The organism is Stenotrophomonas sp. 2619 (genome assembly GCF_040548725.1).
GTDB lineage: Bacteria > Pseudomonadota > Gammaproteobacteria > Xanthomonadales > Xanthomonadaceae > Stenotrophomonas > Stenotrophomonas maltophilia_AP.
In genome coordinates, this window is sequence record NZ_JBEPSF010000011.1 from 1 (window position 1) to 178,236 (window position 178,236).

157 protein-coding genes, 1 tRNA gene and 1 pseudogene are annotated in these 178,236 nt (G+C 66.5%); 73 read left to right on the forward strand and 86 right to left on the reverse strand.

Translation table 11 applies throughout. The features are described from left to right. From ABIA71_RS12095 to ABIA71_RS12155, 14 genes are all read right to left on the reverse strand, one after another. On the reverse strand, positions 1-773 hold a 773-nt coding region (locus ABIA71_RS12095), incomplete at its 3' end, for an RHS repeat-associated core domain-containing protein (protein ID WP_354285391.1). A 528-nt stretch (positions 774-1,301) separates the two neighbouring features. Next, positions 1,302-1,823: a hypothetical protein gene (locus ABIA71_RS12100; protein WP_354285392.1), complete on the reverse strand. Its 522-nt coding sequence runs from the start codon at positions 1,821-1,823 to the stop codon at positions 1,302-1,304. A gap of 617 nt (positions 1,824-2,440) precedes the next feature. Continuing rightward, positions 2,441-2,812, reverse strand: a complete 372-nt coding sequence (locus tag ABIA71_RS20865) for a DUF7668 domain-containing protein (protein WP_502961240.1) — start codon at positions 2,810-2,812, stop codon at positions 2,441-2,443. 82 nt (positions 2,813-2,894) lie between these two features. After that, on the reverse strand, positions 2,895-3,290 hold the full coding sequence (locus ABIA71_RS12105; RefSeq protein WP_354285393.1) for a type 2 periplasmic-binding domain-containing protein: 396 nt from the start codon (positions 3,288-3,290) through the stop codon (positions 2,895-2,897). 100 nt (positions 3,291-3,390) lie between these two features. Further along, positions 3,391-3,999 carry an RHS repeat-associated core domain-containing protein gene (locus ABIA71_RS12110; RefSeq protein ID WP_354285394.1) on the reverse strand — a complete coding sequence of 203 codons (609 nt, stop codon included), beginning with the start codon at positions 3,997-3,999 and terminating at the stop codon, positions 3,391-3,393. Positions 4,000-4,524: 525 nt separating this feature from the next. Beyond that, entirely contained in the window at positions 4,525-6,861 is a 2,337-nt protein-coding gene (hsdR, locus tag ABIA71_RS12115; protein ID WP_301866606.1) for an EcoAI/FtnUII family type I restriction enzme subunit R, read from the reverse strand. After that, on the reverse strand, positions 6,858-8,054 hold the full coding sequence (locus ABIA71_RS12120; RefSeq protein ID WP_354285395.1) for a restriction endonuclease subunit S: 1,197 nt from the start codon (positions 8,052-8,054) through the stop codon (positions 6,858-6,860). The genes hsdR and ABIA71_RS12120 overlap by 4 nt, the downstream gene beginning before the upstream one ends. Continuing rightward, on the reverse strand, positions 8,054-9,511 hold the full coding sequence (locus ABIA71_RS12125) for a class I SAM-dependent DNA methyltransferase (RefSeq protein WP_354285396.1): 1,458 nt from the start codon (positions 9,509-9,511) through the stop codon (positions 8,054-8,056). Before ABIA71_RS12125 ends, ABIA71_RS12120 begins: the two co-directional genes overlap by 1 nt. A gap of 481 nt (positions 9,512-9,992) precedes the next feature. Beyond that, positions 9,993-10,523 carry a dCTP deaminase gene (locus ABIA71_RS12130; RefSeq protein WP_425603221.1) on the reverse strand — a complete coding sequence of 177 codons (531 nt, stop codon included), beginning with the start codon at positions 10,521-10,523 and terminating at the stop codon, positions 9,993-9,995. After that, positions 10,523-11,215: a dCTP deaminase/dUTPase family protein gene (locus tag ABIA71_RS12135; protein WP_354285397.1), complete on the reverse strand. Its 693-nt coding sequence runs from the start codon at positions 11,213-11,215 to the stop codon at positions 10,523-10,525. The genes ABIA71_RS12130 and ABIA71_RS12135 overlap by 1 nt, the downstream gene beginning before the upstream one ends. Continuing rightward, complete coding sequence (locus tag ABIA71_RS12140; RefSeq protein WP_354285398.1) at positions 11,215-11,745, reverse strand: dCTP deaminase; 531 nt, start codon at positions 11,743-11,745, stop codon at positions 11,215-11,217. The genes ABIA71_RS12135 and ABIA71_RS12140 overlap by 1 nt, the downstream gene beginning before the upstream one ends. A 1,496-nt stretch (positions 11,746-13,241) precedes the next feature. Then, a complete protein-coding gene (locus ABIA71_RS12145) occupies positions 13,242-14,117 on the reverse strand; it encodes a hypothetical protein (protein ID WP_354285399.1) in 876 nt (291 codons plus the stop codon). Between the two features lie 124 nt (positions 14,118-14,241). Continuing rightward, entirely contained in the window at positions 14,242-15,741 is a 1,500-nt protein-coding gene (locus ABIA71_RS12150) for an ATP-dependent nuclease (protein WP_354285400.1), read from the reverse strand. 387 nt (positions 15,742-16,128) lie between these two features. After that, positions 16,129-16,204: transfer RNA gene (locus ABIA71_RS12155), tRNA-Thr, on the reverse strand. A gap of 147 nt (positions 16,205-16,351) precedes the next feature. On the opposite strand from ABIA71_RS12155, the gene treA reads away from it, so the two are divergent. Further along, positions 16,352-17,983 (forward strand): alpha,alpha-trehalase TreA, encoded by a 1,632-nt coding sequence (treA, locus tag ABIA71_RS12160; protein ID WP_354285401.1) that lies wholly within the window; start codon positions 16,352-16,354, stop codon positions 17,981-17,983. An 18-nt stretch (positions 17,984-18,001) separates the two neighbouring features. Here the strand turns inward: treA and ABIA71_RS12165 are convergent, their stop codons facing one another. The 8 genes from ABIA71_RS12165 to murJ form a co-directional block, all read right to left on the reverse strand. Then, the gene (locus tag ABIA71_RS12165) at positions 18,002-18,721 is read right to left on the reverse strand and encodes a lysoplasmalogenase (RefSeq protein WP_354285402.1); all 720 of its coding nucleotides are present in this window, start codon (positions 18,719-18,721) and stop codon (positions 18,002-18,004) included. Next, a complete protein-coding gene (locus ABIA71_RS12170) occupies positions 18,718-20,601 on the reverse strand; it encodes a M61 family metallopeptidase (protein ID WP_354285403.1) in 1,884 nt (627 codons plus the stop codon). The genes ABIA71_RS12165 and ABIA71_RS12170 overlap by 4 nt, the downstream gene beginning before the upstream one ends. A 212-nt stretch (positions 20,602-20,813) precedes the next feature. Then, positions 20,814-21,620: a hypothetical protein gene (locus ABIA71_RS12175; protein ID WP_354285404.1), complete on the reverse strand. Its 807-nt coding sequence runs from the start codon at positions 21,618-21,620 to the stop codon at positions 20,814-20,816. A gap of 208 nt (positions 21,621-21,828) precedes the next feature. Continuing rightward, positions 21,829-22,779, reverse strand: a complete 951-nt coding sequence (gene ispH, locus ABIA71_RS12180) for a 4-hydroxy-3-methylbut-2-enyl diphosphate reductase (RefSeq protein WP_354285405.1) — start codon at positions 22,777-22,779, stop codon at positions 21,829-21,831. A 55-nt stretch (positions 22,780-22,834) separates the two neighbouring features. Continuing rightward, positions 22,835-23,341 (reverse strand): signal peptidase II, encoded by a 507-nt coding sequence (gene lspA, locus ABIA71_RS12185; protein ID WP_128095195.1) that lies wholly within the window; start codon positions 23,339-23,341, stop codon positions 22,835-22,837. Next, positions 23,341-26,172, reverse strand: a complete 2,832-nt coding sequence (gene ileS / locus ABIA71_RS12190; RefSeq protein ID WP_354285406.1) for an isoleucine--tRNA ligase — start codon at positions 26,170-26,172, stop codon at positions 23,341-23,343. Before ileS ends, lspA begins: the two co-directional genes overlap by 1 nt. Then, complete coding sequence (locus ABIA71_RS12195) at positions 26,169-27,116, reverse strand: bifunctional riboflavin kinase/FAD synthetase (protein ID WP_354285407.1); 948 nt, start codon at positions 27,114-27,116, stop codon at positions 26,169-26,171. The genes ileS and ABIA71_RS12195 overlap by 4 nt, the downstream gene beginning before the upstream one ends. A 75-nt stretch (positions 27,117-27,191) precedes the next feature. Further along, positions 27,192-28,796, reverse strand: coding sequence for a murein biosynthesis integral membrane protein MurJ (murJ, locus tag ABIA71_RS12200; protein ID WP_354285408.1), 1,605 nt, complete (start codon positions 28,794-28,796; stop codon positions 27,192-27,194). A gap of 116 nt (positions 28,797-28,912) precedes the next feature. Between murJ and rpsT the strand changes: the two genes are divergently transcribed. Then, positions 28,913-29,182 (forward strand): 30S ribosomal protein S20, encoded by a 270-nt coding sequence (rpsT, locus tag ABIA71_RS12205; RefSeq protein ID WP_019184515.1) that lies wholly within the window; start codon positions 28,913-28,915, stop codon positions 29,180-29,182. A gap of 364 nt (positions 29,183-29,546) precedes the next feature. On the opposite strand, the gene obgE is transcribed toward rpsT, so the two are convergent. The 3 genes from obgE to rplU all read right to left on the reverse strand — a co-directional run bounded on the left by obgE (position 29,547) and on the right by rplU (position 31,393). Continuing rightward, positions 29,547-30,599 (reverse strand): GTPase ObgE, encoded by a 1,053-nt coding sequence (gene obgE, locus ABIA71_RS12210; RefSeq protein ID WP_324817460.1) that lies wholly within the window; start codon positions 30,597-30,599, stop codon positions 29,547-29,549. 200 nt (positions 30,600-30,799) lie between these two features. After that, positions 30,800-31,060 (reverse strand): 50S ribosomal protein L27, encoded by a 261-nt coding sequence (gene rpmA, locus ABIA71_RS12215; RefSeq protein WP_038689688.1) that lies wholly within the window; start codon positions 31,058-31,060, stop codon positions 30,800-30,802. A gap of 15 nt (positions 31,061-31,075) precedes the next feature. Beyond that, complete coding sequence (rplU, locus tag ABIA71_RS12220; protein WP_128095190.1) at positions 31,076-31,393, reverse strand: 50S ribosomal protein L21; 318 nt, start codon at positions 31,391-31,393, stop codon at positions 31,076-31,078. Positions 31,394-31,687: 294 nt separating this feature from the next. Between rplU and uvrA the strand changes: the two genes are divergently transcribed. From uvrA to ABIA71_RS12235, 3 genes are all read left to right on the forward strand, one after another. Continuing rightward, positions 31,688-34,681: an excinuclease ABC subunit UvrA gene (gene uvrA, locus ABIA71_RS12225; RefSeq protein ID WP_354285409.1), complete on the forward strand. Its 2,994-nt coding sequence runs from the start codon at positions 31,688-31,690 to the stop codon at positions 34,679-34,681. Next, complete coding sequence (locus tag ABIA71_RS12230; RefSeq protein WP_354285410.1) at positions 34,681-35,088, forward strand: acyl-CoA thioesterase; 408 nt, start codon at positions 34,681-34,683, stop codon at positions 35,086-35,088. The genes uvrA and ABIA71_RS12230 overlap by 1 nt, the downstream gene beginning before the upstream one ends. A gap of 125 nt (positions 35,089-35,213) precedes the next feature. Further along, entirely contained in the window at positions 35,214-35,987 is a 774-nt protein-coding gene (locus tag ABIA71_RS12235) for an enolase (protein ID WP_354285411.1), read from the forward strand. Between the two features lie 39 nt (positions 35,988-36,026). On the opposite strand, the gene ABIA71_RS12240 is transcribed toward ABIA71_RS12235, so the two are convergent. Beyond that, positions 36,027-36,494, reverse strand: a complete 468-nt coding sequence (locus ABIA71_RS12240; RefSeq protein WP_354285583.1) for a copper chaperone PCu(A)C — start codon at positions 36,492-36,494, stop codon at positions 36,027-36,029. A 34-nt stretch (positions 36,495-36,528) separates the two neighbouring features. Between ABIA71_RS12240 and ABIA71_RS12245 the strand changes: the two genes are divergently transcribed. From ABIA71_RS12245 to ABIA71_RS12260, 4 genes are all read left to right on the forward strand, one after another. Next, a complete protein-coding gene (locus ABIA71_RS12245) occupies positions 36,529-37,308 on the forward strand; it encodes an enoyl-CoA hydratase/isomerase family protein (RefSeq protein WP_354285412.1) in 780 nt (259 codons plus the stop codon). Positions 37,309-37,531: 223 nt separating this feature from the next. Beyond that, entirely contained in the window at positions 37,532-38,440 is a 909-nt protein-coding gene (gene tesB, locus ABIA71_RS12250; protein ID WP_038689702.1) for an acyl-CoA thioesterase II, read from the forward strand. 1 nt (position 38,441) lies between these two features. Next, positions 38,442-38,942 carry a putative signal transducing protein gene (locus ABIA71_RS12255; RefSeq protein ID WP_354285413.1) on the forward strand — a complete coding sequence of 167 codons (501 nt, stop codon included), beginning with the start codon at positions 38,442-38,444 and terminating at the stop codon, positions 38,940-38,942. 524 nt (positions 38,943-39,466) lie between these two features. After that, the gene (locus ABIA71_RS12260) at positions 39,467-40,672 is read left to right on the forward strand and encodes an RNA polymerase sigma factor (protein WP_354285414.1); all 1,206 of its coding nucleotides are present in this window, start codon (positions 39,467-39,469) and stop codon (positions 40,670-40,672) included. A 52-nt stretch (positions 40,673-40,724) separates the two neighbouring features. Here ABIA71_RS12260 and ABIA71_RS12265 read toward each other — a convergent pair whose 3' ends face one another. Then, positions 40,725-41,315, reverse strand: a complete 591-nt coding sequence (locus tag ABIA71_RS12265; RefSeq protein ID WP_128097727.1) for an EF-hand domain-containing protein — start codon at positions 41,313-41,315, stop codon at positions 40,725-40,727. Between the two features lie 152 nt (positions 41,316-41,467). Between ABIA71_RS12265 and ABIA71_RS12270 the strand changes: the two genes are divergently transcribed. After that, positions 41,468-42,223 carry an arginyltransferase gene (locus ABIA71_RS12270; RefSeq protein ID WP_354285415.1) on the forward strand — a complete coding sequence of 252 codons (756 nt, stop codon included), beginning with the start codon at positions 41,468-41,470 and terminating at the stop codon, positions 42,221-42,223. 41 nt (positions 42,224-42,264) lie between these two features. Next, entirely contained in the window at positions 42,265-43,467 is a 1,203-nt protein-coding gene (locus ABIA71_RS12275) for an endonuclease/exonuclease/phosphatase family protein (RefSeq protein ID WP_354285416.1), read from the forward strand. A gap of 83 nt (positions 43,468-43,550) precedes the next feature. On the opposite strand, the gene purT is transcribed toward ABIA71_RS12275, so the two are convergent. Further along, on the reverse strand, positions 43,551-44,735 hold the full coding sequence (purT, locus tag ABIA71_RS12280) for a formate-dependent phosphoribosylglycinamide formyltransferase (protein WP_354285417.1): 1,185 nt from the start codon (positions 44,733-44,735) through the stop codon (positions 43,551-43,553). Positions 44,736-44,858: 123 nt separating this feature from the next. On the opposite strand from purT, the gene ABIA71_RS12285 reads away from it, so the two are divergent. The 6 genes from ABIA71_RS12285 to ABIA71_RS12310 are packed head-to-tail and all read left to right on the forward strand — an operon-like array spanning position 44,859 to position 48,767. Further along, positions 44,859-45,728: an SPFH domain-containing protein gene (locus ABIA71_RS12285; RefSeq protein ID WP_354285418.1), complete on the forward strand. Its 870-nt coding sequence runs from the start codon at positions 44,859-44,861 to the stop codon at positions 45,726-45,728. Positions 45,729-45,735: 7 nt separating this feature from the next. Then, positions 45,736-45,915 (forward strand): type II toxin-antitoxin system antitoxin, encoded by a 180-nt coding sequence (locus ABIA71_RS12290; protein ID WP_354285419.1) that lies wholly within the window; start codon positions 45,736-45,738, stop codon positions 45,913-45,915. Next, the gene (locus tag ABIA71_RS12295; protein WP_159496068.1) at positions 45,912-46,088 is read left to right on the forward strand and encodes a DUF4177 domain-containing protein; all 177 of its coding nucleotides are present in this window, start codon (positions 45,912-45,914) and stop codon (positions 46,086-46,088) included. Before ABIA71_RS12290 ends, ABIA71_RS12295 begins: the two co-directional genes overlap by 4 nt. Before the next feature lies 1 nt (position 46,089). Beyond that, a complete protein-coding gene (locus ABIA71_RS12300; protein ID WP_354285420.1) occupies positions 46,090-47,388 on the forward strand; it encodes an alpha/beta hydrolase in 1,299 nt (432 codons plus the stop codon). After that, positions 47,385-47,939, forward strand: a complete 555-nt coding sequence (locus ABIA71_RS12305) for a PH domain-containing protein (RefSeq protein ID WP_354285421.1) — start codon at positions 47,385-47,387, stop codon at positions 47,937-47,939. The genes ABIA71_RS12300 and ABIA71_RS12305 overlap by 4 nt, the downstream gene beginning before the upstream one ends. A gap of 9 nt (positions 47,940-47,948) precedes the next feature. Further along, a complete protein-coding gene (locus ABIA71_RS12310) occupies positions 47,949-48,767 on the forward strand; it encodes a M15 family metallopeptidase (RefSeq protein ID WP_354285423.1) in 819 nt (272 codons plus the stop codon). A 187-nt stretch (positions 48,768-48,954) separates the two neighbouring features. Here ABIA71_RS12310 and ABIA71_RS12315 read toward each other — a convergent pair whose 3' ends face one another. From ABIA71_RS12315 to ABIA71_RS12335, 5 genes are all read right to left on the reverse strand, one after another. Beyond that, positions 48,955-49,629 (reverse strand): DNA-3-methyladenine glycosylase family protein, encoded by a 675-nt coding sequence (locus ABIA71_RS12315; RefSeq protein WP_354285425.1) that lies wholly within the window; start codon positions 49,627-49,629, stop codon positions 48,955-48,957. A 1-nt stretch (position 49,630) separates the two neighbouring features. Next, positions 49,631-50,002: a DUF423 domain-containing protein gene (locus tag ABIA71_RS12320; RefSeq protein ID WP_354285427.1), complete on the reverse strand. Its 372-nt coding sequence runs from the start codon at positions 50,000-50,002 to the stop codon at positions 49,631-49,633. Positions 50,003-50,105: 103 nt separating this feature from the next. Next, entirely contained in the window at positions 50,106-51,185 is a 1,080-nt protein-coding gene (locus tag ABIA71_RS12325; protein WP_128097211.1) for a polyketide cyclase, read from the reverse strand. 315 nt (positions 51,186-51,500) lie between these two features. Then, positions 51,501-52,142, reverse strand: coding sequence for a response regulator (locus tag ABIA71_RS12330; RefSeq protein WP_038689731.1), 642 nt, complete (start codon positions 52,140-52,142; stop codon positions 51,501-51,503). Positions 52,143-52,153: 11 nt separating this feature from the next. Next, positions 52,154-53,344, reverse strand: coding sequence for a sensor histidine kinase (locus tag ABIA71_RS12335; protein ID WP_128097212.1), 1,191 nt, complete (start codon positions 53,342-53,344; stop codon positions 52,154-52,156). A gap of 137 nt (positions 53,345-53,481) precedes the next feature. Here ABIA71_RS12335 and ABIA71_RS12340 point away from each other — a divergent pair, with 137 nt between their 5' ends. The 5 genes from ABIA71_RS12340 to ABIA71_RS12360 are packed head-to-tail and all read left to right on the forward strand — an operon-like array spanning position 53,482 to position 56,513. Next, entirely contained in the window at positions 53,482-54,078 is a 597-nt protein-coding gene (locus tag ABIA71_RS12340; protein ID WP_128097213.1) for a GNAT family N-acetyltransferase, read from the forward strand. A gap of 13 nt (positions 54,079-54,091) precedes the next feature. After that, positions 54,092-54,874: a septum site-determining protein MinC gene (gene minC / locus ABIA71_RS12345; protein ID WP_354285430.1), complete on the forward strand. Its 783-nt coding sequence runs from the start codon at positions 54,092-54,094 to the stop codon at positions 54,872-54,874. A 35-nt stretch (positions 54,875-54,909) separates the two neighbouring features. Then, positions 54,910-55,719 (forward strand): septum site-determining protein MinD, encoded by an 810-nt coding sequence (gene minD, locus ABIA71_RS12350; protein ID WP_038689737.1) that lies wholly within the window; start codon positions 54,910-54,912, stop codon positions 55,717-55,719. 2 nt (positions 55,720-55,721) lie between these two features. Next, entirely contained in the window at positions 55,722-55,982 is a 261-nt protein-coding gene (gene minE, locus ABIA71_RS12355) for a cell division topological specificity factor MinE (protein ID WP_017355894.1), read from the forward strand. A 45-nt stretch (positions 55,983-56,027) separates the two neighbouring features. Beyond that, on the forward strand, positions 56,028-56,513 hold the full coding sequence (locus ABIA71_RS12360) for a hypothetical protein (protein ID WP_354285432.1): 486 nt from the start codon (positions 56,028-56,030) through the stop codon (positions 56,511-56,513). 731 nt (positions 56,514-57,244) lie between these two features. Here ABIA71_RS12360 and ABIA71_RS12365 read toward each other — a convergent pair. The 3 genes from ABIA71_RS12365 to ABIA71_RS12375 form a co-directional block, all read right to left on the reverse strand. Next, complete coding sequence (locus tag ABIA71_RS12365) at positions 57,245-58,486, reverse strand: DUF819 family protein (protein ID WP_181394011.1); 1,242 nt, start codon at positions 58,484-58,486, stop codon at positions 57,245-57,247. Between the two features lie 160 nt (positions 58,487-58,646). Further along, positions 58,647-60,710 carry a S9 family peptidase gene (locus ABIA71_RS12370; protein WP_354285434.1) on the reverse strand — a complete coding sequence of 688 codons (2,064 nt, stop codon included), beginning with the start codon at positions 60,708-60,710 and terminating at the stop codon, positions 58,647-58,649. A gap of 136 nt (positions 60,711-60,846) precedes the next feature. Further along, a complete protein-coding gene (locus tag ABIA71_RS12375) occupies positions 60,847-62,817 on the reverse strand; it encodes an OPT family oligopeptide transporter (protein WP_128095446.1) in 1,971 nt (656 codons plus the stop codon). A 318-nt stretch (positions 62,818-63,135) separates the two neighbouring features. Here ABIA71_RS12375 and ABIA71_RS12380 point away from each other — a divergent pair, with 318 nt between their 5' ends. Further along, entirely contained in the window at positions 63,136-64,320 is a 1,185-nt protein-coding gene (locus tag ABIA71_RS12380) for an acetyltransferase domain-containing protein (protein WP_354285436.1), read from the forward strand. Positions 64,321-64,432: 112 nt separating this feature from the next. Then, positions 64,433-66,205 carry a peptide MFS transporter gene (locus ABIA71_RS12385; RefSeq protein ID WP_128095448.1) on the forward strand — a complete coding sequence of 591 codons (1,773 nt, stop codon included), beginning with the start codon at positions 64,433-64,435 and terminating at the stop codon, positions 66,203-66,205. A gap of 37 nt (positions 66,206-66,242) precedes the next feature. Here the strand turns inward: ABIA71_RS12385 and ABIA71_RS12390 are convergent, their stop codons facing one another. From ABIA71_RS12390 to ABIA71_RS12405, 4 genes are all read right to left on the reverse strand, one after another. Then, entirely contained in the window at positions 66,243-67,685 is a 1,443-nt protein-coding gene (locus ABIA71_RS12390) for a hypothetical protein (RefSeq protein WP_354285438.1), read from the reverse strand. A 151-nt stretch (positions 67,686-67,836) separates the two neighbouring features. Further along, a complete protein-coding gene (locus ABIA71_RS12395; RefSeq protein ID WP_354285440.1) occupies positions 67,837-69,804 on the reverse strand; it encodes an alpha/beta hydrolase family protein in 1,968 nt (655 codons plus the stop codon). Positions 69,805-70,015: 211 nt separating this feature from the next. Beyond that, positions 70,016-70,435: a hypothetical protein gene (locus ABIA71_RS12400; RefSeq protein WP_354285442.1), complete on the reverse strand. Its 420-nt coding sequence runs from the start codon at positions 70,433-70,435 to the stop codon at positions 70,016-70,018. Between the two features lie 127 nt (positions 70,436-70,562). Continuing rightward, entirely contained in the window at positions 70,563-71,198 is a 636-nt protein-coding gene (locus ABIA71_RS12405; RefSeq protein WP_038689752.1) for a LysE/ArgO family amino acid transporter, read from the reverse strand. A 135-nt stretch (positions 71,199-71,333) separates the two neighbouring features. Between ABIA71_RS12405 and ABIA71_RS12410 the strand changes: the two genes are divergently transcribed. Next, complete coding sequence (locus tag ABIA71_RS12410) at positions 71,334-72,239, forward strand: LysR family transcriptional regulator ArgP (protein WP_354285444.1); 906 nt, start codon at positions 71,334-71,336, stop codon at positions 72,237-72,239. Between the two features lie 193 nt (positions 72,240-72,432). Next, positions 72,433-73,017 carry a hypothetical protein gene (locus ABIA71_RS12415; RefSeq protein WP_354285446.1) on the forward strand — a complete coding sequence of 195 codons (585 nt, stop codon included), beginning with the start codon at positions 72,433-72,435 and terminating at the stop codon, positions 73,015-73,017. Between the two features lie 46 nt (positions 73,018-73,063). Here the strand turns inward: ABIA71_RS12415 and ABIA71_RS12420 are convergent, their stop codons facing one another. From ABIA71_RS12420 to ABIA71_RS12430, 3 genes are all read right to left on the reverse strand, one after another. Continuing rightward, positions 73,064-73,576, reverse strand: a complete 513-nt coding sequence (locus tag ABIA71_RS12420) for a hypothetical protein (RefSeq protein ID WP_354285448.1) — start codon at positions 73,574-73,576, stop codon at positions 73,064-73,066. Positions 73,577-73,650: 74 nt separating this feature from the next. Further along, positions 73,651-74,154, reverse strand: a complete 504-nt coding sequence (locus ABIA71_RS12425) for a hypothetical protein (protein ID WP_354285449.1) — start codon at positions 74,152-74,154, stop codon at positions 73,651-73,653. Then, positions 74,139-75,257 (reverse strand): PAAR domain-containing protein, encoded by a 1,119-nt coding sequence (locus ABIA71_RS12430; RefSeq protein ID WP_354285451.1) that lies wholly within the window; start codon positions 75,255-75,257, stop codon positions 74,139-74,141. Before ABIA71_RS12430 ends, ABIA71_RS12425 begins: the two co-directional genes overlap by 16 nt. 207 nt (positions 75,258-75,464) lie before the next feature. Here ABIA71_RS12430 and mqo point away from each other — a divergent pair, with 207 nt between their 5' ends. The 11 genes from mqo (at position 75,465) to ABIA71_RS12485 (ending at position 88,202) form a co-directional block, all read left to right on the forward strand. Beyond that, on the forward strand, positions 75,465-77,156 hold the full coding sequence (gene mqo / locus ABIA71_RS12435) for a malate dehydrogenase (quinone) (protein ID WP_159496051.1): 1,692 nt from the start codon (positions 75,465-75,467) through the stop codon (positions 77,154-77,156). A 392-nt stretch (positions 77,157-77,548) separates the two neighbouring features. Beyond that, positions 77,549-79,741 (forward strand): TonB-dependent siderophore receptor, encoded by a 2,193-nt coding sequence (locus ABIA71_RS12440; RefSeq protein ID WP_354285453.1) that lies wholly within the window; start codon positions 77,549-77,551, stop codon positions 79,739-79,741. Between the two features lie 193 nt (positions 79,742-79,934). Beyond that, positions 79,935-81,578, forward strand: coding sequence for a malonate decarboxylase subunit alpha (gene mdcA / locus ABIA71_RS12445; protein ID WP_354285455.1), 1,644 nt, complete (start codon positions 79,935-79,937; stop codon positions 81,576-81,578). 11 nt (positions 81,579-81,589) lie between these two features. Further along, positions 81,590-81,910, forward strand: coding sequence for a malonate decarboxylase acyl carrier protein (gene mdcC / locus ABIA71_RS12450; protein WP_354285457.1), 321 nt, complete (start codon positions 81,590-81,592; stop codon positions 81,908-81,910). Beyond that, entirely contained in the window at positions 81,907-82,815 is a 909-nt protein-coding gene (locus ABIA71_RS12455) for a biotin-independent malonate decarboxylase subunit beta (RefSeq protein ID WP_354285458.1), read from the forward strand. Before mdcC ends, ABIA71_RS12455 begins: the two co-directional genes overlap by 4 nt. Positions 82,816-82,817: 2 nt before the next feature. Then, positions 82,818-83,522: a biotin-independent malonate decarboxylase subunit gamma gene (gene mdcE / locus ABIA71_RS12460; protein WP_354285585.1), complete on the forward strand. Its 705-nt coding sequence runs from the start codon at positions 82,818-82,820 to the stop codon at positions 83,520-83,522. Further along, positions 83,515-84,165 carry a malonate decarboxylase holo-[acyl-carrier-protein] synthase gene (gene mdcG, locus ABIA71_RS12465; protein ID WP_354285459.1) on the forward strand — a complete coding sequence of 217 codons (651 nt, stop codon included), beginning with the start codon at positions 83,515-83,517 and terminating at the stop codon, positions 84,163-84,165. Before mdcE ends, mdcG begins: the two co-directional genes overlap by 8 nt. Continuing rightward, positions 84,162-85,019 (forward strand): triphosphoribosyl-dephospho-CoA synthase MdcB, encoded by an 858-nt coding sequence (gene mdcB, locus ABIA71_RS12470; protein ID WP_354285461.1) that lies wholly within the window; start codon positions 84,162-84,164, stop codon positions 85,017-85,019. The genes mdcG and mdcB overlap by 4 nt, the downstream gene beginning before the upstream one ends. Next, the gene (gene mdcH, locus ABIA71_RS12475; protein ID WP_354285463.1) at positions 85,016-85,936 is read left to right on the forward strand and encodes a malonate decarboxylase subunit epsilon; all 921 of its coding nucleotides are present in this window, start codon (positions 85,016-85,018) and stop codon (positions 85,934-85,936) included. Before mdcB ends, mdcH begins: the two co-directional genes overlap by 4 nt. An 86-nt stretch (positions 85,937-86,022) precedes the next feature. Beyond that, the gene (locus tag ABIA71_RS12480; protein WP_354285465.1) at positions 86,023-87,390 is read left to right on the forward strand and encodes an SLC13 family permease; all 1,368 of its coding nucleotides are present in this window, start codon (positions 86,023-86,025) and stop codon (positions 87,388-87,390) included. Between the two features lie 92 nt (positions 87,391-87,482). Further along, positions 87,483-88,202, forward strand: coding sequence for a GntR family transcriptional regulator (locus ABIA71_RS12485; RefSeq protein ID WP_128097711.1), 720 nt, complete (start codon positions 87,483-87,485; stop codon positions 88,200-88,202). Between the two features lie 236 nt (positions 88,203-88,438). Here the strand turns inward: ABIA71_RS12485 and ABIA71_RS12490 are convergent, their stop codons facing one another. The 7 genes from ABIA71_RS12490 to ABIA71_RS12520 all read right to left on the reverse strand — a co-directional run bounded on the left by ABIA71_RS12490 (position 88,439) and on the right by ABIA71_RS12520 (position 93,517). Then, complete coding sequence (locus tag ABIA71_RS12490; protein ID WP_354285586.1) at positions 88,439-89,668, reverse strand: MFS transporter; 1,230 nt, start codon at positions 89,666-89,668, stop codon at positions 88,439-88,441. A 204-nt stretch (positions 89,669-89,872) separates the two neighbouring features. Beyond that, positions 89,873-90,544: a class I SAM-dependent methyltransferase gene (locus tag ABIA71_RS12495; RefSeq protein WP_354285467.1), complete on the reverse strand. Its 672-nt coding sequence runs from the start codon at positions 90,542-90,544 to the stop codon at positions 89,873-89,875. A gap of 195 nt (positions 90,545-90,739) precedes the next feature. Further along, the gene (locus ABIA71_RS12500; protein ID WP_354285468.1) at positions 90,740-91,468 is read right to left on the reverse strand and encodes a DNA-formamidopyrimidine glycosylase family protein; all 729 of its coding nucleotides are present in this window, start codon (positions 91,466-91,468) and stop codon (positions 90,740-90,742) included. Next, positions 91,461-92,201: a DUF72 domain-containing protein gene (locus ABIA71_RS12505; protein WP_354285470.1), complete on the reverse strand. Its 741-nt coding sequence runs from the start codon at positions 92,199-92,201 to the stop codon at positions 91,461-91,463. The genes ABIA71_RS12500 and ABIA71_RS12505 overlap by 8 nt, the downstream gene beginning before the upstream one ends. Positions 92,202-92,212: 11 nt before the next feature. Continuing rightward, positions 92,213-92,647, reverse strand: coding sequence for a pyridoxamine 5'-phosphate oxidase family protein (locus ABIA71_RS12510; RefSeq protein ID WP_354285472.1), 435 nt, complete (start codon positions 92,645-92,647; stop codon positions 92,213-92,215). 99 nt (positions 92,648-92,746) lie between these two features. Next, the gene (locus ABIA71_RS12515; protein WP_354285474.1) at positions 92,747-93,190 is read right to left on the reverse strand and encodes a hypothetical protein; all 444 of its coding nucleotides are present in this window, start codon (positions 93,188-93,190) and stop codon (positions 92,747-92,749) included. Between the two features lie 183 nt (positions 93,191-93,373). Further along, entirely contained in the window at positions 93,374-93,517 is a 144-nt protein-coding gene (locus ABIA71_RS12520) for a hypothetical protein (RefSeq protein ID WP_354285475.1), read from the reverse strand. A gap of 88 nt (positions 93,518-93,605) precedes the next feature. On the opposite strand from ABIA71_RS12520, the gene ABIA71_RS12525 reads away from it, so the two are divergent. Beyond that, on the forward strand, positions 93,606-93,920 hold the full coding sequence (locus tag ABIA71_RS12525) for a metalloregulator ArsR/SmtB family transcription factor (protein ID WP_128096117.1): 315 nt from the start codon (positions 93,606-93,608) through the stop codon (positions 93,918-93,920). 30 nt (positions 93,921-93,950) lie between these two features. Then, entirely contained in the window at positions 93,951-95,360 is a 1,410-nt protein-coding gene (locus tag ABIA71_RS12530) for a DUF2867 domain-containing protein (RefSeq protein WP_354285477.1), read from the forward strand. Positions 95,361-95,369: 9 nt separating this feature from the next. Here the strand turns inward: ABIA71_RS12530 and ABIA71_RS12535 are convergent, their stop codons facing one another. The 6 genes from ABIA71_RS12535 to ABIA71_RS12560 form a co-directional block, all read right to left on the reverse strand. Further along, on the reverse strand, positions 95,370-95,783 hold the full coding sequence (locus ABIA71_RS12535; RefSeq protein WP_354285479.1) for a hypothetical protein: 414 nt from the start codon (positions 95,781-95,783) through the stop codon (positions 95,370-95,372). 2 nt (positions 95,784-95,785) lie between these two features. Then, positions 95,786-96,718: an alpha/beta hydrolase gene (locus tag ABIA71_RS12540; protein WP_354285480.1), complete on the reverse strand. Its 933-nt coding sequence runs from the start codon at positions 96,716-96,718 to the stop codon at positions 95,786-95,788. 27 nt (positions 96,719-96,745) lie between these two features. Then, positions 96,746-97,939 (reverse strand): metallophosphoesterase, encoded by a 1,194-nt coding sequence (locus ABIA71_RS12545; protein WP_354285482.1) that lies wholly within the window; start codon positions 97,937-97,939, stop codon positions 96,746-96,748. A gap of 141 nt (positions 97,940-98,080) precedes the next feature. Next, a complete protein-coding gene (locus ABIA71_RS12550; RefSeq protein WP_354285484.1) occupies positions 98,081-98,596 on the reverse strand; it encodes a DUF1801 domain-containing protein in 516 nt (171 codons plus the stop codon). Positions 98,597-98,649: 53 nt separating this feature from the next. Beyond that, entirely contained in the window at positions 98,650-99,081 is a 432-nt protein-coding gene (locus ABIA71_RS12555) for a DUF1801 domain-containing protein (RefSeq protein ID WP_354285485.1), read from the reverse strand. 73 nt (positions 99,082-99,154) lie between these two features. Next, entirely contained in the window at positions 99,155-99,661 is a 507-nt protein-coding gene (locus ABIA71_RS12560; protein ID WP_354285487.1) for a GNAT family N-acetyltransferase, read from the reverse strand. Between the two features lie 165 nt (positions 99,662-99,826). On the opposite strand from ABIA71_RS12560, the gene ABIA71_RS12565 reads away from it, so the two are divergent. Together ABIA71_RS12565 and ABIA71_RS12570 are read left to right on the forward strand one after the other, a co-directional pair. Next, positions 99,827-100,396 carry a TetR/AcrR family transcriptional regulator gene (locus ABIA71_RS12565; protein ID WP_128096110.1) on the forward strand — a complete coding sequence of 190 codons (570 nt, stop codon included), beginning with the start codon at positions 99,827-99,829 and terminating at the stop codon, positions 100,394-100,396. A 112-nt stretch (positions 100,397-100,508) separates the two neighbouring features. Beyond that, positions 100,509-101,570, forward strand: coding sequence for an MBL fold metallo-hydrolase (locus ABIA71_RS12570; protein WP_354285588.1), 1,062 nt, complete (start codon positions 100,509-100,511; stop codon positions 101,568-101,570). Here the strand turns inward: ABIA71_RS12570 and ABIA71_RS12575 are convergent, their stop codons facing one another. Next, entirely contained in the window at positions 101,571-101,786 is a 216-nt protein-coding gene (locus ABIA71_RS12575; RefSeq protein WP_354285489.1) for a hypothetical protein, read from the reverse strand. A gap of 151 nt (positions 101,787-101,937) precedes the next feature. Between ABIA71_RS12575 and ABIA71_RS12580 the strand changes: the two genes are divergently transcribed. Further along, positions 101,938-103,917, forward strand: a complete 1,980-nt coding sequence (locus tag ABIA71_RS12580) for a hypothetical protein (protein WP_354285490.1) — start codon at positions 101,938-101,940, stop codon at positions 103,915-103,917. Between the two features lie 27 nt (positions 103,918-103,944). On the opposite strand, the gene ABIA71_RS12585 is transcribed toward ABIA71_RS12580, so the two are convergent. The 3 genes from ABIA71_RS12585 to ABIA71_RS12595 all read right to left on the reverse strand — a co-directional run bounded on the left by ABIA71_RS12585 (position 103,945) and on the right by ABIA71_RS12595 (position 106,579). Then, positions 103,945-104,970 (reverse strand): AI-2E family transporter, encoded by a 1,026-nt coding sequence (locus ABIA71_RS12585; RefSeq protein ID WP_354285492.1) that lies wholly within the window; start codon positions 104,968-104,970, stop codon positions 103,945-103,947. Between the two features lie 133 nt (positions 104,971-105,103). Further along, entirely contained in the window at positions 105,104-105,355 is a 252-nt protein-coding gene (locus tag ABIA71_RS12590) for a hypothetical protein (protein WP_354285494.1), read from the reverse strand. Positions 105,356-105,571: 216 nt separating this feature from the next. Further along, positions 105,572-106,579, reverse strand: coding sequence for a LacI family DNA-binding transcriptional regulator (locus ABIA71_RS12595; RefSeq protein WP_354285496.1), 1,008 nt, complete (start codon positions 106,577-106,579; stop codon positions 105,572-105,574). Positions 106,580-106,674: 95 nt separating this feature from the next. Between ABIA71_RS12595 and ABIA71_RS12600 the strand changes: the two genes are divergently transcribed. From ABIA71_RS12600 to ABIA71_RS12620, 5 genes are read left to right on the forward strand one after another with little or no spacing between them, the layout of a single operon-like run. Continuing rightward, a complete protein-coding gene (locus ABIA71_RS12600) occupies positions 106,675-107,727 on the forward strand; it encodes a sugar phosphate isomerase/epimerase family protein (RefSeq protein ID WP_354285498.1) in 1,053 nt (350 codons plus the stop codon). A 26-nt stretch (positions 107,728-107,753) separates the two neighbouring features. Then, the gene (locus ABIA71_RS12605; RefSeq protein WP_354285500.1) at positions 107,754-108,971 is read left to right on the forward strand and encodes a nucleoside permease; all 1,218 of its coding nucleotides are present in this window, start codon (positions 107,754-107,756) and stop codon (positions 108,969-108,971) included. Positions 108,972-108,983: 12 nt separating this feature from the next. Continuing rightward, complete coding sequence (locus tag ABIA71_RS12610) at positions 108,984-110,108, forward strand: Gfo/Idh/MocA family protein (protein ID WP_354285502.1); 1,125 nt, start codon at positions 108,984-108,986, stop codon at positions 110,106-110,108. A 19-nt stretch (positions 110,109-110,127) separates the two neighbouring features. Beyond that, complete coding sequence (locus tag ABIA71_RS12615; protein WP_354285504.1) at positions 110,128-110,994, forward strand: sugar phosphate isomerase/epimerase family protein; 867 nt, start codon at positions 110,128-110,130, stop codon at positions 110,992-110,994. A gap of 18 nt (positions 110,995-111,012) precedes the next feature. Continuing rightward, positions 111,013-111,309 (forward strand): c-type cytochrome, encoded by a 297-nt coding sequence (locus ABIA71_RS12620; RefSeq protein ID WP_141057290.1) that lies wholly within the window; start codon positions 111,013-111,015, stop codon positions 111,307-111,309. Positions 111,310-111,339: 30 nt separating this feature from the next. Here ABIA71_RS12620 and ABIA71_RS12625 read toward each other — a convergent pair whose 3' ends face one another. The 7 genes from ABIA71_RS12625 to ABIA71_RS12655 all read right to left on the reverse strand — a co-directional run bounded on the left by ABIA71_RS12625 (position 111,340) and on the right by ABIA71_RS12655 (position 117,924). Continuing rightward, a complete protein-coding gene (locus ABIA71_RS12625; protein WP_354285506.1) occupies positions 111,340-112,098 on the reverse strand; it encodes a 3-keto-disaccharide hydrolase in 759 nt (252 codons plus the stop codon). Then, positions 112,098-112,673, reverse strand: a complete 576-nt coding sequence (locus ABIA71_RS12630) for a gluconate 2-dehydrogenase subunit 3 family protein (protein ID WP_354285508.1) — start codon at positions 112,671-112,673, stop codon at positions 112,098-112,100. Before ABIA71_RS12630 ends, ABIA71_RS12625 begins: the two co-directional genes overlap by 1 nt. Next, positions 112,673-114,358, reverse strand: a complete 1,686-nt coding sequence (locus tag ABIA71_RS12635; protein ID WP_354285510.1) for a GMC oxidoreductase — start codon at positions 114,356-114,358, stop codon at positions 112,673-112,675. The genes ABIA71_RS12630 and ABIA71_RS12635 overlap by 1 nt, the downstream gene beginning before the upstream one ends. A gap of 30 nt (positions 114,359-114,388) precedes the next feature. Next, entirely contained in the window at positions 114,389-115,285 is an 897-nt protein-coding gene (locus ABIA71_RS12640; protein WP_354285512.1) for a hydroxypyruvate isomerase family protein, read from the reverse strand. Positions 115,286-115,541: 256 nt separating this feature from the next. Next, a complete protein-coding gene (locus tag ABIA71_RS12645) occupies positions 115,542-115,988 on the reverse strand; it encodes a hypothetical protein (protein ID WP_354285514.1) in 447 nt (148 codons plus the stop codon). A gap of 378 nt (positions 115,989-116,366) precedes the next feature. Continuing rightward, a complete protein-coding gene (locus ABIA71_RS12650) occupies positions 116,367-116,933 on the reverse strand; it encodes a single-stranded DNA-binding protein (protein WP_038689838.1) in 567 nt (188 codons plus the stop codon). 334 nt (positions 116,934-117,267) lie between these two features. After that, the gene (locus ABIA71_RS12655) at positions 117,268-117,924 is read right to left on the reverse strand and encodes a hypothetical protein (protein ID WP_354285516.1); all 657 of its coding nucleotides are present in this window, start codon (positions 117,922-117,924) and stop codon (positions 117,268-117,270) included. Positions 117,925-118,140: 216 nt separating this feature from the next. Here ABIA71_RS12655 and ABIA71_RS12660 point away from each other — a divergent pair, with 216 nt between their 5' ends. Then, positions 118,141-119,172: a LacI family DNA-binding transcriptional regulator gene (locus ABIA71_RS12660; protein ID WP_354285518.1), complete on the forward strand. Its 1,032-nt coding sequence runs from the start codon at positions 118,141-118,143 to the stop codon at positions 119,170-119,172. On the opposite strand, the gene ABIA71_RS12665 is transcribed toward ABIA71_RS12660, so the two are convergent. Next, positions 119,158-120,534 carry an alpha/beta hydrolase family protein gene (locus ABIA71_RS12665; protein WP_354285519.1) on the reverse strand — a complete coding sequence of 459 codons (1,377 nt, stop codon included), beginning with the start codon at positions 120,532-120,534 and terminating at the stop codon, positions 119,158-119,160. The genes ABIA71_RS12660 and ABIA71_RS12665 overlap by 15 nt on opposite strands. 210 nt (positions 120,535-120,744) lie before the next feature. Between ABIA71_RS12665 and ABIA71_RS12670 the strand changes: the two genes are divergently transcribed. After that, entirely contained in the window at positions 120,745-121,638 is an 894-nt protein-coding gene (locus tag ABIA71_RS12670; RefSeq protein WP_354285521.1) for an ABC transporter ATP-binding protein, read from the forward strand. A 13-nt stretch (positions 121,639-121,651) separates the two neighbouring features. Continuing rightward, positions 121,652-125,230, forward strand: a complete 3,579-nt coding sequence (locus ABIA71_RS12675) for an ABC transporter permease/M1 family aminopeptidase (RefSeq protein ID WP_354285523.1) — start codon at positions 121,652-121,654, stop codon at positions 125,228-125,230. Between the two features lie 61 nt (positions 125,231-125,291). On the opposite strand, the gene ABIA71_RS12680 is transcribed toward ABIA71_RS12675, so the two are convergent. The 6 genes from ABIA71_RS12680 to ABIA71_RS12705 form a co-directional block, all read right to left on the reverse strand. Next, positions 125,292-127,337 carry a hybrid sensor histidine kinase/response regulator gene (locus tag ABIA71_RS12680; protein ID WP_354285525.1) on the reverse strand — a complete coding sequence of 682 codons (2,046 nt, stop codon included), beginning with the start codon at positions 127,335-127,337 and terminating at the stop codon, positions 125,292-125,294. Continuing rightward, positions 127,327-128,838: a DUF7125 family protein gene (locus ABIA71_RS12685; RefSeq protein WP_354285590.1), complete on the reverse strand. Its 1,512-nt coding sequence runs from the start codon at positions 128,836-128,838 to the stop codon at positions 127,327-127,329. Before ABIA71_RS12685 ends, ABIA71_RS12680 begins: the two co-directional genes overlap by 11 nt. A gap of 108 nt (positions 128,839-128,946) precedes the next feature. Further along, positions 128,947-129,327: an SseB family protein gene (locus ABIA71_RS12690; protein WP_354285527.1), complete on the reverse strand. Its 381-nt coding sequence runs from the start codon at positions 129,325-129,327 to the stop codon at positions 128,947-128,949. Positions 129,328-129,486: 159 nt separating this feature from the next. Beyond that, on the reverse strand, positions 129,487-131,202 hold the full coding sequence (locus tag ABIA71_RS12695) for an alpha-amylase family glycosyl hydrolase (RefSeq protein WP_354285528.1): 1,716 nt from the start codon (positions 131,200-131,202) through the stop codon (positions 129,487-129,489). Then, complete coding sequence (locus tag ABIA71_RS12700) at positions 131,202-132,689, reverse strand: MFS transporter (protein WP_354285530.1); 1,488 nt, start codon at positions 132,687-132,689, stop codon at positions 131,202-131,204. The genes ABIA71_RS12695 and ABIA71_RS12700 overlap by 1 nt, the downstream gene beginning before the upstream one ends. Next, positions 132,686-134,890: an alpha-L-rhamnosidase-related protein gene (locus ABIA71_RS12705; RefSeq protein WP_354285532.1), complete on the reverse strand. Its 2,205-nt coding sequence runs from the start codon at positions 134,888-134,890 to the stop codon at positions 132,686-132,688. The genes ABIA71_RS12700 and ABIA71_RS12705 overlap by 4 nt, the downstream gene beginning before the upstream one ends. A 274-nt stretch (positions 134,891-135,164) precedes the next feature. Here ABIA71_RS12705 and ABIA71_RS12710 point away from each other — a divergent pair, with 274 nt between their 5' ends. Both ABIA71_RS12710 and ABIA71_RS12715 read left to right on the forward strand, forming a co-directional pair. Next, entirely contained in the window at positions 135,165-137,234 is a 2,070-nt protein-coding gene (locus ABIA71_RS12710; RefSeq protein ID WP_502961241.1) for a glycoside hydrolase family 97 protein, read from the forward strand. A gap of 259 nt (positions 137,235-137,493) precedes the next feature. Beyond that, positions 137,494-140,253: a TonB-dependent receptor gene (locus ABIA71_RS12715; RefSeq protein ID WP_354285534.1), complete on the forward strand. Its 2,760-nt coding sequence runs from the start codon at positions 137,494-137,496 to the stop codon at positions 140,251-140,253. A 473-nt stretch (positions 140,254-140,726) separates the two neighbouring features. Here the strand turns inward: ABIA71_RS12715 and ABIA71_RS12720 are convergent, their stop codons facing one another. After that, entirely contained in the window at positions 140,727-142,340 is a 1,614-nt protein-coding gene (locus ABIA71_RS12720) for an alpha-glucosidase (protein ID WP_354285535.1), read from the reverse strand. Positions 142,341-142,646: 306 nt separating this feature from the next. Here ABIA71_RS12720 and ABIA71_RS12725 point away from each other — a divergent pair, with 306 nt between their 5' ends. Continuing rightward, positions 142,647-143,645, forward strand: a complete 999-nt coding sequence (locus ABIA71_RS12725) for a polyprenyl synthetase family protein (RefSeq protein WP_038689871.1) — start codon at positions 142,647-142,649, stop codon at positions 143,643-143,645. A gap of 127 nt (positions 143,646-143,772) precedes the next feature. Here the strand turns inward: ABIA71_RS12725 and ABIA71_RS12730 are convergent, their stop codons facing one another. Beyond that, positions 143,773-144,573, reverse strand: a complete 801-nt coding sequence (locus ABIA71_RS12730; RefSeq protein ID WP_354285537.1) for a dienelactone hydrolase family protein — start codon at positions 144,571-144,573, stop codon at positions 143,773-143,775. 281 nt (positions 144,574-144,854) lie between these two features. Between ABIA71_RS12730 and ABIA71_RS12735 the strand changes: the two genes are divergently transcribed. Beyond that, positions 144,855-145,454: an SMI1/KNR4 family protein gene (locus ABIA71_RS12735; protein ID WP_354285539.1), complete on the forward strand. Its 600-nt coding sequence runs from the start codon at positions 144,855-144,857 to the stop codon at positions 145,452-145,454. A gap of 56 nt (positions 145,455-145,510) precedes the next feature. On the opposite strand, the gene murD is transcribed toward ABIA71_RS12735, so the two are convergent. From murD to ABIA71_RS12750, 3 genes are all read right to left on the reverse strand, one after another. After that, positions 145,511-146,920 (reverse strand): UDP-N-acetylmuramoyl-L-alanine--D-glutamate ligase, encoded by a 1,410-nt coding sequence (gene murD / locus ABIA71_RS12740; RefSeq protein WP_354285541.1) that lies wholly within the window; start codon positions 146,918-146,920, stop codon positions 145,511-145,513. After that, a complete protein-coding gene (gene murL / locus ABIA71_RS12745) occupies positions 146,901-148,253 on the reverse strand; it encodes a UDP-N-acetyl-alpha-D-muramoyl-L-alanyl-L-glutamate epimerase (RefSeq protein ID WP_354285543.1) in 1,353 nt (450 codons plus the stop codon). Before murL ends, murD begins: the two co-directional genes overlap by 20 nt. A 70-nt stretch (positions 148,254-148,323) precedes the next feature. Further along, the gene (locus tag ABIA71_RS12750) at positions 148,324-150,927 is read right to left on the reverse strand and encodes a bifunctional aspartate kinase/diaminopimelate decarboxylase (protein WP_128098242.1); all 2,604 of its coding nucleotides are present in this window, start codon (positions 150,925-150,927) and stop codon (positions 148,324-148,326) included. Between the two features lie 178 nt (positions 150,928-151,105). Between ABIA71_RS12750 and ABIA71_RS12755 the strand changes: the two genes are divergently transcribed. After that, positions 151,106-151,981: a PhzF family phenazine biosynthesis protein gene (locus ABIA71_RS12755; protein WP_354285545.1), complete on the forward strand. Its 876-nt coding sequence runs from the start codon at positions 151,106-151,108 to the stop codon at positions 151,979-151,981. Between the two features lie 83 nt (positions 151,982-152,064). Here ABIA71_RS12755 and ABIA71_RS12760 read toward each other — a convergent pair whose 3' ends face one another. Next, on the reverse strand, positions 152,065-152,496 hold the full coding sequence (locus tag ABIA71_RS12760) for an OsmC family protein (protein WP_128095581.1): 432 nt from the start codon (positions 152,494-152,496) through the stop codon (positions 152,065-152,067). A gap of 376 nt (positions 152,497-152,872) precedes the next feature. Between ABIA71_RS12760 and ABIA71_RS12765 the strand changes: the two genes are divergently transcribed. The 4 genes from ABIA71_RS12765 to ABIA71_RS12780 all read left to right on the forward strand — a co-directional run bounded on the left by ABIA71_RS12765 (position 152,873) and on the right by ABIA71_RS12780 (position 155,459). Next, positions 152,873-153,271, forward strand: coding sequence for an HU family DNA-binding protein (locus ABIA71_RS12765; protein ID WP_038689886.1), 399 nt, complete (start codon positions 152,873-152,875; stop codon positions 153,269-153,271). A gap of 583 nt (positions 153,272-153,854) precedes the next feature. Beyond that, the gene (locus ABIA71_RS12770; RefSeq protein ID WP_354285547.1) at positions 153,855-154,163 is read left to right on the forward strand and encodes a DUF3861 family protein; all 309 of its coding nucleotides are present in this window, start codon (positions 153,855-153,857) and stop codon (positions 154,161-154,163) included. A gap of 48 nt (positions 154,164-154,211) precedes the next feature. Beyond that, positions 154,212-154,763: a hypothetical protein gene (locus ABIA71_RS12775; protein ID WP_354285549.1), complete on the forward strand. Its 552-nt coding sequence runs from the start codon at positions 154,212-154,214 to the stop codon at positions 154,761-154,763. Positions 154,764-154,862: 99 nt separating this feature from the next. Continuing rightward, positions 154,863-155,459: a DUF1439 domain-containing protein gene (locus ABIA71_RS12780; protein WP_354285550.1), complete on the forward strand. Its 597-nt coding sequence runs from the start codon at positions 154,863-154,865 to the stop codon at positions 155,457-155,459. 54 nt (positions 155,460-155,513) lie between these two features. Here the strand turns inward: ABIA71_RS12780 and ABIA71_RS12785 are convergent, their stop codons facing one another. Beyond that, entirely contained in the window at positions 155,514-156,056 is a 543-nt protein-coding gene (locus ABIA71_RS12785) for a type 1 glutamine amidotransferase domain-containing protein (RefSeq protein ID WP_354285552.1), read from the reverse strand. A 123-nt stretch (positions 156,057-156,179) separates the two neighbouring features. Continuing rightward, on the reverse strand, positions 156,180-156,647 hold the full coding sequence (locus tag ABIA71_RS12790) for an SET domain-containing protein (RefSeq protein WP_128095586.1): 468 nt from the start codon (positions 156,645-156,647) through the stop codon (positions 156,180-156,182). Between the two features lie 175 nt (positions 156,648-156,822). On the opposite strand from ABIA71_RS12790, the gene ABIA71_RS12795 reads away from it, so the two are divergent. The 5 genes from ABIA71_RS12795 (at position 156,823) to ABIA71_RS12815 (ending at position 162,113) form a co-directional block, all read left to right on the forward strand. Continuing rightward, on the forward strand, positions 156,823-157,275 hold the full coding sequence (locus tag ABIA71_RS12795; protein WP_038689897.1) for an SUF system Fe-S cluster assembly regulator: 453 nt from the start codon (positions 156,823-156,825) through the stop codon (positions 157,273-157,275). A gap of 16 nt (positions 157,276-157,291) precedes the next feature. Further along, a complete protein-coding gene (gene sufB / locus ABIA71_RS12800) occupies positions 157,292-158,767 on the forward strand; it encodes a Fe-S cluster assembly protein SufB (protein WP_128095585.1) in 1,476 nt (491 codons plus the stop codon). 66 nt (positions 158,768-158,833) lie between these two features. Then, positions 158,834-159,598, forward strand: coding sequence for a Fe-S cluster assembly ATPase SufC (gene sufC / locus ABIA71_RS12805; RefSeq protein ID WP_354285555.1), 765 nt, complete (start codon positions 158,834-158,836; stop codon positions 159,596-159,598). Further along, entirely contained in the window at positions 159,598-160,860 is a 1,263-nt protein-coding gene (gene sufD / locus ABIA71_RS12810; protein ID WP_354285556.1) for a Fe-S cluster assembly protein SufD, read from the forward strand. Before sufC ends, sufD begins: the two co-directional genes overlap by 1 nt. Beyond that, positions 160,857-162,113 (forward strand): cysteine desulfurase, encoded by a 1,257-nt coding sequence (locus ABIA71_RS12815; protein ID WP_354285558.1) that lies wholly within the window; start codon positions 160,857-160,859, stop codon positions 162,111-162,113. The genes sufD and ABIA71_RS12815 overlap by 4 nt, the downstream gene beginning before the upstream one ends. A 72-nt stretch (positions 162,114-162,185) precedes the next feature. Here ABIA71_RS12815 and ABIA71_RS12820 read toward each other — a convergent pair whose 3' ends face one another. Next, positions 162,186-162,596, reverse strand: a complete 411-nt coding sequence (locus ABIA71_RS12820; protein WP_354285560.1) for a hypothetical protein — start codon at positions 162,594-162,596, stop codon at positions 162,186-162,188. A 222-nt stretch (positions 162,597-162,818) separates the two neighbouring features. Between ABIA71_RS12820 and ABIA71_RS12825 the strand changes: the two genes are divergently transcribed. After that, entirely contained in the window at positions 162,819-163,469 is a 651-nt protein-coding gene (locus tag ABIA71_RS12825) for an energy transducer TonB (protein ID WP_354285562.1), read from the forward strand. A gap of 68 nt (positions 163,470-163,537) precedes the next feature. On the opposite strand, the pseudogene ABIA71_RS12835 reads toward ABIA71_RS12825, so the two are convergent. From ABIA71_RS12835 to ABIA71_RS12845, 3 genes and pseudogenes are all read right to left on the reverse strand, one after another. Next, positions 163,538-164,295, reverse strand: a pseudogene (locus ABIA71_RS12835) (RHS repeat-associated core domain-containing protein); the annotation flags it as partial. A gap of 182 nt (positions 164,296-164,477) precedes the next feature. Further along, positions 164,478-164,885, reverse strand: coding sequence for a hypothetical protein (locus tag ABIA71_RS12840; protein ID WP_354285567.1), 408 nt, complete (start codon positions 164,883-164,885; stop codon positions 164,478-164,480). A 22-nt stretch (positions 164,886-164,907) separates the two neighbouring features. Beyond that, the gene (locus ABIA71_RS12845) at positions 164,908-168,930 is read right to left on the reverse strand and encodes an RHS repeat-associated core domain-containing protein (RefSeq protein WP_354285569.1); all 4,023 of its coding nucleotides are present in this window, start codon (positions 168,928-168,930) and stop codon (positions 164,908-164,910) included. A 764-nt stretch (positions 168,931-169,694) separates the two neighbouring features. Here ABIA71_RS12845 and ABIA71_RS12850 point away from each other — a divergent pair. The 8 genes from ABIA71_RS12850 to ABIA71_RS12885 all read left to right on the forward strand — a co-directional run bounded on the left by ABIA71_RS12850 (position 169,695) and on the right by ABIA71_RS12885 (position 178,108). After that, on the forward strand, positions 169,695-170,231 hold the full coding sequence (locus ABIA71_RS12850) for a GNAT family N-acetyltransferase (RefSeq protein ID WP_128097645.1): 537 nt from the start codon (positions 169,695-169,697) through the stop codon (positions 170,229-170,231). After that, complete coding sequence (locus tag ABIA71_RS12855; RefSeq protein ID WP_354285571.1) at positions 170,228-170,560, forward strand: non-heme iron oxygenase ferredoxin subunit; 333 nt, start codon at positions 170,228-170,230, stop codon at positions 170,558-170,560. Before ABIA71_RS12850 ends, ABIA71_RS12855 begins: the two co-directional genes overlap by 4 nt. Positions 170,561-170,639: 79 nt before the next feature. Then, positions 170,640-171,032, forward strand: a complete 393-nt coding sequence (locus ABIA71_RS12860; protein ID WP_354285573.1) for a hypothetical protein — start codon at positions 170,640-170,642, stop codon at positions 171,030-171,032. 159 nt (positions 171,033-171,191) lie between these two features. After that, positions 171,192-173,489, forward strand: a complete 2,298-nt coding sequence (locus ABIA71_RS12865) for a TonB-dependent receptor (RefSeq protein WP_354285575.1) — start codon at positions 171,192-171,194, stop codon at positions 173,487-173,489. 49 nt (positions 173,490-173,538) lie between these two features. Continuing rightward, on the forward strand, positions 173,539-174,228 hold the full coding sequence (locus ABIA71_RS12870; RefSeq protein ID WP_354285576.1) for a Fe2+-dependent dioxygenase: 690 nt from the start codon (positions 173,539-173,541) through the stop codon (positions 174,226-174,228). Further along, positions 174,221-174,940 carry a tetratricopeptide repeat protein gene (locus ABIA71_RS12875; protein WP_354285578.1) on the forward strand — a complete coding sequence of 240 codons (720 nt, stop codon included), beginning with the start codon at positions 174,221-174,223 and terminating at the stop codon, positions 174,938-174,940. The genes ABIA71_RS12870 and ABIA71_RS12875 overlap by 8 nt, the downstream gene beginning before the upstream one ends. A gap of 152 nt (positions 174,941-175,092) precedes the next feature. Next, positions 175,093-175,524 carry a hypothetical protein gene (locus ABIA71_RS12880; RefSeq protein WP_354285580.1) on the forward strand — a complete coding sequence of 144 codons (432 nt, stop codon included), beginning with the start codon at positions 175,093-175,095 and terminating at the stop codon, positions 175,522-175,524. A gap of 151 nt (positions 175,525-175,675) precedes the next feature. Then, positions 175,676-178,108: a TonB-dependent receptor domain-containing protein gene (locus ABIA71_RS12885; protein WP_354285582.1), complete on the forward strand. Its 2,433-nt coding sequence runs from the start codon at positions 175,676-175,678 to the stop codon at positions 178,106-178,108. The last annotated feature ends 128 nt before the right edge of the window (positions 178,109-178,236 follow it).

Genomic DNA, 178,236 nt, shown 5'->3' on the forward strand with positions numbered 1-178,236 from the left:
TTTTTTTTTTTTTTTTTTTGTTGGGTTAGTATATTTTTTTTTTTTTTAGTTTTTATTATTTTTTTATTTTTTCCCCCCCCCCTCCCCCCCCCCCCCCGGGCCCCCCCCCCCCCCCCCCCCCCCCAGGCCAATTTGGAGGAATCACTAAAACTCGCATGCGTAGTGTTGACGATGGCCATTTTCGGCCCGGTAGTAGGCACCCCCGCCAAGGTATCTCCACCGCCCCCATACGTGGCGGTGATTTGTGCGCCCGTCATGCCACTAGCCGGGATAGCTCCTGTGCTGGTATCCCGCAATACCGCAGCCATGGGACTCATATCCGAGGCTGCCTTGGACATATTCTCTGCCGTCGCTGAGCCAGCGCCAAAGTTCCGCTCAAATGCCTTCTCGGCGCGCTGAAGCGATTTACCTCCTTCGGCCATGGCGCCGGTGATCTTTCCAGCCGCCTTCTCCAAGCTACCTGCGGCACTTTGTTGGGCGCGGTCGAACTGATTCCATTGTCTCTCGGTCCATCCCGTACCACGTGACAGGCGTCCGTCTGGGTCGGTGAAGCGATACGCATTCCCGTTCGCATACCGATACCGATTGAACTGCCCCACCGGCTGCTGATACGCCGTCACCGGATTCACCGACAGGAACACACCCAACTGCGGATCCATGTACCGCTGCTGCATGTAGCTCAGCCCAGTGGCCGCATCGCTTACGTGCCCTGTGTACCCCGGGCCATCTTCAACTTGGCCACCAACCACCGCTCCCATTGGGCTCGTAGTCATAGCGCTTGACTACGTTGCCACTGGCATCGCTCTCGGCCACAACCGAGCCCAGTGCATCGGTGTGGATGTACGTGACCGTCGTTTGGGCAATTGCGGCTGGCGACAAGCCAAGGCCAGTCAGCAGCACGCAGCTCAGCCAAGCGCCAAACGCTCCCAGCTTCCGAATTCGACCTTCAATTCCCCTGAAGCGGGTCAACACACCGCTTGCAGCTCCCCCGAACCTGCGCATCCTTCCAATCCCTGAAAGAGCCTTCGAGCAAGGCTGACTATTCATAGCACAGGAATAGCCAGCTGCGGTTTCCAGGTCAGGAATCGTATGAGGAACTAAGCGCCTGGGAAGCCGACGGGGTGAGTAGGCCGCGAGGTTCGGAAATCCTGGGCTGCCAGCCGTGGGCTGGCACTACTGGGGACGCGCGTTCCGCCGGGCATGGCCCGGCGCTACCAGAACACAAAACAGCCCCGGCCAAGGCCAGGACTTTCTGCTGTATTTGGTACCGGAAACAGGAATCGAACCTACGACCTACGCATTCATACATCTACCCGCGCGTACTCGTCCGCAGGGAACTGCCAATTTTTGGGGGCGCCACCAGGAAACGACATCGAAAAGGCACCCGGAATGTCGACAGCTACGGCACTGAACGTCTCTCCGCCATGCTTTGAACGGAACTCTATTCCCGCATCGACAAGGATGCCATCACGTTGCCACCGAAGGATGCTGATCTGGCCTACTACAAAGCCCACCAGTACCGAGAGGCCAACCTGATCCCCATCGCTGACGGCGCTTGGTGCCAGAGCAAGATTGATCGTCCCATACTCATCCCAGCCACTAACCAAGGTGCTGGATGAAGTAATTTCAAGTGAGTACCCAGAACTGAACTCCAGGCAGGCCGACCACGCAAGATCCGAGCGCTGAGCAGCAGGAATGCAGCAACGCGTTACTTCCGCCCCTCGTAACAAATCAAGTTGATCGAATGAATCCAGCCCCTTAAGCTGCGCTGGAAGGTAGAGCGATCCATCAGCCAGAGAATCAATCGTAGTGAAGGGTTTCATGTGATTTATTTCCGTTAGCGGGAATGTCTATGCTCTTCCCAGCTGAACTGTTGGTGTCGCGACCGAATACGCCGTGCTCTCCGATTTTAGCCACGGGAACACCGATCGGATGCGGTCCGGGTACTGACGACCACCCTTGAGCTCAGCTATCGTCCAAGGCTCGAAATGCTCGTTGAGCAGCGTTTCGAGCGTGCAACTAGTGGGCTTGGACTTTGCGAGCGTCGGCAATCCGGACTAAACGTATTCAGCCACCGCTTGCCGGGCTCGGTCCCGGGTCAGGTGATCGACCGAACCCAATGTACGGTACTTACCGTGCGCCCAGGTAACGGTCCAAGCCTTGCGCCCTGAGGACTGCACGCGAAGAATCAGACCGCGAAGCTAAGCATCCCTGAGCTCGTAGGGGCGATCCTTGGGCTCGGTTGTGAGTACGATGCGCTTGTTGAGGGCGGATGACATTGACCGACTTTCTGTAAGTGGCGATAAGGTCAACTTAGGACATGATGCGAGGCGGTGTCTGGATGCGGATCGTCCGCAGTGGACGACCCCACCCCATGTAGCCGCCTGTTCAGCTACAACTCAAGCTGAAAACCGATGAAATTCGAACAGACCCACAGTCTCTACGGCACGTATACCAAAACCACCTCGTATCGATATCCTTCGCCAACTTCGTACACGTGAGCTTGAAGCACTAGATCACTCCTCCCCTCCTCTTCTGTGTAAAGATCAACCAGAACGTTCCAAAAATCTCCACACCAAATGCATACGGAAGAGCTCCAAGACTCGCTTGGCAGCCTTTTCAAGTGTGCGCCATACGCGCGAATGCTCTCTTGCGCGCTTGCCCACACATCTGGAGCCTGAAGGGTTACCTGCGATAGCGATGGTTCGCTACCTTGGATCAGCGCATCAACGATGGCTGCGAGGATGGGCCGCCAAGCTTGCGGCACCGCAATCTCGTTCTCACCATCTTTAGGTACGATCGCCTCATTCATTACCAATCTCTCCCGTGCAATTGCTTGTGGCAGTAAAAACGGGGGGGGGACACACACCGGCTCATTTCGTGTGGACTGTCCTTCATCTGATCAAAGAGGCCAGCGTGCACCTGAGAGCGGAGTTATTCTCCACTACCGCAACCAAATCCATGCCCGGCTCCGCACCGCCAGCCGTGAAGAGGAAGTACTCAAGAGCCTCGCTTTCTACCGGCAAGGAAGTCGTTGCTACTTCAAGCTTTCCCTCGAGCTCCAGCACTGCATCAAGAGCGTCCTCCAGCGCATCGGAAAACTGGCCAACGCAACAAATCTCCTTGCACCCCAAACGAACCGCCTGGAGTGCAAAACTCAATGACGACTCGACCTCAGACATTCTTGAAGCAGGAAGCAACAACGCATAATTCTCACTATTTATCCTACTTTCGATACGTTCAAAGGATTCGACATCGCATAGGAAAACTCTGCGAGAACCAAAATTCATCATCATGATCCGGGCCTCGGTGGCGGTGGCGGGGATTCTTGAGCTTTTCAATATTTCCTCTGAATGCCTTTACCTCTTGTTCAAGATGTTTGATCCGTCGTTACTGCTGTCGAGCAACCAGCTCCTGCGGAAGCTTCTCCATTCCAGGCCTGACAGTTGGATTATCTTTGAAATCTTGAAGCTTCCTTTGATGTTCTTCGATTTTCTTTTCCAATGAACGGACATCTCTCCTTGCTTCAGGACTGATCTCCTTCCTGCCGAGAAGCCGCATCAGATTGGCAGTCAGAGGAACGACACGACCATCCGTTGCCACAATGGCGGGGCCTGCAGACGCTCCAATAACTGCTCCTGCTGCACGGGCCTCCGATCGAGATGCAAATTCATCCTGCGTCATGTCACCGCTATTCATCGCTGCGATGTCGCGATCAATCGCGCAAGTCCATGGTCCGTCGCATCGACCATCCGGATCAATCTTTGAGATGGGATTAGTCGACACGTACCAGTAACGGTTGAAGTTTTTGCCATCAACGGAACTTACCGCTACCGGGTCCACAGACAGGAACACCCCCAACTGCGGATCCATGTACCGCTGTTGCATGTAACTCAGACCGGTGGCTGCATCACTGACATGTACGTTATACCCCGGCCCATCCGTGGCCTGACCACCGACGACGGCACCGCAGGGCTCGTAGTCATAGCGCTCGATCACGTTACCGTTGGCATCGCCGCTGGGGCGAGTGGGTCGCGCGGCTTGGAAATTCTGGGCTGCCAGCCATGGGCTGGCACTACTGGGTCGCCGGCCAGCGGCCGACACTACCAACGGCGGTATCGCCACAAACAAAAAGCCCCGACCAAGGCCGGGGCTTTTTGCTGTATCTGGTGCCGGAAATAGGAATCGAACCTACGACCTACGCATTACGAACCCAGCCTAGCGCCCCTACTATCGGCCCAGGAGACTAGCAACTGATCGGATGAACCCGACTCCGGCCAAGCGGACCGGCATGGACCGTCGCCACAGGAACGGCACACCGAGCTCGCCTGGCAAGTGTCCAACGGGTCGTTCCGGAGTCTTACCGGGACTGTCCCGACTGGCGGTAAGCGCCAAGTAAGCCTCGGCTTATGGACAACTCCATCCCGCCAGCCCCAGACGCGGATGAGGACGCTCCTTATCTATACGGTCACTCGATCGCTGAAGCCTATACCGACTAACCTATGGTTTATGGCTGCCGGGTCTCTATGGAACCCTGAGCGATTCATATAGATGTCGCTGGAAGTCCATAAAAACCCGTCGCACAAGCTCTGGCTCGCCGAGCTCTGCAAAGGCGTCGTTCAGCGCCCTGTACCGAAGCCGCAAGAGCGGTGACAACTTCTCCGCGTCAAGCTCGTCCACGCCCTGCTTGACGTACTGCGCGAGTACGAAGTCAATGAACGCCTGCTGCTTGTCGGTAAACTCGCCGGCTCCAGCGATGCGCGCGGCTTCCGCTCGATCTTCCCGCGAAAGCGGGTCTCGGGCATAGGCGACATAGGCCAGAACGTCAAAAAGATCACTCTTTTCGGCCTCGATGACCTTCTGCATCTCGGCCAGCGGCTCCTTGCCGAAGCCGCGCTCAGCTAGGTCGGTCAGTAGTTTCTTACGGGTCTCGGGCGCGCTCCAGATCCGGCGTAACTCGTCCTCGTCCTTGAAGAACTCTGGTAGGGTTCCGAATAAGGCTTCGAGGAACTGCGCGGCCGACATCGGCCGCCCGTCCGCGCTCCAGAAAGTCGTTGCCGACATGCTCTGGATGGTTCGAGCCTTGCCATCGGCCAGCTTGACCTTGAGCTTCTGCCGCGGCGGCTCCGGATCGCCCATCGGCGGTGGCTCCGGGTTGGGCTCCGGCTCTCGCGGTGGGCGGGGCTGCCCTGGCAGTTCCGGCTCCTGCAGCTCGCCGTCCCACTCTGGGTCGCTGAAATGGTGGTGCGCCCTCACGAAGTCATAGATCGTGAAGTGGTCTTTGCCGTCATATAGGCGTGTGCCGCGGCCGACGATCTGCTTGAACTCGATCATCGAATTGATGGGCCGCATCAGCACGATGTTGCGCACGTTGCGCGCATCCACGCCGGTTGAGAGTTTCTGTGAGGTCGTCAGGATCGTCGGGATCGTCTTCTCGTTGTCTTGGAAGTCGCGCAGCGCCTGCTCGCCCCGCGCGCCGTCGTCGGCCGTCACGCGCACGCAGTAATCTGGGTCTTTGCTCGCCTTCACTTGGTTGATCAGATCGCGCACCATCAGCGCGTGCGGCTGGGTGGCGCAGAAGACGATGGTCTTCTCGCTCTGCTCGATCATACCCATGAAGAGCTTGACCCGGTACTCCTCGCGCTCGGGGATGATGATTGCGCGGTTGAAGTCACCTTCGACGTAGCGCTTGCCGGGCACGACCTCGCCCTCTACCACCGCGTCGTCTGGAGTATAGGTGTAGTCGTCGATCGTGGTGGCGATCTGCTTGACCTTGAAGGGGGTCAGGTAGCCGTCGTTGATGCCTTCCTTCAGCGAGTAGGTGTAGACCGGCTCACCGAAGTACGCATAGGTGTCCGTGTTGCCCCGACGCTTGGGCGTGGCCGTGAGGCCCAGCTGCACGGCCGGCGCGAAGTAGTTCAGGATCGCGTGCCACTGGCCTTCGTCGTTGGCACCGCCACGGTGGCACTCGTCAATGACGATGAGGTCGAAGAAGTCCGGGGGGTATTCGCCGAAGTAGGAAGAGGGTTGCCCATCCTTGGGCGCGCCGCTCATGAAGGTCTGGAAGATCGTGAAGAAGATGCTGCCATTCTTGGGTACCCGGCCCTTCTTCTTGATCTCGTCCGGTGCGATGCGCACGAGGGCATCGTCGGGGAAAGCCGAGAAGGCGTTGTAGGCCTGGTCGGCGAGGATGTTCCGATCAGCCAGTAACAGGATGCGCGGGCGCCGCGAGGATTCTCCCTGCCCATCCCAGTCGGCGACATTCCAGCGACTCTGGAACAGTTTCCAGGCGATCTGGAAGGCAATCGCTGTCTTGCCGGTTCCGGTGGCCAGGGTCAGCAGGATACGCTTGCGGCCCTCGGCGATGGCTTCGAGCACGCGCCGGATCGCGATCTCCTGGTAGTAGCGGCTTTCCCAGGCGCCGCCCTTGTCCTCGAAGGGCACGCCGGCGAAGCGGTCGCGCCAGGCGTTGGGTTCCGCAAAGGTCTTGGCCCAGAGTTCGTCGGGGCTCGGGTAGGCGGCGACATCACCCTCCTCACCCGTGGCCATGTCCACGCCGTAGATGGCCTGGCCATTGGTGGCGTAGGTGAAGCGCACCGCCAGCTTCCGCGCGTACTGCTTGGCCTGCGCCAGGCCCTCGGTGTGGGGCTTGTCCCAGGCCTTAGCCTCGATGACAGCGAGCTTAGTGTTCCGGTAGATCAACACGTAGTCGGCGATCTCGGCCTTGGCCCGCTGGCCTTTGCCCTGCAGGCGGCCGGGCGCGATGACCTCCCTGCGAATGCGGCTGCCGTCCACCACACCCCAACCGGCCTCCTTGAGGGCGGGGTCGATGCGCTCGGCGCGGGTTTCGGATTCGTTCATGTCACCGCTTCCAGTTGCTCGTCGATGGACTTGGCCGTGAGCTGGCCAGTGAAGGCCTGGTGCAGCAGCAACTTCTTGAGCTCGTCGAGGGCGTTGCGCTTGCGCTCGTACACCCGCTGGAGCTGTTCACTTTGCTCCAACCCTCTCTCCAATCTAGCTACGACTTTTACTTGTTCGTTCAACGTGGCCGGGATCGGGATCGGAATGGAGTTCAGAGCCTTCTGGTTCAGCTTCGGCTGGGCAGCGCCAGTGATGTACTCATCAAGCGGAATGCTCTCCAGATAGAACTCAACGAACTTTTGTGTCGCCATGTTCGCGAACTTGAGAATGTGGGCGTGGTTATTGACCCAGTACAGACCACTGACCGAGAAAGCGATGGGCGTCGATCGTGCAAGCAAGTTTGCGCCGTCCTCGGACACCAGCAGGGTATCACCGTCAAAGATGTAGTCAGCCACATAGTCCACGATGCCTGAAGCACCGTAGTAAGGGAACTCACCCGCCCTCCTGTCGCTCTTGGTGATGGGCACGCGCCTACTGTCAAGATTCGTCGACAGCTGGTCGACTGTCTTAGTCGGCCAGCATGCTGCGCCCCGCAGGAAGATGCTCTTCGCTTCGCTCCTGAACAGCTCCCTCGCGTTCCGCAGGTTCTTCTCGGCGTTGACCTTGGCCGTGGCGATGGCCTCGAAGGCTTCGTCGAGGATCGCGACGAGGCGGCGCTGCTCGGGCAGAGGGGGCATCGCGACCGAGAAACGACCCAGATCGTCGAACTTGAGGTTGTTGATGTTGACGCCATCGGACAGAGTCGCGATGAACTCCTTGTACCCCGACGAGATCAGCACATAGAACAGGTAGCGGCCATCAACCCCTTCGTAAGGCGTGAGCTGACCCATAAAGCCACCGAAAGCGTAGCCGTAGTCAGAGTCGATGTAGGCGACCTTACCAAGATGGGCCTTGCTGCCACTTGCTGTGCACACGATCAGCGACCCTGGACGAACGATCTTTGACGCAGGAACCGCGACCGAATCCGAAATGAACTTTAGCTCGCTCAAGTCGAGCTCATGCGATGCCAAAGCGATATTGTTTGCTCGCAGCACGGTATGGCCAGGAGAGTCCGCCTCGTCCGCCTTTGCATAAGTGAGCCCACGCTGGAAGCCGCAGATCTCGCTCAGCGGCTTGTACTCCCATCCCTCCATCACGCCACCAGCTCCCGGATCGCGGCTAGAATCCCGGCGCTTTCGGCGTCGAGGGCGGCGATTTCGTCGAGGATCTCTTGCGGGCTTCGCAGCGTGACCACTTGGCCACCATTCGGGTTCTTGACCGACAAGTCATAGGTAGTGGTGTCGATGCTTGTCGCGTCCAGGGTCCAACTCTTGGGGGAATCGGCGAAGGTCTTCTGCAGCTCGACGAACTCCAACAGGTCGGCATCGTTCAGTGCGGTGGTCTTGCCCAGGCTACGGCCCGGGTCGAGCTGGTAGTACCAGACACTTCGGGTCTTGGCGCCCTTCTCGAAGAACAGCACAACCGTCTTCACGCCGGCACCTTGGAATGTGCCGCCCGGACAGTCGAGAACCGTGTGCAGATTGCAGCTCTCCAGCAGCAGCTTGCGGATGCTGGTCGAGGCGTTGTCGGTGTTCGACAGGAAGGTGTTTTTGATGACGATCGCCGCCCGCCCCCCGGCCTTGAGCGTCTTGATGAAGTGCTGCAGGAACAGGAAGGCGGTTTCGCCGGTCTTGATGGGGAAGTTTTGCTGGACCTCCTTGCGCTCCTTGCCGCCAAAGGGCGGGTTGGCCAAGATGATGTCGAAGCGGTCCTTGTCCTGGATGTCGGCGATGTTCTCCGCCAGCGTGTTGGCGTGGATTACGTTCGGGGCCTCGATGCCGTGCAAGATCATGTTCATGATCGCGATCACGTACGCTAGGCTCTTCTTCTCCTTGCCGTAAAACGTGTTCGTCTGCAGGGTGTGGAGGTCGGCCGTGGTCAGGCCCGGCTGGTCGGAGAGGTACTCAAAGGCCTCGCACAAGAAGCCGGCCGAGCCACAGGCGCCGTCGTAGATGCGCTCGCCGATCCTGGGCTTGATCACCCTGATCATGGCGCGGATGAGCGGTCGGGGCGTGTAGTACTCGCCGCCATTACGGCCGGCGTTGCCCATGTTCTTGATCTTGGCTTCGTACAGGTGCGAGAGCTCGTGCTTCTCGGCCTGTGCGCCAAAACGCAGCTCGTCGACGCGCTCGATCACGTCGCGCAGGTTGTAGCCGCTCTGGATCTTATTCTTGATCTCGCCGAAGACCTCGCCGATCTTGTATTCAATGGTGTTGGGGCCGCTGGCGCGCTGTTTGAAGCCGGCGAGATACGGGAACAGCTTGGCGTTAACGAACTCACGTAGATCGTCGCCGATGAGCGCCGCGTTGTGATCAAGCTTGCCGTCGGCCCCCTTGGGCGCTGCCCAACTCTCCCAGCGGTAGGCCTGTTCGATGATGTAACGGTAAGGCTTGCCTTCAAGCGCGGCTTCGCTCGCCTTGTCGGCTTCGAGTGCGTCGAGGTACTTCAGGAAGAGTAGCCAAGAGGACTGCTCGGTGTAATCGAGCTCGCTCGTGCAGCCAGCGTCCTTGTGCAGGATGTCGTCGATATTCTTAAAAGTCTGTTCAAACATGGCGATCTGTACCGGGATCAAGATTACAGGGTTCAACGTCTTCCAACTCCAAGATGCCAGACGGCGTCACCGTCGGATAGGCGATTCAATGGAGTTCTTCCACCGAATGCGGCAAGTCTACTCGCAGACGGCCCAGGAAGAGTTGTCGGGATTCATGCCACCCGAGCCCGGCCTCATTCGTGAAGAGCTTTCCGCCTTGGACCAACCCGAGCTTGCAACGCTTTATGCAGAACACATAACCAGCACTTCTGTGCTGCAAGCCGGTCCGCAGCCTATTCCTCCCAACATGCGGCGGACGCGTAAGCCCCAACAAGTTAGCCCGCCTCATTCATGGTCGCACTGAGATTCGCCGACTCTCTTGGACCGAGCTGCCCGTAAGGGGAATGAAGCCGGTCAACCACCAACCATTTGAGGCGCCAGCGGTGCTAGGTCCACTACATCAATCACAAAGTAAGCGCCCCCCCCCCCAAAGCCCCGCATGCTAGAAGGTAGCCACCGTCGGACCCTGCGCGTTCTGATAGCGGCCATTGTAGGGGGTAATTGAGTTACTGCTACACCGAAAGACAAACATCTGCGCAACTTCGCTACCACCCGGAATGCTAACGGCAAATTTCGCAAGATTCGACAACTCCAAAGTTATCTTTCCTTTATACCCCGGCTCCACCTGCCCGTCGTTCGCGGTGGCAGTGACGAATAGACGTGCAAGACTCCCCTTAGTTTGCACGAGGCCGAAATAACCCGGGGGCATGAAGTACTCATGCTGCGAGCAAGCAAGGCAATTCTGACCCGGCAGCAGCATTAAGGAATCCGAAATCTGCTCTTCCGGAAAGAAAAAGTCATCGGCATTATACCTAGCACCATAACGCACCGGGGATGACTCCCAGGCATCATCACGCATTCGCCTAACCGTCCTGTCGAGCAGTATCTTTAGGGAAAACTCCTCAACAAGACTGCCCGGACAAACATCAAAAGACTTAGCAATACCCTTTAGGTTTTCAGATACAACTAGCATCACCTGCCCTTGATATTCATGGTTTCGGACGAATGCACGTTTTGGCCACCATCTTGGACGGGAGACCGCTCGCGCAAGCCTGAAAAGAATGCGCCCGACGCAGAACTGAACACTATAGCAATCAACCAAGTAATTATTTGATTACGATTTCGCACCACCCAGCCCCACAAGCTCTTCTTAAGTGGCACCTTGCCATCTATCGTCAAGCTTGTCTTCTCAACCCTGGGCTGGAACGACGTGTTCTCAGTAGAGAAAAAAACGACAGATGCAATCTTGTCACCACTTTTCAGACAATATTTGTAGCCGGTAGTATTGAAAAGCCTCAATTTCAAAAAACCGGAAAAAGACGGCTCAACCTTAGCCGGGGCAATAAGTATCCCTCGATCAAGGAACAGGCTACCGGTGGGAACTAAGATTCCGTACATGTTATGCGGAACTCTAATGTCCTCTGCGACTTCAATCACGATGGACCCATGCCTCCCTATGTCGAGACCATCCTGAGGGATCCGATACAACTGCCCTGAAGTCAACCCATAGCTTTCGTTCCAGGCCCCTCCGACGCTCAAATCAATCGAGTACGCGCCCGGATCCAGACCACCCTTTAAGTACAAAAGGCTCCTATCGGACAACCCTGCATCCGAGAAGGCCCTTTCGTCCCTTGCAATTCTGCCACTGATTTCTATCACACTCATTATTTCTGCCTCTCTGGGGATGGCTGAGAAACTCGCCCCCCCTGCCACTGCCCGCGATAAGGCGTAGCGCCATCAGCGACAGTAGCAACGACGAGATGGCAGAATCGAGCATAACGCTGGATCACAAAATCACTTCCCCCGCCCACACTAAGACCAAAAGTCAGCGCCCCGCAATATCCCGGTGGAACTACGCTCGAGTGAAGTGCGACACCACTTCTAAATAGCGTGCTTCTAGGGAAAATAGTCGCAGCTAGGTTCATCGGGAGATTCATCGACTCCACCGTCGTGACGAGGTACCAATTCCCAGGTGAGAAGACGTAGCACCCTTCATCATCAGCATCGACGGAATGTGAAGTTGAAGTCCGCCGAGTCTCCACCAGCAGCTCACCACCATCTGCAATGACATGAACTTTATCCAGCCTAAGGTCGATTCCCACGCCTTCTGGATCAAGCGCCTCCCGATCTGAAAGACCGGTCACGGGCCAGCAGCTGGGATCTCCAGTAAAGATGGCTCGCGGAGGAATGATCACTTTCTCCCCTCCGTTTCGAGTCCATCTGACAGAACATCAAACATGTAGGTGACGAAGGAAAAGCCCCCCTCACGCCTGAAAAATCCCCATGTCGTCATCTTCATGGCAACGAATCCACCCCAATCGCTCACTTGTGCGACCTAGAGTACTAGTAGTGCCTTTGCCGACACCAGCGGCTCAGCCGGTCTACCGCGCAGTACTGATGCAGTTACTCATGGCACCAGAGATAGCCTGATGTCCTTTGGGAACAACGACTTAGCCAACCTCAACTGGCCGCCGGGGTGCCGATAAGTGTCTTGTAAGCCGGGGAGCCGTCACTTTGAGCTGATTCGGGCCCGTGAAGCCCCAAGGGAAAGCCAGATGGGGCTCATGCCTGCTTTCAAGGCGGACAGCGGCTTGTGGTGTTCGGACCCGGAACCGAACCTACGTGTAGTACCTATCATTGACGTTGCGGTTGCAGGCGAGACACTTTCGATATGCACCAAAACGCCCACGACGCTCCCGTCCCAGCAAGCCACCGCATTCGCAAACCAAAGCGCTGCGCCCTTGATCCCAGCGCCAAAGCCTTAGAGTAGCGACGAGTCCAAGGGTGACCGATACAGCGATAGCCAACGCCGGGACCCATCGCACCATCGCATACACCCCTGCAAGCACCGGACTCTCCCGGAGCGTTCCCAACGGCAGCATCAGTAGCAAACCTAGCGCCAAGACCCCAAGTGCGGGCACATACATCCTTACCATCATCCACGTCCAACGATCCATTTAGCCGTCCCGGTGATTGTTTTGTGCATCCTTGAGCATATCGGTCGCAGGGGATGAGACGTGAAGGGCACACATTTTTTACCGCCCTTACAAGGCCGAACACCACCTTACGCTTCATACATGGCCCCCATGTCTTGCGAGTGCAGGCATCGACTCATACACCGCCGCCCGCGTCCTGCGTGCTGAACTCAGGCAGCATGCGCTTTAGTAGCGCTTAGCATGGGGCAAACGGCAGCATTCCTCGCGCTCGCGAAAGTGACGGTCAGCCCTGCCCGCACCGGCACCCGGTCGGCAGAGACAGACTTGCGCTATCAGTGATTGAACCACAACTGCATCACCCAGATCTCCGGCTAATGATCACGTCACCTAGGCTAGGTATGACGCGGATCGGCAGCAGCGCTTCATACACGGCAGAGGCCGCAAGGGCATGCAGAGCTCCCGAGACAGGGTCCTAACGGACGGGAAACCGGTGTGCCTCTAGAAGGCCGGAGGATCGGCTACGAGGGATCCAGCCGAGGGAGAACGCGTAAGGAGATGCAAATTGAACACCAACTCGTACCCTTCCGGGGGGGGGCGTCGGGGCGGCAGCGCCTGCCGGAAGCCAACCTCTTGAGCGCTAGGATCTCAGGGCTGGGAGGCCTCGATGTCACGCTTCCCTATGTATGTTAAAGCTTATAAGTAAGAGCTAATGAATATAGGGAAGCGTGACATCTCGCCTAGTGCCGGACCCTTGCCTACGCCTGGCTCTTGCGTTTCTTCCTATCCCGGCCCTGCTTGTCCTTCTCGCGCCTCTGGATCACCTTGGGATCCCCTGCCTCCTTCAGAACCCGGTGAAGCTCCTGATCCGTCATAGCGGTCCCACTGCGCTCTCGCTCGCGCTGTCGACGCTTGCGGTCTCGGGCCGCAATGCGCTTACGCTCCTTCGGAACGTTCAGCACCCCGAATCGCTCCTGGACCCTTTCCTCGACTTCGGCACGAAATTCGGTGCAACGCCCGGCTACCGGACATTGGCTGCAGATTGCATGCCCTTCGGTGCGCATACCAAAGCAGGCTGGATCGGAGGGCCCGGGGGCATCAAGCACCACCGGAGTACGCGAGGTGTAACCCCCTCGGTGGGCCTTAGCCTCATTGACGAGCTCCTGCCCAAACCGGCGCATAGCCTCTGCTTCCGAAATCAGCTGCTCGATGCACATGAAGCGATTGAGCGCCACCGGTTTGCGAACGCTCCCAGCCTTTGCCATCTGCTCCTCGATCCACGCCAGGGCGTCCAGCTGCTGTTGGTCGCCCACGAAGTTAGCCGCATAGAATCGCGGGTCGAAGTCCTTTGCAAAGGGATCGAAAATTCCTTCTGCCCGCTTCTGCTCCAAGCGCTCGAGCAGCATGGGCAGTTTGGAGTCACTGCAAAGCTGATTCGGCCGTGGCAGCTGTCGCGTCCCGCTAGCGTCAGCATCCAGCATTAGCTCAATGACATACCGCTCGTAGGGCACCCCCATCGCATCCGCGCGCTGGCGTGCCCGCCAGATGCTAGTGAAGTCACCTGCTTCCAGACCGTGGATACGGTAAGCAAAGCCGTGCGGCTCACGCCCCTCGCGTCGCACGAAGCGCGCCACGTAGTGCTTGCGATACGCCTCATAGAAGCTCTGCGTCCGCGAGCGTCCGTAAGTGGCGATAAGGCCAACTTAGGACAGGATGCGAGGCGGTGTTTGGATGAGGACCGTCCGCGCGCAGCTTCGCTTATCCCCGAAGGATCGGTCCAAATTGCTGCATGACTCTAGGCATCGAGTTTCTGAACGTGTGGTCCGCTAGCAACTTCAGCAATGCAACCTCGACGTCCGATGAACTTGCATTAGGCAGCTGTTGAGCCAACAGATCGCAAACCTTATCCACGATTCCCTTGGCCACCTTCCGGGGCTTGGCCGCATCATCCGGCACTAACGGAATGTCTTGAGCGCGAAGACTCAAGGTGTTGAGGACGAAATGCTGTCTCAGTTTCATCAACGCTTCCGTTCTATTTCCATGAAGATACTCTACAAGCCCCAGTTCTGGCGTGTAAGGCAGGTAGGAAATATTTGCAGCCTGTTCCGCCGCGATTCTAACAATCTCCTCAACCCTTGCATCCGCGATTGACTGCTGAGCATCTGCGTCAAGGACCATGTACGCCTTTGTGATCGCCGGAAGCAACGGAGTTTGACGAACGAAAAAGCGAAGCACATTTGCAACCCCCCCGACCGGAACAGCACTAACACCTGGACAGATAGATCCGTCTGCGTACAAACGCGTCATCGCATGCCGGACCAACTGTTCCACAACAATTCTGGCAGACTCATCTTCTACATATATCAAAATGTCGGATGCCGCCTCTTCACGATAGGCCAGTGCGCCCAGGACATAAGACGGGAAGCAGCCGCGTGTACATTGAACAACGCCGTCTTCCGTCTCCTGAAGGAACAACAGGCTGTCACGTGAGGCTTGCTTGATCAATGTGGAAGAGTGCGTAGACACAATAACGGTCAAGGACTTGCTGCCAGCAATCTCACCCAGATGGCTAAGCAACTCTGCCTGTGCTGTAGGATGAAGCGCAAGCTCAAGCTCGTCTATCAACAAGAGGGAGTTGTCAGGGCAATCCTGCAGCATTCGTAGCAGCTTAATGATACACAGCTCACCCAAGCTAAGGTTCTTTTCTGAGAAGTACTGCTTCTTTCCTCCTACATCGGGAAGCTCAATCAAGAACGCCTGACTCCCCACTCCTCGGCGCACATTGATTGTCTTCAAAGCGTCGAACTTGTCCGTGCAGAATATCCTGTTAGCCGCATCAATTATTCCTTGCGGGGCGGCGCGCACTCGTCTAGGCGAGAAATCCTCCTGACTCGGCTCGATTCGATCTGCATTCGCCGCAATGTAAAGCACGTTCGGGTACGGCAAGAGCGATAGAACCTTGCTGTTTTTCTTCGGCGTAGGAACCCACCGTTCAGTTCGGTACGTGTATGAAACGTCTCCACCTGGTGTCTCGTAAGAGATTGTCGCTCCCTCGTAGGAATCCAATCGATCGGATTTTTTCGAGGCAGGGAAATGAAGGGGAAAGGAGTTACTAAATCCGATACGCCTGATGCATCCGAGCAGTGAAGTCTTCCCCGTGCCATTTGCACCAGTAAGCAGCCACAATCCCTGACTCGGGATTTCAAATTCTAGACGTTTGATATGGCGCAGGTTTTCAATGATGATCTTCGAAGGCATTCCATTCCCCTGTATCGACACTCGTGAGAGTTTAGCCGGTATGATCTTGCCCGAGAGGGGTCTTCGACCGGAGCTTAAAGACGGCGACCTTTCTCGTCAGTCATCTGTCGGAACTGCAAGAGCGTCCCGCTCATCAGCCTTTGGCCCAGCAGCATCCCGGATCTCAGGATAGCGGCTGTACAAGGAAGTATCGTCTCCAGCTAAGTCACCCTGAAGCCGCCCTGTCGATGGTACCGCGGCCTCGGCGCGCGGACACGACCCATCCGCAACTCGCAGCAACGAAGCCCGGCCAGCACTCAGCTGGGCGCGAACCCCTTTCCCATCAAATAGTTCCGAGCACAGCCCAAACAAAAAGCCCCGACCAAGGCCGGGGCTTTTTGCTGTATCTGGTGCCGGAAATAGGAATCGAACCTACGACCTACGCATTACGAATGCGCCGCTCTACCAACTGAGCTATTCCGGCTGAGCAGGCAATTCTACGGTGGAGGCCCCCAAGCGGTCAATTGGCACCGCCCCAGCCCGCCACCAAGGGAAAGGCACACACTCCCCACCCCACCACGCGTTGACGCAAGGCCGCCTACAGTGGCCCTGTCCCGCCTGGAAGCCCCCGATGCCCGCCTGTTCCCGACTGACCGGCCTCATGCTGGCCGCCCTGCTCTGCACCGCCAGCACCGGCGCCGCCGAACCCGCCCGCCAGGCGCCGCAGCCACCCGACCAACAGTGGCAGCCGCTGTTCCAGCAAGTCCAGGGCGCTCACCTGTTCAAGGACCAGAAGACCTTCGCCGACGCCATCCCGCGCCAGGATGCCCGTGCGCTGCTTGATCACTGGCAGCAGGCGCAGACGCAGCCGGGCTACAGCCTGCCCGCCTTCGTCGCCGCCCAGTTCACGGTGCCCGGCGATACGGCGCCCTATGTGCCTCCGGCCGGCGAAACCCTGCGTGCCCACATCGACGGCCTGTGGCCGGTGCTGACCCGCGCCACCCCCACGGTGGACCCGCATGGCTCGCTGCTGCCGCTGCCCAAGCCCTACGTGGTGCCCGGCGGCCGTTTCCGCGAGGTCTATTACTGGGACAGCTACTTCACGATGCTGGGGCTGGCGTCCAGCGGGCGCTGGCAGCAGGTGCGCGACATGGTCGACAACTTCGCCTGGCAGCTGGACCAGTACGGGCACATCCCCAACGGCAACCGCAGCTACTACCTGAGCCGCTCGCAGCCGCCGTTCTTCAGCGTGATGGTGGACCTGCTGGCCACCCACGAAGGCGATGAGGCCTACCGCCGCTACCTGCCCCAACTGCGTACCGAGCATGCGTTCTGGATGCGCGGTGCCGACGGCCTGCAACCGGGTGCGGCCAGCGAGCGCGTGGTGCGGCTGGCCGACGGCCAACTGCTCAACCGCTACTGGGATGGGCGTGCGGTGCCGCGTACTGAATCGTGGACCGACGATCTGGCCACCGCCGCGCAGGCGCCACAGCGCGCGCCATCGCAGGTGTATCGCGACCTGCGCGCGGGGGCGGAGTCCGGCTGGGATTTCAGCTCCCGTTGGCTGGCCGACCCGGCCACGCTGGGCAGCATCCACACCACCGCCATCGTGCCGGTGGACTTGAACAGCCTGCTGTTCCATCTGGAAAAAACCGTGGCCCGCGCGAGCAAGGCGGCGGGGGACCGCGCTGCGACACGCGATTACGAGCAGCGGGCGAAGGCGCGCCAGAAGGCGATCAATACATTGCTCTGGGACGCCACCCAGGGCTGGTACGTGGATCGCGATATCGAGCGCGGTCAAACCCGCCCTGCCCTCACTGCAGCGGCGCTGTTTCCGCTCTGGCTGCAGGTAGCCACCCGCGCGCAGGCCCGGCAGACGGCAGCAGCGGTGGACGCGCAGTTGCTGCGCCAGGGCGGCCTGCTCACCACCACCGTGCGTACCGGGCAGCAGTGGGACGCCCCCAACGGCTGGGCACCGCTGCAGTGGGTCGCGGTGGATGGGCTGCAGCGCTATGGCGAGAACACGCTGGCGCGTCGCATCGGCACGCGCTTCCTGGACACCGTGCAGGCCGTGTACGACAGCGACGGCAAGTTGGTGGAGAAGTACGTGGTGGACGGCTCAGCCAGTGGCGGCGGTGGCGGCGAGTACCCGCTGCAGGATGGCTTCGGCTGGAGCAACGGGGTGACCCTGGCACTGCTGGACCGGCTGTGTCCGCCGCGACGCACGTGCGTCAGTGCACAGGATGTGGGCGCCGCGGACTGAGCCGCGGCGCAGCCGCAATCAACCTCCGCGCGTGCCGTGTGCGCCCGGAACCGATCGCGCAATGCCGTATTGCGCGGCGTAGTACGTACTCAGCACCAGCAGGCTGGCCATCGGCAACCCACCGCCAAAACGGTCCCAAGCCAGCAGGCAATCGCTGGCCACGAACAGCACCGCGCCGCCCGCCGCCCACGCCGTGCCGCGCCGGTCGACGCCCTGCGGTGCCGGCGCGCGCCAGTGCCGCGCCAGCGCGAGGATCGCCATGACCGCCAGCACCACCACGTAGGCCAGCACCGGCACGCGCATGTCGGCCGGCAGGTGCGGCCACAACGCGATGAGGTTGCCCGCGGCGAAGGCACCGAGCAGCACGGCCGCCACGCCCAGTCCGCGCCCGGCGTGGATGCCGGCGCGGAAGGCGATGATGTAGCAGACATGCGCCAGCAGGAACGCGACCAAGCCCGGCACGAAGGCGTCCATCGGCAGCATCAGGGCGATGTCGCCGAGGCAGGACAGGCCCATGCCGGCCAGCACCGCACGGCGGTAGCCGGCTGCTGGCCGTGTTGTTGAGGTGGCCGGGCTGCGGGCGACCTGACCCGCCTGCCATGCGATCGAAGCGATCAACAAGGTAGCGAGTGGTTTGGCCAGCCAGTGCACCCAACGTCCATCGCCGTCCAGGCCCGCGCCGACGATGGCGGCGATGGCCACGGCCACGATGAGTAGATCGCGGCCGCGCGAGGTCATCGGGCTTTCCACAGCTCGGCCAAGCGATCAGGCTTGCCGGCGATGCGCTGCAGCGACGGGTACAGCAGGCCACCGTGGTAGTCCAGGCTCACCGTGTCGATGCGGTCGAAACTGCGCACCAGCAGGGTAATCGGCGCCTTGTCGGTCTTGGCGGCCGTCACCGCGTCCTTCAGCACGTCGCCCTTGAACACGCGCCCGTTGACGGCCAGCACTGTCATGCCCGGTGCCAGGCCGGCGTTGAACGCCGGGCTGTCCCACAGCACGTCGGTCAGCGCCCCGGTGTTGGCCACGCTGACGCCGAGCGAGTACGTCAGGTTGATGCCGGCGGCACGGGTTTCCTGCGCCTTGACCGCGTCGCTCGGGGTATCGGTGTAGACCAGTTTCCAGCCGGCCGCGTCCAACCCGCCGGTGAGCGAACCATGCCCGTCCAGGCGCTCGCGCAGGAAGCTGGCCCAGTCAAACGGCGCGATCCCGTTCAAGGTGTGCACCACGTCCTCGAAGGTGTAGGGATGGACGTTCCAGTCGCCGTCGTTCACGCCGAAGAACGCCTTGGCGAAATCGTCGAGGCTGCGCTTGTTGCCGGTCAGCGCACGCAGCTTGCCTTCCACTTCCAGCCACACCATCTGGCCACCGGAATAGTAGTCCTCGCTCAGCTGGTAGTTGCGGAAGGCCAGCGCGCGACGCTGGGCGATGGTGGGATCGTTGGTGGTGTCCTGCAGCGCGCGCCACGCCAGGCCCGGCCGGCCGCGATCGTAGGTGGCCGCCACGTTGGCGAGGGTTTCGCGGGTCTGCTGCACGCTCCACAACCCCGAGCGCGCGGCCAGCACCTGGCCCCAGAACTGGGTCTGGCCTTCATACAGCCACAGCAGGCTGTCGCCCATCGGCACGTTGAAGTTGGGCGTGGACAGGTCCGCACCGCGCCGGTACTTGCCATTCCAGGAGTGGTTGAACTCGTGCGGCAGCAGGTCGCGGCCCAGCCAGTTCTTGTCCCACTCGGTGAAATAGCCCGGCTCGGCGCTGTTCTCGCTGGAGCGCTGGTGCTCCAGGCCGATGCCGCCGAGCTTGCTGGTCAGCGCCAGCAGGAAGTCGTAATGATCGAAGTGGCGCGCGCCGTACAGCTTGTAGATCTGCTGCACCAGCGCGCGGTGCGCCTGCAGCTGTTCGGGCTTGGCGACCAGCGATTTGGCATCGTCGGCAAACACGTTCAGGCGCACCGGCACCTTGGCGCCCGGATCCAGGTCGAACTGCTGGTAGTAGCGGCCGGCGAACAGCGGCGAATCGACCAGGTGGTCGTAGCTGATCGGCTTGAACACCACGGTGTCACCGTCGCGGCGCTCGGTTTCCAGCGCGGTGGCGTAGTTCCAGCCCTTGGGCAGGGTCACGCTGGCCTGCGCCTGCAGGTTGCGGGTGATCACGCCGGCCGGATACAGCGAGTTGGCGTTCCACTGCAGGTTGAGCATTTCCGGGGTCATCACCACCCGGCCCTGGCTGCCGCCCTGCGACGACAGGAACTTGAACTCGGCCACCACTTCGCTGGCACCGTCGGGCACATTCACCTTGAAGGCGTACACGTCGTACTGATCGCGCGTCCATTGCAGCGGCTTGCCGTTGGCGGTGACCACCAGCCCGGCCACCTTGTCGATCGGGCCACTGGGCGAATGCGCACCGGGCAGCCACTGCGGATACAGCAGGGTGAGCGGGCCAGGCTTGGCCGGAATGGTGGCCTTGACCTTGAAGATGCGCCGGCCGATGTCGCGTGCGTCCACCTCGATGCGCAGCACACCCGGCCAGGCGACATCCTGCGGGGGCGGCGTCTGCGCCTGTACGCCGGTGGCAGTAAGTGCCAGCAGCACGGACAGGACGGTGGTACGCATGTTCATCGGCAACGCTCCGGCGGTGATAGAGGCGATCCTAGCCCTCGCCACTGCCCTGCCCCATGGCCAAAGGTCATGCGTGGGGCAGCGGCCAGAACGGGCAAAGCGACACCCGGCGCGGCGCGTCTGGTGCGCGCCGCGTCGGCAATCGGGTGACCCCGCAGGAAGCAGCCACGCATGGCGTGGCTCTGCCTGCGTAACGACAGCGTATCGGGGGTTTACTGTTTGGCGGTGCCCGCCTGCGGGAGCGACTGGATGACGTTGCCCTTGTCATCCATGAAGGCCAGCGCCGGTTCGCCGCCGGGGCTGACGGTCATCATGATGCGCGGCCGGCCGGCGGCATCGGCCAGGATCAGCGCCGAAGAGTCGCCACGGGTGCGACCCACGAACAACCGCTGGGTCTGTTCGCCGCCGGCGTCTTTCCACTTCTGCCGCAGGGCCTGCTTTTCCGGGCCGGCCGGTGCGGCCTGGTACTGCTGGTAGAGCGCGTCGTAGTCCTGGTGCAGGCCGCGGTCGTAGACCGACAACCCGGTTTCCATGTGGCCATTGACTTCGTAGTGATGCACCGCCAACTGCTGGTCGCCGCCGAAGCGGTCCATCGACAAGTGCACGCCCGCGCTGGGCTTGCCCTTCGCATCCAGCTTGCCGTCGTAGATCAGGCCTCCAACCTCATCACCCACGCCGTTGTAGAACAACATGCCCGGCATGGGACCCCGACCGCTCTTGATCTCCTTGCCGTCGACGACCGGCTCCGGCAGCAGCCCGCGCGCGGCAATGACCATGGAACGGCCGCCGTCGGCGCCGACGATGTTGATCCTGGCCACGTTGATCTCGTCGAAGGTGGCGCGCGATGGCGGCGTCCGCGCGCCCATCAGCGCCAGTGCACCGCCCACGGTCAGCACCCCGCCAAGCACCAGCTTCAACAGTCGGTTCTGGGTGCGCAACTGGTGGAACAGCGCGGCGACGTCATCTTGGCCGCTCTTCATTGCTGCCGGCGCGGTGGCCGGCGTTGCCTGCTTGCTCATCCTTCACTCCTTGTGTGGCTCGATCCATGGCGGCACGGCCGCTCCCTGCGCGCCACGCTGATGCGCATGACGCGTTCATCCATGCTCGACCGTGGCCAACGCGGTCGTCAAGGCCCGTTCCTCACGATGCCGGTTGGCGGCGCAGGCCCAGCAACAACAAGGCCCGCATTCGCGGGCCTTGGCGGGGACACTGACGCAGCGACGTGGCTCAGCTGATCAACCGCAGCCGTAGTTCCTTGGGCAGCGCGAACACCATCGATTCCGGCTCGCCGTCGAGTTCGCCGACGCCGGTGGCACCCAGTTCCTTCAAGCGTGCGATCACGCCGTCCACCAGCACCTGCGGTGCCGAGGCGCCAGCGGTCAGGCCGATGTGCTTCTTGCCTGCCACCCATGCCGGGTCGATTTCGTGGGCGCCGTCGATCAGGTACGACTCCACGCCTTCACGGCGCGCCAGTTCACTGAGACGGTTGGAGTTGGAGCTGTTCGGCGAGCCCACCACCAGCACCAGGTCGCAGCGCTGGGCCAGGTCGCGCACGGCGTCCTGGCGGTTCTGGGTGGCGTAGCAGATGTCGTCGTTCTTCGGCCCCTGCATGGCCGGGAAGCGCGCCCGCATGGCCTCGATGATGCCGCGCGTGTCGTCCACCGACAGCGTGGTCTGGGTGGTGTAGGCGAAGTTTTCCGGCTGCTCGATCTCCAGCGTGGCCACGTCTTCAACGTCTTCCACCAGGTAGATCCGGCCGGTGCCGCGCTCGCGGTTCCACTGGCCCATGGTGCCTTCCACTTCCGGGTGGCCGGCGTGGCCGATCAGCACCACGTCGCGGCCGGCCCGGCAGTGGCGGGCCACTTCCAGGTGTACCTTGGTGACCAGCGGGCAGGTGGCATCGAACACTTTCAGGCCACGGCGCTCGGCTTCCTGGCGCACGGCCTGGGACACGCCGTGGGCGCTGAAGATGACGGTGTTGTCGTCGGGCACTTCGTCGAGTTCCTCGACGAAGATCGCACCGCGCGCCTTCAGGTCATCCACCACGAAACGGTTGTGCACGACCTCGTGGCGCACGTAGATCGGCGCCCCAAGGGTCTCGATCGCGCGCTTGACGATCTCGATCGCACGATCGACACCGGCACAGAAACCACGCGGATTGGCGAGCAACACGTCCATCGGTCAGATACTCCGGCCGGCACGCGGCCGGTTGATTGCAGGAAACAGGAGGGAATTATCCCGCTTTTTTCTCGGACTTGCCGTCGAACAGGCCAAACACAGCGATCCCGACCGCGCCGACCACGATCGCCGCGTCGGCGATGTTGAACGAGGGCCAGTAATGGTCACCGATGTGCCACTGGATGAAATCCACCACGTGGCCGTGCATCAGCCGGTCGATCACGTTGCCGATCGCCCCGCCGATCACCAGCGCGTAAGGCACTGCGCTGCGCCAGTGGGCACGGGCGGTGCGCGACAGCCAGAACGCCATCAGGCCACTGATGCCCACCGCCAGCGCGGTGAAGAACCACAGCTGCCAGCCACCAGCATCGCTCAGGAAGCTGAATGCCGCACCGGTGTTGTAGGTGCGGAACCAGTTCCAGAAGCCCTCGATGACCACCACTGGCTGGTACTCGGGCAGGCTGGACAGCACCCAGGCCTTGCTCCACTGGTCCAGGCCGATGATCGCCACCGACAGCAGCAACCACACCAACGCATTGGGACGCGGACGGACGGCGCTCATCAGAACCACCGCCGATCTTCGCCGGCACCGTCGATGTTGGTCACGCAGCGACCGCACAGTTCCGGATGGGCCGCCACCGTGCCCACGTCGGCACGGTAATGCCAACAGCGCACGCACTTGGTTTTTTCAGTCGGCTGCGCGCTGACAAACACCTCATCGGTGGTCGCCGGGCGCACTTGCACATCGCCACTGATCAGCAGGAAGCGCAGTTCGTCCGCCAGCGGCTGCCAGCGGGCGGCGGTGTCCGCGTCGGCGGCCACGGTGATCTCCGCTTCCAGCGCCGCACCGATGGCACCGTTGGCGCGCATCGGCTCGAGCACCTTGGACACCTGCTCGCGCAGGGCCAGCAGCTGGTCGAAATCGGCGGCGGTGAGCGGCGCGTCGGCCGGCAGCGGTTCCAGACCGTCGTACCAGGTGGCAAACAGCACGTTGTCCTTGCGTTCGCCCGGCAGGTAGCCCCACAGCTCGTCGGCGGTGAAGCTCAGGATCGGGGCGATCCAGCGGGTGAACGCTTCGGCGATGTGGTACATCGCGGTCTGCGCCGAGCGGCGGCCGCGCGAGTCCACCGGCATGGTGTACAGCCGGTCCTTGGTGACGTCCAGGTACAGCGAGCCCAGGTCGACGCTGCAGAAGTTCAGCAGCAGCTGCACGATCTCGGCCATGGTGTAGCTGGTGTAGGCGGCCTTGATCTTCTCCTGCACCTCGAAGGCGCGATGCACGATCCAGCGGTCCAGCGCGACCATGTCGGCCGGTGCCACCCGATGCTGGGCCGGGTCGAAGCCGTCCAGGTTGCCCAGCAGGAAGCGCGCGGTGTTGCGCAGGCGCCGGTAGGCGTCGGCATTGCGCTTGAGGATCTCCTGCGACAGCGACATTTCATTGCTGTAGTCGGCCGAGGCGATCCACAGGCGCAGGATGTCCGCGCCCAGCGTCTTCATGATGTCCTGCGGCTCGATGCCGTTGCCCAGCGACTTGGACATCTTGCGGCCCTTCTCATCCACGGTGAAGCCATGGGTGAGGCACTGCTTGTACGGGGCATGCTTGTCGATGGCCACGCCGGTGAGCAGCGAGGACTGGAACCAGCCGCGGTGCTGGTCCGAGCCTTCCAGGTACAGGTCGGCCGGCTTGCCGAAGCCTCGCGCCAGCAGCACGCCTTCGTGGGTCACGCCGGAATCGAACCACACATCCAGGATGTCGGTGACCTTCTCGTACTGCGCGGCGTCGTCGCCGAGCAGCTCGGCGCTGTCCAGCGAATACCAGACGTCGATGCCGCCCCGCTCCACGCGGTCGGCCACCTGCTGCATCAGTTCAACGGTGCGCGGATGCGGCTCGCCGGTTTCGCGGTGGGTGAACATCGCGATCGGCACGCCCCAGGTGCGCTGGCGGCTGATGCACCAGTCCGGGCGCCCTTCGACCATGCCGCCGATGCGGGCCTTGCCCCAGCTCGGGAACCAGCCGACGTTGTCGATGGCGGCCATCGCATCGCTGCGCAGGTTGGCCTTGTCCATCGAGATGAACCACTGCGGGGTGGCGCGGAACACCACCGGCGTCTTGTGACGCCAGCAGTGCGGGTAGCTGTGCACGATCTCGACGAAGGCCAGCAGCGCGCCGGACGCGCGCAGCGCGTCGACGATCAGCGGCTGTGCCTTCCACAGGTGCACACCGGCCAGTTCGACATCGCCAGCCGGCGGCGTCGAAGACAGGTACACGCCGCGGCCGTCGACCGGGTTGATCTGGCCTGCGTTGTACTTCTCCATCAGCCCGTACTGCTGGCTGACCACGAAGTCTTCCTGGCCGTGGCCGGGGGCGGTGTGCACCGCGCCGGTACCGTCTTCATCGGAGACGTGGTCGCCGTTGAGCAGCGGAATGTCGCGGGTGGCATAGAACGGATGGGCCAGCAGCAGGTTTTCCAGCGCGGCGCCGGTGGCACGACCGTGCACGACCAGGTCTTCCAGGCCGTAGCGCTGCAGCGAACGCTCGGCCAGTGCGGCGGCAAGCACCAACCAACGGCGCGCGCCGTTGTGGGCCGGACCTTCGGCCAGCACGTACTCGATCTCCGCACCGAGGGACACCGCCAGCGAGGCCGGCAGCGTCCACGGGGTGGTGGTCCAGATCGGCACGGCTACCTCGACATCGGCCGGCAGGGTCGCGCCGAAGCGCGCGGCCAGCTGCTGGGAATCACGCGCGGCGTAGGCCACGTCGATCGCCGGCGAGGTCTTGTCCTGGTATTCGATTTCCGCTTCCGCCAGCGCCGAGCCGCAGTCGAAGCACCAATGCACCGGCTTGGCGCCGCGCACGATGTGGCCGTTGGCGAACACCTTGGACAGCGCGCGGATCTCGTTGGCCTCGAAGTCGAAGCTCAGCGTCTTGTACGGGTTGTCCCAATCACCGATCACGCCCAGGCGCTTGAAGTCGCGGCGCTGCAGCTCGATCTGCTCTTCGGCGAATTCGCGGCACTTCTGGCGGAACTGCTCGGCGTCCAGCTTGACCCCGACCTTGCCCCACTTCTTCTCGACCGCGATCTCGATCGGCAGGCCGTGGCAATCCCAGCCCGGCACGTAGGGCGCATCGAAGCCGGCCAGGTAGCGCGACTTGACGATGATGTCCTTGAGGATCTTGTTGACCGCGTGGCCCAGGTGGATCTGGCCGTTGGCATAGGGCGGGCCGTCGTGCAGCACGAACAGCGGGCGACCCTGCGCGTTGTCGCGCAGGCGGGCGTACAGGCCCTCGTCTTCCCAGCGCGACAGAATGCCCGGCTCGCGCTTGGGCAGGTCGCCGCGCATCGGGAATTCGGTTGCCGGCAGATGAAGGGTGGCTTTGTAGTCCTGGCTCACGCAGTGGCTCGCAATCTGTGTTCGGAAAGGATGTGACGCGCCTGTTCGGCGTCACGGTGCATCTGGTCGGTCAACGCGGCCAGATCTTGGAACTTCTCTTCGTCGCGCAGCTTGGCGACGAATTCCACTTCAATATGACGACCGTACAGGTCGCCCTGGAAATCGAACAGGTGCGCTTCCAGCAGCGGCTCCACGCCGTCCACGGTGGGACGGGTGCCGAAGCTGGACACCGACGGCCACGGCTGGTCGAACACGCCGTGCACCCAGGTGGCGTAGATGCCCGACAGCGCCGGGGTCTTGGGGAAGCGCAGGTTCGCCGTCGGGAAGCCCAGCGTACGGCCCAGCTGGCGCCCGCGCACTACCCGGCCCCCGATCGAATACGGACGGCCGAGCAGGTCGTTGGCGTGGGTGAAGTTGCCCTCGCGCAACAGCTGGCGGATGCGGGTGCTGGAAATGCGCTCGCCGTGCAGGTCCACCGGCTCGATTTCCCCGGCGGTGAAGCCGCGCTCCGCGCCCATGGCCTGCAACAGCGCCAGGTCGCCGCGACGGCGGTTGCCGAAGCAGAACTCCGGCCCGATCCAGACTTCCCGCGCACTCAGGCGCTGCACCAGCAGCTGCTGGACGAAGTCTTCGGCCTGCATGGCGGCCATGCGCGCATCGAAGCGCAGCAGGCCCACTGCATCCACGCCCAGTTCGTTGAGCATGGCCACTTTGTCGCGGGCCAGGGTCAGCCGCGGCGGCGGCTCGCCCTGGGCGAAGTACTCGCGCGGCAACGGTTCGAACGCCACCGCCACGGCGGCCACGCCCAACGCGCGGGCGCGCGCCACCGCATGCCGCACCAACGCACGATGGCCAAGATGCAGGCCGTCGAATGCGCCGATGCAGACCACGCTTCCGTGCGGGAACAGTGGCCCGCCTTCAATGCTTCTGAACAACCTGCTCATCAACTGGGAATCGGGCCCACCAGGGCCGATGGAGTGCAAGGGATAGCCATGAAGTATAGCCGGGGTGTCCACGGATCAATGCTCGCGCAGGTGGCGCGGGCGGAACCCCATCGCCACCAGGGCCACCAGGTAGGTCAGGCCGCCGCCGCCGACCAGCAGCGCGAGGTTGCCCATCCGGTGCCACTTGTCCATCTCGGTGAAGCCGGACATGCCGTGCAGCAGGGCCAGCAGCACCGCCACCATGGCCGCGCAGGCCAGGCTCAGGCGGGTCACGTAGCCGGCCCAGCCGGGCTTGCGCTGGTACACATCGGTCTTGCCCAGCCAGTACCAGAGCAGGCCAAGGTTCAGGTAACTGGACAGCGCGCTGGCGATGCCCAGCGCCAGATGCAGGCCCGGCTGCTTGCCCAGCGCGACCCACACGCCCTGCGCCTTCAGCGCGTCCGGCACCATCACCTGGTACAGCACGGCCAGCAGGAGGAAGTTGAAGACCATGTTGGCCACCAGCGCGACGATACCGGCGCGGACCGGGGTGCGGGTGTCCTGGCGCGCGTAGAACGCCGGCAGCACCACCTTGAGCAGCGCGAATGCCGGCAGGCCGAAGCTCAGGCCGTAGACCGACAACGCGGTCATGCGGGTGTCGAAGGCAGTGAACTCCTTGTACTGGAACAGCGTGGCGATCAGCGGCTCGGCCAGCAGCACCAGGCCCAGCATGGCCGGCACCGAAATCAGCAGGGTCGTGCGCAGGCCCCAGTCCAGCGCGCTGGAGAAGCCGGCCTTGTCGGTGCTGACGTGGTGGCGGGCCAGCGCCGGCAGGATCACCGTGCCCAGCGCCACGCCGAACACGCCCAGCGGCAGCTCCAGGAAGCGGTCGGCCAGTGACAGCCAGGACTGCGAGCCGTCGGTGAGCTTGGCGGCGATCACGGTATCCAGCAGCAGGTTGATCTGGGCCACCGAGGAGCCGAACAGGGTCGGCACCATCAGGGTGAGCACCTTGCGCACGCCCGGATGCCGCCAGCCCCAGCGCGGCAGGGTCAGCAGGTTGATGCCCTTCAGCGACGGCAGCTGGAACAGCAGCTGCAGCAGGCCCGCCGCCAGCACCGCCCAGCCCAGGGCCAGGATCTGCTTCTCCGGGGTGCCGCCCAGCCGGGGCGCCAGCCACACCGCGCCGGCGATCATGCACAGGTTGAGGATGACCGGGGTCAGCGCCGGCATCGCAAAGCGCTGGAAGCTGTTCAGGGCGCCGCCCGCCAGCGCGGTCAGCGACACGAACAGCAGGAACGGGAAGGTCAGCCGGAACAGGTCCACCAGCAGGCCATGCTTGGCCGGGTCGGTGTCCACCCCGCTGGAGAACAGGGTCGCCAGTTGCGGCGCGAAGATCAGCGCCAGCGCGGTGACCAGCATCAACACGCCACCCAGGGTGCCGGCCACCCGCGACATCAGCTCGCGCAGCTCGGTGTGGGGGCGGGTTTCCTTCACTTCCGTGAACACAGGCACGAAGGCGGTGGCGAACGAGCCCTCCGCGAACAGCCGGCGGAGGAAGTTGGGCACCCGGAAGGCCACCCAGAAGGCATCGGTGACCGCATTGGTGCCGAACGTGGTGGTGATGACCTGGTCGCGAACCAGCCCCAACACCCGCGAAATCATGGTCATGCTGCTGAAAGACAGCAGACCCCGCAACATCCTTGGTGAACTCACCCGTGTTCCCTCTTGACAATTGACTTGACGTACATTTTTCGAGCCATCATACTTTCCAGCTTGCTGTTCCCATTACACCGATTTTTCAGGAAACCACCACTGTGGCCAATATCAAGTCCGCCAAGAAGCGCGCCAAGCAGACCGTCGTGCGCAACGCGCGCAATACGGCTCAGCGTTCGATGCTGCGCACCGCTGTCAAGAAGGTGATCAAGGCTCTGGATGCCAATGACGCCGCCGGCGCCGAGGCAGCCTTCGCTGTTGCCCAGCCGATCCTCGACCGTTTCAGCTCGCGTGGTCTGATCCACAAGAACAAGGCTGCTCGCCACAAGAGCCGCCTGACCGCGCGCATCAAGGCCATCAAGGCTGCCTGATACGGCGCTGCGGGTGTCGTAGAGCCACGCCACGCGTGGCTTCGACCCAGCCGCAGAAAAAGACCCGGCCCCGGCCGGGTTTTTTGTTGCCCGCAGATCCGTAACGCCAGATTCTGCCCGGCTGCACGCAAGCCAAGCCGTAGCGCCGGGCTCTGCCCGGCTGCCCTTCGCGGCGATATCAGGAACGCCGAACGCCAGCCGGGCCGTAGCGCCGGGCTCTGCCCGGCTGCCCTTCGCGGCGATATCGTGAACGTTGGACGCCAGCCGGGCAGAGCCCGGCTCTACGAGGCCATGCACACGCGGCGCGGGCGCACCACAGAAAAACCCGGCCGCAGCCGGGTTGTTCAGGGGCGCGCGGAGGCGCTCAGTACGCATCGCGCGCTTGCGCCTCGTCTTCCTTCTGGCGATCGAAGAAGGCCATGATGTTGGTCATGATCGGCCAGGTGCCTTCACGGCCCAGCGCCGAGACCAGGTACCACGGCTGGGTCCAGCCCAGCTCGGCGACGATCTTCTCGGCCGCGGCCTTGGCCTCGTCCTCGAACATCAGGTCGGCCTTGTTCAGCACCAGCCAGCGCGGCTTGTCCAGCAGCTCCGGATCGTGCTTTTCCAGCTCGCGCTCGATCGCACGGACCTGCTCGATCGGCGAAACACCTTCCACGCCACCTTCCATCGGCGAGATGTCCACCAGGTGCAGCAGCAGGCGGGTGCGCTGCAGGTGGCGCAGGAACTGCGCACCCAGGCCGGCACCGTCGGCCGCCCCTTCGATCAGGCCGGGAATGTCGGCGATGACGAAGCTGCGGTAATTTTCAACGCGCACCACACCCAGGTTCGGGTACAGCGTGGTGAACGGGTAATCGGCCACCTTCGGGGTGGCAGCGGACACCGCACGGATCAGCGTGCTCTTGCCGGCATTGGGGAAGCCCAGCAGGCCCACGTCGGCCAGCAGCTTCAGCTCCAGCTTGAGCAGGCGCTCTTCACCCTCTTCGCCCGGCAGCGCCTGGCGCGGCGAACGGTTGGTGGAGCTCTTGAAGTGCATGTTGCCCAGGCCGCCGCGGCCGCCCTTGGCCACCAGCAGGCGGTCGTCGTGCTGGGTCAGGTCGCCGATGACTTCATCGGTGGCCACGTTCATGACCACGGTGCCGACCGGCACGGTGATGACCAGGTCTTCGCCGCCCTTGCCGTAGGCCTGGCGGCCCATGCCGTTCTCACCGCGCTGCGCCTTGAAGATGCGCTCGTGGCGGAAGTCGACCAGGGTGTTCAGGTTGGCGTCGGCGCGGATCCAGACGTTGCCGCCATTGCCACCATCGCCACCGTCCGGGCCGCCCAGCGGAATGAACTTCTCGCGACGGAAACCGACGCAGCCGTTGCCGCCATTGCCGGCGGTGACCTGGATTTCTGCTTCGTCTACAAGTTTCATGATTCTGGATGCCAACTGGAGGCGGCGGGCAGCGGATGCACCCGACCGCAGAGTCTAACGTCCCCGGTACGATCCGTGGACGGTGGCGGGAAGGATCCCCGCCCATGTTCGAACAAAAACAAAAAACAAAAACCCCGCCGAAGCGGGGCTTTCGTCAGCGGCCCCACGCGCTAGGCGTGGGCGCCTGCGTATCGCGAAGATCAGGCTTCGGCGACGACGCTGACGGTACGACGCTTCTTCGGGCCCTTGACCGAGAACTCCACCTTGCCGTCGACGAGCGCGAACAGGGTGTGGTCACGGCCGAGGCCAACGCCGCTACCCGGGTGGAACTGGGTGCCGCGCTGACGCACGATGATGTTGCCGGCATCGATGGCCTGGCCACCGAAGATCTTGACGCCGAGGTACTTCGGGTTGGAGTCGCGACCGTTGCGCGAAGAGCCTACGCCTTTTTTATGTGCCATGACTGGTTCTCCTTATTACTTGCTGCCACCGGCAATGCCGGTGATCTCGATTTCGGTGTAGTACTGACGGTGACCCTGGCGCTTCATGTGGTGCTTGCGGCGACGGAACTTGATGATCCGGACCTTGTCAGCACGACCCTGGGACACGACCTTGGCAGTGACCGAAGCGCCGCTCAGCGCGTCGCCCAGCTTGATGCCGTCGCTGTCACCCAGCATCAGGATGGTGTCGAACGTGATCTCGTTGCCGACGTCGGCTTCGAGTTTTTCGACGCGGAGCGTTTCGCCCTGCGCCACGCGGTATTGCTTACCGCCGGTTACCAGTACTGCGTACATGACCAGACTTCCTCTGTAGTTATTGTGGTCTATGGACTGCCGCCATCGAGGGCAGACAGAAGCGGGATTTTAATGACTGGTAGTGGGTCGGGTCAAGTCACCCCCCGCCTTGCCCTGTCTGGGGCTGAATCCTGTTCAGGTAACGCCCCGGGAGGTCTCAGGCGGTGAGACCCGGGGCTGGCAATGTGCGCGATTGCCCCCAAATCCCAAGCTCGGTAGGCTGACCGATTGCCGTCTCCGCTTGCCCCACCCGCTTGCCGGCCCTCCGGGCCAGAGCCCCACAACGGATCCCCCATGGCGATGGATTTCATCCGCATCCGCGGCGCGCGGACGCACAACCTCAAGAACATCGATCTCGACCTGCCCCGCGACAAGCTGATTGTCATCACCGGCCTGTCCGGCTCGGGCAAGTCCTCGTTGGCGTTCGACACCATCTACGCTGAAGGCCAGCGCCGCTACGTGGAATCGCTGTCGGCGTACGCCCGGCAGTTCCTGAGCGTGATGGAAAAGCCGGACCTGGACCACATCGAGGGCCTGTCCCCGGCGATCTCGATCGAGCAGAAGTCGACCTCGCACAACCCGCGTTCCACCGTGGGCACCATCACCGAGATCTACGACTACCTGCGCCTGCTGTACGCCCGCGTCGGCAGCCCGCGCTGCCCCGACCACGGCTACCCGCTGGAAGCCCAGACGGTCAGCCAGATGGTCGACCACGTGCTCAGCCTGGACGCCGAGCAGCGCTACATGCTGCTGGCCCCGGTGATCCGCGAGCGCAAGGGCGAGCACGCCCAGGTGTTCGACCAGCTGCGCGCGCAGGGCTTCGTGCGCGTGCGCGTGGACGGCGTCCTGCATGAAATCGACGCGGTACCGCCGCTGGCACTGCGCCAGAAGCACACCATCGAGGCGGTGATCGACCGCTTCCGCCCGCGCGAGGACATCAAGCAGCGCCTGGCCGAGAGCTTCGAAACCGCGCTGAAGCTGGGCGACGGCATGGTCTCGGTGCAGTCGCTGGACGTCGAAGACGCGCCCGCGCACCTGTTCTCGTCCAAGTACAGCTGCCCGGTCTGCGACTACTCGCTGCCGGAGCTGGAACCGCGCCTGTTCTCGTTCAATTCGCCGGTGGGCGCCTGCCCGGGCTGCGACGGGCTGGGCATGGCCGAGTTCTTCGACCCCTCGCGCGTGGTGGTGCACCCGGAGCTGTCGCTGTCGGCCGGTGCCGTGCGCGGCTGGGACCGCCGCAATGCGTACTACTTCCAGCTGATCGCCTCGCTGGCCAAGCACTACAAGTTCGACACCGATGCGGCCTGGCAGACCCTGCCCGAGGACGTGCGCCAGGCCGTGCTGTACGGCAGCGGCGAAGAGACCATCACCTTCACCTACTTCACCGAAGCCGGTGGCCGCACCCAGCGCAAGCACCGCTTCGAGGGCATCATTCCGAACCTGGAACGCCGCTACAAGGAAACCGAATCGGCGGCGGTGCGCGAGGAACTGGCCAAGTACATCAGCGAGCGCAACTGCCCTGAATGCCAGGGCCAGCGCCTGAACAAGGCTGCGCGCAACGTGTTCGTGGCCGACCGTGCGCTGCCGGAACTGGTGGTGCTGCCGATCGACGAAGCGCTGAAGTTCTTCAGCGGCATGACCCTGCCCGGCTGGCGCGGCGAGATCGCCGGCAAGATCGTCAAGGAGATCGGCGAACGCCTGGGCTTCCTGGTCGACGTGGGCCTGGATTACCTCACCCTGGAACGCAAGGCCGACACCCTGTCCGGCGGCGAGGCCCAGCGCATCCGCCTGGCCAGCCAGATCGGCGCCGGCCTGGTCGGCGTGATGTACGTGCTCGATGAGCCGTCCATCGGCCTGCACCAGCGCGACAACGAACGCCTGCTCGGCACCCTCACCCGCCTGCGTGACCTGGGCAATACGGTGATCGTGGTCGAGCACGACGAAGACGCCATCCGCCTGGCCGACTACGTGCTGGACATCGGGCCGGGCGCGGGCGTGCATGGCGGCGAGATCGTCGGCCAGGGCACCCTGCAGGACATCCTGGACGCGCCGCGTTCGCTCACCGGGCAGTACCTGTCGGGCAAGCGCGCCATCGAGATTCCCGCGCGCCGGCACAAGCCCAACCCGAAGATGACCCTGCACCTGCGCGGTGCCAGCGGCAACAACCTCAAGGGCGTGGACCTGGACATTCCGTCGGGCCTGCTGACCTGCATCACCGGCGTGTCCGGCTCGGGCAAGTCGACCCTGATCAACGACACCCTGTTCTCGCTGGCTGCCAACGAGATCAACGGCTCTTCGCACGCGATCGCGCCGTACAAGGAGGTCGAAGGCCTGGACCTGTTCGACAAGGTCGTGGACATCGACCAGTCGCCGATCGGCCGCACCCCGCGCTCGAACCCGGCCACCTACACCGGCCTGTTCACGCCGCTGCGCGAACTGTACGCACAGGTGCCCGAAGCGCGTGCGCGCGGCTATTCGCCGGGGCGCTTCAGCTTCAACGTGCGTGGTGGCCGCTGCGAAGCGTGCCAGGGCGATGGCCTGATCAAGGTGGAAATGCACTTCCTGCCCGACGTGTACGTGCCCTGCGATGTGTGCCATGGCAAGCGCTACAACCGTGAAACGCTGGAGATCCTGTACAAGGGCTTCAACATCAACGACGTGCTGCAGATGACCGTCGAAGATGCGCTGAAGCTGTTCGAGCCGGTGCCGAGCATCGCGCGCAAGCTGGAAACGCTGGTCGACGTGGGCCTGAGCTACATCAAGCTGGGCCAGAGCGCGACCACGCTGTCCGGTGGCGAGGCGCAGCGCGTGAAGCTGTCCAAGGAACTGTCGCGGCGCGATACCGGCCGCACCCTGTACATCCTGGATGAGCCCACCACCGGCCTGCACTTCCATGACATCGAGGCGCTGCTCGGCGTGCTGCACAAGCTGCGCGACGAAGGCAACACGGTGGTGGTGATCGAGCACAACCTGGACGTGATCAAGACCGCCGACTGGATCGTCGATCTGGGTCCGGAAGGCGGCCACCGTGGTGGCACCATCCTGGTCACCGGTACGCCGGAAGACGTGGCGGCCTGCCCGACCTCGTACACCGGACAGTTCCTGGCCAAGATGCTGCCCTCGATCAGTGCCCGCCCGCAGCAGCCCGCCGCGATGGCCAACAAGCCCGATGCGCGCCCGCCCCGCAAGGCCAAGCCGGAGAAGCCGGCCAAGAAGGCCGCCGCGGCCAAGAGCACCGGCAAGGCCAGCAAGACCAGCACCGCCAGCAAGAAGAAGAAGGACGCCTGATGAGCAGCGAACACAAGATCCTGGCCCGCGTACCGATCAGCGTGCGCTGGCGTGACATGGACAGCATGGGCCACGTCAACAACGCCAAGTACATCTCCTACCTGGAAGAGGCGCGCGTGCGCTGGATGCTGGGCGTGGACGGCGTGTCGATGACCGACCGCATCGCCCCGGTGGTGGCGGCCACCAACGTCAACTACCGCCTGCCGATCGTGTGGCCCAACGACATCGTGGTGGAGCTGTTCGTGGAACGCCTCGGCAACAGCAGCGTCACCATCGGCCATCGCATCGTGGACCAGAAGGACGACACCAGGCTGTATTCGGATGGCAACGTGGTGGTGGTGTGGATGGACACCCAGACCGGCAAGAGCGCGCCGCTGCCCGACGCGATCCGCACCGCGTCCACCTGAAGGTAGTGCCGGCCGCTGGCCGGCAACCTCAAGACCCCGGATGGATGTGCATGGTTGCCGGCCAGCGGCCGGCACCACCGGGATTTCCTCGGGCGCCGTTAACGTGTTGTATGCAAAGGATCGCCATGTTTCATCAGACCGATGTCCGCGTGTTGCAGCCGGGGCTCACGCCGTTTCCCGTCGATGTGTTCGCCCCCGACCAGCCCTGGCTGGCCGACCATCTGCTGCCGTTGATCGCCATCGACCTGGGCCTGCTGCGGCCGGAACTGGCCGGGAGCGTGGTCACGCTGCTGTGCCCGATCGAACCATACGAAGGCTGCCTGGGCGATGGCACCGAGGCGCACCACAACGCCTTCACCAGCAGCAACTGGCTGGCCTTCGAACTGCAGGACGACAACCGACTGCGCTTCCTCGGCAACGAAGGCTATTTCCAGCGCGCGCCGCAGAACAGCGAGGCGCTGCCCGTCGATGAGGACCTGCGTGAGCACGCCGCGGAAATGCAGGACAGCCATGCCGCAGCCCGTGCGTATTTCCAGCAGCACGGCGTGCTGGTCAGCGGCGTGGACGTCGATGACGAAGACGAAGCGCCGCAGCAGCAGGCCTACCTGGACAATCTGGGCGGTCCGTTCTGGTACGGCAACTGGACCGACTACAGCACGATCCCGTCGGCATTCCGGATCGACGACCTGGCCGGCACCACGCAGCGCGGCAGCCTGCACTTCCGCAACGACAGCGCGCATCTTCCCGACGACGGCGTCCGCATCACGCGCGACGGCGAGCCATTTTTCCATGTCGCCGATGTCGCGTCCTACAACTGGTGCGCCGGCGGCGCCGACGCGATCCTGATGTTCTATGCGCCGCGCAGCCGCACGGTGCTGTTTACCTTCGACTGGTCGTAACGCCGGTCAATCGGGCGTCTGGAACATCCCATGCCCGCCTCACGGCACCGCTTTGCGCACCTGCAAGGTGCCGTCCACCTTGCGCCCATCGTCAAGGCTGAGCCGCAGCGGCAGCGCGGCGCCCTCCTTCAAGGCCACCTCCGGTTGCATCAGCATCAGGTGCAGGCCACCGGGTTTCAGCTCGACCGTGGCGCCGGCCGCAATCGGCAGCCGCTCCACTTCGCGCATGCGGCTGATGCCCTCCACCAGCGTCGTTTCATGTAACGACACGTCTCCGAACGCCTTGCTCCCGGCGCCGATTACCACCACCGCGCTGCGGCAGTCGTTGCGGATCTTGCCGTAGCCGGCTGCCATCGGCATCGGCCCCGGCGGCAGCCGCACCCAGCCCTCCCGCACCGACACGCAGGCCGGCTCGGCGGCGGCGGCGGCGGCGGCGGCGGCGGCGGCGGCCGATGTTGCGAGCGCACACACGCTCAACAATACGCACGCGAATGGTTTGGTTATCATCGCCTCAGTTCCCTGTCCGCAACGAGATCGCAGCATGACGACGCTTATCGAGGTGATCAACCATGGCCCCATCCGCGAACTGCGGCTGGCGCGCCCGCCGGTCAACGCGCTGGACACCGAGTTGTGCCGCCACCTGATCCACGCGATCAACCAGGCCATGGCCGATGACGCGCACGGCATCGTGCTGTCGGGCAGCGAGCGCATCTTCAGCGCCGGCATGGACGTGCCGCACCTGCTCGGCCATGGCGAGGACAAGCACAAGCTGCTCGACAGCTGGCAGGCCTTCTTCGGCGCGGTGCGCACCCTGGCCGAATGCCGGGTGCCGGTGGTGGCCGCGCTGACCGGCCATGCCCCGGCCGGCGGCTGCGTGCTGGCGCTGTGCTGCGATTACCGGGTGCTGGCGCGCAGCCCGGACCCGGCCCAGCCGACCGTAATCGGCCTGAACGAAGTCCAGGTGGGGCTGGTGGCCCCGGAAGGCATCCAGCGCCTGATGCGCCGCGTGGTCGGCCATCATCGCGCCACCCAGTTGCTGGTGGGCGGTGAAATGGTGCCGGCCGAGCGTGCGCTGGAGATCGGGCTGGTGGACGAACTGGCCGATGCCGCCCAGGTGGTGCCGCGCGCCGTGGCGTGGTTGCAGCGCCTGCTCAAGCTGCCCCGGCAGCCGATGCTGCTGACCCGCGCCATCGCCCGCGCCGACCTGCACGAGGCCCTGCACGCCGACCTGATCCAGCTCGACCGCTTCGTCGAGGCCTGGTACGCCCCGGACGCCCAGCAGGCGCTGCAGCAGCTGGCAGCCCGACTCGGCAAGGCCTGACCCGGTAGTGCCGGCCGCTGGCCGGCAACCCCGCACTGCTTCGAACGCCCGACCCGGTGCCGGCCGCTGGCCGGCAACCCCGGACTGCTTCGAAGACCCCAACCCGGTAGTGCCGGCCGCTGGCCGGCAACCCCGCACTGCTTCGATCGTTCTTCGCCTGATTGCCGGCCAGCGGCCGGCACTACCCTATAATTTGGGTTCGCCCACCCTCAGGTTGCTTCCCTTGTCCGACACGCACGAACCCGTCGTTTCCGAGCTGATCGATCTGCTCACGCTCGAGCGCCTGGAAGACAACCTGTTCCGCGGCCAGAGCCGCGATATCGGGACCAAGTACGTGTTCGGCGGGCAGGTGCTGGGCCAGGCACTGTCGGCCGCGCAGGCCACCGTGGACAACGGTCGCCACGTGCATTCGCTGCACGCCTACTTCCTGCGCGCTGGCAACATCGACCACCCCATCGTCTACGACGTGGACCGCACCCGCGACGGCGGCAGTTTTTCGGTGCGCCGGGTCACCGCGATCCAGCATGGCAAGGTGATCTTCTTCTGCGCGGCCTCGTTCCAGCAGGCCGAACAGGGCGCCGAGCACCAGCACAAGATGCCCGAAGTGCCGCAGCCGGAAGACATCGAACCCAACCGCCCGCTGCCGCCGGAGGTGCTCGAACGCCTGCCGATCAAGGTGCAGCGCTGGCTGTCACGCGGCGGCCCGTTCGAGTTCCGCCACGTCTACCCGCGCGACGAACTCAACCCGCCCAAGCGCCCGCCCTACCACCAGGTCTGGCTGCGCCTGAATGAAAAAGTGGGCGACGCGCCGGAACTGCACCAGGCGCTGCTGGCCTATGCCTCGGACTTCCACCTGCTGGGCACGGCGACATTCCCGCACGGCATCAGCTACTACCAGCCGCACGTGCAGATGGCCTCGCTCGACCACGCGATCTGGTTCCATCGCCCGTTCCGCGCCGACGACTGGCTGCTGTACTCGCTGGACAGCCCCAGCGCGCAGGATTCCCGCGGACTGGCCCGGGGCCAGTTCTTCACCCGCGATGGCCTGCTGGTGGCGAGCACCGCCCAGGAAGGCCTGATCCGCGTGGTACCCGACAGTGCCGCGGCCGCCGCCGTACCGGCCAAGGACTGACATGAGACAGATTTTCAACAGCCAGCGCGTGGAAACCGTGGAAGGCGTGGCCCAGCTGCTGCGCGATGCCGGTATCGAGGTGCGCATCACCAACGGCCGCTCGTACCACAGCAAGCGCGGCAGCCAGTTCAGCTACCTGGATACCAGCAAGGCCACCACCCATCCCACGCTGTGGGTAGTGCACGCCAATGACCAGCCGCGCGCGCGCGAGATCCTGCGCGACGCGCGCCTGCTGGAAACCACCCGGCGCGACCACCCCACCGCCGAGTTCGCCTTCCGCGACCAGGTGGGCGAAGTGGCCCCACGCCGCAACTGGGCCTGGCGCATCCGTATCGGCCTGCTGCTGGTCATTGCGGCCGTGGCGATGGTGGTGGTGATGCGCCACCGCAGCGCCCCGCCGGTGGCGGCCCCCGCCGTACAGCAGGCCCCGGCCGCAGCCCCGGCCCAGCCTGCGCCCCCGGAAGACGACGAAGTGCGGGTCCGGATCCAACCGGCGAAGTAACCGGCCCTGCCGGGCGCTGCCCGGCCCGATCCCATAACGCCGGGCTCTGCCCGGCAACCCGCACCGCCCGATCCGCGTAGCGCCGGGCTCTGCCCGGCAACCCGCACCGCCCGATCCGCGCAGCGCCGGGCTCTGCCCGGCATCCCGCACCGCCCGATCCGCGTAGCGCCGGGCTCTGCCCGGCTACCCGCACCGCCCGATCCGCGTAACGCCGGGCTCTGCCCGGCAACCCGCGCCGCCCGATCCCCGTAGCGCCGGGCTCTGCCCGGCAACCCGCACCGCCCGATCCCCGTAGCGCCGGGCTCTGCCCGGCATCCCGCACCGCCCGATCCGCGTAGCGCCGGGCTCTGCCCGGCTGCCCGGCTGCTCCTGCGGCCAGGTCCATGCAGAGCCGGCCAGCGGCCGGCCCTACCGGTCACAGGCAGCCGGCCGGCACTAGCGGGTCACAGGCAACCGGTCGGCCCCACGCGGTCACATTCTTTCGCGGCCTTCGTCATACTCGGATCACCTCCGGAAACGACGCCATGACGCCCCAGCTGACCGCCACCCTGGAACGCGAACTGCCCGCGGCTGCCTCTGGTTGCACCCAGTCCTACGGGCGCATCGTGCTGGCCTGCCAGAACACCGTCACTGCGATCGCCCTGGCGATCACCCGCGACGTGCAGGCCAGCGAGGACATCGCGCAGGAGGCCTTCATCAAGGCCTGGCAGCAGCTCAACCAGCTGAGCAATCCGTCCAGCTTCCTGCCGTGGCTGCGCCAGATCACCCGCAACCTGGCCCGCGACTGGCTGCGCGCCAACCGCGGCCGCCCGCTCTCCGGCGAAGCGGCCGAAATCGCGATCAGCATGGCCGCCGATCCCGGCCCGACCGCGCCCGAGCGTCTGCAGCGGGTGGAAGAGGAACTGGCGGCCGAAGAGATCATTTCGGCCCTGCCCGAAGACGCCCGCGAAACCCTGCTGCTGTACTACCGCGAGGGCCAGCGCTCACAGCAGGTGGCCGACCTGCTCGGGCTCAGCGATGCCGCCGTGCGCAAGCGCCTGTCGCGCGCCCGCGCCAGCGTGCGTGAGGAAATGCTGCGCCGTTTCGGCGATTTCGCGCGCAGCAGCGCCCCCAGCGCCGCGTTCGCCACCACCATTGCCTCGGTGCTGATGGTCGCCGCCCCCGGCACCGCCAGTGCCGCGATCCTGCTCGGCACCGGGCTGGGCACCGGCAAGCTCGGCCTGGGCGGGGCCACGGTCTCGGGCGGCACGGCGTTGGGCTCGCTCAGCGCGGCGCTCAGCCAGAACGCGACCCCGGACCAGATGCTGAGCCTGGGCGCGGTCATCGGCGGCCTGGTCGGCGGCATGCTGGGCAGCTATCTCGGCGGGCGCTACCTGTTGTCGTATGCCGAATCGTCCGGCGAACGGGAGCAGATCCGCCGGTTCGTGGTGCTGAGCAGCGTCACCGCGATGGTGATGTGCGTGTCGGTGCTGATGCTGAGCGTGCTGGAAGCGCCGGTCTGGATGCTGTTGTCGGCGATGGCGCTTGGCATGGCCGCGGTCAACTACCAGTGCCTGTTCCCGCTGCAGAAGGTGATGGCGCCGATGCTGGCACGCGATGCGGCGCGCCATGGCCGCAGCGGACCAAGCTGGACCTTCCAGCTGATGTACGGCCGTTGGGCGGTGGTGCTGGTCACCCTGGGCGTGGCCGCGCTGGTGCTGTACAGCCTGGTGCGCACCGGGCGGCTCTGAACGACACGGGCGCCGGTCGATGACCGGCGCCCGTGAGTAGTGCGGCGAAGGCTTACTTTGCTGCCGGTGCCTTCGGCGGCATCGGCGGCTTGCCATCGCGGTGGCCGCCACGCGGGCCACCGACCGGCCCCTTGGCCGCATCGAACTCGGCCTTGCTCAGCTGGCCGTCCTTGTTGGTGTCGGCCGCGGCGAACCACGCATCGCGGTGCTGCTTGCGGCCCAGCTCGCGGTCGGCCTTGTCCAGGTAGCCGTCCTTGTTGACGTCCATCTGGTCGAAGCGCGCGGCCAGGCGCGGGTCGGCCTTGGCTTCCTCGCGGCTGATGCGGCCGTCCTTGTTGGTATCCAGTTTGGCCATCATCTCGCCACGGCCACCCGGGCCGCGACCATGGCGTGCGCCGTGCCAACGCGGCAGTTCGTCGCGCGAGAGCTTGCCGTCCTTGTTCTTGTCCAGCGTGTCGAACTGCGCGGCCAGGCGCGGCGCCTTGGCGGCTTCGGCACGGTCGATGACGCCATCGCCATTGGTGTCCAGCTTGGCGCGGGGCGGTGCGCCGGCCGGGGGCGGCACGTCGGCGGCCATGGCCAGGCCGGCGGCGCCGGTGGACAGCAGCAGGGCCAGCAGCAGAAGGGGTTTGCGATTGCGCATGGGTCACTCCGGTAGGGGAAATCGGCGTGCGGTGCATCGGCACCCACGCCTACAACAACGCGTGGCTGCCGGCGGCGTTGACAGCCGGGCCGGTCATGTTCATCTGGCGGACAGTCGCGCCCGCTGCGACGCCCCGGCGCTATGCTGTGGGCATGGCAATTCATGGCGACCGCGACGACGAGCTGCGACTGTTCCAGACCGGTGACCACCCCTGTGGTTACTGGCCGGAACGGGCCGCGCGCGACCTGGTGCTGGACCCGCACGATGCGCGGCTGGGCACGCTGTACCCGATGGCGTTGAGCTGGGGTTTCCGGCGCTCGGGCGACCTGGTGTACCGGCCGCACTGTGCCAACTGCCACGCCTGCGTGTCGGTGCGTATTCCGGTGGCGCGCTTCGCCCCGGACCGCAGCCAGCGCCGCTGCCTGGCCCGCAACGCGGATCTCGAAGTGCGGATCGTGGCGGCCGAGCAGACCGAAGAGCAGTTCGCGCTCTACCACCGCTACCTCACCCACCGCCACGCGCAGGGCGGCATGGACGGGCACGGCCCGCACGAATTCGACCAGTTTCTGATCGGGCAATGGGCACAGGGCCGCTTCATGGAACTGCGCGCGCCCGGCCAGACCGGCAGGCGCGGCGAGCTGCTCGGAGTCGCGGTCACCGATGTCACCCCGCAGGGGCTGTCGGCGGTGTACACCTTCTTCGACCCCGAGCACGCCCACCGCAGCCTGGGCACGTTCGCGATCCTGCAGCAGATTGCCTGGGCCCGGCGCGAGCAGCTGCCGCACCTGTACCTGGGCTACTGGATCCGCGACCACCGCAAGATGGATTACAAGCGCCGGTTCCGCCCGCTGGAGGCCTACGACGGGCGCCGCTGGCACGAATTCGACGATGCCCGGGAAGGGCGCTGACTGACCCAGCAATGCAATGCGCGCCAGTGCAGAATAGGCGCATGAAAGCCCATCCCCTGATCCTTGCCCTGGCCCTGCTGTGCAGCGCCTGCGCACAGACCCCCGCCAAGACCGCCATGCAGGAAGCCTCCCCCGAGCCGCTGCGGATTGCCACCTACAACACCTCGCTGTACAGCGACGAGACCGGCGGGCTGATCGCCGAGCTGGAAGGCGACAGCGAGCACGCCCGCAAGATCGCCGCGGTACTGCAGCAGGTCCGCCCGGACCTGGTGCTGCTCAACGAGTTCGACTACGACGACGCGCACCGCGCCGCCGACCTGTTCCAGCAGCGCTACCTGGAAACCGCCCAACCCGGCGGCGGCAAACCGCTGCACTACGCCTACCGTTACCTGGCCCCGGTCAACACCGGCGTGCAGAGCGGGCTGGACCTGGACAACAACGGGCAGATCGGCGGCGACGGCCGCGCGCGTGGCAACGATGCATGGGGCTACGGCCTGCACCCGGGCCAGTACGGCATGCTGGTGCTGTCGCGCTATCCCATCGATGAAACCAAGGTGCGCAGCTTCCAGCTGCTGAAGTGGAGCACGCTGCCCGGCGCGCTGCGCCCGATCGATCCGCGCACTGGAAAGTCCTTCTACAACGACCACGTCTGGTCGCAGCTGCGGCTGTCGTCCAAGTCGCATTGGGACGTACCGGTGACCACGCCCAACGGCGTGGTGCATGCGCTGGTGTCCCACCCCACCCCGCCGGTGTTCGACGGCCCGGAGAAGCGCAACGCCGCGCGCAACCACGACGAACTGCGGCTGTGGCAGGAATACCTGGCGGCCGGCAGCAAACCCTGGCTGTGTGACGACAAGGGCCAGTGTGGTGGCCTGCAGCAGGACGCCCGCTTCGTGATCCTGGGCGACCTCAACAACGACCCGGTCGACGGCGATGGCCGCCACGAGGCGATCGTGGAGCTGATCGAGAACCCGCGCGTGCTGCGCTACCCGACCCCGCGCAGCGTGGGCGCCGAGCAGAACAGCCTGGCGTATGCGGAAAAGGGCATCGTGCGCAGGGGCGCACCCTTCCATGCCACCGGCGATTTCGGCCCGAAGTCGGGCACGATGCGGCTGGACTACGTGCTGCCCTCCGTCGGCTTCGCGTTCGTAGGCAGCGGCGTGTTCTGGCCGGCCAATGAAAGCCCGGAAGCGAAGATCGCCGATGGCAGCGACCACCACCTGGTGTGGGTGGACGTGCGTTGATCGTTCCCCCGCGGTAGGCGACGACCGTTGGTCGTCGCGTCAGGGTGGGTTGGCGACGACCGCAGGTCGTCGCCCCCGGTCCATCACCGCAATTCGATCCCGATCGCCTCCGCCGCCTCACGCGCAATCTTCCGCGCCGCATCGATATCCGCGCCACGCGCCAGGGTCACACCCACGCGGCGGTGCCCATGCACGCTCGGCTTGCCGAACAGGCGCAGCGCCGAATCCGGCTGCACCAGCGCTTCGGCCACGTTGCTGAAGAACGGCACGCCTTCGCCATGGGCCAGCATCGCGCACGAGGCCGACGGACCGTTCTGGCGGATCAGCGGAATCGGCAGGCCCAGGATCGCGCGCGCATGCAGGGCAAACTCGCTCAGCTCCTGCGACGCCAGCGTCACCAGCCCGGTGTCATGCGGGCGCGGCGACACTTCGCTGAACCACACTTCGTCGCCCTTCACGAACAGCTCCACGCCGAACAGGCCCCAGCCACCGAGGTCATCGGTGATCGCCTGCGAGATTTCCTCGGCACGCGCCAGCGCGCGCGGCGACATCGGCTGCGGCTGCCAGCTTTCGCGGTAGTCGCCGTCCTTCTGCCAGTGCCCGATCGGTGCACAGAACGCGGTGCCGGCCGCATGCCGCACGGTCAGCAGGGTGATTTCGTACTCGAAGTCGATGAAGCCTTCCACGATGCAGCGCCCGGCGCCGGCACGGCCACCGGTCTGCGCGTATTCCCAGGCCGGGGCGATGTCGGCCTCGCTGCGCAGCGTGCTCTGGCCCTTGCCCGAGGACGACATCACCGGCTTGACCACGCACGGCAGGCCGATCGCGGCCACTGCGGCGCGGTACTCGGCCTCGGTATCCACGAACCGGTACGGCGAGGTGGGCAGACCGAGGGTTTCAGCGGCCAGCCGACGGATGCCTTCGCGGTCCATGGTGAGGCGGGCGGCGCGCGCGGTCGGGATCACCCGCAGGCCGCTTTCCTGCTCCAGCTGGACCAGGGTTTCGGTGTGGATCGCTTCGATTTCCGGGACCACCAGGTGCGGCTGCTCCTTGGCGATCAGCGCGCGCAGCGCCATCGCATCCAGCATGTCGATCACGTGCGAGCGGTGCGCCACCTGCATGGCCGGCGCATCGGCATAGCGGTCGGCGGCGATCACCTCCACCCCCAGGCGCTGCAGCTCGATGGCGACCTCCTTGCCCAGTTCACCGGAGCCCAGCAGCAGGACGCGGGTGGCGGAGGGAGACAACGGCGTGCCGAGCGTGGACATGGCGGTATTCCGGGCAACAGGGGTGGGAGCGCATTTTAAGGCTTCCTCGTGGGCGAAACCGGGGCACTTGCAACCTGATATCAATTTGATATCGTTCAAGCCAACCACCCAAGGACGCCCGCCATGAAAGAGATGCCCACCCGTTCGCTGTCCGGCCTGCCGTTCCTGCTCGGGGTGCTGGTCCTGCTGGGGCTGTCCGCGTGGCTGTTCATCGCAGGCGCGCGCACGCTTCCGGTGTCGCCCGGCCTGATGTTGGGCGGCGTCGCGCTGGCGATCGTGGCCATGCTCAGCCTGACCGGCCTGTACACGGTGCAGCCCAACCAGGCGGTGGTGCTGAGCCTGTTCGGCAAGTACGTGGGCACGGTCAAGGACAACGGCCTGCGCTGGAACAACCCGTTCTTCAGCAAGAAGAAGGTCAGCCAGCGCGTGCGCAACTTCGAAAGCGGCAAGCTCAAGGTCAACGAGCTGGACGGCAGCCCGATCGAGATTGCCGCGGTGATCGTCTGGCAGGTGGTGGACGCTTCCGAGGCCGTCTACAACGTGGATGACTACGAGAGCTTCGTGCACATCCAGTCCGAATCGGCGCTGCGCGCGATGGCCACCAGCTACCCCTACGACCAGCACGAGGAAGGCCAGCTGTCGCTGCGCAGCCACGCCGCCGAGATCTCCCAGCACCTCAAGGACGAACTGGCCGAGCGCCTGGCCGATGCCGGCGTGCAGGTGATCGATGCGCGCATCAGCCACCTGGCCTACGCACCGGAAATTGCCCAGGCGATGCTGCAGCGCCAGCAGGCCAATGCCGTGATCGCCGCGCGCACGCGGATCGTCGCCGGCGCGGTGGGCATGGTGGAAATGGCGCTGGCCGAGCTGCAGAAGAACGGCGTGGTGCAGCTGGATGAAGAGCGCAAGGCGCACATGGTGAGCAACCTGCTCACCGTGCTCTGCTCGGACCGTGGCACCCAGCCGGTGGTCAACGCCGGCTCGCTGTACTGATGCCCGCATGAGCGAGAAGAAAGCCTATCCGCTGCGCATCAATGCCGAGATCCTCGCGGCGCTGCAGCGGTGGGCCGATGACGAGTTGCGCAGCGCCAACGCGCAGATCGAATACGTACTGCGCGATGCACTGCGCAAGGCCGGCCGCCTTCCCAAACCGGATGCAAGCGAGGAGAGCACACCATGAGCAAGCGTTGGAGCTACCTGACTGTCGAAGTAAAGCCGTCGTGGACCGGGCTGAAGTCCGATGACCTGCAGACCGAACTCAACCGTCATGGCCAGCTCGGCTGGGAACTGGTGAACGTGCTGCAGACCCAGCCGATGGGCGTGGCGGTGCTGCTGTTCAAGAAGGAGGTCTGAGATGGCCGCCCTGCTTCGGCGCAGTGCTGCGCTGCTGTTGTCCACGCTGGCCTTTGCGGCCTCGGCGGCGACGCCACCGGCACAGGTGGCCACCCAGTTGCTCGACCACCTCCAGGCCGGTGACGGTGCCGCCGCCGTGGCGATGTTCACCCCGGAAATGGCCGAGGCCGTCCCTGCGCCCCGCTTGTTGGCCCTGTGGCAATCGTTCGGCGAACCCCGTGGCCGCGGCGCAGCGGAGATCATCTCCACCAGCCACCGCCCCGACGCGGTGGTGCAGTCCCTGCAGTTTGCCTCCGGCACCGTGGACGCCAGCATGGTGGTGGACGAGCAGGGCCGTATCGCCGGGCTGCATTTCAAGCCCGCCAACCCTGCCGCCGCGCCATCGGTACCCGCCGATGCCACCTATGCCGAAGTGCCCCTGGACGTGGTGACTGTCACGGGCACCCTGCCCGGCACGCTGGCCCGGCCGCAGAGCGACGGCCGCGTGCGTGCGGTGGTGCTGGTGCACGGCTCCGGGCCGCAGGACCGGGATGAAACCATCGGTGCCAACCGCCCGTTCCTGGACGTGGCGCGCGGCCTGGCCGCGCAGGGCATCGCGGTGCTGCGCTTTGAGAAGCGCAGCCGCGTGCGCCCGCAGGATTTCAGCGGCGACCGCTACACCATGGACGATGAGACCACCGACGACGCGGTTGTCGCCGTGGCAACGCTGGCCGCCGACAGCGGGATCGATCCGCGCCATATCTACGTCATGGGGCACAGCCAGGGCGGCATGCTGGCGCCGCGCATCGCCGCGAAGTCGGGCAAGGTGGCCGGGCTGGTCCTGTGGGCAGCACCGGCCCGCTCGCTGCTGACCCTGCTGCCCGAACAGAACCGCTACCTGCTCGGGCTGGACGGCCAGATCAGCGCGGACGAACAAGCCTTCCTGGACACTTTGGACCGCCAGATCGCCGCCGCCCGCAGTGATGCCGACGTGCCTGCGGCCGATCTGCCGCTGCGCCTGCCGGCCCACTACTGGCGCACGTTCGAGGCGATCGATCCGGTTGCCGATGCCCGGTCGTCGCCGCTGCCGATGCTGTTGCTGCAGGGCGGCCGTGACTTCCAGGTGGTGGACACCGATTGGCAGCTCTGGCAGCGCGGCCTTGCCCGCCAGCGCCAGGTCAGCTTCAAGTACTACCCGCCGTTGAACCACCTCGGCATCGCCGGCGAAGGACCGGGCTCGCTGCAGGAATACAGCCGCCCGGGCCACGTGCTGCCGGCGCTGATCGATGACGTGGCCGCGTGGATCCGGGCGCAGCCATGAGTACGGCGCGCGCGACCGACACGGACTTTGCCGTGGCCCCGGCGCCGGTCTGGCGCCTGCTGTGGCTGTGGGTGCCGATGCTGGCCGTGGCAGCGCTGATCGTGGCCACCACGCTGCAGTCGGCCCAGCGCACCCCGCACGAGCTGGGCCTGACGCTGCCGTTCCTGGCGGTGATCACCGCGGTACTGAGCGCGGCGTATTTCCGCCGCCGCATCCAGCTGCAGGGCCGCGACCTGGAGGTGGTGTCCACGTTCTATCGCAAGCGGGTGGCGGTGGATGCCCTGCAACTGGACCAGGCGCGGGTGGTGGACCTGGCCGAGCATGGCAGTCTCAAGCCGGTGGTGAAGACCAATGGCTACGGCATGCCCGGCTTCCTGTCCGGGCACTACCGCATGCGTGACCGGCGCAAGGCGTTCTGCCTGCTCACCGATGCCAGCCGCGTGCTGTACCTGCCGCTGCGCGATGGCAGCGTGCTGGTGCTGAGCCCGGAAAAACCCCGCGAGCTGCTGGCCGCCCTGCAGGCGCTGGCCGTGCCCGGGCGCACGCACTAAGCTGATCGCATGCGCCGCGCCCCTGCCCTGCTGATCAACACCGCCGACATCGAACTGTGGCCCGGCGGCCTGCTGCGCGCACGCAGCAACGCCGACGCGCGCGCGCTGGCCCGGGCGCGCTGGGTACTGCGCCGCAAGCGGGATGGCCGCTACCTGGCCGTGGCCACCGCGCACGGCGTCCTGCCCCTGGTACCGCGCTTGATGCGCGAGGATGGCATTGAAGCCGCGCTCGACGCGCTGGACCAGCGGGCGCTGGCCCCTGGCCGCCGCGCGGTGGCCGACAGCATGCTGCTGCCACTGAGCGGCCTGCAGCAGCGGCTGGCGCAGCTGGAGATCGATGCAGACGGCTATGAAGCCACCACCGGGCTGGCGCTGGAGGCCGAACCGGCGCAGCTGCACCTGGCCGGCTTCGATCGCTACCGGCGGCCCCTGTGGCTGCGCCGCTCTGCCGCACGCGGCTGGCAGCGCCTGCAGCTGGCCGCCGCTGCGGAAGGCATCGCGCTGGATGCGATCTCCGGCTACCGCAGCCATGCCTACCAGCTGGGTATTTTCGAGCGCAAGCGCGCGCGCGGACTGGCCGTGGCCGACATCCTGCAGGTCAACGCCGCCCCCGGCTACAGCGAACACCACAGCGGCTTCGCGCTGGATATCGGCACGCCCGGCGAACCGCCGGCCGAAGAGAGTTTCGAACACACCGCCACGTTTGCGTGGCTGCAGGACAATGCCGCGCGGTTCGGCTTCCAGTTGAGCTACCCGCGCGACAACCCGCACGGCATCGTCTACGAGCCGTGGCACTGGTGCTGGCGCGATGGGAACGCGCTGGGCTGAAGCCGCGTAGCGCCGGGCTCTGCCCGGCCGCTCGTGGCTGCACGGCGTGGCCGGGCAGAGCCCGGCGCTACGGATTGTTGAGGCCACCCGGCGCTACGGATTGCTGAGGCCACCCGGCGCTACGGATTGCGTTGCCGGGCCACCCCGGCGCTATGGGTTGCCGGCAGCGCCCGGCACCTGCCGCTGATCAGTCCTGCGAGCGGTTGGTTGTTTCTTTGGTGTCGGCGCTGAAGTCGGCGATGCGCCACAGGTACAGGCTGGCGTAGGTCCGGTACGGGCCCCATTTTTCGCCGCGTGCCTGCAGTTCCTTCGGGGTGGGCATGGCCTCGGCCTTGTCCACGCGCTGGGCGCCTTTGCGGATGCCGAGGTCGTCGATGGGCAGGATGTCCGGGCGGCCGAGGCGGAACATCAGCATCATCTCCACGGTCCAGCGGCCAATGCCGCGGATCGGCACCAGTGCGTCGATGATCGCGTCGTGCCCCATCACCGACATCCGGCGCAGGTCGGGAATCTGGCCGTCGGCCTCGCGCCGGGCCAGGTCGCGCAGCGCCAAAGCCTTGTTGCCCGATACCCCACAGACGCGCAGGGCGGCATCGCCGATCCGGCCCAGCGTATCGGCATGCAGGCGCTGGCTGCCGATGGCCACTTCCACCCGCCCCACGATGGTCGAGGCGGCCTTGCCGCTGAGCTGCTGGAACAGGATCGCGCGCGCCAGCGCATCGACCGGGTCGAACCGTTTGGACCAGCCCGGCGGGGCCTCGATCGGACCCAGCCGTTTCATCCACGTGCCCAGGCGGCGGTCCCGCCGGCTCAGCCAGGCGTGCGCCTGCTCTACGTCGAAGCCGCGACTGAAGCGTGGCATGTCAGCGGCGCAGTGCGTTCAGGCCGTAGGCCAGCCAGCCCAGCATCAGCGCGGTGCCGCCCACCGGGGCCAGCTGCGTGCTGAGCTTCCACAACGCCCCGGCCACCAGGCTGCCGGAGAACAGCAGGGTGCCGATCAGCAGCACATACAGCGCCAGCTTGCCCCCGCTGTTCTGCTGGGTGGGCCCGAGGACCGCCAGGGCCACGCCGTGGCCGAAGGCGTACAGCGCGGCGGTGGTCACGTGCGACTGTGCCAACGGGTCGGCGATGCCGTGCGAGGCGTAGGCCGACAGGCCCACGGCCGTGGCGGCCAGCAGGCCACCGAAGCAGGCCAGCAGGGAGGGTTTGCGTGCGCGTCGTTCCAGGTTGAGCATGCGGACATCCTTCGAGGAATGCTCCGCGGGCGGAGCAAAAAAAAACGCGCCGCAGGAAGCGGCGCGTTTTTCGTCGTGCGTTACATCACCGGTGACCGTCGGTTTACTTGACGGCCCAGTAGATGTCGTACGTGCCTTCCGGCGTGAACGACTTGTCCACGCCGTCCTTCCAGGACTCGTACGGACGGTCGATCACTTCGTTGCCGTTGGTCACCGACCACGCGCGCAGGGCGTTGCGGGCGATGTCCAGGCCAGCCATGTGGCCGGTGTAGGCCGCGTGGGCCGAACGGTGCGGGGCCACGTGCACGTACTTCACCGGGGCACCGGCGTCAATCTTGACGGTCAGGGCATCGGCAGCAGCACCCTGGGTGCCCTTCTTCTTGACCGGCTGGGCCACGTCGAAGGCGTACTTCTCGGCGCCGAAATCGGTGGTGATGATGCGGAACGGACCGGCGGCTTCGAGGTCATTGGCCTCCATCACGCGCTTGATCCACTCCTGGTTGTCCTTGATGGACTTGGTGATGGTCTCCTGGCCGCGATCGACGTTACCGGCGGTGACCACCAGCAGGTCTTCAACCGGGACGTCCACGATGGCCAGATCGGTCAGCGGGGCTTCGGCGGTGCGGTAGTCGATGTTGGGCACGGTGGCCAGCATGTTGGCCATGCGCGACAGACCCAGCTTCAGGTCGTCACCAACGTGACGGCTGACATACAGACCCGCGTAACGGCCAAACAGGTTGAAGCCGTACTTGATGCTGTAGTCCTGGGTGATCTTGACGTTGCGGCCACCCTTGCCGGTCGGCTCCAGGGTGAAGCTGGTCTTCTTGTCGTGGCCCTTGGTCGGGTCCTCGATGGCGATGGACACCAGCTTGTTCTTCTCCGACTCGGTGATCTCCCAGCTGCCCTGGCCCAACGAGCTTTCCTTGGAAGAATAATCCAGACGTGCGCCAACGCCGGCAGCGGGGCCGGAGAGCTTCAGTTCAACGGCGGGATCGCGCAGCAAGAGCGGGTTCCAGTCCTTGAAGCGGCGCAGGCTGTTGACCGTGTCGAACACGATCGTCATCTTGCGGTTGGTCTCGATGCTTTCGGAAATATGGCGCTCGCCCGGCAGACATACGCCAATGATGACGAACAGGCCAGCCACGATCCCCAAGGCGATCAGGAACTCGATAATACGGGTCATTCAGAAGTCTCCGGGGCCGATCCCACGGCCGGGTTGATTGAAGCGAAGCGCCAATCCTAGCAGGCTTCGCGGGTGTTGTAGATCAGGATTGGCGCACCGGTTTCCATGCCGGCAGCGGTTTTGCATAGACAAGGAGCGGAACGATAACGTATCGCGCGTGTCAGCACGTAGCGGTTCGGGAATATTTCTTTGCCGGATTCGGCCGAATGGGGCGTTTTCCGGCGCGCAGCCCTTGTGGCACAAGGGATCCGGCGCATATTCAGGATATTGCACAAAGACCACCGGCCATGGCGCGCCGGTGGCCCTGGCGCGGTCTCAGACCAGCTGCAGCTCGAAGGCCTTCAATACCGCGCGGGTGCGGTCGCGGACGCCCAGCTTGGACAGGATGTTGGACACGTGGTTTTTGATCGTGCCCTCGGCCACGCCCAGTGAATTGGCGATCTCCTTGTTGGAGAAACCACTGGCCATCAGCCGCAGGATCTCGGTCTCGCGGTCGGTCAGCGGGTCGGGCCGGTCCAGGCTGACGAATTCATTGCGCATGTGCTCCAGCCCGGACAGCAGCCGCTGGGTCACCGCCGGCTGCACCAGCGAACCGCCGTCAGCCACGGTGCGGATTGCGCCCACCAGCTGTTCCAGGGTGACGTCCTTGAGGAGATAGCCCTTGGCACCGGCCTTGAGCCCGGCCAGTACCAGCTGGTCGTCGTCGAAGGTGGTCAGGATGATGGTCGGCGGCAGCTGGCCCAGCCGCGACAGCATCTGCAGCGCCTCCAGCCCGGACATCACGGGCATGCGCATGTCCATCAGCACCACGTCCGGACGGATCTGCGGGACCACCTCGACCGCCTGGCGGCCGTCGGCGGCCTCGGCGACCACTTCGATCCCGTCGTCGAGCGCCAACAGCGAGCGGATCCCCTGCCGCACCAGGGTTTGGTCGTCGACCAGGCAGACGCGAATCATCAACGAACTCCTCATGTAACAGGGGCCAGCATCAACACTGGCGCGCCGGGAACCGAGGCGCGCAGGCGGAAGCCCTGACCCCGGCGGGTTTCAATCTGCAGCTCACCGCCACATTGATACAAGCGTTCACGCATGCCGCGCAGGCCGTTGCCGACCACGATGCCGTCCGCGCCCACCCCGTCATCATGCGCCTGGATGACCACCTCGCCTTCACTTTCACGCCTTACCTGGATCCACAGGTTGCGCGCGTTGGCGTGGCGCACCGCATTGGTGATGATTTCCTGGGTGCAGCGCAGCAGCACATGGGCGCGCTCGGGGTCTTCGACGTTCAGCGGTTCGGCGATGTCCAGGTGGATGTCCAGCGACGGCACCTGCTCGGTGAGCGGGCGCAGCGCGGCAGCCAGGTCGATGGCGCCGCTGTCGCGGATCTGGCTGACCGCCTCGCGCACGTCGGTGAGCAGCAGCTTGGCCAGGGTATGGGCCTGGTGCACATGCTCCTGGGCCTGGCCGTCGGTGAGGTGCCCGGCCACTTCCAGGTTCAGGCTGAGCGCGGTGAGGTGGTGGCCCAGCAGGTCGTGCAGTTCCCGCGAAATGCGGGTGCGCTCGTTGACCCGGGCGCTCTCGGCCAGCAGCACGCGGGTGGCGCGCAGTTCGGTGTTGAGCCGGCGCTGTTCTTCACGGGCGTCGGTCTGCTGCCGCGCGACCAGGCTGGTCACGAAGATGAACATGGAGAACCCGCCGTACAGCAGCGACTGCATCAGCGCCTCGAACAGCGGCATGCGCAGGATCAGGTAGTACACCGGCAGCACCGCCAACTGGCTGAGCAGCAGCCACAGGACCCCGCCGCGCACCTGCAGCATCCACGGGATGACCCCGGCGGCCACCATCATCAGGATGCTGCCCAGGCCCGACCCGCTCAGGTAGCTCACGCCCAGCGCCGAGGTGGTGAGCAGCAGCAGCACGACCCGGTCGTACCAGGCCGAATGGCCGCCGCCGTCGCGCAGGCCGCGGGTCAACCAGAAGTAGCAGGCACCGAAGGTGAGGTAGGCGGTGAACAGCCAGACCGCCCAGCTGTCCAGGCCGTCGCCGCGGTGGCGCAGCAGCGATTCGTACTGGGAATAGACCACGGGCAGGCCGACCATGACCCAGGTGAACAGGCCGGCCAGTCGCAGTACTCGGGTTTGGCTCAGGTATCCCAGCATGGACGCATCTTAGGCTGAACCTGCGCCCCTGCACTCCCACATAAGTCATGGGCGGCGATTCGCCCGGGCCCGCCACCCGTGCAATAATCCGATGAGGGTCCCTTGATGGACCAACCGCGTTACCCCACGGAGTCACAATGTCGATTGTCATCCGCGACGTGCGCGAGCACGAGCTCGATTCCGTCCTGGCCCTGAACAACAATGCCGGCCTGGCCATCCTGCCGCTGGATGCCGCCCGCCTGCGCCTGTTCTATGAAACCGCTGAGTATTTCCGCGTCGCCGAGCGCGACGGCAACCTGGCCGGCTTTTTGATCGGCTTCGGCAGCGACAGCCAGCACGACAGCAGCAACTTCGCCTGGTTCCAGCAGCAGCTGGACAGCAAATTCTTCTATATCGACCGCATCGTGGTCGCCAGCCGCCGTCGCGGCGGTGGCGTCGGCCGTGCGTTCTATGCCGATGCACAGAGCTATGCCGAGTTGCGCTACCCGCAGATGACCTGCGAGGTGTTCCTGGACCACGGCGCCGACGCGGCGCTGCTGTTCCATGGCAGCTTCGGCTTCCGCGAGGTCGGGCAGAACAACATGGCCCACGTGGACGTGCGCGCCAGCATGCTGCTCAAGGACCTGTGCAGTTACCAGTGGGTGCACGACACCTACGGCGACCAGCTGCCGGACGTGCCCTGGGTGGGCCACCGTCGCGAGCCGCTGCGCGCGCATCGACCGACGGGGACCTGAGGTGGCGGCAAACATGGATTTTGAACAGGCCGGTGAACTGAAGATCGGCCAGGTGGGAATCGCCAACCTGCGCATCCGCACCCTGGATGTGGATCGCCTCACCCGTGAGATGCACGACCGCGTGGCGCGGGCGCCGAAGCTGTTCGGGCGCGCGGCGGTGATCCTGGATTTCGGCGGGCTCAGCCAGATCCCGGACGTGGCCACGGCCAAGGCCCTGCTGGATGGGCTGCGCAGCGCCGGCGTGCTGCCGGTGGCGCTGGCCTACGGCACCACCGAAACCGAGCTGCTGTCGCAGCAGCTGGGGCTGCCGCTGCTGGCCAAGTTCCGCGCACAGTACGAACGCGCCGAGCTGGACGCGGTCCCGGCCGCCCCGCCGCCGCCCGCCCCTGCGCCTGCACCGGAACCGGCACGGCGTGCCCGCGCGGCCACGCCGGCCCCCGTGCCGGCCACCCCGGCCAAGGCACCGCAGCCGGGTCGCATGCAGACCAGCAACGTGCGCTCGGGCCAGCAGCTGTACGCAGAGAACTGCGACCTGACGGTGATGGCCACGGTGGGCGCGGGTGCCGAGGTAATCGCCGATGGCAGCATCCATATCTACGGTACGCTGCGGGGCCGTGCCCTGGCCGGTGCCCAAGGCAACACCACGGCACGTATCTTCTGCCGTGAATTCCATGCTGAACTGGTCGCCATTGCCGGCCATTACAAGGTACTGGACGATGTTCCGGACACGCTGCGCGGCAAGGCCGTGCAGGTGTGGCTGGAGCAGGACCAGATCAAGATCGCGGCGCTGGACTGATCCGGCGCCCAACCATATGAATCAGGAGAAGTCCTTTGGCTGAAATCATCGTAGTCACTTCCGGCAAGGGCGGCGTGGGCAAGACCACCAGCAGCGCCAGCCTGGCATGCGGCCTGGCGCGGCGCGGCAAGAAGGTGGCGGTGATCGACTTCGACGTCGGCCTGCGCAACCTGGATCTGATCATGGGGTGCGAGCGCCGGGTGGTGTACGACTTCGTGAACGTGGTCCACGGCGAGGCGACGCTCAAGCAGTCGCTGATCAAGGACAAGCGCTTCGACAACCTGTACGTGCTGGCGGCCTCGCAGACGCGCGACAAGGATGCGCTGACCCAGGAAGGCGTGGGCAAGGTCCTGAAGGACCTGGCCGCGGACGGTTTCGAGTACATCATCTGCGACTCGCCGGCCGGTATCGAGAAGGGTGCGTTCCTGGCGATGTACTACGCCGACCGTGCGGTGGTGGTGGTGAACCCGGAAGTGTCGTCGGTACGCGACTCGGACCGGATCATCGGGCTGCTGGATTCGAAGACGCACAAGGCCGAATCGGGCCAGAACGTGCCGGCGTTCCTGTTGCTCACGCGCTACAGCCCGGCCCGGGTGGAAAGTGGCGAGATGCTGAGCATTACCGACGTTGAGGAAGTGCTGGGCCTGAAGGCCATTGGCGTGGTGCCCGAGTCGGGCGACGTGCTCAATGCGTCCAACAAGGGCGAGCCGGTGATCCTGGACCCCGAATCGGCGGCGGGCCAGGCCTATGAAGATGCGGTTGGCCGCATTCTTGGCGAAGAGCGTCCGATGCGCTTCACCACCGTGGAGAAGAAAGGCTTCTTCAGCAAGCTGTTCGGAGGGTAAGCATGGGACTGTTCGATTTCCTGAACCGGAAGAAGACGACGGCCGAAACGGCGAAGAACCGCCTGCAGATCATCATTGCGCAGGAGCGCAGCCATCGCGGTGGCCCAGATTACCTGCCGCTTCTGCAGCGTGAGCTGCTGGAAGTGATCAAGAAGTACGTGAACATCGACGCGGATGCGGTAAAGGTCGATCTGGTGAAGGACGGGGAGCACGATGTGCTCGATATTTCCGTCGCCTTGCCGGAAGGCCCGCAGCAGCCCTGAGCCTTGTCGCCCCTTCCGGTTGGGAGGGGCGGTTGAATGCATGCCATGACCACCGACGTTGCCACCGCCGATGTGCAGGTCACCTGCGTTGGCGATATCCACTTTGACGATGCCGTTGCCCTGCTGGCCGCGCACGACCTGCGGCTGCATCGGGTAGACGCGGCAACGCCGATTCCAGGCAGTTACTGGGGCGAGCCGGAGGCGGGGATCATCGGCAGCGATGTGTACGTGCGCGACGACACGCCGGTGCACTCGATGCTGCACGAGGCCTGCCATCTGATCGTGCTGCCACCGGAGCGACGCGCGCTGGTGCACACCGACGCGACCGATTCGGTTCCCGAAGAAGACGCCACCTGCTACCTGCAGATCGTGCTGGCCGGGCAACTGCCGGGCGTGGGCAGCGACCGCCTGATGCTGGACATGGATGCCTGGGGGTATACCTACCGCCTTGGCTCTACGCGCGCATGGTTCGAGCAGGACGCGGAAGATGCCAAAGCGTGGTTGATCGAACGCGGCCTTCTTCCTGCGTAAATCCGCACGGGCGGCCACTTCTTGGCGCGTGGCGACGCGCCAACCATATAGGCGCCCGGGTGCTCACTCGGCGCGGTTCGAGCAGGACGCGGAAGATGCCAAAGCGTGGTTGATCGAACGCGGCCTGTTGGCCGTTTAGGGACTTTTTGAAGCGGCTCTGTTCGCCGTCTGCTTGAGGCGCGAGGGAGGGGTATCCCCCGGCGGGACACGCGTAAATCCGTCCTTGGAGCTCATCGCAGCATCCATGCTGCTCAAGGTCCCGCCGGGGGATACCCCTCCCTCGCGCCCCTGTTCTCTGCTGCGACCGGATGTGAAGGCTAAGGCTCAGAGCGCAGAGCGCAGAGCGCAGAGCGCAGAGCGCAGAGCGCAAAATCATAGAAGAGCGTCAGCGCGTATTACGCTGCAAGTCGCTGACGGCGATACCTCGAAGAGCCCTGCAGCGCACACGTTGCGTGTGCTCGTCAAAAAGAAAGAGCGAAACAACAACACCTCACATCCTCCCCTTGCATGCAGCGCGCGACCAAGCGCCATCTGCTCTTGCTCCCCCTACCCCACCGCCAGCGCGGAACTGTCTGGGTGCGGGGCGGTAGGGTTCAGCGGGGCCTTGAGCAGCATGGATGCTGCGATGAGCTCCAAGGATGGATTCACGCGTGCCCCGCTGAACCCTACCGCCCCGCACCACGTCCCCCAGCAACAAAAACGCTAGCAAAGCCCGCTGCGAACAATAAAACCTACTGCCCCGCCATAGCCCGCAACGTAATCCCAACGATGTAAGCCAGGTACGTCCCGGTGGCGTACCCCATCGTCCCCAACAGCACCCCCACAGGCGCAAGCGACGGATGGAACGCCGCGGCAACCACAGGCGCAGACGCCGGCCCGCCAATGTTGGATTGCGAACCGATGGCGAAATAGAAGAACGGCACCTTCAGCACCCGCGCCAACGCCCACAGCAGCACGATGTGCACCGCGATCCAGATGATGCCCAGCAGGAACAGCCACGGCCGGTCCAGCAGCGCCAGCAGATCCATCTGCATCCCGATGCAGGCAATCAGGAAGTACAGCAGCAGCGAACCCAGCTTCGATGCCCCCGCCCCTTCCAGGTTGCGTGCACGGGTGAAACTCAACGCCAACCCGCACGTCGTGGAAATCACCACCACCCACACGAACGGCGCGTCCAGGCTGAACTGCGACGCCCAGGACACATGACCCTTGAACCACGCCGACAGCGGCCCGGCGATCGCGTGCGACAGCCCTACCGTCCCGAACGCCACCGCCACGATCAGCATCAGATCGGTCAGGCTCGCCACCCGCTCATGCTCGCTGCGGAATTTCTCGATGCGCAGTTTCAGTTCGTCGATACCCGACGTATCGGCCCCGCTGCGCGCATCGATCTTCGCCGACCGACCGGCCAGGAAGATCAGCGCCGCCATCCACACATAACCCACGCCCACGTCCACCACCGCGAACTGGCCGAAGGTGGTGGCGTTGACGTCGAACACCTCGCGCATCGCCAGCATGTTCGCGCCGCCCCCGATCCAGCTGCCGGCCAGCGCCGCCATACCGGCCCATGTGTCGCCGGCCACCGTGTCCGGGTGCAGCCACTTCATCAGCTGGAACGCCACCACCGCGCCCAGCATGATGCTGAAGGACGCGCCCAGGTACATCACGATCAGCTTCGGCCCGAGCCGCAGGATGCCCTTGATGTCCACCGCCAGGGTGAGCAGCACCAGCGCCGCCGGCAACAGGATGTCGCGGGCGATGGGGTTGTACAGGTGCGTGTTCTGGCCGTCGATCAGCCCGAACGTGTTGTAGATGCCGGGGATCAGGTAGCACAGCAGCAACGCTGGCACGACCGTGTAGAAGCGCTTCCACAGCCCCTGCTCGCGCGAGGCGGTCCAGAACACGGCCCCGAGGGTGGCGGCGATCAGGCCGAAGACGACGATGTCGTTCTGGATCAGGGCGGGTGCTTTCACGGGTGGGAAATGCCTGGTAAAGGGACACGCGCGTTCGCGCGTGCCGGGAACAAACCCGCAGGTAGAGCCGACCGTTGGTGGGCGGCCGCGGCGTGCAGCGGCAGGGAGGCGATGCGCCGATAAAGAAGCGCCGCCCCGTGGGGCGGCGCATCCATCCGGCTTATTCGCCGATGTGCTGCTTCAACCAGCCGTTGACGGTGTCGTGCCACTGCACGCTGTTCTGCGGCTTGAGCACCCAGTGGTTCTCGTCCGGGAAGTACAGGAACTTGGACTCGATGCCCTGGCGCTGTGCCGCGGTGAACGCTGCCAGGCCCTGTTCGACCGGAATGCGGTAGTCGAGCTGGCCGTGAATGATCAGGATCGGCTTCTTCCAGTCAGACACGTGGTTGACCGGGTTGAACTTCTCGTAGTTGGCCGCCTTCTGGTACGGCGTGCCACCCTGCTCCCACTCGGTGAACCACAGCTCTTCGGTGGCGTAGCCCATCATGCGCTGGTCGAACACGCCGTCATGGTTGACCAGGCACTTCCACGGCGAATTCCAGTTACCGGCGATCCAGTTGACCATGAAGCCGCCGTAGCTGGCGCCGAGCGCACAGGCCTTGTCGCCGTTGAGGAAGGCGTACTGCTTCTGCGCCGCGGCCCAGCCCTTCTGCAGGTCTTCCAGCGGGCGGTCGCCCCAGTGCTGGCTGATCGCGTCGGTGAACGCCTGGCCGTAGCCGGTGGACCCGTGGAAATCGATCATCACCACGGCATAGCCCTGGCCCGCGTAGGTCTGCGGGTTCCAGCGGTAGCTCCAGCCGTTGCCGAAGCTGCCCTGCGGGCCGCCGTGGATCAGGAAGGCCACCGGGTAGGTCTTGCCTTCCTGGTAGTTGTACGGCTTGACCACGTAACCGTGCACGGTCTCGTTGTTCCAGCCCTTGAACTGGAACTGCTCGTAATCGCCGAAGGCCACATCGGGCAGCATCTGCGCGGCGCTCGGGGTGATGTCGCGCGGGCTGCTGCCGTCGGCGCTGGCCACCACGATCTGGTCGCCGCTCTTGAGGCTGTTCTTCGTGTACGCCAGGGTGGTGCCGGCGATCACCGGCGAGCCGATGCTGCCGCCCTCGGCGACGACGGTGGCCTTGCCACTGGCGATGTCGATGTTGAACAGGCGGTGCTCGCCCAGGTCATCGGCGGCGGTGTAGAAGCTGCGGCCGTCGGCGCTCAGCACGATTTCGCCGGCCGAGCGGTCCCACGTCGGCGCAATTTCGCGGGCCTTGCCGGTGGCCAGGTCCAGCGCCATCACGCCGAAGCGGTCGGCTTCGAACCCCGGGCGCTTCATGGCGCGGTAGTACAGGGTCTTGCCGTCGGCGCTGAACACCGGGCCGGCATCCCAGGCCGGGTTGGCAGCGGTCAGGTTGACCGGCGCCTGCTTGCCGTCCACGTCCAGCTGGTACAGGTCGAAGTTGGTCGACCACGGTTCCTGCTTGCCGGCCACGCGGATGGAGGCCACCACGGTCTTGCCGTCCGGGGCCCAGGCGAAGTCGTCATTGCCGCCGAACGGCTTGGACGGCGCATCGCCATCCAGGGTGGCGCTGATCGCCGAGGCGCCCTTCACCGGCGCGCCCTTGGCCGCCGGCAGCGGGGCCACGAACAGGGTGTTGCGGCGGCCATCGTTCCAGGTGTCCCAATGGCGCACGAACAGCGTGTCGAACACTTCGCCGGTGTTCTTGCGCGCCTTGTGCGCGTCCAGCTTCTTGCTGGTGCAGGCCAGGTCCGAACCACAGGCCTGGAACACGCCGCTGCTGAACACCACGCGGTCGCCCTGCGGGGAGATGTGGAAGCCGTCCACGTCGACCGGGAAGTCGGTCAGCTGGCGCGGGGTGCCGCCATTGATCGGCTGCACGTACAGCTGCTGGCTGCCGCCCTTGGCGCTCAGGAAGTACACGTTCTGGCCGTCGGCCGACAGCGCGGCCGAATTGACGTTCCAGCCGGCCGGGGTGAGCGGCTTGGGTGGGGCGGCGTCGCGAGTGCGCAGGTTGCGGATGAACAGGCCGGTGCTGGCCTTGCTGTCGGCGCCGACCACGCGCTTGGCGAACACCACGTTGCCACCGTCGGCGGTGAGCAGCGGGGCCGAAACCCGATCCAGCGCGATCATGTCGCGCACATCCAGGCCACGCGTGGCGGCCAGCGACGGCAGCGCGGTCAGCAGGCACAACGGCAGCAGGGCGTAACGAAGTTTCATCGGGTTCTCCGCGGAACGGCAAAACGCCGATGGTAGGGCCGCGGGGGTGGCCGTGGCAAAGGCCATCGGTCATGCCATTGCCCGGAAACGACAAACCCCGCCGGGGCGGGGTTTGTCGGGTGTCACACCGGGTCGGTCAGACCTTGCCGCCGGACCGCTTGCCGGTGCGGTAGATCAGCCAGCCCACCAGGAACAGCACGGCCAGGCCGATCCAGTCGGCACCCGGCAGGGCGAACGGCAGCGCCAGCACATCGGCGCGGCCACTGAGCACGATCGGGATCGCAATGGCGATACCCATCAGCGCTTCACCGGTGATCAGGCCGGCAGCGAACAGCACGCCCGGCTTGTGCACGCGGTCGCGGCCTTCTTCGTCCTCGGCACGCACCTTGTGGAAGCGCTCGACCAGGTAGGAGATCAGGCCGCCCAGGAAGATCGGCACCATCAGCTCCAGCGGCAGGTAGATGCCGATTGCCGCGGCCAGCACCGGCACGCGGAAACGGGACCCGCGCGACTTCAGCCAGCCATCGAAGGCGATGATGACCGCACCGATGCCCGCACCGATGGCGATGAAGGTCCACGGCAGCTGGCCACCGAACAGACCCTTGGCCACCGAGGCCATCAGATTGGCCTGCGGCGCCGCCAGGGCGTTGGGATGGGCGGCGGTGGGCGCACCGATGCCGTACGCGGTGGCCAGCAGGTTCAGCACCGGGGCCATGATCAGCGCGCACGAGAACGCGCCGATGCCCAGCATCAACTGCTGCTTCCACGGCGTTGCACCGACGATGTAGCCGGCCTTGAGGTCCTGCAGGTTGTCCCCCCCGACCGCGGCGGCGCAGCACACCACCGCGCCGATCATGATGGCCGCCACCGCACCCAGCGGGGCACCGCCCACGCCGACCGGGGTCAGGCCGCTCTTGCCCAGCAGCAGCACCAGCACGGCCGAGGCGAACAGGATGGTGGAGATGGTGATGCCCGAGACCGGGTTGTTGGACGAGCCGATCAGGCCGGCCAGGTAGGCCGACACCGAAACGAACAGGAAGCCGGCGACGATCATGATGATGGTCATCGGGATCGACACGTGCCACTGGCCCACGATGGCCTGGTACAGCGCCAGCAGCGGCAGGGTGAACACCACCAGCGCCACCAGCATCCACTTCATGGGCAGGTCGCGCTCGGTCTCGGCCAGGGCCGGACCGCCACTCTTGCGCGCAGCGGCGAAGCCGCTCTTGACCCCGTTGAACAGTGACTTGCGCAGCGAGATCAGGGTCCACACGCCGCCGATCAGCATTGCGCCCACGCCGAGGTAGCGGATCTTGGCGCTCCAGATCGCAAACGCCGCGTCGGTGGACGACGCGGTGGCGATGGAGGCGGCCAGGGCCGGGTCGCTGTTGACGAAGAACGCCTGGTACAGCGGGATGGCGATGTGCCAGGACAGGATCGAGCCGGACACCACCACGATGCCGACATTGAGGCCGACGATGTAGCCCACGCCCAGCAGCGCCGGCGACAGGTTGGTGCCGATGAAGGCGGTGATCTTGGAACTGCCGATGTAGGCCGACTGCGCCCAGGCATCGGGGATCAGGCGCATGCCGCTGGCGGCCGCAACCTTGACGAACGCACCGATCACCGCCGACACGGCCAGGATCTTCAGGCCCGGGCCGGGATTCTCACCGGCCTTGAGCACTTCGGCGGCCGCCTTGCCTTCCGGGAACGGCAGCGGGTCTTCGACGATCATCGAACGCCGCAGCGGCACCGAGAACAGCACGCCCAGCAGGCCACCGAGGCCGGCGATGCCCAGCACCCACCAGTACTTGAAGTCCGGCCAGTAGCCCATGATCACCAGCGCGGGGATGGTGAAGATGACACCGGCGGCGATCGACGAACCGGCCGAAGCGCCGGTCTGGACGATGTTGTTTTCAAGGATGGTGCCACCGCCGAGCAGGCGCAGCACGCCCATGGAGATGACGGCCGCGGGAATCGCGGTGGCGATGGTCAGGCCTGCGAACAGACCGAGGTAGGCGTTGGCGGCCGACAGCACCACCGCCAGCACGATGGCAAGCACCACCGCGCGGAGGGTGAGCTGCTTGGGCGCAGCGTCGTTGTTCATGGATGCCCCTGATGGCAAAAAATCCCTTTCACGCTAGCGTTCAGGGGGCGTCAAGTCCAGTGCGGTTGGTCCCGGCCGGCCGATGGCGGGCGGTGGACGTCGACGGTACGGGCTTCAGCCGTCGCCACCGGTCGCATCCAGCCACAGTTGGCACATCATCACGGCGGTCGAACGGAAGGCCAGGCCTGACGGGGCAATGCAGGTGATCCAGATCCGCATCGACGCGCGTCTGGTCGGGAGCGAGGCGCCCTGTCCGCGGTGAGGACCACTCATCCGGCGCGGCCCGCCAGCGCACCAATGGGCGACGCCCTAAATGTTATGTTATACCCTGTCACGCCACCGACCGGAGCGCCCGTGGCCCTCGCCTCTCCCCGCCTGACCTCGATCGACCAGCTGCGCGGCACGGTGATCGTGCTGATGCTGCTCGACCACGTGCGCGAGACCTTTTACCTGCACGCCCAGGTGGCCGACCCGATGGCGGTGGACCAGGTCGAGCCGGCGCTGTTCGTCAGCCGCCTGCTGGCGCATCTGTGTGCGCCGGTGTTCGTGCTGCTCACCGGGCTCTCGGCGTGGCTGTATGGCAGTGGCCAGGCCCAGGGCAAGCGCGCGACCGCGGCGTTCCTGCTCAAGCGCGGACTGTTCCTGGTGGCGCTGGAAGTGCTGGTGGTGAATCTTGCCTGGACGCTGCAGTTCCCGCCGAGCGTGGTCTACCTGCAGGTGATCTGGGCGATCGGGCTGAGCATGATCGCGCTGGCGGGCCTGCTGTGGCTGCCGCGCGGGGTGCTGGCGGTTGTGGCGCTGGGCTTGATCGCCGGCCACAACCTGCTGGACGGCGTGCAGGTGCAGGGAAATGGTGCGTGGGCGGTGCTGTGGAAAGTTCTGCACCAGCGCGACTGGATCGAGCTGGGCGCGCACCTGCGCCTGCGCACCTCCTACCCGGTGCTGCCGTGGATCGGGGTGATCGCGCTGGGGTACGTGCTGGGGCCGTGGTTTGCGCGTGGCGGTGATGCGGTGCTGCGCCAGAAACGGTTGTTGTGGGCCGGTGGTGGCGCGCTGCTGGGGTTCGTCGTGCTGCGCGCGCTCAATGTCTATGGCGATGCGCCGTGGCAGGCGCTGGGCACGGCCGGGCAGACGCTGATGAGCGTCCTCAATGTCACCAAGTACCCGCCGTCGCTGCTGTTCCTGCTGCTCACCCTGGGCATCGGCCTGCTAGTGCTGCGGCTGTACGAGCGGCCGGCGCTGTCGCGGGCGCTGGCCCCGCTGGCCAGCATCGGCGCGGCCCCGATGTTCTTCTACCTGCTGCACCTGTACGTGCTGAAGCTGTTGTATGTGCTGGCCGAAGCCCGCTGGGGGCACACCCACGGCGGGTACTTCGGGGTGGACCACGTGGCCACGCTGTGGGCGATCACCGCCGTGCTGGCACTGGCGTTGTACTGGCCCACCCGGGCGTTTGCGCGGTTGAAGGCCCGGCGGCGGGATATCGCATGGTTGCGGTATCTGTAAGGCGGGCGTTGCCGGGTGAGTGGGTTTGCCGGCCAGCGGCCGGCACTACCCGTGGCCGGCATTGGTGGCGCGTGGCTCCTATAATTGCCGCCTCTTTGCCGTTGCCACTTCGATGACCGCAGCCGCCCTGCCCGCTTCCGCTTCGACCGCCACCGACGATTTCCTTGGCCATCCCAAGGGCGTCTACGTCTGCTTCTTCACCGAGATGTGGGAGCGGTTCTCGTTCTACGGCATGAAGGCGCTGTTGCTGCTGTACCTCACCAAATACCACCTGTTCGGCGACAAGGCCGGGCTGGACCTGCTGGGCGCGTATGGCGGGCTGGTGTACTGCATTCCGGTGTTCGGCGGCCTGCTGGCCGACCGCTGGCTGGGCATGCGCAAGGCGGTGGTGTTCGGTGGCGTGCTGCTGGTGCTGGGGCACCTGGGCATGGCCTTCGAAGGCCACGCGGCCACCCGCATCGACGGCCAGATCGTGCGCGACGACGCCGCGCTGGGCATCACCTACCTGTCGCTTGCGCTGATCATCATGGGCGTGGGCTTCCTCAAGCCCAACATCTCCACCATCGTCGGCAAGCTGTACCCGGAAAACGATCCGCGCCGCGATTCGGGCTTCTCGCTGTTCTATGCCGGCATCAACCTGGGCGCGCTGTTTGCCTCGCTGGTGTGCGGCTTCCTCGGCGAGGCCTACGGCTGGAAGTACGGCTTCGGCGCCGCCGGGATCGGCATGGTGATCGGCCTGGGCATGTTCCTGTGGGGCCAGAAGTACCTGCAGGGCCACGCCGAGCCGACCGACGTGCCCGCACTGCGCCAGCGCGTGCTGGGCATCCGCCGCGAGTGGCTGATCTATGCAGTGGCCGTGCTTGGCGTGGTGCCGGTGGCGGCGCTGATGTGGGCCGCGGCCAATGGCGCGTTCGCGCTGGGCGGTGAAATCAGCCTGGCGCTGATGTTGATGATCGTGGTGCTGGGTGGCGTGCTGGTGTGGTTCGCCTGGTTCACCGGTACCCGCTGCACGCCGGTGCAGCGCCAGCAGATGATCGCGCTGATGGCGCTGATCTTCATGGCGCTGGTGTTCTTCACCCTGTACGAGCAGACCTACGGGTCGTGGGTGACCTTCACCGACCGCCTGCTGACCAAGGACCTGGTGCCCTCCCTGGTGATCCAGGGCGGCACGCCGCTGCCGTGGTCGATCGCCTCGCTGCTGCTGGCGCCGCTGGGCTTCGTGGTGGCGGCGCGGCTGTCCGAGCGCACCCCCGGCTCGACCGCACCGCGCAACCTGTTCGTCGGCATCGTCGTGCTGATGCTGGTGATGCTGGTCCGCGACTGCCTGGTGATTCCGCAGACCGCCGGCTCGCTGACCTACCTGGGCGGGTTGTTCCTGGTGGTGCTGGCGCCCTTGTTCGCCACGTTGTGGGCCTGGCTGGACCGGCGTCGGCTGGACCCGTCCAAGCCGGTGAAGTCCTCGTTCGGGCTGATCTTCGCCGCGCTGTCGTTCGTGCCGCTGGCACTGGCGGCGCAGCAGGTGGGCGCGACCGGGCAGATGGCCAGCGTGTGGTGGCTGGTACTGGCCTACCTGATCCTGGAGATCGGCGAGATGTGCCTGTCGCCGGTGGGCCTGTCGGCGGTGACCCAGCTGGCCGCGCCGCGCGTGGTCAGCCTGATGATGGGCACCTGGTTCCTGGCCACCGCGTTCTCCGAAACGCTGGCCGCGCTGTTCGGCAAGCTCGCCGCGATCGAGGTGCCGGAAGGCGAAACCATGAACATCGCCAGCGCCGCCGCCAGCTACGAGCACCTGTTCTGGCTGCTGATGTGGATCGGCCTGGGCTGCGCGGCGGTGGCCCTGGCCTGTTCGCCGCTGCTGAAGAAGATGATGCACGGGGTCAAGTAGGGGAACCCCGGGCAATCAGCGCCCGGCCGGTGTCACGTCATTCCACCCGTCTGGCCGCGCGCAGTTCCTGCAGGAAGCGGCGCACAAGCACGCGTCCAGACTCGTCCAGATTGCGCCCGTCAAGATGCTCGAAACGCATATCCGGATGGAGCGCATCTGCGTTCAGGGCCAGGCCGCCGAGTTCTTTCACCAACGGCGCGGGCAGGATGCCCTCCAGCAGCAGCTTGGGCACAGCACCTGGCTCGGCGTGCCATGCCTCGCCATTCGGCCCGGACACCTGCTGAAAGTCCACTGCGGTTGCGGCCGCATGAGCAGGTAACGTGGCGATCGCTTCCGTCGCGCGCTGAAGGAACTGGCGATAGCGTGCGGCCAAGGCGGTCGCATCACGATCATGGGCGTCCAGAGGGGCAAGCGTCCACTCCAGCGCGGGCAACGTGCATGTCAAGGCTGCCTGCGCCAGGCGAACGGTGTGCGCTTCATACCTGTCCTCCCCCTGCTGCACCTCCTGCACCCGGCATTCGGCCGTGGCCACGCGGCGGGCAACTGCGCGCGCGAACCCGGTGACGTCCTCGCGCACGCCACCCCACAACACTTCCGGAAAGCGCAGCAGGAGGTGCGCGACGATCGCATCCTGCAGTTCTGCCGACGCTTCCCCCGCAATCTGCATGCGCTGCATCAGTTCCTGCACCGCCGTGCGCACCGATTCGGTCTGCGACACCGGCGCCGGCATCCACACAGTGGGCGGCACCTTTGTTTCCGCCAGCAGTTGTTCGTTCTCAATGGCACCGCTGCTCGTCCAGTTACGGCCGTGTGCATCGCTGGACAAATGGAGGCTGCCGCTCATCGACCGGGGCTGGGCCTCGTCGCGGCGCTCGCCGGCCAACATCGACTGCTCCAGTGCATCTACCGAAGGTGCGGCCTGTCCCTGCACGACAGCCGTCATCAGCTGTGTCAGCGCACGGCTTTTGTGCATATGTGGTGCAATGCAAACGTACTGGACGCGATAGCCCACCCTATCGGTGGGTGCGGCGGCGGGAGGTGCGCCATCAACAGGCTCGCGCCGAACGTCCTGTGCCAGGCAACGAGCGCCGTCGCCGGCAAATCCCCATGCTTGCGATGCCGCCAGTAGACGACCTGCCGCTGTGCCCTCAAGCCGGTTGCCGTACGCCACTGCGACAACATTTTCGGTCACCAGCTTGCCGATTGTCAGCAACTGGACGGTGTCATGAAGTACCGCAGCGTCGGGCTCGCTCAATGGCGCCGTAGGCTCTCCTCCCCGCATCAATTTGTGCAACCGGATCGACCACTCGTCCACCTCGACGCTGAGCACTGCGATCTTGAGCGCCTGCTCCACCGTCAACTGCAGACCGTCATCGATGTCTGCCGCACGGGAGGGACTGCAGAACAGAACAAACAGCAAAGGCGCTGAACGGCACGAGAAAGACCGCAGGCGGGACGTCGAGGACAGGTTGCGCCACATGCTGGGAAGACCCCAAGGGAGAGCTGCCCAGCATCCCGCAGGGTCGCGCCCGGGCACCATGCAACAACTTGTAATCTACTGCACTCAGCCATCCGCACACACAACAACGGCACCTCACGGTGCCGTTGTTGTTCTCAGCCGAACGCTGCGATCAGGGTTGCGCGGGCTTGCCTGCCGCAGCGGTGTCACCGCCCAGGTGCCGGGACAGGAACGCCAGCAGTTTGGTGTAGTACTCGCGGCGGTGCGGGTCGGTATAGAAGCCGTGGCCCTCGGTCGGGTAGTACAGCGATTCCACCGGCACGCCGGCCTTGTTCAAGGCCGCTTCCATGCGCTTGGTGTGCTGGATCGGCGCGCGCTTGTCTTCGCCGCCGGCCGCCAGGAACACCGGCACCTTGATCTGCGCGGCCAGGTTCACCGGCGACATCGCGCCCAGCTGCTGCGGGTTGCCCAGCCATTCCTTGAGGTAGGTTTCGCCCGAGCCCTGGCTCTGGATGTCGCCATTGGTGAACATCATCGGCAGGTCGTACACACCCACGTAGCCGGCCGCGCACTTGTACAGCGACGGCTCCTTGGCCGCGCCCATCAACGCGGCGTAACCGCCGTAGCTGGCGCCGTAGATGCAGATGCGCGCGGGATCGGCATGGCCCTGGGCAATCGCCCAGCGCGTGGCGTCGGTGAGATCGTCCTGCATGGCCCCGCCCCACTGCCGCGCACCGGCCGAGCGATAGGCACGCCCGAAGTTGCCCGAGCCGCGGAAGTTGACCTGCAGCACCGCATACCCGGCCGCGGCCAGCAGCTGCGGTTCGATGTCGTAGCTGCCGTCATCGAAGACGCCGAACGGACCCCCATGTGGCAGCACCACCATCGGCAGCTTCGCGCCGGCCTTGCCAGCCGGCACGGTGAGGAACCCGTTGAGGTCCAGACCATCGCGCGCCTTCAATGCCACCGGGGTGACCTTGGCCGAGGTTGTGGCGTCAACCCAGCTGCTGCGGCTGATCAGGTGCTCGGCCTTCTTGGTGTCGGTGTTGAAGATGTAGAAGTCACCGGGGTTCTGCCCGGACCACGCCTCGACCAGCAGCTGCTTGCCGTCGCGGGTGCTGGAGGTGATGTAGATGGCGTCGCCACCGAACGCGGCCTCCAGGCTGTGGTACAGGCGCGCGTCGGCCGAGGTTTCGTCGAAGAAGCGGGTGCGTGGCTTGTCGCCCAGGTACAGCGCGCCCACCGGAATGGAGGTGCCGGGGCGGCGGATGATCCTGCTCGGGTCCACCTGCGGGTCGCGCAGCAGCGGGGTGCGCTTGCCGGTGGCCGGGTCCCACGACACGATCACGTCCGGGCCCTTGTCCTGTTCGCTGGTGAAGTAGGCCAGGCGGTTGTCGGCCGAGAAGCCGATCGCCTGTTCGATGCGGTCGTTGACCGCCTCGTCGTTGACCAGCTTCCAGGTGTCGCCCATGGCTTCGCGGTAGTACAGCTTGTTGACGTTGTCGGCACCGGCGCCGTGGGCGAACCGCACCTGGCCGGCGTTGTCGCTGGTGAAGTCGGCGCGCCGCACCGGCGAGCGGGCGATGGTGGTGCGACGCCCGCTCTGCACGTCGAGGCGATCAACGCGGGTGAAGGGGTCTTCGGCGAACGGCCAGATCGAGACCAGCACGTTGCGGTCGTCCTGGGCCAGCTCATCGAACATGAAGGCGGCCACGGTCTCGACCTTCTTGGGCTGGATGCGCGTGCCGGGGCCGCTGCCTTCCACGCGATAGCCAACCAGCAGTTCGCCACGGCCACCGTCGGCGTTCATGGCATACAGCTCGCCGGTGAGGCGCGGCTGGTCCAGCGACCCCATCTTTTCGGCCAGGCCGATCAGCACGCGCTCGCGGTTGACCCAGTCGAACTCGGTGGCATGGTTCTTCGGCGGCGGCACGAACGAGCCGACGATCTTGCCGTCGGTACGGCGCAGGATGGCCAGTGCGGTGCGGTCTTCCATCGGCACGGTGGCCGCGTAGTACTCGCCATCGGGCGAGATCTTGATATCGGTGAACTGGTCACGCTTGAGGTAGCGCTCCAGATCCACTGCGGTGGCCTGCCCGGCCAGCATCCCCATGGCGACCAACGCCGCCCACTTCGTCATGCGCATCCTTATCCCCTGTACATCCGGACACCTTGTCCGGGTGGCCGATTCTAGGCGTAAGCCGCGCGCGGGTGCCAGTGAGGGGCATGGCTGGCGGGGTTGTCGGGCGTGTCCCAAGGAAGATGGCGTTTCTCCCCTTGGCGAAAGTCCAAAAAATGGCACCGATAGCGGTGCCATTCTTCGGACATGCATTACAGCGTCGGCAAGACGACTACAGCGTCATCGGCGGGACGGGCGTGTCCTTGGGAATATCCCTGGGGTTGTTGGAATATACGCACGCGCAGTCGCCACTCACGCTCCACAGCCGGAGCACGTCCTTCTCGTCGGTCTGGAAACTCTGGGTGCAACCGTCGGTATTCCACGAAATAATGCGGGAACCGTCGCGATTATCGAACGTGGACTGCGGCGCGCCCCATTTTGAGACGATCTTCCGCAAGTCCGACCCAATCCACGATTCCATCGAATCGTTGATGGTTCTCGCACGAGTCGTGTGGAACAGCAGCTTGAGATTGATTCCCTCGCAGACCCCGAGCCCCTGCCCGCTTTCCGCATGTGCCAAGGCCAGGCTGCCGACCATCAGCACGCCGCAGACCGCCCCCGTTGCCATCCATTTAGTGATGCTCTGCTTCATTCCCATTCCTTTGTTTTGGCCGGAATCGCCGGCAGCGGATTCTAGCAAGCCAGAGCCACCCGAAGAAAACTGCAAAAAAAATGGCACCGCAAGCGGTGCCATTCCAGGAATGCACTGAGGAGAGAGTTCAATGCATGCCGCGGAACGCGAGGGTCAAGGCGAGGATCGACAGGATCACTGCGATGGTGCCGTCGAGGATGCGCCAGGTCTTAGGCTTGGTGAACAGCGGGGCCAGCAGGCGCGCGCCCAGGCCCTGGGCGGTCAGCCACAGGCAGCTGGCGGTGAACACGCCGGCCGCGAAGGCCATGCGCGCATTGCCGAAGTTCTCCGCGATGCCGCCGATGACCATCATGTCGAGCCAGAAATGCGGGTTGATCAGCGAGAAGCCGACCGCCGACATCAGCACCGCGCGGCGCGAGGTGCTGTCGCCGTCGTCCACGTGCATGCCGCCGCCACCGGCCAGCGCACGCCGCGCCGACTGCCAGGCGTACCACGCCAGGAAGGCCACGCCGCCCCACAGCACCACGGTGGTCAGCCACGGCAGCGCCTGGGTCAGGGTGCGCAGGCCGGCCACGCTGGCGAAGATGAAGATGCCATCGATGGCCGCACAGGTCGCCACGACCGGCACGATGTGCTTGCGCAGGATGCCCTGGCGCAGGATGAAGGCGCTCTGTGCACCGACCACCGCGAACAGGCCGATGCCGGTTGCCGCACCACTGAACCACGCGGCCAGACCGGGGCCGCCGGAGATGAAGGAGAACATGGGATACCGCCTTGTCTTGCGTATGGGGGCGGTGCCTCGCCAAGGCGTACAGCACCGGATGGCGCATATTGTCGCGCCGCAACATGGAAAAGTAGAGCTAAACTTGCTTAACCACCATTAGCCAGGCTTAAGACCATGCGGATCGACCATGCCCAGCTTCGCGCCCTTGCCGCCGTGGTCCGCGAAGGCAGTTTCGAGCGCGCCGCACAGTCGCTCAATGTCACCTCCTCGGCGGTGTCGCAGCGGATCAAGGCGCTGGAAGACCGGGTGGGACGCCTGCTGGTCAAACGCTCCTCCCCCGCCGTGGCCACTCCCGAGGGCCAGGTGCTGGTGCAGCTGGCCGAACAGACCGCCCTGCTGGAGCACGACGCCCTGCACCGGATGGGCCTGGCCGACGAAGACTTGCCGCACGCCAGCATCCCGGTCGCGGTGAACCACGACAGCCTGGAAACCTGGTTCCCCGACGCGGCACGCAGCTTCGCCGCGCAGACCGGGACCACCCTGGACCTGCGCCTGGAAGACCAGGACCACACCGTGGCGCTGCTGCGCCAGGGCGCGGTGCTGGGCGCGGTGACCACGCTGGATGAGCCCGTGCAGGGCTGCCAGATCCATGCGCTGGGCAGCATCCGCTATGCCGCCACCTGCACCCCGGCGTTCCATGAGAAGCACTTTTCCAAGGGGGTCAACGCGCAGTCGCTGGCGCAGGCCCCGGTGCTGGTGTTCAACCGCAAGGACGACCTGCAGGCCCGCTTCGCCCGGCGCCTGGCCGGCGAGGACCTGCCGCTGACCGCGCCCACCTGGTGGATTCCCTCCACCCGCGCCTTCGTGCAGGCCAACCTGGGGGGGCTGGGCTGGACCATGAACCCGCTGCCGCTGGTCAAGCGCCACCTCGAGGCCGGGCGCCTGGTCTACATGAAGCAGCGCGCGTGGGAAGACGTGCCGCTGTACTGGCAGCACTGGAAGGGCGATGTGCAGACGATGGCCCTGCTGACCCGGGCGGTGCTGGCCGCCTCGGCGGCGCTGGTACGAAAGAAGCGATAACCCCCGCCGGTAGAGCCGACCGTTGGTCGGCTACCGTCCCGGGCACCCATCCCGGCCCTACACGACCCGACCACCCCACCCGGGGTAGAGCCGACCGTTGGTCGGCTACCGTCCCGGGCACCCATCCCGGCCCTACACGACCCGACCACCCCGCCCGGCGCAGCATCGGCGCATTCCAGCCGCGGGGGTGTCGATGGACAGCGATCCGGTCTACCTGCATATCCGGGTGGTGCTCAGCATCATCCTGGGCCTGAGCATCACCACCCTGCTGCGCGGGCTGGCCTCGATCATCGAGCACCCGAAACGACGCGGCTGGTCGTGGATCCACCTGTGCTGGGTGGTCTGGGCGCTGCTGTCGGTGGTGACCTTCTGGTGGTGGGAGTTCCGCCTGGGCGAGGTGCGGCACTGGAATGTGGAAACCTACCTGTTCGTGATCGGCTACTGCGCGTCGTGGTTCATGCTGTGCACCCTGCTGTTCCCCGACGACGTGCGCGAATTCGGCAGCCTGGAAAACTACCTGCTGCAGCGGCGTGGCGGGTTCTTCGGGGTGCTGGCGCTGATCACGGTGCTGGACTTGGTGGACACCGCGATCAAGGGCCACAGCCGCTGGCAGATGCTGGGTCAGGCGTACTGGGTGCATACGGTGCTGATGCTGGCCATCGCGGCGTTGGGCATGACCCTGAAAACGCGGCGCGGGCACCTGTGGCTGGCACTGGCGGCGCTGGGCTACCAGTGCGGGTATTTCGCCGCGGAGTACTTCACGCTGGGGAGCGATTGAGCGCGCCTGGAGGGAAACGTGGATACGGCGTGGGAGCAGGCTGCGTCTAATCGGTACCCGAGTCTGCGCCGACCCGGAGCGTGGTACGGATCATCTGAGCCTCTGCGCCTCGCCATGGTTGCACGCTGTACCCGAATTCCACCGTGACGTCAGCGGGCTGACCGGGCTGTTGGCCGATGGCATGCTGCATCAATATCCAGCGCAACCGTCGGGATTGCGCAGGCTCGATCACCTGCAGGTGATCAAGAAGCCGGGAATTGGGAGGTCCCATCCGATTCCGAATGCGCTTTCCAGAGTGGTTGTCCACAAAGGTGATTGTCGGTCCACGGCGTTGGTAGTACTCCAAAGGCAGCACGACCGGTTCTGATCCCGTATTGCGTATCTCCAGTTCGACATCGAGTCTGCCGTCGGAGAAGCGGCAGCGGGCATCCAGGCAGCGCGCATGCAGTTCAACGGACGCATCAGCCTCACCTGCCGATACCGACAGGTGAGGTAGAGACACCAAGGCCAGCAGGAACAGCGCCCTGCACCAGTGCATGGCATATCGCTTGTCCAGCACCCGATTCCGCCGGGGCCGGTCGACCGCGGCAGTGGATGTACTAGGCAGCGCCGTCATGTCGGGAACAGCGCGCCTCAGCGCGCGCCCTCGCCCACCCGCCCGTCCACGATATGCAGCCTGGCGCGGATGATGGTGGCGTCCGCGCCCTTGCGCTCGGGCGTGATGTTCAAACCGAACACTGCGTCCAGATCGATCGGGCGCAGCGCGAAATCGGTGATTTCCTTCGGGGTGATCGGCCAGGTGAAGCGCACCGACTGGCCCGGTGCCAGCGTCTCCAGGTCCTTGAGCATCAGGCCGTCGACAGGATTGCGCCGCAGCTGCTTTTCCTTGCCCGAGTGGCGGTCCACCAGGCGCACGGCCGGGCCACGCTTGCGCAGGAAGGCCACCGGCAGCGACACATTGTTGCGGCCGCTGTTGCGCAGTTCCAACTCGACACGCACGTCATCGCCAAGGAAACGGCACTGGGCATCGTCGATGCAGCGGGCGTGGAGTTCGATCATGGGAGCGGGTTCCGGGGTCTTGGCAAACGTGGGTGAGGCGGCAAACAGGGCAATCAGCGGAATCAGGAAACGGTGCATGTTATCTCCCGGCCAAGGTCGCGGCGGAGCAGTTCCTGCACTTCGCGAGCGATGTTCCAGGCGTGCCTGGGGTGGGTACGGGTGGCATGGTAGGTGGACATGATGGTGGCCAGCGCATCGGTACTGTCGCGGAACGCCAGCGCCTCCACCGTTGCCGGATCGACACTGCCATCCGGACGCATGTAGCGCACGGTATCGGGCGCGTCGTCTTCGTTCTCCGAGTACTCGTCGGGCAGGCCCAGGCAGTGGGCGAACTCGTGCGCGTAGGTCCACCCGTCGGTGGTGGTGGCAACGTAAACCGTGGGCGGATCGACCATTTCGCGATCGTAGTCCTTGTGCAGCAGCAGCGTGTAATCCTGCCCGGCATCCACCCACTGGATCTCGTAACGGATCGGGAAGGAACGCGTGCCGCACTGCGGGTCGTTCACCGCCAGGGTGAACTTGCCGTTCCAGTGGCTGGCCACCCCTTCCATCATGCGCAGTTTGGCCGTGGTGACATCGCCGGGCGTGACCCCGGAAAGCGCGGTGACGCGTGCCTTGATCGACACCACCACATCGCCACCGGACTTGGCCGGCACGGCAATGTGGTAGGAAACCGGGAACGGGCCCTCGTACTTGCTGCCCTGCGGGTCGAGGGTCTCGAAGTAGCGGCCATCGGCATCCACCGCGATCTGCGCCTCATGGTCGCGCAGCCAGCACTGCGGCGGCGGCGGGGTGGCCGACGGCGGCGACGCGGCGGCGGCCTGTTTCAGCACCGCGCCGGCGAGGGACACCGCCGCAGCGATTACCGCTGCCTTGCCGGCACCGCCGCTGCCGCCCTTGGCGCCCCCGCTACCACCGGCATCCACGCTGACCATCGCCTGCTGGCCGGCCAGCAGCGTACAGCCGCAGCTGGCCTTGTCGCCGTGGCGGGCCACCGGGTTGCCGTCGATGATGAGGGTGGCGTCGCCGCTGGCGATCACCCCGGGGCCATGCACCTTGCAGACCACCGGGTCGTTGACCCGGGCGACGGCGCGTCCGTCGATGTCCGTGAACGGGGAACCGGCTACTACCGTACCGCCCAGATGGAGGTGGTCACCGACCACGACCAGCATCCTTGCCATTGCATACCTATCTTTGTTTCGACGTATTCAGCCTTGTCAGTTTAACCGGACAGCACCCGGCACCGGCAGCCCGTCGGATGCTGCGTTGCACCAAATCCGTACCGAAAAGGGCTAAAATCCGCACCAGGAAGCCGCTTTGAGCCCGTCTTCACAGGCTTGCGCGCCATCGGCGGCATCCTCCCCATATCTCCCCCCTTTGAGATTCCCATGAAAAAACTCGCGAAGGTCGTCCTCGGCCTGTTCGTGCTGCTGCTATTGGTGGCGGCCGTGTTCCTGTACTGGCCGCTGCACCAGCGCTCGGTTCCGGCCGCCGGCAACGACAAGCCGGTCGACGTCGTGCTGGTGGGTGGCGGCATCATGAGCATCACCCTGGCCACGTTCCTGCAGGAGCTGCAGCCGGACTGGAACATCCAGGTGTATGAACGCCTGGACGGCGTGGCGCTGGAAAGCTCGGACGGCTGGAACAACGCCGGCACCGGCCATTCGGCCTTCGCCGAGCTGAACTACACCCCGGAACTGCCCGACGGCAGCATCGAGACCAAGCGCGCGGTGGGCATCGCCGAGCAGTTCGAGATTTCGCGCCAGTTCTGGTCGCACCAGGTGAAGGCCGGCCGGCTCAGCCAGCCGTCGGACTTCATCAACCCCACCCCGCACATGAGCTTCGTCTGGGGCGACGACAACATCGCCTACCTGCACAAGCGCCAGCAGGCGCTGGTGAAGAACCCGCTGTTCTACGGCATGCAGTACTCCGAAGACGCCGCGCAGATCAGGCAGTGGGCGCCGTTGCTGATGGAAGGCCGCGACCCGAAGCAGAAGGTGGCCGCCACCTGGATGCCGCTGGGCACCGACGTCAACTTCGGCGTGATCACCCGCCAGCTCACCGCCGGCCTGCAGCGCAGCCCGAACTTCCAGCTGCACCTGAAGCACGAAGTGGGCGCGCTGCGCCAGAACGATGACAAGACCTGGAACGTGACCGTGAAGGACCTCACGTCCGGCACCGAGTCCACGATCAAGTCGCGCTTTGTGTTCATCGGTGCCGGCGGTGCGGCGCTGAAGCTGCTGCAGCTGTCAGGCATTCCCGAAGCGAAGAATTACGCCGGCTTCCCGGTGGGTGGCCAGTTCCTGGCCTTCCAGAACCCGGCCATTGCCGGGCGCCACACGGTGAAGGCCTACGGCATGGCCGAAACCGGCTCGCCGCCGATGTCGGTACCGCACCTGGATGCGCGCAAGCTGGACGGCAAGCCGGTGGTGCTGTTCGGTCCGTTCGCGCTGTACAGCACCAAGTTCCTCAAGCACGGCTCGTGGTTCGACCTGTATTCGTCGGTGAACCACAACAACGTGGCCGGCATGCTGGACGTGGGCGCGGAAAACCTGGACCTGGTGAAGTACCTGATGGGCCAGGCGCGCTTGAACGACGCCGACCGCCAGGCAGAACTGGTGAAGTACTTCCCCAACGCCAAGCGCGAGGACTGGAAGCTGGTCACCGCCGGCCAGCGCGTGCAGATCATCAAGCGCGATCCGGAAAAGGGGCCGGTGCTGCAGTTCGGCACCGAGATCGTGACCGACAAGGACCACACCCTGGCCGCGCTGCTGGGTGCCTCGCCGGGTGCGTCGACCTCGCCGCCGATCATGCTGGACCTGCTGAAGAAGGCCTTCCCGCAGCAGATGGCCGCCGGCTGGGAAGCGCGCCTGCAGCAGATCGTGCCGTCCTATGGGCGCAAGCTCAACGAGAGTGCGGCGCTGACCAACGAGATCCGCCGCCAGACCAGCGACACGCTGAAGCTGCCCTACCTGGACGTGCCGGTGGAAACCTCGCCGGCGGTGATGCTGACCCCGCCGCCGGCCGCCAAGCCGGCGCAGAAGACGCGCAACGCCAACGAGGAACTGCAGGCGCTGTAAGCCTGCGGCCCGCGGCCCCGGCCGCGACGTGAACACCTGATCCGGCCCCCGCGTGGGCCGGATTTTTTTTGCCCGTTGCCGCGCGGGGCAACGGGAGATGGGCCAGCGATCTCCCCGCCCGACACATGCCATCCCGCACGCAGGGCGCATTCAGGAATTGTAAAGCGAATGAGAACGCTTTACATTTACGCACCCCTGCGCTGCCGGCGCGGGCCTGGCCGGAATCCACGGACGGCCGCCAGGCCCTGCTCACCACCCACGGCTGCAACGGCACCGACCCACGGTCGGGGCGTCACCCCCTGAGATGGATCTACCGCCTGGCGCCAGTGGCGCCGGCCTGCTGTGCCCGCTGCCCGCTGTTCCCCCTCCCGAGACCGATTCGAGACCTGCGCATGTCCTTCCGCGATCTTTCGCCCCGCTCCCTCCGCCGCGCCCCGCTGGGCCTGGCCCTGCTTTCCGTGCTGTCGCTGGCCTCGCCCCTGGCCCAGGCCGACACTGCCGCCGACGCCAGCGACGCCAAGACGCTGGACAAGGTCAGCGTGCTGGGCGAGCGCGCCGCGCCGTCCAGCACCACGCGCCTGCCGATCAGCCTGCAGGAAACCCCGCAGTCGTCCAGCGTGATCGGGCTGCAGCGGCTGCAGGACGAATCGCTGTTCAGCCTCAACGACGTGATGCGCAACGTCACCGGCGTCAGCGTGTCCTTCTATGACACCCAGCGCCCGCTGTACTACGCGCGCGGCTTTGCCATCACCGATTTCCAGGTGGATGGCATTCCCACCTACAGCGGCTCGACCAACCAGGAATACGACACCGCCTTCTACGACAGCGTGGAAGTGATCCGCGGCGCCAACGGCCTGCTCAGCGGTGCCGGCGTGCCCTCGGCCACGGTCAACCTGCTGCGCAAGCGCCCGGGCAAGACGTTCGATGCGTCGTTCTCGGTCAGCGCCGGCAGCTGGGACTATCAGCGCATGGAAGCGGACGTGACCGCCCCGCTGACCGCCGACGGCCGCTTCCGCAGCCGCGTGGTCGCCGCTTACACCGATCGTGATTTCTATTACGACCGCTACAAGGAAAACAAGATGGCCGGCATGGCCGTTCTGGAAGGTGACCTCACCGACAGCACCACCGTGACCGTGGGCTACCAGACCCAGGACAACAACCCGGTCGGCTCGACCTGGGGCACCGTGCCGTTCTTCGACAGCCAGGGCAACTTCGCGCACCTGCCGCGCTCGACCAACGTGGCCCCGAAGTGGAGCTACTGGCAGCGCGAAACCAGCACCGTGTTCGCCAACCTGGAACAGCATTTCGGCGAAAACTGGCTGCTCAAGGTCAACACCGCCTACACCCGCGGCAACGTGCAGAACGTGCGCCTGTACGGCACCGGCTACCCGGACCCGGCCACCGGCGCGGGCATCTACCTGCGCACCGCCGCCGGTGATTCGGAAGACACCCGGCGCAACGTGGATGCCTACCTGAGCGGCACCTTCGACCTGTTCGGGCGCGAGCATGACGTGACCCTGGGCGGGCAGTGGTCCGACCTGGAAAGCACCACCAACACCCTAGCTCTGAACTACCCCACCGACTGGGCGCGCTGCGGCACCGAGCGCTGCTACTACATCCCCAACATCCGGACGTGGGACGGCGACATTTCCGAAGTGACCTACACCCGTACCGGCGCGCGCCGCGTAGCGCGCACCCGGCAGAGCGGCGTGTACCTGGCCACCCGCCTGCGCCTGGCCGATCCGTTGTCGCTGATCGCCGGCGCGCGCCTGAGCCGCTGGGAGACGCTGACCCGCGCCTACAACGTGGCCGGGGCGTACACCGCCACCAGCGGTGCCTACAAGGTGAAGGACGAAGTGACGCCGTACGTGGGCCTGGTGTATGACATCACCCCGCAGTTCTCGGTCTACGGCAGCTACACCGAAATCTTCAACCCGCAGAACTACAAGGACAAGAACGAGAACCTGCTGGCGCCGGTGCAGGGCTCCAACCTGGAAGCGGGCATCAAGAGCCAGTGGTTCGACGGCCGCCTGACCGCCAACGCGGCGGTGTTCGAGGCCAAGCAGGACAACTACGCGATGCGCGACATGAGCGTGCCCGACGGCTCGCTGAGCGACGGCAGCTCGGCCTACGTCGGCGTCAACGGCACCAAGGCGCGCGGCTGGGAAGTGGACATCAACGGCGAGATCCTGCCGGGCTGGACGGTCAATGCCGGCTTCACCCACGTCAAGGTGACCCGCGCGGCCACCGACCAGCTGTACGCCAACCCGGCCGAAGACCTGCTGCAGCTCAACACGCAGGTGCAGCTGCGCGGTGCGCTGTCGCGCCTGAGCGTGGGCGGCGGCGTGCAGTGGCAGAGCAAGGTGCAGGGCTACAACATTCCCTACCCGCTGGGCGGCACGGTCACGGTGAACCAGCCGGCGTATGCGCTGGTGCAGTTCAACGCCAACTACCGCATCACCGACAACTGGACGGCCACGCTGAGCGTGCGCAACGCACTGGACAAGACCTACTGGGCCAACCTGGACTACAACAACTACGGCGAACCGCGCTTCGTGGCGGCCAGCCTGCGCTGGACGTTCTGAGACCACGCGCGTAGCGCCGGGCTCTGCCCGGCTGCATGACAGCGGCCAGGCAGAGCCCGACGCCACGCCGCCCCCACGTCATCAACCTGAACAGGCCCTCCCCTTGGCGGGCCTTGTTTTTTGCTGCGCTGCGGGTTGCACACCGCTCCGTAATTATGGCGTAATTATCTCAACGTCATCCGGATCTGTGTCGATGAACCCTACCTGGGACACCCTGGCACGCAGTCGCCAGGCACGACTCGAACGCGCAGCGCCCTGGGCCCGCGGCCGTGAGGTGGCGGCCGGCGATATCGCCGCGCTGCTGCACGCCCTGCTTGAACCGGGCGACAAGGTCTGCCTGGAGGGCAACAACCAGAAACAGGCCGACTTCCTCGCCCAGGCCCTGGCCGACCTCGACCCGGCGCGGGTACACGACCTGCACATGGTGCAATCGGTGCTGTCGCTGCCCGCGCACCTGGACGTCTTCGAGCGCGGCATCGCCTCGAAGCTGGACTTCTCCTTCTCCGGGCCGCAGTCGGTGCGGCTGGCCAATCTGGTCGCCGACGGGCGCATCCAGATCGGTGCCATCCACACCTACCTGGAACTGTTCGGCCGCTACTTCATCGACCTCACGCCCCGCGTGGCGCTGGTGGCGGCGCAGGCCGCGGACCGCCACGGCAATCTCTACACCGGGCCGAATACCGAAGACACCCCGGTGATCGTCGAAGCCACCGCGTTCGGGGGCGGCATCGTCATCGCGCAGGTCAACGAGATCGTCGATACCCTGCCCCGCGTCGACATCCCCGCCGACTGGGTCAACTTCGTGGTGCAGGCGCCGCGCCCGAACCACATCGAACCGCTGTTCACCCGCGACCCGGCGCAGATCTCCGAGATCCAGGTGCTGATGGCGATGATGGCGATCAAGGGCATCTACGCCGAGTACGGGGTCAACCGGCTCAACCATGGCATCGGCTTCGACACGGCCGCGATCGAACTGCTGCTACCCACCTATGCCGAATCGCTGGGGCTGAAGGGGAAGATCTGCCAGCACTGGGCGCTCAATCCGCACCCGGCGCTGATCCCGGCCATCGAGTCGGGCTTCGTGAAATCGGTGCATTCGTTCGGCTCCGAACTGGGCATGGAGAAATACATCGCCGCGCGCGGCGATGTGTTCTTCACCGGCGCCGACGGCGCGATGCGCTCCAACCGGGCGTACTCGCAGACTGCTGGCCTGTATGCCTGCGACATGTTCATCGGCTCCACCCTGCAGATCGACCTGCAGGGCAACAGCTCCACCGCCACCCGCGACCGTATCGCCGGCTTCGGTGGCGCGCCCAACATGGGTTCGGATGCGCGCGGCCGCCGCCACGCCAGCGATGCCTGGCTCAAGGCCGGCCAGCAGGCCGCACGCCCCGGCGACATCCCGCGCGGGCGCAAGCTGGTGGTGCAGATGGTGGAAACCTTCCGCGAGCACATGGCACCGGCGTTCGTCGACCGCCTGGATGCGTGGGAACTGGCCGAGCGCGCGGCGATGCCACTGCCGCCAGTGATGATCTACGGCGACGACGTCAGCCACGTGCTCACCGAGGAAGGCATCGCCAACCTGCTGCTGTGCCGCACCCCCGAAGAGCGCGAACAGGCCATCCGTGGCGTGGCCGGCTACACCGCGGTGGGCCTGGGCCGCGACCGCGCCATGGTCGAGAACCTGCGCGACCGCGGCGTGATCCAGCGCCCGGACGACCTGGGCATCAACGTACGCGATGCCAGCCGCGACCTGCTGGCCGCGCGCTCGGTGAAAGACCTGGTGCGCTGGTCCGGCGGTCTGTACGACCCGCCCAAGCGCTTCCGCAACTGGTAAGGGACAGGCTCATGGAAACCCTCACATATCGATTCGACGGCACCACCGCCGTGCGCTTCCCCACCGAAGCGGTGCTGGTGGGCGTGCTGGCCTCGGGCAACCTTGAAGTGCTGCTGGAACCGGCCGCGCTGGACGGCGCGATGGCGGTTCGCATCATCACGGCCGCCAAGGGCTTTGGCACCATCTGGGAAGCGGTGATCGGCGACTTCGCACAGCGCCATCCGCTGCGCGACGTGCAGGTATCGATCAATGATGCCGGCGCCACGCCGGCCGTGGTCAGCCTGCGCCTGGACCAGGCGGTGCAGACCTTGCGCGCGGGGGGCCAGCCATGAGCATCGCCCACCGCCACAGCTATTACGAAGCCGACGCGCGCGAGCGCATTGCAGGCCTGCTTGATGCGGGCACGTTCAAGGAACTGCTGGGCCCGGCCCGGCGCGCGATGAGCCCGCACCTGGCGCAACTGGACCAGCCCGCTGCATTCGACGACGGCATCGTGGTGGGCGAAGGCCTGCTGCGCGGCAAGCGCGTGCTGGTGGCCGCGCAGCAAGGCCAGTTCATGGGCGGCGGCGTGGGCGAGGTGCACGGCGCCAAGCTCACCGGCCTGCTGCACCGTGCCGTAGACCAGCGCCCGGACGGCGTGCTGCTGCTGCTGGATACCGGCGGCGTGCGGCTGCATGAAGCCAACGCCGGGCTGATCGCCATTTCCGAGATCATGCGCGCCACCCTGGCCACCCGTGCCGCCGGGGTGCCGGTGCTCGCGCTGATCGGCAGCGGCAACGGCGCGTTCGGCGGCATGGGGATCGTGGCGCGCTGCTGCACCACGGTGATCATGTCCGAAGAGGGGCGCTTGTCGCTGTCCGGGCCGGAGGTGATCGAAACAGTGCGCGGCGTGGAAGAGTTCGACGCCCGTGACCGTGCCCTGGTGTGGCGCGTCACCGGCGGCAAGCACCGCTACCTGATCGACCAGGCCCAGGTGCTGGTGCCCGATGCGATCAGCGCCTTCGCGCAGGCCGCGTTCGATGCGCTGGTGCCCGATACCGACAGCACCGACACCGATCTGGCACTGGCCGCGCTGCAGGCCCGCCACGCCGCATTGCAGGCGCGGGTGCAGGCCTGGGGCGGTTGCCGGGACGGGATGGACATCTGGGCCCTGCAGGGCATTGCCGACCCGCAGCAGCTGCCGCTGCTGGAGACCGACGCCTTCCTTGCCGCCACCGCCGCCCGGAGACTGCCATGACCCTGCCCTTGAACACGCTGTTGGATGCGCTGTTCCCACGCGGGCACGCCGTCGCGGTCACCGACGCGGTGTTGACCGGCAGTGCCCACACCGACGATGGCGAGGTCACCGTGATCGGCACCACTGACAAGCTCGAGGTGGGCGTGGACCATGCGCTCACCCTGGCCGCGGCGGTGCTGGCCAGTACCGCCGCCGATCCACGGCGGCCGATCGTGATGCTGGTCGATACCGCCGGCCAGCGCCTGGCCCGCCGCGATGAACTGCTGGGCATCAACGGCTACTTCGCCCACCTGGCGCAGACGCTGGACCTGGCCCGCCGCCGCGGCGCGCCGCTGGTCACCCTGGTGTACGGCGAATCGGTGAGCGGTGGGTTCCTGTCCTTCGGCCTGATGGCCGACCACATCCATGCCCTGCCCGACGCGCAGGTGCGGGTGATGGACCTGCGCGCAATGGCGCGCGTGACCAAGCAACCGCTGGAAAAGCTGCAGGCGCTCAGCCGGAGCTCACCGGTGTTCGCACCCGGCGTGGAGAACTACGTGGCCATGGGCGCGGTCCACGCGGTGTGGGACAACGACCTGGCGCAGGCCTTGCTGGACGCGCTGCGCACGCCGGCCGATGGCGATCGCCGCGCGGTTCTCGGCGCGCAGCGTGGCGGCCGCACGCTGGCCGCGTCGGTCGCGGCGGCGGTGGTGGCCGACGATGCCTGAGCAGCCTGCCCGCCACACGCTGGTGTGGCTGTCCGCGCACGCCCACTGGCGCGCCGACGTGCCTGCACAGGATGCGCGCCTGGCCGCCTGGTTCGCACAGGGCTGGCCGGCGGTGGTGGCGCGCCGCGCCGCCGACGATCCCGATCCGCGGGTGCGGTTGGGCGTGCCGCTGCCGCCGGACGAAGGCAAGCAGCGGCTGGCATTGCGCGTGCCGCTGCAGGACATCGCGCGGCAGCAGCCGCCGCTGGCGTTGCACGCGCTGATCGCCCGCCCCGACCGCCTGATCAGCGCCGAGTGGTACATGGCGCTGCAGGGCCTGGACGCGATCGCACCGGCCCGCGTGTTCGGTGCATTTGCCTGGCAGGCGCTCACCGGGCTGCCGTATGTGCACGCCCGGTCGGACATCGATCTGCTGTGGCAGGTACATACGCCAGAAGTGGCCGACCGCCTGGTGCAGCGGCTGCAGGCGTGGGAAGTACGCGAAGGCCGGCGCGTGGATGGTGAACTGTGCCTGCCCGGCGGCGCGGCGGTGAACTGGCGCGAGTACGCCGGCAGCGCGCGGGAGGTGCTGGTCAAACGCACCGACGGCGCCATGCTGGCGCCGCGCGACACCTTGTTCTTGCCCACCGGTGTTGCCGCATGAACGCCCTGGCGCAGGCGCGTGTTCCGGCGGCTGCAGCGGTCGACTGCGCGCGCCTGGGCCGGCTGGCCATCGTCAGCCTGCACGCCGAACTGGCCTGCGCGCCGAAGCCGGGGCTGGTGACGCCGTTCGACCGCGGCAGCCACACCGACATGGACGCCGGCAGCTTCCTGCGCAGCCTGTTCGCGCTGCGCCACTACTTCCGCAACGTGGCCCAGGCCGGCGCTGACGACGCCCCGTTCTGCGTGCTGCGTGGCCATGGCATCGCTGCCGAAGCGGCGATGCTGCGCGCTACCGGCAGCGTCAATACGCATCGCGGCGCGATCTTCAGCCTGGGCCTGCTGGTGGCCGCGGCGGCCGCCTGTCGGCGCGAACGCGGCGGCGTGATTACCGCCGACGCAGTGTGCGTGGCCGTACAGCGCTGGGCACCGGCGCTGGCCGTGGCCCCGCTGGATCCCGACAGCCCCGGCCAACGCGCACGTGCGCAACACGGCATCGCCGGGGTGCGCGAGCAGGCCATCGCCGGCTATCCGCTGCTGCGCGGCATCGGCGTGCCCGTCCTGCGCGATGCGCTGGCGGCCGGGCTGCCGCGTGAGGCTGCGCTGTGCCACACCTTGATGCACCTGGTGGCGTACACCGATGACCTCAACCTGCTGCATCGCGGCGGCGCGCAGGGGCTGGCGTGGGCACGTGCGCAGGCAGCACGCTTCATCGCCGATGGCGGTGCCTTCGCCCCGCAGTGGCGCAGCCGCCTGCAGCAACTCGGCGATGCCTTCGTGGCACGCCGGCTCAGCCCCGGCGGCAGTGCCGACCTGCTGGCCTGCAGCTGGTTCCTGCTGCAGCAGGAGCGCGCATGAGCCTCGCCCTGCTCTGCCCCGGCCAAGGCGCGCAGCATCCGGCGATGTTCGACCGGGTGCGCGACCTGCCCGCCGCGCGCGAGGTGCTCGATACCGCCACCGCACTGCTGGGCCGTGACGTAACCACGGCAGCGGCGGCAGACGATCGGTTTGAGAATGCAGTGGCGCAGCCGTTGCTGTGCGCGGCCAGCCTGGCGCACTGGCAGAGTCTGCGCGAGCAGTTGCCGCCGCCTGCACTGGTGGCCGGCTACAGCATCGGTGAACTGGCCGCGCAGTCCATCGCCGGCAGCTTCAGTGCGACCACCTGCCTGACGCTGGCGTCCCAACGCGCGCAGCTGATGGATGCCGCCAGTCCGCCCGACGCGGGCATGCAGGCGCTGCTGGGCCTGCCGCGCGCGGTGGTCCAGGCGCTGTGCGACACGCACGGCGCCTACATCGCCATTGCCAACGGCCCCGATCATTTCATCCTGGGTGGGCGTAGCGCGGCACTGCGCGCAGTGGCCGCGGACGCCGTGCAGCTGCGTGCCGAGGTGCGCGTGCTGCCGGTGCATGTGCCGGCGCATACGCCGCTGCTGGCCAGCGCCGCCGACGGCTTTGCCCAGGTACTCGCGCAGGCACCGCTGCAGGCGCCGCAGTGGCAGGTACTGGCAGGCATCGATGCGCAGCCGGTACGCACGCGTGCCGCGCTGGAACACAGTCTGGCCGCGCAACTGGCACAGACCATCGAATGGGCGCAGCTGATGCGCCAGGCATTCGAGCGCGGCGCGCGGGTGTTCCTGCAACTGGGCCCGGGCACCGCGCTGGCGCGCATGGTGGCCAGCGCCTATCCGTGCTGCGAGGTGCGCGCGGTGGAAGAGTTCCAGCAGCTGGAGGGTGCGGCGGCGTGGGTACATGCCGCGCTGGGCCGGCAGCAATGAAGGTGGGAGTTGCCTGTAACACGCCGTAACCCGGGATGGCGGGTTTCCATCCTTGCTGTACGCGAGTCAAGTGTCTGGGAGGGCGCATGAGTCCACAAGTCGCAACGATCATCGGTCTGGTGATCATGTTCATCGTCGCCACCGCCCTGCCGATCAACATGGGTGCGGTCGCGTTCGCGTTGGCCTTCATCATCGGCGGCGTGTTCGTCGGCATGGAAGGCAAAGAAGTGCTGGGTGGATTCCCGGGGGACCTGTTCCTGACCCTGGTCGGCATCACCTACCTGTTTTCCATCGCCCAGAAGAACGGCACCATCGACCTGCTGGTGCATTGGTCGGTGCGTGCGGTACGTGGGCGCATCGTGGCCATTCCGTGGGTGATGTTCGTGGTGACCGCCGTGCTCACCGCGTTCGGTGCGCTGGGACCGGCCGCCGTGGCGATCATCGGCCCGGTGGCGCTGCGGTTTGCCAAGCAGTACAGGATCAACCCGCTGCTGATGGGCCTGCTGGTCATCCATGGCGCGCAGGCCGGCGGGTTCTCGCCGATCAGCGTGTACGGCAGCATCACCAACGGCGTGGTGCAGAAGGCCGGGCTGGAGGTGACCGAAATGGCGGTGTTCCTGACCAGCCTGGGCTTCAACTTCATGATGGCGATGATCTGCTTCTTCGCCTTCGGCGGCGTGGCGCTGTTGCGTCGCGGTGCGGTGTCGGTGGGCGGTGGCGTGGGTACGGCCGAACTGGCGATGGCCGGTGGGCCGCAGGCTTCCTCGCGCCAGTTCGCGATCGAAGGCCACGGTGCGCTGGTGTCGGCCGGTGGCGGCACGCTGTCCAACGATCCCGATGCGCTGGAGGCGGTGGGCATCACCCGCGAGCGCGTGTTCACCCTGGTCGGCCTGCTCGGGCTGGGTGTGGCCGCGCTCATCTACAACCTCAACGTGGGCCTGGTGTCGATCACCGTCGCGGTGGCGCTGGCGCTGCTGTCGCCGAAGAGCCAGAAGGGCGCGGTGGACGGCATCAGTTGGTCCACGGTGCTGCTGATCTGCGGCGTGGTGACCTACATCGGCGTGCTGCAGGAAGCCGGCGCGGTCGATTTCATCGGCAATGGCGTGTCGCAGATCGGGATTCCGCTGCTGGGCGCGCTGCTGGTCTGCTACGTGGGCGGCATTGTTTCGGCGTTCGCCTCGTCGGCGGCCGTGCTGGGCGCCACCATCCCGCTGGCGGTACCGTTCCTGATGCAGGGCCACCTGGGCGCGGCGGGCGTGATCTGCGCGTTGGCGGTGTCCTCGACCATCGTGGATGTCAGCCCGTTCTCGACCAACGGTGCGCTGGTGGTCGCGTCGGCGGCCAAGGAAGAGCGCGAGTCGCTGTTCCGCCAGTTCCTGATCTATAGCGGCCTGGTGGTCGCCTTCGGCCCGCTGCTGGCCTGGCTGGTGTTCGTGGTGCCGGGCTGGATGTAAGGGCTCGCGTTGGCGCCCCCTGACGCAGGGGGCGTTCCACCCGGAAGGATGATGTCCGGGCCGGTCGACGAACGGAGGGATTACAATTCCGCATGGCCATTGCTCCCGCACCCCGCTCGACCAAGAAGCGCGCCCCGCTGTACGAAGAGGTGGCCGAGCATGTGCGCGAGCGCATCTACGACTACCGCCTGCCCCCGGGCGAGTGGATCGACGAACCTGCGCTGTGCGAGGAACTGGGCATCAGCCGCACCCCGCTGCGCGAGGCGCTGAAGCTGCTGGCCGCCGAAGGCCTGGTGCAGATCGATGCCGGGCGCGGGTGCCGGGTGACCCGGTTGACGCTGGAGGACCTGAACCAGCTGTTCCCGGTGATGGCGATGCTGGAAGGCCGCTGCGCGCACGAGGCCGTCAAGCATATCGACGACGCCGGGGTGCAGCTGCTGGAAGACCTGCACGCGGCGATGGAGGCCGCCGCCGCCGAGGGCAACATCGCCGAGTACTACCGCAACAACTACCTCATCCACGAAACCGTGCAGCACTACGCCGGCAACCCGTGGCTGATCCGCATCACCCACGACCTGCACCGCATCCTGAAGATGCACCGCGGCCGCCAGCTGCTGGCGCCGGGCCGCACCGCGCAGTCGCTGGCCGAACATCGCGAACTGATGGCGTGCTTCCGCCAGCGCGACGCGGAAGGCGCCGAACGCACGATGGAACGGCACCTGCTCAGCCAGGGGCAGGCACTGGCCGCCTATGTCGCCTCGGGCGGCCTGCTGAACGTACCCGCGCCGCTGCCCACCGAGGGCGGCAGCTGACAGATCGGTGGTAACGGCCGCCGGCCGGCTCCCCGCAAAATTCCCCTGGTAGTGCCGGCCGCTGGCCGGCTCCTCGCAGAATTCCCCGGGTAGTGCCGGCCGCTGGCCGGCTCCTCACGATCCAACACGGTGCAGAGCCGGCCAGCGGCCGGCACTACCAGGCGCCGATATTCCGGGTGCGTTCCAAGCGCCGATGTGCCGGGTGCTGCCCAACGAAACGCGTCCACCCACCGCCATTACCGCGGGGGCCGGGTTTCGCGCAGGGTCCACATCACCGGCAGCACCAGCAGCGCGACCACGGCGATCATGGCGCCGGGTGCCGCCGCCCAGCCGGTGTGGCGCACCAGCAGCTCGGCCAGCAACGGCGTGGCGCCGCCGAAGAACGCGGTGGCCATGGTGACTCCCAGCGCCAGGCCGCTGAGGCGGCCTTCGCCGGGGAACTGTTCGGCCGTGGCCGGCGCGGCCACCGCGCTCACGCCACCGGCCAGGCAGGCCAGCACCACCGCTGCACTCCCGATCAACCAGGTGGTGCCACCGGCCATCAGGCTGAACATGCTCAACGGCAGCAACGCCGATAACAGCGCCAGTGCGATCAACACCGGTCGCCGCCCGATCCGGTCGGACAACGCACCGGCCAGCGGCGTCACCACGATCACCGCCACCGCCGCCACCGTGGACAGCCACAGTGCCTCCGATTCCCCCACCTCGCCCGCCGAGCCCAGGAACGCCGGCACGTAGGTGATGCCCACGTAATAGGTGATCGAGCCAAGTGCGGAAATCGCAAACGTGCGGGCCACCGCGCCCCGGTGATAGCGCCAGGTGTCGCGGATCGGCGAGGTGGGCACGGTCCCGGCCGCCTGCTGCCGCTCGAACTCGGGCGATTCGTGCATGGTGGAGCGTGCCAGCAGGATCGCCCCGGCCAACGCCGCGCCCACGAAGAACGGAATGCGCCAGCCCCACCCGTCCAGCTGCGCGGTGCTCAGCAACGCCACGGTCAACGCCGACAGCGCCACCGCCAGCAGCGCGCCGACCTCGCTGGCCGCCGATGCCAACGAGGTGACCAGGCCACGGCGGCGGGTGGGCGCGGTTTCCAGCAGGTAGGCCACCACGCCGGTGTACTCCCCGCCCACCGAAAACGCCATCAGGCAGCGGAGCAGCAACAGCAGCACCCCGGCACTGGCCCCAATGCTGTCGAAGGTGGGCAACAACGCGGTGGCCAGCATCGCCAGGGTCATCAGCAGCATCGAGGCCAGCAGCATGTAGCGCCGCCCGAAGCGGTCGCCCAGATGCCCGAAGCACAGCGCGCCCAGTGGGCGCATCAGGTAGGACACCGCGAACCCCGCCAGCGTGGCCAGCAGGGCGTTGTCGCCGCCGCCAAAAAACACCCGCGACAGCACCGTGGCCAGGTACAAATACAAGGTGAAGTCGTACCACTCCACCACGGTCGACAACCCGGCCACGATCATCGAACGGGTGCGTGCCGGTGACGCCGACGGCGCGCTCACCGGCACCGCCCACGCACGGATGCGCTGCCGATACGACAGCGGGACAGACTCAACGGCATCGCGACTCCCACCTGCACTTGAATGCCGCCGAGCCTACGATATCCGCCCGTCGGGCAGGCTCACGCAGTCACCACATCGCGACCGCGCAGACCCCGCCGAACCGCCTCAGGCCGCCTGCGAGGCCGCCTCACGCGTGTAGCGCAGCAGCCGCCCACGCCCTGGCGCATCGCCTTCGTCGTCGAACAGGCCGTAGGCCTCGTCAACGGTATAGCCCTGCGCGGCCATGGCACGCGAGAACGATCCCACGTTGCCGCGCCCCGGATCGGTGAGCAGCAGCTCGGCGGTGGGCCGCGCGTGGCGCTCCATCATCCGGGCGATCTGCAGCGCGTGGCCACGCTCGTACAGCACGTCGCTGCCGATGATCAGATCGAAGCGACCGAGTGTCGTATCCGGCAGTTCCCACGGCAGATCGCGGTAGTGCAGCGCGGGCAGGTCATTGAGCCCGGCGTTGTAGGCCAGGAACGATTCGGCCAGCGGATGATGGTCGCTGGCCACCACGTCGGCCCCGCGATGGGCCAGCACCAGGCTGGCCAGGCCCAGCCCACAGCCCACTTCCAGTACGCGTTTGCCGGCCACGTCGAAGCTGTGCATGGTCTCAGCCAGCACCCGCCCGGCCGGCCAGACCTGGCCGAACAGGCTCCACAACGAGGAATGGATGCCAGCGCGTTGGGCGCGCCCGGTGGGATCGGCGAACTGCTGCAGGTCGCTGAGCGCGCGGATGCGGAAGTCGTGACCACCGACCGGAATGGTGAGAATGCGGGTGGTATAGCCCGGCATGTGCGCTCCGTTGGACACGGGGAGCACGGCCGCCCTGCTGGGCGCCGTGCCCGGAAAATGGAGCGAAGCGGGCGGTCAGGTGCGGACCGCGCAGGACGCGCGTAATGGCGTGTGACGCAGCCATCCTACAGCAGCCGACGCCCCCGCAGCGTCAACCTCCCGCGGCCTGGCAGGTCTGCACAGCGGCCAGGCGCGTCAGTACTTCACCTGGCAGTTCGGGCAGAAGAACGTCCGCCGCTTGCTGTGGCCCGGGTAGGTCTTGGACAGCGGCCCGCCACAGGACGGACAGGTCCCTTTGGTATGCACCTGCCAGTGCTGGCGCAGCGTGCCGGCCTTCTTCCACGCCAGGAACGCCTCGCTGTAGGTGCGCGCGTCGGCGATCACCCTGCCCAGCGTGCGCGGCGGGATGTTGCCGATCGTCGATTCGGGATGCACGCGGGTGCGGAACAGCACCTCGTTCTTGATGATGTTGCCGACGCCGGCAAAGAGCGTCTGGTCCAGCAGCGCGTCGCAGATCAACGTGTCTGGCTGCTGCTTGAGCCGGCGCCGGGCCAGGCGCGGGTCCCACGCCGGCGAGAGCACGTCGCCGCGCCAGTCGTAGGTGTCTTCCAGCGGCCCTTCGATGTACTTCAGCGACGAGGCGTAGATGTTCAATTCGCCGTTGTCGAATTGCAGCGACACGCGCGGCGGTGAGGGCTTGCGTTCATCGATACGGTAGCTGCCGAACATCAGCATGTGCACGCGCAGGCTGAACCCGCTGAACTGGATCAGGAAGTGCTTGCCCCAGCTGCGCAGCGCCACTACCCGCCGTCCTTCCATGCGGGTCAGGTCCAGGCTGCTGTTGCCGAGCGCACGGCGCACGGTCTTGCCGCGGAACTTGGCGGCGGCCTCGCGCAGGATGACGATGGAAGGGCCTTCAGGCATGCGCGGCGATCTCCTTCAGGCGCAGGGCATTGGCAATCGCAAAGCCATGCGCGGTGTTGTCGAAGATCACCCACGGTGCCTGCGCCTGCCCTGGCTGGTGCATTACCTGTGCCGCCAGGTCGGCCAGTGCGGCATCGGGGTAATCGCTGTAATACATGCGCGGCGAACCGTGCCAGCGCCAGTAGTGCCAGCCCTGCGCGCCGCCAGGCAGCGCGGCGGCGGCAACGCGCGCCGGATCCACCGCGGCACGGGAAATCGCGTGGCGCTGCAACAGCGCGTCGGCCGGCGCGCTGAACCAGCTGGCATGGCGAGGCTCGCAAACCACGGGGACCGGCGTGCGTCGACGCAGCGCGCGGAAAAAGCTCCCGGCGCGGCGCGTATCCAGGGCCAGTGACGGCGGCAACTGCAGCAACAGCGCGCCCAGCGTGCGCCCCAGTCCGCCCACCTCGTCCAGGAAGCGGTCCAGCAGCGGACCGACGCCCACCAGCCCGGAATCGTGCGAAATCGTCCGGGGCAGCTTCACCGAGAAGCGAAAGCCCGGCGGAACGCTGGCCGCCCAGCGCGCGTAGGTCGTGCGTTGGTGCGGCCGGTAGAACGAGGAATTGATCTCCGCCACCTCGAAGCGCGTGGCATAGCGTGCCAGCGCGCTGTCGCCGGGCCCGAAGTGCGCGGCGTAGCGACTGGGGATCGACCAGCCGGCACACCCGATCTTCGGCATACGCGACGCGGCCATGCGGGCCACCCTCAGCGCAGGATTTCGCCCTGGTCTTCCCCGTCCCAGTAATGGATACGCGCCGCGGCTACCTGGATCAGCACCAGGCCCGGGCTGTCCACGCCCTGCTCGAACCAGCGCTCCAGGTCTTTCACCCAGTGCTGCTGCATGATCGCCTTGTCGCGGTGGAGGGTTGCCCTGCCCTGCACCGCCACGAACAGCGGCGGCTTGCCCAGCAGCGACTTGCTGCCGGTGAAGCTCAGCGCCACCTTCGGGTCGCGGGTGATCTCGCGGACCATGTCGGTGTCTTCGGTGGTGAAGAACCAGCTGTCGCCGTCGTAGTCCACGTCACCGTTGTTGCTCATCGGCCGCGCCGCGATCTCGCCGCTGTCGGTGTGGGTCTGCAGCATGGTGAAGTCGATATTGGCCATCTTCTTGGCCAGTTCGGGCAGGGTCAGGGTGGTCATGGCGCATCCGGGTTGGGGACAGGCTGCCAGCGTCGGCGCGCCACGGTGACCGCGCCGTGCACGGTTCCTGTCACACCCTTCACGCGCAGACGCGGGTGCTCACTTCCGGATCAAGGCGAGAATGGCCTGGCGCTCCTCCAGTGAGCGCTGGAAATCGATCGGATACACCGGCGCATGCTGCGGGCCGACCAGCAGAAAGATGCCACGTGCCCCCACCAGCTCGTTCTGCATCGTGCCAAGACGGTAGTGCCACATCTTCCATAGCGGCACCGTCACCGCAACCGGTACGGCACCGTCGCGCGGCGACAAGACTTCACTGATTTCCAGCTGCAGGCGCATCTGGTTGGATTCGCCGGGCCCGGTGCGCGCGTCGGGGGAAAGGACGGGCACTCCGCGCGCATTGACCATGTCCACCGCGCGGATGGTGGCCACCACGATGTGGTCTGACGCTGCCACCATCTGATCCAGAGACTTCGGCTCGATGGAGGTAGCCGATGCTGGAAATGCGCACAGTACGAGGATCAGGCTCCACAGGTAGTTCATGTCTGATTCCGGGTTGGACGAGGATCGGGAAATAACGCCTGCGCTACATCCACCGCGCAGGCGACGCACAACGCCAGGCCGAGAACCGCAGGGCATCACGCCATTGGCCTGCGCACGCACCTCTTCGCGCATGCGTCGGGCTGATTATGCGCGAATGGTCCCACAGCCACGCGTGGCGTGGCTCTACCGGGGGCGCGCGTCGATGAACACGGGGTTGGAATGAAACCACAGGCCCTGCCACGGGTCTTCGCCCTTGAGGTCGGCCAGCGGGGTAGGCACGCCCGTGTTGCTGCCGCGTGCGCGCACGAAGCCTCCGTTGGCAGGCATCGGTACCGTCCAGGTCGCGCTTGAAAAGGCGCTTGACAGCAGTGCGCCGGCGGAACACCATCAGTTAACGAATTAGTTAATTACCGCCATGGACCGCATCTTCGAAGCCCTCGCCTCCACTGCCCGCCGGCAGATCCTGGCCTACCTCAATGGCGGCGAGTTGAGCGCCGGCGAGCTGGGCGAGCGCTTCGATTTCAGCAAGCCGGCGCTGTCCAGCCACCTGCGCATCCTCGAGGACGCCGGGCTCATCGAACGCGAGAAGCGCGGCCAGTTCGTGTACTTCCGGCAGGTGCCCGACAGGCTGGCCAACACCCTGTTCGCGTGGGCCGCCGAGGTCTGCCCGGTGGGTGGGCCATTGCAGCGTGAGAGCCGTGCCCGTGCGCGCCGCAAGCCCGCCACCTGAGCCGTACCGCCGCAGGACAAGGAGAACGTCATGCTCGATACCCACCGCGTCAGCCGCTCGTTTCCCAGCATCAGCCTGCCGTCCTGCGGCGATGGCAGCCCGGTCGAAGTGGCGTTGATCGCCCAGCTCGGGCTCGGTGCCGGCGATGCGCTGCTGCGCGACGCGGGCCTGCGCCAGGCACAGCATCCCCGCTTCGTGGATGCGCTGGACGAACCTTCCGCCCGGCTGGGCGGCATGCACCTGGCCCACGGGGATGCGTCGTCGCTGTATTCATTCTCGGTCGGCCGCCATGGGCATCCGTTCCATCGCCATGCCGGGCCGCGCATGTTTACCGCCATTGCCGGCAGCGGCGGTGCCCAGCTGCGGTTCTCCACCGTGTCCGACGTACAGCTGCAGCACGATCCGGCTGCCTTCGTACGCGCGCTGCGCTGCATCGACGTGCCGCCGGACTGCCTGTTCACCGTGCGCTTCGGCAGCGGCACCTGGCACCAGTTCGTGTCGCGGCATCCCCGGCATCCGGCCCTGTTCGCGCTGTCGTGCCATGCCGACGAGCGCAGTGGCGCACTGAGCGACGCGCAGCGTGCGCGCATCGATGCCGGGGCCGCCGATATTCCCTCGCTGACCGACACCCTGCCGCCCGCGGTGCAGCAGGTGCTCGACCAGACCGCCCTGGACCAGCTGCCGCGGGTGACGTTGACGCTGCGCGCACCGGCCGCATCGGCACTGGCCCGTCTGTGCGCCGGCAGCCGCAACCTGGTCGGATGGGTGCGCAGCGGTCTGACCCGGCTGCGCCCGGCCCATGGCTACATCGCCCGGCGCGCCGCCTGCGGCACGCTGGACCTGCACCCGGCACCGCCGGCCGACTCCCTGCTGCAGCAGGCACTGCCACAGGGCTTCGACCACCAGGACTACACCCGGCTCACCCTGCCAGCGCACAGTGTGGCGGGGAACTCGGCGCATGCCTTGCTGGAGGCGGTGCTGGACGGATTCATCCGCAACCCACCGCCGGGCGTGGGCCGGCTGATGGCCCTGCGCAACCTGCTGGTGACGCCCTTGCGGCTGCGTACCTCGCCGCTGGGCTGCCCGGTGTCGTCGCTGCTGTCGGACGCGCCGGGCGAGCGCTTCGCCCGGCGTTTCCCGGTGCACGCACAGGCCACCGACGCCACCGACCGCAGCGCTGAAGTCGTGCTCGGCGCCGATGACCGCCACCTGCAGTTCCGCTCATGCGTGCGCGTGCAGATGGTGGGCGATGGCGCGGCGGTGATCGCGCTGGGCACCCGCGTGCGCACCCTCAACGTCTTTGGCCGCGTGTACATGGCGGCGATCAACCGGGTGCACCGCCGCCACATCAGCCCGGCGATGCTGCGCATGGCCGTGGACCACGCGCTGGCGCCGGAACTGGCTGCTGCCCTGTCGCTGCAGGACGCCGCCCTGGCCTGATCGGCCGGCTCAGCGCCGGGAATCGACCAGCCGTGCCACCTGCGCCGCCAGGTCGCCTGTGGCGCACCGGGTGAAGCGGGCCACGGGAACCTCCGCCATGCCGCAGCGCGCCCCTTCCTGAAACGCAGGATCAGGCTGGCCACAGTGCGGGCAATGCAGCGCCACCGACCAGGACGCGCCTGCGGGGGGATCGGCCAGCGCGGCCAGCACGGGCCACAGCGCCGTGTGCGGATCATCGGCAAGCAGCGCGGCCACCTGCGCCGGTACTGCGCTGAAACCCTCCACGATCGCGTGCTGGCGCCCGTCGACACTGCACAGCAGCAGTTCGCCATACACCGCATCGCCCAGGCTGGGGTGGGCGAACATCGCACCGCAGTGGCTGCAGCGGGCGTCGAACAACGGCACGCTGCGCGTGGTTTGCATGCTCAGCCGCCGTCGTACGGGCCGGTGCCCGGGTAAACCTGCAGCAGCGCGCGGGTCAGCGTGGTGGGGTACACGGTGAGGTGGTCTTCGGCCGGGACCACGCGGTTGTCCACCTGCAGGCCCTGGTAGCCGCGCTGGCGCAGGCGGTCGGCGAACGCCTGCGTATCGCGCACCATGTCGTTGCGGGGACCGTCCACCGCATCGGGCGTGGGTGCCTCTTCGCTGCCGATCGCCAGCAGTACCCGTGCCGGCAGCGCGCGGTGCTGCTGCGCGTACTCCTGTTCGAGGCGGTCGATGTAGTGCGCATCGAACCACAGCGACGGGCTGGACAGGATGTAGGTCTGGAACATCTGCGGGCGCGTGAGCAACACATAGGTGCCGAACAGGCCGCCGTAGGAATGCCCGGCGAAACTGCGCCGTGTCGGATCGGTACGGTAGCGCGCGTCCACCGCGGGCAACACGTGCGTGGCCAGGAAATCGCGGTAGTGCGCGGCACCGCCGTAGACCACGTCGTCGCTGTAGTCGTCGTCGGCGCTGCGTTGCGGCTGGGTGGGCGTGTAGTCGCGCGAGCGGCTCTGCTTGGAGGTCAGTCCCTGCTGCGGCGGCAGCCCGACCAGGATGAAATCCTCCAGGTTGGCGCCACCCTGCCCCACCAGGTTGCGCACGCTGCGCACCAGCGGAAAGCTGTACAGCGCGTCGGTGACGAACAGCACCGGGTAGCGCCGTTGCGGATGCTGCGCGTAGCTGCCCGGCAGTGCCACCCAGATCGGATAGTCGCGCCCGGCCGGATCATGCACGCTCCAGCTCTCGGTATCGGGAAGCACCACGCCCGCCGTCGGCACCGCCGCAGCGGGTGCGCTGCGCAGCGCATCGCCATGCAGCGCACAGCCACCGGTGGTGGCCAGCACCATCATCGTTCCCAACGCGTTGCGCATTGCCTTCATCCGTGGTCTTCCACCCTATCAGCGCGCAAGCGTCGCAATTCCCTGCGGGCTTGCCAAGCCGGGGCGTTCAGCTACGGTGCGGCTGGGCGCGCCCTGGCGCAGCGTGATCAGGGTGATCTCCGACGGCACGCCGATGCGCGCGGCGAAACCGGCCCACAGCCCGGCACCGTTGCTGACATACAGGGTCATGCCGTCCACCGCGTAACGCCCGGACACGTAACCACCGTTGGCGCGCTTGACCAGCTGGTCCATGCCCACGATGTGCCCGCCGTGGGTGTGCCCGGACAACTGCAGTGCAACGCCGCGTGCGGCATTGGCACGCGCCGCGCCGGGGCGGTGGTCGAGCAGGATCACCGGGGCATGCGGATCGGCGCTGGCCAGCGCGGCGGCCAGATCCGGCATCGGCAGGCCGTAGCGCGCCGCCACCGGGTCGGTGACGCCGGCAATGGTCAGCACCGCGCCGTCTCGGCGGACCTCGGTGTGGGTGTTCTCCAGCACCTGCATGCCCTGCGCGCGGAATGCCTGCATCCAGGCGGCGTACTGCGCGTAGTACTCGTGGTTGCCGGTGATGGCGATGACACCATCGGGGGCGCGCAGGCGGGCCAGCGGGGCGAAATCGGCGGCACGCGCAGCCACCGTGCCGTCGATCAGGTCGCCGGTGATCACCACCAGGTCCGGCGACAGCGCATTGCTGTTGGCCACCACCTTGGCCACCCAGGTGCCGGTGAGCAGGCGGCTGGCGTGGATGTCGGTGAGCTGCAGCACGCGGTAGCCGTCGAACTGTGCCGGCAGGCCGTCGATGGCCACCTCGATGTGGCGCGTGTGCGGCACGGCCATGCCCTGCCAGATGCCATAGGCCGACACCACCAGCGCCGCGCCCATCGCGGCCGGGCGCAGCCATGCGATGCGCAGTGCGGTGGTGGCACGAGGGCAGCGCAACAGGCGCGCGCCCAGCAACAGCCCATCCAGCAGCAACACCGCCAGCGCGCCGATCAGCAGCGCGGTGAAGCCGGTGGCGAGCACCGCAAGGACCGGTTTGGGAAGTTCCGAGGAGGCCATGGTGCCGGCGAACCGGGCCACGATGCGGTGATGCAGGGCCAGCGACACCACCAGCAATCCAAGCGGGCCGCGTAGCGACAGCGACACCCGCAACGGCCACACCACGCGCCACACCACGTACAACGCAAGCAGCACACCAACAACACTCAGCACAGGCAGATCCAGTTTCAATGGGGGAGCGCCTTGTCGCCACTACAGGGCGACAAGGCAGCCCCCATCTTTGCCGAATCCGCCGGTCGCTGCCACCGCGCCACTGTCATGTTGGCCCCGATGCGCCTCGTGGCCGGCCGACACTTACCGGCGCGGGGGGCGTGCGGTGCCGGTTGGCGCCGCGGCACGCGTGTCGGTTGCCGCCTTGGGTGCCGCACGTTTGCGCGGCGCGGACGTTTTCGCCGCCTTGGCCGCCACGTTCACCGCTACCGCGGCACGGATCAGCGCTTTCAGTGCCGTCGCGTTGATCGTGTCGCCCTCGTGCAGGTCGATCGCGCGGCGCGTGTTGCCGTCCAGGCTCGCGTTGAACAGGCCGGCCGGATCGTCGAGCGCGGCGCCCTTGGCGAAGGTCAGCTTGACCGCGCGCGCGTAGGTTTCGCCGGTGCACAGGATGCCGTCGTGTTCCCACACCGGCACGCCGCGCCACTTCACCGTTTCCACCACCGCCGGGTCGGCCTGCTGGATGATGCGGCGCACGTGCGCCAGGGTCGTGCCGCGCCAGTCGTCGAGGCCGGCAATCTTCGCGTCGATGACCTGGGCGGCCGACGGGCCCGGGTCGGCCGATGCGGTGGAGGTGCTGCGGGAGGCGGCCTTGGTCATGGGAATGTCCTGGCAGAAATGGCAGTGGGTGGCGCTACCGGCACGCGGGCCGGTTACATCCGCTCGCCGGGCAGGCGGCTGGCCTGGCGGACCCAGGCGCTGAACTGCGCCTCATCCAATGGCACCGCTTCGCGGATATGCAGGTAGCGGGTGTCCTGGCTCTTTGAAGGCTCCGGCGGCAGCGGCTGCAGTGCGGTGCCCCGGAAGAAGGCCACCTTGATGTAGCCGGTGAAGCAATGCAGGCTCAGGAACCAGCCGTCATCGCCGGCTGCATACAGCGGTGAATTCCACTTCACTGCCTTGCGCACGCCCGGCACCGCCGCGCTGATCAAGGCATCCAGGCGTTCGCCCACGGCACGTTTCCAGCCGGGCATCGCCGCGATGTAGGCCTGCACCGGCGCGTCGCCCTCGCCTTTGGGAATCTGCGGGTTGCCGCCGGCCAGCAGGCGCGGCGCGGCAGCAGACGGTGTCGAACGCGTTGGCATGTGCACGCCTTCCGGAAGCAGCCCAGAACCGCCTTATAGACCCCGGCGGGCGGGATGGCAACGCAGGCAGGGCTCAGCGCGCGTAGCGATACACCCGATCGTGCGGATCGCTGCGTGGGGCGCTGGCGTCCAGCGTTCCACCCAACCGCTGGGCCACCCGCGCCGAGCCGGCGTTGTCGGCGGCCATGTAGCTGACCAGCGTCGCCACGCCCAGCGTGTCGAAGGCCCAGTCGCGCATCGCCTGCGCCGCCTCGGTGGCATAGCCCTGGCCTTCGTGGCCGGCATACAGCAGCCAGCCCAGTTCCTTTTCCGGAAACAGCGGGCCGTCGTTGATGCCGATCTGGCCCACGCAGGTGCCCGTGTCGGCGTGCTCGATCATCAGCGCCCCGTGGCCGAAGAAGTGCCAGCAGGCCTGGTCGTGGCAGAACATGCCCCACGCCGCGCGCAGGTCGAACGGACCGCCCAGGCCGCTCGCCCGCGGCGAGGCCAGGAACGCGGCATACGCGGGGAAATCGGCGATGGCCTGTGCGCGCAGCAGCAGGCGCGGGGTGCGCAGGGTGATCGGGGCGGCGGGCGCCATGGCGGGGTTCCAACGTGAACAGGCCGGCATGGTCACGCGGGGGCGGGCGGCCGATCAAGGCCCCGGGCATGCCCAGCTGAACAGATCCGGGTGACGTGGATGCCAGCACTTGCGCCGGACGGGTCACGCGCCTATAAATGAGCAAGCACTCACTTACTCATTCCCATGGCCCGCCCCCTCAGCGAACAGAAACGCGACGCTATCCTCGACGCCACCGCCAAACTGGTGGCCGCGCAGGGTATTGGCGCGTCCACGGCGCAGATCGCGCGGGCCGCCAAGGTAGCCGAAGGCACGGTGTTCACCTACTTCGAGACCAAGGATGCGCTGCTCAACGCGCTGTTCGTACGCCTGGAAACCCGGCTGGCGATGGTGCTCGGCGCGGACTTCCCCGACCAGGCCGACGCCCGCGGGCTGGTGCTGCATGCCTGGAACGCGTTGATCGCCTGGGGCTCGACCTACCCCATCGATCGCATGGCGCTGCGCCAGCTCAAGGTGTCCGAGCGCATCAGTGCGCACACGCGCAGCGAATGCGCCGGCCTGTTCGGCAGCATGCTGCAGGCGCTGGAAACCAGCCTGGCCAGCCACATCGATCCGGAGCGGCTGCCGTTCTACCTGGGCCGGGTGTTGATCAACCTGTTGGAAACCACGCTGGAAGCGATGGCGGCCGACCCCGAGAACGCCGCGACGTTGCAGCAGGCCGGGTTCGACCTGTTCTGGAAAGGCATCCAACGATGACCCTGTCTTTTTCTCCATTAAATGAGTGCGTACGCACTCACCAATCAGAAGGCGCCGCATGAGAGCCCTCCCCCTGCTTGCCCTCGCCTTCTCCCTCACCGTACTCATCGGGATGACCCTGACCGTGCCTATCGCCCCCAATGACCAGTCGCCGCAGATGCAGGACGGCCACTTCACCAACGTTGCCCCCAAGCCCAAGGAAACCGTGACCGGTACGCTCAAGCTGCTGTGGGAATTCCTGTTCGACCGTCCCGCGGGCACCACCCCGCCCGCGCCGCCCCCGGTACGCGCGATCACTGCCGCCGAACTGGCCAGTGCCCCCGAGCACAGCCTGTACCGGTTGGGCCATTCGACCCTGCTGGTGAAACTGCGCGGCGGCTGGTGGCTGACCGACCCGGTGTTCTCCAAACGTGCCTCGCCGGTGCAGTGGATGGGCCCCAAGCGCTTCCATGCCCCGCCGATCGCGCTGCACGACCTGCCGCCCATTCGCGGCGTGCTGCTCTCGCACGACCACTACGACCACCTCGACCGCGCCACCATCAAGCATCTGGCCACGCGCGCCGATGTGTTCCTGACCCCGCTGGGCGTGGGCGACCGGCTGATCGCCTGGGGCGTGCCGCGCGACCGCGTGCGTCAGCTGGACTGGTGGCAGGAAACCGAGGTGGACGGCGTGCGCTTCGCGGCCACCCCGGCCCAGCACTTTTCCGGCCGCGGGCTGCGCGATGGCAACCGCACGCTGTGGGCGTCGTGGGTGATCCTGGATGACGGCCTGCGCCTGTTCTTCAGCGGCGACACCGGCTACTTCGACGGCTTCCGCCAGATCGGCGAGCGCTACGGGCCGTTCGATGTCACCTTCATCGAAACCGGTGCCTACGACGCCAAGTGGCCGTTCGTGCACATGCAGCCCGAGCAGACTGTGCAGGCCCACCAGGACCTGCGGGGCCGCTGGCTGCTGCCGATCCACAACGGCACCTTCGACCTGGCCCTGCACCAATGGGACGAGCCGTTCGAGCGGGTCAGCGCACTGGCGCGGCAGCGCGGCATTCCGCTGGCAACGCCGGGCATGGGCGAACGCCTGGACCTGGACGCCCCGCAGCCCGGCACGCCGTGGTGGCGCCAGGTGAAGGCCGAGCAGGACGCACGCCGGATCACCCCGGTGGGCAGCGCGATGTAATCAGCGCAGGCCGACCACCGTAATGATGACCACCGCGATGCACCAGGTGATCGCCGTGCACAGGCGCACCTGCTGCGCGGTCAGGGGCTCGGTGAACAGGTCGATCAGGTCGAAGCTGAGAAGGGAAAACAGCCCCTGCACGCGCTCGGCGCCGCCCAGGAAGACAATCCAGAAACTCAGCGCGGTGATGGCCAGCAACAGCAGGAAGAACAACATGGACAGGTCCTTGATCCGGGTGTTGCTGAAAGGGGCACGTCGTACCGGGCAGGTGCCGGGCACTGCCGCAGCATAAGCCAACATGCCCCGGTTGCACGCGCAGCCGGGGTGCATCTGCTACCGTGCCGGCAGCCGTCCGACTGCCCCTGCAATGCCCCTGCCGACCCAACCCGTCTATTTCCTGCCGCTGAGCGAAACAGCGCTTGCCGCGTTCCTTGATGTGGGGCAGATCCCGGCCAGCGCGCTGGAGCGTGCCGGCCTGTTCGCCGCAGCCCTGTGCCAGGGGCGCGCCCACCACAGCGCCGCGCTGACCCGGCTGATCGACCAGGCCTGTGCACTGTTTGCCGCGCAGCCCGACGACGCCGATGCGCAGTTCAACGCGCTGGCCGCCGGCATGCCGGGCCAGCTCAACGACGCGTTGCAGGCCTTGGCCGCACAGAGCGTGGTGCTGGGCCCGGACGCGGTGGTGGCCGAGTTCTGCCGGATGTCGCCGTCGGACTACCCGGTGGATCCGTTCCAGGCAGCGTGCCGCACCACGCTGGAGCCGCACACCATCCGCTTCTATACCGACGCCGCCGGCGAAGAACCCGACGATGTCGGGATCGACGTTGCGCAGGCACCGGCCTATGTCGAGCGCACCCACGATTACACCGCCGAGCAGGCCCGCGCACTGCGCGCGATCGTGGCCAACGACGACGAACACATCGACCTGGACGCCTATGCAGGCGCGGGCAAGACCCACCTGATCCTGCAGCTGCTGGACAGCGCGACCCGGCGCTACACCTACATCGCGCCGCGCCCCAGCCAGGTGCAGGCTTTCCGGCGCCGGCTGAGCGGTGCGCTGCCGATCGAGATCCTGTCGCAGATCAGCTTCGCCAACCAGATCGCCGGCGCCGCGTTCCGCCAGGGCATCCTCGGCACCGCGTTCCGCCCGACGTTCCAGATCAGCAAGGCCTCGTTCCGCGACATCGCCCAGCGCATCGGCCTGCAGCCGATCGGCAACCATGCACCCACCAGCGTGCTGCGCGTGGCCTTCGACGGCATCGCCGCCTGGTGCCGGTCGCCGGCCGAGCGGCTGGAGCCGCGCCACTTCGCCCGCGCGTTGCCGTGGGCGATGATCGATGCCGGCCCCTACATCGCCGCCGCCGAGCACGTGTGGCGCTGCATGTTCGACCCGGCCTTGCAGAAGACCCCCTTGCTCAGCCTCAACGTCGACCATATCGGCAAGTGGCTGGCCCTGCACGGTGCGCGCATTCCCACCCTGTGGGGCACGCTGCTGATCGATGAAGGCCACGACATGAGCCCGGCCTGGAAAGGCCTGTTGTCTGGCTACGAAGGCTCGGTGATCAGCCTGGGCGATCCGAACCAGCGCCTGGTGGGGCGCGCACCGCGCTTTGCCACCGGCATGAAGCTGGAAATCGCCCAGTCCGTGCGCCAGGGTCGGCTGGTGGAGCAGCTGGTCAACGAAACCGTGGCACTGGACGCCACCGGCTTTTTCGACGGCCCGTTCGAAGGCTCGGCCGACCAGCCCACGCTGACCCGGACCTACACCAGCTGGGACGAGATTCCCGGCAGCGGTGCGCGGGTCTACGGCAACCCGTGGCGGCTGCTGGAAGAAGCGCAGCGCCTGGCCGCCGCCGGCATCCCGTTCGGCATCCACCCGGACACGCTGACCAGCGTGGGCCGCGAGGTGAACCGCGGCGAAGAGGCCTACCGCGAAATGACCTCGCATGGCGGCAGCAGCCAGCGCTGGGAAGCGCTGCTGGCCGAGTGCAGCGAGCAGGACATGCCGCAGATCCCGCGCATGTTCATGCGCGGCTACAACCGCGACCGCTTCATCGAACTGGGCCAGCGCCTGGTCGAGTTCCACGACGCCACGCTGCAGCTGCTGCTGGTGGAGCATGCCAAGAACACCGAGTTCGCGGTGGTGGCCATGTCGTTGTGCTGCTTCCGCACCGGCTTCGGCCGTGGCTACGCGCACAACCCGGTGCGTGCCGCGTACACGGCGATGACCCGTGGCACCCAGCAGCTGTGGTTGCCGGCCGGGGCACTGGATGAACTTGGCCAGAGCATCGCCCGCTTCCAGGCCAACCGCACCGACTACCGCCGCAGCAAGCTCACCCGGCGCTAGCGCCGCCCACGGCGTGGGCGGCCGCGCTCAGATCCAGCGCTGGTCCAGCAGTTCGCGCTTGATGTACGCATAGAACACCGGCGCGGCCACCAACCCGGGCAGACCGAACGCTGCTTCCATCACCAGCATCGCCAACAGCAGCTCCCAGGCCCGCGCCTGGATCTCGCCGCCGACGATGCGTGCGTTGAGGAAGTACTCCAGCTTGTGGATCACCACCAGGTACAGCAGCGCGGCCATCGCCACGTAGAACGACACCGACAGCGCCACGATGGTGATGACGGTGTTGGAGATGATGTTGCCCACCACCGGCAACAGACCGGCCAGGAAGGTGATCAGCACCAGGGTCTTGGACAGCGGCACGTGCACCCCGAACAGCGGCAGCACGCCGAGCAGGAAGATCGCGGTGAACAGCGTGTTGAGCAGGGAAATCTTCACCTGCGCGAACACCACCTGGCGGAATGCCGTGGCCAGCCGCGAGGTGCGGCCGATCAGTTCCTGCGCCAGCGGTCCCATCTTCGGCAGGGGCAGTTCGTCGTACAGCGCGATCATCGCGCCGAGCACCATGCCGATCAGCACACGGACACTCACCTGCACCACCGACGTGCCTGCCACGCCCAGCTGGCGCTGGTGTTCGGCCGCCCAGTCGTTGAGCGCAGCGCGCAGCGCGGTGAGGTCTTCGGGGATGTAGGGCTGCAGCAGCGCCGGTACCTGGTGGCGCGACGTATTGAGGATGTCCATGAGCCGCGCCAGCAGCACGTCCGGGCCGCCGGTCTCGTTGCGGAAGAACGCCGCGATGCCGATGCCGGCCAGCACCAGCACGCCGATGATCACCGCCGCCAGCACGATCACCGCGATCGCCCGCGCCCGCCCCGGTCGCAACCGGCCCTCCACCACCGATGCCAGCACGTGGGTGAGCTGGAACACCAACAGGCCTGACAGCAGTGTCACCACCAGACCCAGCTTCAACGCCAACCACATGCCCAGCAGCATCAGCAGCCAGGCCGCGATGCGGGCGGTGGGCGGTGTGGGGAACGCGGGGATTACAAGGGACATGGCGGAGCATCCGGCGGGGTCGGCCCATGGTAGTGGATGCGCGCTGGCGGTTGCGGATGGACCCGCCGAGGCCAACCCGGGCGAACACGCCCTGCCGCATCATTGGCATGGCATGCCGGCGAACGGTCTGTCCTTATCTGTTCCAGATCACCGCAACGACGGCGATGGTCAGCACCTGCGCGACAAGCAACAGGGCGGCAGGATGTCTGCGGACAAGGGCTGCCGCCACCGCGCCGGGTATGACGGCAATGCCCAGTGAACCGGCGAGCACCCATGCGGCGGCGTCCAGGGACGCAAACAGCCTGGGCTCGGCCGCTGCCGCATACAGCGCCACGATCAGGGCAGACCCCGACGCCGCGCGTGCCAGACGCGTGAGGTAGCGCATCACCACGCCACGGGCCCCGGGCGACGCCGATGGCGGGCTACGCAGCGGCGATGGCGTCTGGGTCGCGCTGTCGGGGACTGCCACGTTCCCTGTGGTCGTCATTGCACACCGTTGCGTTGTGGCGGTTCGAACGATCTTACCCCGCGCGCCGCGGGGGTGCCGGGCCAATCCCGGGGGCGTGGAACCTGCACCACCACGCCCTTACCGCCCGTGCCATCACCGGTGCCCCGGCGCCGCGGTCGAGCCCCGCACCATCAAGCTGAAATCGAGCGTCTGCTGACGCGGCACATCGACACGTTCGATGATGGCCAGCAGCAGGTGCACCGCGCGGGCACCAATCTCCCGCATGGGTTGCCGGATGGTGGTCAGCGGGGGCGTGAGGTAACGCGACGACGCCAGGTCGTCGAAGCCGACGACGGACAGGTCATCGGGCACGCCGATACCCAGATCCCGACAGGCCGCCAGCACGCCGAGCGCCATCTGGTCGCTGAAGCAGAACACCGCCGTCGGCACCGACGGGCGGGCCAGCAGTTCCATCCCGGCCGCATGACCGGATTCCACCGAGAAGTCACCCGGCACAACGCTCAGGTGACGCAGCCGACCGCGCGCCTTGCCGGCCGCCCGAACCCCTTCCAGTCGCTGCTGATGCAGGGGATTGTCCGGCGGTCCACCGACCACAGCGATGCGCTCGTGCCCCAGCCCGTACAGGTGGTCCATCACCGCGCGCGCGGCGGCCGCGTTGTCGATGTGGACGCTGGGGATGCCCAGCGCAGGATCGAATTCGCAGCCGTTGACCACCGGCGCGGCATTGCCCTGCTGCTGGACGATGTCACGTGCCGTGGGCGGGAGGCGATGCCCCAGCACGATCAGACCGTCGGCCTCGTTGCGCCGGAGCATCTGTGCGTAGCGCTCCTCGCGCTCGGGCAGGTTCTGGGTATCGCCCAGCAGCACGGCGTAACCCACGGCCTGCGCCGCGTCCTCCGCGCCCTGCAGGATCTGGGCGAAGAACGGGTTGGCGATGTCCGGCACGGTGACCAGGATCTTGCCGCTGCGCTGGGTCTTGAGCGTTCTGGCCACCGTGTTGGGGACATAGCCCAGTGCGGCGGCCGCCTGCTCGATGCGCGCGCGCGTGGCCGGCAGCACTTTCTCCGGCCGTGACAGCGCCCGCGACACCGTGCCGGCCGAAACGCCAACGTGCTTTGCAATGTCGTAGATGGTGGCCATGGCGTTACCTCTTCCTTCCGCTGTGCAGTGCACAACGGGTCTTTCGAATGCCCCTGCTAGGATAATGCAATCGATTGCATCGAGGGCGAATCCTCTTGAAAACGCTCAAGGGTCCAGCGCTGTTCCTGGCGCAGTTCATCGGCGACACACCTCCTTTTGATCGGCTGGACACGCTGGCCGGCTGGGCCGCGGGGCTGGGCTATTCTGGCGTACAAGTACCGACCAGCGCGCCCCACCTGTTCGATCTGGCCGAGGCGGCACGCAGCCAGGCGTACTGCGACGACGTCGCCGGCATGCTGGCCGGGCATGGCCTGCAGATCACCGAGCTGTCCACCCACCTGCAGGGCCAGCTGGTCGCGGTCCATCCCGCCTACGACAGCCTGTTCGACGGCTTCGCGCCGCCGGACAAGCGCGGCGATCCGGCCGCCCGCCAGGCCTGGGCGGTGGAGCAGCTGCTGCTGGCGGCCAAGGCCAGCCAGCGCCTGGGGCTGACCGCACATGCCACGTTCTCCGGTGCGCTGGCCTGGCCGTATTTCTATCCCTGGCCGCAGCGCCCGCCCGGGCTGGTGGAAGAAGCCTTCGCCGAACTTGGCCGCCGCTGGCGCCCCATCCTGGACGCCTTCGACGCCTGCGGCGTGGACCTGTGTTTCGAGATCCATCCGGGCGAGGACCTGCATGACGGCGCGACCTTCGAGCGCTTTCTCGACGTGGTGGACCACCATCCCCGCGCGAAGATCCTGTACGACCCCAGCCATCTGCTGCTGCAGCAGATGGACTATCTCGGCTTCATCGACCGCTACCACGCGCGCATCGGCATCTTCCACGTCAAGGACGCGGAGTATCACGCCAGCGCGCGCAGCGGCGTGTATGGCGGTTACCAGGACTGGATCGATCGTCCGGGGCGGTTCCGCTCGCTCGGCGATGGGCAGATCGACTTCAAGGCGATTTTCTCGAAATTCGCGCAGTACGACTTCCCCGGCTGGGCGGTGCTGGAGTGGGAGTGCTGCCTGAAGCACCCCGAAGACGGTGCGCGGGAGGGCGCCGCCTTCATCCGCGACCACATCATCCACGTGACGGGGCGCGCTTTCGACGACTTTGCCGACAGCGGCACCGATCCTGGATCACTGCGCCGCATGCTGGGGATCTGAGCCATCACTGCCTGGGAGGGCAAGCCATGACGCACACCATGTCGCGCTTGGGCGCGATGATGTTTCTGCAGTTCTTCATCTGGGGCGCGTGGTTCGTGACCCTGGGGACATACCTGGTGCAGGGGCCGCTGCAGGCCAGCGCGAGCCAGGTGGCGACGGCCTTCCTCAGCCAATCCATCGGCGCCATCGTCGCACCGTTCCTGGTTGGCCTGATTGCCGACCGCTACTTCGCGGCGCAACGCATCCTCGCGGTGCTGCATCTGGCCGGCGCGGTGCTGATGTGGCTGGCGTCCACGGCAACCACGTTCACCATGTTCTTCGCCTGCGTCATGGGCTACATGCTGCTGTTCATGCCGACGCTGGCACTGGCCAACAGCGTGGCGATGCGGCATATGCAATCGCCTGAGAAACAGTTCCCGCTGGTGCGGGTAGCCGGCAGCGTCGGCTGGATCGTGGCGGGCGTGCTGATCGGCTGGCTGGGCTGGGAACAGGCACACCGGCTGGAACTGACGTTCCAGATGGCGGCGATGGCCTCGTTGGCCCTGGGCCTGTATGCGTTCACCCTGCCGCACACACCGCCGCTGGCGCAGCAGCGGGATGCCGGCCTGGGGCAGATCCTGGGGCTGGATTCGCTGCGGCTGCTGAAGTCGCGCGCCTACCTGGTGTTCTTCCTGTCCTCCATCGCCATCTGCGTCCCGCTGGCGTTCTACTACAACTTCACCAACCCCTACCTCAACGATCTGGGCGTGCGCAGCGCCGCCGGCCTGCAATCGCTGGGCCAGGTCTCGGAGGTCCTGCTGATGCTGGCCATGCCCTTCCTGTTCGTGCGGTTGGGGGTCAAGACGATGCTGGCGGTGGGCATGGCCGCGTGGGTGGTGCGTTACGTCATGTTCGCCTTTGGCGATGCGGGCGGTGCCTTCTCCCTGCTGGTGATCGGCATCGTGCTGCACGGCATCTGCTACGACTTCTTCTTCGTCACCGGCCAGATCTACACCGATGCGCATGCCGGCCCCGCCGCGCGCAGCAGCGCGCAGGGCTTCATCACCCTGGCCACCTATGGCGTGGGCATGCTGATCGGCACGTTCCTGTCCGGCGCGGTGGTGGAGCACTACACCACGGCGGCGGGCCCGGACTGGCAGAAGATCTGGCTGTTCCCGGCAGGCGTGGCGCTGGTCGTGTTGATCGCCTTCCTGCTGCTGTTCCGCGACCGCCCGGTGGTCGCGGCCGCACCTTCCACCCGCTGAGGAGCGCACCCGATGCCAAAGCTTGGAATTGCCATCGTCGGTACCGGCATGATCGGCGCTGTACACCACCGCGCGGCGCTGCTGGCCGGTGCGGAGATCCGGGGCGTGGCCGCCTCGTCACCACAGCGCGCACGCGACGTGGCGCAGGCGTGGGGCGTGCCGCGTGCCTATCGGGACATTGACGAGGTGGTCGCCGATCCACAGGTTCAGGTCGTGCACGTCTGCACACCCAATCACCTGCACCGCCCCATGGCGCAGGCGGCGCTGGAAGCGGGCAAGCACGTGATCTGCGAGAAGCCGCTGGCGACGACGCTGGAAGACGCCCAGGCCCTGGCTGCCCTGGCCGCCTCGAACGCGCTGGTCGCCACGGTGCCCTTCGTCTACCGCTACCACCCGGTGATCCGCGAGGCGCGCGCCCGCATCGCGCAGAGCGACCTGGGGCCGCTGCACCTGATCCACGGCAGCTACCTGCAGGATTGGCTGCTGGACCCGGCCAGCAACAACTGGCGCGTGGACCCGGCGCTGGGCGGCGCATCGCGCGTGTTCGCCGACATCGGCTCGCACTGGTGCGACCTGGTGGAATGGGTCAGCGGCGAGCGCTTCGTCGAGGTCAGCGCGGCGTTCGCCACGGTGATCCCCGAACGCAGTACCGACACCGGGCAGAGCTTCACCACGCCACCGGCGGACGGCGCGATGCAGCCGGTAGCGAGCGAGGATGTGGCGGCAGCGATGTTCCGGACCGGCGCCGACACGCTGGCGTCGTTGACGGTCAGCCAGGTATCGGCCGGACGCCACAATCGCCTGTGGTTTGAGATCGATGGCGCCAAAGCCAGCGTGGCCTTCAACCAGGAAGACGCCGAGCGGCTGTGGGTCGGCCTGCCCGACCAGCGCGAGGAAGTCTTCGTGCGTGGGCCGGGCGCCGGCAGTGCCGAACAACGCCGGCTGTCGGTGTTGCCCGCCGGGCATGCGCAGGGTTACGGCCAGTGTTTCGAGGCGTTTGTCGCCGACACCTATCGCGCCATCGAAGGCGAGCAGCCGCAAGGTCTGCCCACCTTCGAAGACGGCGTGCGCTCGGCGCTGATCGTCGACCGCGTCATTGCATCGGCCAGGACACGCGCCTGGACCACCATCGGCTGAATCCCGGGAGACTTTCTTGATGAACACCTCTGTTCGCGGAACTGCAACCCTCGCCCTGCTGCTGCTCGCTGCCCTGCCCGCCTTCGCGCACGACATCGTTACCCCGCAGAAGCCCATCGCGGTGCAGATGTACTCACTGCGCAACGCCGGCTCGCTCGACCAGCAGTTGAAGATCGTCCATGACGCGGGCGTGGGTGCGGTGGAAACGGTGGGCACGCAGGGCGTCAGCGCCCCCGAACTCAAGCAGTTGCTGGACCGATACGCGATCAAGGCGATTTCGTCGCACGTGCCCCTGGCCGAGCTGCGCAAGGACCTGCCCGGCGTGGTGGCCTTCAACCGGTCGATCGGCAACACCACGCTGGTGGTGCCTTACCTGGACGCGAAGGACCGGCCAACCGACGCCGCAGGCTGGACCGCACTGGGCCAGGAACTGGGCCGGATCGCGAAACAGGTACGGGCCGAGGGCATGCACCTGGCCTACCACAATCACGACTTCGAACTGGTCGACTTCAATGGCAGGACCGGCCTGGACCTGCTGTTCGCCGCGGCCGGACCTGAACTGCAGACCGAACTGGATCTTGCCTGGGTAGCACGCGCCGGCTACGACCCGGCGGTGATGCTGGGCAAGTTCCGCGGCCGGCTGTTCGCCGTCCATGCCAAGGACAATGCGCCCAAGGGCCAGGCCGAAGACGAAGGCGGTTTCGCCGCGATCGGTCAGGGCGTGCTCGACTGGAACGCGATCCTGCCGGCGGCGGCGGGTGCCGGTGTGCAGTGGTACATCATCGAACACGACCAACCCCGTGATCCTGCCAAGGTCATCAAGACCGGTGCCGATTACCTGCGCGACCACCTGACCGTCAGCCTGCCCGCCCGCGCACCGCGCTAGCCCGCAAAGGAGCCCTGCTTGAAAACGACCCTGATACTGACGCTGGCCCTTTGGGCGGCAACGCATGCGCCGGCGGCGTGGTCCAAGGACGACCCCGCGGCGGGCGCGAAGCTGTACGCGAGCAACTGCACGGCCTGCCATGGCGCGGATCGTGCGGGCATGCCCGGTGCGTTCCCCGCGCTGACCGATATCGGCAAGCGCATGACGCCGGTGCAGATCAAGGAGAAGATCAGCAAAGGTGGCGGGCTGATGCCGCCCTTCTCCCACCTGTCACAACAGGAGATCGACGACATCAGCAGTTACCTGGCGAAGTAGCAGGCCGGCGCAGGCGCCGGACTGGCGCCGTCAGAGTTCGCGTACCCAGATGTTGCGGTAGCTGACCCTGGCATCGTGTTCCTGCAGGTAGAGCGGCGCGCACCCATGGGGCGCGTACGACGGTGCGCCGATGTACTCGGTCTTGCCCGAGAGAACAGTGTCATCCTGCACCAGGACACCGTTGTGGAGCACGGTAATGCGCGCGGGCGAGATGAGCCCGCCGCCCGGCGAAAAGCGCGGCGCCTTCCAGACGATGTCGTAGGCCTGCCATTGGCCCGGCGGGCGCGAGGCATTCACCCGGGGCATGGCCTGCTTGTAGATCGCGCCGGCCTGGCCGTTGGCGTAGGTCGGGTTGTTGTAGCTGTCCAGCACCTGCAGCTCGTAGAGCTCCTGCAGGAAAATGCCGCTGTTGCCCCGGTTCTGACCGTCAAACCCCTTCGTCTCCGTAGGCGTGCGCCACTCGACATGCAGCTGGATGTCGCAGAACAGCTGCCGGGTGCGGATGCCCTTGCTGCCCGGAACCACCGTGAGTGCGCCCTCGGCCACGCGCCAAGGCACACGCCCGCCCTGCTCCGACTCCCAGGCGGAGACATCCTTGCCATCGAACAGCACGATCGCGTCGGAGGGCGCCTTGCCCGGCGGCGTGGACACCACTGCAGGCACGGGCGTCCACGCCTCGGTCTTCGCTGGATCACGCGCGGGACCGGTGTCGGCCTGCGCAAACACGGACGCCGTGGCCAGCAGGCCAGCGGCGACGTGGAGAGACCTGATCAACGTGCTGCGGTCCATCAGCTGGTCCCCCAGGCAGGCGTGCCAGGCACATAGGCCAGGTCGCCGTCGTAGCGACCCGGTACCGCGACGTAGCGCAGCACCTCGGTCGCACCGACCTTCGACGTGAAGAAGCCGAAGATGGCGAGCTGCTTGATCATCGTGAAGTAATGCGGCATCGGTTCTCCTTCCTCGGCGGTGCCGGTCTCGGTCACCTCGACCGCGTGTTTCCGGGCCTCTGCATCCAGCGCGCGCAGGAGCTCGGTGCGGGCCGGCGGCGCGAGCGAAACGAACCGGCCGCCCGCGCGTTTGTCGATATCGGCCAGGCCGGCGCGGAACGTCGCCTGCTGCCGGGGCGTGTAGCTGTCGGTGACGAACCGCGCCATGAACAGACCGGCACCGGCGTCCTTCGCGCCCGGCGTTGCCGTGCGCGGCAGGATGGTGTCGGCGATCTCATCCAGTGTGCCCACGTCGGCGTCGGAGAAAGGCATCTTCGCCCCTGCGGCGGGCGCCTGCCCCTGGGCGAGCGCGGGCAGGCCGACCATGGCCGCGCCGGTGGCGGCGAGGATCATCTTCAGCAGTTCGCGGCGATCCATCAGAGGTTCCCCGCTTTCAGTTCGCGCACGGCATGGTCCGCAGCCCGCGCCGTCAGCGCCATGTAGGTCAGCGACGGATTCACGCAGGCGCTGGAGGTCATGCAGGCACCGTCGGTCACATAGACGTTGGGCGCATCCCAGACCTGGTTGTGCTGGTTCAGTACGGAGGTTCTGCGGTCACGCCCCATGCGTGCGGTCCCCATTTCGTGGATGCCCTTGCCCGGGGCGTAGTCGTTGTCGTGCATCTCCACGTCTTTCACACCGGCGGCTTCCAGCATCTCGGCGGCATCGGCGGCCATGTCCTTGCGCATGGCCTTCTCGTTGTCGCGCATCGACACGTCCATCGCCAGTACCGGCAGGCCCCACTTGTCCTTGCGCTCAGCGTCCAGACGGATCGTATTGTCGTGGTGCGGCAGCATTTCGCCGAACCCGGTCATGCCGATGCGCCAGTCGCCAGGCAGAGTCAGCGCCTCCTTCAGGTCGGCACCGATGTTCAGTTCGGCGATCTCCCGTGACCACCCGCTGCGGCTGGCGCCGCCCTGGTATCCGAACCCGCGCAGGTAACCACGCTTGTCCGCAGCGACGTTGCGGAAACGGGGGATATAGAAGCCGCAAGGACGGCGGCCGAAGTAATACTTGTCTTCATACCCTTCGACCCGGCCGGAAGCACCCGCGCCGAAATGATGGTCCATCACGTTGTGCCCGAGTTCGCCGGACGAGGAGCCCAGCCCACCGTCCCAGACATCGGTGGCCGAGTTCATCAGCAGCCAGGTCGAATTGAAGGACGACGCATTGAGGAAGATCACCTTGGCCGTGTACTGGTAGGTCTGGCCCGTCTCGGCGTCGATGATCTCCACGCCGCGCGCACGCTTGCGGTCCTTGTCATAGAGCACTTCCTTGACGATCGAAAACGGCCGCATCGTCAGGTTGCCGGTCTTCATGGCCGCCGGCAGCGTCGCCGACTGTGTGGAGAAATAGGCCCCAAAGGGGCAGCCCAGGATGCACTTGTTGCGGTACTGGCAGTTGACCCGGCCCTGTTCGGGCATGGGCTGGGTGATGTTGGCCGTGCGCGAGTGGATCATATGGCGTGTTCCGCCAAAGGCTTTCCGGATCCGCGCGGCCACGTCCTTCTCGACGATGTTCAACGGGATCGGCGGCAGGAACTCGCCATCGGGCAGCACATCCAGCCCCTCGCGGGTGCCGGCGATGCCGGCGAACTTCTCCGCATGGTCGTACCACGGTGCGATGTCGGCATACCGGATCGGCCAATCCGTGGCGATGCCGTCCTTGAGGTTCGCCTCGAAATCCAGGTCGGAGAAGCGATAGCTCTGGCGGCCCCACATCAGTGATCGCCCGCCCACGTGATAGCCGCGGAACCAATCGAATCGCTTGGTCTCGGTATAGGGCGATTCCTTTTCGTTGGCCCACATGCCCTCAAGGTTCTCGGCCAGGCCGTAGTCGCGCATCAACACCGGATAGTCGGCCTTCATCGCCTGGGTGGGCCGGTTGCGGTGCGGGAAATCCCACGCCTCCTTCATCGCGTTGACGTAGTCCTTGACGTGCTCGATGTTGCGTCCGCGTTCCAGCATCAGGACCTTGAGGCCCTTCTCGGTCAGTTCCTTCGCCGCCCAACCGCCGCTGATGCCGGAGCCAACGACGATTGCGTCGTAGTGATTGTCTGCCATGGGTTCTACTTCACCTGGGTGGATAGCGTTTCAGACATCGCAGAGGCGGATCGCCTCGCGCAGCGAGCCGACAGGATCCGGCGCGGCAGGCATGAACTCCTGCGCCAGATACCCATCGAAACCGGTGTCGCGGATCGCGCGACAGATGGCGGGATAGTGGAGCTCCTGCTGGTCGCCGATCTCGTGTCGGCCAGGCACGCCCGCGGTGTGGTAGTGCTTGAAGTACGCGTGATGCCTGCCAATGGTGGCGATGATGTCGCCCTCCATGATCTGCATGTGGTAGATGTCGTACAGCAGGCCGAAATGCTCCGAGCCGAGCCGTCGGCACAGCTCGACGCCCCATGCGGTGTGGTCGCACAGGTAGTCGGGATGATCGACTTTGGAGTTCAACAACTCCATCACCAGCACCACGCCGCGCCGCTCGGCATGCCCGAGGATGCGTTTGAGCCCTGCCTCGGCATGGGCCATGCCCTCGTGGGGGTCCATGCCGTTGCGGTTGCCGGAGAAACAGATGAGGTTGCGATAGCCGGCCTCGGCCACCAGGTCGATATGCCGCGTGTAACGCTCGACCAGCTGATCGTGGAACGCGCGGCCGGCAAAGCCCTGGGTCAGGCCCAGCTCCGCGCCGTTGCACATCGCGCTGTACACGCCATGGGCCTTCAGCGTGGGCCAGTCCTCCGGCCCTACCAGATCGATGGCGGCGAACCCGATGCCTTTCACCGTCTGGCAGAGCTGGGCGATCGATTGCTGCGGGAAGGTCCAGCGGGCGACGGAATGCTTCAGGTTGCCCTTGAGCGGCGCGGCAGCTGCAAACGCGGGCAGAACGCCCGCCGCCCCCAGCCCAACGCTCCCGGCCACCGCCATGCGCAGCGCCTCGCGCCGTGTGAGCCGCGGGCCCGGGCCTGGTCCGATCGAATGGATAGGCATCCACTTTCCGGCCTCCCAACCGGTATCACACGCTGACGATTCGGTTTAATGCAATCGATTGCACCATAGAGGAGCGGGTCTTTTTTTTGCAAGACGCAGTGCACTAAAAACCATGCTGCGGAGCACCATGCCCATGGACACCGTCGGCTCGACACTGGGGCCTACGTCGGTATCGTCGGGCGCTGGGAGAAGCCGACCAACGGTCGGCTCTACGGGTGTGCGAACAGGCACGTCGGTGCTTCGCATGCCCTTCGCGCTACTGTTCGGCCTCCATGGCCCGAGTTCCCTCGCGAATGAGCTTCTGTGCCGACGGATTGGCGTTGCTTGCGTTCGAACGCCTAGCCGCCGCCAAGGCATCGACCACCATCGCACGTCGCTTCGCCGGGTCGTTCTCTCGCCTCGCGGCGGTCAATGTGCTCGCCGCGTAGTAATTCAGTTGCTGCCAATCGCCACGCTCCCGCGCCACTGCCTTCCACTTCGCGGCATCCTCGTCACTCCCCGAAAGGGCCTCGTAATGGTCGATCAGCCGCTTCACGGCTGCGACATCCCCTTGGTTGGCGGCCAGCTCGACGGTCGCTCGCTCCTCGTCAGGAATCACGAAAGCATCGCTCGGACTTCGTTGTTCACTGGCGTTCGGGCCGCGCGGCTCGCCGCTGCAACCGGCCGTCGCAATGGCGACAACGACAAGGGTGACCACGGACATTCCTGGTTTCATCGGGGCTCCGGCGATTTCAGCTGGAAGGGAGAATACTGACCAGGGTTGGCGTAGTCGGGGTTTTTGCCGCCCCCGCCAATGCTGGGGATAGGTCCAGTCACACCTCAGGCCGCATCGAGCATCCCGGGACGGTCCGGATCTGCCCTTGCCCCGCCGTGAATAATGGGATCAACGTACCCCGTGATCCGGATCTCCCTGGAGAGGCCCAACGGGTCCCGGAAGCTGAGTGGATTGCCGTCTACGCATCCGTAAGTCATGTATGCATGACCATGCCTGACCTTCTTTCCAGGCAAGAAAGCACAAAAAAAGGAGCCCCACGAATGGGGCTCCTGTCGGATCTTTATCGACGCTTACAGCCACGTGTTCTTAGAACGGGATGTCGTCATCGGCGAAGTCGTCCATCGGCGGGGCCGGCTGCTGCGGCTGCTGCTGCGGGCGCTGCTGGCCGTAACCACCGCCCTGCCCGCCCTGGCGCTGACCGCCGCCACCACCACCACCGCCGTATTCCTGGCGCGGGGCCTGCTGGCGCTGCGGGCGCTCGCCGCCGCCGTAGTTGCCACCAGCACCGGCGCCTGCACCGCCGCCACCGCCGCCTTCACCACGGCCGCCCAGCATCTGCATTTCGTCAGCGATGATGTCGGTGGAGTACTTCTCCACGCCGTCCTGGCCGGTGTACTTGTCGTACCGCAGGCTGCCTTCGACGTAGACCGAGCTGCCCTTGCGCAGGTATTCGCCGGCGATTTCACCGAGCTTGCCGAAGAACACCACGCGGTGCCATTCGGTACGCTCCTGCTGGTTGCCATCCTTGTCCTTGCGGACGCTGGTGGTGGCCAGGCTGATGCGGGTGATCGCCATGCCGCCTTGGGTGTACTTCACGTCCGGGTCGTTGCCGAGGTTGCCGACCAGGATGACTTTATTGATGCCGCGCGCCATAGGGTTGCTCTTCCGTTGTCCGAGGGCCGCCTGGTGTCATCGCACAAGCGGATCGATGCCGGGATGCGGCGGCCCTGCGGGGGGTGATTCGTTGGGTACTTGGCCGCCATGGTACCACTGGAACCGGCCTTGACCGCCCGCCGGGCGCGACAACGAAAAGTTCGATGGAGGGCGCCAGAATGCAAGCAGACGTCAATGATGACGGCCCACGACGCCCCAAGGCCGACTCTGCGAATGGGGCCCCAGCCCCCTTCCGGCGGGCTGGGAACCCGGGCGTTCAGGGCAGCCTTCCCCGCCCGCCGGTGCGGCGGGATGGCGCCGTCTGCCACCATGTTCAGAACTCCGGGGGGCCGATGCTGATCATTTCCATGCACTGCTGCCGGTGACCGTTCACAGTACTGGTGTATGTCCTTACCGTCAGGTTGACGTTTCTTCCTTCGAGGTACCAGGTCTCGGGCAGCAGGCCCCGAACGGGAACGCCCGTCAGCCCGATCGAGGTCAGCTTGCGTGCAAAAGGGCCGGCAGGAAACGTACACACGCTGGCAGGATCGCTGACATAGGTGTCCAGGCGTGTCTGATGGCCGCCATGGCGAACGTCCGAGTACACCCAGAAGGACCACCCGTCCCTGGTTTCTCCCCCGCCCTTTACTGCGGTGGCCGAATCACCTTCCCGGACCAGCTCGACCCCGATGGCCTGCGCCATCGTCTGCGGCGGAATGCCCGTCCATCCCTTGCCCCCTTGGCCAGACAGCAGGGTGAGGATGCGTCCTTCAAGATCGGCGGCACTCACCACCGACGGTGGATGAGCGCCCAGGGGCCCAGAGGCCAGCGCCGCTGCGACGGTGAGCGTGGGAATCAGCAATGAAACGCCGCGGGAAATTCGCAGGTGTCGATGCCGCGTCATCGCGGCGTGCCGGCAGGCCTCAACGGCCCCTTGCTGAACCGCTGGACGATCCAGTATCTGCTGTAACAGTACGCCTGCTTCAGCCATGGCCCCGCTCCTGCAGATCGATCCCGGATCCGTCGCGTGCCACTGCCCTGTCCCGTCGTGTCGGCCCTTGTGGCGCAACTCTATCGCCCGCCCGCGCCGCCTGTCCATCGCAAAAAGCGCGTCAGTGCGGGTGGCACGCGCCAGGCCCGCCAGCCCGGCGGCGCCCTGCCGTGCCGCATGGCATCATGCAGGTCGTCGTCCCCGCCGTACCCAGCAATGACCATCCGCGGTAAAGCCACCTCCCTGGACATCGCCCACCTGGCCGGGGTATCGCAACCGACCGTCTCGCGCGCCCTGCGCGGCAGCCCGATGGTCAACCCGGAAACCCGCGAGCGCATCCTGCGCATCGCCCGGGAGCTGAACTACAAGGTCGACAAGAACGCCTCCAGCCTGCGCCTGCGCAATGCCGGCACCCTGGCCCTGCTGTTCTTCGAAGACCCCACCAACGACGACTCGCTGATCAACCCGTTCTTCCACGCCATGCTGGGCTCGATCACCCGCGCCTGCGCGCTGCGCGGCTACGACTTGCTGGTGTCCTTCCAGCAGCTGTCCACCGACTGGCAGGCCGACTACGAAGACAGCAACAAGGCCGACGGCATCATCCTGCTCGGCTATGGCGACTACCACGAGTCGCGCGAGCGGCTGCAGCGGCTGGTTGAACAGGGCACCCACTTCGTGCGCTGGGGCGCGGCCCTGCCCGACCAGCCCGGGGTCTCGATCGGCAGCGACAATTTCCAGGGCGGATTCGACATCACCGCCCACCTGCTCGACCAGGGCTGCCAGCGGATCGCCTTCATCGGCCACGCGTCCAGCCACTACCCCGAGTTCGAGGAGCGCTACCGCGGCCACGTGGCGGCGATGGCGGCACGCGGCATCGACGCCGAACCGGGCCTGCAGCACGACGCGATCACCACCGAGCAGGACGGGTTCGATGCCTGCCAGGCGTTGCTGGCACGCGGCGAGACGCTGGATGGCGTGTTCGCGGCCAGCGACCTGATCGCCATCGGCGCCATGCGGGCGTTGCGCGAGCACGGGCTGCGCGTGCCGGAGGATGTGGCCCTGGCCGGCTTCGACGATATCCCGCTGGCCGCATCGGTGTCGCCGTCGCTCACCACCGTGCAGCAGGACACCAAACAGGCCGGGCAGCTGCTGGTGGAAAAGCTGCTGGCGCTGATCAGCGGCGCGCCGGTGGACGGGCAGACCATTCCGGTGAAGCAGGTGCTGCGCGAGTCGTCACGGCGACGTTGAGCGCGGCCCCGCCTCCACCCGTGCCGCACCGTAGGACGCCGCCAACGGCCGCGCCAGGATGAAGTCCTGCATCAGGCGCAGGTAGCCGTCCGGCTGGCGGGTGGAGACGCGCTCGCCGGCCGCGTCGTGTTCGAACGCGTACATGCCGTGGTCGGCATCGGGAAACACCGCAGTGCGGATCGGGCGGCCCTCGCCTTGCAGGTGGGCCAGCCGGCGCAGGGTTTGCCCCGGCGGCGCATCGCGATCCTGCCCGGCCAGCAGCCACAGCTGCGGCACGTCCAGGTGCTCCAGCACCGGCAGCGGGTCGTAGTCGGCCGGCATGCCCTCGAGCAGGCGCGGGCCGTCGACGCGCACTGTCGCTTCCGGGGTCGCCAGCAGGTAGCCACTGATGTTGCCGCGCACCGCCTTGAACCACGGCAGGCGGCCGTAACGGGCTTTGACGGACGCCAACTGCGTGAAGCCGTCGGTGAAGCCGCTGCCGACAATGGCCGCCGACGCGTCGGCCACCTCCATCGCCTTGGCGGTGTCGTCGGCGCCCACGCCTGCGCGCGCCATGTCATAGGCGATGGCTTCGCGATCTTCCTCCAGCGGCGATACCGCCAGCCCGAAACTGACGATGACGAAGTCGACCGGTTCGATGCGCGCGGCCAGCGGCGCCACCCACCCGCCCTGGCTGCCACCCTGGTAACCGAGCCGGCCGCCCCGCGCACCCGCCAGGCGGCGGGCCTGGCGCGCGGCGTGGATGGCGTCGTTGGCCAGGGTCAGGTAGTTCTGGGTGTAGCGCCCGCCCGAATCACCGGTACCGCGCTTGTCGTAGGCGAACACGCCGATCCCGGCGGCGGCGAATTCGCGTTGCAGCGAATAGGTCGGCAGCGCGGCATCGTGCTCGGCGCCGTGCACCAGCACCACGATCGGCACCGGGCCGGTGCCCGGTGGCAAGGTCAGCCGCCCGGCCAGCGTGACGCTGCCGGACACGAAGCGGGTGTCGGTCTGCACCAGTGCGATGCGCTCGCCACGCTGGCCATCGAAGCGGATGGCCGTGCTGCCGCACGCAGGCAACTCGACCGTATGGCCATCGGCGCGGTCGGTCCAGCCCAGCGTACTGCCCCAGCGACGATTTCCGTGCGCCTGCAGCCGCCCGGTGCGCCCGTTCGGGAGTCGCCAGCGCAGTTGTCCAGCGACTGCCGCGGGCCCGATGTCCAGGCTGCCGCCATCGGCCATGCGGTAGCTGCCCAGCGCGCACTGCGCGGCGGTGGCGACCTCGGGCGCGGGCGCAGCGCTGGCCAGTACGCTGCTGGTCAGCAGCGCGGACAACGCGCCGCCGCGCAGGGCCATGCGGGTCAGGCGGAGGTGGATGGGCATGGCACGCTCCTGCGGTGGATGACCCAGCCTGCCTGCCCGCCTTGCCAGGCGCCAGCGCGGCGCGATGAAACCGGCCTGGCCGCGATGAAGCGCATCGGCCCGGGAGCGAATGCGCCCCGCTGGCGGACCGTACCCATGACTTACGGCGGATGTGGCCGGGCGGCTTTGCCGGGATAAGTCGTTCACCATTCAGGGGAAGGTGTCCGACGCATGCTTGAGATCCGCTCGCTGTCCAAGACCTACGCCAACGGCGTGCACGCACTCAACGGCGTCACCCTCGACATTCCGCGCGGCATGTTCGGGCTGCTCGGCCCCAACGGCGCGGGCAAGTCGTCGTTGATGCGCACGCTGTCCACGCTGCAGGAAGCCGACAGCGGCAGCGTGACCCTGGAGATTCCCGGCGAGCCGGTCATCGACGTGCTGCGCGACAAGGACGCGGTGCGCCGCCGGCTGGGCTACCTGCCGCAGGATTTCGGGGTGTACCCCAAGGTCAGTGCATTGGATCTGCTGGACCACTTCGCCGTGCTCAAGGGCATCACCCACAAGGCGCAGCGCCGCGAGGTGGTGGACGGGCTGCTGCAGCAGGTGAATCTGTGGGATGCCCGCAAGCGCAAGCTGGGCACCTATTCGGGCGGCATGCGCCAGCGCTTCGGCATCGCCCAGGCCTTGCTGGGCGACCCGCGGCTGGTCATCGTCGATGAGCCGACCGCCGGCCTGGACCCCGAAGAACGCAACCGGTTCTTGAACCTGCTGGCGGCCATCGGCGAGAACGTGGCGGTGATCCTGTCCACCCATATCGTCGAAGACGTCACCGACCTGTGCCCGAGCATGGCCATCATGAACAAGGGCCAGGTGCTGCTGACCGGCAAGCCGAGCGATGCCATCGACGCGCTGCAGCAGCAGGTCTGGCGCAAGCAGGTGGACAGTGCCGAACTGGCCACCTACGAAGCCAACCATGTGGTGCTGTCCACCCGTCTGGTGGGCGGCCGCCCGGTGATTCACGTGCACAGCGCCAGCGATCCCGGTGACGGGTTCCAGCCGGTGGCCCCGGACCTCGAGGATGTGTATTTCCAGCGACTGCGCCTGCAGTCGCGGGCCGCCTGACCGGAGCGCGCCCATGATCACTGCCTTCTTCCGCTTCGAGCTGCGCGAGCAGCTCCGTTCCCCGCTGCTGTGGCTGCTGTCGGTGCTGTTTGCCGCGCTGGCCTTCGCCGCGGCCTCCAGCGATGCCGTGCAGATCGGCGGGGGTGCCGGCAACGTGCACAGCAACGCCCCGATCGTGATTGCCCGCTTCATGGGCATCTTCACCATGATGGGCATGCTGGTGTCCGCGCTGCTGGTGAGCAACGCCCTGCTGCGCGACTTCGAGCTGGGCACCGCCGAGCTGATCTTCGCCAGCCCGATCAAACGCCGCGACTACCTGGCCGGGCGCATCCTGGCCGCGCTGTGCGCCGGCCTGCTGTTCTACGTGATCATCGCGCTGGGCCTGCTGCTGGCCCCGTTGATGCCGTGGGTGGACCCGGCGCGCTTGGGGCCCACCTCGCTGCGCGCCTACGCGTGGACGTTCGCGGTGATCGTGCTGCCCAACCTGGTGTTCACCACTGCGTTGCTGGCGATGCTGGCCGCGCTGACCCGCTCGATCCTGTGGGTCTACATCGGGCTGGTGGGCTACTTCGTGCTGTACGGGGTGAGTGCCTCGCTGCTGCGCGACATCGACAACACCTGGATCGCCACGCTGGCCGAACCGCTGGGCATGCGTGCGCTGGGCCGCACGGTGCGCTACTGGGCGACCGAGCAGAGCAACACCCAGCTGCCGCAGCTGGCCGGCTACGTGCTGGCCAACCGCGTCCTGTGGCTCGGGGTGGCGGCGGCGCTGTTCGCGGCGACCTTTGCGCTGTTCCGCACCGAGCGCAGCGGCAGTGGGCGCCGGCGCTGGGGCCGCAAGCCGGCGGCGCCTGCTGCGGCCGCCACGCGTCCCACGCAGCTCACCGTGCCTCGCATCCACCCGGCGTTCGGCGCCGCGACCGGCTGGCGGCAGTACCTGCGCCAGGTCCGCTTCGACACCGCCGGCGTGCTGCGCAGCGTGCCGTTCCTGGTGCTGCTGGTGCTGGGCCTGGCCAACTTCATCCCGGGCGCGTTGTCGCAGGAGACGCTGTACGGCACGCCGATCTACCCGGTGACCGCCGAAATGCTCGGCGCGCTGCAGGGCGCCTACAGCTGGCTGCTGGTGATCATCGTGCTGTTCTACGCGGGCGAGCTGGTGTGGAAGGAGCGCACCGCACGGCTCAATGAAGTCAACGACGCCATGCCGGTGCCCAACTGGGTTCCGCTGCTGGCCAAGTTCAGCGTGCTGGTGATGGTGATCGTGTGCTTCCAGGCGATCGGCGCGCTGGCCTCGATGGCGCTGCAGCTGGGCAAGGGTTACACCCATCTCGAACCGTTGGTGTACCTCCAAACGCTGGCGCTGGGCTCGGTGTTCTACGTGCTGATGGGCGGCATGGCGCTGGTGCTGCAGGTACTGACCAACAACAAATTCCTCGGCTATGCGCTGCTGATCGTGGTGATGATCGGCCAGGTGGCGCTGGGGCTGCTGGACTACACCCAGAACCTCTACAACTTCGGCAACTGGCCCAACGCGCCGTATTCGGACATGAACGGCTTCGGCCACTTCCTGACCGGGCAGCTGGCCTTCCAGGGCTACTGGGGGCTGTTGCTGGTGGCGCTGCTGTGCCTGGCGTCGGCGTTCTGGGTACGCGGAGTGGGCATGGGCCTGCGCCAGCGTCTCGCCCTGGCCGGTCGCCGCCTGCGCGGCCCCGCCGGTGTGGGCGCCGTGGCGGCCTTGCTGGCGTTCGTCGCGGTGGGCGGCTGGCTGTACTGGAACACCAACATCCGCAATCCGTTCCTCTCTCCGGACCAGCAGCGCGACCTGCAGGTGCGCTACGAGCGCGAGCTGTCCAAGTACCGCCACCTGCCCCAACCGCGCATCACCGCGGTGGACAACCGCGTGGACCTGCACCCGGAGACCCAGTCGGTCACCATCGACGCCGACTGGACGGTGCGCAACACCCACGCCACGCCGATCACCGACATCCATATTGCGATGGGCGATGACCGCCAGCTGGTGGCGGTGGACCTGGGCGGGCAGACGCTGGCCTTCCACGACGTGGACCTGGGCTACCGCATCTACCGCCTGGCAACGCCGCTGCAGCCGGGTGAAGAACGCCGCGTGCACTTCCGCGTGGACCAGCACCCCAACGGCATCACCGCCGGCCAGGCGCCGAGCAACCTGGTGGCCAACGGCAGCTTCTTCAACAGCCGCATGCTGCCCTCGTTCGGCTACGACGAAGGCAACGAGCTGGAGGATCGCAACGAACGCCGCAAGCGCGGGCTGGGCGAGCCGACCCGCATGCCCAAGCTGGAGGATGAGGCTGCGCGCGCCAACACCTATATCTCCGATGACGCCGACTGGCTCGACTTCCGCACCACCATCTGCACCGCGCCGGACCAGATCGCACTGGCGCCCGGCTACCTGCAGGAGGAGAAGACGGTGGATGGGCGGCGCTGCTTCCGCTATGCCATGGACCGGCCGATGCTCAACTTCTACGCCTACCTGTCCGCGCGTTGGGAGGTCAAGCGCGGCATGTACAAGGACATCCCGATCGAGGTGTACTACGACCCCCGCCACGGCTACAACGTGGACCGGATGATCGAGGCGGTGCAGAAGTCGCTGGCGTACTACGAGGCCAACTTCACCCCGTACCAGCACCGCCAGGTGCGCATCATCGAGTTCCCCGGCTACCAGAGCTTCGCGCAGTCCTTCGCCAACACCATCCCCTACTCCGAGTCGATCGGCTTCATCGCCGACCTGCGCGACCCGGACAAGATCGACTACGTGTTCTACGTGACCGCGCACGAGATCGCGCACCAGTGGTGGGCGCACCAGGTGATCGGCGCCAATGTGCAGGGTGCCACGGTGCTGTCCGAGTCGCTGTCGCAGTACTCGGCGCTGATGGTGATGGAGAAGACGTACGGCCGCGCGCACATGCGCCAGTTCCTCAAGACCGAGCTGGACCGCTACCTGGCCGGGCGCGGCGGCGAGCGCATCGAGGAGCTGCCGCTGGAGCGGGTGGAGAACCAGCAGTACATCCACTACGAGAAGGGCTCGCTGGTGTTCTACCGCCTGCGCGAGGAGATCGGCGAGGCCGCGCTCAACCGCGCGCTCAAGCGCTTCCTGCAGGACAAGGGCTACCAGCAGCCGCCCTACACCACCTCACGCGAGCTGTTGGGCTACATCCGCGCCGAGACCCCGGCCGACCGCCAGCAGGTGGTCACCGACCTGTTCGAGAAGATCACCCTGTACGACAACCGGCTGCTGGACGCCAAGGCGCGCAAGCGTGCCGATGGTACCTACGAGGTCACCCTGACGCTGCACGCCGAGAAGCGCTACGCCGACGGCGGCGGCAAGGAGACCGCCGGCAGGATGGACGACTGGATCGAGGTGGGCGTGTTCGCCAACGCCCCCTCGGGCAAGGAGCGCGACCAGAAGGTGCTGTACCTGCAACGCCACCACATTACCGAGGCGGCGCCGACGGTCACCGTGGTGGTGGACGGCAAGCCGGACGAGGCCGGGTTTGATCCGTACAACAAGTTGATCGACCGGGTCAGCGACGACAACCGGCGCAAGGTCAGCCTGTAGCGCCGGGTTCTACCCGGCTGTCGGGTACAGCGGCAATGGAGCAGCGGGGCAACGCCCCGCTCTACGCGAGGGATTGCCTTACTGCCGCACTGAACTCATCGAGCAGGAAGGGTTTGGCGATCATCGCCATGCCCGCTTCCAGGAACGCCGCGCGCTCCTGCGCCTTTTCCGCATAGCCGGTCATGAACAAGATCGGCAACACCGGGCGCGACTGTCGCGCGATCTCGGCCAGCTGGCGGCCGTTAAGCCCAGGCAGCCCGACGTCGGTAATGAGCAGGTCGATGCCGCGCGCGGACTGCAGGATCGGGATCGCGCCATTGGCATCGCCCACCACCTCCACCTGATAGCCGAGGTCCTCCAGCACCACCGTCACCAGCATGCGCACCTGTTCGTCGTCTTCGACCACCAGGATGGACTGGCCGGCGCCCAGCGAGACCTCGGCCGCACTGACGACCGCGTCCGGCTCCGCCGCAGGCTCGGCCAGCGGGATATACAGCGAAATGGTGGTGCCCTGGCCGGGCACCGAGTCGATGGCGATGTGGCCACCGGACTGCTGCATGAAGCCATACACCATCGACATGCCCAGGCCGGTGCCCTTGCCGATCGGCTTGGTGGTGAAGAACGGCTCGAACGCGCGCTCCACCACCTCCGGCGGCATGCCGGTGCCGGTGTCGGCCACCCCGACCACGGCGTAGACGCCGGCGGGTATCGTGGCCGACACCCCCTCGCCGACCCGCACCAGCGACGTGCTGAGTTCCAGCTGGCCGCCATTGGGCATCGCATCGCGTGCATTGATTGCCAGGTTCAGCACCGCGCTTTCGAACTGGTTGGTGTCCAGCGCGGCATGCAGCGGATCGGCCGCCAACCGGGTCTGGATGTGCACCGTTTCGCCCAGCGTGCTGCGTAGCAGGTGCTGCAGCGAACCTACCAGTTCATTGAGCTCCACCGGCTTGGAATCCAGCGACTGCCGGCGTGAGAACGCCAACAGGCGCTGGGTGAGGCTGGCCGCACGCTGGCTGGACGCAGTGGCGGTATCCAGGAAGCGTTCCAGGTCGTCGTAGCGGCCCTTTTCAAGCCGCAGCCGCACGATGTCCAGCGCCGACAGGATGCCGGTGAGCATGTTGTTGAAATCGTGCGCGATACCACCGGTGAGCTGGCCGATGGCCTCCATCTTCTGCGACTGGCGCAGTGCCGCCTCGCTGGCTTCGCGCGCGGCCATCTGCGCTTCCAGCTCGCGGGTGCGCTGGGCCACCATCACCTCCAGCTGCTGGGCGTGTTGCCGGCTGACCTCCAACGCCACCTTGGACGCGGTGATGTCGGTGACGAACACATGGAAGCCGTCGGGGCTGCCATCGGCGCCGAAGCGGGGCGAGTAGCGCACCTCCACATCGCGGCGGCGCCCATCCCGGCGCGGCCAGCTGGTCTCGAACAGCGACTCGCGCCCGGCCAGGGCGCGCGCCATCGCCGGCTTGCGCGACTCCCACGCCTCGGCACCGATCACCGCGCTGACGTGCTGGCCGATGACGTTGCCGACCGGCAGGTCGAACCACGCCTCGTAGGCTTTGTTGGCAAACCGGTAGTGCATCGAGCGGTCGACGAAGGCGATCAGCACCGGCATGGCGTCGGCGATCAGGCGCAGCTCGGCTTCGCTGCGGACCAGCGCCACGCGGCTGTCGGCGAGCGCCTGCATCTGGTCGCGCACCACGTACTGCTTCTCGCGCGCACGCAGCGCACCCTGCACGGCACTGAGCAGCGAGATGCTGCCCAGCGGGCGGTCCAGCTCGACCACGTTGAGCGCGCGCGGCAGCAGCCCTTCGGCGGGCGAGCGGCGGTGGGCGCGCGGCGAACGCAGCAGGATGAACGGCAGATCGGACCAAGTGGGTTGCCCGGCCAGCGCCGCCAGCAACTCGTCGGTGCCGCTGGCAACCGCTTCTTCGGTCACCAGGACCGCGCCGGCGTGCGCATCGAGCACGTCGGCCAATATGGCAAGGCTGGGCGAAACGGCGGTACTCAGCCCCGCGCTGCGCAGCACCGCGGCGATGCTGTCGGCATCGCGCCCGAACGGCGCAACGATGTGCACCACACCCGCACCGCCGTCATCCGGCATAGGGATGGCCCAGGAGCGCTGCGCTGTCGCCCACGAATTCGGGAGTACCGGTCAGGATCCCCTTGAACTCCTTCAGCGGGCCGCTCAGCGACAGCCCGCGGCCGTCGATCTTGAGCTCGCGGATGGTGTCCTCGTGCGCACCCCCGCGGTTCTTTATCACCGAGATCGCCTTGCGGATCCGTCCCTGCGCTTCAAAGAAGCGGAACAGGATCACCGCATCGGCAATGTAGGACACGTTGAGATTGCCCGTGGACATGGTGCCCACCAGACCGTGCTGCGGGTTGACCAGGAACGTGACCACGCCCTTCTGGTTGAGGTAGGACAACATCTCGTGCAGCTGCAGCATGAGCTGCTTTTCCTGCGGCATGGCCGCCACGTAGCCGTTGAGGCTGTCGATCATCAGCACGCTGCAACCGCGCTCCTCGACCGCCCGCTGGATGTTCCAGGAAAACTCACCGGGCGAGATGTCGGCCGGGTCCATCTGCATGATTTCCAGCTGGCCCGACTCCAGGTGGCGGTGCAGGTCGATGTCCAGCGCCCTGGCCCGCGCCAGCAGCGTACCCACGCGCTCGTCGAACTCGAAGATGCAGCAGCGTTCGCCCCGCTCGCAGGCGGCCCAGATGTACTGCAGCGCCACGTTGGTCTTGCCGCTGCCGGCCGGGCCGGTCAACAGCGTGCAGGTGCCACGCAGGGGACCGCCGCCGAGCAGGTTGTCGATCTCGTCCACGCCACTGCCGATCGGGGTGCCGTGGAACTGGTCGTGGTGCTGATTGGCGATCAGGCGCGGGAACACGTCCAGGCCACCGGCACGGATCACCATGTCGTGGTAACCGGCCACGAAGTCCACGCCGCGCAGCTTCTGCACCTGCAGCCGCCGCCGGGCGGGGCCGAAGTCCAGGGTCAGCCGTTCCAGCGACACCACGCCATGGCACAGGCTGTGCAGCTGCCCGTCGCGGTCTTCCGCGGTGGAGGTGAGGTCATCGACCAGGAACACGGTGGTGCTCTTGGGCGCGAAGAACTGTTTCAGCGCCAGGATCTGGCGACGGTAGCGCAGCGAATCCTGGGCCAGCAGGCGCAGCTCGGAGAGCGAGTCGAACACCACCCGGCTGGGCCCGATGCGGTCCACTTCGCCCAGGATCAGGTTGACCGTTTCATCCAGCTCCACTTCCCACGAATGCAGCACCGACTGCAGCCGACCGTTGCCCAGCGCGTCCTCGGCCGAGCCCAGTTCGAACAGGTGCAGCCCGTCCAGCGACCAGCCGTGCGCACTGGCGACTTCGCGCAGTTCTTCGGCGGTCTCGGACAGGGTGATGTACAGGCAGCGCTCGCCCTGCTTGAGCCCCTGCAGCAGGAACTGCAGCGACAGCGTGGTCTTGCCCGACCCGGGCGGGCCTTCCAGCAGGTACAGCCGCCCTTGCGGGAAGCCGCCGCGGAGGATCTGATCCAGGCCCTGGATGCCGGTGGTGACGCGGGAGATTTGTGTCTGCATAGATTCGCCAATTTCGACGCGGCGAGTCTAGCAACGGGTTCTGTGTAGAAATTGTGTGACCGGCGCCTCGCGACGAGGACCGATTAAGTAATGTCGATGCCGCGTAAAACCAGCCGTCGATCAAGCAAAATCCTTCAGAATCTCACCGATCCCCGCCGCCGACAGCTCCAGCCCCAGCCGCGTGCCCGGGTTGACCACCACCCCGTACCCGCCGGGTACGCGCTTGAGCACCTCGATCATCTGCATGCGGATCGTATGCGGCGCCTGCTGGCTGTGGAAACCCACGCGCGCCATGTCGGTGAACACGGCCACGTGCAGCACGCCCTGCTTGTCGAACAGCAGCGGGTCAAATCCGCTGCCGTCCGGAGTGACCAGGCTGCCGGTGAGCAGCACCACCTCGGAGGCCACGAAGGCCTTCATGAACAACCCGATCGGCAACTGGCCGTCCATCGCGGACTGCAGCAGGGTTTCGATCGGCGTTTGCGGGGGCAGTTCGGTCATGGGGAGCATGTCGGGACGTGGCGGGCCGGAATTGTACCGGTAGTGCCGGCCGCTGGCCGGCATCACGACTGCGCCACAGCGTCCCGGAAGCCGGCCAGCGGCCGGCATCACGACTGCGCCCCGATGTCCCGGAAGCCGGCCAGCGGCCGGCACTACCGGTCAGCGGGCCAGGCGCGCGCTGCGCGCCTGCTGGTCGGCCACGGCCCGCTGCAGTTCGGCCTGCAGGTCCGGCTGCTTCACCGGGGCGTCCAGCACAAACACCTTGACCCCATGTGCCGGCACCTCAACCTTCAGACTGCCGCGCACCTGCTGGCTACCCCCGTCCAACGCATCGCGCCACTGGCCCGGCTGCAGGTAGCGGCGGACCTCCATGCTACGCGCGGCGTCGCCCTTGTTGAGCAGCACCAGCGCGGTCTGGGTGGTGTCGCCGTGCTGGAGCACGCGGAAGAACACCGCTTCGTCACCCTGCAGGCGCTCATTGACCTGCAGGCCGCGCTGCAGCGCCGGGATCGCCTCGCGCAGGGTGGCGATGCGCTGCAGCGGGCCGAAGATCGGGCTCTGCGGCGCGGCATCCACGCGCGGCTGGCCGAAGTAGGCGCGGTTGCCGGCGTGCTCGGCGCGGCTGCGCATGAAGCCGGTTTCCGAGCCGTAGTACAGCACCGGAATGCCGCGCGCGGTGAACAGCCAGTTGTGCGCGTCGATGAAACCGGCGTCGGTAGCATCCAGGCGCGCCATGTCGTGGTTGTCGTAGAAGCTCATCAACTCATACGGGTTGGCGTACGGACCGCCCACCAGGTGCAGCGGTTCGGCCAGCGTCTCGAAGCCCTTCTGCTCCGTGCCGAACACCGACGACAGCGCGCCGCGCAGCGGGAAATCCAGCACGCTGACGTTGGCATTGGCCGGCCAGGTGTGCTCGGCGATCTTGCCGGCGTCGTAGTCGAACGCCTCGCCGAACATGAACATGCCCGGGTGCGCGGCGCGGATGCGGCCCACGAATTCGTGCCACCACGGGTGCGGCAGCCAGCCGATGGTGTCGATGCGCAGTGCGTCCACGCCCTGCGCGGTCCACTGCAGGTAGGCGCCCACCAGGTAGTCCATCACCGCCGGGTTGTGCTCGTTGAAGTCGGACAGCTCGGCCAGGTTGCCGTCGAAGATCGAGCCGTGCTTGCCGTCGACCGGGCCGATGCTGTTGTAGAACGCATGCAGCCGGTTGTGCGTCGGATCGAGCTGCTGCGGCGGCAGGTTCTGGTGGTCGGCGATCAGGGTGCCGTCCTTGTCGAAGATCTGGCCGAACTGCGGCTGGCGCGTCGGCATGGTCCAGGCCGGCGACCCGTGGTTGCCCACGATGTCCAGCACCACCTTCAGCTTGGCCGCGTGCAGGCCGCGGGTGAGCCCGGCGAAGTCCAGGTCGGCGCTGGGCAGGTGCTCGTCCAGCGTGTAGAAATCGACGCCCCAGTAGCCGTGGTAGCCGGTCTTGCCGCGGTCGGTCAGGGTGCTGGTGCAACTGATCGGCTTGCTGCCGGTGAACGCCTCGTCGGGGTTGTCCACGATCGGGGTGATCCACACGGCGCCGAAGCCCAGTTTGCGGATGTAGTCGGCATTGTCCAGCACGCCCTTGAAGTCGCCGCCGAGGTAGCCGATGTTGCCGTCCACTTTGTCCGGGCACGGCACCGGGATGTCGAAGGTGCGGTGCTTGCCGCCCTGGTCGCGGTGGTCGTTGGACGGATCCCCGTTGACGAAACGATCGGTCACCACGAAGTACACCGCATCGCTGGCGAACGGCTCGGTGGTACCGATGTAGTCCGGGCGTGGCCCGGCCACGGCCTGGCCGGCGGAGAGAACAAGCAGGACAGCAACAGACAACGCACCACGCATCACACCACCTCCGGACGGGACGGAACCCGCAGCACGCACAGACCGGCCACCAGCAGGCTGCAGCCGCCCAGCACCAGCACATGCATGGGCTGGCCACCCAGCCAGGCACGCAGGGCGAAGCCGAGCGCGCTGGCAGCCACCAGCTGCGGGATCACGATGAAGAAATTGAAAATGCCCATGTACACGCCCATCTTGGCCGCCGGCACGCTGTCCGACAGCAGTGCGTACGGCAGCGACAGGATCGAGGCCCAGGCGAAGCCCACGCCGACCATCGACAGCAACAGCCAGCGCGGATCGTCGACGAACATCATCGAGATCAGCCCCGCACCGCCCAGCCACAGGTTGAGTAGATGGCTCCAGCGCAGCCCCAGCGCGCGCACCATCGGCGGAATCAGTAGCGCTGCCAGCGCCGCGAAGCCGTTATAGGCCCCGAACAGCACGCCTACCCAGTTGGCGCCTTCGTTATAGGCCGCCGACTCGGTCTCGGTCGCACCGAAGTGGACGCCGGCCACCGCGCGGGTGGTGAAGATCCACATCGCAAACAGCGCGAACCACGAGAAGAACTGCACCCAGGCCAGCCGCCGCATGGTGGTCGGCATGGTGCGCAGGTCGCCCACGATCTGCGCCAGCATATGGGTGCCGGGGAGCACCCGCGCCAGGCCCAGCAGCACGCCGTAGGCGGCACACAGGCCGGCCAGCACGTACAGCATCTTGTCGCCCTGGCGCCAGGCGATCAGCCCGGCCAGTACCACGCCCACCCCCAACCACAGCGCCGCCTGGTGCCAGGGTGCTGGCCCGCGTAAGGCGGCAGCGGTCTGGTGCGCGGGCGGCTCGGCATCGGCGAACCCGGCCAGTTCGGCCGGCGCGTACTCGCGGGTGCTGAACACCGTCCAGCAGATCGCCGCGAGCAGCACCACCGCGCCCACGTAGAACGCATAGCGCACGGTGTCGGGCACCTGCCCTGCCCCGGCGGTGTTGGCCACGCCGAAGTGCGCCAGCACGAAGGGCAGGAAGCTGGCGACGATCGCGCCGATGCCGATGAAGAAACTCTGCATGGCGTAGCCGGTGGGCCGTTGGCGTGGCGCCAACTGGTCGCCGACGAAGGCACGGAACGGTTCCATCGACACATTGATGGATGCGTCCAGCACCCACAGCGTGCCGGCGGCGATCCACAGCGTGGGCGAGTTGGGCATCACCAGCAGTGCCAGCGTGGTCAGCACCGCGCCAATCATGAAGTAAGGGCGACGCCTGCCCCAGCGGGTCCAGGTGCGGTCGGACCAGTAGCCGATCACCGGCTGCACCAGCAACCCGGTCAGCGGCGCGGCGATCCACAGCCCGGGCACGGCATCCATCGGCGCACCGAGGGTTTCGAAAATGCGGCTGGCATTGGCGTTCTGCAGCGCGAACCCGAACTGGATGCCCATGAAGCCGAAGCACATGTTCCAGATCTGCCAGAACGACAGCGTGGGCTTGTCGGGGCGGCTCATCGTGCATCCCCGTCGGTGGCGGCAATCGGCGCGATCAGCAGCGCACTGACCGTGGCCTGGTTGAGCACGCCGTCGCGCCCGCCCTTGCCGCCGTTGTAAGTGGCAAAGTGCGCCAATGCGCTCATATTGAAGCCCTCTTCCAGCGTGAAGCGACAGCGCCCGCCGGGCAGGTCGAATTCGGCGGCGGTGGAATCCTGCGGACCCACGCTGTGCGGCATCACCACGCTGGCACGCTGCGCCGGCTGGCCCGGGCACTGCACCACCAGCTGTTTCACCGCAGCGGTCACGCCGGTGTTGATCGGCCCATTGGGGTTGTCATAGCGCAGGCGTACGTGCACCCGGGTGGGGTTAGTGGAAGTCCAGTTCCACGTGGTGGCACCGCGCAGACGCTGCTGCGGCCCGATGCAGGTCGTCGGGCTGTGCAGCGATTCAAGCGCGCCCTCGCGGCGGGTAAAGCTCAGACAGTGCTGGTAGCCATCGTCGGTGAGCAGCAGCGGCGAGGCAGAGGTTACCGGGCGACCGTCGCGCCACAGCACGTGGTTGGCCGGAATCGGAATCGACCACGCCGTGCCGCGCGCGGTGGGTGTCGGTGCGGCGGGCGTGGCAGGGGCGTAGGCGGTTGCAGAGCCCGGAGCCGCCGGGCGTGGTGCGGCTCTCCCTGGGGCGGGTGCCTGGGCCATCAACTGCACGGTGACGGTGTTGCCCTGGCGCACGACCGTCTTTGCCACCAGCAGGTCGCCGTCCAGCGTGCGCGGGCGCGTGAGGATGTAGCGGCGCTGCCCGTCGTCCAGTTCGATGCTGCGGCGCGTGCCGAACAGCTGTGGCACCAGCGCGGTCGGCAGTTTGGGGGCGACCGTGCCGTCGGCCTCCACGCCGAACACGCCTTCCAGCACCATCGACAGGTAGCCGGCCACCGACCACAGCTGGCGCGGCGAATTGACCACCGGGCCACTCAAGGCGCCCTCGTCGACATGCACGGCCAGGCGGCGCATCTCGTAGTTTTCCATGTTGGAACCGGCCAGCGCGCTGCCGCGCATCAGTGAGTCGATCTCCAGTTGGATACGGGCGGCATCGTCCAGCCGGCGCGCGGCGCGCAGCGAATACGCACTGACGAACGGCCAGACCGCGCGGTTGTGGTAGATCGGCTGCTGCGCTTCCTGCGGCCACACCACCGGGCTGCCGCCCTCCACCGCCGGGTAGGCGGCCAGCGCGCGGCGGGCGCGGTCGGCCGGGAACACGTCGGCCAGCACGCCCAGCGAGAGCGCCAGCAGGTCGTACTTGGCATAAGGCACTGGATGCGCGGCTTCGCCGATGTAGCTCATGTACAGGCCGGCATCTTCGCGCCAGAAGCGCGCGTCGATCTGCGTGGCCAACGCGTCGGCCCAGCCGGCGTACGCGCTGGCGCGGGCGTCGCCGCGGGCGCGCGCCAGCTGCTCGGCCAGGCGCAGCGCCTGGTAGTGCAGTACGTTGGTGGACAACGCGAACGAATCGCCGATGAAGCGGACATCCTGGCGGGTCCAGTCCGGGTAGGTCTGTTCGCGCCAGTCCAGGAACGAGGTCTCGCCGCGGTACAGGCCGATGTTCGCATCGAACACCGCTGCGCGGTCCTGCGCCAGCGTGGCCTGCAGCGCCTGCCAGGTCTGCTCGGCGAACGCCGGGTCATCCAGCAGGTGGCGTGCAGCCAGGAACCACACCACCCGGTCGCTGCTGATCGGCCAGCTGCCGCCGGAGCCGGTGTCCTGGGCCACGAACAGCCCCGGGGTGTGCCCGTCGCGCGCGGGCGACAGCTTGAACTGCAGCGACTGCCGAGTGCGTTGTGGGTCCAGCCGGGCCAGCGCCAGGTCGGCCGCGAAGCTGACATCGCGGGTCCACACGTAAGGCCAGCGCTCGCCGGTCTGGAAGCAGTCGCACGGCACCGGGTTGCCCTGGTTGAACGCCGGGTCGCGGATCGCATCCACGCGGTCGGCGTCCATTTCCTGCTGGGCGAGCGCGAACAGGGCATCGAACAGCACGCTGTCGGTGCGGCTGCGCATCGGCTGGGCGGCAATGGCCACCGTCTGGCCGGCGGCCTGCAGGCGGAAGCCACCCTCGGCGGCCGTATCGGCGCGCGCGGTGCGGCCGTCGAAGGTCAGGTCCGCCGCGGTTGCGGTCGAACCCAGCGCCAGCCCAAGGGCAGCGGTCAGGCAGATCATCTTCAGCATCGAAGCGGCTACCTGGCTTGCGCCCGGCGCCTCCCTCCCTCTTTGCACGCGTTGTGGTTACGCAACGCACGGTGCCGGCCAAGGTCGGCACCTCCCGGTCAGTCCACCGGTGCGGCGTTGCGCGCGCGGCCCCCTCCCAGGGTGCCTGGCTCCATGGTAGACGGCAGGCTCCGGTGCGCGCCGCCTTGCATACGTATTCATGGCGCAGCGGCGGGACGACCGGGACGGCGTGGCTATAGTCCGAGCCAGACAACGGCCGCCTTGGGAGGGGAAAATGCCGACGAAACACCCGCATTCACCGCGTGGATCACGCACCACCACCGGATTGCCCTGGTGGGCTGCCGCACTGTGTCTGCTGGCCTTCGGCGCGGCCGCCGAACCGGTCACGGTGGCCAGCGTAGCGTCGCCGGGCAACGTGCTGCGGGTGTCGGTGCAGCTGGATGGCGGCACCCCCAGCTACCAGGTGGAACGCTTCGGCGACACGGTGGTGGCGCCGTCGCGGCTGGGCTTCCAGCTGCGCGACGGTCGGCTCGACCGCGACCTGGAGGTGCTCGGCCAGCACACGCGTACGTTTGATGAGACCTGGGAACAGCCCTGGGGCGAGCGCCGCCGGGTACGCAACCACTACAACGAAGTGGTGGTGCAGCTGGGCGAGCGCAGCGGGGCCAAGCGCCGCTTCGAGGTGGTGTTCCGTGCTTTCGATGACGGGGTGGGCTTCCGCTACCGCTTCCCCACGCAGCCCGGCCTGCGCGAGGCGATCATTGACGACGAACTGACCGAATTTGCGATCGCCCCGTCCGCCACCGCCTGGTGGATTCCGGCCGGCGAGCCGATCCACTACGAATACCTGTACCAGCGCACGCCGCTGGACCAGGTGCCGTTGGTGCATACCCCGATCACCCTGCGCAGCAAGGACGGCCTGCACATCGCCATCCATGAGGCCGCCCTGGTCGACTATGCGGGCATGTGGCTGCGCCGCACCGACGGCCAGCGCCTGCGCGCGCAGCTGTCGCCGTCGGCCGAAGGCTGGAAGGTACGCCGCAGCCTGCCCTTCGATACCCCGTGGCGCACCCTGCAGATCAGCGACCGCGCCGGTGGGCTGGTGGAATCGGACCTGATCCTCAATCTCAACGAACCCAACGCGCTGGGCGATGTGAGCTGGGTGAAGCCGTCCAAGTACCTAGGGGTGTGGTGGTCGATGCACCTGGACCACGAAAGCTGGGCCACCGGCCCCCGGCATGCGGCCACCACGGCCAAGACGAAGAAGGTGATCGACTTCGCCGCCGCGCACGGCTTCCGTGGCGTGCTGGTGGAAGGCTGGAACCCGGGCTGGGACGGCAACTGGGTGGGCAACGGCTACGACTTCGATTTCACCCGGCCCACGCCCGACTTCGATATCGAGGCGTTGTCGGCCTACGGCGCCAGGAAGGGCGTGCACCTGATCGGCCACCATGAAACCGGCTGCGCCATCGAGCATTACGAAAACCAGCTGGACGCCGCGCTGGACCTGTACGCGCGGCTGGGCGTGGATGCGTTCAAGAGCGGCTATGTCTGCGACGACGGCCAGGTGGACCGGCGCAACCCGGCCGGCGGCCCGCTGTGGCGCGAGTGGCACGACGGCCAGTTCATGGCCCGCCACCACCTGAAGGTGGTGCAGGAAGCGGCCAAACGCCACATCGCGGTGAACCCGCACGAGCCGATCAAGGACACCGGGCTGCGTCGCACCTACCCCAACTGGATCTCGCGCGAAGGTGCACGCGGCATGGAATACAACGCCTGGGGGCAGCCGCCGAACCCACCCGAGCACGAGGTCAACCTGGTGTTCACGCGCATGCTGGCCGGGCCGATGGACTACACCCCCGGCATCCTCAGCCTGAAGGGGCGCGGTGGCCAGGCCATTCCCAGCACGCTGGTGCGGCAGCTGGCGCTGTACGTGGCGATCTACAGCCCGATCCAGATGGCCGCCGACCTGCCCGAACACTATCTGCAGCACCGCGCGGCGTTCCGCTTCATCGAGGACGTGGCGGTGGATTGGGAGGACAGCCGCGTGCTCAACGGCGAAGTGGGCGACTACGTGACGATCGTGCGCAAGGACCGCAACAGCCGCGACTGGTTCCTGGGCAGCATCACCGACGAACACGGCCGCGTGCTGCCGGTATCGCTGGGCTTCCTGGACCCGGGCGTGCGCTACCGCGCCGAGATCTACCGTGACGGCGACGGTGCGGATTTCCGCAGCAACCCGTTCGCGTTCGTGCGCGAAACCCGCGAGGTCACCAGCGCCGATGCACTGACGCTGGTGCTTGCGCCGGGCGGCGGCCAGGCGATCCGCTTCACCCCGCTGTAGACCTGATCAGACGTCTCGACGTAGCCCATGACGGGTATCCACGGTTTGCATGGCAAACCGTGGCGCGGCAGCGCGAATGCGATGACGCACCTGTAACCGATTCCAACGCTGCAAATGCCATTGAATACGTATGCAGGGTGGTTCCCGCAGCCGACCCGCTGCCTACCATAGCCACGCAGTCAACGGCCACCGCGCCGTGACGCTCCCGGGTCTCCGGGCAACCAAAAAATCGATTGGCAACATTGCCTGGGAGGGGAAAATGTTGAACCGCAAGCGCAGCGCGCTGAGTATCGCGCTGGCCGTCGCCCTGACGCCGTTGATGGCGTCGGCGCAGACCGCCGAACCCACGACCGCCACCCCGCCGAGCGGGACAGCGGCCACCAACCTGGACACCGTGCAGGTCACCGGCATCCGCCGCGGCATCGAGAACGCCATTGCGATCAAGCAGGACGCCACCTCGGTGGTCGAGGCGATCTCGGCCGAAGACATCGGCAAGCTGCCCGACGTGAGCATCGGCGAATCCATCTCGCGCCTGCCCGGCCTGGCCGCCCAGCGCGTGGCCGGCCGCGCCCAGGTGATCAGCGTGCGGGGTCTGTCGCCCGACTTCGCCACCACCCTGCTCAACGGGCGTGAAGTGGTCAGCACCGGCGACAACCGCAGCGTCGAGTTCGACCAGTACCCCTCGGAACTGGTCAACGGCGTGGTGGTGTACAAGACCCCCGACGCGGCGCTGGTCGGCCAGGGCCTGTCGGGCACCATCGACATGCAGACCGCGCGCCCGCTGAGCTTCGCCGAGCGCGTGATCGCCATCAGCGGTCGCTACCAGAAGAGTTCGCTGGGCAAGGCGGCCAACGTAGACCCCTACGGCAACCGTTTCAGCGCCAGCTACATCGACCAGTTCATGGACAACACCTGGGGTGTTGCGATCGGCTACGCGCACAGCGACATGCCGATCCAGGAAAACCAGGTGGGCCTGTACGAGCCGTGGACCACCGAGCAGACCGACCAGGGCAACCGCCCCGGGCTGGCCCCGGGCACGGTGTTCTCCGACGGCATCAAGGCGCTGCGCCGCACCGGCAATACCAAGCGCGACGGCGTGATGGCCACCGTGCAGTTCCGCCCGTCCAACGTGTGGACCAGCACGCTGGATGCGTTCCATACCGAAGCCGAGCAGATCGACACCGCCAACCAGTTCGAGCTCAATCTCAGCAACTACAACGGCAATTACACGCCGGGCCTGCTGATCAGCAACCCGCAGGTCAATGCCGATGGCACCTTCACCGGCGGCGTGGCCAGCGGCGTGTATCCGCTGGTGCGCGGCATGTACAACAAGCGCAAGGACAAGATCGACGCGTTTGGCTGGAACAACGAGTTCAACTTCGAATCGGTCAAGGTGGTGGCGGACGTCAACTACTCCAAGGCGACCCGCGACGAGCTGAACCTGGAGAGCAACCTGCAGCTCACGCCGATGCCGCAGCTGGATACGGTGGGCGTGGTGGTCAACCCGAACGGGTTCTCGCAGATCACCCCGGGCCTGAACTACTCCAACCCCGATGCGCTGTTCCTGACCAACACCATCTACGGCTCGGGCTACGGCAAAGTGCCGCAGGTGGAAGACCGCCTGAAGGCCGCCCGCCTGCAGGCGACCTTCGCGCTGCCCGAGGCGCTGAAGTGGTTCGCCGACGTGGACGTGGGCGTCAACTACGCCGACCGCCGCAAGGACAAGACCCAGGCCGAGGGCAACATCCTGCTCGGCGACCAGGGCGATGCGAGTATCGCCGGCGACCTGCAGTACCGCCCGGTCAACCTGGGCTTCGCCGGGCTGGGCTACATTCCGGCCTGGAACGTGCCCGGCGCGGTGGACCGCTACATGGTGTTCAACCCGGTCACCAACCTGGACTACCTGATTCCCAAGGCGTGGACGGTGCAGGAAAAGACCAGCACCGCCTGGGTGCGCGCCAACATCAACACCGACATCGGCGAAGTGGGCGTACGCGGCAACATCGGCGTGCAGATGGTGCGCACCGACCAGAGTTCGCAGTCCAACTACTTCGACCGGTCGCGTCCGGTCGGCCAGGAAGTGCTGCCGATCGATGCGGGCAAGACCTACACCGACTGGCTGCCGAGCTTGAACCTGGTGTTCATGTTCCCGCACCAGCAGACGCTGCGCTTCGCCGCGGCCAAGCAGGTGGCACGCCCGCGCGTGGACCAGATGCGTGCCGGCCTGGAGTTCGGCGTGGATACGGCCACCGGCAAGCCGGGCGGCAGCGGCGGCAACCCGCTGCTGGATCCGTGGCGCGCCAATGCACTGGACCTGTCGTATGAAAAGTACTTCGGCGAGAAGGCCTACGTTGCGGCGGCGATCTTCTACAAGGACCTGAAGTCGTACGTGTACACGCAGTCGCGCGACGACTACGATTTCAGCGACCTGCTGGCCAGCTACGTGATTCCGCCGGGCATGACCGCCCCGCTGCTGACCACCGGCACGTTCTCCTCGCCGGAAAACGGCAAGGGCGGCAAGCTGAAGGGGCTGGAGCTGACGGCGTCGTTCCCGCTGGACATGTTCACCGACAGCCTGCGCGGCTTCGGCGTGCAGGCCAGCGCGACGTTCAATGACAGCAACATCCAGATCCTGGACCCGGAAAGCGCGTCCAGCGTGGGCAGCGATCCGATCAGCCTACCGGGGCTGTCCAAGCGGGTGTACAACTTCACGGCGTACTACGAGCGCAGTGGGTTCGAGGCCCGCGTGAGCCAGCGCCGGCGGTCGGACTTCATTGGCGAGATCGGCAACTTCAACGGCAACCGCACGCTGCGCTACGTGGTGGGCGAGAACGTGACCGACGCGCAGATCAGCTACACCTTCGCCGACGACAGCAGCCTGCACGGGCTGACGTTGCTGCTGCAGGGAAGCAACCTGACCAATGAGCCGTACCGCACCTATGCCGGCACCAAGGACCGCCCGCTGGAGTACATCGAGTGGGGCCGCACCTACATGCTGGGCGTGAACTACAGGTTCTGATCCTGCGGTAGCCGCACCAACAGAAACCCCGCTGCTTCGGCAGCGGGGTTTTTTTTGTGCGATGAACGGTAGTGGCGGTCGGTGGGTCGGGCGCTGGGCCCCCATGCCCTTTCCGGCGAATGTCCTCCGGCGTCGGCCTGCGGCCGCCGCCTCCCCCTTTACTTCGCCTCCAAGGGCATGGGGGCCCAGCGCCCGACCCACCGACAGCACCAGAAAAGCCTGGCGCCCCCTGCTTGCCGGAAGCCGAGCCCCGTAGCGGCCGGTAGGCCCCTGGGCAAAGTAAAGGAGGAGGCCGCCGCGCGGCCGGGGGACATTTGCGCCAGGGGCCTACCGGCCGCTACGGGGCCCCTTCGGATCGCGACGCGCCCGAAAGGCGACACCACCGCATGCACATTGCCCTTGGATCTGGGAGAGGACACAAAAAAAGGGCGAGGCCACAAAGCCCCGCCCTCTCAATACCACCGGAAATCGAATCAGCCCAGGCGCGCGCAATACATCGACTGCGCCGGCAACACCAAGGTGCCGCCGTCGGCATGGCCCACGTCCGGGCCCGGCACGTGCATCGGCTGCCAGCTGCCGGCGGGCAGCGCCACGCGCGCGGTGTCGGCCGCCAGGTTGAACGCCAGCAGCAGCGTCTCCCCCGCATGCCGGCGCGCGAACATCAGCACCGGCTCGGCCGTGTGCAGGAATTCGATGTCGCCCACCAGCAGCGTCGGCATCGTCTTTCGCCACGCCAGGAACTGGCGGAACGCGTTCAACACCGAGTGCGGGTCATGCTCCTGCACCGCCACCGCCGCGGCGCGGTGCTCGGCCGGAATCGGCAGCCACGGCTCACCGCTGGTGAACCCCGCCAGCGGCGCATCGATCCACGGCATCGGCGTGCGGCAGCCGTCGCGGCCCTTGAAGTTCGGCCAGAAGGTGATGCCGTAGGGGTCCTGCAGCGCCTCGAACGGCACGTCCGCCTCGCCCAGGCCCAGTTCCTCGCCCTGGTACAGGCAGATCGAGCCACGCAGCGAACACAGCAGCGCCACCAGCATCCGCGCCAGCCGCGGCTGCGCCGGATGACCGCCCCAACGGGTCACCGCGCGCTCCACGTCGTGGTTGGAGATCGCCCAGCACGGCCAGCCTTCGGTCATCGTCGCTTCCAGCCGCGACACGGTGTCGCGGATGTAGCCGGCGCTGAAATCCTTCACCAGCAGCTCGAAGCTGTAGCCCATGTGCAGCCGGCCCGGCGCGGTGTACTCGGCGGTGGTGGCCAGCGAGTCCTCGGCGGAGATCTCGCCCAGGCTCACCGTCCCCGGGTACGCGTCCAGCAGCGCGCGCAGGCGCTCGATGAAGCCGATGTTCTCCGGCTGGGTGTTGTTGTAGTAGTGGTACTGGTAGGCGTACGGATTGTCCGCGCTGAACCCCCGGCCCACGCGCTTTTCCAGCGGCTTGGCCGGGTTGTCGCGCAGTTGCGCGTCGTGGAAGCAAAAGTTGATCGAGTCCAGGCGGAACCCGTCCACGCCGCGGTCCAGCCAGAAGCGCACGTAGTCCAGCGTGGCCTGCTGCACCGCCGGGTTGTGGAAATCCAGGTCCGGCTGGTCGGCCAGGAAGTTGTGCAGGAAGTACTGCTCCCGGCGCGGTTCCCATTGCCAGGCCACCCCGCCGAAGATCGACATCCAGTTGTTGGGCGGCGTGCCATCCTCGCGCGGGTCGGCCCACACGTACCAATCCGCCTTCGGGTTGGTGCGGTCCTGGCGGCTCTCGCGGAACCAGGCATGGTCGATCGAGGTGTGGCTGAACACCTGGTCGATCATCACCTTCAGGCCCAGCGCATGCGCCTTGGCCAGCAGCCGGTCGAAATCGGCCAGCGTGCCGAACAGCGGGTCCACGTCGCGATGGTCGGCGATGTCGTAGCCGAAATCGGCCATCGGCGAGGTGAAGAACGGCGACACCCAGATGGCGTCCACGCCCAGCGCGGCCACGTACTCCAGCCGGTCGATGATGCCGGGCAGGTCACCTACCCCGTCGCCGTTGGCGTCGAGGAAACTGCGCGGGTAGATCTGGTAGATGACGGCACCGCGCCACCATGGAGTCTGCGACATCGAGGGCCCCCCTCCGGGCTTCCATGCACCCGCCGAACGGGGTGCCAAAACGAACCCGACAAGCTTAGCCCTGCACCTTCGGCGATGGCGCTGCATGCATACGTATTCACGTCACGCGCCCCGCTGGTCCGCGCCGGACCGGCCCGCGGAACCACCGGCCGCCGAGGTCATGGGCGGGCGCACCCGGTGTCCTTCCGGCGCGCCCGCTGGCCACCTGCCCGCCGGCCGGCGGGTCGTGGCCGGCCTTCGCGGGCGAAACACGACGGCACCGCCTATAATTAAGGTCAAGCCTGAAAGTCAGACCGCATGACCATCACCGAAGACACCCGCCCCGCGCTGGGCCTGCCCCAGATCCAGACGCTCGCCGCGACCGACATGGCCGCCGTCGATGCGCTGATTCGCCGCCGACTGTCCTCGGATGTCGTGCTGATCAACCAGATCGCCGACCACATCATCTCCGCCGGCGGCAAGCGCCTGCGGCCGATGCTGGTCATGCTGGCCGGCCACGCGGTGGGCCAGGCCGGCCCCGAGCACCACCAGCTGGCGGCGATCATCGAGTTCATCCACACCTCGACCCTGCTGCACGACGACGTGGTGGACGAATCCAACCTGCGCCGCGGCCGCAGTACCGCCAATGCCCTGTGGGGCAACGCGCCGAGCGTGCTGGTGGGCGACTTCCTGTACTCGCGCAGCTTCCAGCTGATGGTCGAACTGGACCGCATGCCGGTCATGCGGATCCTGGCCGACACCACCAACCGCATCGCCGAAGGCGAGGTGCTGCAGTTGCTGCACGTGCATAACCCCGATACCGACGAAGCGGCCTACCTCCGGGTGATCGAGCGCAAGACCGCCGTGCTGTTCGCGGCCGGCACCCGCCTGGGCGCGCTGGCCAGCGGTGTCGATGAAGCCACCCAGCAGGCGCTGTACGACTACGGCATGGCGCTGGGCTATGCCTTCCAGATTGCCGATGACGTGCTGGATTACTCGGCCAACGCCGACGAGCTGGGCAAGAACCTGGGCGACGACCTGGCCGAAGGCAAGGCCACGCTGCCGCTGATCCACGCCATGGCGCACACCGATGCGACCACCCGCGAGCGCCTGCGCGCGATCGTGCAGAACGGCGATGCCGATGCCATGCCCGAAGTGCTGGCCGCCATCCATGCCACCGGCGGCCTGGAATACAGCCGCGCCCGCGCCGTGGAATACGCCGATGCCGCCGAGCGCGCGCTCGACGGCCTGGCCGACAACGATGCCGTGGCCGCCCTGCGCGGGCTTGCCCGTTACGCGGTACAGCGGTCGCATTGACAGAGGGCCTGCCGGCCCACGGTCCCAGGGGTAGAGCCGACCGTTGGTCGGCTGCTCTTCGTCCCGGCGTCGCGATCACCGATAAATGCACCGCGCCCTGCGCGGTGCAGCCGACCAACGGTCGGCGCTACCGGCGTCGTGTCTCGAACCGCTCCTCGAAGAACTCGTCCAGCGCCTTCCAGGCGCGCTTGGCGGCGCGTTCGTTGTACAGGCACCCCGGCGGGCTGTTGGCGTCGGCTTCGGCGAAGCAATGCACCGCGCCGCTGTAGTTGGTGAATTCCCAGTCGACCTTGGCGGCGTTCATTTCCTGCTCGAAGCTGGCGATGTCGTCCTTGCTCACGCCCTTGTCATCGGCGCCATTGAGCACCAGCACCGAGGGATGGGTGCCACCGGCCTTGGCCGGCAACGGTGAGCCCAGCCCGCCGTGCAGGCTGACCACGCCGGCCAGCGGTGCGCCGGCCCGCGCCATTTCCAGCACGGTGGTGCCACCGAAACAGAAGCCGACCGCGCCGATCCGCGACGCATCCAGCGGCGCCTTGCCGGCCTGGGCCTTGAGCACGTCGATGGCCTTCAACGCGCGCGCCCGCAGCACCGGGCGCTCGTTGCGCAGCTTGGTCGCCACCGGCCCTGCCTCGGCGTCGGTCTTCGGGCGCACGCCCTTGCCGTACACATCGGCCACCAGCACCACGTAGTCGTCGCCGGCCAACTGCTTGGCCTTGGCGATGGCCGAGTCATTGACGCCCTTCCAGTTCGGCACCATCACCAGCCCGGGGCGTTTGTCGCTGTCGCCGTCGTCATAGACCAGCACGCCACTGAAGGTGCTGCCGTCCAGCTGCCATTCCACCGGCTGGGTCTTCATTGCCGCCATCGACGGCAGCGCCACCATCCCCAACAGCACCGCCGCTCCCCATCGCCATTGCCTGACCATGCGCCTGCTCCTCCGGATAAGAACCCCGAGTGTAGGACGACCAGGCGAACACCCCGTGTAGAGCGGGGCTCTGCCCCGCTGCACACACCCCGTAGAGCGGGGCTCTGCCCCGCTGCGCACACCCCGTAGAGCGGGGCTCTGCCCCGCTGCACACGCCCCGTAGAGCGGGGCTCTGCCCCGCTGCCGTTCCCCCCCCCTTCGGAATCCAAAGCAGCGAGGCAGAGCCCCGCGCTACGAAAATCTGGCACCCTTGTCGGCCGCTTCTGCACGGCTGCTGCGCCATGACGCTTGTCGATCGATTCCTCACCGGCCTGGTGCCCCGCCTGCCCGACGACGAAGTCGCCATGTGGGCCTGGACTGAAGGGGCCAGTGCTGCCGATCGGCAGCGCCTGCGCGCCCGTTGGCCGCAGGTGCCCGACAGCCTGGTAGACCTGCTGGGCCGTATCGATGGCACGCATTACCGCGCCTACCCCGGCGGTGAGGTCTGCGTGCCGATGCTCGGCTCGGACCTGGGCAGCTACCCGTATTACCTGCGGTCGATCGAACAGATCTTCGAAGACACCGCCCAATGGGACAGCTGGGGCGAGAGCATCCGCTCGATCTACGAAGAATGGCTGGAGGAGGACGCCGACATCCTGGGCGCGGGCATCGACGCCGACCTGCCGATGGGCCAGCGCCTGTGCTTCGCGCACTGCGTCAACAATGGCGGCACCTCGATGCTGTACCTGGATTTCGATCCCGCGCCCGGCGGCATTGCCGGCCAGGTGGTGCGCTACCTGCATGATCCGGACAGCTATGTGGTGATCGCGCCGAATTTCGATGCGTACCTGCAGCAGTTGATCGAGGGCGAGTACCTGTTCATGGGGGACCAGGACGGGTGATGCATTGAGGCCCGGCGGGATGGGCAAGCGCGACGGCAGCCGACCAACGGTCGGCTCTACGCGATGCCGATGCCGGCGATGGCCGTGATCGCCTCCGGGTCGAACCCGGCCAGTGCGGCGAAATGGCGGCCGCGTGCCACGTAGTCGCGGTACACCCCGTAACTGGGCGCGCCCGGCGACATCAACACCACCCCGCCCTGCCCGCCCAGTGCGGTGCGGGCCAGTTGCATCGCCTCGGCCAGGTCAGCCGCCGCATGCAGCCCGAAGCGGCCGGCATCGGCCAGCGGTTGCAGCAATGCATGGATGCGCGGGCCGTTGGCCCCCATCGTGATGATCTCCACTGGCGGCACGTCGTGGGCCATGTGCTGCACGAAGTCGTGCCAGTCCAGTCCGCGGTCATGCCCGCCCACCAGCAGCGCGATGCGCTGCCCGGCGAAACAGTCCAGCGCGGCCAGGCTGGCGTGCGGGGTGGTGCTGATGGAATCGTTGACGTAGGTCAGGCCATCACGCGTACCCACGGTCTGCAGGCGATTGGGCAGCGGGCGGAAGTCCTGCACGGCCGGTGCCAGCGCCGCCGCGTCCAGCCCCAGCGCCTCCAGCGCGGCCAGCACCGCGCACAGGTTGCCGCGGTTGTGGCGCCCGGGCAGGGGCGTGTTGGCGGTATCGAATACCGCGCGTTCGCCGCGATAGACCACCTCGCCCCGCATGTGCCAGCCCTGCGGCTGGTTGAACCACACCAGCTGGCTGTTCGGCAGCGACAACGCGGCCAGATGCGGATCGGCGGCATTGAGCACGGCGATGCGCGGCTGCGCTTCGGTCACCAGGCGCAGCTTGTCGGCGATGTAGCGCGCTTCACTGCCGTGCCAGTCCAGGTGTTCGGGAAACAGGTTCAGCACGATCGCCACCTGCGGGTGCGCGCCACTGCGCGCGACCTCGCCGGTCTGATAGCTGGACAACTCCACCGCCCAGTACTGCGGCGCCGGCTGCGGGTCCAGCACTTCCAGCAACGGCAGGCCGATATTGCCCACCAGCGCGGTGCGCGCGCCGGACGCGCGCAGCAGGTGCGCCAGCAGCGAGGTGGTGGTGCTCTTGCCCTTGGTGCCGGTCACGCACACGGTGTCCTGCACGGTACCATCGGCCGCGGCGTGCTCGGCAAACCACAGCGAGGTGCCGCCGATGAACTGCGTGCCCGCCGCCGTGGCGTGCAGGGCCGCCTCGCCATACGGGCTGATGCCCGGCGATTTGATCACCACCTCGAACGCGGCCAATGCCTCCCCGCTCACGTCCGACCGCACGGTCAACGCGCCGGCGGTTTCCGCGCGCGCGGCCGCCGCCTCGGCCTCGGGGCAGAACAGGGTCAGCGGCAGCGACGGCAGCCGCTGCTGCAGCACGCCGAAGGCGGCGCGCCCTTCCCGTCCCCACCCCCACAACGCAACGCGCTTGCCCTCAAGCTGCGAAATTCGCACGCAGGCGCTCCCAGATCGGCGCCGGGATGCGGTGCTCGCCTTCCAGCACCAGCAACGGCGCGATGCCCAGCTCGGTGCTGTCCAGCTGCGGCTGGATCTCGCTGACGAAACGCTTCACCAGCGCATCTTCGGCCCACTCCGGGCGCGCCGCCAGGGTGGCCATCGCCGCGCGCGATTCGCGGCCTTCGCCCACGCATTCGAACGGCTTGTGGTCCTGGAATTCCAGCAGCGCGTCGAAGCCGCCGGCCTGCTCCGGATCGTCCAGCAGGTTGCGGCCGAAGATCGCCACCAAGCGGGTCTTGGGCATGAACGGAGCCAGCGCCAGGAACACGAAGTGGCACTTCGGGCAGACCCCGCACCAGCGGTTCACCGGGCGCTCGCCCAGGATGTGGAAGTTGCGGTTGCAGCTGGAGAAGTGTGCGTCGTAGACATCGCTCTTGGCGAACTGCCGCGCTACCGCCAGTTCCGACAGCGGGCGCAGCAGCGAGTAGTAATGCAGGTCGGCGGCCACGTGCTGCTCCAGGTATTCCCCGAACGCCTGCTCGAAGGCCCAGCCCTTGGACCACTGGTGGTTCACCTCGCCGGTGCCGGGAATCTGGCTGCCGTAGCTGGCCGAGCGCTCGTTGGAGAACACTACCTGGTCCACGCCCTGCAGCAGCGCGGCCAGCACCATGATCGCCGAGTTCACCGCGGTCACCGGGATATGCCCGTTCCATGCGCCCTGGCGGTTCAATTCGAACAGTTCCGGGGCCAGCGCGCGGCCGATGTTCAGGGTAGGCAGGCCGGTGCGTTCGGCGCAGGCGCGGATCAACTGCGAACCGCCGATCCAGGTGACGGTCTCGGCAATGCCCAGCCCGCGCAGGGCTTCAATGCTGACCAGCGAATCCTTGCCGCCGCCAATGGCCACCAGCGCGTGTTCGCGCAGGCCCACCGCCGGGGCGCTGAACGCCTCGCCGTCCACGGGCAGGCGGAAGCGCCCACGCAGGTTCAGGCCGTTGCGGTAGGCGAACTCGCCCAGGCCGTTGAGGTAGATCTCCTCCACCAGCGCCGCGGTGGCCGCATCGATGCGGTAGCTGTCGATGCGGACCTGGTCGGGCACGCCGGCCTTGTAGTAGCTCACGCCGGCAATCAGGTGCAGCAGGCGCAGGGCGCGCTGCACCGCCTCGGCACGCGCGCCGTCCAGCGCGAACGGGGCGCCGGGAATGGTGACCGTCTCGGTCAGCTCGGGGCCGTCGTCGAAGGCATAGACCAGCTGCGCCACGCCGGTATCCGCGGCGAAATCGCAGCGGACGAAGCGGAAAACGGCAACCTGGTGTTTATCGAAAGCAGTCATGGTGTATCCGGTTCAGAGGGCGGCCGTGCGTGTGCACGGCGCGTCTTCAAGGGTGGGCGGCAGGCGGCGGTCAAGGACCGTCATCGATGACGTCCTCGCGCGGCAGCTCGCGCTGGTTGTAGGTGTTGGCCATGACGTAACCGTAGGCACCGGCATCGGCGATCAGCATCACATCGTCCGGCGCGGTCGAGACCGGCAGCTTGCGGCGCTTGCCGAACACATCGCTGGACTCGCAGATCGGGCCGACCACGTCGAACGCGGCCTCGGCGTAGCCGCCGAGCCGGCTCAGGTTCTCGATGTCGTGCCAGGCGTCATACAGAGCCGGGCGCATCAACGTGTTCATGCCGGCATCCAGGCCCACGCGGCGCACGCCGTCCTTTTCGATCACCTGGGTGGCCGTGGCCAGCAGCACGCCCGATTCGGCCACCAGGTAGCGGCCCGGTTCGATCGCCAGCCGGAACGCCGGGTGCACGGCCTTGACCTCGGCCAGGCCGACGGCCCAGGCGTCCAGGTCGAACGGTTCGTCGTCGGCGCTGTAGGGAATGGGCAGGCCACCGCCGATGTCGATGGTTTCCACGCTGCCGATGCGCCGCGCGAAACCGGCCAGCTCATCGCACATCAAGCGCCAGTGCTGCGCGGTTTCCACGCCACTGCCCAGGTGCGCATGCAGGCCCACCACGCGGGTGCCCAGCTCGGTGGCCAGGCGCACGAACTCGTCCACCCGGGCGATCGGCAGGCCGAACTTGGAGTCCTTGCCGCCGGTACGGACCTTGGCGTGGTGGCCTTCGCCACGGCCCAGGTCCACGCGCAGCCACAACTCGCGGTTGCGGAACAGGTCCGGCCAACGCTGCAGCGCTTCCACGTTGTCCACGGTAACGGTGACACCCAGCGCGAACGCGGCGTCGTACTCGGCGCGCGGGGCGAAGCTGGGGGTGAACAGCACGCGCCGCGGCGACAGCGTGGGCAACGTGTTGAACACGTGCTTGAGCTCGCCGTGCGACACGCACTCCAGGCCGAAGCCCTCCTGCTCCAGTACCTCCAGGATGGCCGGGTGCGAGTTGGCCTTGATCGCGTAGTAACGCTGGTCGATGGCCTTGATCGCGGTCAGCGCGCGTGCACGCGCACGCACCGTGGGCAGGTTGTACACGTAGCGCGGCGTACCGGCCTGGGCGAGCGTCAGCAGGTGCGCGCGCTGGCCCCGCCACCAGGCGGTTTCGCGCGGGCGCACGGTGCCGGCGATCTCGCGCCAGCGCGGGCCGAACACTTCGCCCTCTTCCACCGGCATCGCACCGCTGTCGATCAGCTCGGCGTGCAGAATCGGCAACAGGCCGTCGGCGTCGGCTTCATCGATGACGAAGGTCAGGTTGAGGTCGTTGGACGACTGCGAAATCATGTGCACGCGCTCGCGCCCGAACGTGGCCCACACGTCCGACAGCTTGTGCAGCAGCGAGCGCATGCCACGCCCGACCAGGGTGATCGCCGCGCACGGCACGATGATCTTGACCTTGCAGATCTGCGACAGGTCGGCCGACAGCGCAGCCAGCACGTCGGTGTTGACCAGGTTCTCGGAGGGGTCCAGCGACACGGTGACGTTGGTTTCGGCCGAACCGATCAGGTCCACCGACAGCCCGTGCTTCTTGAACAGCCCGAACACGTCGGCCAGGAAGCCCACCTGCTGCCACATGCCAATGCCTTCCATGGACACCAGCACGATGCCGTTGCGGCGGCTGATCGCCTTCACCCCCGGCACCGGCGCGGCATTGCCGTCGATGCTGGTGCCCGGCAGTTCCGGGCGCTCGGTGTCCAGGATGGCCATCGGCACGCCGGCGTCGCGGCACGGCTTGATCGAGCGCGGGTGCAGCACCTTGGCGCCGGTGGTGGCGATTTCCTGCGCTTCGTAATAGTCCAGGCGGGTCAGCAGGCGCGCATCAGGCACGTCGCGCGGGTTGGCGCTGAACATGCCCGGCACGTCGGTCCAGATTTCCACGCGGCTGGCGCCCAGCAGCGCGCCGAAATACGCCGCCGAGGTGTCCGAGCCGCCGCGGCCGAGAATGGCGGTGCCGCCATCGGCGTGCCGGGAGATGAAGCCCTGAGTGATCAGCATGCGCGTGGGCTGGGCGCGGAAACGCGCGGCCCAGTCGGCATCGGCGCGCCACTGGCAGTTCACCGACAGCCGCTGCGACCAGTCGCTCTGGTTGGGCTGCGGCGGCAGCGCATCCAGCCACTGCCGCGCGTCCATCCAGCCGAAATCCAGGCCGCTGGCATGCAGGTACGCCGCGCCCACGGTGGAAGACAGCAGCTCGCCCTGGCCCAGCACGTCGGCCTGCCAGTCCAGCGGGCGGCTGGCCGCGCGCGGGTCATCGAGCAGCCCGGACAAGCCGGCCAGGCGTTCATCCAGCGCGGTGGCGTCCAGCCCCAGCTCGACCAGGAACTCGCGGTGGCGGGCCACCAGCGCGTCCACGCGGGCACGGCTGTCGGCGGCACCGTCGGCAATGGCGGTCAGTTCGTTGGTGACCCCGGACAACGCCGACACCACCACCAGCACGCGCGCGCCGGTCTCTTCCGCACGTTTTTTCGCCAGCTTCCCGATCGTGTCCCAGCGGTGACGACGCGACACGGAGGTGCCGCCGAACTTCAGTACGATCCAACGATCGACAAGGGGGGAAGCTGACATGGAAGTAAAGAGGGTTTCGTAGTGAGGGGGGATTCGCCCGGCACACCGGCCGAACTCCCGATTCTATGCCAAGCCCGGCCCCGGCAGGGCCTGCGCGGGCACCTGGGCCGCGCCGACGCCGGGCCCGGGGCCGTCCCGGATTGGTAAGCTGCCCGACCGTTTCACAGACCCTGACGCCATGACTTCCCGCCGTTTCCTGCAGTTGGACGTGTTTTCCCCCTACCCCGGCGCCGGCAACCCCCTGGCGGTGGTGCTGGACGCCGAAGGCCTGGACGAGGCCGCGATGCAGGCCATCGCCCGCTGGACCCGTCTGCCGGAGACCACCTTCGTGTTCGCACCGGAGGCGCCCGGCAGCAGCTACCGCCTGCGCATGTTCAGCCCACAGAAGGAAGTGCCCTTCGCCGGCCACCCCAGCGTAGGCACCGCGCATGCGGTGCTGGAGGAAGCCGTGGCGGTGCCGGTGGACGGGGTGCTGGTCCAGGACGGTATCGCCGGCACCCTGCCCTTGCAGGTGGACGGCACGGGCGCGGCCCGCACCATCGCCATCCGCACCCCGCGCGCCAGCGTGGCCGAGGTGGCGCAGCCGGGCGATCCGCGCCTGCAGGCCGCACTGGCCGGCTGGTCGCTGGGCGCATTGCCGCCGGCACGCATGGCCGGTGGGCGCAGCTGGTGGGTGGTGGAACTGCGTGATGAGGCCACGCTGCGTGCGCTGCGGCCGGACTGGGACGCGATCGCCGCACTGGCCGAGCGTACCGACAGCATGGGCGTGTTCGCCTATGCGCGCAGCACGGGCGAGTCGTGGGACCTGGCGGTGCGGGCGTTCGTGGGCAATGGCCGTCGCTTCGAGGACGCCGCCTCGGGGGCCGCCAATGCAGTACTGGCCGCGTGGCTGGACAACCGCAATGCGCTACCCGGCAACGGGCGCCGCTACGTGGTGAGCCAGGGCCGCGAAGTGGGCCACGATGCGCGGCTCAGCCTGCATATCGATGCCGACGGCGATGTGTGGTCGGGCGGCCAGGTGCAGACGGTGATCCGCGGCACCCTGGACTGGTAGAACCGGCCGCGGCGTACCCCGCAGGTACCGCCGCGCTGCGGGTGCCGACCATTGGCCGGCACCCCTGAAGCAGCCGCAGGGCGTTACGCCAGCTCGGCTTCCAGGCTGATCGGCACTGCGCTCAGCGCCTTGGACACCGGGCAGTTCTGCTTGGCGTCATCGGCGATCGCCCGGAACTGGGTGGCGTCGATGTTGGGCACCACGGCCTTTACCTTCAAGGTGATCTGCGAGAGCTGCGGACCGCCTTCCATGGAAAGATCCACCTTGGCTTCGGTATCCAGCGAGGTCGGCACGAACCCGGCCTCGGTGAGCTTGGCCGACAGCGCCATGGTGAAGCAGCCGGCGTGCGCGGCGGCGATCAGTTCTTCGGGATTGGTGCCCTTCTCATCGCCAAAGCGGCTGCTGAAGGCATAGCGGGTCTTGTCCAGCAGGCCGCTCTGCGGCGTGCTCAATTGTCCCTTGCCTGTCTTGAGGTCACCTTCCCAGTGCGCGGTGGCGTGACGCGAAATACCCATCGGTGTGTCTCCTGCGGATGAATGGCAGGACCAGCATGGACGAGGCGGCGTTAGCACGGCGTCGGTCCGGCGCCCACGCCCATCGCGGGTGCTCAGCGGGGCCCGGTCGCCGTGCCGCATGGCGGCGGGAAAACCGCTGTTTTCAAGGGGTTTGGGGCAATCCGACGGGTATCCCGTTGCTCCTGGCCGAGGCCACCGGGCCGATCGCCCGCCCTGTTTTTCGGGCATGTGCTGATGCACTGCAGTAACCGGCAGGCAGGAAATCGCGAACTTTTATGCGATTGCCTATTGGCGGCGCCGCCTGGTTGGCCTACATTTCGCTTGCCGACCGGGTTCGGCGCGACCAAACAACCAACCGTTCACGGAACAGGAAACCATGGCAAAGACCGCTAAGAAGGCTGCCCCGAAGAAGGCAGTAAAGAAAGTCGCTACCAAGGCAGCCGCCAAGCCGGCCGCTCCCAAGCCGATCAAGGACGTACTGAGCAAGTCTGGTCTGGTTGCACACATCGTTGAAACGTCCGGCGTTGTCGCCAAGGACGTGCGCGCCGTGCTCGCCTCGCTGGAAGGCGCCGTCGCCGCTTCGGTGCACAAGAAGGGCGCGGGCAGCTTCACCCTGCCGGGCCTGCTGAAGATCACCACCGTCAGCGTTGCGGCCAAGCCGAAGCGCAAGGGGATCAATCCGTTCACCAAGGAAGAGCAGTGGTTCGCCGCCAAGCCGGCTTCCACCAAGCTGAAGGTGCGTCCGCTCAAGAAGCTCAAGGACGCTGCGCTGTAACCAGCGCGTTTCCTGCAGCACCCGGACGGGACGGCCTTGGCCGTCCCGTTCTTTTTTGATTCCTTCGTTTGGCAACGCATCAGGTCAGATGCCGCCAGAACCTGAGCAGCGACAGCGTGGCTGTACCAGTGTGGGCAGGTACGGGCGGACAGGCGGGACACGCCGCAAGTACGTCCCTGTAGGCTCCGCCACCGCATCCCTGCGGTGGAGGGTCCCGCCCATCCTCCCGCACCTGCCCTTGGACACGCTATCGGTGCACACGGAAACGCCGAGCCTTCACTGCGGCTGAAAACACGCCTCAGTGCGGCTCGCCCGCCGCGGTACGGCCAGGCGACGGCATCGGCTTTTTGCGTCCCCTGACGCAGGGAGACGCAGGCAGTTCCTGGCCCACAACGCAGCGAAACACAGCGTTGCCCGTGGGTGCAAAACACCCGCCAGCGCGCGCAAACGCTGCGGCCACGGCCATCTCCGGCTGCCTGCACCGGCGTGGAACGCACATGGTGGAACACTGCGTGCGGCCGCGCCCGTCGCCGCCGGCAACGGGCACGCCTATGGTGGGTTCGTCCCCCCAACGCCAGCCGCCATGACCAGCCCCTCCCAGCGCTACCGCATTACCGTCACCCCGATCGAGAAGGACGGGTTGCAGTGCAGCGGACGCTGCACGATCGAACTGGAACACCGCGCCCAGCAGGACTGGATGCGCCTGCTGGAAATCGCACGCCGCCAGACCGGCCTGAGCGGTGACGAGCGTGCCGCCGCCATCGTGGCCACCCAGCTGCTGCACGACCTGGCGCGCCGCCACGCGCAGGACCCGAACCACCCGCTGACCGGGCTGCAGCCGCAGCTGGGCGAGGTGCTGCAGGCGCTCGAGGCGATCCAGCAGGCCCCCTGACCACCGCAACAGGCCGCTACACTCTGCCCTCGCCCGGGGAGAGTCCACATGCGTCGTGCCGTGATCCTGTTGCCGCTGCTCCTGCTGGGCGGATGTTCCTGCCAGCGCCATAGTGATGACAGCAGTACACCCCCCGCGCCACCGGCCGCCGATGCACCTGCCGTGGCCGCCACCGACGACACCCCGGCCACCGCACTGGCGGCGGCCCCGGTGGCGGCGCTGAGCGCCGTCGCCGCCGGCGCCGATGATGAGAGCACCGTCGTGCGCGACTACGTCAATGCGCTGATGCGGGGCGACCGTGCCACCGCCGACGCGTTCTGGAGCGGCGGGCAGCCGGCCTCGCGCGCCGACGACGCGGTGCTGCGCCGCCTGGCCGATCACCCCGAACAGGCCGACGTGCGTTCACTGCGCATGGACAGCGAGCTGCCCATCGCCCGCGACGAAGCCCAGCCCTCGCGGCTGCGCGACGTGCCGGTGCGGATCCGCGTGGTCACCGGCGAGCGTACGTTGCGGTTCCAGGGCTGGTACCGGCTGCAGCCACGTGCCGACGGCAGCGGCTGGGAAATCCACGGCGCGTCGCTGCAGCCGGTACTGGACTGACCGCCCGGCAACGACGGCGCCACGACGGCGCCGCGTCCAAGCTGGATTCAGCCGGAAGCGCTATCGTTGGCGTCTCTTCCTTCGTCACGGCCCGCTCCCATGAACGCACGCCCGCTGTTGTCCCGCCTCGCCGCATGCACCGTGCTGATCGCCGCCGCGGTCGGTGCGCAGGCCGCGCCGAGTGTGTCCGGCCGCCAGTTGTCGGTGGGCGCCAGTGACGTGCAGCAGTACCTGGACGGCAGTTTCCCGCGCACCCAGGATGCACTTGGCGGGCTGATCGCCATGACCATGAGCCACCCGCAGTTGGCGTTGCCGCAGGGCAACCGCCTGGACCTGGGGTTTGATATCGCCATGGCCACTGCCGGCAGCGCGCCGGCCGCGCTGGGCAAGGTGAAGTTGAGCAGTGGCCTGCGCTACGACGCCCAGACCCAGGGCTTCCACCTGGACCAGCCGACGGTGGACGACTTCACCCCGGCCAACAACGGCGGCCGCCTGGATTCGCGCACGCGCAGCCTGCTCAATGCCTGGCTGACCGACTATGCGCGGCGCGAACCGATCTACAAGATCGACCCCACCGTGGCCAGCGTGCTTGGTGCGTTGCAGGTGCAGTCGGCCCAGGTGGAGAACGGCCAGCTGGTGGTGACCTTCAACCAGGACCTGGGCAAGCTGGTCCCGGCGGGCATGCTGGGCAAATGATGCAAGGGCGTACCGGCCGTTGGTCGGTACGCCCCAATTCGGTATCCGCGAGGGTCAACCGGCCAACGCCTTGGCCACCGCGTCGGCGAACGCGGGAATGTCGTCCGGCTTGCGGCTGGTGATCAGGTTGCCGTCCACCACCACTTCTTCGTCGCGCCACTTCGCGCCTGCGTTGCTCAGATCGGTTTTCAGCGACGGCCACGACGTCACCGCGCGGCCCTTGGCCAGCCCCGATTCCACCAACAGCCACGGCCCATGGCAGATCGCCGCGACCGGCTTGCCCGACGCGCCAAATGCCTTGATGAAGTCCACGGCCTGCGCGTCGATGCGCAGCTTGTCGGGGTTGATCACCCCACCCGGCAGCACCAGCGCGTGGTACGCATCCGGTTTGGCCGCCGTCAGCGCCTGATCCACAGGCACCGATTCGCCCCAGTCCTTGCCCTTCCAGCCGCGGATCTGGCTGGCATCGCCCGGTGCGATCACCGTGACCGTGGCGCCCCACTCTTCCAGCAGGCGCTTGGGCTCCTGCAGCTCGGACTGTTCAAAACCATCGGTGGCCAGAATCGCCACCTGCTTGCCGCTGAGTGCGTGTGCCATGCAAAGGCTCCGGTAGAAAGGAGCTTTCAGTCTGCCGCGCCGCACATTGGGCAACAGTGACCAGCATGTGCAGGGCGCGTGGGCAGTGCCGGCAGCCACCGGCACCCCGTGTGCGCCGCCGGATCAGCGCTTGGGCTGCAGCATCGTCCCGGTGCACTTCTTCGACCCGCAGCGGCACTCCCAGATCTTCTTCAGGCGCGCGGTGTGGCGCTCGGCCAGGGTGATGCCGTAGTTGTAGGTCAGCTCGTCGCCTGGCTTGATGTCCTTGATCGCCTCGATGAACACCTTGTCGTCGCGGCGGTTGTCGCCCTCGGCTTCCTCGATCACCGCCTCGCAGTTCGGGTCGCAGCTGTGGTTCAACCAGCGCGCGTCGTTGCCCTTGTAGTTGGCATCGATGACGTAATCGTCGTTCAGGGTGAACAGGAAGGTGTGTCCGCTCTCGACATCCCCGGTATCATCGGCATCCACATCGGCGTGGCTGCGCAGCAACCCCTTGTACTGGATGACCCGTTCGCCCTGCTTGATCGGCGCCAGCGCGAATACGCCGTTGCCGTGGATGGAGGACTTGCGGGCTTGGATCTTCTTGGGCATGTGGCTGGCCGTTGCGGAAGGTAGGCAACGATTCTCGCTTAATCTTTGTGATTGCCAAAGCCACGCGATGCCCAGCCCCTGCAGCGTCCCCCGGGATCGCCCCTGAACGGGGTGGGTTGGATGCCCGCAGAGAAAAGCGTACAATTTCAGTCCGCTTTACGATTTCACCCTCCCCATGCTCCGCGTCACCAAACTCACCGATTACGCCACCGTCGTGCTGACCGTGCTCGCCGCCCGCCCGGGCGAAGTGCTCAGTGCGACCGAACTGGCCGAGTTCGCCAGCCTTGAACCGCCCACCGTCAGCAAACTGCTCAAGCCGCTGGCCCAGGCCGGGCTGGTCGAAGGCCTGCGCGGCGTGCGCGGCGGTTACCGCCTGACCCGCCCGGCCGAGCAGATCACCCTGTTCGAGATCGTGGAAGCCATGGAGGGCCCGCTGGGCCTGACCGAGTGCGCCCACGAGCACAGCCAGTGCGGGCGTGAGATGCAGTGCGGCGCCCGCAGCAGCTGGCGGCTGATCAACGACGTGGTGTCTGAAGCACTGCGCGCGGTCAGCCTGGCGCAGATTCTGCCCCCTCTTCCCCTTGTTGATGCTTCGCGCCGCGTGATCGCGGCCGATGTCGTCTCCTGATCCACAGGCAGCCCCCATGGCCACCGATATCCTCGACACCGTCGCCACCGGCGATACCCCCAACCGCGAGATCCACGAGCAGCTTGGCCGCAAGTATTCGGCCGGCTTCATCACCGATATCGAATCGGACTCGCTCCCGCCCGGCCTGGACGAGGACACCATCCGTGCCCTGTCGGCCAAGAAGGACGAGCCGGAATGGATGACGCAATGGCGCCTGGACGCCTACCGCCACTTCCTGACCATGCCGATGCCGAACTGGGCCAAGCTGCAGATCGCCCCGATCGACCTGCAGTCGCTGAGCTACTACTCCGCGCCGAAGGGCCCGAAGTACGCCTCGCTGGACGACGTGCCCAAGGAACTGCTGGACACCTACGACAAGCTGGGCGTGCCGCTGCATGAGCGCGCCAAGCTGGCCGGCGTGGCCGTGGATGCGGTGTTCGACTCGGTATCGGTGGGCACCACCTTCCGCAAGGAACTGGCCGAAAAGGGCGTGATCTTCTGCTCGATGTCCGAAGCCATCAAGGAGCACCCGGAGCTGGTCAAGCAGTACCTGGGCACCGTGGTGCCGGTCGGCGACAACTACTTTGCCGCGTTGAATTCGGCGGTGTTCTCCGACGGCAGCTTCGTGTTCATCCCCAAGGGCGTGCGTTGCCCGATGGAACTGAGCACCTACTTCCGCATCAACGCCGGCCACACCGGCCAGTTCGAGCGCACCCTGATCATCTGCGAGGACAAGGCGTACGTGTCCTACCTGGAAGGCTGCACCGCGCCGATGCGCGATGAGAACCAGCTGCACGCCGCGGTGGTCGAGCTGGTGGCGCTGGAGGATGCCGAGATCAAGTACTCCACGGTGCAGAACTGGTACCCGGGCGACGAGAACGGCGTGGGCGGCATCTACAACTTCGTCACCAAGCGTGCCGAATGCCGTGGCGCGCGCAGCAAGGTCACCTGGACCCAGGTGGAAACCGGCTCGGCGATCACCTGGAAGTACCCGTCCTGCGTGCTGCTGGGCGACGACTCGGTGGGCGAGTTCCACTCGGTGGCGCTGACCCATCATCGCCAGCAGGCCGACACCGGCACCAAGATGATCCACATCGGCAAGCGCACCAAGAGCAAGATCGTCAGCAAGGGCATCAGTGCCGGGCGTGGCCAGAACACCTACCGTGGCCTGGTCAAGGTGGACCGCAACGCCGACGGCGCGCGCAACTACACCCAGTGCGACTCGCTGCTGATCGGCAAGACCTCCGGCGCGCACACCTTCCCGTACATCGAGGTCAAGAACCCGAGTGCGACGGTGGAGCACGAGGCCACCACCTCCAAGATCTCCGACGACCAGCTGTTCTATTGCCGCGCCCGCGGCATCGACCAGGAAAACGCGGTGTCGATGATCGTCGACGGCTTCTGCAAGCAGGTCTTCCGCGAGCTGCCCATGGAGTTCGCGGTGGAAGCCAAGAAGCTGCTGGAAGTGTCGCTGGAAGGGTCTGTGGGTTAACCCGACCGCCGCCGTCGTTTGAATTTTTCAGCCACGCATGGCGTGGCTCTACACCGGATTCGTATCATGCTGAAGATCGACAACCTCCACGCCCGCATCGGCGACAAGGAAATCCTCAAGGGCCTCTCCCTGGACGTGAAGCCCGGCCAGGTGCACGCCATCATGGGCCCCAACGGCGCCGGCAAGTCCACCCTGGGCAACGTGCTGGCCGGCCGCGACGGCTATGACGTGAGCGAAGGCACTGTGCAGTTCGAAGGCCGCGACCTGCTCGAGCTGGCGCCGGAAGAACGCGCCGCCGCCGGCCTGTTCCTGGCCTTCCAGTACCCGGTGGAAATCCCCGGCGTCAACAACACCTACTTCCTGCGCGCCGCGCTCAACGCCCAGCGCAAGGCGCGCGGCGAGGACGAACTGGATTCGATGCAGTTCCTCAAGCTGGTGCGCCAGAAGCTGGCCGTGCTGCACCTGAAGGACGAACTGCTGCACCGGGGCGTCAACGAAGGCTTCTCCGGTGGCGAGAAGAAGCGCAACGAGATTTTCCAGCTGGCCGTGCTTGAACCCAAGCTGGCGATCCTGGATGAAACCGATTCGGGCCTGGACATCGACGCGCTCAAGAGCGTGGCCGACGGCGTCAACGCGCTGCGCTCGCCGGACCGCTCCTTCATCGTGATCACCCACTACCAGCGCCTGCTCGACTACATCAAGCCGGACGTGGTGCACGTGCTGGCCGACGGCAAGATCGTGCAGAGCGGCGGCCCGGAACTGGCCCTGGAACTGGAAGCCCACGGCTACCACTTCCTGAAGGACCGCGTGGTGCCGGAGGCAGCGGTCTGATGAGCGCCCTGCTCGATTCCCTTGCCAGCGGCTTCTGCGGCAACGACGCGCGCCGCGCCGAACTGGACGCCGCCCTGCAGGCCGGCCTGCCCGGCCCGCGTACCGAAGCCTGGAAGTACACCTCGCTGCGCCAGCTGGAACGCCGCAGCTTCCACCCGGCGCCGCTGGCCGCGACCGATGTCGATGCCGCGCTGCTGGCCGACATTCCGTCGCCGCGCCTGGTGTTCGTCAACGGCCGCCCCTCCGAAGCGCTGAGCGATGTGGCCGCGCTGCCGGCCGGCATCCAGCTGCAGACCCTGTCCTCGGCGCTGGCCGCCGGCGACGAAGCCCTGCGCTTTCTCGGCCGCCGTTTCGAGCGTGGCGACGAAGTGTTCGCACGCCTCAACGCCGCCCTCGCCGATGAAGGCGTGGTGGTGCGCGTGGACGACGGCGCACAGGTCGAACAGCCGCTGCAGCTGGTCTTCATCAGCGTGGCCGGCGACACCGACCTGGCCTGGCACCACCGCCACCTGATCGAACTGCGGGCCGGCGCCGCGCTCGGCGTGGTCGAACATCACCTGCACGTGGGCGAAGCCGCGCACCTGGGCAACACCCTGGTGCACGTGCACCTGGCCCAGGACGCCGTGCTCTCGCACGCCCGCGTGCAGGCCGACAGCGGGCGCGCCACCACCCTGCTGCGCACCGACGCCGTACTCGCCCGCAACGCGCAGTACCGTCGCATCGACCTCGAACTGGGCGCCGCATTGAGCCGCCACGAGCTCAACGTGCGCCTGGAGGGCGACAACGCCCAGCTCACCGCCAACGGCGTGTTGCTGGGCAATGGCCGCCGCCACGTGGATACCCGCCTGGGCATCGAGCACATCGCGCGCGACACCAGCTCGCAGATGCTGTGGCGTGGCGTGGCGGCCAACCGCAGCCGCGTGGTGTTCCATGGCGGCATCCACATCCGCGCCGGCGCCGATGGCACCGATGCCAACCTGTCCAACAAGAACCTGCTGCTGTCGGCCGATGCCGAGATCGATACCCAGCCCACGCTGGTGATCGACGCCGACGAAGTGAAGGCCGCCCACGGTGCCACCGTCGGCCAGCTCGATGCCAACGCCCTGTTCTACCTGCGCTCGCGCGGGTTGGCCGCCGACCAGGCCCAGCAGCTGCTCAGCGCGGCGTTCTGCCACGAACCGCTGAACGCACTGGACGCCCGCCTGACCGAACAGCTGCGCCGCCAGCTCGACATCGCACTGGCCCAGGCAGGCGTGGCATGAACCTCTCCACCGCGCGCCCGGCCCCCGATACCGCGGTGGCCCCGGACTGGGACCGCGTCCGCCTGGACTTCCCGCTGTTGATGCGCGAAGTGCACGGCAAGCCGCTGGTGTACTTCGACAATGCCAACACCGGCCAGAAGCCGGTGCAGGTCATTGGCGCGGTGGATGAGTTCTACCGCCGCTACAACGCCAACGTGAGCCGCGCGGTACATGCGCTGGGCACCGAGGCCACCGATGCCTACGAAGGCGCGCGCAGCAAGCTGGCGCGCTTCCTCAACGTGCGCGCCAGCGAACTGGTGCTGTGCAGCGGCACCACCTTTGCGCTCAACCTGGTGGCCTATTCGTGGGCCTTGCCGCGGTTGAAGGCCGGCGATGTGATCCTGGTGTCGCGCATGGAGCACCATGCCAACATCGTGCCGTGGCAGCTGGTGGCCGAGCGTACCGGCGCCACGATCCGCGTAGCCGAGATCACCCCCGACGGCGCGCTCGACCTGGACGCCCTGCGCCGTGCGATGACCGCCGAGGTCAAGCTGCTCGCCGTGGCGCACGTGTCCAACGTGCTGGGCACGGTCAACCCGGTCCGCGAGATCTGCCGGGAAGCGCGCAAGCGCGGCATCATCACCGTGGTCGACGGCTCGCAGGCCGTACCGCACCGCAAGGTGGACGTGGCCGCGATCGGCTGCGACTTCTATGCCATCACCGGCCACAAGATGTGCGGCCCCACCGGCACGGGCGCACTGTGGGCACGTCGCGAGCACCTCGAGGCGATGCCGCCGTTCATCGGGGGCGGCGAGATGATCAAGGAAGTGAGCTTCGAGGGCACCGTGTTCAACGATGCCCCGCACAAGTTCGAAGCCGGCACCCCGAACATCGCCGGTTTCATCGGCCTGGGCGTGGCGGTGGACTACCTCGAATCGCTCGGCTTGGACCACGTGGAAACGCGCGAAACCGAGCTGCTGGCGCACTTCAACGAAGAGCTGGGCAAGATCGACGGCCTGCGCATCTTCGGCACCACGCCGGACAAGGCGGCGGTGGTCTCGTTCCTGATCGAAGGCGCCCACTCGCACGACCTGGCCACCCTGCTGGACCTGGAAGGCGTGGCGGTGCGGTCGGGCCAGCATTGCGCGCACCCGCTGCTGCAGTACTACGGGGTGGCGGCAACCTGCCGTGCGTCGCTGGCGTTCTACAACACGCACGACGAGATCGAGCGCTTCATCACCGCGTTGAACAAGGTGCGCAAGCTGCTGGGCTGACATCACCCCCAACGCTGGGTACCCGGAACGCCGCGAGAGATCGCGGCGTTCTGCGTTCCGGCGGTCCCGCCGCTAGCGGCATACCGGCCGGGTGCCGTCGCCGCCACGCCGCGTCACCGTCACCAAGGTCTCCCGATCACCACCGGAGGACGCCTGCGAGCCCGCCAGGTGGGTCACCTGCAGGGCCGCCCCCTGCCGGCGTACCACCATCACCACAGTGCCGTCGCTGGCGTACAGGTACACCGCCGCACCGCGCGTGCCCATGACCAGACGCTCCGGCGCCAAGCCGGCGCCTTCGTAATGCCGTAGCCGGGCGTGTCCCGGGTCGGCCGCGCCGGGAAAGAACAGCTCGATACCCAACAGGTCGCCACTTTCCGGGTGCACGCAGACATTGCCGTAGGTCCCGGCCAGATCCAGCCCCTTGTCGACCGGGGCACCTGCACCCTGCACTGCCAGTACCACGGCCATCAGCACCCCCGACACGTCCATTCCTGCCCCCTGGTGGCCCAACGCGATCGGGGCAGCGTAGCCCAACGCGCCACCGGCGGCCCGACAATGCGATAATGCGAACACTTCTCATTTGCGCACTTGGCGATGCCGTCCCCTCTCCTTTGCACGGGCCAGCCGCCCGTCGGTCTGCCGTGGTCGCCCCGCCCGCCTGCGTTCGTCGAACGTCATGCGCGTGTCCTCGCGGCCGGCATCACGGTGCTGGCCCATGTCGGCCTCTTCGTGGCCCTGCTCTGGACGCAGGCCTATTCGGCGGCTGACCTGCCGCCACCGCCGGCCGAGCGGACCCAGCTGATCCTGCTGCCGCCGCGTGCGCCGGAAGTCCCGCTGGAAGAGATCGTCGCCCCCACCCCCAGCAGTGCCGCCGCAGTGCTCAAGCAGAAACCCGAACCGCCGCGCCCGTTGCCGCAGACACCGCCGCGCGCCACCGCCAACTGGGTCATTCCCCCGCCCACGCCACCGCAGCCCACGCCCGATTCCCCCGCGCCCCAGCAGCAGGAAGCCTCGGTCGCCGCCGCACCGCCCAGCCCTCCGCTACCCGCCGGCCCCAGCGAAGCCACGCCCGGTCGCGACAGCTGGGAGGGCCGGGTAATGGCGCGCCTCGAGCGCTTCCGGCGTTACCCCAACGCCGCGCGCGCGCGTCGCCAGGAAGGCATCGCCCAACTGCGGGTCAGCGTGGGCCGCGACGGCAGCCTGCTGGCGCTCTCGCTGGAAGCCACCTCCGGCTTCCCGTTGCTGGACCAGGCCGCGTTGGAGACCTTCCGCCGCGCCGCGCCGCTGCCCAAGGTGCCGGAGGACCGCCCGGCACCGGTGGAACTGTCGTTCCCGGTGGAGTTTTTCATGCGGTGAGAGGAGCCATCCATTCCTGCCATCTGTTTACGGCTGGAGCGAAAGGCCACATGTCATTCACCAAGAAAGGGGCGACCTTCCACGTTGCCGTATGTCGATATTCCGCCAGACAGACCAATCGGATCACTCCGCGAATACCGCCCGACCGCCGGGTCGTAATCCCATTGGTAGTTGTGAAACATCCCACCAGTGTCCGTGGCCTCTTGCCCCGGGAAGCGCAGCGCCACCTCGAAGGCAGCCCCGTCCCCATCCGCGTCCATATTCGGCAACTGGTTCCCAAACGCCTCACCTTTGCTGCTCCACTCCCATATCGCCATCACGCGCCGCGTCAATCACCACGCGCGGGGTGCCGGGTGATCGGGCTGCACGTGGCAAGTTCGGGTACGCCGGAGCTTGACGGGCTGATCAAGGCAATCGGGTGGTTGTCCAGCCAGATTGACTGCTGCTGCGGCTGGCCGGTGGCCCTGTAGCTGCCGATCCACTGCCCGGATTCGTCGTACAAGGTGAGCTGTGCATCGCCGGATGCCGGTGCGCGCAGCACGCGCTCGCAACGGTGGTTGTAGCCGTAGCTTTCCATCATCGCCCCGCCCTGCTTGATCGCGCCCATGCGGTTGGCGGCATTGCGGACGAACTCGCGGCGGTCGATTCCGACCGTGTTGCCGGCTGAATCGTGGTTGCGTGCTCCGCCATCCACGGCGGGCAGGCGGTGGCTGTCCACTGGATAGGTGTAGCTGACGGTGCCCACCGCCGTAGTCAGCGCGGTGCAATTGCCGCCGGCGTTGTCACCCGCATCCTTGAGCGAGGTCTGCTGGCCCAGATTGTTGTAGACGCGGCCAGCGTCCGGCGAAGGGCGCCGCCGGTGTCCTCCTCCAAGGCGGTTGCTGGCGCTGTCCACCGTTTGTTGGTCGCTGCTGCCCGAATTTCCAAACCCGAATCGATTTGATCAGCGACGGCCATTCCTGGATTTCCGCCCGCAACCAACTATAACGCGATGGGCAAGAGACCAAGTTAGTTCTCCCACAAACTCGATTGATTAACAATCCAGACACCCGACCTCTTTCGCAAGAGAGCATCTCCGTTCTTTCCAGTTGGAGGGAAACCAACCTCTACGAAAGCAGCATCCTCATCAATGTACATTTTTTCTATATATATGAACATGGACTTTCTATCAAAATTTGACGAAGACCTGACAAAATTGATATTAAAATTCTCTTCTTTGCAAATTTTCGCACTGCGAGGCATTGAATCCCAAAGAACGGTTATTTCCGCAGAGTTGAAGTGGTCACCGGCATACTTATTGAAATCGGGGTTTGCAGCCAACGCCTTGATAACTTCGATGGCGTCAGAGCTGCACTTTTCAGGCGAGTCCGCACCGTTCATCCGGGAGCACCCAGCCAGTACGGTTACCAGCAGCATCAATGTTACCACCAAGAAACTATCAATCAAGCACCGGAATATCTTCTCCATAGACATACTTTTCATAGCCCCAGCCCTCCTCGCCGCGATACTTATCTCTGTTCCAGAAATTCTCGGCAAAGTGCACCAGCTCATGCTCGATAGTTCGATTGAAATTACTCAATAAATCATATGCCCTATCGCCAGCTTCGAATCTATCAAAGTAGCTCTCATGTATATATATCTCACCACCGCCGGGAGTGTATCTACCATGATCATGGCGCATATTCATCGGCGTTATCACCGGACCTACGCAGGGCTCGAGAAGTCGGTCGAGATGACGTCGCCCTATTTTACCGAAGTACTCGAATCCGTCGTATTTCCTCTTGGTCATGCGACCCCTCATCTCGTTCAGGTAGGCAACAGTATTGGGGTACTTTGATTGAACCCAAGCGTGATATCTCAGCAGACCGAATGGATCAACATAGGAAAGCGGAGCCCCGCCCACATACGAGTATGTACTTATGCCCCCAGCCAGCCCAACAGGATCACTCTGTGAATACCGCCCCACCGCCGGGTCGTAATCCCGTTGGTAGTTGTAGAACATCCCGCTAGCGTCCGTGGCCTGTTGCCCCGGAAAGCGCAGCGCCACCTCGAAGGAAGCTCCGTCCCCATCCGCGTCCGTATTCGGCAACTGGTTACCAAACGCCTCCCCCTTGCTGCTCCACTCCCAGATCGCCACGTCACGGATCGGATCGATCACCACCCGCGGCGTACCCAAGTGGTCCGGTTGCACGTAGGCTACTTCCGGCACCCCAGCGCTCGGCGCATTGATCAACGCAATCGGGTAGTTGTCCAACCAGATTGCTTGCTGCAGTGGGTGACCCGCCGCGTCATAGTTGCCGATCCACTGCCCGGCTTCGTCATACAGGGTGACCTGGGCGTTTCCCGACAGAGGCTCGCGCAGGACACGCTCACCCCGATGGTTGTAACTATACTTTTCGACCACAACCCCCGCCTGTTTAACCGCGCTCATGCGATTGGCATCGTTGTATTCGAATTCCTTGGCGCCGATGCTCACGGTGTTTCCTGCAGCATTGTAGATGCGAACCTCCCCCGCCACCGACACCAAGTGGTGACTGTCTGCCGGGTAGATGTAGCTCGTGGTTCCCGACGCCGTCGTAAGTGAGGTTCGGTTGCCGGTCGCATCGTAGGTATAGGCCTCAATAGGCACGCTAGTGTCGCCGTCACGGGTCTCGGTCAAGCGCCCCAACGCGTCGTAGCCATAACTTGCCAGTATGGAGGTGCCGACACCGTTCTTGAGGTTGGTGATCGAGCCGACAGCGTCATAGCCGAAACCAATCGATAGACCGCCTGCAGATGCGTCATGCACAGCCTCTGGCCAATAGTTGAGATCAAACGGGCGATGCAATCGACGGCCATTGCCATACGTCCAACCAGTGGGAGGGCCGAAAGGCGCATGTGTCACCTCACTGACGACAACCTTGCGACCTTTTCCGAGCCGACTAAGTCCTACTTCGCGCACATGACCTTGGGCGTCGCGAACGTAATCGACCACACTCCCATCCGGGTAGGTAACTGCATCCAGCCGACCAAACTTCGTGTAGGCGAAGTGCAGCATAGTCGTGACCCCATCGACAAGCTGCGTTTTCCGAACCACCTGCCCGAAGCGGTCATAGCAGTATGAAGTGCGTCCTGATGCATACAAGACGGTTCCCAATCGGCCTTTTGCGAAGCGCTCGTCTGCCGCGCAGTATTCAGGCGCAACATCGTAGGTATAGCCAATATCCAAGTTCGGATCGGGGTAGGCAATGCCTATCAGACGGTTGAGAGCGTCGTAGTGGTAGGCAGTCTGGATGCCGCGCGCGTCTGTACGTGTCCTAAGATTACCGGCAGTATCCGTAGCGAATTTCGTACTACCTGTGTCGGGGCTCACCTGCCCCGTCAGGTGGCCAAATCCATCGTAGGTGTAGGACGTTCTCAACCCTTTGGGGTCAACCACACCGGACAGCTCATCGAATTCATTGTAGCTGTACAGAATTTCAGCTGCTACACCTTCAAGATCCGACCAAGCGCGGACAGGGCGTCCCAGTGGATCATGCTCAAGCCTGAAGACCCGCCCGAGTGCATCCGTCACTCCCTCAAGATTGTCGCTAGAGTCATAGCGGTGGATCGTCGAGTTCAAACTGGCATCTGAGCTTGCCCGCAACCTCCCAAATTCATCGTATGTCTTGGACAACGTGCGCACCAAGTTTCCAAGTCGATCTCTTCCATCCTCTTTCAGCCTGTTGCCCGCATCATCAAGCACAAACTCCACGACACCATCTCCAGCAGCGCCCACTGAAATCAATCGATGTGCAGGGTCATATGCAAACGCTACGGACTCGCCATCATTCCGCGAGACCTCGCTGATCAGACCCGTCGGCAGATACTTAATTTCGGTACGCGAATGTTCGCCATTACTGGTACCATCCGGCCCAGCAATGGTTACGGCAGATGGCCTACCCCTCAAGTCAAAGCCAAAATGCGAAGTCACTCCGTTGATGTCACGGATGGCAGTTACGCGACCGGCGAAATCGTAACTCAGAACCTCGGCGTACTGCCCAAGGGCGTTGACCGTCTTCCAGAGATCGCCTTTGCGATAGGAGCAAACCAAATTGATGCCACAGCCAGGCTCATCAGCATCGCGATAGATGAATCGGGTTACATCAACGACGTCTGACCTAGGCCCGTCTATCGACATCATCAATCCCAGCACAGGGCAAGCGCCCGCACCGATGTCCGCGGCTTCACAGTATTTGATCGATGTGACTCGGGCATCTTGAGAGCCAGTGTATGACTCGGTAAACGAAACCGGCTGTCCGCGACCATTGTATCTGGTATCCAACGACCGATTGCCTCGCTGAGAACGCGTTGTGCGCCCGGAACTCACCTGCACCCACTCCTGCGATATCCGCGCGTCCGGCGTCCCCGCAGCTTCAGTGGTCTTGGTCAGAAGCACCTGACCAAGAGCAGAGTCAGAGGTTAGGGAGTAGGCGTAGGTGGAGCGAGCTCCCATCCTACTCACTCGCTCTAGAGGTCGACGCCGGAAGTCGTCTCCAGATGCTGCGTATCGTATCGACTCCTCGCCACGTGAGTCAGCGATTCTTGAAACTTTCCTATAGGCTCCATCGGAGTTGAACCAGAATGTTTGACGCCGACCGTTTGGATCAGTGAAGACTGTTGACCCATCGGCCTGGTATGCAAATTCTCCGCGATACGTATCATCGGCATGTTTTGAGACTGTGACGAGTCCATCCACATTGTACTCATAGGAGCTATACCGTACGCCGGACTCGTCGATAATGCCGGTCAGGTGGCTTGGAAACCGGGAATCCTCATACTGGTACTCTCGAAAGGTGGCGTCTGGATACACGGCAGACACAAGCCGGCCATCACTGTCATAGGCATAGCCCACCAGCAGAACGCCCTCAACCCTCACAGCCGTCAACTGCCCCTGCCCACCCTGTGAGGCGTTGTCGTACTCAAAGGTGGCGCTTCGGCCGGTAGCGTGACGCACTCGGGTCAGTCTGCCGGTTCCATCGTAAGTCAGATTTAGCGTTCCGCGCTCTACATCCTCGACCTGAAACAAGCGGTTTGACTCGAATCGAAATATCGTCTTCGGGGTTACCACCTCGTACTTTCCGTTGGATATAGCGATCCGCCATCCTGATCCGTCGACGGCCTCGCCTTCATGGAAGGGCAGCACATCGCCATTGCCTTTGACCAGAGCAGCGTAAGACGAGGTTGATACGTATAGCTGCTGAGCCAACTCGTGCGTCCAAGCCGGGCCGAGTGCAGAATTTGGCGTAGAGTGCGACGAATGGTAGTGTCTGACGAAGCTAATCCAGGGCAACGCGAAATCAATTTCAGATTGATATTTATCGCCGGTGTTTACGTTGCATGGATTGTGCTGAAGATCGTTGGCTTGGCAGAACATGGGGCGGGTGGATAGTTTAGCGACCGCTTTACGCGTGCACGCCTTCTGATCATGGTCCCAGTCCATGTACTCCGGGCACTTCACCACGCGCTCTCGAAGTACCTGAGCAGGAATCCATCCGCGAGGGCAGCTTGGCGGAATCGAGATTTGGGCGTCGTACTGCCTTGTCTCTTGCCAACTATCCCCGCTGTACCACAATCCAGAATCGTGCCAACCCGCGCGCGGCTCAACAATCGTCTTCAGGGGACAATCTTTGCCATTGGCGTCAAAAGCGGCCTTAACCGAGTCAATCGCAGCTTCCAAACTTGCGTGGGGGTTGGACTGGGCGTGCTGCATCGTATACGTCCAGTTTCCGATTACTGGAGGACGAGGAATGGCGCCGTATACATAGATGGTTGAACTACCGGACTGCTCAATTCGCTGTACACGCTCGGCGAGGGCATAAACACCTCCCTGCGCCCTTACCGCGCTTAGTGCCGCCTGCTCGGACGGAAACTCTCCGGCGACCACATTGGTTGTCCATACCTGTGGGACTTGGCTGACTGCCGCTCGCACGATGGTAGTCGGCGCTGCACAGAGTCCCACGATAGCGGCTGCAGCACCGATTATTCTGTTGAACATTAGCGTTTCGTCCTTGATTTCCAGACACTTCCTGTTGAATGAGCTTCTGTCGCTCAGTGGGCAGCACTGCCTGCCACCACCACTGCGAAACTAGCACACGCTGACGGTCGTATTCAGGCAAAGTTAGGGATGCCCGTCACCTATCCGCCAATTTCGATGAGAACGCAGCGCCTCTCGCAGGAAGCATCCAAGCGCCATAAAATGCCGGCATGAGCACCCTGACCTTCCGCGCGGCCACTGCCGCCGACATCCCCGCCCTGATCGCCCTGGTCACCTCGGCCTATCGCGGCGACGCCAGCCGCGCCGGCTGGACCACCGAAGCCGACCTGCTGGACGGCGCCCGCATCGACGCGCAGGGCCTGCAGGCCGACCTGGCCAAGCCGCGTTCGACCATCCTGCTGGCCGAGCGCGAGGGCCAGCTGGCCGCCTGCGCGCACGTAGCCGACGACAACGGCAAGGGCTATTTCGGCATGTTCTCGGTCGACCCCACCCAGCAGGGGGGCGGCATCGGCAAGCAGATGATGGACGCCGCCGAGGCCCACGCCGCCCGCGAATGGGGCGTGCCGGTGATGCAGATGACCGTGATCGACGTGCGCGAGGAGCTGATCGCCTTCTACGAACGTCGTGGCTACGCACGCACCGGCATCAAGAAGCCGTTCCCCTATGGCGACGAGCGCTTCGGCATCCCCAAGCGCGACGACCTGCGCTTCGAGATCCTGGAAAAGCCGCTGGTGGTCCCGGCGTGAGCGACACCTGGACCTTCGTCTGCGCCAGCGCCGACCTGCTGCCGGGCGAGATGAAAAGCACGTTCGACGAGGTCACCGGCACCCCGATCGTGGTGTTCAACCTGGACGGCGAGCTGTACGCCCTGGAAGACCAGTGCACCCACGACGAATTCGAGCTGTCCTCGGGCACCTTTGATACCGCCGAGGCCAGCATCGAGTGCGTGCTGCACGGCGCCCGCTTCGACATCCGCGATGGCCGCGCCCTGTGCGCCCCGGCCTATTCGCCGGTGGCCAGGTTCCCGGTCAAGCGCGAACACAACGGGGTGTGGGCCCGCGACGACCGCGACTGAACAGCGGTGTTTTGAAAATGCGAATCGCTAGCATTACCATGTGCGCCGCGGCCGCCCGGCCGCGCCTGCCCGGTACCCTGTGTCCGCCACCCGTTCCGCCGTCGGTGTTGCTGCCCTGTGGGCCACGCTCTGCGTGGTGCTGCTGGCTGCGGGCTGGCTGAGCGACGCACGCGCCGGCGTCCCGCTGGCACCCCAGGCCGCAGCGCTGCCCGTGATGGCCCTGTCGCCGGCCGATGCCCCAGCCGCGATGCCGCAGGCACCGGCCCCCTGCCCGGAACCCCCGGCAAGTGAACCGCCTTCTGCCACTGAAGGCGGAACCGATCCCGACACCAGCGCCCACGGCATGACCCTGCGCCTGCGCCGCACCGCCTGGGTGGCGGTAGTGCCGCTGTGGCCGGCCGATGCGCTGCGCTGGCAGCGGATGGAACCGTCGCTGCGGCTCAACCCCGGCCACGCCCCTCCCCACGCCTGATCCCGCTGCCACGCCCCGCGTGGTGGCCCGGCCCTGCCTGCGCGTCGCGCAGCCAGCGGCCACGCCTTTTCGCTGCGTTTCCTCTTCCGTTCTCCTTACCTCCCCGCCGCGACCGCCTTTTCCGGCCATGCGGCGGCGTCCGCACCTTCAGGAATGCCCATGACCGTCCGCCCGACCCCGTTGTCGTCCGCCCTGCTGCTGGCCATCGCCGCGCCCGCCCTCGCCCACGCCGAAACCGATACCGCCGCCGACCCGCAGCGCGCGACTGAACTGGACGGCGTGGACGTGCATGCCGAACGCGTGCGCGCGCAATCGTCCAAGTTCACCGCGCCGCTGCTGGACACCCCGAAGTCGGTCAGCGTGATTTCCCAGCAGGTGATCGAGCAGACCGCCGCCACCACCCTGCTGGATGCGCTGCGCACCGTGCCGGGCATCACCTTCGGCGCCGGCGAAGGCGGCAACCCGACCGGCGACCGGCCCTTCATCCGCGGCTTCGATTCGGCCTCGGACATCTATGTGGACGGCATCCGCGACGCCGGCAGCCAGACCCGTGAAGTGTTCGCCATCGAGCAGATCGACGTGGTCAAGGGCCCCAGCTCGGCCTACTCCGGGCGCGGCTCGGCCGGTGGCACCATCAGCCTGGTCAGCAAGACCCCGAAGCTGGACAACTTCGTGCAGGGCTCGCTGGCCGCCGGCACCGACAACTACTACCGCGGCACGCTGGATGCCAACCAGGTGATCGGCGATGGCATCGCCGCGCGCGTGAACCTGATGAAGCACGACGCCGACGTGGCCGGCCGCGATGAAGTCAACAGCAGCCGCTGGGGCATCGCCCCGTCGCTGGCATTCGGCCTGAACGGTCCGACCCAGGCGGTGATCAGCCACTACCACATGGAAACCGACGACCTGCCGGATGCCGGCGGCTTCCCGTACAACAACCCGTTCGCGAGCGGCCCGAACCTGCCGTTGAATGGCGACGGCAGCCCGATCGTGACCAATCGCGACGCGTTCTACGGCCTGGTCGACCGCGACTTCCAGAAGACCCGCGCCGACATCACCACCTTGAACCTGTCGCATGATTTTGGCGGCATCGTGCTGCGCAATATCACCCGCTACGGTGACACCCGCAACGACTACCTGTGGACCCAGCCGGACGACAGCAAGGGCAACCCGAACCTGTTCGGCACCGTCTGGCGCCGCACCAACTCGCGCGCCACCCAGACCGACAGCGTCGTCAACCAGACCAGCGTCACCGGCGAGATCGAGACCGGGCCGCTGCGTCACAGCTTCAACGCGGGCGTGGAGTACAGCAGCGAAAAAACCGTGCGCGGCAACTTCGTGATCGGCGATGTGGTGCGCCCGAATGGCCAGACCACCGGCGGCACCAACAACCCGCTCACCGGCAACCAGAGCTGCCCCACCACCGGCGCGGCCACTGGTTACAACTGCACCGACCTGACCAACCCGAACCCGCACGATCCGTGGTCGGCCAGCCACACGGTCACCCGCAGCAACCCGCTCAACGACGTGCGCCAGACCACCCGCACCAAGTCGGCATATGTGTTCGACACCATCAGCTTCAGCGAGCAGTGGATGCTGAACCTGGGCGCGCGCTTCGACGACTACAACGTGCACCTGTTCACCCCGACCGCGGCGGCCAACGCGCAGCACCTGCGCAACGACACCTCGTTCTGGAACGGCCAGGCCGGGCTGGTGTTCAAGCCGACGCAGAACGGCAGCATCTACCTGTCGTGGGGCACCTCCTCCACCCCGGTTGGCGTGGACGGCGGCGACGGTGCCGACGGTATCACCGCCACCATCCAGGACCTGGACCCGCAGCGCAGCCGCAACATCGAGCTGGGCACCAAGTGGGACCTGCTGGATGCGCGTCTGTCGTTGACCGGTGCGATCTTTGAAACGGAAATGACCAACGCACGCGTGGTCAGCGATGCGGGTACCACCCAGAATGCCGGGCGCAAGAAGGTCAAGGGTGCCGAGATCGGCTTCAGTGGCACCATCGTGGACGGCTGGCAGGTGTTCGGTGGTTACACCTACCTGGACGCCGTGGTCGAAGACAACGGCTTCGTCAACACCGGCACCACCGCCGCCCCGGTCTGGACCGCCTCGCCCTTCAACGGCAATGCCTTCCCCAATACCGCCAAGCACAGCGCCAGCCTGTGGACCACCTGGTCGCCGTCGTTCGTGGAAGGGCTCAGCCTGGGCGCCGGTGCCAACTACGTGGGCAAGGTCTACGGCAACGTCAACAACACCAAGTGGGTGCCGTCCTACACCCGCTGGGACGCGATGGTCGGCTACGCCTTCAACCCGCGCTACAGCCTGCAATTGAACGTGCAGAACCTGACCAACAAAACCTACTTCACCAAGGCGTACGCTTCGCACTACGCCGCCATCGCACCGGGCCGTTCGGCCACGCTGGCCTTCAACTTCAAGTTCTAAGCGATACGTTCCCTCCCGCACCCCGGTGCGGGAGGGGCTGGAGCCGATCATGCTGCTGCACATCCCCGACGTCCTCACCGCCGACCAGGTCACCCTGGCCCGCAGGCAGTTGGCCACGGCCGGCTGGACCGACGGGCGCCTGACCGCCGGCTACCAGTCCGCGCAGGCCAAGCACAATCTGCAGTTGCCCGAGTCCGATCCGGTCGCACGGGCGGTCGGTTCGGCCATCCTGGAGGCACTCGGCCGCAACAGCACCTTCTTTTCCGCCGCATTGCCGCGGCGCATCTTTCCGCCGCTGTTCAACTGCTACCAGCCCGGGCAGAACTTCGGCTTCCATGTCGACAACGCCGTTCGCTACGACTACAGCGCGGCCGGCCAACCGCAACCGGTGCGCACCGACCTGTCGGCCACCTTGTTCCTGAGCGACCCGGACGAGTACGAGGGCGGCGAACTGGTCATCGAAGACACCTACGGCAACCAGCGGGTGAAACTCCCGGCCGGGCACATGGTGCTGTACCCCGGCACCAGCCTGCACCAGGTCACCGCGGTCACCGCCGGCGCGCGGCTGGCCTCATTCTTCTGGATCCAGAGCATGCTGCGCGACGATGGCCAGCGGCGCCTGATGTGGGATCTGGATACCTCGATCCGCCGCCTCACCCACGACCACCCCGAACACCCCGCGCTGGTCAACCTGACCGGCGTGTACCACAACCTGCTGCGGCAATGGGCCGATGTCTGAGCCCGCACTGCCAGCGCTCGACGTGGCGGCACTGGCTGACCAGTTGCAGCACGATCCGGCCGCCGCACTCGCCACGCTGGACGCCACCGCCCAGCGCGGCGACCCGCAGGCGCAGTTCCTGCTCGGCCAGGCCCGGATGGAAGGACGCGGCATCGCGCCCGATGCCGCCGCAGCCGTGCTCTGGTTCGAGCGCGCCGCCAACGGTGGCCTGGCCCTGGCCATGAACATGCTCGGGCGTTGCCACGAACTCGGCACCGGCACCCCGCTCAACCTGGCGCTGGCAGCGGTCTGGTACCGCAAGGCCGCCAACCATGGGCTGGACTGGGGCCTATACAACCTGGCCAACCTGCTCGGCACCGGCCGCGGCCTGCCGCGCGACGACGCCGCCGCGTTTGCGCTGTACCTGCAGGCCGCGCGCGCCGGCCATGCCAAATCGATGAACCTGGTCGGGCGTTGCCTGGAAGACGGCGTGGGCGTAGCCGCCGATCCCGCCGCGGCGCCGGCCTGGTACCGGCGCTCGGCCGAAGCCGGCGACTTCCGCGGACAGGCCAGCCATGCCTCCCTGCTGCTTGCCGCCGGGGATGTCGATGGGGCGGCCGACTGGCTGCAGCGCGCGCTCAGTCATGGCAGCCCGGCATTCCTCGCCCACCTGCGCCCCTCGCTGGCGGCGTCACCACACCCGCAGATCCGGGCCCTGGTAGAGCGCCCGTAGGCGGATCCATCGGCAAGTCGCCTATTCGCAAATCATTCCTATTTGCGTCCGCAAACGTATCTCACTACAATCCGCCGCGCCACGCCTTCGTGCGCGTGGCGCGGGACATCCGTGTCCCCCTTCGCCGATTGTCCAGAGCCGGGAAACCCCCCTTGCGCCACCCGCACCGCCACCGCAGCTTCGCCCCCGCCATGCGCGGGCAGCGTCCGGCGTTGGCGAGCGTGCTGGCCTGGCTGGCCCTGCTGGCGATGCTGTTCACCGGCCTGCCGGTGCTGGAACACGCCGTACCTGGCAGCACCGCCGTGGTGCTGCAGATGCCGGTGGAAGAACGCCCCGCCGGCGGCGGCGAAACCGCACCGCAGGAAGACGCACCGGCCAAACTGCGCCGGGTGGCGAGCGCGCGGGCGGCAAGCAGGCCGCTGCCGCCGCTGCCCGAACCGGTGGATGCACTGGGTGCATTGATGGCCACCCTGATCGCGTTGCCGCCGCAGGTATCGCCGTCTGTTGATTCGGCGCCGGCCACGCCGCTGCCGTCGGCCCCGGGGCTGCGCGTACAGCGCGGCCAGGCGCCACCGCAGGGCTGATCCCGCGCATCGCCTGCGGCGCCATCGCGCCGTCGATGCCGATCACCGCCTGCCTGCCCGCCCTGCGGGCTCCTTCCTGATCTGTGGTGCGTGGCGTGGCCTGCCGGCCGCGCCCGCCTGCGTCCGTCTGCTTTCCTTCGAGGTTATTGCCATGGCCCAGCGCCAGCGTCGTCGCACGTCCCTTTCCCGTTGCTCGCTGAGCATCGCCCTGCTCGGCGCGCTCAGTGCCCCGGCCTTCGCCAACGGTGCCGCTGCCGGCGCGCCGACCACGCTGGACAAGGTGGTGGTCACTGCCGCCGGCTTCGAGCAGAAAATCACCGACGCCCCGGCCAGCATCAGCGTGGTCAGCCGCGAGGAACTGAGCAAGCGCCCGTACACCAGCCTGGTGGATGCGCTGCGCGACGTGGAAGGCATCGACGTGGGCATGGAAACCACCGACAAGAACGGCCGCGCCACCATCTCGATGCGCGGCATGCCCTCCGAATACACCCTGGTGCTGATCGACGGTCGCCGCCAGAGCAACGTGGGCCAGCTGTACCCGAACAACTTCGGCGGCGGCCAGTTCGCCTACCTGCCGCCGCTGGATGCGATCGACCGCATCGAAGTGGTGCGCGGCCCGATGTCCACCCTGTATGGCTCCGATGCGATGGGCGGGGTGATCAACATCATCACCCGGCGCAACCAGGACAGCTGGCACGGCTCGGTCACCCAGGGCTTCACCGTGCAGCAGGACGACCAGTTCGGCGATGCACGCACCACCGACGTGTACCTGACCGGCCCGTTGCTCAAGGACCGCCTGGCCCTGGCAGTGCGCGGCAGCTACTACGACGCCAAGGCCTCCAACCCGGAATGGGACGACCTGCCGCTGCCGGACGGCACGCTGTGGGAACGCAGCATCGGCTTCGGCGGTGGCGGCAAGGCGGTGGCCAACACCAACTGGAACACCGGCCTGCGCTTGAACTGGACCATCAACGACGACCACGACCTGAGCCTGGACTACGACGTCTCGCGCCAGAAGTACGACAACAGCGAAGGCCAGACCGGCACCCTGGACAGTGCCGCCAGCCTGTGGCGCGTGGGCAATGCGACCCTTCCCAACCCGAACGGCAGCGGCACGATCACCCGCCGCGTGGTGCAGCCGCGCGTGGGCTACACCGCCTACCAGCGCTACGAGCGCGACCAGCTGGCGCTGAGCCACCAGGGCCGCTACAGCTTCGGCACCTGGCAGACCACGCTGACCCACACCACCAGCAACAACCTGGGCCGCTCGCTGCCGCTGACCCTGGATGAGCGCGCGGACCTGCAGACGCTGTGGAACGACGTATGCCGCCGCACCGGCGCGGCCGCCAACTGCGCCGCGGGCCGGGGCAATGCGCTGACCGCGCTCAATGCCAGCGAGCAGGCCCGCCTGCAGGCGTTCCTGCCGCGCCCGCTGCGCACGATGGAGCTGGAAGGCTACGTGCTGGACACGATGCTGGACATGACCTTCGGCGCGCACAAGCTGACCGTGGGGGGCCAGTACAACGACACCGACATGGTGGACGGCGTGTTCGGCATGGACGGTGCCGGCTACCGTGACAACGTCAAGCAACAGCACCGGATGTGGTCGGTGTTCGCCGAGGACAACTGGTCGCTGACCGACACGCTGACCGCCACGGTGGGCGTGCGTTACGACGACCACAACATCTTCGGCAGCCACGTCAGCCCGCGCGGTTACCTGGTGTGGAACGCCAGCGACGCGTGGACGATCAAGGGCGGCGTGAGCACCGGCTACAAGACGCCGCGCCCGGACCAGCTGTTCCCCGGCGTGACCGGCTTTGGTGGCCAAGGCGTACTGCCGCTGGTGGGTTCGCCGAACCTGCAGCCGGAAACCAGCACCAACTACGAAGTGGCGGCGTACTACGAAGGCAGCGACTGGGGCTTCAACGTCACCGGCTTCCTCAACAAGTTCGACGACAAGATCGCCAGCGGCGGCACGTTCCCGAACTGCGAAGTGGCTCCGGCCGGCAGCGGGTACTGCGTGGACGTGGGCCCGGGCTGGGCGGCGTTGGGCTACAGCACTTTCAGCCAGAGCGTGAACATCGACAAGGCCGAAACGCGCGGTGTTGAAGCGGCGGCTTACGTGGACCTGCTGGACAGCCTGCAGCTGCGCGGCAACTACACCTATACCAGGTCCGAGCAGACCAGCGGGGTGGACAAGGGCAAGCCGGTGGGCGGTACGACCACGCCGGCCAGGCACATGGCCAATGCCAGCCTGAACTGGCAGCTCAACGATGCGATCAGTCTGTCGCTGATCGGCGAAGGCCGTTACGACCGCTACCGCGACACGCTGGTGGGCAACGTGGGCGGGGTGAGCACCTCGCAGGTGCGCTACTACGAGGACTACACGATCTTCCACCTGGGTGGCAGCTGGAACATCAACCGTCGGCTGACGCTCAATGCGCGGGTCAACAATCTGTTCGACAAGAACTTCGTGTCGCAGTCGTGCGTGTTGATCAGCGACAGCGAGTACAACTGCGTGGACGATTACGCGACCAAGGACCAGCGTCGCAGCTACTGGGTGTCGTTGAACGCGAAGTTCTGAGGAACAAGTGCGTCGGGGCTTTTGTGGGTCTATGGCTGGGTCGGTGGGGGGGGGGGGGGGGGGGGGGGGGGGGCGCGCGGGGGGGGGGGGGGGGCGCCGCGCGCCCAGCCGGAGGCGGGGGCCCCCCC

Bases quoted from the DNA above. Each gene is read 5' to 3' on its own strand.
- ABIA71_RS12100 (WP_354285392.1), bottom strand. From the start codon at position 1,823: ATGAAACCCTTCACTACGATTGATTCTCTGGCTGATGGATCGCTCTAC.
- ABIA71_RS20865 (WP_502961240.1), bottom strand. From the start codon at position 2,812: ATGAATGAGGCGATCGTACCTAAAGATGGTGAGAACGAGATTGCGGTG.
- ABIA71_RS12105 (WP_354285393.1), bottom strand. From the start codon at position 3,290: ATGAATTTTGGTTCTCGCAGAGTTTTCCTATGCGATGTCGAATCCTTT.
- hsdR (WP_301866606.1), bottom strand. From the start codon at position 6,861: ATGAACGAATCCGAAACCCGCGCCGAGCGCATCGACCCCGCCCTCAAG.
- ABIA71_RS12120 (WP_354285395.1), bottom strand. From the start codon at position 8,054: ATGGAGGGATGGGAGTACAAGCCGCTGAGCGAGATCTGCGGCTTCCAG.
- ABIA71_RS12125 (WP_354285396.1), bottom strand. From the start codon at position 9,511: ATGTTTGAACAGACTTTTAAGAATATCGACGACATCCTGCACAAGGAC.
- ABIA71_RS12130 (WP_425603221.1), bottom strand. From the start codon at position 10,523: ATGCTAGTTGTATCTGAAAACCTAAAGGGTATTGCTAAGTCTTTTGAT.
- ABIA71_RS12135 (WP_354285397.1), bottom strand. From the start codon at position 11,215: ATGAGTGTGATAGAAATCAGTGGCAGAATTGCAAGGGACGAAAGGGCC.
- ABIA71_RS12150 (WP_354285400.1), bottom strand. From the start codon at position 15,741: ATGCCTTCGAAGATCATCATTGAAAACCTGCGCCATATCAAACGTCTA.
- treA (WP_354285401.1), top strand. From the start codon at position 16,352: ATGCCCGCCTGTTCCCGACTGACCGGCCTCATGCTGGCCGCCCTGCTC.
- ABIA71_RS12165 (WP_354285402.1), bottom strand. From the start codon at position 18,721: ATGACCTCGCGCGGCCGCGATCTACTCATCGTGGCCGTGGCCATCGCC.
- ABIA71_RS12170 (WP_354285403.1), bottom strand. From the start codon at position 20,601: ATGAACATGCGTACCACCGTCCTGTCCGTGCTGCTGGCACTTACTGCC.
- ABIA71_RS12175 (WP_354285404.1), bottom strand. From the start codon at position 21,620: ATGAGCAAGCAGGCAACGCCGGCCACCGCGCCGGCAGCAATGAAGAGC.
- ispH (WP_354285405.1), bottom strand. From the start codon at position 22,779: ATGGACGTGTTGCTCGCCAATCCGCGTGGTTTCTGTGCCGGTGTCGAT.
- lspA (WP_128095195.1), bottom strand. From the start codon at position 23,341: ATGAGCGCCGTCCGTCCGCGTCCCAATGCGTTGGTGTGGTTGCTGCTG.
- ABIA71_RS12195 (WP_354285407.1), bottom strand. From the start codon at position 27,116: ATGAGCAGGTTGTTCAGAAGCATTGAAGGCGGGCCACTGTTCCCGCAC.
- murJ (WP_354285408.1), bottom strand. From the start codon at position 28,796: ATGTTGCGGGGTCTGCTGTCTTTCAGCAGCATGACCATGATTTCGCGG.
- obgE (WP_324817460.1), bottom strand. From the start codon at position 30,599: ATGAAACTTGTAGACGAAGCAGAAATCCAGGTCACCGCCGGCAATGGC.
- rpmA (WP_038689688.1), bottom strand. From the start codon at position 31,060: ATGGCACATAAAAAAGGCGTAGGCTCTTCGCGCAACGGTCGCGACTCC.
- rplU (WP_128095190.1), bottom strand. From the start codon at position 31,393: ATGTACGCAGTACTGGTAACCGGCGGTAAGCAATACCGCGTGGCGCAG.
- uvrA (WP_354285409.1), top strand. From the start codon at position 31,688: ATGGCGATGGATTTCATCCGCATCCGCGGCGCGCGGACGCACAACCTC.
- ABIA71_RS12230 (WP_354285410.1), top strand. From the start codon at position 34,681: ATGAGCAGCGAACACAAGATCCTGGCCCGCGTACCGATCAGCGTGCGC.
- ABIA71_RS12235 (WP_354285411.1), top strand. From the start codon at position 35,214: ATGTTTCATCAGACCGATGTCCGCGTGTTGCAGCCGGGGCTCACGCCG.
- ABIA71_RS12240 (WP_354285583.1), bottom strand. From the start codon at position 36,494: ATGATAACCAAACCATTCGCGTGCGTATTGTTGAGCGTGTGTGCGCTC.
- ABIA71_RS12245 (WP_354285412.1), top strand. From the start codon at position 36,529: ATGACGACGCTTATCGAGGTGATCAACCATGGCCCCATCCGCGAACTG.
- ABIA71_RS12255 (WP_354285413.1), top strand. From the start codon at position 38,442: ATGAGACAGATTTTCAACAGCCAGCGCGTGGAAACCGTGGAAGGCGTG.
- ABIA71_RS12260 (WP_354285414.1), top strand. From the start codon at position 39,467: ATGACGCCCCAGCTGACCGCCACCCTGGAACGCGAACTGCCCGCGGCT.
- ABIA71_RS12265 (WP_128097727.1), bottom strand. From the start codon at position 41,315: ATGCGCAATCGCAAACCCCTTCTGCTGCTGGCCCTGCTGCTGTCCACC.
- ABIA71_RS12270 (WP_354285415.1), top strand. From the start codon at position 41,468: ATGGCAATTCATGGCGACCGCGACGACGAGCTGCGACTGTTCCAGACC.
- ABIA71_RS12275 (WP_354285416.1), top strand. From the start codon at position 42,265: ATGAAAGCCCATCCCCTGATCCTTGCCCTGGCCCTGCTGTGCAGCGCC.
- purT (WP_354285417.1), bottom strand. From the start codon at position 44,735: ATGTCCACGCTCGGCACGCCGTTGTCTCCCTCCGCCACCCGCGTCCTG.
- ABIA71_RS12285 (WP_354285418.1), top strand. From the start codon at position 44,859: ATGAAAGAGATGCCCACCCGTTCGCTGTCCGGCCTGCCGTTCCTGCTC.
- ABIA71_RS12290 (WP_354285419.1), top strand. From the start codon at position 45,736: ATGAGCGAGAAGAAAGCCTATCCGCTGCGCATCAATGCCGAGATCCTC.
- ABIA71_RS12295 (WP_159496068.1), top strand. From the start codon at position 45,912: ATGAGCAAGCGTTGGAGCTACCTGACTGTCGAAGTAAAGCCGTCGTGG.
- ABIA71_RS12300 (WP_354285420.1), top strand. From the start codon at position 46,090: ATGGCCGCCCTGCTTCGGCGCAGTGCTGCGCTGCTGTTGTCCACGCTG.
- ABIA71_RS12305 (WP_354285421.1), top strand. From the start codon at position 47,385: ATGAGTACGGCGCGCGCGACCGACACGGACTTTGCCGTGGCCCCGGCG.
- ABIA71_RS12310 (WP_354285423.1), top strand. From the start codon at position 47,949: ATGCGCCGCGCCCCTGCCCTGCTGATCAACACCGCCGACATCGAACTG.
- ABIA71_RS12315 (WP_354285425.1), bottom strand. From the start codon at position 49,629: ATGCCACGCTTCAGTCGCGGCTTCGACGTAGAGCAGGCGCACGCCTGG.
- ABIA71_RS12320 (WP_354285427.1), bottom strand. From the start codon at position 50,002: ATGCTCAACCTGGAACGACGCGCACGCAAACCCTCCCTGCTGGCCTGC.
- ABIA71_RS12325 (WP_128097211.1), bottom strand. From the start codon at position 51,185: ATGACCCGTATTATCGAGTTCCTGATCGCCTTGGGGATCGTGGCTGGC.
- ABIA71_RS12330 (WP_038689731.1), bottom strand. From the start codon at position 52,142: ATGATTCGCGTCTGCCTGGTCGACGACCAAACCCTGGTGCGGCAGGGG.
- ABIA71_RS12335 (WP_128097212.1), bottom strand. From the start codon at position 53,344: ATGCTGGGATACCTGAGCCAAACCCGAGTACTGCGACTGGCCGGCCTG.
- ABIA71_RS12340 (WP_128097213.1), top strand. From the start codon at position 53,482: ATGTCGATTGTCATCCGCGACGTGCGCGAGCACGAGCTCGATTCCGTC.
- minC (WP_354285430.1), top strand. From the start codon at position 54,092: ATGGATTTTGAACAGGCCGGTGAACTGAAGATCGGCCAGGTGGGAATC.
- minE (WP_017355894.1), top strand. From the start codon at position 55,722: ATGGGACTGTTCGATTTCCTGAACCGGAAGAAGACGACGGCCGAAACG.
- ABIA71_RS12360 (WP_354285432.1), top strand. From the start codon at position 56,028: ATGACCACCGACGTTGCCACCGCCGATGTGCAGGTCACCTGCGTTGGC.
- ABIA71_RS12370 (WP_354285434.1), bottom strand. From the start codon at position 60,710: ATGAAACTTCGTTACGCCCTGCTGCCGTTGTGCCTGCTGACCGCGCTG.
- ABIA71_RS12375 (WP_128095446.1), bottom strand. From the start codon at position 62,817: ATGAACAACGACGCTGCGCCCAAGCAGCTCACCCTCCGCGCGGTGGTG.
- ABIA71_RS12380 (WP_354285436.1), top strand. From the start codon at position 63,136: ATGTTATACCCTGTCACGCCACCGACCGGAGCGCCCGTGGCCCTCGCC.
- ABIA71_RS12385 (WP_128095448.1), top strand. From the start codon at position 64,433: ATGACCGCAGCCGCCCTGCCCGCTTCCGCTTCGACCGCCACCGACGAT.
- ABIA71_RS12390 (WP_354285438.1), bottom strand. From the start codon at position 67,685: ATGTGGCGCAACCTGTCCTCGACGTCCCGCCTGCGGTCTTTCTCGTGC.
- ABIA71_RS12395 (WP_354285440.1), bottom strand. From the start codon at position 69,804: ATGACGAAGTGGGCGGCGTTGGTCGCCATGGGGATGCTGGCCGGGCAG.
- ABIA71_RS12400 (WP_354285442.1), bottom strand. From the start codon at position 70,435: ATGAAGCAGAGCATCACTAAATGGATGGCAACGGGGGCGGTCTGCGGC.
- ABIA71_RS12405 (WP_038689752.1), bottom strand. From the start codon at position 71,198: ATGTTCTCCTTCATCTCCGGCGGCCCCGGTCTGGCCGCGTGGTTCAGT.
- ABIA71_RS12410 (WP_354285444.1), top strand. From the start codon at position 71,334: ATGCGGATCGACCATGCCCAGCTTCGCGCCCTTGCCGCCGTGGTCCGC.
- ABIA71_RS12415 (WP_354285446.1), top strand. From the start codon at position 72,433: ATGGACAGCGATCCGGTCTACCTGCATATCCGGGTGGTGCTCAGCATC.
- ABIA71_RS12425 (WP_354285449.1), bottom strand. From the start codon at position 74,154: ATGCACCGTTTCCTGATTCCGCTGATTGCCCTGTTTGCCGCCTCACCC.
- ABIA71_RS12430 (WP_354285451.1), bottom strand. From the start codon at position 75,257: ATGGCAAGGATGCTGGTCGTGGTCGGTGACCACCTCCATCTGGGCGGT.
- mqo (WP_159496051.1), top strand. From the start codon at position 75,465: ATGAAAAAACTCGCGAAGGTCGTCCTCGGCCTGTTCGTGCTGCTGCTA.
- ABIA71_RS12440 (WP_354285453.1), top strand. From the start codon at position 77,549: ATGTCCTTCCGCGATCTTTCGCCCCGCTCCCTCCGCCGCGCCCCGCTG.
- mdcA (WP_354285455.1), top strand. From the start codon at position 79,935: ATGAACCCTACCTGGGACACCCTGGCACGCAGTCGCCAGGCACGACTC.
- mdcC (WP_354285457.1), top strand. From the start codon at position 81,590: ATGGAAACCCTCACATATCGATTCGACGGCACCACCGCCGTGCGCTTC.
- ABIA71_RS12455 (WP_354285458.1), top strand. From the start codon at position 81,907: ATGAGCATCGCCCACCGCCACAGCTATTACGAAGCCGACGCGCGCGAG.
- mdcG (WP_354285459.1), top strand. From the start codon at position 83,515: ATGCCTGAGCAGCCTGCCCGCCACACGCTGGTGTGGCTGTCCGCGCAC.
- mdcB (WP_354285461.1), top strand. From the start codon at position 84,162: ATGAACGCCCTGGCGCAGGCGCGTGTTCCGGCGGCTGCAGCGGTCGAC.
- mdcH (WP_354285463.1), top strand. From the start codon at position 85,016: ATGAGCCTCGCCCTGCTCTGCCCCGGCCAAGGCGCGCAGCATCCGGCG.
- ABIA71_RS12480 (WP_354285465.1), top strand. From the start codon at position 86,023: ATGAGTCCACAAGTCGCAACGATCATCGGTCTGGTGATCATGTTCATC.
- ABIA71_RS12485 (WP_128097711.1), top strand. From the start codon at position 87,483: ATGGCCATTGCTCCCGCACCCCGCTCGACCAAGAAGCGCGCCCCGCTG.
- ABIA71_RS12490 (WP_354285586.1), bottom strand. From the start codon at position 89,668: ATGATCGTGGCCGGGTTGTCGACCGTGGTGGAGTGGTACGACTTCACC.
- ABIA71_RS12495 (WP_354285467.1), bottom strand. From the start codon at position 90,544: ATGCCGGGCTATACCACCCGCATTCTCACCATTCCGGTCGGTGGTCAC.
- ABIA71_RS12500 (WP_354285468.1), bottom strand. From the start codon at position 91,468: ATGCCTGAAGGCCCTTCCATCGTCATCCTGCGCGAGGCCGCCGCCAAG.
- ABIA71_RS12505 (WP_354285470.1), bottom strand. From the start codon at position 92,201: ATGGCCGCGTCGCGTATGCCGAAGATCGGGTGTGCCGGCTGGTCGATC.
- ABIA71_RS12510 (WP_354285472.1), bottom strand. From the start codon at position 92,647: ATGACCACCCTGACCCTGCCCGAACTGGCCAAGAAGATGGCCAATATC.
- ABIA71_RS12515 (WP_354285474.1), bottom strand. From the start codon at position 93,190: ATGAACTACCTGTGGAGCCTGATCCTCGTACTGTGCGCATTTCCAGCA.
- ABIA71_RS12520 (WP_354285475.1), bottom strand. From the start codon at position 93,517: ATGCCTGCCAACGGAGGCTTCGTGCGCGCACGCGGCAGCAACACGGGC.
- ABIA71_RS12525 (WP_128096117.1), top strand. From the start codon at position 93,606: ATGGACCGCATCTTCGAAGCCCTCGCCTCCACTGCCCGCCGGCAGATC.
- ABIA71_RS12530 (WP_354285477.1), top strand. From the start codon at position 93,951: ATGCTCGATACCCACCGCGTCAGCCGCTCGTTTCCCAGCATCAGCCTG.
- ABIA71_RS12535 (WP_354285479.1), bottom strand. From the start codon at position 95,783: ATGCAAACCACGCGCAGCGTGCCGTTGTTCGACGCCCGCTGCAGCCAC.
- ABIA71_RS12540 (WP_354285480.1), bottom strand. From the start codon at position 96,718: ATGCGCAACGCGTTGGGAACGATGATGGTGCTGGCCACCACCGGTGGC.
- ABIA71_RS12550 (WP_354285484.1), bottom strand. From the start codon at position 98,596: ATGACCAAGGCCGCCTCCCGCAGCACCTCCACCGCATCGGCCGACCCG.
- ABIA71_RS12555 (WP_354285485.1), bottom strand. From the start codon at position 99,081: ATGCCAACGCGTTCGACACCGTCTGCTGCCGCGCCGCGCCTGCTGGCC.
- ABIA71_RS12560 (WP_354285487.1), bottom strand. From the start codon at position 99,661: ATGGCGCCCGCCGCCCCGATCACCCTGCGCACCCCGCGCCTGCTGCTG.
- ABIA71_RS12565 (WP_128096110.1), top strand. From the start codon at position 99,827: ATGGCCCGCCCCCTCAGCGAACAGAAACGCGACGCTATCCTCGACGCC.
- ABIA71_RS12570 (WP_354285588.1), top strand. From the start codon at position 100,509: ATGACCCTGACCGTGCCTATCGCCCCCAATGACCAGTCGCCGCAGATG.
- ABIA71_RS12575 (WP_354285489.1), bottom strand. From the start codon at position 101,786: ATGTTGTTCTTCCTGCTGTTGCTGGCCATCACCGCGCTGAGTTTCTGG.
- ABIA71_RS12580 (WP_354285490.1), top strand. From the start codon at position 101,938: ATGCCCCTGCCGACCCAACCCGTCTATTTCCTGCCGCTGAGCGAAACA.
- ABIA71_RS12585 (WP_354285492.1), bottom strand. From the start codon at position 104,970: ATGTCCCTTGTAATCCCCGCGTTCCCCACACCGCCCACCGCCCGCATC.
- ABIA71_RS12590 (WP_354285494.1), bottom strand. From the start codon at position 105,355: ATGCGCTACCTCACGCGTCTGGCACGCGCGGCGTCGGGGTCTGCCCTG.
- ABIA71_RS12595 (WP_354285496.1), bottom strand. From the start codon at position 106,579: ATGGCCACCATCTACGACATTGCAAAGCACGTTGGCGTTTCGGCCGGC.
- ABIA71_RS12605 (WP_354285500.1), top strand. From the start codon at position 107,754: ATGACGCACACCATGTCGCGCTTGGGCGCGATGATGTTTCTGCAGTTC.
- ABIA71_RS12610 (WP_354285502.1), top strand. From the start codon at position 108,984: ATGCCAAAGCTTGGAATTGCCATCGTCGGTACCGGCATGATCGGCGCT.
- ABIA71_RS12615 (WP_354285504.1), top strand. From the start codon at position 110,128: ATGAACACCTCTGTTCGCGGAACTGCAACCCTCGCCCTGCTGCTGCTC.
- ABIA71_RS12625 (WP_354285506.1), bottom strand. From the start codon at position 112,098: ATGGACCGCAGCACGTTGATCAGGTCTCTCCACGTCGCCGCTGGCCTG.
- ABIA71_RS12630 (WP_354285508.1), bottom strand. From the start codon at position 112,673: ATGGATCGCCGCGAACTGCTGAAGATGATCCTCGCCGCCACCGGCGCG.
- ABIA71_RS12635 (WP_354285510.1), bottom strand. From the start codon at position 114,358: ATGGCAGACAATCACTACGACGCAATCGTCGTTGGCTCCGGCATCAGC.
- ABIA71_RS12640 (WP_354285512.1), bottom strand. From the start codon at position 115,285: ATGCCTATCCATTCGATCGGACCAGGCCCGGGCCCGCGGCTCACACGG.
- ABIA71_RS12645 (WP_354285514.1), bottom strand. From the start codon at position 115,988: ATGTCCGTGGTCACCCTTGTCGTTGTCGCCATTGCGACGGCCGGTTGC.
- ABIA71_RS12650 (WP_038689838.1), bottom strand. From the start codon at position 116,933: ATGGCGCGCGGCATCAATAAAGTCATCCTGGTCGGCAACCTCGGCAAC.
- ABIA71_RS12655 (WP_354285516.1), bottom strand. From the start codon at position 117,924: ATGGCTGAAGCAGGCGTACTGTTACAGCAGATACTGGATCGTCCAGCG.
- ABIA71_RS12660 (WP_354285518.1), top strand. From the start codon at position 118,141: ATGACCATCCGCGGTAAAGCCACCTCCCTGGACATCGCCCACCTGGCC.
- ABIA71_RS12665 (WP_354285519.1), bottom strand. From the start codon at position 120,534: ATGCCCATCCACCTCCGCCTGACCCGCATGGCCCTGCGCGGCGGCGCG.
- ABIA71_RS12670 (WP_354285521.1), top strand. From the start codon at position 120,745: ATGCTTGAGATCCGCTCGCTGTCCAAGACCTACGCCAACGGCGTGCAC.
- ABIA71_RS12675 (WP_354285523.1), top strand. From the start codon at position 121,652: ATGATCACTGCCTTCTTCCGCTTCGAGCTGCGCGAGCAGCTCCGTTCC.
- ABIA71_RS12680 (WP_354285525.1), bottom strand. From the start codon at position 127,337: ATGCCGGATGACGGCGGTGCGGGTGTGGTGCACATCGTTGCGCCGTTC.
- ABIA71_RS12690 (WP_354285527.1), bottom strand. From the start codon at position 129,327: ATGACCGAACTGCCCCCGCAAACGCCGATCGAAACCCTGCTGCAGTCC.
- ABIA71_RS12695 (WP_354285528.1), bottom strand. From the start codon at position 131,202: ATGCGTGGTGCGTTGTCTGTTGCTGTCCTGCTTGTTCTCTCCGCCGGC.
- ABIA71_RS12700 (WP_354285530.1), bottom strand. From the start codon at position 132,689: ATGAGCCGCCCCGACAAGCCCACGCTGTCGTTCTGGCAGATCTGGAAC.
- ABIA71_RS12705 (WP_354285532.1), bottom strand. From the start codon at position 134,890: ATGCTGAAGATGATCTGCCTGACCGCTGCCCTTGGGCTGGCGCTGGGT.
- ABIA71_RS12710 (WP_502961241.1), top strand. From the start codon at position 135,165: ATGCCGACGAAACACCCGCATTCACCGCGTGGATCACGCACCACCACC.
- ABIA71_RS12715 (WP_354285534.1), top strand. From the start codon at position 137,494: ATGTTGAACCGCAAGCGCAGCGCGCTGAGTATCGCGCTGGCCGTCGCC.
- ABIA71_RS12720 (WP_354285535.1), bottom strand. From the start codon at position 142,340: ATGTCGCAGACTCCATGGTGGCGCGGTGCCGTCATCTACCAGATCTAC.
- ABIA71_RS12725 (WP_038689871.1), top strand. From the start codon at position 142,647: ATGACCATCACCGAAGACACCCGCCCCGCGCTGGGCCTGCCCCAGATC.
- ABIA71_RS12730 (WP_354285537.1), bottom strand. From the start codon at position 144,573: ATGGTCAGGCAATGGCGATGGGGAGCGGCGGTGCTGTTGGGGATGGTG.
- ABIA71_RS12735 (WP_354285539.1), top strand. From the start codon at position 144,855: ATGACGCTTGTCGATCGATTCCTCACCGGCCTGGTGCCCCGCCTGCCC.
- murL (WP_354285543.1), bottom strand. From the start codon at position 148,253: ATGACTGCTTTCGATAAACACCAGGTTGCCGTTTTCCGCTTCGTCCGC.
- ABIA71_RS12750 (WP_128098242.1), bottom strand. From the start codon at position 150,927: ATGTCAGCTTCCCCCCTTGTCGATCGTTGGATCGTACTGAAGTTCGGC.
- ABIA71_RS12755 (WP_354285545.1), top strand. From the start codon at position 151,106: ATGACTTCCCGCCGTTTCCTGCAGTTGGACGTGTTTTCCCCCTACCCC.
- ABIA71_RS12760 (WP_128095581.1), bottom strand. From the start codon at position 152,496: ATGGGTATTTCGCGTCACGCCACCGCGCACTGGGAAGGTGACCTCAAG.
- ABIA71_RS12765 (WP_038689886.1), top strand. From the start codon at position 152,873: ATGGCAAAGACCGCTAAGAAGGCTGCCCCGAAGAAGGCAGTAAAGAAA.
- ABIA71_RS12770 (WP_354285547.1), top strand. From the start codon at position 153,855: ATGACCAGCCCCTCCCAGCGCTACCGCATTACCGTCACCCCGATCGAG.
- ABIA71_RS12775 (WP_354285549.1), top strand. From the start codon at position 154,212: ATGCGTCGTGCCGTGATCCTGTTGCCGCTGCTCCTGCTGGGCGGATGT.
- ABIA71_RS12780 (WP_354285550.1), top strand. From the start codon at position 154,863: ATGAACGCACGCCCGCTGTTGTCCCGCCTCGCCGCATGCACCGTGCTG.
- ABIA71_RS12785 (WP_354285552.1), bottom strand. From the start codon at position 156,056: ATGGCACACGCACTCAGCGGCAAGCAGGTGGCGATTCTGGCCACCGAT.
- ABIA71_RS12790 (WP_128095586.1), bottom strand. From the start codon at position 156,647: ATGCCCAAGAAGATCCAAGCCCGCAAGTCCTCCATCCACGGCAACGGC.
- ABIA71_RS12795 (WP_038689897.1), top strand. From the start codon at position 156,823: ATGCTCCGCGTCACCAAACTCACCGATTACGCCACCGTCGTGCTGACC.
- sufB (WP_128095585.1), top strand. From the start codon at position 157,292: ATGGCCACCGATATCCTCGACACCGTCGCCACCGGCGATACCCCCAAC.
- sufC (WP_354285555.1), top strand. From the start codon at position 158,834: ATGCTGAAGATCGACAACCTCCACGCCCGCATCGGCGACAAGGAAATC.
- sufD (WP_354285556.1), top strand. From the start codon at position 159,598: ATGAGCGCCCTGCTCGATTCCCTTGCCAGCGGCTTCTGCGGCAACGAC.
- ABIA71_RS12815 (WP_354285558.1), top strand. From the start codon at position 160,857: ATGAACCTCTCCACCGCGCGCCCGGCCCCCGATACCGCGGTGGCCCCG.
- ABIA71_RS12840 (WP_354285567.1), bottom strand. From the start codon at position 164,885: ATGCTGCTGGTAACCGTACTGGCTGGGTGCTCCCGGATGAACGGTGCG.
- ABIA71_RS12845 (WP_354285569.1), bottom strand. From the start codon at position 168,930: ATGGACTGGGACCATGATCAGAAGGCGTGCACGCGTAAAGCGGTCGCT.
- ABIA71_RS12850 (WP_128097645.1), top strand. From the start codon at position 169,695: ATGAGCACCCTGACCTTCCGCGCGGCCACTGCCGCCGACATCCCCGCC.
- ABIA71_RS12865 (WP_354285575.1), top strand. From the start codon at position 171,192: ATGACCGTCCGCCCGACCCCGTTGTCGTCCGCCCTGCTGCTGGCCATC.
- ABIA71_RS12870 (WP_354285576.1), top strand. From the start codon at position 173,539: ATGCTGCTGCACATCCCCGACGTCCTCACCGCCGACCAGGTCACCCTG.
- ABIA71_RS12875 (WP_354285578.1), top strand. From the start codon at position 174,221: ATGTCTGAGCCCGCACTGCCAGCGCTCGACGTGGCGGCACTGGCTGAC.
- ABIA71_RS12885 (WP_354285582.1), top strand. From the start codon at position 175,676: ATGGCCCAGCGCCAGCGTCGTCGCACGTCCCTTTCCCGTTGCTCGCTG.